Origin of the sequence: Pedobacter agri (genome assembly GCF_032678665.1) — a bacterium.
Lineage (GTDB): Bacteria > Bacteroidota > Bacteroidia > Sphingobacteriales > Sphingobacteriaceae > Pedobacter > Pedobacter agri_A.
Map to the genome: position 1 here is coordinate 1 of NZ_JAVTSH010000004.1, position 230,686 is coordinate 230,686.

Here is a 230,686-nt window from a genome sequence, read left to right on the forward strand (position 1 = left end):
GTAAGGAGTATTGGATGGGCGGTCTGGGTTGAAGGGTGGGTTTTCCGGCATAGCAGATTTTGGATAGCATGTCCAGAGTATTCGGGATAGAAAGCGGTGAAAGCTTTTGCACAAACCATCAACCTGCACCGACAAGGAAATTTGCAGCTGTAGTGGGAATGGAGCGAAGCCTAGCCTCAAATTACCGCCAATAAGATTGAGCCTGCTTTATACGACAAAAGGTGCAAGCCTTGGGTTTTTGTTTCTTTTGGGCTAAGCCAAAAGAAAGAGCCCCTCGGCGCAGTACGTCCCGACTCTTCGGGAGCGGTGAGCCGAGGCAAGCCAGTGAGGAGGGAAACATTAATCGTGTTTCGACAAGCTCAACATGACAATAATATGGAGTAATAAACCCCGGTACAAAGATCTCTCCGATACGGTCGAGATGACGGATTTGCGGGAGGGGATTTACGGCGTAAAAGAGAAGATTGCCACAGCCCGTGAAAAACAGGCTTCGCAATGACGTGAAAGGATGATGTAGAGGAGATGACGAATTGGGTAGGCGTTCTGGGTTGAACGGTGGGTTTCCTGGCATTGGAGATGATGGATAGCCTGTCCCGAGTATTCGGGAGAGAAAACGTGAAAGCTTCTGCACAAAAACTTCACTTTGCACAAAACAAGGCAGAGCGTTCTGACCTATCCTTCATCGGTCGCTTGCGCTGCCGCGATATAAGCTTTGACGAATTTATCCGACATCAGATCTGAGACTTGATCTTTTGCTACTTTTCTATCAAGAGAAAAGTAGGAGGCCGCCGCCGTTGAGGCGAAGAGAAATTAAAAACATATCCTTTACTATGCAAAGATGACGATTAGCGGAAGGACATCGCAGTTTTCATTTTGACGACTTTATACAACAAAGCCCTCGGTAAGTGGAGGGCTTCAGTTTTGATCAGGAAAGTAGCCCCGAGCAGAATCGAACTGCTATCTAAAGTTTAGGAAACTTCTATTCTATCCGTTGAACTACGGGGCCTTTTTTGTGTGCGCAAATATAATAAAAGTTTTGAGGCTAAAATGAGCAATTGTTGTGTTTTGAACTAGTAGCTCAAAAATGTGCTGATTTCATTCAGGTGGCTTAGAAAACAATTAAAATAGCTACTTGTTACATTTATCATTTAACTAAATGATTTAGCGATGGAAACAAAAATGATTTGGGCAAATCTGGCCGTTAGAGATTTAGATCGAACTGCTAAATTTTATACCAGCCTGGGCTTTAAACCAAACGGAAAATTTAATGATAATCTGGTAAGTTTCTTTTTTGGGAAAGACAACTTTATCATTCACTTTTTTGTAGAAAAGCAATTCAAGACTGCAGCAAAGCTTGAAAATGCCGAACTCTACATGGGTTCGGAAATTATTTTTAGTCTTTCTGCCGAAAGTCGTGAAGCGGTTGATGCCTGGGTGGAAAAAGTTAAGGAAGCCGGGGCAACGATCTATGCCGAAGCAGCAGATTTTGACAAGGGTTATACCTTTGGCTTTTCAGATCCCGATGGACACAAGTTTAATGTACTTTACTGGCCATCTTAAGCCATAGATGAGGCGAACAACTTGGATCTTCTAATAGAAATTACGAAAAACCCGGGGGTCAAATGTTTCCGTTTCTCAAATTGGTGTTTATATTGTGGTTAGCATTTTTCGTCACTATTTTTAAACAACACGTTTTGGAAACATCATCAAACAGTGAAATGCAGGTAGGTTCAACAGGGCTAATCATCATTGCTATCGTATATATTGGCATATGTTTGATTCTGGCAAACTATGGTAAATCAACAAAATTAGGGTTTTGGGGTTCATTAGCGATTGTAATCTTTTTAACGCCTTCCTTTGGAGGAATGATTTTGCAGACCCTGAAAAACGCAGAACTTCATAAAAAAAAGACCAACCATACTGCCTAACATTTTCGGCCAAGGGCCTCTTCCCGGGAAACGAGATATAATTTGCATTGATTGATTAAAAAAAATATCCGGCACACTACTCCACTCGTAAAATAAATAAAGTTGTACACCGGATATCGATTTTATCTATAACTATTTCCTATCTTTCAGGAACATTATCATTAACTATGCAATGAGGATGCTTTCTATTCCTTTTTCTAAAGCGGTATCTTTCACAACCGGTATCGAAGCGCCCTCCGCCCTGAACACGGTCACATCATTCATGCCTAAAAAACCAAGGACACCTTTAAGGTAGGGCGTAGCAAAATCATAAGCCTGCATCGGTCCGTCCGAATAAATACCTCCGGAAGCCACGGCGAGATAAACTTTTTTACCGGTGATTAATCCCTGTGGCCCTTGGTCCGTATACTGAAAAGTAACACCTGCCCGGGCAATATGATCTACCCACGCTTTTAAGGTTGAAGGCACACCGAAATTATAAAACGGAACACCAATCACAATGATATCTGCTTCCTGAAGCTCAGCAATGGCTTCATCAGAATGTTGAATGGCGGCTATATTTTCAGCACTTCTTTTTTCCGCAGGAGTAAAAAAAGCATTAAGATGTGCTTCTTCCAAATGGGGAAATAAATTTTGAGCGAGATTTTTTTCTTTCACAATCGATCCAGGATAAGTTTCCTGAATTTTTGATACAACAGCATTGCCCAATTGAATGCTCACAGAGGCTCCAGCCCGGGGACTTGAAATAATATGGAGGATTTTTTTCATGTTTTCTAAATTTATGCTCCAAATTTAGATATACCATTCCAGCGATTTCCATTACTATCTAAAAGGTTAGTGCTATCCTTTGAGATAGCGTCTGTTGCTGGCTAATCAGTGCTTATGCGCTAAGTTAAGCGGTCAGTCCTTCAACAAAAAAAAGAGATTGCATCAAAATGAACAATCTCTTTTTTTGGGGATCACGCTGTTATTCCTTCGGCAAAGGAAAACAAACTCCCTATACTAAAACGCCTTTAAGCAATTTCTATCTGATAATACTGCCTTCTGTGAACCGATCAACAGGCGCCACAAAAGTCAGTTTGCCTTCTGCATTTTCAGCCATTAAAATCATGCCTTGCGAAAGGATGCCTTTAATTTCTCGTGGAGCCAGGTTCACAATCATGCTTACTTGTTTACCCACAATATCCTCAGGTTTATAATATTCTGCGATACCTGAAACGACTGTTCGCTCATCAATACCGGTATTCACGGTTAGTTTTAATAACTTTTTGGTTTTTTCAACCTTTTCAGCAGCCACAATGGTAGCTACCCGAATATCCATGGCAGAGAAATCATCGAAATTGATATTTTCTTTTGCTGGTGTAGCGGTAGCATTGTTCACCGCATTAGCCGACTTACTTTGATTTAATTTCTCTATCTGGAAATCGATTTCAGCATCTTCGATTTTCTCAAATAACAAAGTGGCCTCCCCAATCTGATGTCCGCGTTTCAATAAAGCTACACTGCCGGCATCATCCCAATCGTGACCACCATTTTGCAACATCTTCATCAGTTTTTCGGCTGTAAAAGGCAAGAATGGTTCAATTAAGATTTGAATATTGGCGGCGATTTGAAGGGCAACATGAAGAATGGTTCTTACGCGATCTTCATCCGTTTTAATCAATTTCCAGGGTTCAGTTTCGGCCAGGTATTTATTACCCAGACGGGCCACATTCATCACTTCCGATAAAGCCTCCCTGAACCGGTAGTTTTCAACAGAAGCCGATATTTTAGCAGGATAACCGGCCAATTCATCGATTACCGCCTGATCAACGCTGGTGATTTCCATACAGGTAGGCACCGCACCGTTAAAATATTTATGCGTTAATACCACCACACGGTTTACAAAATTACCCAGAATGGCTACCAACTCATTGTTATTCCTGGCCTGAAAATCTTTCCAGGTAAAGTCGTTATCTTTTGTTTCGGGAGCTGTTGCCGTAAGCACGTAACGTAATACATCCTGTTTACCTTCAAACTCACGCAGGTATTCGTTTAACCAAACCGCCCAGTTTTTAGAGGTAGAAATTTTCTGTCCTTCCAGATTCAGGAACTCATTTGCAGGTACATTATCGGCCAAAGTATATTCGCCATGCGCCATTAGCATTGCCGGAAAAATAATACAGTGGAAAACGATATTGTCTTTTCCGATGAAATGCACCAGTTTGGTTTCATCGCTTTTCCAGTATTCTTCCCAGCCGCATTTGTCACTTTCGTAATTGTTGATGTAATATTCTTCGGCTTTTGGGTTCCAAACATCCAGCTTGGCATAGTTACAAAGCTCTTTCGTGGCAGAGATATAACCTATCGGCGCATCAAACCACACATATAACACTTTCCCTTCCGCATCGCGAAGCGGCACACGCACACCCCAGTCTAAATCGCGGGTCATGGCACGTGGCTGCAAACCTGCATTTAACCAGCTTTGGCATTGGCCATAAACATTCGGACGCCATTCTTTATGGCTTTCTATATATTTTCTTAAACGCTCCTCGTATTGATCTAAAGGTAAAAACCAGTTTTTGGTTTCTTTTAAGATGGGTTTATCGCCCGAAAGGGTTGATTTAGGATTAATTAAATCGGTAGCATTTAAGGTAGAGCCGCAGTTTTCACACTGGTCGCCATAAGCATTTTCATTGCCACATTTAGGGCAGGTCCCGGTGATGTAGCGATCGGCTAGAAATTGTTTTGCCGTTGGATCATAGTATTGCTCCGTAACTTCTTCTGTAAATACACCTTTATCGTAAAGTGTTTTAAAGAAATCGGAAGCCGTTTGGTGGTGTGTTTGTGAAGATGTACGGTGATAAATATCAAAAGAAACCCCAAATTCCTTAAAAGAATCGCCAATGATTTTGTGGTATTTATCTACCACTTCCTGAGGGGTAATGCCTTCACGTTTGGCCTTTAAAGTAATCGGCACACCGTTTTCATCAGAACCACAAATAAACTTCACATCACGTTTGTTCGACCTGAGGTAACGGGCGTAAATATCAGCAGGAATGTAAACACCGGCAAGGTGCCCAATATGAACTGGCCCATTGGTATATGGAAGCGCTGCCGTTACGGTATATCTTTTTATTTTACTATTATCCAAAACAATTTTTATTAATTTGGCAAAGATAAGTGTTTTAAAGATGATTAAGCAGCCCCCGTATTTAAAAAAAGGAGATAAGATTGCCATTGTTTGCCCGGCGAAGAAATTACCCAAACCCATTGATCATGCCATCAGCATTTTAGAAAGCTGGGGATTGGAAGTGGTTATTGGTGAAAGCGTTTATGCCAGTCACCACCAGTTTGCAGGAACAGACCAGCTAAGAACCCGTGATATTCAGCGTTTTTTGGATGACGCATCCATAAGGGCGATTATTTGTGGCAGAGGTGGCTATGGTGCCATCCGCATTATCGATGAGCTCGATTTTACCGCCTTTCATCAACACCCAAAGTGGTTTATCGGTTTTAGTGATGTAACGGTTTTACTTTCGCACATTATTGCACAAACCCAAACGCAGTGTTTGCATGCCCAAATGCCTTATACTTTTGATGAATCGACTGAAGAAGCTTTGTCATCACTAAAAAATTCACTTTTTGGAGCGCCGCAGACCTATAACTACACAAGCGAATTTACCAATCAGGAAGGTGTTGCCAGTGGGGTTTTGATCGGAGGTAACCTTACCTTGCTGGCGATGGTTCAAGGATCTGTTTCAGAGATGGATTTCGACAATAAAATTTTATTTCTGGAGGATGTTGGGGAGCAAGAGTTTAGTATCGACAGGATGATGAGGATGTTGAAAAGGGCTGGTAAACTAAAACATTTAAAGGGTTTGATTATTGGTGCTTTTAATGAGATTGATGAGGAAAAAATTTCTTTCGGACAAACGGCAGACCAGGTGATTTGGGAGGTAGTGAAAGATTACGGTTATCCGGTTTGTTTCAACTTTCCAACAGGACATATTGACAATAATTTAAGTATGATTTTAGGGGCCGAGGTGGAATTAATAGTAGAAAAAAATAAGGTTCAATTTAAATATTCATAACATGGCAATTTTTGATGGCTTAGGCAAATACCGCAATACAGGCTTACTGATTCTTCGCATCGGTTTGGGCCTGATGTTCATCATTCATGGTTTTCCAAAATTAGCTGGTGGACCAAGTGGATGGGCCGGACTAGGTGGCAGCATGAAAGTTGTGGGAATAGATTTTCTTCCGGTATTTTGGGGATTTATGGCAGCAGTTGCAGAAACTTTCGGTGGATTTTTACTGATTGTAGGTTTATTCTATCGCCCGGTTTGTATGCTTTTGGTTTTTACTATGGTGATTGCTGCATTGGTGCATTTAGGTAAAGGTGACGGCTTAAAAGGTGCCAGTCACGCCATTGAATTGGGCATCGTATTTCTCAGCCTTATTTTTATCGGACCGGGAAAATATAGTGTAGATAAAAAGTAGAAAGAAGAATCATTATAGAGAGAAAAAGCCAGCAAATTGCTGGCTTTTTCTGTTTAAGTTTATTCGACTAGTTTGGTACAATTAGTTTGTTGTTTTGTACTTCAGTAGCTGAAATTGGCCAAATGTATCCGGCAGTGTTAAATGGAATTGCTGGCGCAGTGCCTTGAGGGCCGCTTTTCGCTGCAAAACCAAGTCCCAATCTCATCACGTCTGGAGATCTGAAACCTTCCCCTAACAACTCAATTCGTCTTTCAGTAAGAATTGTATTTTTAAGGTTAGCAGGTAAAAGATCAGTAGCAGGAAATACATAACTCGGGTTTGAACGCTGTCTAACGGCATTTAATAAAGCGATAGAACGGGTTGGATCACTTACTACAGTGGCCTCTGCCAGGTTTAATAACACTTCAGCATACCTGATCACCGGGATGTAATCTGTATATGGAGAAGGTTTTTTAAACTTAGTTAAGTAAGTGTTCACGCCTACCGCCTGGGTTAATCCTTTTCTGGCATCAGTTGATGCTGCAGCAAAGGCAGCATTACCGAATATTCCTGCGGAATTCAAGAAATATTCCTGATTACCACCAGCAGTTTCAACATTGTAATAGTAAGCCAATTGATTTTGTGTTCCAGGAGCGTCTAAATCTGTCATTGGAAAGGACAGGAGTGCTTCAGGCCCTACATAACTACCGGCAAAAACGTTAGCAATACTTGCATCCAATCGGTTCGCCACACCTGTGGTCGCCGAAAATGGTGCTGTTGCAGTTACAATTTTGTTCGCTTCGCTTACTACTGAAGCTAAATCACCCATTGATAAATACACACGGGTTTTTAATGCAATAGCGGTATTTCTTGATGCTCTGGTTGCTGTCAGCGTTAGTGCTAAATCTGGCTCCGCTTCATTTAAATCTTTTAAAATCTGGGTATAAACCTCCGCAACGGTACTTCTCTTTAAATCATTACCGGTTAAATCCTTCTCCGCTCTAAGCCTTAATGGTACGCCTAAGCTTGCACCATTATCCGTAATGTAAGGTTTAGCATAAAGTTGTAAAAGGCTGTAATAGGAAAGCGCCCGCATTACTTTTGCTTCTGCAATGTATTGTTTTGACAATGCAGGTGTTAAAATTGCTGCGTTCGCGGTGATGCCTTCCATCACTATGTTAGCTCTGTTTATTGCCGCATAAATGGCACCCCATAAACCCGTAACCTCACTGGTATTTGATACCAGATTGAAACGCCAGGTTTCAAGGTTGGTTACCCCATTGGGCTTATTTACAATAAATTCTTCACCACGGATGTCGTTATACACCAGGTAACGTCCGCCATAAAAGTTGCCATTTTTTACCCCAGCGTAAACCCCTCTTAGTTCAGAAAGGATACGATCGGGATTAGAAAATGCCTCTTCTGTGGGCAATGATGTTAGTGGCGCTGTATCTAAAAAATCCTTTTTGCATGCGGTTGCAAACAACAACGGCGCTGCCACAAAAAGATACTTTATTTTATTATTTATATTAATTTTCATGATGCTCTAAATTTTAAAATCCAACATTAATACCAAAAGTGAATGTTCTTGCTGATGGCACTGAGTTTCTATCTACACCAGGAGCTAAACTTCCGCTGTTACCAGCTGCAGTAGAGTTACCATTTACCGAAACTTCAGGATCTGGTCCAGGATAGTTAGAAATAATCCATAAGTTGCTTGATTGCGCATATACCCTCACATTTGAAATTCCATATTTATTTAAAAATGCTTTCGGTAAAGTGTAACCTAAGGCCAGGTTACGCACCTTTAAGAAATTTCCTGAGAATACATTTTGCGACTGTGCAAATGCAGATCCGTTCGATACGTTATCACCGTAAACCACACGCGGAATATCGGTAACTTGACCTGGGGTAGTCCATCTGTCCATCATTCCGGCTTCATTATTCCAGAAACGTTGATCACGCAAACCAGCTAGTGATCCGTAATAAACCTTGTTACCTCCAGAGAAAGTTAAGCCAAGAACTAAATCGAAAGCTTTATAACGGAAATTATTATCTAAACCACCAAACCATTTCGGAATAGCCTGACCAGTGATGGTTGCATCAAGCGCTGCATCGATTGCCGGAGCATTTTGTCCTGCATTTGGTCCATCTAAATATTGATAACGGGCAGCTGCAGCTCTTTGGAAGCTAAACCTTAATTTCTGACCAAACCTGTTTACAAAGATACGCTCTCCTGTAGCTGGATCAACACCTGCAGTTGGTACGGTATAGATGGAGCCGATTGGATAACCTACACGGGTAATATTAGCAGTTTCTAACTGTGTAAGGCCAAATAAATCAGCATTGTTATTGCCCAAAGCAGTCACTTCATTTTTAAGTGTACTTAAGGTAAAAGACGTTGACCATGAAAAGTCATCATTTTCGATATTTCTTGAGTTGATTGCAAATTCGAAACCTTTGTTATACATCTTACCAACATTGGTTGTAATTGTATTACCGGGGATACCTTTAGAAGGGGCTTGAGGCGCATTTTGTACTAGATTATCGATATTATTATGATAGTAATCTACATCTAATGAGAAGCGACCGCCTAAAAATTCCAAGTTAACACCTACATCGGCTTTTTTACTGGTTTCCCAGGTTAGGTTAGGGTTACCCGCCTGGTTGAAAGATAAAGCTGCATCGCTACCGTACAAGCCTGGGCTATATAAATACAATGCCGGATAATTTCCGATATTGATGTTACCAACCTCACCGTAACTACCACGAATTTTAACGCGTGTTAATATTTTGCTAATTCCAGATTCTTTATAGAAATTTTCTTCAGAAAGTGCCCAACCTGCTGATGCACCACCAAAGTTACCGTATTTATTTCCTGCAGATAGGCCAGAGTAACCATCACGACGGAATGAACCTGTTAAATAATATTTCTTTTTGTAATCGTAGTTTACGCTTCCAAAGAATGAACGGAAAGCATTATCGAACTGTACCAAGTTAGCTGGAGTAATGGTTCCGAATGAGCCTTGATAAACTTCGATGAATGGATCGATCACATTTTGACGGGTTGCACCATAACCGTATGATTTGGTATACTGATCTTCAGCACCAATAAACGCACCAACGGTGTGGTCGCCAAAAGTATTGGCATAATTCAAGGTATTAGACCAGTTCCATCTGCTGTTTTTTACATAGTTACTTGTAGCACCACCGTTATAAGCAAATCCATCGCCCTGTAAACGGTTTACAAATACATTGTTATCCAGTTTCAAATTATCAATACTATAATTGGTTTTGAAAGTTAAACCTTTAAGAATTTGAACAGACACATATCCGTTAGCAATTAAACGATCGCTTTCAGACGTATTTTTATCCGAATTAACCAGCACTGCTGCATTAGGATAATTTGATGCAATTAAATTTGCACCTAAACCAATTGCCGAGCCCGCAACATTATAAGAACCATCTTCATTATATGGGGAAACGTTTGGAGGCAATACAAATGCTAAACGACCCAAACCACCTGTATTAAAAGATGATCCTGGAAGTGAACCGGTATTAGGTGCACGGTTTAGTGTATTGCTATATGAAAAGTTTGTTCCAATGGTTACATTTTTAAATAACTTATGATCTAAGTTTACACGGCCATTTTTTCTTTCGAATGAGTTATTAATGATGAAACCTTCCTGGTTAGTATAACCCAATGAAACGAAATAAGAAGTTTTTTCGCTTGCGCCGGAGAAGTTTAAAGCATGATTTTGTGAAGTGGCGGTTCTATAAGCATAATCATACCAGTTGGTTTCTACCTGACTACCATCAGAACGGGTTTGTAGGAAGAATGCAGGAGCTAAGCCAATGTTAGTTCTAGCTTCATTTTTAATTTGAACATATTCAGCTGCATTTAATAATGGATTTAAATTTTGAGCTTTAGATGAACCTACCCATCCTTCATAATTTACTTTAGTTACACCTTGCTTACCTTTTTTAGTAGTGATTACCACTACACCATTGGCAGCCCTAGAACCGTAAATTGCTGAGGATGCCGCATCTTTCAAGATATCGATTGATTCAATATCAGCCGGGTTAATGTCACCCAAGGCATTACCCGCTGCACTATTACTTGATTGATCACCTGTAAATACTGGAATACCGTCAACAATAATTAATGGATAAGAGCTTAAAGAAATAGAGTTTACACCGCGAACCCTGAAAACAGGCGGGTTATTTAATAAACCGTTGGGCTGAATAATGTTCACACCCGCTGCTTTACCAGCCAGCGCTTGCTCAAAACTTTGAACCGGTTGGTTTTTTAATTTCTCGCCACTTACACTGGCGATGGAACCTGTAACATCTCTTTTAGATTGTGTGGTGTATCCGGTTACCACTACATCTGATAAAGTTTTGGAATCTCCAGTTAAGGAAACGTTAAGTACATTGCCTGATCCAATCGGACGGGTCTGAGTTGTAAATCCGATGTAAGAAAATTCTAAAGCAGTTGCCTGAGCTGTAATTCTGATTGAATATTTACCATCTGCAGTTGTGGTGGTTCCGCCAGCTGCACCTTTAATTTTTACACTTACACCCGGTAGCGGTAACCCGTCTTCCTTTCCTGTAACTGTTCCAGTGATTGTCCTATCTTGAGCCATAGCACTTCCCGCTATAAACAGCAAAATGAACAAACTTTGTAAAAGTTTTTTCATAAAATTTAATTTAGTTGAATTAATGATTTTTTAAATATAAAATTTAACAAGCTGTAATACAAATTTTACAAAGCAAAAAATTTTGTAAATTTCATATAAAGTTGCCTAAACATCGTTTAATGCATCAAAATTCAACTAAAATTTTCAACCTTTTCGGCACAAAAAAAATCACATAAATCAAATATGCCTGCTAGATTTTATGCAAAATCTTACATTCACTAAAAAAAACAATTTGAATATTTTTACATCATAAAAAACAGCAAAAATCTCAAAGAATAACTGAGACTTATTTAATATACGTGCGTTTAAATTTATTTTTGATAAAATATTTTATCTATTCTGGCCAACTCACGGAAATGTTCAGTAATTAAGCACATAAAAAAAAAGGTAACCTATGGCAACCTCTTTTTGATAATGTAAAAATAACGTGGTATTAAAAGTCTATCTTAATATGAATATTGATCCGGGTTCACTTACTACACGTTAAGCATTAGCCGACTATCAGTCATTAATTATTATGCTCAACTAGCCGGTAAAAATAATTTCTCTCAAATAACAATGTTATGGTTGAGAAGAAGTCGTATTTAGCCAATTAAATCTTCTATGATTTCCATCAGTAGATGGTGCTTGAAGTTTGGCTTTGATAATAAATTCAGATGGATAAGTTTTACCCTCATAGGCAGATACAATCCAGTCAATTCTGAATGGCTCATTATCTACATTAAGTTTATATTCCTTTTTATCTCCTTTTAGGATATAATTGACAAAATAGTCAGCATGTCCATCGGCAGCAACTTTCGCAATGATATAAACTGAATTTTGATCTAATTTATAAGTATCACTTACAGGAACAGCTGCATCTGCCAGCCTACCAAGCAATGGAAAATACTGCTCTAATGAGATTAGGGGAAAACTTACGGAAGCTTTATTGTTGATATCATCATTGCCAGACTTAACATTGATGGTTGCCAATGCTAACATTTTTTCATCTACAAATAAAAGTTTTTTAGCGTCATAGTTATATCGAGCAAAAAGGCTTTTATCTTTATTGAAAAGATACCAGTTTCCAACCCTTTTATCATCTACATAATTCCCCCGCAAAACGTTCACTCCATCTTTATCTATTGAGTAGAGGCCATTAAGCTTGCTATTAAGTGTTTGATAAGTCAATTTGGAACCATCAGGAAGTTCCATTTTTTGTTGACGAATATTTTGGGCTTTAAGATTAGTTATCGCGAAGATCCCGCAGATTAACAGGGTATATAAATACTTCATGGCTAGAGGGTTATTAAATAAACAGACCAAATCTAATAAAATAGATTTGGTCTGTAAAATTGTTTTTAAAGAAAATTTATAGACAACTATGGTCTAGGGCCTTGATAAACAAAGGTCTCCTCAAATAATCTTGCACCTGCATTAGAAGTCCAACTTAAAGTAAAAGTTTTTGTAGCTGGATCGTATTTGCTTGAAGGATTTGTAGCGATTGGCAACAAAGTTGTCATAGCTACTGTAACTAAGTTAGTAGCAGGATCAACCGTGTAAACAACCTCATTGGTGTAGTTTGCAAGCAATCCCGGATCGATTCTAACAGAGTTAGCGCCAGTTGTAATCAACTTAACACCATTTAAATTTCTGTTAGGAATAAGTGCAGTTGCAGCAGATGTTTTATACCCGTATAAACCATCATATTTGTTTTTAGCACTTACGTTTAACAATACCGTTCCGAAGTTTCTGCTCACGCCACCATAATTGGTTGATGTAACTGAAATAGGCAACGCATATTTCTTGCTAAAATCGAAGTTAACTGTTTTGAAAGCTACTTTTACTGTAGCCGTTCTTTGTCCTGCTGGGATTGTTACTGTTGGTGTAGTGATGGTAAACAATTCAGCTGGCAAAACAACATATGGTACATAAGAAGATATAATCGACTTATCTGCATTCAATTCAGTTACAGCAGCAGCTTTTGTACCGATGTTAACCACTACATCTTGTGGTGCTGGATCAGGTCCGGTTAATTGAATTGTATATGTTCCTTCCACACTTGCGCCTACTTCATAAGCCACTGGATAAACAGTGTATAATGAACCTTCAGGAGTTTCTGAAGATGGTGCAACAGGGTTTTTAAATTCTACTACAGATGTACTTCCATCAGGATTAGTGTAGTCGAATTTATTTTTAAGGCATGACGACATCACCGATGTTACGATAGCCCCTGCGATTAATAATTTAAATATTTTCATTTCCTTGTAATTAATATAATTAACTATTTAGCATACCAGATTTTAGTGGTGTAAGGACTTACGCCTTTAGGTACATTTTCAGAATTAACCTGGAATTCTACCGCTGGATAAAGAATTCTTGTAGGTAATTTATCTACAGCTGGTGCACCTGATTTTAATGAAGCAAAAGTTGCTGTTGCAGCAGTAGCTCCAGCAGAGATGGTTGGATAACCTGTTCTTTTGTATTCGTTAAAACCTTCCTCACTGGTAATCATGTTCACTGCAATATATTTTTGCGTAATGATTGCTTCCAGTTTAGCTGCGTCAGTGGTTGCTAATGTCCAGTTTACCAATGCACTTGTTGGATTAGCTGTTTTATAATTATCTTTTAACGTAGCTGCAGCTGTAGTATTGAAATACGTATTAGCAGCATTTTTATAAAGATAAGTAAATGATGCAGTAATACCATTTTCAAACAATGTTGATCCAGAACCAGCTAATGCAGGCAGGATGTTTACAGTTGCCAATGAAGCCTCAGCTTGTAAGAAATATGACTCAGATGCCAACATTAATACCGTACCCATTGAAGCACCTTTCAACACTCCACCAACATCTGCAGCAGAATTTGCAGTTGTACCTGTAGGTCTTGATGTTCTACCCACGCCGCTGTACCAATAAGATCCATTTTGACCACGTCTTACTGGCTCTGTATCAAAACCTAACTGGTTAGTTGCAGGACCTACGAAACTAATGGTATTACCATTGATTGATTGTGAAACGTTAGCGCCAAATGAAGCATAGATTGCTGTACCACGTACGTTATCTGTTAACTTAGTTCCGTTGTAGAAAGATAAAATCCATGGCGTAGGTAAGTTAGACAATCCACTTGTTGCAGCCACACCGTTGATATCCCAGCCATAAGTTGACCATCTTGGGTTAAATTGACTTGCTGTTGAAGCAGAATAACCTGGTTGAACTATTGCATCATCATTTAAATAATCAGCAGAAGTTGTTGGCAATGATGGGATAGCAGCAGTTACGAAAGAAGCAAGGTCTGCTACGTTTTTCGCACGTACAACCATTTTTAATTTAACGGTATTTGCAAACTGTTTCCATCTTGTTAAACTAGCCGCTCCGCTACCTCCAAAAAATGGATCTTGAGCTGCAGTTACTGCAGTTGTTACGTTTGGAACAGCAGCAGTATTCATAATTGCGATTGCTGCGTTTAACTCTGCAAAAGCTGCCCTGTAAACTTCTGTGTATCTATCATACTTAGGACTTAGATTGTCCAAGCCTTTTCCTGCATCAGAATATGGTACATCACCATATTGATCTACTATCTTAGCGTACAAAAAGCTCTTCATGATACGAGCCATGGCATTGTAATACTTTAATGGTCCATCAGCAGTTGTATTGTTAATCACAAAATTTAACTGATTAATACCCGCAAAAGTATTGGTGTAAACACCTGCATAGTCATCAGTAGTGAAGTTGTAAGTCCATACCGTACCCCATCCGCCATAACCGCCTGCGTTGGCTTTATAACCACCAGTCCATGCGCCAAAGTTATCGTAAGAGTTCATGGCATTTGCAGAAGTTACAATCGCCTGAGGCAACACAATAGTTGGGCTCGATGATGTTGGATTATTGGGATTTTCATTGACATCAAGGAACTTTTTACAAGACGAGCTTGCTAAAATGATTGTTCCTAAAATGAATATGTTAAATAATTTTCTCATGTTTTTACAATTAGAATGTTACTGAAACTGAACCACCAAAGAAACGAGTTGGCGGCGTAAAGCTTAATGTGCTAATACCAATCGCGTTGTTTCCTAAGATGAAATCAGGATCTGTATAAATGTTTTCTTTCGGTACAAATAAGAATAAGTTTCTTCCTTGCGCTGCAATGTTAATTCCTTTCACAACTTTCATATCACCTAACCATGATTTTGGTAAATCCCATGATAAGCTAACCTCACGGATTTTCCAGTAAGCACCACTGTAAGTGTAGTTTGAAGCGATACCTGTATTGTAGGCTGATGAAGGCCAGAAACCAGCACCACCATCTCTAACTGTTACACTTGTATTGGCAACATATTGATTTGTAACCGGATCTAAATAAGATGAGTTAGGGAATACGAAACGCTCTCTGTTATAAGCAACAGTTCTTAAACCAGAACCAGAGAAGTCAAAACTACCACCAGCACTTGAAGAGTTTACAATATAACCACCTCTGTATTCTGCAACAGCAGCTAATCTTAATGATTTATATTTTACTGAAAGGTTAGCACCAAGGATATGTTTTGGACTAGAGTTACCTAATATCACACCAGATTCTGTAGCAGAAGGGTAACCTGTTCTAGCATCAACAATCACACGACCTTGAGCATCACGTTTGTAATCTGTACCTCTTAACATTGGGTAAGTTTGACCAGCTTCAGCAACTACCTGAGCGTTACCGCCAGTTGATAGGTTTAATCTTGTAACTGCATCACTGATTGATTTTACCTTGTTATCATAATAGCTATAGTTTACACCAACGCCAACTTCCCAATCTGTATTGCGGTAAGCCACAACATTTAATGTATTCTCAGAACCAAAGTTGGTTACTTCACCTGTGTTGGTTAAGTAAGTAGAGAAACCTGAAGCAGAAGAAATAGCAACAGGAACGATTTGATCAGTTGTACTTGTGTAATATAATGTACTGCTTAAGCTAATTCTGTTATCCCAGAATTCTGCATCGATACCACCCTCAACACCTTGAGTTTTCTCAGGTTTTAAGTTTGGATTAACAGTTTGTGAACCTATTGCATAACCAGGGTTATTGTTATACGGATAACCACCAGTTTGACCAAAAGTAGTTAACAACTGATAAGCACCTAAGTTAACGTTACCTACAGTAGTATAACCAGCTCTTAATTTTAATACATTAAGGAATTTGCTGTCTTTTAAAGCATCAATTGCATTGGTTGCAATGAATGAAGCATCAACTGATGGATAGAATAATGATCTGTTTGCTGTTGGTAAAGTAGAAAACCAATCGTTACGAGCTGTTGCGTGTAAGTATAAGTAATCTTTGAAACTTAACCTCATATCTCCATAAACCGCTTGTTGATTTACTTTAGAGTTGCTTTCTGAACCAGTAATGTTCGCGGCTGTACGAGCAGCTATGTTAAATAAGCCTTGGAAAGTTAAACCAGAAGCTGCAACACCAATGTTTTTAGCAGTGTTACTTCTTAAACTTGCACCAACTGTGATATCTAATCTTAAATCTTCAGTTAATTTCTTATTAACGTTTGTTTGAAACTCTGTTAAAATTTGGTTAGAGAAAGATTCTCCGTCTGACACACTACCTGCGATATCATTGTTTTTCAATGATGATAATTGTAAAGATTTAGTATAAGCTGATCTTACAAATTTATCTACCCAGTTTTTGTTAGATGCGTTTTGAGAAGTGATGTTCACACGATATAAAAATCTCAACCAATCTAATGGTTTATATTTCAAATCAACATTACCAGTCAAATAATCATTTCTAACATTTTGACGTTGTGTATCTAACGTATAGTATGGATTTTGATAGTAAGCATTGTAATATCCATCTGGATTAGCAAATGGATTGTTTTGCCAGTCTTTGTAATCTGTTACCACAATGTTACCAGGCGTCTGCATTAACTGATCGTAAATAGTGGCAGTCGCGGTTGTAATGTTATATCTATTTTGAACGTAGTTAGCGTTGAATGACATGCTTACTCCTTTACCGAAATCTCTGTCACCATTCAAACGCAATGTAAAACGATTAAAAGCATCTTTAGGAGTGGTTCCCGTTGCATCTAAATATTGCGCTGATAAAAATGTTAATGATTTCTCATCACCAGTTGACATATTAAAATCAGTCATGTTGGTAAGACCAGTTTCCCAGAACTTATACTTAGAATCATTGTAGGCATAAGGAACAGTTTGAATGGCACCATTTTCTAAAGGATCACCAATTACTCTTGGAACACCATCAAATGCAGGACCATACTGTTGATTTTCATGAGCGGTATAAATTTGAATATCAGAATCTGCTCCTGAACCAAATCTATCCTGTAATTTAGGATAAAAACTTACCCACTCTGCATTAGTTGTTTGACCAACTTTATAAGTAGTAGTTCCTCTTTTACCCTTTTTAGTAGTAATGATCAATGCACCGTTAGATGCCTCAGAACCATAAAGCGCAGCAGCACCACCACCATTTAATACCTGTAAATCTTCAATGTCATCAGGATTTAGGTTTCCTAAAATGGAACTAGGTACAATTACATTATCAACAACAACCAAAGCCTGGTTATTTCCTAATAATGAACGATTACCCCTTAATACCAAACGATATGATGGGTTAACACCACTACCAACAACATTTAGTTGTAAACCAGCAACCTTACCAGACAATGCAGCCGCTACGTTTGTAGGTTTAGCTTGTGTAAGTTGTTCTGCTTTTACTGTAGTTGAAGCAGTACCTAATTGTGCTTTAGTAGCAGATAGACCACCCGCAGTTACCACAACTTCGTTTAATGATTTTGTATCAGATTGTAAAGCAACAGATACGTTTGAAGATGAAATCGCAACTTCTTTAGTTGCATACCCTAAATAAGTAAATACAAGGGTTTTTCCATTTGCTGGCACTCTAAGCGTGAACTTTCCGTCGCCGCTAGTTTGTGTACCGAGGTTAGATACCTCTTTAACTCTGACAGATACACCAGGAATTGGCAAGCCATCTTCCTGAGCTGTAACCGTACCAGTTACTGTTCTCTCTTGTGCCATTGCGCCGAACGCAACGAACATAAGAATGAACAAACTTTGTAGAAGTTTTTTCATAATTTGAAAATAGGTTAGTTAATGATTCGTAATAAAATGCTAAAATATAGTTAGTTGACTATACCACCAAATTTATTTTAACAATTTTTAACATTCTTTTCAAAATATGACAAAACCGCCTAATAAATGTTAATAAATACAACAAAGCGCTATGTTTGATTAACATAACGCTTACATAATATTATTTTTTTGTATGATTAATAACTACAAAATAGGATATTCCCAAAAAGAGTCTTTCCACTTTCCCAAAAATTTCTAAAAAGCGGATCATTTGCCAAATAAACTACTTGTCCTCTGCCAAAATCCTGAACACCAACAAGTAATCCTGACTTTAATTCTTCGCGTACTTTTTTCCCAACTACGCCCGCCATTAAGCTTTTTTCATTGATTTGACCAACGTTCCAGCCTTTAGAAAAGGGCTCATATACTTTTCGATCGGTTTTAAGGGAATAATAAAATTTTCCTAATCCATAAGAAAATGGGTGCGAAGCATCTAAATTTACTTTATAAATAGCACCCGGAATGGCAAATTCGAAATCATCTTTATCTTTATTTTTAAACAGAAGTTTACTTGGTTCTGGTTTTTCATCTTTTTTAACCACCACTTCCTTCTTTTTAATGTCAAAACCTTTTTTATCCAGCACACTTTCAATGGCATCTTCCATTAAAATTAATTTCCCACCCTTATTTAACCAGGAGCTAAGGCCATCACCTACAAAAGCACTGTAACTTCCATCTGGAAGAATTAAGGTATTGACTTTGTTAATATCAAGGTTATTGATATCTTTTGCGTTGATAATGCTTGGCGATAGATTTAAATCATGCTCCAGGTAAAACCAGGCTTCACCAAAAGCCAGCGAAGAAACTTCGGCACCAGAAACGATTGCAATTTTAGGTTGTTTCAGTATCGGATATACATTTGAACCAAAATCTTTGCCTTTTTCTACAAAGCCGCTGGATATACCTCTGATGGGTTTATCAAATTTTCTGGCAATCGCTACCAACTTTTCTTTTAATCCTTTTATGAGTTTTTCATTTTCCGCCCTTAAAACAATCAATGTTCCTGCAGGGTAATCTCTACCTGAAACGGTAAAAGGCTGATCAGACTGCCTTACCTTTATATTTTCTTTCTGTAAATCAATTAGCACCTGTACATTTTCGGCAGCGCCCCAGGCAAACAACCAGGCTAATGGTTTATCAAGATCATTCGATGTTTCGTCAGGCACTGCTAAATCCGGGTATTTACCCTTAAAACTTTCTTTACTGGCATAAGCTTTTAATCCATATACATAAGGTAATGCCCAGGCTGTAATGTCATAAGTATTAGAATCAGCTACGAAAGTCTGCGGTTCCATCAGTACGTTAGCCAAAACTGCTCTCGGCTGTAATACATTAATGACCAGATCATTCCGATCAACATTAAAATTTTCTTCTTTTTGTGTATCATAGTCGTAGCCCTTTCCGCTTTTATCTGCACCATAGGCAAATTGAATCTTGTTCTTTGTCAGTAATTCTGATAACTTTTTCAACCTTGATAAATTGCTGGCTTTAACAACATAGGTTTTATAAATACCAGGAGCCGTGTTCATTCCCTGCTGAAAATACTTTTTATATTCTTCCAGCAACTTGCCTTGATTTTGAGAAGATACTTCAACTGTTGACATTCCTGTTGCGAAATGGTGTGCGATACGGTCTTTTAAAGTTAAGGTATCGCCATTGTTTGTCACAACAGACAATCCTGCCCTGATGCCACCTTGTTCATAAGTCATGCCGATGGCGCCATTATACAAGGGATAGGTATCACCATAAGACGGATAAAGTAAATCGAAGCGCTCTTTTGTAAAATATTGCCATCCTTCTGCATCAAAATATTTTGCATTGTTTTTACCCACTACTACCTGGAAACTTCTTTGCCATGAGGTAATATCCTGGTGAACAGGTTCGGCCGCTGGTGCAAAATAATACGGCTCGTTATAACTTTGTTCATGGAAATCGACATGCACCTGAGGCATCCAGTTATTATAGAGTGCTAATCTTTGCTTGCTTTCGATCTGTGTTTGCCAGGCCCAGTCGCGGTTTAAATCGAAGTAATAATGGTTAGGGCGACCACCTGGCCAGGGCTCGATGTGCTCGCGGGAGGTAGGATCTGAATTCGGTGTTTTACCTACCACGCTATTAAAATAGTTTACATAACGGTCTCTACCATCGGGATTTAAACAAGGGTCGATGACTACAACCGTATTTTTCATCCATTCATTGGCCTGGGCATTTTGACCTGAAGCTAAGGTATACAGCATTTTCATTGAAGTTTCGGTAGAGTTTGCCTCATTTCCGTGAACATTGTAGCTTAACCAAACCAGTGCAGGCTGCGATTTAAGATCCACAGTATTATCGCTTCCGGTCGTCAATTTCAGATTGTTCACGCGGATTTGCTCTAATCTCGAGATATTTTCTGCAGATGATATCGCTACAGCGAGTAATGGCCTACCTTCATTGGTTTTGCCATATTCAATAAGTTTTATGTTTTTTGGTGAAGCCGTGGCCGTTTGTCTGAAATAATCCACCACTTTATAATGAGGAGTAAAATGTGATCCGAGCTCGTAACCTAAAAAATCATCGGGAGATTTTATTTGAGCGGTTGCAACAAATACCGAAGCAATTAAAAACAGGCAAAAAGTTAAGCTTTTCTTCATGGGAACAATAAATTTTATCTAATGTAGTAATTTTGCTTTTTGTTAATGCTAAAGCTTAATTTTACAGCATATATTTTACGAAGAACATGATTACAACAGCGCAACTATACCTCCATTTTCTTAAAAACCCGGTTATTTCAACAGATACCCGAAACATTACACCAGGTTGTATCTTTTTTGCCCTAAAAGGTGAATATTTCAATGCAAATGAATTTGCTGCGCAAGCCATTGAAAAAGGGGCATCATTTGCAGTAATTGATGAAGAGATTTTTGCTGTAAACGATAAATGTTTGTTGGTTAATGATGTATTGCTGGCTTTACAGGATTTAGCCCGCCACCATCGTAAACAATTGAATATTCCGGTAATCGGACTTACGGGTAGCAATGGGAAAACAACCAGTAAAGAATTAATTAATGCAGTGTTGGCTGAAAAATTTAAAACTTTTGCAACGTTTGGAAATTTAAATAACCAAATTGGGGTGCCGCTTTCTATCTTATCAATTACAGCAAATGTTGAAATTGCAGTAATTGAAATGGGTGCAAATCATCAAAAAGAAATTGAATTACTTTGTAGCATTGCACAGCCCACTCATGGCATTATTACCAATGTGGGCATGGCCCATTTGGATGGTTTTGGCGGTTTTGAAGGGGTTAAAAAAGGAAAAGCAGAGCTTTATGCCTATTTGAAAGAAACGAATGGCTACACCTTTATTAATAGGGATAATAATCATCTAATGGAAATGAGTGCTGTTTCTGGATTAAGTAAGCTCATTTATTACGGCACCGAAAACGGCAACACCATAAAAGGAAGTTTGAAAAGCAGTGACCCATTAATAGAAGTGGAGTGGACTAATCATGAGGTGGAATCATCTGTTAAAACGCATTTAACTGGCAGTTATAATTTCGAGAATATATTGGCTGCCATTTGTATTGGCGATTTTTTTGATATGAATCCCGAACAGATCAACAAGGGTTTGGCAAATTATGAGCCCAAAAATAACCGCTCACAATTAACAACAACAGATAAAAATACCGTGATCTGCGATTTTTACAACGCTAACCCCAGCAGCATGACCGCTGCATTAAACAATATCGCCGTGTTATCAGCAGGCAAAAAAACAGCCATATTAGGTGATATGTTCGAGCTCGGCCCCGAATCTTCCACGCAACATCAACTTATTGCCAAACAAGCTACTGAAAGTGGGTTAGATCAAATCATCCTAATCGGGAAACATTTTTTTGCGTTTAAAGATGAATTTGATGCATTATTCTTTGAAACTCCTGCTGAAGCGGCAGCCTATCTGCAAGAAAATTCCGTTGCAAATAACCTGGTTTTACTGAAAGGTTCACGAGGAATGAAATTGGAAAGTTTATTGCAGTATTTGTAACGCATTAACCGCAAAGTGCGCAGAGAAAAAGCGCAGAGGTCACAAAGCTAAGGTATAGAACAAAAGCATCTCGTCATGTTGAGCTTGTCGAAACACATTTTCACATATTAATAACAAGTTCTTTAATAAGTTGTTCCGTTTTTTCAGGATGTTCAATTGATCGTATTTTTCCGCAGTTGTGATGTGAATAACCGTAACGTGCTTCAAAGGAAATTACTTCACTTCTTCTATTAAAACACCTGCATCACTCACTTCCGCCAAAGGATTATCTCGCATGTTTTGTTCAATTTCAATCTCAAACTTTCCATTTCTCGGAAAACGGTAATTTTCGAACATCGGCAGCGTATAACTAAAGACATTCCCTGATCCACTGCCCAGCCATTCGCCATCACTTTTAGCCAATTGAAATTCAAACCGCTGGTTAAGCACGCCTTTTCCGTCTTTAACATGGGCAAGAACAAAGATATTAGCGTACCTATATTCTGCAGTATGCCTTAACTTAAAATAAACGTTGTACGCCTTTTTGTTATCCTTAATTTCAAATGGCACCCTAATATGATTTCTATAAGTCCATTTGCGATCCGGGATTTCTACATTACTATCAACAACGCTAGCGGTGCATCCCATAAAAAGAATCGCCACCAATATAAAGCTGAACAAGTGCTTTATCTTTTTATTCAGCAGCAGGTTTATTCTCTGAACCATTGTTATTGTTTCGGCGGTTATTGTTTTTCCTACGGTTATTTCGGTTTTTATTTTTGCTTTGCTCAGGCTTTGCCCCCTCCACATTCAATTCGTTTTCGGCTTTAGCAACAGGCTTTTGCTGTTGTGGCTTCGGATGGTTTCCCTGTGGTTTTGGACCCTGAACATGCTGTGGCTTAGGCACGGCTTGTTGTTGCGGTTTCTGATTGCCGCCTTGAGGCTTTGGCCCAGCATTTTGTTGCGGGCGGGGCCCGTTCTGCTGAGGTTTGCCGCCTTGCTGAGGTTTTGGTCCTGATTGTTGAGTCTTGTTGTTTGGCCCTGCATTTTTATCACCAACAGGAACACGTTCTCTTCGGTTATCGTTTTTCTGGTTACGGTTTTTCTGGTTGCGGTTTTGGTTATTTCTGCCTTTAGAACGTTCATCCAAACGGGTTAAACTATCCTGACCCACTACATTTTCGTAATCGAAAGATTTCTCCACTACCACCGGAGCAGCAATCTGAACAGCTTCTTCTTTCAAATTAGGCGCCTTTTTGCCAGCCTTATTCATCGCCATGATTTCTTTTACCCGGGCGGCTTTCACCGGAATCCAGTTTTCATCGCCCTGATAGCTAAACCACATGATCTTTTTGAAAATATCGGTTTTCTGGTGACGGGCATAACCTGCTTCAGTATCTAAATTTTCAATGCGATCGGGAATATCTTTCAACGCATCTAAATAAGTGTCGAGCTCATAGTTTAAACAACATTTCAACTTACCGCATTGTCCGGCAAGCTTTAAAGTGTTTAAAGAAAGGTTTTGATAGCGGGCCGCCGCTGTAGAAACGGTTTTAAAGTTGGTTAACCAGGTAGAACAACACAATTCTCGGCCACAAGAGCCAATTCCGCCCAATCTACCGGCTTCCTGACGCATCCCGATCTGACGCATTTCAATGCGAATACGGAAACTTTCGGCCATTTTTTTAATCAGCTCACGAAAATCAACGCGACCATCAGCAGTATAAAAAAATGTAGCCTTCGTTTTATCGGCCTGGTAATCTACATCGCTAATTTTCATCTGCAAACGTAAATCCAGTGCCAATTTACGGGCTTTATGCATGGTTTCCCATTCCATTCCTTTGGCTGCATTCCATTTCTCTACATCAGCTTCTGTTGCTTTGCGATAAATTTTCTTTGTAACCTGGTCTAGCGCCGTTTTACGGCGTTTCATCTGGATACGCACCAGCTCTCCAGTTAACGAAACATGCCCTACATCAAAACCGCCGGTTGGCCCTTCAACAGCAACCAACTCGCCAATTTCTAAATAAATATTATCGTTATTGAGGAAAAACTCTTTACGCGATCCTTTGAATTTTATTTCTGTAACCTGAAACGGTTTATAATTTGAAGGCATATCCAGGTTGGATAGCCAATCGTGAACTTCCATTGTTTGACACCCACCGGTGCCACATGAGCCATTACTTTTGCATCCATTAGGGGTGCAACCACCACCTGTTGAACAACTTCCACATCCCATATCTAATTGTATATATATTGAGTCCCCGCAGGGAGCGTTTTAAACTTTATAATTTTTACCAACTGTAAAGATACATCTAAAAACAGAATTTTAGGGTTTGCATTCCTTTCGATGTGGTAATGTGCTTTTTCCAGTTCGCCAATAATGGCTTCGGCCATAGGCAAGGTAAGCACATGTGTACTTAGCTTTTTTGCTGTTTCAAATGTTAACGGGGGCAGTTTTACCAGCCCTTCTGCTCCACTTAAAATCAGGCAGCATTCGCGTAAATAATTTACGCCGTATTTTAAAAAATTCTTTTGATTTTCTCTTCCCCACTTCGCGGCGTCATCCGTAAAATCGATTAAATCGGGTACTTTATTTCCAAAACCCATCCTTAACCAGGCTGTAAAAGTTCCCGAACTGTCACTCTGCGTATCGGCAGCCAAGGCTTTTGCCTCAATCAAATTTCCATCGGCAAGGAAGGAATAATCGATTGCCTGATGTTCAGTTAAGCCTCTTGAATTTAACAAATAATTTGAAACCTCTTCGCCAGATAATTTAGGAATTTTAACAATTTGCGTTCGCGATAAAATGGTGGTTAAAATTTGGTCCTGACTTTGCGCAATTAAAATAAACAGCGTATTGGCAGGCGGTTCCTCAATTAATTTCAACAAAGCATTTCCCGCTTTATCTAAATACTCGGGCAGCCACATAATTAAAACCTTTGTTTCGGCTTCAAAAGCTTTGTAACTCAGTTTTTTTATAATATCGTGGCATTCTGCAATCGGAATATTGGCTTGTTTATTGGCAGCATCCAGCTTCGATCGCCAAATATCCATATCGAAATAAGGATCTTGCAGCAACATGTTTCGCCAATCTTCCAGTACATCAACAGCCGTTTTGGTACTGGCTGACGCAAAAAATGGGTAAGAAAAATGCAAATCGGGATGAATCAGACGTTCGTACTTTCTACAGCTCGAACATTCGCCGCAGCTGTCGGTTTCACGCTTATCTAAACAGTTGATATACTGCGCATAAGCAATTGCTAACGGTACAGCACCCGAACCAGCCGGCGACAAAAAAAGCTGCGCATGGCTTACACGGTTTTCTTTAACCGTTTGCACCAATTGTTGCTTAACCTTGTCTTGCCCGATGATTTCTTTAAACTGCATTTGGTGCAAAATAAGAAATAGATATGATATTCACCGCTTCATCGCAGTGAACTTGTTTCGGAACAGGCTAATTTTAAATTTTCAAGACAAAAATTAGCTGTCGAAAAGCAGGCTCCGGTAATGCTTTTGTTCAGTCCGGTCCCTCTTTCCGCTATATCTTTTATTGTGAATGATCCGACAGGCATTCAATAAGCTGTAACAATAAAAGGATGCCGCTGCAATAGGGTTTATTTACAACGGCCTTTTTTCCAAAACGGCAAACAGAAAAAAGGCCGCCCAAATTTGAGCAGCCAATTATAAATTATCTTAGTGATTAAAATCTGTAACCAATACCGATATTGGCTCGAATACCGGCCCATGGGCCTTTAAAATCTACCACTGCACCATTAGCAGTTACTGTACTTGAAACATTGCCTACTGGTAAATCGATACCGTCTAACTCATTTTTCAAATCTTTTTGCTCCTGTGCCGATAATGATTTTGTTCCTGATAAATTTCCACGAGAAATTCCGTACTGAGGACCAAAAATTGACCAATCTAAATAAAACTTATTTGCAATTTCCCATTGCGCACCAAATAAAACACCAGCGGTATAGGTATTCAATTTTCCACTTAATGGAATCATTTCTGTTCTATTGTTAGAATTAAATTCGTAGTTAATAGAGGCATTATAGTTTGCATATTTTAAAAACGGGGCAATGTAAAAACCTTTAAAAACACCCTTACCCATGTAAAATTTAATCTCAGGGGTGATGGCAAAATTCCCCATCTCTAAACTTCCCAATTGATCATCAATGCTGTCGAAAGATGAACTAAAAGGCAAAGAACCTTTCGGCATCATCCTAACTCCTAAGCCTACACTGGTTTTACCAAAAATGGCTCTTTCGTATTGAACATGAAGTGTTTTCATGGCCAGTGACGGAAGATTTAACTTCACCAGGTTTTTTTCTGCATCATCTGCTTGATTTACCTTTTGCGCAAAACTGTTTAATGATAATAAGCCCATTGCAGCAATAAGGCTTAATGATTTTGTAAATTTTATTTTCATTTTTTTTTGTTTGATTCAGCTAAACTTTACAAATCATCAGCCAATTTTGCCAAATGCCGTTAGCAGCTTTATACACTGCTTATTGGCTGAATACCAACGCTACCAGTGTTGAAATAGGGGGAAAAGTCACCACATTTTTGCCAGCAAAAACCCATTTCTTAAAAAACCTTACCTTTGAACTTTTAAATATTTTATGGCTCGAATACTGGCATTTGATTTTGGAACAAAACGCATCGGCATTGCAGTAACCGATCCTTTGCAAATTATTGCAACGGGACTGGATACCGTTCACCCTAAAGATGCCATTGAGTACATTAAAAAATATTTACTTGCCGAACAGGTGGAAGCTTTTGTTCTGGGCGATCCGAAACAAATGGATGGATCAGACTCTGATTCCAAACAACATGTTAAAGGTTTTTCAACCTTGTTAAAAAAATCTTTTCCAACTATCCCGCAGCACTGGGTTGATGAACGTTTCACCTCGAAAATGGCACATCAGGCCATTATGCAAAGTGGCCTGAAAAAGACCGACAGACAAAATAAAGATCGGGTAGATACCATTGCCGCGACCATCATTTTACAATATTTTATGGAAACCCACCGTTTATAACCCAATACATGAGCCTGATAAACGACGATTTACAACAATTATTAATTAACTACTGCGAACCCGAAAGCGAGTTGCTTCAACACATTGACCGGGAAACAAACTTAAAAGTTTTAATGCCAAGAATGCTCTCCGGCCATTATCAGGGCAGGGTTTTAAGTATGCTTAGCAAAATGGTTTCGCCAAAAAGAATTCTGGAAATTGGCACCTTTACCGGTTATGCAACCCTTTGTTTAGCTGAAGGATTATCAGCAGATGGAATCATTTACACATTGGATATTAATGCCGAACTGGAAGATATGGTTCGGGCTAATTTTGAAAAATCTCCCCTGAACACCAAAATCAAATACATTTTGGGCGATGCAAACGAAACCTTAAATCAACTGGATGAAGTTTTCGATATCGTTTTCATTGACGCCGATAAGAAAAACAATGGTACTTATTACGATTTAGTTTTCGAACGTGTTCGTCCGGGAGGAATCATCATTGTGGATAACGTACTATGGAGTGGAAAAGTACTTCAGGAAAAGCAAGACAAAGACACCAAAAATATCACTAGTTTTAATGATAAAATAGCTGCAGATGAGCGGGTTGAAAAATTAATATTACCCGTGAGAGATGGGCTGTTCGTGATCAGGAAACTGGGTTAACTGAACAATTGCGAAACTATTTAACGGAATTGAGTTACCATTAATCGTTACCAACAGTTAAACATTTAACCAAAACAAAAATTCGTCATTTGCGAGGCACGAAGCAATCTCGTTCAAAAGATTGCATTGTACCTCACAATGACGGCAAAAAAAACAAAGATGAAAAATATACTTACTTTTTGCCTTTTACTTTTAAGTGTAATTACAGCCAAAGCACAAGACACAGAAGATTATATTGCAGAACATGTAGAAGTTGCACAGGAATTAATGCGTGACCATAAAATTCCTGCCAGTATTATTTTGGCGGTAGCCATTCATGAATCTGCCGCCGGAAACAGCCGGATTGCACAACATTTAAACAATCATTTTGGCGTGAAAGGCCCAAATAACAACGAAGAAATCCGCTCTGCTTACCGCGATTACGAAAGTGATGAAGAATCATACAATCATTTTGTGGAGCTTATGGAAACCCGAGCGCCTTTTAACAGCTTGTTCGATAAATATGATCAGTATGATTATAAAGGATGGGCCAGGGGAATTCAACGATCGGGGTATGCCCGCAGCCGCACCTGGGCCAGCCAGGTGATTGCCATGGTAAACAAATACAATCTTTATCAATACGATGAACGCCCTGAAGATTATGTAGAACCGGTAAGCAAGGTTCCGGTTTATCACCGCAAAAAAAGAACAGCCTCAAGAACATATACCGTAAAAGCTGGAGACAACCTGGGTGCTATCGCTAAAAAGAAAGGCACAACTGTTAAAGCACTAATGAAAAAAAACGGTCTTAAAAAAGTAAGCCTAAAGCCAGGGCAGAAGCTTAAGTTTTAAAAGTTACCAAATACCTTTTCAAGTTGCCCCTCCAAATAACCAGTTAACCATTTCAATAATTAACCATAAAATGCATTTATCTTACCGTTTATCATTTCTGTTCATCATTTTAGCTTTTGCCAGTTCATGCAGTTCAAGAAAATTTTCTAAAAACAATAAACAGATTGAGAAGGCGGCCAATAAAGCCAATAACAACAGCTATAAAAGTTACAACACTTTAAGTTATATTGATGAATTTAAAGCAGTGGCGATAGAAGAGATGAACGCCTTTGGTATTCCGGCCAGTATTACGCTGGCACAAGGCATTCTGGAATCAGGCAGTGGAAACAGCGATCTAGCAAAATATGCAAATAACCACTTCGGCATTAAATGCACTTCTGACTGGAGAGGAAAAAATTATTTCCGTGATGACGACCAAAAAAATGATTGTTTCAGGGTATATAAAGATGCCCGCGAATCGTTTAAGGATCACTCTGAGTTTTTAAAACGCAAACGTTACAGCTTCTTATTCCAGCTGGATAAAAATGATTATAAAAGCTGGGCACAAGGCTTAAAAACTGCAGGTTATGCCACCAATCCAAAATATCCTGATTTACTAATTAATATGATTGAAAAGTACCAGCTTTATCAGTATGACCAATCAGAAAGCGAGAAACAAAAAATTGCCCGTGAAGACCGGGTTTTTACCGAAATCAACCAAAACATCCCGCAGGAGAAAAAGAAATTTACGCCTGTTGATACCCCGCCGCCTGGCGCAAAGCCGATTTTAGCAGATGGCACTTATACCGTTATTAAAGGCGATACCCTTTATAATATCGCCAAACGCTTCAACTTATCGGTTGATGAACTGAAAATGTTAAACGAAATGACTACCGATGGCATTAAACTTGGCCAGGTGCTTAAGGTTAAATAATGTTAATGGTAAACATTGCCTGCCAGATATTTGTAGTTTTGTAAACACATGAAACTTTTTGTTGCCTTCATTTTATTCTTCAGCTTGGCTACATCGCTTTTGGCACAAACAAAACCTGTGCAGGGAATCGTTATTGATAAGGAAACGAAGCAACGGCTGGCCAAGGTTTACATCTACAACATTAGAACAGGTGATGGATTGTACAACAATACCAAGGGTGAATTTAGCACTTATGCCAATCCTGGAGATACTTTAGTGGCTGCGCTAGCTGGTTATGGAGTTGACACCATTGTTTTTAAGGGGCAAACCGCAGCTTATTTTCAATTGAAATCATTGGGCATCAGGTTAAGGGATGTGGTGATTGCGCAAAAGAGATTAACCCCACAGCAACAATACGAGAAATCGGTAAGCGAATACCGCTACCAAACCATGAAAGGTAGCAGTAAAGATCTACTGAATTTAGGAACTGGTGGCGTTGGATTAGGCATTGATGCGATTTATAATTTATTGAGCCGCCAGGGTAGAAATGCCCGTCATTTACAGAAGATTTTAGAGAAAGATTATCGCGAAGACCTGATCGATTACCGTTTTAATGCTTCATTGGTGCAGCAGGTTTTAAACATTAAAGAAACCGAGCTCACTGATTTCATGCAACAATACCGGCCAACCTATCAGTTTGTACTTGATGCTGATGATTATGCCTTTAATGTGTTTATCCGAAATGCTTACAGGAGCTATCGCATGAATCCAAAGGCTTTGCAATTGCCTGCATTACCGAAACTAACAATTGAAAAATTGTGAGAGCGCCCATTATCATCGTTAAGAAATTGCCTGCGGCCGGTATGGCTATATTTCCGTTTATTCTGTTGAAATCTAAAAGTCTTAAGGCCGACAAAGAGATTATTAATCATGAAAAAATTCATTTAAGGCAACAGCTTGAATTGCTGATTATTCCATTTTATGTGTGTTACATTATCAATTATTTGTTTAATTTGATCATTTACAAAAAACACCACGTGGCCTACCGTAAAATCATTTTTGAGCAAGAAGCTTACCGCCATGAAAGTGACTTAAATTACCTCGGCAACGGGAGCTGGTATGGTTGGGTTAAATCGATATAGTAAGCTGCATTCGGCACATTGGTTACTGCAAATCAGATATTCATTTTGTTAAAACCTTTTTATCTATAGATTTTTTCTTTTTCTTTGTATCCAATGAAGAATTGTTTAGCTGCCCTAATCCTTATTCTAAGTATCTGCTCCACAAAGTTATATGCACAGGTAATTGATACCGTTCCCATCAATACAAAAGACCTGAATATAAAGCTTAAACGTAGTCCTTTACCGAGCAGGCAGGGGCCGTTAAATTTTGAACCGGTAAAAATCCCACCGTTTGTTGTAAATGCGAAGGTAAACTACTGGAAAACCAAAACTTCTATTGGCATTAATGTAAACCAGGCACAATTTAGTGATAACTGGAAGGGTGGTGGTGTAAACTCTGTTGCTGTTGGTGGTTTACTAAACTGGAAAGCAGAATACAACAAAGCCAGCTATAGTTACGTAAGTGAGGTTATTTTGCAATATGGTAAAATCAAAAATAAAGACCAGTTGCAGAAGAAAACCAATGACCGTATTTTTTGGGATAACAAAGCTTCTTTTCAATTATCGAAAAACTGGTTTTTCTTCGGCTCGGTAAACTTTGAATCGCAGTTTGATAGCGGTTACCGATATTTTAGAGACGGTAACGGTGAAGAACAGCAAGTTTTAATTTCCAGATTTATGTCGCCGGGTTATTTAACAGAATCTATCGGTTTTGAGTATAAGCCAAATAAATATTTCTCTACCCGAATTGGTACCGGTACAGCCCGCCAGACTTTCGTTTTAGATACGGCTGTATACGATAATAAGAAAAATGTGTTTGGTGTAGATAAAGGCAAACATTTCAGAAATGAGCTCGCTTTCCAGGTGGTGAGTGCCTTTGATAAAGATATTTTCAAAAATACCAACCTGAAAGCTCGTTATGCCATGTTTATTCCTTATGAAGATATTGCGGTAAAGCGAATTGACCACAGATTGGATGTTGCGCTGACGGCAAAAATTAACCGTTTCATGAATACAAGTTTAACAGGTGTAATCTTGTATGATACGGATACAGATGCCAAGGTTCAGGCCAGCCAGACTTTGGCGTTGGGTTTTGCGTTCGTTTTCCCGCGGTAAAGAAAGTCGGGAGTTTGAAGTCTTTAGTCTGGAGTCGGGGATTATCTGGTTAAATTAAACCCTTTTACGTTTCTTTTTTAAGTCGAGGTAATCGACAAAATACAGCACTTTTACCGATAGGCTATTATTTTGTGGTGCGGATAAAATGCCATTCAAATTGCGGTTATAGCGCTGCGTAAAATAAGAATCATAGGTTTCTGCAGCGTCTTTGTAAGATACCGAAAGCGTGCTTCCGGGAGCAAACTGCCAGGTATAAATCAAATCAATGTTAAACACATTGTAGTTTCTATCCGTTCCGGTTAAAGCTGGCCCCTGGTAATCGGTCAAGTTTCCATCAGGTTTTAAAAGATAAAATTCCTTGTTGCGCCGATCGCTCCAATAATGTCTGAGTACAACTGTTACCCCCATTAAATTAGTAAAAGTATATTTTGCATCGAAAGAGTTTTCGACTGTTCGCCTGTCATACCTCGAAAAAATGGCCTGACTGCCCTGCGAAGTCACCCAGTTTACATAGTTGTAGTTAGGGTTGAAGTTTAAATCTAATCCGAAAGCTACTTTATCATTTAAGCGGAAGTTTTGGAACAGGTAAAAGTTATATTCCTTACCCTTAAAAAGCTGTTGTTCAAAATAACGAATGTTTCCACCAAAATTATAGGCTTTTGCCCTATTGGGGTTGATGTAAAGGCCGATTCCAAAATTTTCAGGTGCTTTGTAAACCTGGCCGTTTCTGGCTTCGTAGAAATCATTGCGTTTTGCATTATAGTTTGCATTAATCTCAGCAGACCACAAATTTTTAAACCTTACGTATGAGCCGGTTTCAATTCCATAGCTTTGATAATCGCCTGGGTTAACCCTTCTTGAATAAGTTGTACTAAACCAACTTTGCCACTCGTTATACCATTTGCTTGGCTTAAAAACATTATACCCGAAGCCAACCCGCTGATCCAAAAAATTGTTATTGGTAAAAAAGCCCATATCCGATGGGTCAAATTTATCGTCGGCAAGTACCTGGTTGTAACTCCAGGTAAAGTTGCCGCTTTGCTTTCCTAAACGTAGCGAATAACTGTAGCCTGTGCTGGTTTCTTCGCCACGTAAGTAACTCATTTTAGCACCCCCGTTAATAAAATATTTGTTGCCTTTATTATTCAGATTAAAAAGCAAGGCGCTTACATTTGCATCGTAAGCAGAACCCTGGCGTAATACATTCGTGTGAATAAAAGTTGCCGAACTGTTATTTTTTAATGATTGATCAAAAACCAGGATATTGTAATTGGTTAAGGGTTGGGTTTCCACCTCACGAAGGTTTCCGTTGGCATCTTCCACTTCAGTTTGCATGCCGTTGGTAATGGCATTAAAAATTCCAATTCCCAACCCTTTAGCTGTGCGGCCGGATATTTTGGTGGCATTTAAAACTTTTGCTTCTTTTTGATCTTTAATAATTTTATCGTTTTGCCCTACTCCTGAATAATTGTAATACGATGGAATGGAGCCGATGCGTTTGGAGTAAAATAAATCGCCTTTGTTAAAAAGCTCGGTTCCTTCCGTAAAAAACTGACGATTTTCGTTAAACTTTACTTCAAAAGGCGTGAGGTTCAAAATCCGGTTATCAGATTGCACCTGGCCAAAATCGGGCACCAAAGTCATGTCTAAAGTAAAACTGTTATTAATGCCATACTTTACATCCATGCCTCCGTTAAAACGCGAAGTTGTATTCTTTACCCCTGGAATATTTGCTGGATAATGGTTTACATAAGCCGAAATATAGGGCGAAAATGAGAGTCGAAGTGGTGGTTTAATATCTTTAATGCCTGTCCATAGCCCTTCCTGGTTAATGAAACCGTTAACGGTTGGGTTCACAAAATTCCAAAACGTTTGAATATTGGTGCGTTGAATTCTCCTGCTAAAATTTAAGCCCCAGTTTTGAACATCCTTGCCAGAGAACCGCAAAGCCGAATAAGGAATTTTCATTTCACAGGTCCAGCCCAGATTATCGATTTTTACAGCACTTTCCCAAACGGCATTCCAGTTGGGGTCTTCATCGCCAACCTGCGAGTATTTGGCATCAAACTGAACACCGGCAGCGGTAACAAAAAATCCGTTACCATTCATTTTATCGTAAAACGGATCAACAATGATGGAAATGAAATCGGCATTTCCAATGTTGTCGCGTGAAACCCAGTTCGTGTGAAACGCTATCCTGATCGTCATACATCCGGGCGTAAACATAAATGGCCACATCATCATAAAGCACCTTCATTTCGGTGCGGCGATCTTTTTTTTCTACCCTTCCCGGCACCGGTCTGATTTCAAAAAAATCTGTAGCAATAGGTACATTTATCCAGCAAGCATCATCTAAAACACCATCAATTTTAGGGGTTTCAGCGGTTCTTACTGCTTGCAATTCCTTTTGTTTAGCAGGATCTTGGGCAAAAGCAAGGCCCATAGATAACCCTAACAAAAAGGTTAGATAGAATTTCATAAGTTTAGTTTGGTAAGCATAAGACTACCAACTATTGTAAATGTTGCACATTTTGAAAATTATTTTAGGTTTTTGAAGCGCCAATTGCTGCATTAAACTCAGTTGCTTCCTGTGTTTCGCTTGTACGCTTCGCTTCGTCAGTACCTTCCTCGCTGCAGGGTACCGCTGCACCCAGGGCTAATTGGCCAAAATGATGCTTTCTGTAACGGTTGCCAGCCGGCCGCTGTTTCTAAACCCGACAGCAACGGAAATACTTTTTGCAAACCTCGCAGGTTTTTAAAACCTGCGAGGTTTAAAACAAAAAGATTGTAGTGTATGGCGGGACTAAAGGCTGCCAAAAGCTGCTGCACCTTCATTTTCAAAAAAAGATTTTTGACTTTGAGGTGCAGCGATTTACAATCAAAATTTGATACATTTGCCTTTTATTAAAAACATTGGCTTTTACCGTGGGTAAATAGCTTATAGCTTAAAAAAACATGTTTGATAATTTACAGGACAAGCTAGACAGAGCATTTAAAGTATTAAAAGGACAAGGCAGCATTACGGAAATTAACGTGGCAGAAACCATGAAAGAGATTCGTAAAGCGTTATTAGATGCCGATGTTAACTATAAAACAGCTAAATCTTTTACGGATGAGGTTAGACAAAAAGCATTAGGACAAAACGTATTAACAGCGGTTTCGCCGGGCCAATTGTTAACCAAAATTATGAACGATGAGCTTGCTGCCTTAATGGGTGGCGAGGTTACCGAACTTGAGACCAAAGCAAACCCAACTGTTATTTTAATTGCCGGTTTAAATGGTGCGGGTAAAACTACTTTTGCAGGTAAACTGGCGCTGCATTTAAAAGGTAAGGGTAAAAAACCTTTATTGGTTGCGGGTGATATGTATCGCCCTGCGGCGGTAGATCAATTGGAGGTTTTAGGAACTTCGGTTGGTGTTTCGGTTTATGCGAACCGCGAATCGAACGATCCGGTTGGTATTGCTTTGGAAGGTATTGCGCATGGTAAACAAAACGGAAATAATGTAATTATTATTGATACGGCTGGTCGTTTAGCGATTGACGAATCGTTAATGAACGAGATTTCGGAAGTTAAAGCCAAAACGCAACCACACGAAATTTTATTCGTGGTGGATTCGATGACCGGTCAGGATGCGGTAAATACAGCAAAAGTATTTAACGATAGATTAGATTTTACGGGTGTTGTTTTAACCAAATTAGATGGTGATACCCGTGGTGGTGCGGCGCTTTCGATTAAATCGGTAGTGAACAAACCGATTAAATTTATTGGTACGGGCGAAAAAATGGAAGCACTTGATGTGTTTTATCCAGACCGTATGGCATCGCGTATTTTAGGTATGGGTGATGTGGTTTCACTTGTTGAACGAGCTCAGATGCAGTTTGACGAGAAAGAAGCTGCAGAATTACAGAAGAAAATCCGCAAAAATAAATTCGATTTCAATGATTTTTACAACCAGATTCAGCAGATTAAGAAGATGGGTAATATGAAAGATTTGATGGGTATGATTCCGGGTGTGGGCAAAATGATGAAGAATGTGGATATTCAGGATGATGCATTCAAATCGATCGAAGCGATTATCAACTCGATGACCCCATTTGAAAAGGAAAACCCTGATGCGATTCAACAAAGCCGCCGTTTACGTATTGCAAAAGGTTCGGGCAGCAAAGTTGAAGAGGTTACGAAGTTAATTAAGCAGTTTGAAGATATGCGCAAAATGATGAAGCAGTTTTCGAACCCTGCAGCCGCAGCAGCAATGATGAAAGGTATGCCGAAAATGCCAATGGGCAGAAGGTAGGGCTTGAGCTTAAAGCAGAAAGACTAAAGCTTAAAGCGAAAATAGCTTATTGTAAATATTTGAAAATCCCAATCAGAAATGGTTGGGATTTTTTTTAATCCAAGACCTATAAGGTTTTGAAAACCTTATAGGTCTAATTTGCAACATTTCATTTTTCATTACCGTTGGTTTCAACCAACGGTATTTAGATATTTCTTTTTATATTAGAAAACCAAATATTCATCCCCGAATAATATAACATCCCGCTTCATTTTCGAGACTAAGTTAATGCTTGTAAAAACATACGGGAGTGCAGTTTATGGTGTGAATGCCCTAACCATAACGATCGAAGTAAGCATTAGTGCAGGCAACAAATATTACATGGTGGGTTTGCCTGATAATGCGGTTAAAGAAAGTTTGCAAAGGGTAGAAAGTGCCATTCATGTGGCAGGTTTCAGAATGCCCCGCCAAAAAATTGTGGTTAATCTGGCTCCGGCAGATATTAGAAAAGAAGGCTCTGCTTACGATTTACCTATTGCGATTGGAATTTTGGCGGCTTCAGGTCAAATCCCTTCAGAAGATCTGGAAAATTATTTTATCATGGGTGAGTTATCACTCGATGGTGCCATACAACCGATAAAAGGCGCTTTGCCCATCGCCATTCAGGCACAACAAGATGGATTTAAAGGTTTTATTTTACCAAAGCAAAATGTCCGCGAAGCAGCAATTGTTGATGGCTTAATTGCTTACGGCGTAGAAACATTGGCCCAGGTAATTGCTTTTTTTAACAAAAGCGAACCTTTAGAGCAGGTTAAAATTAATACCCGGGAAGAATTTCTAAAAAATATTAGCAATTACGAACATAATTTTGCTGACGTTAAGGGGCAGGAGAACATTAAACGTGCTTTGGAAATTGCCGCCGCAGGTGGCCATAATGTGATTTTAATCGGTCCGCCAGGTGCAGGAAAAACCATGTTAGCCAAGCGTTTACCTACGATCTTGCCACCGCTAAATTTATATGAGGCCTTAGAAACGACAAAGATTCATTCTGTTGCCGGGAAACTATCGGCAGCTGATGCACTGATGACGGTTCGTCCTTATCGTTCGCCACACCATACTATTTCTGATGTAACGGTGTTGATTTTGGAGGAGTAACATTCATCCTATTATTATGCTGTATATCAGCACCTTGTGAAATTACCGAGTCGTTGTTAACTTCTACACTTTGATCATTTTTTGTATTACTATCATGATTTTTTTGATTCTCATCATCAATTATATCACCCTTTACATTAATTTTAAATTCTTTGGTTGCCTCAACAGTAGGTATTTTTGCTTTGATTTCAATTGTATAAACTTCTTGTACATCATCGAAATGAATTATGATTTTCTCAATAAATAATCGTACAAAAGAATATTTGATTTCAAAATCTTCCGTGAAGACGAGGTCGTCCCAATTTTCTAAAAACTTAGCAGCATAGTCAATTGATCGGATTAGTTGTGCTTCTTCTTTCAATTTAAAATCAATATCTAACAGACTATTATAGATTCTATCAGTTTGTACTTTATTTGCGGAAAGCTGATTCTGCGCTTCTTCTAAAGTTAAATCTTCGGAGTTTATTAATGACAAGATATTTTGCCTTGCCCTCTTTAACGAAGCAATTTTATTTTCATATCCTCTTTTCTCTTCGTGAAGTTTTTCTTTAGCTATTGGGGTTTTCAAGTTGTCCACTTCTGCCTTCGCCTTTGAAATTAAAAAATCACTTGTTGAAACAACAGACCAAACCAAATTTTCTAAAGTATCAATATTAATACTTCTAATTCCACACTTAGATATAGTTTTTACCCTTGAAGAACAATAGTAATAGTGATCTTTTTTACTTAATCTAGTTCGACCACAAAATGCTGATCCACATCGGCCGCATATACATAAATTTTTGAGAAGATATTTATGCTTCGAAAGACCAGGAGCGTTCTGGTTATTTCTTATTTGCAATTGAACCTCTTCCCAAAGAATTTCATTTATAATTTTTGGCGCTCGGAATTCCTCTCCTTTGTGTAATCTTATCCCTTTATACAATGGATTCTTGAGAATGCTTAATACTGTATTTGGCGCCCAAGATCTTAAATGATTTGCCGTATCCTTATTAAATGATGAACCCTTAACTTGCCCGATTTTCTTTTGTAAAATAAGTCTATGGGTTTTAGTTTTTATTCCTTTTTCGTTTAAAAGCTTAGAAATTTTTGAGCTTCCATATCCCTCCTTCGATAGTTTATAAATTAACTTCACTATTTGTGCCTCATCGTTGTCAATAATCAGCATTTTATTGTCATCTGATGTATAACCGAAAGGTTTTATTACCCCAGAAGGAGCTCTTCCGTTTTTAGCATTATTTTTCAAAACAGAAATAATTTTCAGTGACGTATCATCTACATACTTCATGTTAAATAAAGCGCGAATATCACTCATGAATATCGATGTCTTATCTGCGAAATCAGTTGATCCTTCAATTTCAGAATAAAGTATAATATTGTGCTCTTTGAAGAGCTTTTTTATTCTAAAATTTGTATCAGTGTTCCTAGTCAACCTAGAATTATCGTAAACAAATACAGCTGTAATTATACCCTTTTGAATATCGTCTAAAAGGTTTGAAAATTCTGGCCTATTTTTTAAAACATCGGTTGCAGCTGATTTACCCTTATCAACGTAGGTCTGATATTCCATTTCTAACTCATCTGCCTTAAGCTTGCCTTTTAAAATCTGATCTTCAATTGACCCTCCCGTACCTTTATCCCTTGACTGTCGTGCATAAATCCCTAACTTTCCATTCATCGTATTCGTTTTTCATCTATTATAAAAAATATTTTTTAATCACGGAAATTATTTTTAAACTTGAAAAAAGCGAGAATAACTCTACCAATTCTCAGATCGCATTTAAAAAAACGGTGATGATTTCAGGAAACTGAATCTCAAAAAATTTCGTAGCCACCATTAATTCACCCATGGTGTGCAACATAACCATTTAAATAAATGGCTTGCACCGTAAGCAAAAACTACAGCTTTACTGATCCAACTAATTCCCTTTCCGCATCGACTGAAATGGTTTTACTTGATTATAGGTATTTAATCGAAAATCATATTAACAAGCTAGTTGGAGAATTACCCCACATAGCTATGAAGGATCATCCAGATTCATCCTCAACAAAACTTTTTAGGATCCTTCAAAAACGTAAAGTTAAAACCGTTCACAAACTTTAATTGAATTAACATAAAATGAACAACAACACTATCAAATTAAAACCAAACGAAACCCCAACGTTTCGTAGTAAGAGAAAAACAGAAATTTTAGCATCGAATTCGCTAGAATATAAATTTGGTCATTACCAATTGCTATCAAAATATGAGCACAATGTAATTCATACTAACTGCACAAATCTATTCAAACATAATTTGAATAAATATGATCAAGATACTGAACTAGGTCAGGTAAGCCATATTATACATAGTTCGTATGCAAATCTACCTACCCTGCCAGATTCCTTAACAGGATATTACGGGGGATGTTTCGTGGAAATGGCCGATGCAATTTTTTGTAGTTGGTTACCACAGGCGTTTCCAGGAACCCGATTCAGCAATTTGAGTTGGCATACCCCTTCGAATTATTTAGAGAGAAATTTTATAGTCTGCGACGCTGAAGATAATTCTAAACGACTTAAAATTATTGTTTGCCTAAATAAAAACTGCCGTAACCATATCTGCTTTTTTGATGAGCAACAGTTCCTAATGTACGATATAATCAGTGCCCTCGAAAATGATTTAATAACTCACTATCACGATTACTTTAGGAAATAAATAACAGATGGTCCTGAATAAAAATTCCGACCCATCTGTTATTTTTTATCGCTAAAAATGCTAACCATGCAGGAAAAATGAATGCGAAAAATGCTGCTCAGTTGAGTCAAAATTAAATAAATTAACAAATTGTACAACGTTATAGGGAAGATATATAATGATAATATACTTTATAAAGTTAAAACGCAACTTAAAATCGCTTAAACAAATTTTTAATACAAAATTTAAGTGGTATTCATATTACAAAGATCAGTCTACAATAGAATTTGTAGTGATGTTAAAACAATGAGAGGTAAAATTTCAATTCCAATCCAATTAAAGCATTTATACATTATGCATAGGCTAAATTATGTAAGTATATTCAGAAAAGATGAATACTTAATGGGTGTACCGATGAATACAGAATTATTAACTATGTTATTTGGTAAAGGTTCGGATGTTAAAAATGTTTTAAAAACATTGGAACGATTTAAGTTTATTGTAAAAGTCCGGGATGCTAAATTGAATGAATATTCAGCTAGCTACAAACTTCATGAATCAATTGCTAACGACAAAGTTAATCACCATGATTTCTGCGCTTCTGATTCAGCTTTAATGAAAAAGATTAAAGAACATAATGATGAAATAAAAAGCTTTACTGGGCAGCTAGAAATGCTAAATAAATACATATCGTTAAATGAGTTAGGAAAGTCATATTTAGAAAAAAAATACGGAATACTATCTAATGAAGTAGATTTTTTTGTAGAACCGTCTGATATTGGAATCAAGGCAATCTACAGTGGTCATTATTACTCAAAAAGGCCCGACGTTAAAAGCAGGGTATATACAAACTTAACCTCTTTACCTAGGGAGCACCGCAAGTATGTTAACATTAATGGTAAGCCAATGTTAATGACAGACATAAGTAACTCACAAATTCTACTCACTGTACCTTTACTACATAAATATTGGGCGAAAATAAGTGGTGTAGGCTTATTTAACTTACCAGAAGATGTTAGGATTTTTCAAAGGTTAGCTGAGTCAGGTATGTTTTACGAAACTATTGCTGCCAGTGTCGGCGTTAATTTTCTCAATTCTGATGAGAGAGGTGAGTTTAAAAAGAAGGTTTTTGCTGAAGTATGGTTTTCAAAAAATTCTAACCGCATGACTGCGATAAAAAAAGCATTCAAAAAAGAATTCCCTAATGTATTCGATATTATTTGTAAGCTAAAGGAAAAAAAGCACAATGAATTTGCAATAAAGCTACAAAAATTCGAAGCTTCAATATTAGTCGATACAGTTTGGAAGACAATGTATAAGCTTGGTAAGATTGTATTTACTCTTCATGATGCTATAATTTGTAATAACGAAGAGGACTTATTTTTTGCAGAGAGACTAATTGAAAGCGAATTGCTGAAATTTGGTCTTGTACCAAAATTTAAAAGAGAAGATGAAGAAATTTATCAATTGGCTGCATAAATAAAAGTAAATACTCTGACTATTAAAGTTAATGAGCTTGGGTCGTTCTGATTCAGGCTCATTTTTTTAGGCTTTGTATCCGAATATATTTTAGATGCTCCAGACGTAACAAATTTTAGCAGTTAGGTATAAATTAGTGAATTACCTGATAGTTGAATATGGACGCTGATTTGCTTGAGAGAGAGAGTTTAAGTTGTAGTAATTAGTTTTTCTATGACTGTGTCAAGTGCTTCGGTTAAAAGAATTATTGTGGTAAGCTTTGGATTGATTTTACCTTTTTCTATTCGGTAGACTTGAGATAATTCTATTCCAGCTACATTAGCAAGTTGTTGCATAGACAATCCTTTGCTTGTTCGTAGCTCACGAACTTTAGCACCAAAATCATTTAAATATTTTTGCTCATTTGGCTCCAAAGGCATATGCCAAAGGTGGGATGAAGAATGAAATTTTATTTAGGCACACAAGCCTAAATATTAATATTGTTTTTAGATTTGCACTTACAGAAATCAGTAATCACATTACTGAAATTTAAGAAAAACATTTAAAGTAAGTAAACATTAAGAAAATTCTAAATTATCAGCAACTCTCACTATGAAAAGATCCAAAATTATCTATTTACTAATCATCTGCTTAGGCGTAATTAGCTGCAAAAACCCTAAAAATGACGCAAAAGAGGTTTGTGACTGTTATCAAAATGTTATAGATAATCCAAAGCTTGCTGAGAATTATGGCATTCAAAAATGTCAGGCTTTATCAACAGAGAAATTACTGAAGTATAAAAATAACCCTAAAGAATTATTGCAATTTAATATTGCTTTAGATAGCTGTGTTGCCAAATTCAAAACTAAAAAGTAGATAATTAATAATTGAGTCATGACTAAACAATCCTTATCGATGCGCTATTATTTTCTTATAGTAATTGCATATTTACTTTTTGCTATCTCAGGATGCAATCAGAAACAAAATAAAAGCATAGATAAATCTTCTTCTGATATTGAAGTTGCAGAGAGTGATTGGACCGAAAATCAAAAGAAAACTATCTTCATGATAAGCAAATCATCAGCTAAAGCCAATTCGAATCCTGTAATAAAGAGAAATGCTGACAAGATTGCTCAAAAAACTTTAGATAGATGTATTCGAGACTATCCTAATTACTATGAATTTGCTCAAACAAGAAGGAATTGGTATAATATATATACAACTGTATCGAAGAGCTACAAGAAATAAGCGCATTTCATACTTAGCATTGTTGAATATCGCATTAGAACATTTGTCGTGCATCTCGCAAACTGTTCAAAAGCTTTATAATGGTCTGCACCCGAACATCACTTGAATGAAGAAAATCATTAACACTCAAAATAACTTCGTCACCTTCATTAAATAAATCATCCACATCTGCAAATTCTCCAGACATTGATAATTGGATAACTAGATCAGAGAATTCTTCAATTGTATTAGTTACCAATTCTTGAGCTTTTAGAACGGCGATTGTATAAATATCACTATGGGTCATTTTTAAAAATTTAATATAAACTATAGAATAAAAATCCATCGGAATGTGATAAAATAGTTTTATATAAGCTATAAAATAGCAAAAATAATAGCGAAAGAACCCATGTCCTGAAATTCAAATAGGCTTTGATCTCAGACTATAGTAATTTACTTGGACTAGAATTGAAGACTTGATTTTGGCGCTATTTTAATTTAATTACCTTCTACTATAAAAATGGATAGCAAAAAGCTAATAATTAGATAAAAACACATACATTTAACAACTATATTATCTAATAATGCCTTCTCTTCTTCATGCCATTTAAGATTTCAAAGAAATACACAAATATTCATTGGACCGAATTAAATTTGGTTACTGACAAAAGCGACGGTTGGATCAACGGAATATCAATTATTAAAGACAGGTTTAATAGTCGGTTTTTCGATCAGATCAATAACGTCAAGATAGATCCGTTCAGCGGCTTTATAGTTATGTCTATTGATTGCCTTTTGATAGAAACTTTGATGCAATTTTACTTAGGAGTGGATGATACTGAATTTAACTATAAGGGGGTTCAGTGGAAAGCGTTTAGAGACTTTTTCAAAAATAGTATATATTTCAAATCTGAATTTAAAACAAACAGCATTTGCAAAACATTTTACACACAATTTCGTTGCGGCCTTTTACATCAAGCTCAAACCAAAAAGAAATCTTTGATTAAGATAAATCAGCCAAAACTGTTGAAACTTATAAATCCTTTAGATGCTGGTGCGGGACTGATAATAGACAGAGTACAGTTTCACGACAACCTCGTTTTGGAATTCCAGCATTTTATTCAAAAACTTAAGGATAACGAAAACAACTTCTTAGGTAATAACTTACGGATTAATGCAGCACTAAAAATGAACTTACTGTGCATTGAATAATCAGATAATCATCCATTGTAAGTAAGTAGGTATGTAAATGCTGTGACGAACAACATTTATCAAAAACATATCTTAACAACTAAACTGAGTCCCAAAAAAAATTGTAATGAACCTAACCGAACTTAAAAACAAAGTAGATGATACTATAGACAAACTAAACAAAAGCGGAATATTTCCGAAAGAGAACAACATTTATGACTATAAAAAAAACCTAAATTTTTACAATTTAAATGATCCGGTAGAAATCTTCCTTAAGAACTTCGCTAAAGATATAATCTCATTTAGTAATGGTATTGGAGGAATAATTTTACTTGGAATATTAGAAAATAAAGGTGCAGGGAAATTTGAAGATGTTGGTTTAGATGAGGAAAACATCAATCTCCTAAATAAGATTGATTTAAATGATATTTCTCAAAAATTCCAAAAGATTTGTAAAACAGATATCGCTATTGACCTTCAGATGTTTCAATTTGGTACCAGAAAATTTTTTTATTTGCTAATTGAGAAATCTAATCAAGTTATTATACCAATTAATGATTTTAAAGATTATAATATAAAAAAGGGTGAGATACTTTATAGAAAATCCGGGAAAAATGTAACCGCAAACGATACCCCAGATAGTTTTAATCAATTTCTACAAATAAAATCAAATGAAAAAAACAAAGAATTTATGGAAATTTGGTCAAAGCTTTTGCCTGAAATGGTTGATATAAATCCAAGAGAGATTCTGCTTATTAATCCTAAAGAAAACAAAGTGTATGGTTACAATGATAAGGACAACATATTGTCCAGTAGTGATATTGAAATTGACCAAACACAGGATGGTGTATTTAATGTGATTCTACAAGCAATCTCTGCAGGTGAAATTGGCAAGATATCTGATACTGAGGGTAAGCCTCTTTACAAGATTGTGGGAGAAATAAAAGCTAATGCACCACGAGAACACATTTCGATTACAACGTTGCACAATGAAGTTTTAAAGATAGCTATATATAACTTTTCAAACATCCAGCTGAAACAAATATTAAAATATCTTGGATGGGTGAATGATGAAAACTTCAGTGTTCAAAATCCAAAAAATGACCCAGTTAATCCAAAATATATTCATTTTATTTGGCTAGAAAATTTTGATAAGATAAAAAACGTACACAAAGTTGTTGTTAGTGAATCTGCAATACAAGAAGTCTTAGAAATCGTCAATAATCTTAATTTGCACAAGGGAATCTTTGGTCGAGAATTAGCGTTAATTACAACTAAAAAGAAAACCTCCCAAGTTGGCAGCATAACCAATTAGCCTAACTAATTCATTAAAATCCTTTCGATTTTCACAACAAATTAAGTAATTGCGCTAAGCTTTTTAATTTTTAAAACCGTGGAAACAGAAATTTTGGCGACTTTGCTTGCTTCTCTAATAGTCATTCCTTTCTTTAAACAATTCAAAGCAACTAAATTTGTCTTCTTTTTTAAAAAAAACTGGTCATTTTCCCTCGATCCACTAGGCCTACCAAGTCTTCCTCCATTTTGTACAAATACCATTCTTCCAACCATCGTACGCTCTTTAATATTTTCTAGTTCCATCTCATACAATGATGACATGATAGTTGAAACCATTTTCCAAATGGGATTTCTATTTCCTTCTGGTCGAGATTGTAAACCTAAATTTCGAATAACTACATTTATACCTTTCTCATCTAGCCATTGGATAGTTGTTATAACGTCACCAGTATTTCTTCCTAGCCTTGAAAATTCTTCAACAACTAACTGAGTAACCAGACCATTTTCAACAAGTCTGACCAACTCTTTTGCTTGGGGCCTGTCCTTAAAGGGAATTGAACCAGATATTTTATCTAATAATATTCTGTCGTAAACATCTTTGTCAGCAGTAAATCTATTCCCTGTCTGTCCTATTGTGGAAACGCGATTGTATTTAATTTTCATGATATAATTTAAATGACACAATAAAAGTGATACAAAAAACCTATCCATAATATATTAAGATGTATTATTTTTAACACGAATTGTGCTAATATTAATCATGAATAACAATAGCACATTAATATCTTTCAAAAATGTAGGCTAGTAAACCTAGCCTACATAATTTTTCTTAATTTCTTTCTACCAGTGCTTCATATAGCTTTGTTCTCCAAAAATTTAAAGAGACTATATCATCATGCTCAAAAAGTTCTTCCACTTCTCTTAACAAATCGAAAAGTTTAAATGTATTATCAACAGATACACTCATCAGCTTTCTGAAAATTTTGTCTTTATATTGCTTGAATTCTGGTTTTTTAGAGAATTTGACTTTATCTCCAATAAATTTACGTACATCATCTGGGTGAGTTATAGTTGAAATTCTTTTTGCATCACTACTAACTTGATTAATAAAATGATCAATCAATTTAGGTAAATCCTGCAATTTCTCGAATACATTATTAACTGTTCCCCTATGTTGATAATTAAGTAAATCAACGGGATAAGAATTGTCTGTTTTTCTTAAACCTCTAGGCTTAATGTAAATTTCACTAGTCCGTTTTTCTCTCGTGATATTAAGTTTAAACATACCGTTGAATGATACAGCACTTCTTTTTATTTCGTCATTCTCCAAAATCAGACTAAAAGAAAGTGACATATTATTATCTATCACCGTATCACCGAGGAAAGAAAATGATACATAAACGGAGGAATCATCAACTGAAAAATTATCTATAAACACCTCGTTTTTCGAACTCTCAACGTATTTACCTAGTGCCATCAATGCAACAAATACAGAAAAGTTTACACCAAAATTTTTATAATCCTGAATTGAGGTTAGAGCTCTAATAAAAAATTTCTTATCATCATTCTTATAAAGTAGCCTGAGCTTTCGCTGTTCATTATTATCAACGTTTTTACTTTGAAGATATTTTTTTATAACTCCTACTAAATCTTCATACTCAAGGTCTCTACAATAGTTAGCGAATTTTGAAAAATTATAATAATCTAAAATGTCAGTTTTTGCGTCATACCTTGTTTCAGCTTCTAATACATCTGATTTATTATTCTTTAGAACAAAATTATTATCAATTGAAAAAATTTCAAATAATGCTTTCTCAGACTCAAGAAGCTTATGCAAACGCACATCCTTAATTTTTGAGATAATATCAATTTTAACACATTGTGAATCGATACTTTCTATAGCATCAATTAATTGCTTTGCATTACCAATTTTTAAAACTTCTAAAACTTTATCGTTATATCCGAATACTTTAAGTAATTCCTTTTTAAACTCTGGAGCAGTATCTAAAATTTCAACAGCTCTTTTTTTTGTAATAAAACTTTTCGAATCATATTCGTTTAGCCTAAATATTTCTTTTTCTAATATTGTCATGATTATAAAATTATACCGTTATCAAATCATTATGATAACTGCAGATTATTAATAGTAGCAAAAGCTACAAGCATTCTTTTCAAGTTGTCATATAGTAATATGACAATCATCTTAAATAAAATTTTAAAATCTTTCGCTGTGTATAATTTTATGTAAAAGATTAACGCCCAGTAATTAAACTAATATAGTTGCTACTGTGAAATGTTAAAAAATCAAAACTTTTGAAAATAAGTCGGGAAGTATATATATTTGCATACCCCTACACAAATAATATAACAAATTTAACCATGTGCCTAGCGAAGGCCCATGCAAGAATTATTTTCAGAAGCCAGATTAGTCTGGCTTTTTTCATTTCTAAACAAATATAGCCTACATATTACAAATATCCAAAATATTGGATAAAGAAAATGACAGCATTTACAACATTTTTGTTAATAAAAATTGATTAATAAACCATAATTACTTGACTTATAGTGATTTATAATAAATTTTTATGTTGATAAGTTTGAAGCTATACAGGTTAAATTGTTTACGTAACAAACATTTTAATGCTAATTTCATTTTGTTATATAAAATATATTTTATATCTTTATAAAAAGTCATACATTTGCAGCCCCGTTTCAGGGATGTATACAAGTAGAACTTTGACAAGCATGGACCTTTTATTTAGGAGATTAATGCGCCTTCTTGAAAGTATTTATTAATAAGCGTTATAATTGTATGGATGAAGATAGGTTTTATAGCGAATTAGGTGAAAAAATATCAAAGCTTAGGGTATTGAAAGGGGCAAAACAAGAGCTTCTTGCCGATTATTTAGGCTTATCAAGATCATCAATCACCAACATTGAGAAAGGAAGGCAAAAACCATCACTATTTGTAATATTAGGAATATCTAAATATTTCGACATTAAAATTGATGATCTTATTCCTCATTCTGACGACAGTTCTGTTTTGTCAAAAAATGGTAGAGTAATTGGCCAAGATTTTGATCTAGATTTTATAAATAAAAATAAATCCTTGAGTGATTTTTTAGAACGTAATAAATAAAATGTCTATAGATAGAGAAATAATAAGATTAACTGATGAATTCATTTTAGCAAACAATCTAAACAATGAATCAGTTCAAATCGACTTACATATTCTTGCCAAGAAAGCTGGAGCAACAGTTATTGAACATGCTTTTGACGACAATATTTCTGGCGTTTTAGCTATTAATGGTCTTAGTAAGACCATCGGCATCAATAAAGCCGATGGCCCACAAAGAAAAAGATTTACTATTGCCCACGAACTTGGTCATTTGATTCTTCATCAGGATAAAGGAAATCTTTTTATGGACTCGATTTTATTTCGTAAAACAGGAGAGGGATATACTAAACGCGAAGAAAAGATTGAGCGTGAAGCTAATTACTTTGCCGCAAACATATTGATGCCGGAAAAAAGAGTTAAGGCTAAGTTGAAAAATTTTGTATCTGATTTTTTTGACGATTCTATAATTGATGATTTGGCTAAAGATTTTGGAGTAAGTGTTTCAGCTATGAATTACAGGCTCATAAATCTTGGTATCATAAAAGGTTATTAAGAAAATTTATTGTTTGTTCATATTAATTTCTAAACATTTTTTGCGTTTCTTTTGTAATGGATACCTAATACATTGAATTTGTTTTAATTTGATGATCTTCCAAAAACTTTTTTAGCTTTCTGAACTCTCTGCTTAGTCAATGTCATTAAATTTCCATAATCTTACAATGATTTTTTATTTTCTGGTTTGTTGATTCTCGCATTTCTAGTGATACAGATCAATTATCAGTTGAGATAGGCACTGCTTTCGCAAAACAAACTACAACCAACGTAACAAGTAGCAAAACAATCTTATTCTCCACAAGAATTCTGTCGTTACATTCTACACATTTATTCCTAAGAAAGCTTTTCTAAAAATATACGCTAATATTTGGTTAAAAATTCTAATTTAGATTATCTAAATTAAATTAATATGATTGACCTCTCAAAGCAATGGCAATACGAAAAGCTTGATTTTAAAGGTTGTTGGCATTTGGCTTATTATATCCCAAACAAGCGAGGAAATGGAACCTTAGCAGGAAAGATGATAGACTTTAAAGATGGGGATTTAAAGTCAATTAATTCCTGGTCACAGTGGGCAGGCGATGAGCTCTCTAAACTTGGAATAGAATTTCATTATATAATCAGAGCATTGGGCAGTAACGAACTCGAACCGTTAAAAGGTAAACCATGTGCGATAATGGGAGCAAATTTAGGCAAAAGATTAGGCGCAAAATATGCTCCATGGCTGATTAACAAAAAACGTGCAACCAAATCTTTACATACCTTAAAGACATATCAAGAGCGTTTCGATGAATTGCATGAGGTTTATATTGCAAATGATAAAGGAGGTGAAGATCTTAACAACAAAAATGTATTGATAATTGACGACATTACCACCACAAATTGTACAATAGCAGAAATGAAAAGAGCTATCTTCGAAAAGTGGCCCGAGGCAAATCTCCATTTATTTTGCTTAGGTAAAACAGAATATGATCAAGCATCAAATGACACAATATCACTGAAGTACTTTTAAAAAACTTAAAATGGGTGTAATCTTCGATCTGGACCAAACTCTTATTGATAGTTCTCTTGCTGAACCATATAGAGGAAAAAATTGGCAATTGGCATATAACGAAATTCCAAATTTTACATATTATTCAGGTATTGCAGAAATTATAAATTTTCTAAAATCCAGTAACATCCCCAGTTGTATAGTAACTAGCAGTACAAGTTATTACTGTACAAAAGTTACTCAACACTGGGGAATAACCTGTGATTTCCATATATGCTATCATGATACGAAGTATCGAAAACCACATCCAGAGCCAATTATAAAGGCGATTAAAAAATTTGATTGCGCTATAGAAAAAGTTTTATCCGTAGGGGATAGGGATATTGATATTCAAGCTTCACACGCTGCAGGCGTAAAATCTGTGGCCTGCCTATGGGGAACATCGGACCAACAAGCGCTTTTAAACGCTAAGCCAACATTTGTAGCTGCTTCGCCAGCAGAGTTACTATCAATAATCGAAAATTATTATGCGTGAATCTAAAAAATCTTTAATTGAGAAGTAGGTTTTGGTGTAAAATTATCTGTTTTTGATGACTTATACGCACTAAAAGACCCTACAAATTCAATTAGATTACTTGAAGTAAGTGCAAATGCTTTACCATCATTGATAAGCTTTTCATTACCCCTAGTTTTTTCGTTAGCGAGCTCATTATTATTATATTTAACCGCAGCTAATTTTTTATTGCTCTCTAAAGTAGATCGAACAGCATGCATCGTCCCTCCTTTTTCCCCTGTCTGTATAACGATTGTTGCCTTTGATAATCCTGCCTGCAAACGATCTCTTTCAACAAAATAATTGGAAAGTGCGCCTGTCCCAAATAAATACTCAGTCAATAATAATCCATTATTCTCTAGGATATCTTCAGCTAATTTTCTGTTTTCTTTTGGATATATTGTTTGCAACCCGTGTGCAAGGATTCCTGTTGTCGTACCCTTAGACAACAAACATCCTTCATGAGCAGCAGCATCACATCCTTTTGCTAATCCACTAACGATATTAAATCCATTTTCAGCTAAACGACTTGAAAAATAAACGCCTGCTTTTCTACCTGCGTCAGATGGCTCTCGTGTTCCAATTATAGCAATCCCAACTTTCTCAGATAACAATTTTGGATTACCTTTTATGTTAAGCACCAACGGAGGATCAGGAATTTCCTTAAGACTCTGAGGATATAGTTCATTATAGTAAGAAATAATTTGAACGTCTGCACGTTCGGATTTGTCAATTATATCTTCAGCTTTTTTGAAGGCTGCATCTATTTCTATAGTATTTAGAACTGGCAGCCTTGTATTTGGAAAACGTTTGGCATAATCAAATAAATATTCAATAAGCTCTGTGGGTGTTGGATTAAAGTCAAGTCCTTTACAAAGTTTAAAGGCTGTACGTCTACCTAATCCTTTAATCTGAAGAAGTCTTACAATAATTTCAGTGCTAATTACCATATATAAAGTTATTCAAAATTAATTACAATCTGTAAATGTTAAAAGCGATTGTTAAAAATTAGAGTTATATAAACCGTAAGAGACATCTATCTATTACTTCAAATTGTTCCCATAAACCTTATTGGATGTTACATTCCAAATAGTTGTCCCACTTAAAATCATTGGATGTTGAGGCAATGTTTTGCCAACATTTCGATGCCCAGTTTTGGTACTTACCCAGTCTTTTTCATTTGCATTAAAAACATCGGTAACAGTGTTACCATAAATTCCTACCAGATAATCTGCCTTACTAAGCTTATCGGCACTAATTTGCAAAGGCTTCCTAAAAAGTTCAGATGAAGGTATTTTTTCTTGTTCCCTAATTTTGTAAAAGATGCTATTTGGCCAATCCTTTTGAGCCGTTTGCATATCAAAAAAAACTGGTGACCATGGAGTAAATTGATTTTTAGAAGTAAGTATCTGAACTTTTGATAAAATAACTTCCTTTATGGCGTTAATAGTCTCAAAATAGTCATAAGTATTTTCGGTGCAAACTCTAATAAACTCGCAGTTTAATGTTTTTTCTATTTCTAGCTGTCGCTCCAAATCACTTCCAATTTGTCGGCTATGATGCGGTTCATCAACTTCAATAGCTAGATTAAGTTTAGGATAATATAAATCAATATAGTAATTCTTAACCGGATACTGTGCATAAGGTTGCACAATTTGTAAGTCAGAATCATATAATAATGGAGTAACGATAGCTATCTCATGTTTTTTTGATTTAAGTTTATTTACTTGTTGGAGTAAATATTCGTGTTTAAATGTTTTCATCTATTAAAATTAACCTAGCATGAGCATTTTTTAAATACTATAATAAATTAACATTCATTATTTCCAATAAAATATATTTTACGTAGGTGCACTTTTAACTTTAATTTAGCAATAATTGAAAATTCTAATTACCCTTAAGTTATATCTTAATCGATTTGACGGCATTAAATCCTTAAACATATCAAAAAGGGGATTGATAATAGCAATCAAGCTAATAATCATGTTTCATTTATACGGAATAATTTAATTTTCTATCTTGTAAAAAAACGCAATCATGGAATATAAATTTGTGAAACATATTAATCAAGGCGGGTTTGGAATTGTGGATGAAGTTATTGACAAAAATGGAAATTCTTTCGCAAGAAAAAAGTTTGAACTTGATCAAAATATGAAAGATCAAGGAATGGAGAGTAATGCAAAGAAACGTTTTATTCAAGAAGCAATAATACAATCTGAATTCCAACATAAAAACATTGTCCCTATTTTAGAACTTTATTTAGATCAAGACCCACCTTATTACATTATGCCTTTAGCGGTATCAACTCTTGATCAAGATTATCGCACGCACAAAATAGATTCAAATAACTTTTTAAAACCTGTAAATGACGTACTTTCTGGTCTAGAGGAAATGCATTTGATTGATGTTTTTCATAGAGATCTAAAGCCTGGGAATATTTTAAGATTTCTTGACGAAGATGGTGAAGAGTTTTATGCAATTGGAGATTTTGGACTTATAAGCTTACGGCAACGAACTGGAATTTCTAATTTAACGACAACTGGAATGAAAAAAGGATCTGATTTCTATACAGCTCCAGAAATCACTCAAGATCTTCGAAATGCAAGTGCGGCTACTGATATATATTCAGTAGGATGTATTATACACGATGTTGTTGGAACGGATGAACGCATTCCGTGTAGTACAATTGAAGAAACATCGGATTATTCTCATTTTCTAGAGATTTGTACAAGAAAAAACCCTGCAAAACGCTTTAGTTCTGTAGGAGCATTAAGAGATGTGTTAATGAGCTTAGAAGTCGACACAGTCATTTCATCAAATGAAAAATTCACCAAACTTAACGAATATTTAGATAGAGAAACAGAATCGCTAACTGATAGAGAAATTGGAGAAATCATTGACTTTATAGATGCTTCCACTGATAGAACAGAAACTCTAGGTATTTTTTTAAGTATTCAATTAAAACATATCGATACTATTAGAGAATCTACATTGTTTAATAAATTTTGCGGATCATATTTATCTGTTTTGAGAGATTATTCGTTTCAGTTTGAGTCTTGCGATGCCTTAGCTAATCGCGCATTGCGATTGGTAGCTGACAAACCAATCGGAAATATCGTTGAAGCTCTAATATCTTTATTATACTTAGGAACAAGCCATAACAGATGGTATGTCGAGAGAAAGTTTGCAAATAAAATAGATAAGACAGCAGATTCAAATATGATGCGTAGATTAGCGATGGAATTTGCAGTAGAGGGAAAGAAGGTTTGTGAAGCTATAAATCACCTTAAATATTCGATTAATCTTACAAACAATGATTTTCACCCATTGATAAGCGCTGCAGTTGAAAAATTTTGCAAATAATGAGTTTATTTAAAGTATATAGTTTTAGCACGATAGGACCTCGCGGTAAAAATGAAGACTGTTGTAGAGTTGAACACTCTGCTAATTCGTTATTAGCATGTCTGGCAGATGGGGTTGGTGGTAATAAATGTGGGGATGTGGCTTCTCAATATACTGTTTCAAGGTTTTTTGAAGAACTTAAGGTAAATAGTGAAATTAATCTTACTGATTCATTACTATCAATTCACAATGAAATCAAACAAAAGGGAGACAATGACATTAAATGTAGTGGAATGGCAACCACATTTACTGGGTGCGTAATAACTAACAACCTTGCTCGAATTATCCATGTTGGCGATTCACGTCTATACTGGCTTAGAGGAAATGGCATTAAGCAATTGACACAAGATCATACCGAAGTTGCTGAGTTATTGCGAAGAGGTAAACTTACAAAGGAAGAAGCATTAGTATACCCAAGAAGAAATATCTTGCAAAGTGCGATCGGAACTGAGAAAGCTCCTAGTTTACAAGAAATTACATTCGAAGGAATTGTTGGAGATAGAATTTTAATTTCCTCGGATGGATTTTATGAAGTATTTTCAAAACTTAAATTAAGAGATGTCTCTTTACAATTTAAAAAATTTGAGATGTTTACTCAAACTATTGTCAAGCAACTAATGTCTTCGAAATTAAACGACAACTCTTCATTTATCGCGATAGAAATCCTCTAATAATGAAGTTGAGCTGCTTTAAAGGTTTAATAATCGTTAGTAGAAAATAAACAATCTAAAAATATCTAGAGCCAGCTGCTTTGAATATTACTATTCTTTTTCGCTCTAACATAAGCTTTTATTTCAAACTTAAGTTGCCTCCATAATTGATACCTTAACTGATGTTGCATTGGTTGGTGGTGGAATGAATCCGGCACCTGGAGAAATTTCGTTGGCGCATAATGGTGTTTTGTTTTTAGATGAATTGCCAGAATTTAAACGAACCGTGTTAGAGGTGATGCGCCAGCCGCTGGAAGATCGTAAAGTTTCCATTTCCAGGGCTCGGTTTTCGGTAGAATATCCTGCAAGTTTTATGTTAGTAGCTTCGATGAACCCTTGTCCCTGCGGTTTCTACAACCACCCGGAAAAGGAGTGTGTTTGTGCGCCGGGTGTAGTTCAAAAATACCTGAGTAAAATATCCGGTCCGCTTTTAGACAGAATTGATTTACACGTAGAGGTGACGCCCGTAAATTTTTCGGAACTGGCTTCATCCCGCGAAGCGGAAAAAAGCGAACTCATTAGGGCTCGTGTGATGAAAGCAAGAGAAATTCAAGACCATCGCTTTGCAGATAAAGAAGATTTGCATTACAACGCACAAATGAGCCCGAAAATGGTACGTAAGGTTTGTGCAATCAGCGAGGCTGGAACAACACTATTGAAATCTGCAATGGAGCGTTTGGGCTTGTCAGCGAGGGCTTACGATCGGATTTTAAAAGTCGCCAGAACCATTGCAGACTTAGACGGAAGTGAAACCGTGGAGCTTGAACATTTGGCAGAATCTATTAACTACAGAAGCTTAGATCGTGATGGCTGGGCCGGATAGCAAATGATTAATGAAAATAGAATCTTAACAACATAATATGTATAGCTGGATAGCATTTAACGAATCATATAGAAACATAGGGCATATAGCTGATGGAATAAAGGGTTCAGAATCCTATATGAACTAAATGTCTATATGGTTAAAATAAGAAATATAGGGTATATAGCTAAATGGAAAAAATGATTCAAAACGTAGATAAACTAAATGCCTATATGGTTAAAATAATTTAACATGGTTACAAAAACACAACTAAGAGAAATAACCTATGACGTTATCGGTGCGGCAATAGAAATTCATAAAGCGCTTGGACCGGGACTACTAGAAAGCGTTTACCACGAATGCATGAAACACGAATTGACATTGAGGCAAATAAACTTTTTAACAGAGATTTCAATGCCTGTTTGTTATAAGCAAATAGAGGTAGCTTCAAATTTAAGGTGCGACTTATTTATAGAAAACTGCTTAGCCGTTGAAGTGAAAACCTCAAAAACTATCGAACCAATTTTTGAAGCACAAATATTAACTTACATGAAATTGTTAGAAGCGCCGCAAGGTTTGATTCTAAATTTTAATTGTGTTAATATTTTTAGTGAAGGACAAAAGACATATATTAATGATTTTTACCGATTTTTAGAAGATTAAACGCCCCGAATGATCAGAACGCTTATAATTGAAGATGAACCCGCCATCCGCAAAGAAATCGAATGGCTCTTACAAAAAGAAACCCAATTCAACCTTATTGGTTTCGCCACCAGCGTGGCCGAAAGCTTAGTGTTAATTAGAGCCACTAAACCTGAATTGATCTTAATGGATATTCAGCTGACTGATGGTACGGCTTTCGATATTTTAGATCAACTGGAAGAAATTCCCTTTCGCATCATATTCATTACCGCCTACAACCATTTTGCTGTGAAAGCTATTAAATTTGGCGCCCTGGATTATCTTTTAAAGCCGTTGGATGATGCAGAATTTAAATCAGCGTTATCTAAAATAATTACCGATGACGAAAATCACCTGGCACAGCAAAAACAGCAAATCTCTATTTTAAAATCTCAATCCGGTCATGGCGAAAGCGATTTAGATAGCCGAATTGTTTTACACACTTTGGAATTTTTGCAGGTTTTGCAACTGCGTGAAATTATCTATTGTCAAAGTGAAGGAGGTTATACCAACTTTTTTTTAACCGAGGGAAGAAGGATCATGATTTCGAAACCTCTAAAATTTTATGATGAATTGTTACCTGAAAAGTGGTTCCTTCGTCCGCATCAATCTTATTTGGTTAACGTTTTGTATGTAGATAAATTTTTAAAATCAGGAACCATTGTACTGAAGGATAGAACTGAAATTCCCGTTTCCGGACGCAGAAAAGACTATATCCTGCAGCACATCAACCATATTGAATAATAATAACCAATTCATCATTATCTCATGCGGCTTAAATTGATAAAAATCCTAAAATGGACATTAATTGTATTTGTTTCGTTGATTTTGATTATTGCCACGGCTACCTATTTTTATCTGAAAAAGCCACTTTTCGGAAAGGCAGCCGATGGGGCCAGATTAGAACGTATGAAAAAATCGCCACATTTTAAGGATGGCATTTTTCATAACCTCAACCACACACCTGAACTTACAGAAGGATACACGATAGGCGGCGTAATTTACGACAAACTCTTTGGCGACCACCCCAGGTTAAGTCCGGTGGATAGCATTCCATCTCAAAAAGTCGACTTGCTAAATTTGCCCATTGATTCCAATGTTTTGGTATGGTTCGGGCATTCTTCTTATTTCATGCAATTAGATGGAAAACGAATACTCGTCGACCCGGTATTTAGTGGCAATGCTTCACCGATCCCTGCAACGGTTACTGCTTTTAAAGGCACCGACCGGTATAAAGTAGAGGACCTACCTGATATCGATTACCTGTTTATTTCACACGACCATTATGATCATGTAGACTACGAAACCTTAATCAAACTGAAAGCTAAGACAAAGAAGGTTTTCTGTGGCTTGGGCGTTGGTGCTGATTTCGAAGTCTGGGGATATAACCTAGCCAATATTTATGAAAAGGACTGGAATGAAAGTATCGATTTAGGTAATGGGTTTTTTGTTCACACTGCGCCAACCAGACATTTCTCTGGACGAGGTTTTACAAGAAACAATACGCTTTGGATGTCGTATATTTTTCAAAGCCCATCAATGAAAATTTATATTGGTGGTGATAGTGGCTACGATACCCATTTTAAGCAGATTGGAAATAAATTTGGCCCGATTGATCTGGCTATCCTCGAAGATGGGCAATATGATGTGAAATGGAAATATATCCATTTACTGCCCGAACAGGTTCTGCAAGCAGCGAAAGATTTGAAGGCGAAAAGGCTCTTCCCTGTGCATTCATCGAAGTTTGTATTGGCAAACCATCCCTGGGATGAACCTTTGGTTAAAATTACAGCATTGAACAAGGCAACAAAAATTCCTTTAGTTACGCCAATGATTGGCGAATTTGTCTACCTGAAAACCACTGATCAGGTATTTAAACAATGGTGGATTGGTGTGAAGTAATCTTAAACGAATAATAATAAGTTCCCGGCGTTTTTAGGTTTTTTACTCTATCGGATAATAATGCGTGTAAACATTTTTTAAAGGTTATAGGTATCTTAAAAGAAATGCTGGAAAATTTGGGTTTTTGCAAAATTCTTCTTTTATGAACGTTAAACTGGTTACGCTGATCATCATCCTTAGTGTTTGTATACAAAATTTATCGTCTGCTCAATCAAAAAGCCGATATGAACAGCATGCAGACTCACTGTTAAAAATTGGAGCGCATGATAAAATAATCCCATACCTCAATAAAGAATTAAAACAAAACCCAAAGAGCGAATCACTTTTAAGGCTGCTGGGGTTTTACCACCTTCAAAACAACAACCTGGTTGAAGGAGAAAAATATTATCGTAATGCTTTAGGGATCAATGCAAAATGCGCTCGTTGTTATTTAAATATAGCAAGGATATATGCCGCTAAAAACAATGAAAAAGAAGCGACAGCTTACATCGATAAAGCTGTAACGACTGACCCAAAAGATGCCTTAATTATATCTAATCGTGGTAAATTAAAGGAACAGTTTGGTGACAAATTTGGGGCATTGGCTGACCATAATAGAGCAATAGAAATGGAGCCTGGCACTGCAGAATATTATACCGCTCGTGGGGCTTACAATGCAAGTAATGGCTATGAAAATTTAGCGATTACCGATTTTAATAAAGCAATTTCAGTATCACCAGAGGCCTATGATGCATATTTCTATCGTGGTGGCGTATTTTACAACCAAAACAGAACAGAAGAAGCGTTGAATGATATTAATAAAGCGATTGCTTTGAATGATAAACAGGCTTATCTATACAATGGCAGGGGCGCAATTTATGGGAACTTAGGTCAGTTTGATAAGGCTCTTGCCGATTATACACAATCGATAAGGCTGGATGCGAAAGCAATATCAGCTTACCTTAGCCGGGCCAAAGTTTACTACGAGCAGGAAAATTTAGATGCCGCTTGTACTGACTATCAAACTGCAAAACAAATATTAATCCATCAAAAGGCAAATGACTCAGCTGAACTAAAAACGATTAATGAAGCTATTGCCGATTTCTGCGACGAAAGTAAGCCAAGCTATTACTACCAAAGAGGTATTGCGCTCTACAATTTAAAAGCGTTTGATCAGGCCTTAGTTCAATATGATAAGGGCTTAGAAAAGTTTCCGAAAAACGCCATGATACTTTCTTTTAAGGGCAATGCCTGTTTGGCTTTAACCGACTACAAAAACGCCCTCGCAAATTATCACGCCTCATTGGAAAATAAGGAGAGCATCATTGTAGAGCTGAAGAAAAATCCCCGATTTGTTAATGCCAGTGAAGCTGATATGTTGTCTTATTACAATTCATCGCTTGCATCAATTTATTTTGGCATAGCAGAATGTCAGCATTATAGTGAAGACTTTGCAGGAGCTTTAATCTCGATAAACAAGGCAATCTCACTGGCGCCAAATCTTAAAGAATTGAATATCGAAACCTACTATAACCGCCGCGGCTTGATTTATCTGGCGACGCAAAAATATAACCTCGCTTTAAACGATTTTAATAAGAGCATCGAGATTAAAAAGGATTACCCAATAGCTTATGTAAACAAGGCAATCGCCCGTATCAGTTTGATAGAGGGTGGCAAAAAATCCATTTCGCGGTTGAGCATTAAATCACCAAATTTCCCGACGACTGTTGGCTGGCTGTTTGACAATAAATCAATAGTAAAGCGGTCAGAAAGCGAACTTTTAACAGCACTAGCCGATTGTAATAAAGCCATGGAATTAGATAAAAATCTAGCTTTACCTTATTATGTAAGGGGATGGATCAAACAAATTTTAGGTCAGAAGGATTATTGCATCGACATACTTACGGCAAAAAAATTGGGATTGGAAATTGATGAGGTGATGCTTAAAAGTTGCAACCAATAATAGAAAATGATGAGATATCTGGCTTTACTTTTAATTTTGCTTTCATTCGAAAGCGTGGCTCAAATGCTTCCCGATTTTGTTCCACCTATTGGAAGAACCAAGGTATTAGAAACCAAAGGTGATTTGGACAAGGATGGAATCGACGAGGTAATATTTGTTTACAATACCAATAAGAGAGTTGATCGCACAGGATTTACCAGAGAACTGTATATCTGTAAAATGCTCAGCGGCAAATTGAAACTCTGGAAAAAGAATACTTCTATTTTATGGAACAGCGAAGATTGTGGATTCTGTACCGATAATGGCATTGACTTATCTATAGTTATAAAGAACAATACAATTATCACGCAGCAAACATTTTGGCACAATACAAGGCATACCAGCAAGCACAAAAACATTTATCGCTACCAAAATAATGATTGGTTTTTAATTGGATCAACCTATAAAGACAGCTACAACTGTGGCTATCAACATACCTACGACATTAATTTTTCGACAAAACAGGTTCATGTTGGCTATGATAATGAAGACTGTGAAGATTCTGTTCAGTTAGATCCTGCTACAGAGAAAAACTTTAAATATCCTTTCAAATCTATTCCAAAAATGGATGGCTTTACACCTGGCAAAACCGAACTTAAAATCCCCAATTCGAATCAATTTTTTTATTATTAATGTTGCTATAAAATCAAATAATTAGCCATTTCACACAAATAATCGTTAAATGTTAGCGAATAATAAATGGCTGAAAATAGCTCGCTGGCTTTATTTAGTTTAGCGTCATAAATCATAAACAACCTCTACCTATGAGGATCAAGATTTGCGAATGCAAAGGTTTTAGTTTCTGGTTTATATAGCTGTTGGTTTTAGAAGTAACGTCTCTTATTGATGAAAAAGGAAGTGTAAGACTTCGGTAGATGTATCCAGCATCTATTTTGTTTTACGCTTCCACATCATTCAAAAATCACTTTAAGCATCATTCTTTAAGCATAAAACTTCATTTGTATCTTAAAATAATAAGCACGATGTGTGATGATTTGAAGAATATAGCAATACCACCGCAACATATAAATCTCATATCTGACTAATTTATACATGATCCTCTTCCTCCTTATCTTTATTCTGCCATTACCCCTGCTTATCTGGTTTTTCCTTCGCAGTAAAACCCGAAAAGCCAAGTGGATTATTGGTGTTTTAATGATTTTGTTTGTTGCATTTTTAAGCTTCATGGGTTTCGGTTTATGGGCTTTGGATATCGAAGATTTATATGGCGATAAACAAAAGATTTTTTGGGAGGGAAGTTCTGGCGATACCGTAAAGTTAGTCGACTACAACACTAAAAAACTCCTGGCCACAGGTATCCTAAAAAAAACATGGCACAGAATTAATGTGCAAAGTAATAACACCGAGGCAGATATTTTAGGTTGGATTGAAAATGAAACGGGCGAATATTACATCGAAACCAGTCAGGAAATTAAAAATAAAGTGATTACTGTAGCGGTTTGGAGCACTGAAGACAAAGCAGATTTTATTGGTGCATATAACGACCCTCATACTTTGGATATCAATTTTATAACCAACAACTTTTTGAAATACAAATTAACTGCATTCTGCGAACACCAGATACCAAATACCGACCAAGGTTTAGCAAAACTTCTGCAAGTAAAAAATGATACATTGGTTTATAAAAACAGTTTTGATGGCAATAATTTAATCATCTCCGTTTGGGGAGAAAAAGGCTGTAGAAAAGCGAAAATATGTGGGGAATGGAGTGGCAAAAAAGCGAATATAGAAGATTTATACTACGATAAATTTTGGGAAAAATAAGATGAACAAAAAATTAAAAATCGGTATCATTTTCCTCATCGCAACCTGGCTTTTTACAGGCATTTATGCTGATGATGAATTTGGCGAACACAGCCCGTTCCTAAAATATCGTCCGAGTTTTCAGGTTTATTTCAAATCGCCTTTGGGCATGCAAGATATGCCTGCAAGTTATCCGGCAGAATTAGTAGTAGAAGAAGCTATTTATGATGATTTCATCAACCAAAAACATTGGAGCGACAACGATTTTTTAGCGACCAGCGCTTGCGCTATTTTATATTTAGGAACGATTTATTTTTTGATTTCGGGCACCATTACACAATTTAAGCATGGAAAATAAACCAATCCTTCTCAAGGTTTACCTCTTCATTTCTGCCTTAATGGTGCTTAATGCAATACTTTATTGCTTTTGGCAAATGAGCTTTGCTGGATACTGGAGCGATAGGGTAATCTTTTGGATTTGGCTTTTGGATACGCCTATTCTCATCGTCAGTTTCTGGAAAAAAACAGGCACGAAAATATATTTTTGGTTGCTCATTGCGGGGCTAATCCTTAGCATTATGCCAATGGCGATACCATTTTTCGGTGTTCTGCTTGCAGGTTCTGGCAGTGGTCGGTTAAACCATTTCAGCCTCGAAAATAACATCCGCGTACAAACCGTGGCTTATGGCGTAATGGGCAGACCACGTTTGCAGGTTGTAAAGGATGGTTTGCTGTTTGATAAAATCAAACTAGAAGATGGAGATGAGATTTTTACAAACGATACCACCTGGATCGAAATTAAGGACGTTAATCATCCGAAAAATATCATCAAATCTCCAGAGCTAAAAACATTAGAGATTAGAGATGCTAGAAACGCCAAGTTGATTAACGAAACCGATACCAGCATCACCGTGAAATATTTCTTTGAGAAAGACACTGTAGAAACGACACACATTTTCAAAGAAAAAACATCATTTAATTATTAAACAGAATTATTCAAAACAAACTTGCCCCACCTTCAAAAATGAAAATATACCAGATCCTTTTATTAGTTAGCTTAATGTTGTTCTTTTCTGACTGTAGCGGTCAAGGTAATCCAAAATATATTGGTAAAAAATTTGGCACATTTAAATTAGATAAAATCACATTTGAAGAAAATTTAGATACACTTTTTTCTAAATCAGAATTTTTTGTGATAACTGACAAAAACAGTCATTTCGATACCCTTCAAAAGAAACAAATATGGACGGATACCATGGCTTACATCTACAGAATACCTCATGCCAAAGTTGATGGGCTATTTAGTTTCAAAGGATTAAAAATTAAGGATAAAGTGGTTTCATTCACTTCAGATAAGAACAAGAAGTTTAGAAAACTAGATTTCGCCATTTATATTTCTGCCAATGAGTACAGTAAGTTATTAAATGATTGTAAAGATTTTAAAGACATTACAACCGATAGGATAAGAAAATTTAATAACAACAAATATGTCATTCTGCAAAAAACTGATGGACACAAACAGACCACGCTTTATTGCTTAGACGACCGCCGGAAGAAAGGCGATTTCGGCTATGGCACTTACACAGAAGGTGATTTCTTTATCAGAATAACCATGAACGATTTAAGAATTAAAGATGACGCATTTTACAAACGAGAAAACAGCGATTTGAAATAACTGCAGAAGTCTACCATTATGGAAACCAAAACCGCACATCATCAATAAAATAAAAACAACATGAAAAAACACTTACCTCTTTTCATCCTTACACTTTTATTTTACTCGTTTGCCAATGCCCAAGGCTTTGATGTTCGAAAACTAACGCTCAAAAGCGATGTCATTTTACTGTATGACCAAGACAGCATTGCCAATACAAATGAAATAATTAACGACTACACTTCAGTCAATTATTATCAACTCAAAGCCGTTAGCCGAGAAATTAAAAACACGGTTAATTTTAAGTTTACCAATACCAAATTGCGCAACCTGGTAGAAAACGAAGACTATTTTAAAATTTATGAAAAAGGCGATTGCTTGGGAATTGGATATGCTACGCCGATAGGTCCAAGGCCAAAGTATTACGGCATGCTTTTTCTTCAAAAGAGAGATAAGCAATTTCATGTAATTGGTGTGGTAGAAAACAGAAATCCCTTGCCGAATTGGGAAGATTTAATCAAGCAGATTAAGTCAGTTACCTCGCTCGAAAAAATTAAAAACCTGCAAGAACGTTACACAAAATCCATCGATTGGTTTTTAGACAATAACGTAATGCCCGACGATGGTTTCATTACCTATTACAAGCAAAAAGGCATCCTTAAAACCGACACTGCCCAACTTAACGAGCAACAACTGGCCAGAGCAAGAGCCTTATTTTTTAACGGCAACGAAACCTTTTTAGATTTAATTGCAAGCACCAATCCAACAGAAATCAAGGCTTTTTATCTGCAAAAATTAAGGGATATTGTTTTTCAAAGTGAATACGAATTTGGCGATTGTTTACGCTTTAGCAGAATTGCTACAATGCTAACAGATGAGTTCAACAACAATTACGATGATTTGAACCGAACGCTTACAGATTTGCTGACCAAAGATGAACTCGAAAACTACGAAAAGCGACCAATAATGAAACACCTTATCGATTTAATAGAGAAAGAAACTTACAAAGTTGGAAAGTTTTCAAGTAGTAAACTATAACCTAAATCAACATGAAAAACCATTTTCTAAATGCTTTAATTTTATCTGCAATTGTCATGGTTTCCGCCTGCCGAAACACAGAAAAAACAACTGCAAAACCAGCAGATTCGATAGCGCATCAACCTGATACATTAAACACCAATAAATTAGAAACGCCTTTGCCTTCGTTCCCAAATATGGCTTACAAAGTCGAACAGTTAGTTCCGCAGAATTATGAAATCGATATGGAGACTGATGGCGATTTAAACAACGATGGCGTAGCCGACAAGGTAATTGTGCTCATTAAAACCACCGACACCACTGCACTTCGCCCAACCTTGGTATTGCTCAAACAAGGCAATGCTTATAGCGTAAATGCAATTTCCTACATGGCTTTCGATGCAAAATACCGCGAAGATGGTTTTAAAAATTACGATTACGAAGACGTAAGTATCGATAGCGGAAAACTTGTGCTTACCAGGCAAGCAACTGGTCCAAATGGCAGTTTGGAGGGTTCTTATCAATACATAAATGAAGAGCTTGTTTTAACCCACATCACCACTTTTAACATGGGTGCGGGTGGACAAACCGAACAAAAATTCGATTTGTTAAAAGGCATTTACGAACAAACCGACATCAATACCATGAAAGAAGATATGCCAAGCGAAACCACCACCAAAAAGTATAAAATACCCAAAGCACTTTTTAAAGATACCGACCCACGCGAAATTATGATAGAGGCTTTTAACAAAGTTGGACATTAATTTGAAAATGAAAGCTTCGGCTTTCATGGCGGTTTGCAGTCCCGCTATTGCCCATAGCCCTCGCTTCTGGAGAAAATCGGACAGGCTGTGCCTCGCTCGGGGCTATTTGGCGCTATCGGGTTTAAGGTGAAAGGTTTGTGCAAGTAAACCCACCGGTGCGACAGACAGCATAAAGTGAAAGAATGAAATGCCACCCTTTCAGGGTTTTGCCATTGGTTTAATCATAGAGTTATAATCCTTCAGTTCCCGAAGCATCGGGACAAGCTCTTCGGACTTTAGAAAATGCAGGCTTTTAATCCACAAACAAATCCCAAAGGGATGAAAATATTATAGAAAAATAACAAGGTGAATAACAAAACCTCGAAGAGGTGGAATAAAAAATATCATCCTTTCAGGATTTTTAAAAATTGAAAATATGATTGGCTATAATCTTGTCAGTCCTTTCGGACTTGGGATAAAAAATATATTAAAATGAAAAAACAAATACAAATTGGCGACTGGGTGCATTCCTATTCAAAAGGGATTTATAGGGTTGAGAAGATATTTGAAACCTATTACGACGAGCTCCACAGCTACAACGGAACGCTTTACAAACACAACATTGGCGACAGGCAAGAACACAGTACCATCGTTTCAAAACGCTTGTTTAACTCATCGCTGAAGAAATCTTTGGGTTACGAAACTTGTAGTGAAGATTTTGTAAAACCACTGAACAAAAAAGAACTTGCGCAAGTAGAAAAAGCGTTGGCGCAAAACCCGAAACTGCTTGCCGAGCTCGATAATTTTGAAGTTCCGCCCATTGAAACCATCAACAATACACAATTGCAAATTGATACCGAAGCCGACCTCAATCTGACTTTGCAGTTGGTAGCATTTATCGGTACCGGCAAAACTTTTCTTGAAATTAAAACCGAAATGGAACGATTGGATATTGTAAGGTTAAAACCTAAAACCTTTGGCAATTATCGCTTTCAGTTCATCAATTATGATAACGAACAAACCGATAAACGAAGAATTTGGCGGGATGCAAAACTGACCCAGAAAGATTGATTGGAATATTATAGAAAAAATACAAATGAAATTAAGAAAAGAAATAGAACCCGATTTTGAAACCGCCGAAAAAAATTATCCTGAAGTTTTAAAGCTCATTTTGGCTTATACCGATTTCATTGATGAAAATGGCGACGAAGATAGTATTGAATATAAAAAACTTGAAAACACACTTCACGAGATGACCGGAAAAGATATGTCGCAGTTTAATCTTTGGGAATGGTGGGAAGAAGAAGGTGCCGAAGTTTTGGCTTTCAGAATTGCATTGCCAGATGCGCAAAAAGTTAGCAACATTACAAAAGATGAGCTTGCAGAAATTGTCCACCGATTGCAAACGTTCGAATATCCGGAAAAAGATTTTGACGAATTAAGTTTTCAGGAGCAGTTCAGTCCATATTTAGATATCAGGTATTATCATCCTTTTTTGGAATTGAATTTTAAGACCTACGATTACAGTAAAATTTTCGGACAACAAAAGGATAAAGACAAGAGGCAATTTTGGTGGAGCCAAGAAGAAATAGTCGAGAAACTTTGGAACAACGGCAATTATTGAAAAAATCCCGAAGGGATGAAAATATTATAGAAAAGAAAATTAATAAAAAATAAAACCTCGAAGAGGTGGAATAGAAAATACCATCCTTTCAGGATTTTAAAAAATTGAAAATATGATTTGCTATAATCTTACCAGTCCTTCGGACTTGTGGAAAAGAAAAGCTGAATATTAAGAAAACCTATGGAAGAAAAAACAAACCAATGGATAAGCAACAATCCATCGCTGTTTGGCAAAGGCGTGGCGGTGGTGGTTTTGCTGTTTGGCATTTGCCTGATGGTGGGTGCCATAAAAAACTGGGACTGGCTCTACAAAGCCGACGGACATTACCAAAACAACTGGAGTATGGGGCAAATTAGCCGTTATCTTGGTCGCGATACCGCACGGATTATTGGGTTTTGCGGTGGCATTCTCTTTACCGCAATCGGCGGGTTTCTGGTGTATGCGGGATTTTTTAAATAGAAAATGAAAAAAATAAAATGTGAAACTTGTTTAACGGAGTTCGAGCCTACAGAAAAGCAAGTTGTAGAAATAGAAAAATCAGCCAATGCAGGCATCGAGAGATTTATCATTGATTGTCCGAAATGTCATAGTATCGTTTTTGTTTTTCCTTTAATGTTGTTAGGAAAATCAACTGTTGCTCCAAAAGAAATTGAAGACGACAGACTATTTTGTTGCCCTGTTTCTGCCTGCATTGGTTTTGTAGAAGAAAACAAAGATGCCAAAGTATTTGGCTGTTCAGAATGCGGAACAGAATGGAGAACGTTAGACAAAGTGCATCAATCCATCGAACAAATAATAGAAAAATATCCGCACAGAAAAAAGGTCTATCAAAAAAACGGCGAACAATGGAAATCAATTTCCCTTGATGAAATTCCCAAAGGATATTACTCAAAAGTGAATAACGAAAAAGTGTAGACGATTGAAGTTAAAGTAAAAACAAATGAAAGTAAGATGCCCCAATTGCAAAGAAATTTTTCTGGCAAACGATGTTAGAAAAACCGATTGGAAAATGCAATTAAAAAAAACCAACGATTATTGATGATAGAATGCTCGGAATGCTACAAAGACGTCCCCATAAATCCTATGGATTTAATGTCATACGAACCACAAAAAGACAAACCCACAAAAGATGAATTCGATGGCAAAAACTGCCCGATTTGCAAAGACGGAATTATCAGTTTTATCAACAATGGAGAGGACAAGTTTTGGGGTTGCGGAGATTGTGGAAATGTTTGGCAAAGCAAAAATGATTTGATAAAAGAATTGAAAAAGTAATAATCTAATGCTATAAAATGAACCTACAAATAACACAAGAAGACATAGCCTACAGCAACACCTTTTTTTGGCACGCCTATTTTCACTGGTTTCGAGGACACGATGACGAAAAGGAAATAAATATTGATGAAGCACTGGAAGTAATTCCTGTAAACGAAACCGGGTTCAAAAAATGGACTGAAGAGTTTTTCCCAGAAGACGAAACGGACGAAAATCCAAGGTACATCTCCGGAAAATTGAATGATACAATGCGTTTTGCGATAGAATTTCAAAAATACGAAACCTGTTATTTTTTAAACGATATCTATATTGGCAATCTTGGCGGGCATTTCGAAGCGTGGTTTGTCACTTGGGATGAGTTGCTTGCATTTGAGAAATATAATTCTTTGTTTTTGCTTTTATTGCCAATGACAGCCATTGAAAAAAGCCAAATTGAGGTTGCAAAAAACCACATTATAAAATATTTAATCCAAATTCCACTCTACGAAGAGCATTCAGACTACATTGCTCAATGTATAATTAACGGCTTGGAAATAGACGATGCTTTTTATCAATTGCCCGATGTAGGCACTACCTGCAACGCAAACCATAGCGTGAGAAATATTACAAAATATCCACGCTATAAAAACGATGTAACAGCGTTGAATAAAGCTCTTGAAATATTTACAAAATTGTAAATCAAACAAGAACTTCAAAAAGTTGCAGATGATTTTTAATCCAAAAAGAAAATTCCTTTTTGGAAGTTTTAAAGACCTATAGAAAAAACAAAACCTCGAAGCGGTGGAAAGATTATAGGAAAAACATTAATTGTCAATAATAATCCCGAAGGGGTGAAATAAAATAAAAAATTATGGCAGGTACCTATTCACAAATCTACATTCAATATGTTTTTGCGGTAAAAGGACGGCAAAATCTATTGCAGAAACCTTGGCGTGATGAGGTCTTCAAATACATTGCAGGCATCATCAAGGGGAAAGGTCAGAAACCCATCATTGTGAATGGCATTGCAGACCACGTTCACGTTTTTGTTGGGCTGAAACCGGCGATGAATATTTCTGACTTGATACGTGATATTAAAAACAATTCATCAAAATTCATCAATGAACAAAATTGGATACAAGGAAAGTTTTCGTGGCAGGAAGGTTACGGAGCGTTTTCGTATGCTCATTCTCAAATAGAAAGTGTGTATCAATACATTGCCAATCAGGAAGAGCATCACAGAACAAAAACCTTTAAAGAAGAATATCTGGATTTTCTGAAAAAATTTGAAATACAACACGATGAAAAATATTTGTTTGATTGGCTGGAAGATTAATGCCACCCTTTCAGGGTTTTTCCATTGGTTTAATGATAGCGCTATAATCTTGTCAGTCCTTCGGACTTTAGAAAATGCAGACTTATAAAACGGCAAAATAATCCCGAAGGGATGAAAATATTATAGAAAAATAACAAGGTGAATAACAAAACCTCGAAGAGGTGAAATAATTCAATTAAACAAAAAGAGTTATGCAAACAAAAATCACAGATATACGCACAGAATATGGCATTTTTTGTCAAAGAGAAGATGAAAAAGATTTGGTAAAAAGGATAAATAATTTCCTTAAAAATGAATATGGATACAGGAAAATGTATAAAAGAGATGAAGATGCAATTTCGACATTTAATTATGATTACTATTATTTTCAATTCATAAGAGAAACCCCTAAGTGGTATTTTGATTTGTACCCGAATGAAGATTTGGACGGCAAATTAAAATTCGATAACCAAGACACAAAATGGATTTTATATACAGGTAAGCTTGATGTTAACAAAAATTCGGATAAGCAAAATGAAGAGGTCAACCTCTTTTTTGAAAAACTAATTCAAGCAATAGGTTATGAAACACAAACCTTGCACGAATATAAAGATGATTTTGAAGAACGAATTGGAAATATTGATGATGAATAAAAATATCATCCGCCACAGACGGATTAAAAAAAAATTGAAAATATGATTTGCTATAATCTTATCAGTTTCCGAAGCATCGGGACAAACTCTTCAGACTTTAGAAAATGCAAACTTATAAAACGCAAAAAAAATCCCGAAGGGATGAAAATATTATAGAAAGAAAAATGAATAGAAAACAAAACCTCGAAGAGGTGATATTATGATTAAAATTTTTTTACGATTGCTTTGGCGAAAGAAAGGATAGACTGCACTTTGCTGTGACGAAAAATGCATAAGCTTTGAAAAATAGCCCCGACATACGCGGAAATACCCCGATTTTTCATCGGGGATTGTAGCATTGGCGGGAAGAAACAAAAATAGTAGCCGAAGCATTGCGCTTCGAAAAAAAGTTAAACGAATGAAAAAACTAAATTTATTACTTGCGATTTGTATCTCAACACTGGCTTCTTGCGCACAAGAAAAAACAGTCAATAAACCAAAAATTAAATCAGAAGAAATTATCTTTTTTAAAATAGATCAAGGCGGCACCCGAACCAGACGAGAAGGCCCTGGAATGGACGAGTTGGTAGAATACAATACAGATGGGAATATAGAGAAAGTGTACGTGATTGAGTTTGATCAAGCGAAAAACAAAAACGTTTACAACTTACACGAACGCTATTTTTACGAAGGTAAAAATTTAATAAAAACGGAGAAACTAGGCTACCGAACAGGCGAAGTTTACGAAGAAATTTTGCGTAAATACCAGCAAAATAAATTGCTTCGAAAAGATGTTAAAAGCATAGAAAATGGTAAAGAAGTGCTTAAAAAATACGGCAGTTTTTATCATGAATATACCTACGAACCCAACAAAGAAATAGAAAAAGTTTACGAACATGACGAAGACAAAAAAGCTTTTGTTTTAACTTACATTCAGCATAAGTTTTTCGATGCCAATAAAAATCTGATCCAAGAAAAACTGGAAGATATACATGGCGAAATTTACGAACAAAACGATTTGACCTATAACACCGAAAATAAAGTCGTAAAGAAAATACAGACACTCCGCTTTCCATCAACCGTAACTTATAAATACAATAAAGAGGGCGATATAATTGAAAATAAATATGAAAGCGAGGGAACAATTATCACTTCGAAATACGCTTTTAAATATGATTTAAATGGCAATTGGGTGGAGAAGAAAGAGATTAAAACAACGAATATTAAACAGTATATACCCGACCCAGAATATATCATTAAACGCACTATAGTTTACTATTAAAATGAAATTTTGGACTAAAGCATCAATACTTGTACTAGGTTTATTCGCTTTATATTGTGGCTTGCTGTTGTGGTTATTTAACACTTCAACCCACATTAAGTATTTAACAAACTTTGCAAATGCTTATGTTTTTTGGGCATACCACATCAATGTGTTTTTACTCGTTATTGGCATCATCACTTTTATAATTAGGATCATTAAAAAATGGGAGAATAAATATTTTTTCGGTTGGCTTTTTATGAGCCTCGTGATCACTTTTTTGCAGTTGTTGTTCTTTTTTGTATTAGGCGCACATCGATAAAAATACAGCTCCATTTTAATCGATGCTTTATGGATTTTACATCGAAAATAAATCTTATAAATAGTAAACTACCTATAAACTATGAAAAGCATTTTATTTGGCATCTTAATTTTAATGTTTTGCGCTTGTAAGCAATCTAAAAAACAAGTTTTGCTTAAAAAAACCGAAAAGAAATTAATAACCTATTACACCTATGGCGAACTACCGCCAGCTGGTTATATTTACTACGACACCGTATTTGTTATGCCAAAATATAGGCTAAAGGTTAAAAACATGGGCGGTTGCGAACCTATTGGTGTCGACTATGACGATTTAGAAAAAAGCAACAGAAAGACAGCTTTATACATGACCAGGCAATTTGGAAAAGATTGGGCAAATGATTTTGAAACACAAAACAGGTTAAAAATTATACTCCCAACTGTTTTAGCGGATTGAGTTGTGATATTAAACAGATTTTGAAAATGAAGGCTCCGGGTTTTATGGCAGTTTTCAGTCCCGCTATTGCCTATAGTCCTCGCTTCCCGAAAAATCGGGACAAGCCGTACCTCGCTCCGGGCTATTTGGCGCTATCGGGTTTAAAATTAAAGTTTGTGCAATAGGAAAAAAATCGTCATTGCGCTTCAAATAAATATGAAAGACAAATTAACCAAACACATCCTCATCAGGTTATGCATCAGCATCGTTTTATTGCTGTTGCTTCACTTTTCGCAAATCGAATACGCCATAAACGCAAATTTAATAGGGATGGGTTTTCACGATAATCTGGCATTGCTTTTTGGTTCAATCATCCTTTTTGTTTGGGTGATTTATTTGGTCTTCGAAATGGTAAAATTCTTTAAAAACAAACCAAAATGGTTTGCTATTTCTAATATCATATCAATTGTATTAATCCTTTTAGGTTATGGTTTTATCAATATTTTAATTGCCGTTTCGCAATGTTGATAATCGAATAATAAGTTCAGAGGTACAAATAGTGACTAAATTACTACGAATAACAAAGCGCCAATTTCGTTTGTTAAATAAGCACTATCTTAATGTTCAAATGAAAAAATTAATCTTTCTTCTTTTGGTTTTACTCATGGGTCAGTTGTTAAACGCCAGCGAATGCTATCATTATCATACGTCTACGAAACATGCTATTATCAAAAATGGAAGTGGCATTTTTTACCAGCTTACCGAAAAAGACCCTAACGGAATTAGCTATGTTCAGCAAATGACAAAGCCATTAAAAGGCCTTGATTTAGCGAGCTATAAATACACTGGTGAAGATGAAAGCACTTTCATGTTTAGCGATAAAAACGGCTTTTATCTTTTGCCAAAAGATGGTCAGCACGATGGAAACAACGCCAATTTTTTTAAAATTCTGGCCAACAAAGCTGGCCAAAAACACATCAATGGTCGACTATTTTTAATAGACGGAAAGTGGACTTATTTAAACGCCTGGGAGAAACACATAACCAAAATAGTGCTCAACGAGTTGCCGGCAAACATCAGTAATATTAAATGTTATAGTTCTGGGATGTATGTAAAAAGCGACAAACAGGTTTTTGCCATTAATGTTGATTTGTACAGCAAGAAAGCAACGGTTACAGCTATCCCAAATTTAAATCCAGCACAACTGGTTTACTACGCCTGCAACCCTGCCGAAAACGAAGATTTTATAGCCGATGAGCAACACATTTTTTCCATTAGAAATGACGCTAGCTTTGAAGACATTACACCTCAGTTTAGGGCATTGAAGGTAAACCGAAAATTCAACCAGCTAAAACTTGTTGATAACCCAACTGTATTGTGGTGGAGCGATAAAGTAATTAAAAAACGTGAAGGTCATTCGGTATCGGGCAGAGACCCCTTAACCGGCGAAGAGATAGACATCTATTTTAGCTACCATGCATCTACACCACTGCTACCGAAGTCTGGCAATATCGCCTATGTTCGTTTCCATAACAAAATCTATCCCATTTGGGACGACGATTTTAGCCTTCCGTACAATTCAAAAACAGATGTATCTAAACTAGCAGTAATTGAAGGAGGCTTATTTCAGGGAGATGATTTTTACTACATGGAAGCCGATAACATGAAAATTTTAAGCACAAATGTTCATGCTACAGCCAAATATTTTGCAGGAAGATATGGTTATGGCATGTATTTGTCGAGGGCGTTGGCTACCGAAAACTACATCTACTTTTTGGGTGATAGATTTGACCCAAAAGTTGAAAATAAAATGCCGTTAAATACTGAAGTTAAACAACTTGGCTTATTTTATTTGTTTAACAATGCTTTATATGACGGCAAAAAAAGTTATCCCATCACAGCTGATGAGGAAACTTTAATTTCCTTAGGTTCATTTGTAGAGGTAATCAATTCTTGTGCTGGCGAAATGCCAAATACGCCTCAGGTTGAAGTAAAATACCATCAGTTTTTTAAAGATAAGAATGCCGTGTATTACTTCAATGAAAAAATCAAGAAACTGCAGGTTGTTCAAACCGCAAATCCTGCAGATTTTAAAGCCGATGATTATGAAGTTTTGCAACAACTGTATAAAATTAAAGATGTAAAGGGAGCGATAAAAAAAAAGACTAGTTCGGGTTTAAATTATTATGCGATTGGTGGTTTTGCATTGGCGATTTTTGGTTTAGGTTTTTACCTCATCAGAAGGAAATCATGATAAAATTCAGCAAGTATACTGTGCGTTATTCAATTCCATTGCTTTGTGTAATACTTATCTTCACACTAACCTCCCATGCCCAAAACGTCAAAATCTATAGCGTTAAAGACACCGTTGAATTGTGGGACAAGAAATACAAAAGCGAGATTTACTGGGGGTTCTATAAAGTTGATATGGATGAAAAAACTATCCAAGTAAATGGTTTTACATTTAGAGCTGGCGATAAGGCGCCAGATTTAACGAACCTTTTTAAAGACGAACCAAAAGACTGGTTTGAAGTTCTCAGCCCTACAAAATTTAAGGTTAAGAAAGTAAAAGGCACACGTGTAAAAAGAGCCTGGAACGATTTCGCCACACCAGGTAGAAGTGGAGGTTCGCCATCATATACCTTTTTTATTGATACTGATACACTCAGCAGAAAAGACGGAAGATTGAAGTATATTTTGGATAAAGATTTAACGTAAAAATATAAGCATGAAGCAAGAAATTAAACCAATCTTCCTTGCAGGAATAGTTATTCTAATCATTAGTGTTTGCATAATCTTCCCAATAGAATATCGCAAGGCTAGCTTCGTTACCGACTTAAAGTTTACCTATTCTACATTGGGCGTAGCCATGCTTACATTCATGTATGCTTTCATGGGGAGGAATACCTACAAAGGTTTACTTTTTCTTCTTGGCAGTTGCGTTTTTAGCATTATTTGTTGGTTCATTTTTTTACCTGAGAGTGCATTATCTAAATCCAATTCCAAAGTCTTCGAGATAACCATAGCTATTTTCTCTTTCTTCGAGCATTTCGCAAAGCTTTACATGGGTACCGTAACAGGCGTAATCGCCGGCTTAATTTTTTTAATCGTAAATGCCAGGTTTTTAAAAGATGCAAATCGCTACCTATTGTTCTTCAAAAGACTAATTTCTTACCTGGTAATTTTAGGTATCGTTTGCTTTTTATTTGCCAAAGGTGGCGATTGGATTTTTGAAATTTCGGAGTATTTAAAATCGAAAAGTTAACCTGTGAAAAAGAGAAAATTACTAAGTCAACGCCACCCGTTTTTATACTTTTTGGCAGTTGGCGCAAGGCGGATAAAAAGACGGTTGGAATGGATTTTCGATGGCAAAAAATATGCAAAAACTAGGGCTAGCGATAAACTCGATTTTCGGATTAAAAAACATCAATCGGTATTGCTTAAAAAACTTGGTGATAATAATGAGCAACTGCAAATCAATAAAATAACCAATCTTAAAATTGCGTCGGCAAACATCAACGGCATCATCATCAAACCCGGCGAAACCTTCTCGTTTTGCAAACTGGTGGGTTTGCCTACTAAAAAGAAAGGTTATTTATTAGGAATGGAACTTTCATTCGGAGAGGCAAAAGCCGGCATTGGCGGAGGCATTTGCCAAATCTCCAACCTCATCCATTGGCTGGTTATACATAGTCCGCTAACAGTTACCGAACGTTACCATCACTCGTTCGACCCATTTCCAGATGATGGGCGAGTATTGCCTTTTGGCAGTGGTGCTACCGTTTTTTACAATTACCTCGACTACCAATTTACCAATCATACGGAGCACACTTTTCAAATTAATCTTTGGTTTACCGATAAATGTTTGGAAGGCGAATTACGCATCGATACCGAACTGGATTACGCTTATCACGTAATCGAAAAGGAGCACTCTTTTCTCAAAATTGACGGCGCTTATTACCGAAAAAACGAAATCTGGAGAGATAAAATATTAAAATTTGAAGGAGGCAAAGTTGTAGCCACAGAGCTGATGATGAAAAACTTTGCAAGGGTTACCTATACGCCAGCAGAGTTTTTAAACCAGTGGAAATAATTAACTCTACTGCAATTTTCCAACGAATAATAAATAATAGTCAACGAATAATAATTTGACCTTTTTGTATAGTTTGAAGCAGTTATTTTTATTAGAAAAACGATGGAAAAATGTTTCGGCAATTGCAGTCCCGCTTTTTGTTGCTCCCGATGAAAAATCGGGATACACTACAATCGGGTTTTTGATACAAAGTAAGTAATGCTTTTGAGGGGTTTATTTGCACCGCCTTAGGTTAAATAGCCCCGATTGAAGCGGATCCCGATTTAAGCATTGTCTATCGTTTTAAAAAAGGTAAGCTTGCTTGTTTCACAGGTTTCATCGGGAGAAGCGGAAAGCGGGAGTAACATTGAATAACGACACTGCAATTGCGCTTCAAAAAATGGACTTTAATTATTAACATGAGACTTAAACAGATCTTAATTTTATTGCTTGTCTGTACGTTTTTATATGCTTGTGGCCAAACACAAACGCCTCAAACAGCTGAAGCAAAAAAATACATTGCCTCTTTGAAAGCAATGAAATACGAGGAGCTGAAAAACCAGCTAAGAAAGGATACGACGTTATTAAACAAGCTGATAAAAACGGCAACCTTTAGCCTGCAATTAACCTCACATTTTTCTTCGGGAGAGAAAAGCAAGGTTGATCAATCGGCGACAGAATTTGAGATTAACAACGATGAAACTACAATCAAAATGCTTTTTAACGACTATTGCGAAAAATTGCTCTTTGAACAAAATTTTAGCGACAATGCCAATGAGGAACGTTTTAACCTTTATGGACAGAGTTTATTTAAGTACGAAAGTAGGTTTAGCTTAACCGACGACAACCATGTTTTGGAGAAAAAGGACAGTTTGTTTAAGCCTTTTAAAGACAATGTGGCAATCAACGAAAAAGCTTACTTTTTTAGAGGCAAAAAAATAGCAAAAGCCGATATCGGTCTGAAACGTATTGATAGTATTCAGGCGGAAATCAGTTTAAAATTTCCAACCAGTTTTGAGCATTTTTCTATCGATAAATCTACTAAAACAGAAACTTATAAAGCGTTTTCGGTTGAAGTTGAAAGCTTAGGAGGAAACACCGCCCAGCTCAAAATCCCGATTAATTTATATGCCGAAATTATCGGTTATCAAGCCTTTAATAACCAGAATTTAAGGATGAATACGAGTGCGTTAAGCGCTACACCAATGTTGGGGATTGATAAAAATATAAGCGAAAGTTTAAATGAACTGCTTGCAATTTTTTCGGAGGTTTTAAAGGAAGATGATGAGAAAAGTGCGAAGGAAAAATTAGATCAGATCCGGCAGAACCAGGTTGACGCGAAAGAGAACATGGCTGAATTTGATGCTTACCTTAACAAACTTTCGAAAGATAAAGCAAAAGTTGAAGCGTTAGGCGATGTGGGTTTGTACAATGAAATTGCCAACGCAGGAAAAAAGGTAATTGGTGTACAAACGCAATTTGTAATGGTAGAATTTCCGGATGATATTAAAAGCATTGATGTTTTTGTAGCCACAAAATCTGTTTCCTTGCAAAATAAAGCCATGGTAAAATATGGCAACCATTACCTAGACCCCAAATTTTTTAACGAAGATAAACCGAACATCGTTTTTTATAGCCACAAAACCGATAGAAAATTTGGTGTATCAAATCGAGATGGCGAAATCATTATTGAGCCCAAATTTGATGAATTACGACAGCTTTCGAACGAATATTTTACAGGTGATGAAAAGTTGTATTGGCTAAATGTGAGCACTAAAAAGATGGTTCCGCTACCGCAATTTGTAACGTTTGTGCAGACTTTAAAACCGGGTTACGATGTTTTTGAGAAAACGGTGGGTAGCGAAGAAAAATCCGGCTTAGTGCTGAATAGAGAAAAAACCATTTTGCCATTTGAATATTATCGTTTCGAAAAACACGGGCAATTTATCATTGCCAGCAAAACCCACAATTTGGATGAACTGTACGATTTAAACTTCAAAAAAATTCCGAATAAAGGTATTCAAAAAATTCATCTGGTAGATGAGTTTATCGCTTCTGATATTAAATATCCAACGTTGTTTGAGGCAGAAGATGTGAGCAAGAAAAAAGCTCTGGTTGATAAAAACCTCAACTTGCTAACGCCGTTTAAATACGAATTTATCAATCCCTTCTATGGTGTCAACAATTATTTTATGGCAGGAATTAGAACTGCGGATGGGAGCAATTATTGGTACGGAATTATAGACGAAAAAGGCAAAGAAGTTACACCGTTTATCTTCTGCAATATCAGCGAAGAGTTCGACAAAAACGGTAAGCTGAAATTCTGTTTAAAGGACAAAAGAGAGGCTATGGATTTTAAAGCGTTTTTGCAGAAGTATAAAAAATAAGAGCGTTTATAATGATGAAAAAGGCACTACTAAAATTTGCTATTGTACTTATAATCTGCTTTGCGATACACATTTTCGTTGGCCTTTTTTCTAGCTTAATCGTAAATCAATTCATTTTAAACACCCGATTGGCAAACTTTACCATTTACGATGGCTACGCAGATTTTAGCATTTTATTGGCTTATATTCCATTATCAGCTTTGCTAATGTTTAATAAAATTAAAGGCAACGCTATAGTCATTACGTTAGGTTCCTTTTTTGCATTTCTGATTGTAAAGGTTTTTGCTGTGGATATCGTTGCGCATTATTTTAGGTTTTATGTAAAAACAGCGCAAAATGGCGCCTATAGTTTCGAGATTTTTATAAATCGATTGGTTAAAAACTGGCAAGAATTGCTTTGGGAATTCAGCAATTTAGGCCAGGCATTATCCTTCATTATTTGGGTTTTCATCGCGTTGCTTGGTATTTGTTATTTATCCTTTTGGGCAAAAAATAAGTTGAAGGGAAATACAAATATCAGTCTGGTTTTTGGATTGCTTTTCTTGACAGGACTTTCATCATGTGGAGACAATATTCAACGAGAAAAAGATAAACATCCCGAAATTCCAGAATTTCCACGCTTTGCTAATAATGCTTTAACCTACAAAAAACTTGATGTTGCCACAGTCTCGTATGAAGATTATAAGTCTGCCAAAGTAAATGGGCATAATTTAGTAATCCACACAAAAGATTATTTCTTTTACGCAATTGCGGATAGTTCGCTATTCCTGATAACCGGCTATCGCAAAGCGATAAAACCTGGGATGGAATTTCCAGCGAAGAATTTTATAACACTAACCAGGTTGAGGAACAACAAAATCGAAAAATTAACTTGGACCGCTACCTATAATGAAGATTTGCCAGTTTACAACGATGGCCAGAATTTGACGGTTGGTAGGAGGGTTTTTAATGCAAAAGCACCACATCTAACTTTCTCGAAAATTGATGAAAACGATGATGATTTAGCAAATGATAGCCTGATAGCCAAGACTTGGAGTTTTAGTAATAAGTTAATCTCGGAAGACTATAAGCCGTTTGATAGCACATTTGTAAGGGAATTAGACCGCATTACAATTGGTTCTGATGGGCATTTATCTGGCGGATTAAACAATGGGGTTAATTACACCTACGATGCTGTGCCCTTGATTTATTATGAATTTACCGTAAATGGAAAAGTGGGCAAAACCAAGATAAATTTCGATGAACAAAAAGCACCGCTATTGTTAAAAGTTGGGGATAACATTTATTGCATTACTTATAGTAGCGAATTAAGGTTAAGGCGTAGCGTAAATCACTATGAGATTGGGGTTTTAGAATGATGATTGGTTTATAAACGATAACCTATGAAGAAAGTTATTTTAATAATTGCAATGCTTTTTACTTGTGTTTTCGCCAAAGCACAAAAAGAACATAAACTATTTTATGATAACGGTATCGTAAAAGAAGTTGGGCAACTTAATACAAACGGAAAGGAAACAGGCCAATGGAAATATTATCATAAAAATGGGAAGCTGTGGCGAATTGGAAGTTTTAAAAATGGAACCTTATCAGGCGACGTAATCGTTTACCACGAAAATGGATTGATATATGAATATGGTAATGTTCGCAACGGAAAGGAAAGTGGCCGGTGGACTGCCTTTTACAACAACGGAAATTTTTGGAAAACGGGAAAATTTAAAAATGGAAAAGCAAAAGGCAAATGGCGGTTTTATTACGAAGATAAAAATGCCTTGATAAAAGATGTCGTTCGGTACAAAAACGGAAAACGAGAAGGCAAACTGAAACGTTATCATCAAAACGGGCAACTGCAAAATAAGGGCAATTACCAAGATGGAAAGCAAATTGGCAAATGGTTTGAATATTACCCGCAAGGTGCATTAGAAAGTTTCGGCCATTTTATAAACGGTAATCAGGAGGGCGAATGGATAAGATATTATGAGGATGGAACTGTAATGAATATCGGCATATATAAAGAAAATTTTGAGACCGGTGAATGGAAATATTACCACAAAAATGGTAAGCTCCAAGCAGTTGGCCACTATAAAAATGGAAACTGCATCAACGAGTGGAAATATTATGATGAAACAGGTAATCTAATAAAAACAGCTAAATATTAAAATACATGAAAAAGATACTCGCCCTTATTACGATACTTGGCATCAGCACTTTTGCCTTCGCTCAAGATAAATTAGTAAAAGACATCGACTTTGATGGTAAAAAAGACACCGTTTACATCGACCAAAAGGCATTGCAAATTGTTTGCAGGCTATCGACGCAAAACTTTAAAAAATTAAGAAGCAAGACAATCGAAATGTCAAGCGACGATACCTACATCAAATCGACCAGAAACGGATTTGAACTGACAATCAACTGGATGCGGGCTGGCTATGCCTGTCAGTTCAGGTACGAAAAAGCCGAGAAACGCATCCGCCTAATCGGGATTACTGAATACGCTTTTGGCAACGCCGCTAACGATGGCAGTGGCGAAGCGAGCGCAAACTTATTAACCGGCGATTATATTGGCAACTGGCATTATTTCGACCATTTGGCAAATAACGAAAAAGGCGAACTGGTTAAAATTCCAACCATTAAAACGAGGATGAAATTCAGCAAAATTTACCTGGAACAGTTCAGTGAGGAAAGTTATTTTTCTTATCAAACCCAATTAGAGGACATTGTTGAAAGCCATAAAACTGCAGAAAAGAATAGGAGAGCTAAAAAATAACCCAAATGAAAACACTAACTGCGTTTCTTTTATTTTTTATCGGCCTAAACTGCTGTTTTGCGCAAGGCGATTATGTAAAAATTGATTTAGAAGAAACGGTTTACTTCAACAAAAAAACTTGCTTTAAAAAAACTAAAGAACCATTGAACGGGAGTTATGCCATCAAGTTTAACCGTTATCAAACCAATTACGAAACTTTTTTAGATGGTTTAAAAAACGGCGAATTCAAGGTTTTTAGAAATAAAAAACTGGCAGAAAAGGGTGCTTACCAAAATAATTTACGTGAAGGCGAATGGCTTTATTACAATGAAGATGGCTCCATTAGGCGACGAAGTATTTTCAAAAACGGTTTGCAGGAAGGCTTAGAAACTGATTATGATCATGGGCGAATTGAAAAAACTTCTACGTATAGTAAAAACCACCTTAATGGTTGGCAAATCAAATATTCCGCTTCCGAAGCAAACGAACCCTCTGAAAAATCATTATACGTAAAAGGGCAAAAAATTAAGTTTATCAGATATAAAAACATAAACAATTTAAAATTCATCATCAGCGATAGCTTAGTTTACAATGACCAGAAACAATTGATATTGAAAAAATCATTTGTGAACGATAGCCTTTTATTGCAGTATAAAATTAGTTATAACGTAGTTATTAAAGATGCTTATAACATAGCAACCACAAAAATTGAAGTAGTTGACGGATACAATGCTAACATCACTTATTTGCTACCAGAGCGAAATGAAGACGAAACAGAAATTAGGATTAATGAATTGCTAAACTACGAGTTTGCTTATTATACCGATGTTAAAAAGCCACGATTGCTCGTAAGCGATTTAACCAGAAGTCACTATTATACCTCCACTTTTTATAGGTTATATCCTGAGGATAACCTGCAATCGGTAATTTTTTATAAAGGTGGCGATGATATTTTGCCTGGCTGGTATTATAGAGATGTAAATAGATAAACCAAGCAACATGCTAATACCTTTTACACTAATTTTATTTATCTTTTTAATAAGATTTACCATTATAAAAGCGAAACTGAAAGTTGACGTTAACAAACATGTCCTCATCAGATTGTTTGTATTGGCTGTTTCTATCGGCTTGATATACTTGCTGTGTTATATTACTGAAGGGAGAAACGGCATGCTCGGGGCGCTTTATTTTAGTGCTTATTTTATTAGTGCCTGGATTTTGTATTTGATCGTTGAGGCCATAAGTCTGCTTGTGGCAAAGCAGAATAAACTAGGAAGAACAAACCTGCTCATACTTTCCTTCGTGGCTTTTCTAGGGGCAATGGTAGTAGGTTTACTCGCTAATACTTAAAATGATTTGTTCACCTAATAGCGTATCACTTGAAAAATTGCTTCTCTAACATATTAATTTTGGCGATCTTCGCTATCGCAATTTCGACTTTCATGTTAGTTGTTTCCAACCGATTTATAGTTCCGGTTGTGCCTGTAATTTTAGCGGTTATTGTTTATTTCGTTACCAGAACACAGCGAACACTTATCAAGAAAAAATCTACCCCAATTTATGCGCTTAGCGAAGGTTTAGTTAAAATCGAGGGAACAGTGAGTGCCCCAAAAACCTTCGAAACACCACATTTTAAACAGCAATGTATCGCCTACACTTATGAAGAAGGCGACATTACTTACGATAGCGATACAGGCTCAGAGTATGTGCACAAAACCTTTAAAAAAGAAGAATTCCAGGATTTTTACCTGAGCAATGATACGGGCAAAATCAAAGTGATGGTTTCCCAATTAAATTTGACGTTTCTGCCTGCCAAAACCGATACTTTACATAGCGTTAAATATGCCGTTGATGATATCCGCTATACCGAAAGAACACTAAAAAACGGCGATTTAGTTAGCGTCTTGGGCTATGCGGTAAAAAACGACCTTCAGGAGTTTGAGTTAAGGGAAAATGGCAATAAATCATTGGCAATCAGCACACCAGAAGTAGAAACTAAAACCCGTAAAGCATTTAAAGTTCTAAAAGACTTATTGCCTTACCTTATTTTGATGTACGTTGGCGTAAATTATTTCCTCTTTGCACCGCTTAAAATTCACGTAAAAGAAAACGAAGTTTTCCCTTACTTCGCCATTTTTGGGATGCCTATTTTAGGCATCGTCTTATGTGCTATTGGAAGTAATTTTAAAGGCTTTACCCATTTATTGCTCACGCATTTAGGCGGAATTTGTTTCAGCGTATTTCTCCTAAGTGTCCCGCTGATTTGCTTGTTTTATATGATAGAATTGGAGTTTACCCGTGCTATTTGCATTTGGGTTACAATTTTTATTTGCACCACGTTGGCTTTTATAATGAACCACCGAAAACTGGATGGATATTTCAGCAAAGAAGATTTAACATAATCAAATAACCTACACAAACTTTATGAAAAAACGATTATTCAAGATATTTACTTTTTTAGTTGTCGTCCTTCTGGCGATAAAAGTGCAGGCGCAAGAACTTAAATTTCCAGAGAGTTTTAAAGTAGACACTACGCTTTTAAAGGGGATGGAGCTTGCAGAAATTCCTCAAGATGCGAAAGCTAATTTTGGAATTAAGAAAAATCCTGGTTTGATAACCGATCCCTTGAAAACCAAAGGATTATTAATGAGTGGAAAACTCCAAAATGTACAATCCGTATATTTTGAAATTTACAAGGATTTGGTAAGCGAGAAAATGTGTTTTGGTTTTGAGGTAGCAAAATTTAAATCGGTTACTGAAATGGACGAAATTTTACCAAAAACATCTAGACTAAGTGCTAGTGTTATTTTACTAACCATTAAAAATTATCTGATTATTATTTACGGACCACCGTCAACTAATCTTGGCGAAAGATTAGACAATTTTACAAAATACTTTCAGCAAAAACTTGGTGCAAAATTAGTTCAAGATAGAAGAAAAGATCTAGCAACAGCAGTTACCGAAAATTACGTAACCAATTTACCGCCACCGCTACCACCAGAACCAGAAGGCAATTATACAAGTATTGCAATTGGAGATTTGGATAATCGCATTGCGAAAACTGATGGCCTAGCCTACATGCGCACTAAAAAAAGAGAAAAATTAGCGCCAGGAAAATATCGGGCAAGCAGTGTGGCTCCAGCTTTTGAAAGTTTAGTTTTTACCATTGACCAAGACAGTTTGCTCCATGGAGATTATGAATATCATTATGCCGAAGATTACAGCAAATCGCCCTCAAAAGAAAGTAAATTAACTTATGACCATGGCGTTTTAACTTCAGAAATTGTATATAAAAAAGGCAATCTTTTAGGCTCAACAAGCTTTACGCCCTCTGTAGTTAAAGAAGGAAACGATTATTTAATTACCATTAAAACAACCACGAAAGGCCCAAATAATGGCGATAAAGAAGTGGTTACCCTTTTTCGAAACCGTAAACCTGTTTCTAAAATTACGACCAGGTTAGGTGTTTCGGTAATTAAAAAAGACTTCGAAAAAAAAGTGCTCGAACATTATAACAACAAAGGGCAACTCACCAAATTCCAAAAACCCGGTTTAATTGAACACTATGGTGCCGATGGAAAAGTTACCTATAAGGAGCAATGGATTGGCGACAACCATTTTGTGTATATAAATGGAAAATTGAGCAAAAAGGAAATTGGCGTAAAAGGGAAACAACAATATTTAGTTACTGAATATGATGAGAATGAAAAAGTAATAAAAGAATTTTCGAGAGGTGTTGAAGAGGGCATCGCAATTGGCAACCCCGATGAGCAGGAATGGGATTTAACCGAAGCGCTATTTAAATATTATAAAAAGAAAGCGAAGTGATTTGCAAGTCAGGCTAGTACTGCTATTAAATTGCAAAGGCGCAAACCTACATAGTAACTTATATTCGATTATTTAATTAACGTGAGTTCGAGTTAAGAAAAAATGTCACCGCTTCGCGGTTAAAATAACGATTTTATAAATTTTCTATAATATTATCAGTCCTTCGGACTTAAAAACAACCACGAAGTGGCGAAATTATATTAAAAACCAAATTTTTATCAGTCTCAGATTTTACCGTAGCAAGCTATACAGACTTACAAACAACCACAAAGTGGTGAAATTATACTAGAAACAAATTAATAAATAATAACTAAACCCTGAAAGGGTGATATTATATTGAGATTATGCTTAACCCAAACCTACATAGTAGTACAAGTTTTGTTATCTAAACCCGACAGAAGCGGACACGTAGGGGTAAACGTATGTGTTTACCCTGTAGTAAAGCGGATGGCGGGGCTTTCGGAACCGATTAACACAGAACCTTGCTTTTCAAAAAATAGATAAAAATGATTAACAAATATTGTCATCCTGAGCCTGTCGAAAGACAAAAAATTTACTATTCGACTGTAGAACTACTTGCCCTGGAACTTCGGGAAGCTCAGACTGACATAGATATTAACACAAAAAATGCTTTTCAATAAAATAAAATGATGAAAAAAATCCTCACTATAATCATTGCCTTTATTAGCATAAACACATTTGCACAAAAAGGAAAACCACCCGTGGCTGTAAGAACTGCCGGCACATCAGACATTTTAAAAACCGATAAACGTTTGGCAGATTTTACGATAAAAAAGACAAAATTTAATGTGTACTTGGGTTATCAAAAACCTGATGAAATACGCAGACAGCAAAAAGGTGATACTTTGCAGGTATATAAAATTACGAACGACAAACTCAAATTTAGCCATTTAGAGATTGTAAAATATGGCACAAAAGATGGCAAAATTATTTTAGAAGGTGATTATAAATTAGTGAATGACACGCTGATTGTGAAAGGGAATTTCTACGATTATATGGGTGCTTATTGCATAACGAAAAAATACATTACCGATAAATGGAGCTTAAAATTAATAAGCGATGATATGAAAGGAATTGCTTTAGAAAACTTAACCGAGAGACATTTGAAACCGGCAGAAATGAAAGTTCCGCCACCAGCAAGAAATTAATAGTATGGAAAACCTACTCTATCTTTTATTCTTTGTCACGCAAATCAGCTTTGCGCAACAAAAAACGGCCATTCAAAATTGTCCTTGCACTAGCTCAACAGAAATTAGTGCATGGGCACCAGAACTAAAAAAGTGATATGACCAAAAAAAGCATCTTCAACAATTTTGCTTAATATCTCTTCATCCTGAATTTACTTCAGGGTCAGTTAGATAATAATAGACTATGACACTGTAAATCAGCTAAATAATTATCGAGCTGAGGTTATTAAGAAAAACCTACACAACCTACAATGAAAAAACTACTCTACTTTTTACTCTTCGCAACTCAAATCAGCTTTGCGCAAAATACCGATGGTGTCGATTTTAAAAAAATCGAAAGCCAGGCATTAAAAATAGCCAAAACAAGCAAATACGCAGATTTAATTAAAAGTTTTATCGCCGATAATAAAGAAACTACCCAAATCACGCTAAGCGATTTAATAAAAGATTATGTAGGATTTGGTATCGTTATTAACCCGAAAAATAACACTGCTAAACTGTTGCCAGCAAAATACACTTTCGATATTAAAACAAGATTATCGGCCGTTGGCGTGGTAGATTTAGATAAACCGGAACTGACTGCAAAACAGTTGGCCTATTTGTCGGCTTATACCAAAAATCCTTCTGCGCTTGCCAAAGATGAATACTTTAGGGAGTTTAAATACCATGCTTTTACCAATGAAACAAAATTGGAAAATGGTGCTGATATAATGCTTAAAGACCAAAACTATACAACCTATTTTACCATACAAAACCACTTAATTTATGCGCTTGGCATTAGTAAAACGAGCGATGAATTTATCTTTTACAAATTTGATACGAAGGTAATTCCAAGTGATGATTACCTACTCATCCAAATGGAGAAAAACAGGAGGGTAAAATGGGCAGAGGAAAGTAAATTGAGAGAAGTTTTTCCACTTTATCACGATGTGAGGATAGATGATATCCGTACTGCGTTATATTACTTGTTACGCGAAGAGCCTTATAAAAGCGATAAAAAATTGATGGAATATGCCCAGAACATGCGCCAAAAGCTCGACCGAACATATATCCGCAAGTTTACCACAGAACTCGATTATTTCTTGGATTTAAAAATTGACGAGAAATTTTGGAAATACAAAAGCGATGAAGTTTTAAACCTTAAACATACCTCGGCACATGCACTCGCGGATATCAATTTTGGCAATGGCGATCACAAGTTGGCAGAAAAATTCTTCTTAAGGTCGATATTGGATTTCCGGGTGTATTCTGCCGGCGGTAGCAACATTCAGAAAGATGCAAACCGAATTGCGTACGATTTAAGCAAGGTTTACGAAAAGCAAGGTAAAACCGATGAAATGATTGGTTATTTAATTCCGCTGTTAAACGGAAATGGTAGCATCGGCTCTGCCACAGAATTACTAAATACCTATATCCAGAAATATAAAATCGATAAAAAGAACTTGAAAAAGCAAATCGACGCATCATTTGATAGCTTAGACCACTTACGCGACGATGGTACATACACTTTTGTATTTAATGGGAAAATGGTTTTCTTCATCAGCGTTTTTACTAAAACCAAAAGCAGTTTTGCAAAAGAGGTAATGGAAACTGATTTTTATAAATCTTTGTAGGGAGCTGAAATGCGAATAACATTTAAAAGCTGGCGAATAGAAACCTAAAGGCTACGCTTATAAAACTGGTCAAAATTTGAATATTCTATTAATTAGTTTTATTAATTAAAGCTGTGGCGCAAGCACAGAAATTATAAACCTAAAAAATAAAACCATGACAGTTACTTACATGATGTTGGCCTTCACCACAATTTATTTAGCGGCAACTTATTTCTATTACAGGCATACTGTAAAAAAAGGCACAGAATTTAGATACAAACCACTCTTCTTATTAGTTATTGGACTTTTGTTTTTATTATCACTTTACGGTAGTATAACTAATCAGCCTTTTAACACTATTGTTCCATTTATAGGGTAAGTTCTGCTTACTGATTTGAACAAGATTTTTATTTACAACTCCAAGTGAAAAGGAAAAGAGTATTATATTTTACTATTGCTAGCGTAATGGTATGTTACGTTTTTATTTGGTGCAAATTTCATTTTTTTACAAAGGTTTATACCCAGGAAGAAATAAATAAAGAATTTGCGGCTTTGAAAATAGATGCGCCGCTTTATGACTCGGTAAATATTAGAGGCTATAGCATAAAGTACATCAGTAATAAAAAAAATTACAGTGTAAAAGGTGATGAATTTGGAAAGAAAAAACCCTATCTGGTAGTGCTACATAACAGTGATAAAAATGCAGGATATTTCATTGATTATTTTAAAAACAAAACCCTTAATCAAAAATTCCATATCATCGCGATAGATCGAATCGGTTTCGGGAATAGCACTTTTAAAAAACCTGAAACCGAAAGCACATTATTTCAACAAGAAAAAAAAGAATTTGGAAACATGGCCGACTATGCTTCAGGGATATCTGTAAAAGAGGTTTTAGATGCTGAAGGCCAGTACATGGAAGAGGTAAGAATTGTAGCTGATGGGAGTGGTGGCATGGCTGGTTTAACAGCCTATTTGTATAAAAGCCTTTCATTTTCTAAAGTATTTTTATTTGATCCGGAGATAAATGATCGATTTTTCTTAAGTAAAATTTTAAGTAAAATAGTCACAAGCCCAGTTGTTTCACCGACATTCCCGAGGGCATACGTCAGTAAGCACCATGATTTACTTTTGGCCGATGATTACAGGGGGAAAGAATTTGCAAAGCTGATCAAAAATGTTCAGTCTTCCGAAAACAGAGAAGCAATGGATAATTCTTATATGTATCCAAAAGGTTTTAAATCGGTTTTTTTCTTCGGATTAAGCGAAAAAGAACAGCTTAGCATCACTGAAATTTCCGGAAAATCAAATTTCGTTTTTCAAGAGAATGATTTGAATATTTATTCCTCTCCGGAAAAAGTTCTTAAAACCATACTTGCCAATGATATCTACACCTTAACCTTCAACAGAATACGTTAACGAAAACAATTTTTAATTCATCGAAAAAAATAGGTTAGGTATTCCATTATGCAGTTTCTAGCAAATGCAAGTCAGGATAAAATTAAAATTTGGCTTCAATTATTTTTAATTTATAATATTAGCTTTACGTATTCTACCATTTCAGAAAATGGTATGGTATTTCTAACGATTAAGCTCCATCTAATGAAATTGCGCATTTTATTTTTATACCTCTCATTGCTGCTGGCCTATGCTTGTAAACGTGATAATGGTTCTAAGGCCGATCAGCTAAAAAAATATCAGGAAGCATTTTCAATCTTATCAGACAAACAGCCGACGCCATCATCAAGCGATTCGATAATAAATGCCTGGAAGCAATACAACGTTGATCCTTTTGTACGCTCAGACACGAACTTGAATGCCAAAACGAAGTATAGTTTGGGGAAAATGTATGCTAAAAAAAATCCCGATTCTTCAAAAATTTACCTTCAGCAAGCGCTAGAACTGGTTGATGCGAACAAACATTACCTGGATATTAAAGCCCGCGTATATAATGGAATGGGCAATTTAGCCAATGATGAGGCATTGGAACATCAGGCCAACTACTATTACAACAAAGCAGCAATCATTGTGCTTTCAGATTCATCGGTTAACCTGAAACCTGCGGCCAAGGTAATTATGTTGCTATCAGCAGCACAAAGCAACAAAAGTTTACAGCAGTTTAGCCTCGCTTATAAAATGAACTTGGCTGCATTAAAATTAATGCCACAATTGCCGCCAAATGCAGTTAACCAGCAGCGTGTACTCACACAACTTATATCGTTGATCTACACTGCAAGCATGCGAAAAGATGATGTTTCGTTTTACATCCGAAAGCTCGAAAAACTTCATGCCACTTATCCGCAAGACTTTAACCCCCGGTATTTACATGATAGCAAACTGCTCTATTTTGATCACCTTAATCAAGTCGATTCTGTTTTAAAATATTCCTTACTTAATGCGGAAATAGATGAAGAGTTGTATGAAAATATGCCTGATCAAACAACTGTAGCCAGCAACCTTTACACCACCTATACCAACATTTTAGCCAACTATATCAAACAAAAAAATTATACCCAGGCAAAGATATTTTTAAATAAAGCCGATGAACTCCTGCTTAAAAGCGGAAAACTTCTAGAGTATGAAGATTTAATTAGAGGCGGTGAAGCACGTTCAAATTACTATGCCGCTATTGGCGAAAAGGATAAGGCATTAAAAGCTGCCATGGATGTTAATGATTTACAAAAAGAAAATTATGAGATAGAAAATACACAAGCTGTGGCTGAAATGGGCGCTTTGTATCAAATTCAGGCTAAAGATAATTCGATAGAGCGTTTAAATGAGGATATTAAATTGAATACCTTGAAATTAGAGCGCAACAAATTAACTTTGGTTATTACCGCACTCATCATTTTGATTCTGCTGATTGTGATATTCCTCTTTTATAGCATCTACAAGCAACGGAAGTTAAAACAAGAGAAAGAAAATGTTCAGCTGCAACAACAGTTGTTGCGTACCCAGATGGAACCGCATTTTATCTTTAACACCCTTTCGGCCTTACAAAGTTTTATCCGTTTAGATGAAAAAGATGAAGCCATTAAATATCTGAATCAGTTTAGCCGGTTGTTAAGAAGCAGCCTGGAGCTGAGCCGGGAAAAGCTGGTGCCCTTGCCGCAAGAGATTGAAACGTTAGAAAACTATTTAAGTTTACAGCAAATGCGCTACAACAACATCTTCAGATTCAGTATCGATGCGCCGTTTGCCGATGATTTGGACATGGTGATGCTGCCTCCGATGTTAATACAGCCTTTCGTAGAAAATTCAATTCTCCATGGAATCAACCTAAATGATAAGCAAAGTTTTATCGAAGTGAATTTTACACTTCATGGTAAAATGCTCACCGTAACCATTATCGACAGTGGTAAAGCCATCAGCGAGAAGAAACCGCAGCATCATCAGTCACTATCAGGAATTATTAGTAAGGAAAGATTACAGTTACTGGGCAAAGAGCGAAATCAAACAGCAGGAATTACCCAAAGTAAGGAGGCCAGCGGGGGTACGAAAGTTACTTTAAACATTCCGGTAAGCCCAAATGAACGCATCTCTTGATTAACTAAAAACACCAGTTTCTTGGCGAATAATAAATGAACTCCGGCGAATGCTAATCGGAACAAAAATTCAGAAAAATCTTATTTAAATTTAATTTGAAGGATGAAAAAAATATCTAAACAGATGTTTTTCCTGCAGAAATTGGCTTTGAAAAATAGTATAAGTTAAAAAAATGAGATCCTATACGATGAGAATATTTTCGCTAATCTTTTTACTCAGCATTAGCTGCAGCTACAGTTTTTCTCAGGAGAGAAACATCGAAAACAGCGTGCTGGCAAAAAATATATTTGCGCAGTTAAAACTCAAACAAGGTGATGTTAACGAAGAGTTGTATGTAGAAAAGGTTTTGCCTAACATGAAATCGCAAACGGTAATGGTTATACCGAAATATCGAAAAAATGAACCAGATGGCTATGGAAATTATTACTTAGAATTAGATGCCTACATTATCATTGCTGATAATACAAATTGTAAAATACTTTACAAATACTACGAAGAAAATGCCTGGACATCTGATGCAAGTAGGCTCAGCAGCATTACGATAAATACAGGACTCTTTAATTTGAACAGCGAAACACGTGCTTTTGGAATAAACGTGAGTTATCAGGGAAGTAGTCAGCCAAACCCAAACCACCATACAGATTTATCGTTATTTGTAAAAAGCAAACAGACGCTAAAAAAGATATTGAGTAATTATACCACCGAAACTTTCGGAGGCGAATGGGATATGAAGTGTGTGGGCGAATTTGAACAGGTGAGTTCAACAATTATTGTCGACACAAAACGTAAAACCAAAAATTTCAACGATTTAATTATAAAAGATAAAATCATAAAAACCATAAATACAGCTGTTAACGATGATTGCATAGAAAAAGAAACCGTAAGCAATAAAACGTTAAGGCTAAAATTTAACGGAATCGAATACAAATAGATTCACCTGCTTAACATTTGAATCACTCATGATTTATGGGAAATCGTAATGCGCTTTTATACTTTTTTATCAGGTTATTGATTTTCCTAACAATCTCCATCCTGATTTATTATTGCGCCTATTATTTTTTGCCGAAGACCATTCAAAATGATCAATTTTCGTTTGTCGGAGAGCTGGATATGGTTATCAGATTAATGTTTGGTTTTTCCATTTTATATAGCGGAATAATCTTTCGTGAATACCAAAATTTTAGAAGAAAGCAGCTCAGCAAATTTAAAAATGCGGCTTTGACAATGCTTTTTATTTGTTTAATAATGGTGTTTGCCGCAGCATTTCTAATGATCAGATGATAATGAAATTAATACCCTTCACAAAACTGATTAAGTATGCTGTCTTTATCTCCATTGCCATCATTGTATTCGTTTGGGCGACTAATTACTCCGTTAAATCGAGAACCGAAGCCGCAATTTATTCTAGCATAAACAACATTCCTAACACGAAAGTAGCCATCATTTTTGGCGCTGGTATACACAACAACAAACCCAGTAAATATCTGAAAGACAGGCTTGATGCCGGCATATCTTTGTATAAAAGCAAGAAAGCTAATAAAATCTTACTATCAGGCGATAACGGGCGAGATGAATACGATGAGCTGACGGTGATGAAACTATATTGTTTTGAGCATGGTGTTGACACCACTAAGATTTATATTGATTATGCAGGCTTTGATAGTTATTCTACAATGTACCGGGCTAAACATATCTTTAAGGTGGATACCGCTATATTGGTTTCGCAAGCCTATCATTTAAACAGATGTGTGTATTTGGGTAATGCTTTGGGTGTAAAATCTTATGGTTTTATTGCTGATGCAGGTATTTATCAGGGTTATAAATATTATGCTTTGAGAGAAAAATTTTCGATTTCCAAGTCTACTTTAGATGTTTTACGACATAGAAAACCTAAGTACTTAGGCGAACCTGTGGATATAAATGGTGAATCTAATTATACCAAAGAGTAACATAGTTGGAGCGTTAACTATACAGATCATTGAATTTTAGGATTATTGTCAAAGCGCCTAAAGTATGTAAGTACTTTGAAACTCAAAAAAATACATTAAATAGCTATACTTCAATTAGTTGAAGTCTAAAATTTATTTTTTCAAAAGTCTTCATTGTTCATTTCTTCCTTATATTTTTTGTTTTGGCACAACCATTGTAATCTGGCTGTTACATTTTAACTAACCGAATTTGTTGGCTACCTCCGCAAATTCCTAATGAAAAACATAACATGAAAAAGACAGTCCAAATTTTCAGCATGCTTTTAATAGCATTAACAGTAATGGTATCGTGTAAAAAAGATACAGATCCTGCAGATCGTGATTTATTTGTTGGCACCTACAGAGGAACAGTTTCTTACAGTCAAGGTTCCACCCAAATAAATAGCACTGATGGGAAAGTAACCGTAACGAAGGTTAATGATACTTACAGTTTCTTTTTCGGAAACAACATTCCTGATATTACTGGTGTTAAATTTCAGGAAAGTGGAAACACATACGTTAGTGTGGGTACCGGTTTAATCGGTATTACAATCGATGCAAGTACTTTAAAAATTGGCGTATCAAACTCCAATGGCACCTGGACAGCGAATTGTACCAGATAATAAAGACCTAGAAAAAATCCCGATTATAAATCGGGATTTTTTTTTATAACTCCTCTTCTTCCTCATCCTCTTCTTCAGGCACATATTTTTCAATCGCCTGCCCAATTGCATTTACTTCTTCATCCTCTTCGAAAATTGGAAGTTCCGTTTTATAATCCATTTTTAACCAAATGGAAGAGGTATCTTTTTGTATCTGAATATACTCTTTACCATCTTTAAAAATGGTGTACTGATCATTTCCTTCCGGAAAAACCGAATAATTTATGGGTCCTATTTCAATATCAAATGGCTCTTGCATGCTGATTTTTTTTGGTAAAGATAAGGGTTTAAAATATGAATTGATATGATAGAAATGGTTTTGGAAATGAACGGTTGCTGTTTTATGGCAGATTGCAGCCCCGCTTTTCACTGCAATATTTTATGCTGCATCATAGTTTATTTAAGGTGCTGCAATAAAATATTTCCGTTGCAATTGGGTTTGGGTGGCTACAATAGTGCTTCTATTTGTGCCCCCTAAACCCGACCAAAGTGAAAAGCCCGCAAACCGAGGTACGAGGTGCGGACTTGTAGCGGGGGCGGGACCAGCCTTAACCGAAAGGCTACAAGCATTGCTTTTCTAAAAAGATTTTAACGCATTGTTCAACATTTCATTAACTAAAAAATTACGCCATCTTGTTTAAAAATCGCATCATTTGTACTACTTTACACCAAACAATTTACCGATAGATTAGAAGATGAAGTTAACGTTTTGGGGAGCAGCGCAGCAAGTAACAGGAAGTATGCACCTGCTCGAGGTTGGGCATTATAAAATACTGATAGATTGTGGTTTGGATTATGAAAAGGAAACCTATCAGGAAGAAAATCAACAGTTTCCTTTTGATCCGGCAGATATTAACCTGGTTATCCTTACACATGCACATATCGATCATTCGGGTAATTTACCCACGCTGGTACGCCTTGGTTTCGATGGGCAAGTGCTCTGTACAGCGCCAACTGCCGATTTAACTTCTATTTTATTATTTGATTCTGTTGAGCTTTTTTTACGCAAGCAAAGCAGGAAACCCCGTACAAAACGTGGTAATTTCAGCGGACCAAAGCCTTTGTATCTGCATAAACATGTAATGGATACCATCGATCGTTTTGTAACAATTGCTTTTAATAAACCTTTCAAAATTAACGGCGATATTAGTTTAACGTTTATCCCTGTTGGCCATTTACTGGGTGCTGCTGCTGCTGTTTTAACCATTAATGATAATGGCGAAGAGAAGAAAATTGCTTTTTCTGGCGACATCGGTCGGGAGCATTATCCTGTGCTGGTAAAGCCAGAGGCCATCCCTGAAGTAGATTATTTTGTTTGTGAATCTACCTACGGTGGCCGTTACCATACTAAAGATCAAACACTAGAAGAGCGCCTGGTTCAGGAAATTACTGAAGCTTGTATTAAAACACCTGGACGATTGATTATCCCGGCTTTTAGTATCGGCAGAACACAGTCGTTGGTTTTTGCATTGAACCAGATTTTTACTAAAAAATTGCTGCCACCCGTTCAAATATTTGTAGATAGCCCGATGGCGATTCAAGCCACTGATGTTTACCGAAAACACCATAACCTGGTTAATCAGGAAGCGAAAGATTTTTATAAAACCATGGGCGATGAGTTTGAATTTGAGCATTTGGCTTATGTTCAAACCATGAAAGAAAGTAAGGATGTTTCTAACTATTTTGATCCCTGCATTATCATTTCATCTGCAGGCATGTTAGAAGGCGGACGAATTCAGGATCACCTGTATTACAACATTCAAAATTACTATTGTACCATTCTTTTTATTGGTTACTGCGCAAAAGGAACGTTAGGATACAAGCTGTTAAGTGGTGCGCCCATTGTAAGAATTAAGGATCGTGAAATGATGGTTTATGCCACCATCCGCCAAACCGATTTGTTAAGTGGGCATGGCGATCATGACGATTTGGTTCGAACGGTAAAGCAAACGGGCCAACCTAAAAAGGTTTTCCTGGTACATGGAGAAGATAAAAGTTTACGCAGTTTAGCAGCTGCTTTGCAGGAAGATGGATTTAATGTGGTAGCGCCTGAAAGAGGAGCGGTTTTTGAGATTTAGTTGGTTCAATAGTTCATTAGGCATTGGTTTATTAGGCTAATAGCTTAGAAGATATTGTAAATACACAATTAAAAAGTTGGGAATAACTAGTGGGGATATATCGGCTTGCAGGCCCCATTTTCCATTTTCCATTTTCCATTTTCCATTTTCCATCTTACATTACCCCCTCACTTGCCCATTACCCCGAACCACCCATTTGTAACTGGTTAACTCTTCCAGTCCCATTGGACCGCGGGCATGGAGTTTCTGAGTGCTAATCCCAATTTCTGCGCCTAAGCCGAATTGAGCACCATCGGTAAAACCTGTTGATGCATTGGCATACACCGCAGCAGCATCAACCTCATTTAAAAACCGGGTGATATTTTCAGCATCTTCCGATATGATGGCTTCACTATGTTTAGAACTGTATTCGGCAATGTGATTTAACGCAACATCGATATTTTGAACCACTTTCACTGCAAGTCTTAATGATAGGAACTCTGTTCCGAAATGTTCTTCAGTAGCCTGATTTAACAACAAAGTTGGATAGCTCGGCTTCAACATTTCGTAGCTTTTTTCATCTGCGAAAAGCTCAACTTTTCCGTCTGCCAAAGGCGATAAAAGTTCGGGTAAATCATTCAACCTATTTGCATGAACCAACACGCAATCGAGAGAATTACAGACGCTTACCCGCCTGGTTTTGGCATTAAAAACTATTGCTTTACCTTTTTCCAAATCGCCTGTTTCATCAAAATACGTATGCACAATCCCAGCTCCGGTTTCAATTACAGGAATTTTACTATGCTCCCGAACATAGTTAATTAATGATTGGCTTCCGCGTGGAATGAGCACATCAACAAAACCTCTGGCATCTAATAAAGCCTCGGTAGCCGCTCGTTCTGCTGGTAATAAAGTCAATACATTTGCATCAATTTCATGCGCAGTTAAAACGCCATGAATCACTTTTGTGATCGCCAGATTAGAAAATTCAGCATCACTTCCACCTTTTAAAACCGCTACATTTCCGGTTTTGAAACATAGTGAAAATACGTCGGCAGTAACATTTGGCCGGGCTTCGTAAATTACCCCTACCACCCCAAGTGGCACACGCACTTTTTGAATCTGGAGTTTATTTTCCAAAATGTTATCAGATAAAATTTCGCCCAGCGGACTGGTAAGGTTAACTACATTCTTGATATCACCTGCAATATCGGCGATGCGCTGAGCAGTTAATTTTAGCCGATCATACTTTGGATCTTCAACGGGCATTTTAGCAAGATCTTTCACATTTTCAGCTAAAATCTCATCGGTGTTTGAAACCAAAGCAGTGGCTAAATCAGCCAAAACAGCATTTGTTTTTTCTTTGCTTAAGCCAATCAATGTACGACTCGCTTGTTGCGCCTTTTCGAAGTATGGTTTGTAGTTCATTTTTTAGTTTATTAACCGCAAAGGGCGCTAAGTTTTACGCAGAGGTAGACAAAGTTAATGGCTTATAAGCAATTTAGCTCTATGTTCCTCTGTGCCTTTTTCTTTGTGTACTCTGTGTTTATTTTATTAACCTCAAAGGACGTTAAGTTTTACGCAGAGGTAGACAAAGTTAATGGCTTATAAGCAATTTAGCTCTGTGTTCCTCTGTGCCTTTTTCTTTGTGTACTCTGTGTTTATTTTATTAACCGCAAAGGAAGTTAAGTTTTACGCAGAAGTAGACAAAGTTAATGGCTTATAAGCAATTTAGCTCTATGTCCCTCTGTGCCTTTTTCTTTGTGTGCTCTGTGTTTATTTTATTAACCGCAAAGGGCGCTAAGTTTTACGCAGAGGTAGACAAAGTTAATGGCTTACAAGCAATTTAGCTCTGTGTTTCTCTGTGCCTTTTTCTTTGTGTTCTCTGTGGTTAAATATTTATATCGCCGAGTAAAAATAATCGTAATGTACCAGTGCCTTTTGTTTTTTCTGCCCGATTCTTTCTTTTGCCTTATCCGAGCTGTATTCTGCAATACCTAAACCAATCAACTGGTTTTGCTCATCTATGATTTTGATTATATCGCCTTTTAAAAAGTCAGATTGTATTTCGATGATGCCAACAGGCAGCAAGCTTGTGGCCTTACCAGAAGTTAAAACCATTTTAGCTCCTTCATTTAATTTCACAATTCCCGTGGCAGCGGTTTCTGAGTGTGCAATCCACTTCTTTTTGCCCGATTTAATTTTTTCGGGTACAAAACGGGTATGAACCAGTTCTTTATCTAATAGTGAAACCAGCACATTATCGGTTGTTCCATTAGCAATATGAACCGTTATGCCCAGTTTTGCCACCTTCTGTGCCATGGTAGATTTTGTAACCATACCACCCCGGCCAAAAGATGATTTACCGGTTTGAATGAAAGAAGCCAGATTTGATACCGAACCCGTAATTTCCTGAATCACCTCTGAACCTTCCATTTTCGGATCGCCATTGTAGATGCCATTAACGTTCGATAAAATAATCAACGCATCTGCATTGAGCATGGAAGCAATTAAACCTGCCAGTTCATCATTATCGGTAAACATCAGTTCCGTTACCGAAACTACATCGTTCTCATTTACCACGGGAATGACCTCGTTTTGCAGCAAAATATGCATGCAATTTTTCATATTCAGGTAATGTGCCCGATCGCGAAAATCTTCCTTTGTTACCAAAACCTGTGCGCATTTAATTTGGTGTGGCGCAAAGAAATTCGAGTAGGTGTTAATCAACTTTACCTGACCAATAGCCGCTAATAATTGCCTTGTGGTTACAGCATCCTGTTTTTCTGAAACTTTAATCAGGCTTCTGCCTGAGGCTACAGCACCGGATGAAACCAGGATAACCTCAATTCCATGTTTTTTAATTTCAGCCAATTGATCTACCAAATGCTGAATACGAGATTCATCAGGTAAGCCGTTTGCCTGCGTAATGACGTTTGATCCAACTTTAACAACTATTTTTTTGTACCCTAATTTCATTATTACGATTTGATGCGGCAATTTAACATCTATTTTTTTCAAATGGAATGAATATCAACTGGATGATAAATTTTTACGAAAATGATAAATTTTTTGTGACATAAGAGCGGTCGTCATCCTAAGCATAGTAAATGTGCAGGTTTTTCCAACCATTGAAGGGGTTTTCAACGATCATCAAACTGACGATACTTCTACGCTAATAACGACATTGGAAGTCGGGCTGTAAGGCTACAAAATTTTGTTTTTAAACCGGACAGCAGCGAAATACTTTTTGCAAACCTTGCAGGTTTTAAAAACCTGCAAGGTGTAAGACAAAAAGATTGTAGCGAATGGTGGGACTACAGCTGCCATAAAAAACCAAACCGTTCATTTCCAAATCAGAATCTAAAATAAAAAATCATTAAATTGCAGCAACCTCAACCAAACCATCATGAAACGTTTTTCACTATGCCTGCTTTTACTCGCTGCAGTAACGGCCTGCAACAATCCTCAAAAGAAAGAAATGGAACCGATAAAATGGCCAGATGCAAAAGCACCTGTGGCGGAAATTATTCCGCATAACAGAATTATTCATGGCGATACCGTAGTGGATAATTATTACTGGATGATTGATTACTTTAAAAAAGGCCCCGACAGCACAAAGGTTGTGGATTATTTAAAGGCTGAAAATGCATACCTGGACACGATGATGAAAGGAACTGAAAAGTTTCAGGCAGATTTGTTTAAGGAAATGAAAGGTCGTATTAAAGAAAAGGATGAATCAGTTCCTGTTTTCAAAAATGGATATTTCTATTATTCACGCACCGAAGATGGCCAACAGTACTATAAATATTGCCGTAAAAAAGGAAGTTTAACGGCTGCAGAGGAGATTTTACTGGATGTTGATGCCCTGGCGAAAGGGCATTCTTATTATAGCGCAACAGGTTTTAGTGTAAGTCCGGATAATAAATTACTTGCTTTTGGCGTAGATAAAGTTTCACGCAGGCAGTACACCATTCAGGTGAAAAACCTTGAAACCGGAGAAATTTACAAGGATGCCATCACCAATACCGAAGGTGGTGTAGCCTGGGCTAATGACAATAAAACCTTGTTTTATACATCAAAAAACCCGGTTACTTTGTTAAGTGAGAAGATAAAAAAGCATGTGCTTGGAACGGATGCAAAAGCTGATGTTGTAGTTTACGACGAGAAAGATAACACCAATTATATCGGCGTAGGTAAATCTAAAAATGGCCGATATATTTTAATTTCATCAGCAGGTACGCTAACCAATGAATTTAGAATGATTGATGCTGATCATCCAGAGGCACCTTTTAAAATTTTTACTCCACGCTCTAAAGATGTTTTGTATGATGTTTTGCCCGTGGATGATAAATTTTACATCGTGACCAATTGGAATGCGAAGAATTTCCGCTTGATGGAATGTGCTTTGGATAAAACCGAAAAAGAAAATTGGAAAGAGGTGATTCCCAACCGAAAAGATGTTTTGCTGGAATATGGCGATGAGTTTAAAGATTATCTGGTTTTATCGGAACGTAAAAACGGCTTAACACAACTTCGTGTTTTAAAGAAAGATGGGAGTGACTATTACATCAAATTTGATGAACCTGTTTATGCCGCAGGCATTGGTTCTAACCCAGATTATACGGGCAAAACCCTTCGCTATAACTACACCTCATTAACTACACCTAACTCGGTTTATGATTATGATTTGCTGAAAAAGGATAAAAAACTAATGAAACAGCAAGAAGTTGTGGGCGGTTATGATCCGAAAGATTACGTTACCGAACGCTTATTTGCTACAGCAAAGGATGGAACAAAAATTCCTATTGCTATTGTTTATAAAAAGGGATTTGAAAAGAACGGCAAAGCGCCTTTATTGCTTTATGCCTATGGCTCATACGGTTCCAGCACTGAAGCTTCATTTTCATCGCAACGTTTAAGTTTGCTTAACCGTGGTTTTGCTTTTGCCATTACGAATATCCGCGGGGGACAGGAAATGGGACGCCAATGGTACGAGGATGGAAAGCTGATGAAAAAGAAAAATACCTTTACTGATTTTATTGCTGCCGGGGAATATCTGGTTGAGCATAAATACACCTCGAAAGCGCATTTATACGCAAATGGAGGCAGTGCCGGAGGCTTACTAATGGGTGCCATTGTGAACATGGCGCCTGATTTATGGCATGGTGTAATTGCCGATGTTCCTTTTGTAGATGTAGTAAATACGATGCTTGATGAAAGCATTCCGCTCACCACCAATGAATTTGATGAATGGGGAAATCCGAAGAAAAAAGATGCTTACGATTACATGAAAAGTTACTCGCCTTATGAAAATGTAGAAAAAAAAGCTTACCCAAACATGTTGGTAACTACAGGTTTGCATGATAGTCAGGTGCAATATTTTGAACCTGCGAAATGGGTGGCAAAACTTCGGGCTACAAAAACCGACAAAAACGTTTTGCTTTTAAAAACGAATATGGATTTCGGCCATGGCGGCGCTTCCGGTCGTTTCGATTACCTGAAAGATGTGGCCTTGAGATGGGCCTTTCTATTTACGCTGGAGGGCATTGAGAAGTAATAAAATCCTAACAACATCTTGAGCCTATCGAAATTAAGTTTTTGGTAGGCTCAATTTCACACCTTTTTTAAAATTAATTATTCAAATAAAATTAATGAATACAAAGCTAAAAACCATACAAATGATTCACCTGGCGTTATGCTCGGCTGTTTTTCTTTTTGCCTTAGTTACTATTTTCCTCAACCGGGAGATTATGTTTTTTGATGCAAATCCATCTACAACAGCACCATTTAACCCAATTTTCCCCATTATGGGTTTAATCACTATTTCGGCAAGTATCTTCTTTTTCAAAAACTTAATTTCGAAGATTGATAAATCAGAATCTGCTGATACCAAGATCAATCTTTATCAAAGTGCTTTCATTATTAGCTCTGCGTTATTGGAAGGCGGCGCCCTTTTTAACCTGGTGGGTTTTTTCATCACCCATAATGCCTTCTTTCTCATATTTGCTGCGGCAAACTTTATCTTCTTAATTTTAAACCGCCCCACTAAAGATAAATTGATTTCATCTTTACAATTGCAATACCCTGATACGGAAGCTTTGTAAGCAATTAGCCGTATCTTTGCCAACCAATGGAATACAATGTTCATACTTTACCGAACGGCATCCGCTTGTTGCATGTGCCCTCAGCTTCAACCATATCTCATGCCTGCATCATCATCAATACGGGTTCTCGTGATGAACCAGAAGGCAAAGCAGGTTTAGCACATTTTATAGAGCATTTGATTTTTAAACGCACAGAAAAGCGGAGCACCAATCAAATTTTAAACCGATTGGAAAGCGTTGGCGCTGATTTGAATGCTTATACCACCAAAGAATATACCTGTGTTCATGCCTCTTTTTTAAATCCATATTTAGATAGGACGCTGGATCTTTTTAATGACATTATTTTTCATTCTACTTTTCCTGAAGAGGAAATGGATAAAGAAAAAAGTGTGATACTGGATGAAATAGCATCTTACCTCGATCAGCCAGAAGAAGCCATTAACGATGACTTTGAGGATATGCTCTTTGCAGGAAATGCTTTAGGAAATAATATTCTAGGCACAACAGAAAGCGTTAGTAATTTTACCAGGGATGATGTACTTAATTTCCGAAAGGCAAATTATCGCACCAATGAAATTGTGATTGCCGTTTTAGGGAATTACAGCTTGAAAAATGTGGTAACCAAGAGTACCAAATATTTTGCTGATGTTGAGGAAAATGCTCCTTCGCAAAACCGGATTAAACCCGCTGTTTTAAACCCTAACAACACGACCATCTACAAGCCCATTATGCAGGCGCACTGCATTTTAGGCATACAAACTTATTCCACTCATCATCAAAATAAAGCTGGGCTGATGCTGTTGAATAATTATTTTGGTGGCAATGGAATGAGTTCAGTTTTGAATCTTCAGATCAGGGAGAAATATGGAATTGCTTATACCATCGAATCTAATTTTTCACCCCTGAGTGATACGGGAATATTTTCGATTTACCTAGGAACAGATAAGGAAAAACTTTCGAAAGCGCTTTCGCTCATCTTTAAAGAGATGAAAAAACTGAAGGATCATCCACTAAACGATTTGCAATTGCAAAAAGCGAAAAACAAATTTATAGGTCAGATTGCCCTAAGTGAGGAAAACAGAATTGGACTGATCATTTCAATGGCAAAGAGCTTAATCGATCATGGCAAAATCGATTCTCTTGAACAGGTTTTCGAAAAGATTAATAAAGTAACCACACAAGAAATCGCTCAAATTGCCGACGAAGTATTGGCGCCAGCACAACTGAATATTTTTACTTTCAGTCCAATACTGGAATAATTGCTATTTTTGCAGCATTAAGTTTTTAGTCTGTCATCCTGAGCTTGTCGAAGGACATAAAGGAGAAAAAAGTCTTCGACGGGCTCAGACTAACAAAACGTTGAAATTAATACCCTCAGATTAATTATCTGAAAAATTTTTACATAATGAAATTACCCATAGTAGCTTACGGAGATCCTGTTTTAAAAAAGGTAGGAACCGATATTGATAAAGACTATCCTGAATTAAAAGAACTGATTGCAAACATGTTCGATACCATGTACTATGCAAATGGTGTTGGCCTGGCTGCCCCACAAATTGGCTTGCCTATTCGTTTGTTTATTGTTGATACTGGTGAAGAAGAGGACGGCACACCGGGTTACAAAAGGGTATTTATCAATGCACAAATTATTGAAGAAACTGGTGAACCCTGGAGTTTCAATGAAGGCTGTTTAAGCATTCCTGACATTCGCGAAAATATTATGCGTAAGCCAAACATTAAAGTAAATTTCTTTGATGAAAACTGGGTAGAGCATACTGAAGATGTTGATGGCCTACCTGCCCGTGTTATTCAGCATGAATACGATCACATTGAAGGAAAGTTATTTACTGATAAGGTGAGTATTTTGCGCAAAACGATGTTAAAAAGCAAGTTGGATGCAATTTCAAAAGGAAATATCAAAACCGACTATAAAATGAGGTTTCCGAATAAAAGCAAAAAAAGATAGGTTTTAATGAAAGATTTAAGAGGGAAAATGGAAACGTTTTCCCTTTTTTATACCTATCATAATTGAGAGGAATATTCTCGTGAATAGAATGGCGGTTAAGACTCTGGACTAATGACTAACGACTCAAGACTTAATTCTCATTCCGTTTCTTATCTCCATCAAAAATTTGCTGCATGAGCTTGCCCCAGGCAAAAGGATTGAGCAGGGGATTGGTTTGAACCATATTTTTGTTTATCATACGGTCGAAGTTGTAGCGATAATTCTGGCTGGAAATCTCCTGACCATCGCGAGGCAATGTTTGGATCAATCCATTAATTGATGATCTGGATAGGTTTTTCTTAGCAATAGCCATATCATCATCGGCCAATTTCATTGATAAAAATTCGCGGGTAAACTCTTCGGTAGTTGCCCATGGGAAAACCCTAACTGAAGGCAAATCAATCACATTCGCTTTCAGCTTAACCATAATGGTGTATTTACTATCGGGAGTTCCCTCAGGAATTACGGTAGAGAATTTTTTGTAACCAATTGCCGTGAATAAAATGGTATCTCCAGGATTTACAATGAAAGTAAAGTAACCTCGGTAATCGGCGGCTACGCGTTTAGCATTCGCAGAGAGGTTGGTAATGGTAACATAAGGAATTACATTTGTGCTATCGATATCGGTAATAATCCCAGAAAACTGAATAAGCTTTTCTTGTGCCGGCTTTTGTTGTGAAAAAGCAGCTAAAGAAAATAACAGGCAAATCAGGGCAATACAATATCTCATTAAGACAAAAGTAATTTTAAAAATAAAACTTCCTTGTTAAATATTGTTAAAGCTATTCTTGCTCTGCCATGTTTACAGCAACTACTGAAGTAATGCTTGGAACAGCTTTCATAATCGCCTGCTCAATTCCCGATTTCATCGTCATGAAACTCATTGGGCATGAACCACAGTTGCCTAAAAGCTTAAGTTTTACTGTACCTTCAGGTGTAATTTCTTCAACAGAAACATCCCCTCCATCGGCCTTTAAATAAGGTCTGATGGTTTCTAATGCCTGTTCTACTTGCTCTGTTAAATTCATTATGTGTATTTTAAAATATAAAAGTAGTAATTTTTTAGTAATTAGCCATTTGTGCATTATTAATGGAAATCTGCTGGGCTATTTTACTGGCAATATCTCCAAAGATAACATCCAAAAGCGGATTTTGATTTAATGCCACTGGTTTCCCGTTGTCGCCCGCCTCGGCAATACTCTGAATAATTGGAATTTCTCCTAAAAATGGCACATCAAACCGCTCTGCCAACACTGTTCCACCGCCTTTACCAAAAATGTAATATTTGTTATTAGGCAATTCAGCCGGTGTAAAATACGACATATTTTCAATCACTCCCAAAATTGGGATGTTAATCCCGGGCATGCGGAACATGGCCAAACCTTTATGCGTGTCTGCCAAAGCTACTTGCTGCGGCGTAGTCACTACAACTGCTCCTGAGATCGGAAAACTTTGGGTAATGGTGATGTGAATATCTCCGGTTCCCGGTGGAAGATCGACAATCAGATAATCCAGTTCGCCCCAGTTGGTATCATTAAATAATTGCTTTACAGCATTAGAAGCCATTGGACCACGCCAAGGCACCGGTTGGCCAGGATCAGCAAAAAAACCTAACGAAAGTAATTTAATTCCATATTTTTCAATTGGGATAATTTTCGTTTTGCCATCTGCAGTTTCTACCGCACCAGGCTTGGCATCAACCAAATCAAACATGGTTGGCACCGATGGGCCATAGATATCAGCATCAATCAACCCTACTTTAGCGCCATCTTTGGCCAAGGTAACGGCTAAATTGCTCGCAACAGTAGATTTCCCAACACCACCTTTTCCAGATGAAACCAAAATAATATTTTTGATGTTATCTAATGAAGATGAATTGATTGGCTGGGTAACCCTCGAAGTGACGTTAATATTTACCTCCGCTTCTGCAGAAACGAAATGTTTAACTGCATTGGTACAGGCATTTTTTAGCATGTCCTTCATTGGGCAGGCTGGGGTAGTAAGCTCTAATGTAAAACTAACTTGGTTATCGGCTATCTGTAAATCCTTAATCATGTTCAAGGTTACCAGATCTTTTTTCAGATCCGGATCTTCAACATTTTTTAAGGCATCTAAAACTTGTTGCGGGCTAATTGGCATTGTATTAATTTAAATTCAAAATTAACAAAACATAGCCACAAATACTTTTATTTAGGCTTTTAAACTGTAATTTTAACACGAAATAAACATTTAATTGTTACGTTTAAGCAATTAACCATTTTTACAACTATATGCGCATACCAAAAATTAAGATCCCTAAAAAATATTTAAAAATCGGAGCGTGGGTTTTAGGTGTTTTTTTAATTATTTGTATTGCCTTGGGGGCTGTTGCCTATAGTAAAAGGGAAGCGCTGTTAAAGAAAATGGTAGCCAAAGCCATCTCTAAAGCTAACAAAGATTATGGCCTCGATGTGAAAATTGGTTCTGCAGGATTTACCGGCATGAGCACCGTTAAAATGACCAATATTTCTGTCGTTCCGAAAGATCGCGATACGCTATCAAACATCAGTGAATTAAGTGTTGGTGTTAAGCTGTTTCCATTGATTTTTGGAGATGTAAAACTGGCTGAGGTAGGACTCAGTAATGGCTTTGTGAATGTGGTTTTCAGAGATTCAACCAGTAACATCGATTTTATCCTTAAAAGAAAGAAAAAAGATAGCACTGAAAATACCGGAAAAGCTAATCTTCCGGAAATTGCAAATAACCTGCTAAACCAGGTATTGTATAAAATTCCTGACGATATGGACATGAAAAATATGGTTTTCAGGTTCAACGATCATGATACAGCAAAATTGAGTTTCGCCACTACCGCTACGATTGATGATGGCGATTTAAAATCTACTATTAATGTAAATGAAGGCGAATCTACCTGGCATGTTGATGGACTGGTGGAGCCAGGCAGAAAGCAATTAAGTTTTATGGCTTATGCCGATGGAAAAAAACTCGAACTTCCATATCTCAATAACAAACTTCACGCTAAACTAAGTTTTGATACGCTGCAAACCGAGTTGAAAGATGCTGGTTACAGCGGCGATGATTATAAAATATCCGGATCGTGGTCTGTTAAAAACATGTTGATTAATCAGGCCAGAATTGCAAGCAACGACATTATTGTTCAAAGCGCAAAACTGGATGCAGATGTTCTGGTCGGTTCAAACTATGTGGCTTTAGATAGCTCATCAACAGCCTATTTAAAAAATGCCGAGATTCATCCGTACATCAAATATACTTTAGGTAAAAACAAAATTTACGAGCTTAAAATTAATGCCGATGAGCAGGATGCCCAGGCGATTTTAGATGGTTTCCCGCAAGGGCTATTTGAATCACTGGATGGTTTGAAAGTGCAGGGAAAAGTGAAATACAATTTGAACTTTTATTTAGATACAAAAATCCCTGATAGCGTACGTTTCAGTTCTACGCTTACACCCGTAAATTTCAAAATTTTGCAGTGGGGAAAAACCAATCTCCAGAAAATAAACAGTCCGTTTGTGTATACGCCTTACGAATATGGCAAACCGATGCGTGACATCACTATTGGTCCGGAGAATCCGAATTTTACCCCTTTAAACGCAATATCTAAAAACTTTATTAATGCAGTTTTAACCGCTGAAGACCCATCTTTTTATACCCACAACGGCTTTGTAGAAGAATCGATCAGAAAATCGATTGCCGTAAATTTCAAAGAGAAAAAATTTAAGCGTGGTGGCAGTACGATTAGCATGCAGCTGGTAAAAAATATTTACCTAAGCCGCCAGAAAACATTGGCCCGAAAAGCAGAAGAAATTTTGATCGTATGGCTGATTGAACACAACCACCTGGTGAGCAAACAACGCATGCTTGAGGTTTACTTCAACATCATGGAGCTTGGGCGCAATATTTATGGAATTGGCGAAGCATCGAGATATTATTTCGGTAAACAGCCAGCCGATTTAACCATTGGCGATGGTTTGTTCCTGGCCAGCATTGTGCCTAAACCAAAAGCATCAATGTATAAGTTTATGGCCGATGGAAGTTTAAAACCATTTATGTTTAATTATTTCAGGTTCATGGGAAACATCATGGCCAGAAGAGGATTGACGCCAGGTGATACATCTGGTTATGGTTTCTACAATGTGCGCTTACGCGAAGGCCTCCGCCAATACCTTGCGCCAGACACTGCGGTTATCGACACCACAGCTTTTGATGATGACGAAGATGGAATGCCTCCTGTAATTATGCAGGATAAAAACAAAAATCTTTTTGATAGGATTTTCGGCGGTGCAACTAAAAAAGACACTGCAACTGTTAAACCTGCAGATACCACGAAAAGTAAAAAGCAGTTAAGGCAGGAGCGTAGGGAACAGCGCCGCAGGGAAAAAGAACTTGAAAACGGTGGCTAAAACAATTTTTATATTGGCCACTTACATTTCAACTTTACAACATAAATATCACAACAAAACATGCATAAAATACAGGTTGAGGACAAGGAATTCGAGATTTTTTTAGAAAATGAAACCCTAAATAAAAGAATCCGTTTACTTGGCATCCAAATAAATGTTGACTACGAAGGGAAATGTCCCTTATTTATTGGAATACTAAATGGCAGTTTTTTATTCATGGCCGATTTAATAAAGGAAATTAATGTGCCTTGTGAAGTTGCTTTTATGCGTGTAGCCTCATACGAAGGAACTTCGAGCAGCGGTAAAGTAAAAGAACTAATTGGCTTACCAGATGATATTAAGGGCAGAGACATTATTGTTGTGGAGGATATTGTTGATACAGGCTTAACCTTAACACATATTATTAAAACGCTGAAAGAGAAAAATCCGGCATCATTAAGAGTAAGCTCACTCTTACTAAAACCCAGTGCTTTAAAATACGATATCGAAGAACTGGAATATATCGGTTTTGAAATCCCTAACGAATTTGTTGTGGGATATGGATTGGATTATAATGGCCTGGGCAGAAACCTGAAAGACATCTACAGGGCAACTGAAGCATAATTTTTAAATCCGATTAATTTATTTTTCGCACCTTTGTCGAATAATTTCTTACACAATGACCATACACAAAGAAGGCTACACCACAATAGCAATAACCATTTTACTTATTTTCGTAATCAACGCCGTTGTTGATTATAAATATTATGACATTACCTGGTTGCGTTGGTTCATTTATATTTTCTCTGCAGCATTATTTATCATCGTTTTACAGTTTTTCCGTAACCCCAGCCGTCAGTTTTCTGCCGGAGAAGAGTTGGTGATTTGCCCTGCAGATGGAAAAGTGGTGGTAATTGAAGAAACGGAAGAAGGCGAATATTTTAAAGATAAGCGCTTACAGGTTTCCATTTTCATGTCGCCGGTAAACGTTCACATCAATCGTAATCCAATCTCTGGCATTGTTAAGTTTTTCAAATACCATCCTGGTAAATATTTAGCGGCCTGGAACCCAAAATCGTCTACCGAAAATGAACGTACTACAACTGTTGTAGAACATGCCAACGGAACTCCGGTATTATTCCGTCAGATTGCTGGTGCTTTAGCTCGTAGAATTGTATGGTACGTTAAAGAAGGCGATCAGGTGAAACAAACCGAGCAGTTCGGGTTTATTAAATTCGGATCCAGAGTAGATGTTTTTCTTCCGATAGGAACAAAAGTAAATGTAGAACTTAACCAGGTGGTTAAAGGCGGCATAACAACCCTAGCAACTTTAAGCTAAACCGACAATACATAAAACATAAAAATCCGATTTAGAAATTCTAAATCGGATTTTTTTTTGATCTTTATTTTTATTAGAAGCTAATTTTTACACGTTGAAACTAATCTGTTGCATCATTACCAACCTCTTTTTCATGATCATCATTAAGTGGCCGGTCGCTGATTAGGCGTTGGGTAGGATAAGCAAAATCCGACTTATTTCTTACGATGATATCCATAATTTCCAGGTTGATTTCCTGCCTGATTTTCAAGAATTGCGCATTATCCAAAATCGTAACAAAATAAGATATTTCGATATTCAAGCCAGAATCGCCAAAGCTTTTGAAAGATGCGCTGCCATCGGCCGTTCCCTCCCTTTGATTGATGTAATCTTCAATTTCTGCAACAATCTTTTTTACTGACTCGGCATTGGTTTCATAGGTTAAACCAATAATGAAGGCAACTTTCCGTAGATTCCGCAGGGAAAGATTTTCCAATACGCCATCAATCATCCCACGGTTTGGGATGGTAGCCATGGTTTTCTCTGAAGTACGAATCCTGGTGCTTCTAAAGCCAACCTTTTCAACCGTTCCTTCTACACCATCCACTTTAACTAAATCGCCAACCACAAAGGGCTTATCTAAAAATATCGTAAACGACCCGATCAGGTTTTCTAAGCTCTCTTTTGCCGCCAAAGCAATGGCGATACCACCAATTCCTAAACCGGTAATTAAGGTTAGTACATTTACTTCGAATACAAATCCGAGTAAAGTAAAAAAGCCGATAAAAATAACAATGGTTTTAAATAACTCTTTTAAAAATGGCACCAGCTGATCATCAGATTTATTATGTGTGAGTGATGCTTTGAATAACAATACATGACTGATAAAATCGATAATCCTTAAGATAATCCAGAAAACGGAAAGGATGATCATGAACAGAAATATCCGATCAATACAATCGCCAATACTTACCGGAATTGCTTCTTTCGTTTTTCCTACTAATTTACTGTAATGGAAAATTGCTACTTCTAAAGGATGTTTAAGCTGATTAATGGAAAGATATAAAGTAGCAAGCAGGATAAAGGTTTCAATGGGTTTTACCAGGAGAGCAACGAAGGCTTCATCGTGAGATTGCTGAGAAAAACTTTTAAACAGCTTAAATAAAAGTTTGCTTAAAAGCTTTGAAACAATGCGTTTAAAAATTAAACCAAATAACAGTATCCCACCAAACAGGCAGTAAGCTTTTACAGTATTGCCCCAAAATACTTGTTCAAAAAATGCAGAATCGAACATATAAAACAAAGGTATAAACAAAAAAACCTCCACGAAGTTAATCGTGAAGGCTATATCTTATAATAAAGAATATTATTTTCTCAAAGATTTGATACGAGCAGCTTTACCAGTTAAAGCACGTAAGTAGAATAATTTTGCTCTACGAACTTTACCATAGCTATTCACTTCTACTTTCTCGATGTTAGGAGAACTAAAAGGGAAAATACGCTCAACACCAACACCGTTGCTAATTTTACGAACTGTGAAAGTTTCGTTAGCACCCGCACTGTTACGTTGGATTACAACACCTTGGTAAATCTGAACACGTTCTTTATTACCTTCGCGAATTTTATAGTGTACGCTCACTGTATCGCCAGACTTGAACGCAGGAAAATCTTTTTTCGCGATGGCCTGCTCTTCAACAAATTTTACTAAATCCATGATTTTAAGCTATTAAATCGATATTTCAACCCGTGAAATTCGGATTGCAATATTAGGGATTTTTTTTCAATTAAAAAAACTAATTTTATTTTTTCCACAATCTTTTAGAATTCCACATTAATAACGTGTAAATGCTTCTATTCCAAAAGATCAGGGCGACGGCTTTTGGTGCGTTCCAACGCCTGTTCGTGGCGCCATTCATTCACCTTAGCCTCATGTCCGCTCAGCAGAACATCAGGTACTTTATGGCCACGCCAATCGGCTGGTCGGGTGTAAACCGGCGCATCTAACAGCTCACCCTGAAAGCTATCAGAAAGGGCAGAGGTTTCATCATTTAAAACGCCAGGAATTAACCGAACCACCGCATCTACTACAATGGCCGCAGGTAGTTCTCCACCGCTTAAAACATAATCGCCTACAGAGATCTCACGGGTGACAAAGATATCACGAATGCGTTGGTCGATCCCTTTATAATGCCCGCAAAGAATGATGATATTTTTTTTAATGGATAACTCATTAGCAGTGCTTTGGTTAAGCGTCACACCATCCGGACTCATAAAAATGATCTCATCATATTCACGTTCGGCCTGCAATTTTTCAATACAGGCGGCAAAAGGCTCAATGCTCATCACCATTCCACTGCCACCACCATACTGATAATCATCTACACTCTTCTGCTTATTGGTTGCATAATCACGCAAATTATGCACAACAATTTCAGCAATTCCCTTTTTTTGGGCACGTTGTAAAATGGAGTGGGCAAAGGGGCTGTCCAGCAAAGCTGGAAGAACGGTTATGATATCGAAACGCATGCGCAAATATAAAGTTTTTCCCAAAGGGATGGCTACGATAGGGTTGGGAGTTTTAGATGAGGCGCATTAAACCGTCCACTGGTCGTGAATTACTGCCACCAGATAATAAGCATTTTCATGTTTTTTAAATACAAACCTCAAACTTGTCCAGTCTAATCCTTTATACTTTTCTTCAAATCCTTTAAAATAATATTCCGTGAAATGCAGTTGCGGATAACTTTCCTTTAAATTATTAATGGTGTTACCCTGGCCAATAAATTCATCGTAACTCTTTTTTTCGGCGTTTAAATAATCTGCATTATAGATAAACCGATCGATGTATGGCTTCACTTTCATTTTAATGGCTTCGCCACTTCCATCAAAATGGCCCCAGGTTAAAGTCCAGTTTTTATCAATGGCTTCTAAAAAATCTTTGGCTAAAACATGCTTATGCGTAGGGTCGATAAATCCATAGGGAGAAAACCGAACACCATCAACAGGATGAAAACAGGAGGCGAAGCCTGAATAGTCTTTTTCTTTCAACGCCTTCAAAGCTTTTAAACCAACAGCCTCAATAGAATCTTTCTGCGTTGTCCTCGCAATGGGGTTTTCGGTAACCGCTTTTTGTTCTGATGGCTTATTTTGATTACAACTTATACACAGCAGTGCCGCAGCAAAGGCAATAAATAAACGTTTCATAAAAGCTTAACGAACAAACTTCAAAAAGGTTTATGCAAAGAATTACTTCTCTAAATAAACGTCCAACAATCCTTCAGGCAAATCAAGGGTAAGAACTTTTTCTTCATCGTCAATTTCAACGATGAAATCTTCATTAAGTGGAAAAAGAATTTCGGTTTCTTTGTACGAAACCGTTGCGATGAACTGTTGTGGATATTCATTTACCTCCAGGATCTCGCCAAGCTCACCTAGGGTTTCATCAATAGCCATAAAACCTTTTAAATCGGTATAGAAAAACTCACTTTCATCACGTTCAGGCATTTGGCTTAAGGGCAAATACAGTTTCTTTTTTAACAAAGGCTGGGCTTTATCAATATGATCAACATCATCAAAGTTGAAATAACCAGTTTTGTTGGCCTGAAGCTTAGATTCTGCCACAAAGTAAGGCACTAATTTTCCGTTCATATCGGCAAAAACTACATCAAAATCCAACTGTTCATATTCATCGAATTCGAAAAATACCTGAACTTCTCCTTTTAAACCTCTGGTTTTGGTAACGTAACCTATATAAAATGCTTCTTCGTGTTTCATATTACCCCAAACCCCTAAAGGGGCTTTTAAATGTTATCGTCACCCTGAATTTATTTCAGGGTCTTTTAACGCTAATTAGATACTAATCCCGAACATTTGGGACAGCATGACGATTGTGTTAAAAATCTCTTTAAATAAAAATAGCGTTCCGAAATTCGGAACGCTATTTCTTGAAACAAAATAATTGAATTATTCTGCTCCTTCTTCTTTAGTAGCTTCTGCTGCAGGCGCTTCTTCAGTTGCTTCAGCATCAACTGCTGGAGCTTCTTCTTCAACAACTTCTTCTGCAACTGGTGCATTTTTAGCTGCAATTGCTGCTGCTCTGTCTTCTTTTTTCTTAGCTTCTGCTGCTAATGCTGCTTTACGCGCATCCGCTTTCGAAGTAGCTAAACCTTCTGTTTTACCAGAGATTTTACCAGCTTTAGCATCAACCCAAGCAGCGAATTTTTCGTCAGCTTGTTCTTGAGTTAAAGCACCTTTTTTAACACCACCTTCTAAGTGTTTTTTGTATAAAACACCTTTGTAAGATAGAATAGCACGAGCTGTATCAGTTGGTTGTGCACCACTGTTAACCCAAGCTAAAGTTTTTTCGAAGTTAATTTCGATAGTAGCAGGATTGGTGTTTGGGTTATAAGAACCTAAACGCTCAATGAATTTACCATCACGTGGAGAGCGAGAATCTGCTACCACAACGTGGAAAAAAGGCTTTCCTTTTTTACCGAATCTTTGCAATCTGATTTTAGTTGCCATTTTTTTTCGTATTTATGTATTCAACATAGTTCCCGGAGCTACATGCTGCGGGGCTGCAAAGATAAGTAATGAATTGATACTTTGCAAATTGAAAAAGGATTAAAGAATAAACAGTTAAGACTTCTATCAAAGGAAAGCCCGAACGTCAGGTTTAATCTTTTATCCTTGTTCCTTCATCCTTGTTCATTTATCTTTACCAACATGAAAAGAATTGCCATTGATATGGATGAGGTGATTGCCGATGCCTTAGCGAAATTTATCAAACTTTATCACCGGGATTTTAACGTTCCTTTAGATTTAAAAATTGATGCCGGAAACGAAATTTACCACCACGTACCACAAGATGTAAATCAAAAGTGGTTCGAATACATTAACGAACCTGGCTTTTTTCGCGATTTAGAAGTAATTGCCGATAGCCAACGTGTAATCAAAGCCCTGCAGGAAAAGTATGATGTTTACATTGTTTCAGCAGCGATGGAATTTAGAAACTCACTGGTAGACAAGTATGACTGGATGGCCGAACATTTTCCTTTTATCGATTGGCAACACATCATGTTTTGCGGAAATAAAATTGTAGATGTAGACATTATCATTGATGACCGCATAAAAAACTTCGTTAATTTTCCGGGCAGGCCTTTGTTATTTACCTCTCCTCACAATTTATTAATTACCGAATACGAACGCGTAAACACCTGGGAAGAAGTTGCTGGTTTACTGCTTTAATAATTTAGCGTTAATATACCCTCATTTCGAACGTAGGGGAGAAATCTTTTTAATAGGTAAAAAAGATTTCTCTCGCTACGCTTAAGTTGAAATGACGGCAAACCGTTTAACTAAAAATTAAACTCACCTACCAAATTACCGCCCCTGTTTCCGGCAGCCATTGGCAATACGATTACTTTTCTTTGTTGTTTACCTGTAGCATATCGGGTATAAATCTCAGCGGTTACGGTTGTTGGTCCGCTGATGTTGATTTGCCGATCGCCATAATAGTTTACTTCAATTTTATATCTTCCTTTTACAGCTTTTTTTATCATAAACTGCTCTGGGCCATAACCAGAGGTGAAATCGTTGCTAATTCTGCCACCAATTTTGGTTCTGTTATTGGAGTAATAACCTTTTTCACCAGTTGGGTCGGTTAACCATAAATCGATATCCGTATCATTTTTATTCCAGTTTAACACCACACGAACATCAACAGGAAGAGGCGTAATCAACCGCTTATCAATGCCACTGGTATTTAGTTTGGCGCCATATTTTGTGATCAGATTATTAATTTCGGAAATAATAATTTCTTCAATACCCTGATCGCGATCTGCTATTTGCGAATTATAACTTTGGGTTAAAACCTTGTATAAATTATCCAAAGCTTTTTGGTATTGACCAGCATCAGCTAAAGCCAGTGCATAATCACGGTAACTTTGTGCATCCATTGGGCGCCATTGCAAAACCTTTTGGGTAACAAAAATTTCCTCTGCATAATTTCCGGTTTGCTTCAATTTATAAGCCAAAGTTTTATACAGATCGGCATTTTCTAAATCCAGATCGGCAATGCTGCTTAAAATGGTTAGGGCCCGTACACTATCTTTCTGTTGGTAAAACCAGTTGGCTACATCGAAATAAAACATCGGTGTAGAAATGTAACCTGGACGCATTTTCAAATAGGCCTGGTAAGCACTATCGGGTTTACCAACCAGGTTTTTCATGTAATCTTTATCACTTTTAAATTCAGGGATAATGATGGCAGGTTGCGATGCTACATTTTGAGCCTTACTTTTAGTTATTTCGCTTAAGCCTGCCTTGTCTACACTTATTCCTGCAACTCTTCCTTCTAAGGCAAAGTTTGACGCCGCCGCATGAGACCGAACAACTGTAGAACCACTTGCAGTTTCCATGCGTTTTGCCTGCGCTGCGTAGCCTACTACCACTACCTCCTGCAAAGCCTGACGATCATCTGCCTTGGCTTCCCGCTCCACTGCAACAGGCGGGGGCAGAACTCTTGGTGGCGATGCCTGAGTTGCTGCAGCGGCATGCCGTCTTGGCCCTTCACCCGCAGGCGTGGCCACTACAATATTTGCTATGGGGTCACCACTTCCGGCTGGAGAAACCGGTGTTGGATATTCTTCTTTTACTTTAACTGGTTCCTTGTAGTTGAAATCCGTGTTCCACCAGGTTTTTAAGTCTTTGGTCATGGCAACCGCGGTGTTTAACAAATTCGTTTTGCGTTCCTGAATATCCATTCTACGCTGCTTCAAAACCGCGTCGTAAGCTTGACGCAATTCTGCCGGTGGCGCAATATCGTACCGCAAATAATCTTCCAGGTTTTCTAAAACGATCAAACTGGTGTTCCGTGTAACAATACCAAATTGTTTACTCAACGAACTGATGTCTTCCTTATTCGCTTCATACTGGATGTCCATTTCAGCAATTTTCTTTTGCGCCCAAACGCGACTTACGTCGATGCTGCTTAAAGCATGTTCTGTTGCATTCAAGCGAACTGTTTGCTCTGTCACAACCGTATTGCCAAAGCCAAATTGTAGTATAAATTCAGTGTTTAAACCGTTTAATATTCCTGCAACTGATAAATGTCCGTTTACATTTACATGCATTGATGGATAGGTCTGGCGGATATCGGCGCCGTTTTTTATACCTAAAAACTGCAAATTTTCCTCACTTAATTGCTTGAATGCTTCATCTACTGTTATTGAATTAAGGTTTATAAACTGTCCGCCACTTTTTGAAGTGATATATTTTAATGTACTATAATCGGCTTTCAGTGCACTATTAATGGCGTGAACCGGCTTGCTTAGTGCAATAGCATTTTTGCCGAAGGTCGATAGTCCGTCGCTAAATAAAATATATTCGTCGGCCTGGAAAGCCGCCGAACTTACCGCACTGAAATTTGTTCCACCATCATAAACTAAACTTTCGAGTTTTGCTTTCAACGCATTCCAGTTTCCATTGGCAATTTCAAAAGTTCCGGCATTTTTGAAGCCGTTGTTAAGCAAGCCTAACTTAATGCTAAGGTTGCGTTTTTTCTCAACGATTAAACCTAATAACTCTATTTCCTTTTTGATATCCCGTTGTAAACCACTTAGTGATGTGTCCCAAATTAAGCCAATTTGATTTGCCCATTGTTTAGGTCGGCTTTGCGTTTTAGGGAAAACATTTACCAGAAAATAATAGCCGCTAGATGCTTTTTGCATTTGTACTTCGGGCAAGTCATTTCGTTTAGGAAGGTTGATAGTCAACCCGTTTTTAGGCTGGTAATTACTTTTATTAATTTCGGCAACATAAGTATTTCCATTTGCTTTGAAATCGAATGTTCCATCTGGTTGTTCGCCCAGCTCGGGTTTTAACACACTTTCGTAAACGGTTGTTTTCAACGAAAATTTATCAATTGACTGGTTATAATCAAGTGGTAAGTGATACCGAAGTGCATTGCCCTTATTAAAACCTAATTCTTCTTCATAACCTACAACGATGGTTCTGCTACCGTTTGCAGGTAAAGGATAAATTCTGGTGCGAAAGTTATTTCCTTCTACTTTTTCCAACAAACCCGGGTCAACACGATGACGTTCGATACTTTCGAAAACTTCTGTTGCCTTGGCTTTTTCTACCGGAACAGCTTCTCGCATTTTGCCATTAATATCTAAAGCGTACCGGCTAATGCTTACACCTTCGGGCATTGGAAATGTGAGCTCTCCTTCTAAAATCCGATTGCTGCTATTGCGGAAAGTCATTGTCATTGTAGTAGTGGCAATGTTGCCCGTAATTTGAACATCAATATTGAGTTTGCTTAACTTCACGGCCGGCTTATTCTTATCATCATCAGTTTGCTGGACTTTTAACACCGGCATTTGCGCCTGAACAAAAAGGGAGATGAATAATAAAGGGATGATAAGTAGGTGTTTGGTTATTTGCATGACTTCTATTTTTTAAATAGTGATGCAAAATGATTTAAGATTACATAAATTTATTTTTAAGGCGTTTCGCGATGAAGCGAAAACAGGAGCAAAAACCTGCGTAAAATAAACCCGATTGAACGAAAATATCCCGATTTTTCATCGGGAATTGCAGTGAAAGCGGGAGGGAAGCAACCTAAAAGTGGCAGGTTTTGCTTTTCTAAAAAAAATGTAACAAATAAATAAACCTTGCTTCTAATTAATAAAAACTGAAACTATGTTATTAACCACAACGCCTTCTGTTGAGGGCAAAAAAATTGTAAAATACGTCGGTTTAGTTACCGGAGAAACAATTATTGGCGCAAATATTTTTAAGGATTTGTTTGCTGGAATAACGGACATCGTTGGTGGCAGATCGAGTTCGTATGAGCGTGTTTTGAGAGAAGGTAAAGACACTGCCTTAAATGAAATGCAACAATATGCCGCAGCTTTGGGTGCAAATGCAATTGTCGGAATTGATTTAGATTATGAAACCGTTGGCAGTGGCGGCAGCATGTTGATGGTAAGCGCAAACGGTACTGCGGTAATCTTAGAAGACATTTAAATAAAAAAGGGTTCCGGTTTCCGGAACCTTTTGTTTAGAACGAAAGAATATCTATCAGTTTAAGCCACTTTGAGCTTACCTTTTCTGCGTCGATGTGTTTGATGGCATGATCAAATGGTGTGAAAACAATTTCGCGGTTTACCTGGCCAGCCATTACGCAACTTTCGCCATTAATTAATCCTTCTACTGCTGCTACACCTAACTGGCTTGCTAAAACGCGGTCCATACAGGTTGGTTTACCGCCACGCTGGATATGCCCTAAAACCGAAACCTTTGTATCGTAATGCGGGTATTTTTCCTGAAGAATTTCGCCTACTTTAAATGCACCTCCGGTATCATCTCCTTCTGCAACGATGATAATTTTCGAGGCTTTGTCTTTACGACTATGCTCGAGTTTATGCAAAATATCATCTGCATTCATGTTCGCTTCAGGAATCATGATGGCTTCGGCACCCACGCCGATACCGCTCCTTAACGCAATCAAACCAGAATCCCGGCCCATTACTTCTACAATGAAAAGTCTATCGTGAGATTCTGCCGTATCTCTGATCCGATCTACCGCATCAATTACGGTATTAATGGCCGAATCATAACCGATGGTAAAATCCGTTCCAGCCAAATCGTTATCTATCGTTCCGGGCAAACCAATAATTGGGAAATCAAACTCATGGGAGAAAACATTTGCTCCGGTAAAAGTTCCATCCCCGCCAATAACTACTAATGCATCAATATTTCTTGCTTTTAAGTTATTATATGCGGTTTGGCGCCCCTCTTTTGTTTTAAATGTTTCACTACGAGCCGTTTTTAAAATGGTTCCGCCCCTTTGGATGATGTTTGCAACAGATTTACGTTCCATTGCAATAAAATCGTTGTTGATTAAACCTTCGTAGCCACGGATAAAACCAGTAACTTCAATATCATAATAAATGGAAGCCCGTACTACTGCTCTAATTGCGGCGTTCATGCCTGGCGAATCGCCACCAGAGGTTAAAACACCAATGTTCTTTATCTTATTCATTTGATTTTTTCTTTCCTTTGAAAATATCTAAGGCGCTTTGCAAATATAGTGCATATTCTTTTGCATCAAAGATTGCACCTTGAGGAGCAACTAATGTATTCAAATCATGTCCTGCTAAAACATAAAATGGCTGAGAATTAGAATTGTATTTTGTTGCCTGAAAATCAGTATTCCACGCACCTAAATCTTCGGTATTTTTACGCAAAATTTCAGAATAATGAACCTGATTTGCCGGCACTTTGGCTGATCTTTCATCAACATATAATTGTATAAGCACAAATTCTTCTTTAATCAAACGCCCTACCTCCGGATCGATCCAAACTTTATCTTCCATTTTTCTGCAGTTTACACACGCATGACCGGTAAAATCGATAATCATCGGTTTGTTTACTTTTTTAGCGTAAGCCAAACCTTCTTCCAAATCGAAAAAAGCATTAAAACCAAGTGGTGGATGCAAAACATCGCTGTATTTTACTTTAGTCGGAAATTCTGACGAACCTGCGGCGGCCGGCATATTTCCACCAAGAATGAAATCCTGGGTATTCATTGGTGGTGCCAAACCACTTAAAACACTTACCGGCGCTCCCCACAATCCGGGTAAAATATACACCGCAAATGAGAAGGATAAGATGGCCAATAACAATCTTGGAACAGAAACATAAGGAAGATCACTGTCGTGTGAAAATTTAAGTTTTCCTAACAGGTAAATGCCCATCAAAACAAAAATCACAATCCATAAACAAAGGAAGATTTCCCGATCAAACCACTCCCAATGCCAAACTAAATCTGCTGCTGATAAAAACTTTAATGCTAAGGCTAATTCTAAAAACCCGAGACAAACCTTTACGCTGTTGAGCCATCCGCCCGATTTAGGCATACTGTTTAAAAAGCCGGGGAAAATTGCTGATAAAGTAAACGGTAGTGCCAATGCTAATGCAAAGCCGAACATACCCACCGCAGGACCAAGCACATTTCCTTTTGAACTAGCCTCTACAAGCAAAGTGCCTATAATTGGCCCTGTACATGAAAACGATACCAGTGCCAAAGAAGCCGCCATGAAAAATATGCCGCCTAATCCTTTGCTGCTATCTGCTTTCTGATCGATCTTATTTACAAATGAACTTGGCAAAGTAATTTCAAAGGCCCCAAAGAAAGAGATGGCAAACACAATGAGCAAAATGAAGAAAGCGAAATTAAACCAACCACTACTACTTAGTTCATTAAGTTTACTCGATCCGAATAATAAAGTAATTAACAAACCAAAAACTACGTAGATTACAATGATAGAGATGCCATAAATAATTGCCTGACCAATCCCTTTCTTTCTGCTTCCGGCCCTTTTTGTAAAATAACTGATTGTTAAGGGAACCATTGGAAAAATACATGGCATTAAAAAAGCAAGAAAACCGCCAAACAAACCTTTTATAAAAGTTTGCCAAAGCGTTAGTTTTTCTGTTTCTGTTGTTTTCGAAGCGGGTTTTGCAGCAGCTGTTGTGTCTTTTTTAACCGTTTGTGTTGTATCCTTAACAATCTTATTCGCCGCACTGTCTTGCGCTGAGCCTACCTCAGTAAAAACAATATCATCTGGCAAACTTGTGGATGTGGTGTCTTGCGCCAAGGCCGCATGACTTTTAATAGCAGGCAATGCCATAAACATTGTTGCCATTAAAAATAATAATAGGAATTTTTTCATTTGTGTATTTCGTGTATTCGAGGCGTGAAATTAAGAATAATTTTATAAAGCGCTTATTGATGAGCGCTACACCACGCAGATTTTACTTTAAAAAGAAACAGTCCCGAAAAATTCCGGGACTGTTTCTAAATATTTAAATATCAATTATTTAACAGGAATACTAAATGCAACCTCTTCAGGTGGCAAACATTGCCTGTCGTTACAAACCATAAATTCTACTTTACCCTTAACCGTAGTAGCGGCTTTATTCAATTTCACCTTTTGTTGAAAGACCACAGATTTTTCGAAATAGCTCACATTCATTTTAAAGGTATCCTCATACTTAGTGATTGCTTTCGGTTCAGCTGTTTTTCCTACCAAAGCAAAATCTTTTGATGGAGAAAAAGCAAAAGTTGTTTTAACTGGGCCGCCATCTTTAACATTTTGTGAGTAAATGTGCCACTTATCATCAATGGTTGCTTTTAAATACAAAACCGCTTCAGTTTTACTAACTTTTTTTGCCGCATACGACCAGGTTACTGGTTTTTCAATTTGCGCAAAAGCCGCAGCAACAGTAAATAATACCATTGACAGCGCCAGGGTGATTCTTTTCATTGTGTGTTTATTTTGTGTGTGTAAATTCAATTTCTTTAAAGTTAAATGATTTTTGAGTTCCGCCAACATTCATCAGCAGTAGCCCACTTTCTTCAACTCCATTAATTATCCCTTCAAAAACCTCTCCACCTTGTTTATAAATCCCAGTTATACCAAATCTATAAAGCCTTTGCAGGTAAATATCATGTAAAATACTAAATTTTCCTGATTTCAAAATTAGGTAGTATTTTTCCATAAAGACGAATAATTTCTCCATAATGACTTCTAACTGAACTTCGCTGTGTAAAATTTGAAATACAGACGTTGATTTAAAACTTATTTCTTCAGAAAAATGTTCCTGATTGATATTTAACCCAATGCCAATAACTGATGATTTGAATGATGAGCCTGTCAGCGTATTTTCGATCAGTATTCCGCCTAATTTTTTATCAAGATAATAAATGTCATTCGGCCACTTTATCTTAATGCCTTGCGGGATAAAGTGTGACAAGGCATCGCTAACGGCTAAACTAACAGCTATATTAAGGTAGAACTGTTTGTGTAAAGCCAGGAATGAAGGCCTTAAATAGATACTTGCACTTATGTTTTTTCCTTCTTCGGTTTGCCAAACGCTATTTTGCTGCCCTCTACCTGCAAACTGATTATCTGCCATAATTGCAGTGCCTTCTGGTAATGGCTCGGATTTTGACAGTAATTCTTTTAAATAATTATTAGTAGAATCAACTTCTTTTAATTTGATTAAATTTTGACCAACAAATAGTGTTGAAAAAGTGTTATTTTGCAAGTGTTGAATTTATAATATTGTAATTCCAAAATTAAAGCATTTTAATGGTAAAAAAGAAAATAGTAGCCCTTTCTACATACCTTTCTGAGATAGCCGTTCACGGCATTCAGGAAAAAAAAGGAGAAGATATAGTGCGGTTAGATCTAACAAATATTCATACCTCTGTAGCGGATTATTTTATTATTGCTAGTGCCAACTCTGGCACACAAGTTAAAGCAATTGCCGATAGCGTAGAAAAGGAAATCTTTAAAGCAACTCAAACCGACCCAAGACATAAGGAAGGTTTCGAATCTGCTGACTGGATTATTCTGGATTATTTCGATGTGGTTGTGCACATTTTTAAAACCGAAAAACGCCATTTTTATGGCATTGAAGAATTATGGGGCGATGCCGAGAGCACAAATTACCAAAGCGCATAACCTACCAAAACCATTTTGAAAAAGACAAATGAACGATAATCAAAATACGAACGAAAACAAAAAACCGGGAAAAAGAATACCCAATATCCCGAAAAAACCACAAAAAGGACCAAAGTTTAACATCTTTTGGGTTTATGCAGCCATTATTGTAGCCATTATAGCTGCTCAAGTGCTGTTCTCAGGAGATGGTGGTAAAAAAATTGATTACCCAGAATTCGAAAGTAAAATGCTTTTGACTGGTGACGTTGAAAAATTAGTTGCCTATAAAAGTGAAGACCTTGTAAAGGTTGAGGTTTATATTAAAAAAGCTGCGCTTGATAAGCCAGAATATCAAAAATATAAAAGCACCAGCAGATTTGCTACAGCCAACAGCGGACCGATTGTTTATTTCAATGCAGGCACTATGGATGGTTTGGATAAACAACTGGCTGAATCTCAAAAAGATCTTCCTGCAACCCAGCCCAAAATTTTAGCAGAGAAAGAAAGTCGTAGTAACCCGTTTTTGGGCTTATTGGTTAACATCGGTTTACCATTGTTATTACTAATCGGTTTCTGGATTTTTATGATGCGCAGAATGGGCGGCGGTGGCGCTGGCGGTGGTCAGATCTTCAGCATCGGCAAATCTAAAGCTACGTTGTTCGATAAAGAAAGCCAGGTAAACATTACTTTCAACGATGTTGCCGGATTAGAAGAAGCAAAACAAGAGGTAATGGAAATTGTCGATTTCCTAAAAAACCCTAAAAAATACACCAATCTGGGTGGTAAAATACCAAAAGGCGCATTGCTTGTTGGTTCTCCGGGTACGGGTAAAACTTTATTGGCGAAGGCCGTAGCGGGTGAAGCTCAGGTTCCGTTTTTCTCTTTATCAGGATCTGATTTTGTGGAAATGTTTGTTGGGGTAGGTGCTTCACGTGTTCGGGATTTGTTTAAGCAAGCTAAAGACAAAGCGCCATGTATCATCTTCATTGATGAGGTGGATGCCATTGGCCGTGCTCGTGGAAAAAATAGTGTAATGGGCGGAAATGACGAACGTGAAAATACATTGAACCAGTTATTGGTTGAAATGGATGGTTTCGGAACAGATTCAGGTATCATTATTCTTGCTGCAACCAACCGTCCGGATGTATTGGACTCTGCATTATTGCGTCCAGGTCGTTTCGATAGACAAATTTCAATCGATAAACCAGATTTAGTTGGCCGTGAGCATATTTTTAATGTTCACTTAAAACCAATTAAAACGGCTGAAGAAGTAGATGCCAAGAAATTATCAGCACAAACACCAGGTTTTGCAGGTGCTGAAATTGCAAATGTTTGTAACGAAGCTGCATTAATTGCCGCCCGTAGAAATAAAGAGCAGGTTGATATGCAAGATTTTCAGGATGCAATTGACCGCGTAATTGGTGGTTTAGAAAAGAAAAATAAAATTATCTCTCCTGAAGAGAAACGAATCGTAGCTTATCATGAGGCAGGTCATGCTATTGCAGGCTGGTTCTTAGAACATGCAGATCCTTTGGTTAAGGTGTCGATCGTTCCTCGTGGTGTTGCAGCTTTAGGTTATGCACAATATTTACCAAAAGAGCAGTTCTTATATACAACTGAGCAGTTAATTGACGGTATGTGTATGACAATGGGCGGACGTGTTGCTGAAGATATTACTTTTGGCAAGATTTCTACAGGAGCGCAAAACGACTTGGAACGCATTACCAAACTTTCTTACGCCATGGTGAGCATTTATGGTATGAATGAAGCAGTTGGTAATGTTTCTTTCCACGACCCTCAAAATGAATACAACTTTAATAAACCATATTCTGAGAAAACATCAGAATTAATTGATGTTGAGGTGCGTAAGCTGATTGGCGATGTATATATCAAAACCAAACAGTTACTGCTTGATAAACAAGATGGTTTGGAAAAATTGGCGCAGAAATTATTGGAAAAAGAAATCTTATTCCAGGCCGATTTAGAAGAAATTTTAGGTAAACGTCCTTTCGATACGCGTACCACTTATGATGAATTCGTAAACGGAACTGGCGATCAAAGCCCCGCTGCCGAAGGTCTTATTCATGATGGTGTGAGCGATACTGATATCAATAAAGAAGTTAAAGGGATCAATCCAGCTTCGGATAAAGCGTAAAAAATATGCTAATTGCATATAAAAACAATTATACATAAGTTTGAAACCTTGAACCTAAAAAATTCAAGGTTTTATTTTTTTATACAATGAAGGATAACACGACCGCGAAAGAACAAATACTGAAAAAGATAAGAAAAGCACTTTTAGAAAAACGTGAAAACCCTTATCCAAATCTCGAGGAAAGTCCTTTGTATAAAAAAAATAACGATGAGCTTGAAATCTTATTTGCTGAGCAACTCACCGCCATTTCAGGGAACTTTATTTTTTGTGAAGATGGAATTGATTTTTTTGAGAATATGCTTCAGTTGGCCGATAAATTCAAATGGCGTAAAATTTACTGTTGGGAACCAGAGCTTCAGGCCTTTTTATCAAAATACGAATTTCCTTTTTACCAAACTGATAAAGATTTTGAGCAAGCTGAAGTTGGCATTACTTTATGTGAAGCGCTGATTGCGAGAAACGGAAGTGTAATGGTGAGTAACCAAAGTGCTGCCGGCAGACGCTTAAGTATTTTTCCTCACCATCATATCGTAATTGCCAGAACAAGTCAGCTGGTTTTAGATTTAAAAGATGGGTTCCAACTGCTTAAAAATAAATATGGCAACCAGATCCCATCAATGATTAGTAATATCACCGGACCAAGCAGAACTGCAGACATTGAAAAGACTTTGGTATTAGGCGCACACGGCCCAAAGGAGCTTTTTGTTTTTTTGATAGATGATTTTTCTTAAAAAATTTCCTTATCTAATTTATTAACCATAGTTTTATACTACATACCGTTTTAGTATGCGGTATTATAATTTATGAGCAAAGTAATAAATACGGTAATTACCGGCACCGGAAGTTACATTCCTGAGAATATTATTTCTGGTAACGAATTCTTAAACTCAACTTTTTTTGAGAATGGAACGCGTTTAGAAAAAGAGAATGCAGAGATTATCCATAAGTTCTCTGAAATTACCGAAATTGTAGAACGTAGATATGCCTGTCCGGAACAATTGAGCAATCATATTGGTGCGTTAGCAGCTCAAAAAGCAATCGACAATGCAGGCATTGACAAAGAAACATTAGATTACATCATCTTTTGCCACAATTTTGGCGATATCCCTTTAGGAAGTAACCGCATCGACATCTTACCTTCGCTGGCTGCAAAAGTAAAGCAACAGCTTGGAATTGTAAATCCCGATTGTGTGGCTTACGACACTATTTTTGGCTGCCCTGGATGGGTTCAGGGATCAATCCAGGCTGATTATTACATTAAAAGTGGTGATGCTAAACGGGTGATGGTTATCGGAGCAGAAACATTGAGTAGAATCATCGATCCGCATGATCGCGACAGCATGATCTTTTCTGATGGCGCCGGTGCTGTTATTTATGAAGCAAAGGAAGAAGAAAATCAAAAGAAAGGAATTTTAGCCCATAAGACCGAAACCCATGCGGTAAATTACAGCAACCTGTTGGTGATGGGTAAAGGATCACATCCGGAAGAAACCAGTGGTAATTTTTACCTGAAAATGAATGGGCGGAAGCTTTATGAGTTTGCCGTAGTCCAAGTTCCTCAAGTGATTAAAAAAGCAATCGATAAAGCAGGCTTAAGCGTGGAAGATGTTAACATCGTATTCGTTCATCAGGCCAATGGAAAAATGGACACAGCGATTATGAAACGATTATTCAAACTTTATGATAAAGATACGGTTCCTGATAATTTAGTCCCAATGACGATTTCCTGGCTTGGAAATAGCTCTGTGGCAACCGTTCCGACGTTGTTGGATCTGGTATTAAAAGAACAAGTTAAAGGCTATAAAGTAAAAGCTGGCGATGTGGCTGTTTTTGCATCTGTTGGCGCGGGCATGCACATCAATGCATTCGTTTATCGCTTTTAATTTAGCCGTTTTAAACCTGCTTTGGCCTGGCTTTCAATACTACTTTCATACTCATGGTTTTTCATTGATATGGCGGTATTGAAAGCCTCTTTTGCTTTAGCTGTGTTTTTCCGCTTCTCGTAAACTTTGCCCATTTGTAATGCTGCATTCGCCGCAAAATAATATTTCAACGTTTTGCCCTGATTTATAGTTGCCTGATAAGCTGCCAACGCCTGATCATCTTTTCCCTGATCATCGCATATACGGCCTAAACGATAGTTAAATTCAGTTTTATCGCGATCACTGGCAAAATCACTGGTATTTTTATCAGAAAGTTGCTGTAATGCCTTCGATAGGTACCCTCCATCATACAATAGCCTTGCCCTTAATAAATCAATTGAAGGTGGAGCTGCACTCGCTTCGTTTTTAGCCTGCTTATCCTTTTCATTATAAGTGTAGCCATTATTGATGACTTTAGTCGTGTAGCTTGTATAGCCAGTTTTATCACCCTTCAGCAGCGCAATCCAACCCAAACGGAGGTTTGTATCTTTGATGTAATTCACACCCTTATTTGTTTGTAGAAAGCGGTTGAAATGGTTAGCTGCACTAAAGTCTAATTTATTTAAATGGGCGATGCCCTCAAGGTAATCCAAATAGGGGAAAGGCTGATACAAATTACCATCCGGTTTTTTGGAGAGGATACTGATGGCCTCATCGTTATGGGCGTTTTTAATGCAGACATAACTTTGTAAATAACTTTTAAGTAAACTGGTGTCGGCAATTCTTTCCGTATACTTCATGGTTTTAGCATAGGCCGATGAGCTGTGTGCAACGTCAGTAAGTACATAGGCATAATAAAAAATCACTTCTTCATAGAACGGTTCGTAGGATGATTTGGGTAGGTTTTGTGCCAGTTTTTCAAACATATCTAAACCGCCTTGTAGATTACCTTTAATGCCAAAAGTCGATAATGCTGTTTTTAAAGCACCATCAGGCATATTCCCCAGCACAACGTTAATTAATCCTAAACCCTTTAAATTAAGGTGGAAATTGGGGAACCTCTTTGCATTATCCTGTAACATACTATTTGCTCTTTTAATGCACATCGCCGCATTAAAATATTCTCCAAACCTGCCATGAATCAGTGCCCACTGCAAATTGATCTCAGCCTGAGCATAAAGGTAATATGGTGAAGATTTATCATCATCACTAATTTGATCAAGCCTGGCTGACTTGTTGCCTTTTAGGCGATCAAAATCGGCTTTGCTTTCAGAAGTGATGATTGTGAAATAATCTACATAGTTTTCTAACAACGGAATGATTGAATTTTTGGGATGCTGCTTTTTTTCTGTTGAAATATAAGCTTTGGCATTACCTAGCTTTAGTTCGAAAATACTCCTGTATGCATTTAAACAATTGGCATTAAAATCGAAATTTGCAAAAAGCGATAAAGGAAGCGAGAGCAACAGGAAGAACGTAGCAAGGCGGAAAGATTTTATCATTCGATGGTATTCATTTTATATTGTAGAAGGAGAATAAAATATTCGCCATTTAAAAAACATCTACAAATAACGCAAAAAACTTATTCTTGTTTCGTGTATAAACAAAAAACGTCCCGACATTAATCGGGACGTTTCAAATAAGTTTTGTAAGCGCTTAAGCTTCTGCTACTTCGTGAGTTAAAGCCTCATCTACCAAAATACGACCGCAGTGTTCGCAAACGATAATTTTTTTACGTTGACGAATATCTAACTGACGTTGAGGTGGAATTTGGTTAAAACAACCTGAGCAAGAATCACGATCGATGGTTACCACTGCTAAACCGTTAACCGCATTTTTGCGTAAACGTTTGTAAGCAACCAATAAACGCTCTTCAATTTGAGGCTCTGCTTTATCAGCTTTCTTTTGTAAATCCTGCTCTTCTTTTTCAGTCTCAGCAGTAATTACATCTAATTCACCTTTTTTTACATCTAAATCTTTCTTTCTGCCATCTAATTCAGCTTTAGCAGCTTCATAAATTTCAGTTTTTGAAGTGATTTCGAAACCATGTTCTTTAATTTTTTTCTCAGAAACCTGGATATCTAAACCCTGAATCTCGATCTCCTTAGTTAAAGCATCGTATTCACGGTTATTTTTAACTTCTTTTAATTGAGAATCATATCTTTTGATAGCTGCCTGAGCATCTTTGATTGTATTTTTACGGGTTACGATTGAATCCTCAAGATCATCAAGCTCGCCTTTGATTTTTGAAATTCTAGTTTCTAATCCTAAAACATCATCCTCTAAATCGGCAACTTCCATTGGTAATTCGCCACGTACCTGACGGATTTTATCAATTTTGGTGTGGATATTTTGTAATTCGTATAAAGCTTTTAGCTTTTGTTCTACGGTTTGTTCCATTAAAACAAGTAATTTATGGGGTTTGTATTTTGCTCCGTTAAACGGATTGCAAAGTTAGTAAATTTTTTCTGAATAATTTCAAGCAATAAATTTGAGGTAAATTGTTCAGTTTCAAAGTGTCCGATGTCAGCAATGATGATTTTTTCCTCTGCATCAAAAAACTCATGATATTTAAAATCAGCGGTGATAAATGCATCAGCTCCGGCAGCAATTGCATCCTTTAAAAGAAAACTTCCTGAACCTCCGCAAACGGCAACTTTTTTAATTCGTTTACCAATCATATCAGTATGCCTAACCACTTTAGCCTGCATCCTGTCTTTTACCAGATGCAGGAAATCATAGCCGTCCATATCATATTCTAACCAGCCTACCATTCCCGAACCCACCAGTTGGTGTTTATTTTCCAATTTGTAAATGTCATAGGCAACTTCTTCATAAGGGTGATTTTCAAAAAGTGCTACTAAAATTTTCCTTTCTGCCTGAGTTGGGTAAACTACCTCAATCCGCACTTCTGCTTCTCTGTGACGAATGCCTCTTTCACCAACAAAAGGATCAGCATCTTCATTACCCTTAAACGTGCCGAAACCATCAGCATTAAAGCTACATTCGCTATAGTTGCCAATATTGCCAGCACCAGCGTAAAATAAAGCAGAACGTAATTGTTCTGACTGAGCTTGTGGACAATAAGTAACCAGTTTCTTCAGCAAACCTGGTTTTGGTGAAAGTACTTTTGTTCCGGTTAAACCCAATCGTTCGCAAATACGGGCATTTACGCCGGTATGAATGGCATCTAAATTGGTGTGAATGGCATATAAAGCAATATTATTTTTGATGGCTTTGAGCACCACACGCTCTACGTAATTTTTGCCGTTGAGTTTTTTCAGTCCTTTAAAAACAATAGGATGATGGGTAATAATGAGATTACAACCTGTTGAAATGGCTTCATCTACCACACTTTCAATGCAATCTAATGCTACAAGTGCCGCTCGAATTTCCATTTTAGGATCGCCAACAATCAAACCAGAATTGTCGTAATCTTCCTGATAATTTAAAGGTGCAATGCTCTCCAGATAATTCGTTATTTCTGATAATCTCATGGCATAAAGATATATAATTTCAGGTTTTGGAGTAAAGATTTGAATTAAAAAACTCGGATCTTAAGTCGTCTAATTGAAGAAAATCCGTCATTTCGAGCGAAGCCGAGAACCACGAAGTGCTCAGCGCAGCTAAATCTTTTAAATCTGTATATCCTGTCCAAGAATCGCTCTGTTCCTCTACCAAACAAAGTTGGTACGAATTGCGCTTCAATCGAGATGACGATGTTTAAAACGATTGCTGCTTAAATTCTTATTCAATACTTACAAGCTAAACCCGATAGCAACGAAAAGCCCGCCCCGGTTTTTCTTCGGGTGCGGGCTTGTAGTGAATAGCTCCAAAGGAGTTCCTATGGAACGGGGCTGACATTTAAAAAATGATGCTGTCCTTGCTTTCAAATGATTTAAAAAATATTAAGCTTGTTGAAAGCCACCACCCATTCTTACCATTTGTAAGCTTTCGAAAACCATTTTTTGGTTGTACTCAAAAGCCAGGTTTTTGTGGTTAATTACATCTACAATGGTACCGATCATACATAATCCGCCAGTAAAGAAATATAAGATTCCCATTCCAATCTGGCCGATTACAAAACGGTGGATTCCGGCGAATCCTAAAAATCCGATTAAAGCCAGCAATAAAATTTCTGATGGTTGCTTTCTGCGGCTACCGTAAATCATTAAGAAATTACGTAACTGTTGCTCATTTAAACCTGTTGTAGCTTGTTGTAAGTATGCATATTCTTCTGGCGTTATACCTGGTAACGACATTAAAGGCGATTGAAATATATCCATGGTTGCTATGTATTTGTTGTTTGAATTTTAAATTTTTTCTTATCTCTAATCAATGTGTAAATTCTGTAAAGTATAATTAAAAGTGCTGGAAAGCCAAACCAGTGTTGGGAAAAACTCTCGCCAAATTCGCCATGAAAAATATGGCTGATCGACCTTCCCAAACCGCATCCCGGACACCAACCCTCGTAGCCCAAATTAGCCAGCGGACAAAGTGTAAAGTGATGCTCATGACTGTTTGCTGTTGCCAGTAACACTAAAGCTGTCGCCCAGAACACCAGTTCTAGTGGAAAGTTTTTTAAGTGTTTCATGCTTTCAATTTATATAATTTAGAGGATTGGAGCCCGGCTTTGTTACAGGGATATATGTTTATTCGACGAACCGCAAATTTAAACCGACGAATGAGGATTGGAACACGAGAAACTACGCACAAACTTAAAAAACCTTTAACAAAGTTTGCGGTTAAATATAAAAGATAAGCTTATTTTTGTGCCTTGAACATTCGTGATTTAATAAACAGATACAAAACCGACGATAGGGTAACCGAGTTTACCAAAGCGTTGAACAGTACCAAAAACCCAAAGATACAACTGAAGGGATTGGTGGGTTCTGCTGATGCCATTGTTGCACTTTCCTCTTATTTTTTACTGCATAAACCATTGTTTTTTGTGCTCCCAGATAGGGAAGAAGCCGCTTATTTCCAGTCAGACCTTGAAAGTGTTTTAGATAAGCAGGTTTTACTTTTCCCATCTTCTTACCGGAAATCTTTTGATTTTACACAGGTAGATACGGCCAATGTTTTGGCCAGAGCAGAAGTATTAAATGAGTTGAATCACGATTCGGAATATGGAAAAATTGTGGTTTCTTATCCTGAAGCCATTGCTGAGAAGGTAATTGATCGCTCTGCTTTAGAAAAAAACACACTGGAGATTTCTTTAGGCGCTAAACTGGGCATCGATTTTATCAATGAATTTTTAATTGATTACGATTTCGACAGACGGGATTTTGTTTACGAGCCTGGCCAGTTTTCAATTCGTGGTGGTATTGTAGATATTTTCTCTTTTTCTGCTGATTTACCTTATCGCATCGAGTTTTTTGGCGATGAAGTAGAAAGCATCAGAAGTTTCGAAATTGAAAGTCAGCTTTCGGTGACCGATGTGAAATCGCTTACCATTGTACCGAACGTACAGGCGAAGTTTTTAACGGAAAGCAACATCAGCATTCTCGATTACATTGATCCCGATACGCAACTTTGGTTTAAGGATGTAGAGTTTACTTTAGATATTGTTAAGGCGGGTTACAAAAAGGCGGTTGAACTTTGGAAAGCCTTGCCTGCGGCGGATAAAAATCAGAATCCGGAATGGATCGACCCTAAATTTGCTTTCAGCGATGAAAAATTATTAGGCGATCATTTGCATGATTTTCCGCTGGTTGAGTTTGGAAAGCAGTTCTTTTATAAAACAGATCATCGCTTCGAGTTCGAAACCAAACCGCAGCCATCGTTTAATAAGGATTTTAACCTCTTAATCCACAATTTAAAAGAAAATGAAAAGGAGGGAATTGTAAACTTCATTTTTACTGATTCGCCCAAGCAAATTGAGCGTTTATACGCCATTTTAGAAGATATCGATAAAACCGCAAAGTTTACCCCAATAAACAGCATGTTGCGTGAGGGTTTTGTTGATCCGAAAATTCAGACTGCTTTTTACACCGATCATCAAATTTTTGATCGTTACTATAAATACAAACTTAAAAAGGGTTATCAGAAGAGTCAGGCCATTACACTTAAAGATCTTCGTGAGCTGAAATCAGGCGATTATGTGACGCACATTGATCATGGTATTGGAAAGTACGCTGGGTTAGAGAAGGTAGAGGTAAACGGAAAAACACAAGAAATGATCCGTTTGATTTACGCTGATAACGATTTGCTTTATGTAAACATTAACTCGCTAAATCGCATTGCGAAATACAGCGGTAAAGAAAGTGGTGTACCTAAAATGAATAAACTGGGTACCGACGCGTGGGATAAACTCAAGAAAACAACAAAAAAAAAAGTTAAAGACATTGCCCGGGATTTAATCAAGCTTTACGCGATACGTAAAACCCAGGCAGGTACCGCTTTTTCGCCTGATGGATATTTACAAACTGAGCTGGAAGCTTCTTTTATTTATGAGGATACTCCTGATCAGTTAAAAGCCACTCAAGATGTGAAAAAGGATATGGAATCTCCACATCCGATGGATCGTTTGGTTTGTGGTGATGTGGGTTTTGGCAAAACAGAAATCGCTGTTCGTGCAGCTTTTAAGGCCGTTGCCGAAGGAAAACAAGCTGCAATTTTGGTTCCTACAACCATTCTGGCTTTACAACATTTTAAAACATTTTCTTCTAGGTTAAAAGATTTTCCGGTTACGGTAGATTATATCAACCGATTCAAAACCAATAAACAGATTAAAGATACTTTAGCCGAAGCCGCAGCCGGAAAGGTTGATATTTTGATTGGCACACACCGTTTGCTCAGCAAGGATGTGAAGTTCAAAGATCTGGGTATCATGATTATTGATGAGGAGCAGAAATTTGGTGTAACGGCAAAAGAAAGGCTGAAAGCTGTTCGGGTAAATGTAGATACGCTAACCCTTACCGCAACGCCAATCCCGAGAACTTTACACTTTTCTTTAATGGGTGCCCGTGATTTATCGATCATCAGTACGCCACCACCAAATCGGCAGCCGGTTAGCACCGAACTACATGTTTTCAATGATAAACTAATTCAAGAAGCGGTACAATTTGAGCTGGACCGTGGCGGACAGGTTTTCTTCATCCATAACCGGGTGAATGATTTGATGCAATTAGGCGGGATGATTCAAAAATTAGTGCCAAAAGCCAGGATTGGTATTGCCCATGGTCAGCTAGATGGCGATGCACTGGAGGACGTGATGCTTGATTTTATCAATGGAGAAAAAGATGTATTGGTGGCTACTACGATTATTGAAGCTGGTTTGGACATTCCGAATGCCAACACCATTATCATCAATCATGCACACATGTTCGGCTTGAGCGATTTGCACCAAATGCGTGGTCGCGTGGGCCGTAGCAACAAAAAAGCATTCTGTTATTTATTGTCGCCACCTTTATCAACTTTAACTTCTGAAGCCAGAAAAAGATTGAGCGCCATTGAAGAATTTTCTGATTTAGGTAGTGGCTTTAATGTAGCCATGCGAGATTTAGATATTCGCGGCAGCGGGAATTTATTGGGTGCAGAGCAAAGCGGTTTCATTGCCGAAATTGGTTTTGAAATGTACCATAAAATTTTGGATGAGGCCATTCAGGAATTAAAAGAAGCTGAATTTAAAGGTTTGTTTGAAAATGAGCCCGCTCGTCCATTTGTTGGCTTCACTCAGGTTGATACCGATCTGGAGCTTTACATTCCCGACGCCTATATTACCAATATTACGGAGCGCTATAACTTATACACCGAGCTTTCTAAGCTTGATAATGAAACGGAACTAGCGGTATTTGAAAAACATTTAGCCGATCGATTTGGTCCGGTGCCACCACAGGTGAAAACCATGCTAAGCGTGGTACGTTTGCAATGGCTGGGCAAAAAATTAGGCTTCGAGAAAATCAGTTTTAAGAAAAACAGTTTACGGGGATATTTTTTGAGTGATAAACAATCGGCTTATTTCGATTCTAATACTTTTACGAAGATTTTAACCTTTGCTCAAAATCATCCACGGATGTGTAATTTAAAGGAAGTTAAGAACACTCTTCGTATCGCTTTTGATAATGTGAGTACGGTTGAAGAGGCTATCCAAACTTTAGAGCTAATTGATTAAAATGGATCCAACCCTATTACTTGATTTAGTGAAAATGCAAATGCCCTATGGAAAATATAAGGGTTATTTGATTTGTAACATCCCTGAAAGTTATTTGCTTTGGTACAAGGATAAGGGTTTTCCAAAAGGCAAGCTGGGCGATTTGATGGCAACCATGTTCGAAATTAGGGTTAATGGCTTGGAGTATTTGCTAACGCCCTTGAAGAATGGGAATAGGTAACTCCTTTCCGAAATCATCATTGCGAGGTACGAGGCAATCCTATAACGATCACTACAATACCAAAAGCATTGAGATTGCTTCGTGCCTCGCAGTGACGGAAGCCTATATCTCACAGCCATTTTCATCACAAACGGCATCATTATTTGTATTTAGCGAAGTAATTTGTGTTTTAGGTTGTGCCGATTTCCATTCCGTGAAACTTTGCGTCAATGCCTCAGTAAAAGCTTCTACAGGTTGTGCGCCAGAAACACCATATTTCCTGTCCATTACGAAATAAGGTACTCCACGAATACCCAAATTCTGACTTTCATAAATATCATAACGAACAGCCTCAGCAAACTGATCGCCATTTAAAACCTGTTCAGTTTCATTTTTATCTAAACCAATCTCAGAAGCGATATCAATCAGCACGTCTTTTTCACCAATGTTTCTGCTATTCACAAAATGCGCTTCAAACAGTTTTTCTTCAGCCAAATCCTGTAAGCCCTTTTTTGCAGCTAAATGAATTAAGCGATGTGCATCGAACGTATTAGCAGGAACATTTGTATCAAAATTGATTGTTAATCCAGCATTTGCCGCCATATCAACCACTTGTTTAGTCATTTGTTTGGCCTGTTCAATTAGCATCCCTTTGCTTCGCGACAAATAATCATAAATGGTTTCATTATTGGTATTATGGTACTCAGGAGTCAGCTGATAACTTTTCCAATCCACAACAATTTCATCCTTAAAAGGCAATTTATTAATGGCTTGCTCAAAATGACGCTTACCGATATAGCAAAACGGACACATTACATCCGACCAGATTTCTACTTTCATAATGTAAAAATAAGCGCTAACGGATTAGAGATGGTAAACGAAAAGTAAAAAGCCAACTAATCTCAAAATAAGCAATTCTTTACACAAACACGGGGAAAAATTTACCCTTTCAAATATTCTAAAAATCATAATCCATTACTAATAAGGCAATTGAAAACCTGGCATTGATTTTTATGATCTAGTTAAACCAATATTTAATTATTATGAAAAAAACGCTTTTTACATGTTTGTATTTAACCGGATTATATTTTGGCGCTTCCGCACAACGACAAGCAGATTATGTATCAAAATTCGACACTAAAATCCAGTCTATTATTCTGGATAATTTAACTGGAAATATCATTGTTAAAGAAGCCGATAAAGTTTCAGAATTCAATCCGCAAACCAATAAAATTGATTGGAGTATTACCGACGAACAGATCGGAAAAATGAGTGCCGCTACAAAATTATCTAAAGCCAATGAAGCATTAAGCGACCCTGATTTGCTTAAAATTTTTCAGCCGTCTGATCAATTGAGCTTTTTAGAAAACACACCTTTTATTCAAGCCAACATTAATGGAAAGGATGTTATCATTAATTCACTTGATGGTAAAATCTTATTCAATTCAGGCACAACAACTTACAGACTCGTACTGAGCCAGTATATTACTAGTGATGAAAAATTTCTCTTTTTAGTTACTGAAGGTAAAGATTTTAAATGCGTGCTTTTTGATCCAAAAACAGGCAAAGATAAATGGATGACCGTAGTGGGAACCAAAGAGGGCATGCTAAAAGCCCTACTTGCTAATTCCGTTGCCAATAGCATAGGCTTAGGCCTTTCTAAAATGGCTACCAAGGATGAAGTAGTTGCTACAAGCGATGCCATTTATGCCACAATAAACAATCATTTATTCAAGCTAGATAAGGAAACTGGAAAAGTTGCTTGGGATGTTAAAGAAAATGTACATCGCTTTTACTTATCGAACGATAACAAACATATTATTACCATGCGGAATGCCGGAAGTTTAATCTCTGCAAAAAGAGCCTTAAACGCCCTGAATACGCAAACCGGAGCACCAATTTTTAAAGATGACATCCACAAAATACGTTTCATATATCGAAGACTGGGGCAATAAATTTTTAGTTGCCCACTCCAACGGCTTTAACTTTTTTGATTATAGCACGGGTCAAAAAATTTGGAAAAAAGATGCCAAAGGCGATGACATTAAACAAGTGATTCCAATCGACAATGACTATCTATATATTGCTGATAATGAGATGAGCCTGATTGATCGCGATGGCAAACAGAAGTGGAAAAACTTCATAGAAATTAGCGATGACAAAACTGATCCGGTATATTTTCTGAATAAAATTGACAACAACAAAGTATTTTATTTAACAGGAACTTATGGCAACATGGTTGATTACACTACCGGAAAAAAAATCTGGAAAGGAAATATCAAGTTTGATCCAAAACTACCTTTACTTCATGCTTTTGATGAATCAACCAAATCTTTCTTAGTTTTTAACGATGAAAAAATATACAAGTTTGATCCAACAGCAGTTGAAAAACCAGAAGCCTTTGCGAAAATAAAGGTAAAAAATGATAAAGCATTATCAACTTTAGGCTTATTTGATTGGGGCGTTTCGTTAACCGGAGAAAACGAAGTGATTGGTGTAAACAAAAATGGAACGGTTAAATTTCAGAAAACTTATAAGGAACCTGGCGCAGCCTCAAGAAAATTACTTAAAGTAGGTAGCCTTGTTAGCATGTCTTATCTGGGTGTAAAATCTGGTTTACAGCAGGGATTTTCTGAAGCAACTTATGTTTCAAGAGATGCAAACGGAAATTTAAGTGAAAAATACTTGCTTTCTGAATCTTCACGTGAGCGTTTAAAAAATAAAGCTGCCGTTAACAGTGGTATATCGCAAGCTATTGGCGCAACCGTATTAAACCGTGTAGATTCGAGGTTTAAAGCTTTAAAACAAAACAACGACTTCGCTTATATTTTTGCCCGTGGCGAAGCTGATGAAAACAACTATCTAGTGAAAGTAAATAAGGCTACAGGCGAAGAGACAGATAAAATTGCGATTGATAATACGAAACCAATTTATGAAATTGATCATGTATCTGATAACCTTTACTACGTAAACAATAACGAACTGAGGATATTTTCAAAAAAATAATTACTATTCAGTAAACGAACAAAGCCACCTTTGGGTGGCTTTGTTCGTTTATCACATTTCTACTTATACAACTGATTAAAAATCAGCTTAAAGGTTCCATGTGTTTGCGCCCTGAAAGCAATCTCCGGACCAAAAGCCAATAATTTTCCTTTACCAACCTGAGCTTCAAAAGCGGTTACTCCATCTTGTAAGTAGGCTTGGCCCCAGGCCCAGCCGCTGCGCAAAGGTGTGGCAGATTCAAACCACATGAGCGGTTTAATTTTGCCTGTTGTAATGGCATCGCCAGTTAATTTAAACACCGGACTATTGTCAAAATAAACATCAGCCTCTTTTTCCATTCCCCAAACTGCAGGTTGCCTGGTATCCACAGCTACATTTAAAACACTTCCAGGAACATAATATTTCTCTGCAGGAAGCCTTTTTTCTTCGCCATTCACAATCTCTACAACTGCATTGCGAACAGGAAGATTTAAATGATAAGCCAAACTGGTGCTGCTGCCAATGGTGACTACATTTCCGCCAGCTTCCAAAAAATTTTTCAACTGAGGGATAGATTTATCTGCAGTGATTCTGCCCAAACGATTTCTATATTCTTCAGGGATTTCTTCGGCTTTCGGTCCGAAATTTCTTGAACCAAAACCACCAGCCTGAACTGAAGGAATTGCTCCGCCAACGAAAATGATCACGTCGTATTTCGACTTCAGGTTACCGGCATCGATATCCTGAGGATAAATCACCGTTGCATTATAGTGGTACTGTTCCATAATGAAACGCATCCAACCCGAAGCCATTGAGCCACCGTAATTGTCCCATAACGCTATTCTGGCGGCCGTAACTTTCGTTTTGTCCTTCGGTGCCGAAGCCGATTTTAATTTCACATTGGCTTTTTCAAGGATCGATTTTCCGGCTGAAGAAACATAGAAATCGCCATTTTCATTAGAACGGTAAACCTCTATTTTGTTTTTCAGCAAATCGTTCACCGCTGTGTATGAGTCATTCTGAGCTGCACTTAAAACGAAGCTCGATCCTGATACCTTGTTTTCCGGAACCAGTAATTTTCCGTAGGGATTTCGCTCAAAAGGTCCATTGAAATCGTTTTGAATCCGGTCGAACTTTACATCCATTAAGTAGGCTAAAGTCCAGCCTGCAGCATCGTAAGGAGGAATGGGTGCACCACCTTCGTATTTAAAATCGTTAGGGTGATCCTGAGGCTCGAACATATCCAAAACATGCGGACGGAAAGCCTGATCGGTTTTAACCACATAACTTCCTGCCGGATAATTTTTGCCTGCTACCGTAAATGGAGCTGTGGCTTTATGCACCACAATACCAGTTCTAATCAGCGCATTTAGAAATTTAATCGCTGAATTAAAATCTGCCTGATCAGCTGATAAAATGTAACCCCGCGGATCTCTGTTCGCAGGTGCATTCATCACGGTATCGAAATATTTTACGCTCATTGCTCTTCTGGGGCCAAATTCCGAATCACCGGCATCTGCTGAGCCCGAACCACCTTTTTTTGCCGCAGCGTTAATGGCTTCTATTTTTTTTGGTGAGAATGACCAGGTATCTTTTTTCCCTCTATCAATGGAGTTTTTTCCCATTTGATAAATGTTGAAAAGCAATTCATCAGCATGACGCTGTGCATAATTCAACACCGCATAATTTAACGAAACAGAATAATCAATAGAATTTTTGAAATACCATTTTCTTGGCGTAACCGGATTTGGAGAGTCGCTATTAGGTAACAATCGTGGTGGTACCAAGGGAATTTCTGATGGGGTAGGGCTGCCTACAATTTCAGTTAACAAGCCAATCATATTATGAAAGTAAGTAGTGGTTCGCAAACCGCCATTGTACCAGGTAGAAAATACAGAACCACCACGCTGCGTATAACCAGGTTTTGCTTCTACATTTAGTCGTGTGTGCATGGCTGCGCCAACAGCATCTAAACTTGTCAAGAGGGTGGCATCAAAAACATAATTAAAAGGGTCACGGTACGGCGGCCCGGCAACAACTGTTCCCGCCGGACCAGCCTGGTGGTGGTTGTACATGATCTGCGGAATCCACTCTACAAACAACTGGCGACCCATATTCTGGGTTTCCTTCAAATTCAGCATGAAAAAGTCGCGGTTGTTATCATGCCCGGCATATTTTTCGTAAAGCCTTGGCCAACCAGAAAGCACGCGTTTTTTTGGATCCTTCTCTCTCATGTACCAGCTACTCACCAATTCTTGCCCGTCTGGATTGGCATGGGTAAACAAAATGATCACATTATCCAATATTTTCAGCGTTTCGGGATCCGTTTTGGAAGCAAATTCATAAGCCGTTTGAATCAGTTGATGTGCACCAACGGTTTCATTTGCATGCAAGCCACCATCAATCCAAACTACTGCTTTTCCTTCTTGTGATAAAATTTTGGCCTGCTCAGGCGTAATTTCGGCATGGGCCAGCTGCTGCGAAATTGCTTTATAACGCTCTAACTTTTGAAGATTTGCAGGGGAAGTAACAATCAGCATATATTGGCTTCTACCTTCCTCGGTTTTACCGATATCTACCAGCTTAACGCGTTTTGATGTTTCAGCCAGTTTCTTAAAATAAGCTTCGGTTTGGGTGTAAGTTGCCAGTTGATAATCATCGCCGATTGAAAAACCAAAGTGGGATTTTGGTGATGGCACTTCCTGCGCAAAGGAACTGCTGCTTATAATTAGAAAGGCCAGACACAGCTTTCTAAAGTGTATTTTAATCATAGTTTAGGGTGTTTGTTGGATGTTCAAATATAATTAGAAATCAACCTACTTTATTCTTGCCGTAAATTTGTTACACATGCATATGCGCCAAATATTAGAAAGGTTTTAGGCGTAAATTTTAACTAATTCAGAACAAAATTTGCCAATCACTACAATTCCTCCATGTTATTCGATACATTTGTATTGATGTAAGTTCTTAACTTTATTTTTCATCAACCGATAGAGGTTTCCGGTGTAATGCTGGAATTAAAAGGGAATCGTGTGTAAATCACGAGCTGTCGCGCAACTGTAAACGCTGTTCATCGAACAACTGTTTTATCATTCATGCCACTGTACTTTCAAGTATGGGAAGGCGATAAAATGGGGCGTAAGTCAGGAGACCTGCCAAATATCGAATTGACGGTGCTTTCGCGTAAAAAAAAACTGGTCAGGTCTGATAGGTACAATAAAATAAACCGTTTTATTAATTTTTCTCCGAGCTTTTGTTCACGAGTGGATTTTCTGTGCCCTGACTTTTCAATTTTTTTTATCAGAAAACATTCTAAAATATAGCTTTAAGGGCTTTTAACGATTTATTCACTTAATCTTTAAAAGAGATGCTAACGCAAAATTTAGGCTATCCGCGAATTGGTAGCCACCGCGAATTAAAGAAAATCTGCGAAAACTATTGGGCAGGTAAAACGGGGTACAAAAATGTACTGCAGGTAGGAAAAAACATCCGCCACGAAAATTGGAAACTTCAACAGGAGGCTGGAATTGATATCATTCCTTCCAACGATTTTTCATTTTACGATCACGTTCTGGATCATTCCTTAACTTTTGGCGCAATTCCAAAACGATACAACGAAGTTATCCTTACCAAAGGAAACTCCGAACTCGATTTATATTTTGCGATGGCAAGAGGTTATCAGAAAGATGGCCTGGATGTAGTGGCCATGGAAATGACAAAATGGTTTGATACCAATTACCATTACATCGTTCCTGAATTCTACAAAAATCAGCCATTTAAGTTATTTTCAACTAAAATCATCGACGAGTTTTATGAGGCGAAGCAATTGGGCATCATCACCAAACCTGTGCTAATTGGCCCAATTTCATATCTTTTACTAGGCAAAGAAAAGGAAGCGGGTTTTGAAAAAATTGATCTGATCAAAAATCTTCTTCCGGTTTACCTGGATATTTTAACCAGATTAGTTTCACTTGATGTAGCATATGTGCAGTTCGATGAGCCATTTTTGACTTTGGATTTGTCTGAAAAAGAGCAAGAAGCCTATGAATATGCCTATAAAGAAATCAAAAAAGCATTTCCAAAGCTAAAAATTGTTTTGGCAACTTATTTCGAAGGATTGGATAACAACCTGGATTTGGTTGTATCGCTTCCGGTAAGTGTGCTACATATTGATTTGGTTCGTGCTGAAGAACAATTGGCAGAAGTTTTGAGCAAATTAAATGAAAACACGACGCTATCGTTGGGTTTAGTTGATGGCCGGAATATCTGGAAAAACGATTACGACCATTCCCTATCGCTTATTAACCATGCCGTACAAAAACTGGGGAAAGATCGCGTTTGGATTGCGCCTTCCTGTTCTCTGATCCATTGCCCGGTGGATTTAGAGAATGAAACCGATGATAAAAACTTATCTCCAGAAATTAAACAATGGCTAGCCTACGCCAGGCAAAAAGTTGCTGAAGTGGTTACATTAAAAAAGCTGATTACGAACGAAAGCCCTGCATCTACCACGCAAAAACTTGAAGAGCATAAAAAAGCTTTAAACAACAGAAAAACATCAAAATTAATTCATAATCCAAAGGTAAAAGAACGTGTATCGAATTTTAAAGATAGCGATGCAGAAAGACTGAGTCCATTTTCTTTGAGAAAAGTGAAGCAGCAATCGCTGAATTTGCCCCGCTTTGCGACCACTACCATTGGATCTTTTCCGCAAACTGCCGAAGTGAGAAGCTGGCGGGCCAAACTGAAAAATGGTACTTTTTCGCAGGAGGAGTACGATACCTTAATAGCAGATGAAACCGCTAGGGCTGTAAAATGGCAGGAAGAAATCGACCTGGATGTGTTGGTTCATGGAGAATTTGAGCGAAATGATATGGTTGAATATTTCGGAGGGCAGCTGGATGGTTTTGCCTTTTCTAAAAATGGCTGGGTGCAAAGTTATGGATCGCGTTGTGTGAAACCGCCGATTATTTATGGAGATGTTTCCCGTCCGCAGCCGATGACTGTAAAATGGACTACCTATGCGCAATCGTTGACTTCAAAGTATATGAAAGGCATGTTAACCGGCCCGGTGACGATTTTACAATGGTCTTTTGTGCGTAACGATCAACCACGCTCAGCAACCTGTACACAAATTGCTTTGGCCATTCGCGATGAAGTTTCAGATTTAGAAAAAGCAGGAATAAAAATTATTCAGATTGATGAGCCAGCGATAAGGGAAGGTTTGCCTTTGCGCAAGGCGGATTGGCAGAACTATTTAAACTGGGCGGTAAAAGCTTTCCGTATCTCTGCCAGCAGCGTGAAAGATGAAACGCAAATCCACACGCACATGTGTTATTCAGAGTTTAATGATATTATTCAGAATATTGCAGATATGGATGCCGATGTGATCACAATCGAAACTTCACGCTCCCAAATGGAGCTGCTTGATGCCTTTGCCGATTTCAAATATCCAAATGAAATTGGTCCGGGGGTTTACGATATTCACGCTCCTCGTGTACCTAAAAGGGAGGAAATGATCCATCTGTTAAAGAAAGCAAAAGCAGTTATTCCTTCCGAGCAACTTTGGGTTAATCCAGACTGCGGATTAAAAACCCGTGGTTGGGATGAAACCAAAAAAGCTTTGATCGAAATGGTTGAAGCGGCGAAAGCAATGCGCAAAACAGAAGAAGTTTTAGCTACCGAGCCTCAGATAAATTAATACTTTTGCCACGGAAGTGCAGAGGTTGATAGAAATGGAAGATGTCATAATTTTCACTTCATACTCTTGTTTCCGTGGCAATATTTATAAAACCAATCATGACCCTAGAAGAAAGAATTGAATACTCTAAAACCAGCATTTTTAAAGCTGTTTTCCCAAATACTACCAATCATTACGATACACTTTTTGGCGGTACGGCCATGCATTTAATGGATGAAGTCGCTTTTATCACGGCCACCCGCTTTAGTCGTCAAATTATGGTGACGGTGAGCAGCGATCGGATCGATTTTAAAAAACCCATCCCGGCAGGAACCATTGTTGAACTTATTGGTAAGGTAAACCATGTTGGAAATACGAGCTTAAAAGTAAACGTGGAGATTTATATTGAACAGATGTATGCCGAAGGAAGAGAGCTGGCCGTACACGGCGATTTCACTTTTGTTGCCATTGATGAAAATAAAAAACCGGTTCAGGTGATCAAATAATGTTGTAATGTTTCCTTAAAAAGTTATAAAAATTAATACCGTTAAATCTCTAGTTTTGATTTATGCAGCATCAACATTCTGAAGAAGATTTAAAAAATATCGCTAAACAACTCAGTCATCCGGAAGGCGAATACGGAATTAAAACTGGCGAAACCATGAATGCCAGTAATATTGGCATGACCAATGCTGCTATTGAGGCTTTGAGTCTCTGTGACGGAGATAACATTCTTGAAATTGGACATGGAAATGGCGGGCATATTGCAGATTTGTTGCGTAAGGCTGAAAATTTGAAATATTTTGGTGCAGACATTTCGGAAACCATTATTGCTGAAGCAAAGAAATTAAACCAAGACTTTTTAAAAGTTGGAACCGTAAATATCCATTTAACCAATGGGATGGATTTACCTTTTGCCGATAAACAATTTGAAAAGATTTTTACGGTAAATACCATTTACTTTTGGGATGATCCTCATCATTACATTCGAGAAATCATCAGGGTTTTGAAACCAGGTGGTAAGTTTGTGTTGTGTTTTGCTGATAAAACCTTTATGGAGAATTTGCCTTTCACAAAATATGGCTTCACCCTTTATGAATTGGAATCAGTGATTGATTTACTCATGAAAGCGGGCTTTAGTAACTGTACATCCGAAAAGAAAACGGAACAGATAAAAAGTAACGCTGGTTTTATGGTTAAAAGAGATTATTATGTAGTGATTGCCGATTGTTAGGTAACCAACCTTTGTTATTAAACCCCGATTGCAGCGGCATCCCCAAATTTTTTCTATTTGGGATAAAGCGAAAAGCGGGACTAATTGCCGCCAGGAGCATTAACCGTTAATTTTCAAAAACTAATACAAAATCAAATACAAATAGGCGTAAACTACTGGAGCGGCTAATAATAAGCCATCAAAACGATCGAGCAGGCCACCATGTCCGGGCAGTAAACCACCGCTGTCTTTGGTATCTAAACTGCGTTTTAACATCGATTCTACTAGATCGCCTAAAGTACCGAAACAAGCAATTAAAACCGCCATTCCTGCCCAAACCCAGGCCTGGTTTTCTGTAAATAAAAATGATAATCCGAAAGACACTAAAACGGCAGTAAACACGCCACCAAAGAAACCTTCCCAACTCTTTTTCGGCGAATGACGCTCGAAAAGTTTACGTTTACCATATTTTACACCAAAAAGGTAAGCGCCTGTATCATTTGCCCAAAGCATCAATAAAAAAGCTAATGGAAAATGGAAGTTATATTCATGCCAATCCTTTAAAAATCCCAGTGCATGAAAAAAGCAAAAAGGAATGGTTACGTAAACAAAGCCAACAAATGTGTATGAAATATTGGCAAAGGGAATTTTATTCTTTTTATATAATTCGGTGATGAAAACAGAAAAGATTAAGGGAATACAAAGCAAGAGGTATTTAACATCGTATTGCAAATAGTGTAAGCCCGCTGCCATAAAAAAGATAAGGGCTCCTGCTGCCAAACCGATGTTCCTATGCGGACGAATGCCAGAGTTTTTAATGAGCTTATAAAATTCGAACAGTGATAATACACTTAAAATAAGGTAAAATATGGTAAAGGTGTAGCTCCCCAAAAAGATGGAGCCCAACATTACGATGGTAAAAAAGAAAGCGGTTATTGCTCTGGTTTTCATTAAGGCTTGAGGTAAAAGGTGAAGGGTTTAAGGTAACGGTGCTCCTTACTCAATTTCATTTTCAACGATGTATTCTATGGCTTTATCGAAATCTGATTTATTCACCAAAACATTTATCTCACCAATGTTATAAGCCGATAGTTGTTTATTAATGGTTACGGCAGGAATTCCGGCTTCCGTTAATCCTTGCTTTAACACCTCAGCAGCGAAGGTGTTGCTTGTAGTATATACTTTAATCCAGTTTTCGCTCACGTTCTGCGTTATCTTTAAAAAATTTAAACAAAGCTAGGGTAATTATTGCACTAATTAAATAGCCATACCAGGGAAAACCAATTGGTTCATCTGCCTTGTCTAATGGCATGTGGTGTTTTTGCATGTAAAATGCCGCACAAACGGCATAAGCATTATTAATAAAGTGTGCAATCATGGCGTACCAAAGGCTTCCGCTATAAAAATACAAATAACCAAAACCAGCGCCCAAAAGCATCCGGGGAATAAAGCCATAAAACTGAACATGGATGGCACTGAAAATAATGGCTGTTAACCATATTGCTAAATGTGGACTATTAAATGCTTTGGTTAATGAGCGTTGAACGCCTCCACGGAACATGAGTTCTTCGCCAATAGCAGGCAGGAGGGCAATCATGATCAGGTTAACCACAAAATCAAGGTTACTCCGAACGGTGATTAGCGCAATGGTAAGCTTCATTGCAGCTTCCTCTTTTTCCTTCATCCACTGTTCAACTCCTTTTAAAAAATTTGGCAGAACCATTTTCTGATTAATCAGCACCGTCCATTCCATAAACGGCATGCTCGCAATCATGATGATGACAACCAAAGCAATCAATAGAAACTGAGGCTTACGGAAGCTATAAAATACATCTACCTTTCTGCGTTCTGTCCACGCCAGGGCGAACGGCGGTAGTATAAAAGTACCTATTGAACTGAGTATCTGGATAATTTTCAGTCCATTTAAGTATTTCGGATCTCCGGACATCAGCAAGTCCAGATTACTGACCATGCCTAGGCCATAAACCATTAAAACAATTACAACTGCCAATAAACCAAATACAAAAGCACCCGCTACTGCGTAAAATAAAAGTAAAAGTAATTGTAAGAAAGGATTGATTTCCTCCTTGTTAGGTGTTACAAAATTCATTATTTGTACCTTTGTATGTTTTTATTAATTGTTGAAGATAGAGAATGTCTGTAAAGATAGGAAATATAGATTTAGGCGAGTTCCCATTATTGCTTGCGCCAATGGAGGATGTAAGTGATCCGCCTTTCCGTTATGTGTGTAAACAAAACGGGGCAGATTTAATGTATACGGAATTTATTTCATCGGAAGGCTTAATTCGTGATGCGGCAAAAAGCCTGCAGAAACTAGATATTTTCGAATATGAAAGACCAATTGGCATCCAGATTTTTGGGGGTGATATTGAGCACATGCGTGAGGCTTCTGAAATCGCATCAGCCGCAGGGCCTGATTTAGTTGATATTAATTATGGCTGTCCGGTTAAAAATGTGGTTTGCAAAGGTGCCGGCTCTAGCTTACTTCGTGATATTGATAAAATGGTTAAAATGACCGAAGCCGTTGTTAAAGCCTCTCATTTACCGGTTACCGTAAAAACCCGATTAGGCTGGGATGATGATAGCAAAAACGTTTATGAAGTGGCAGAGCGCTTGCAGGATGTTGGTATCCAGGCTTTGACCATCCACGGCAGAACAAGGGCACAGTTATACAAAGGCGAAGCAGATTGGAGTTTAATTCGTGAAATTAAACGCAATCCCCGCATTAAGATTCCAATTTTCGGAAACGGCGATGTTGATAGTCCTGAAAAGGCTGCAAACTGGCGCATGGAATATGAGGTTGATGGCATTATGATTGGCCGGGCTGCCATTGGTTATCCCTGGATTTTTCGTGAAGTAAAACATTTCTTTAAAACCGGCGAACATTTACCCGGCCCAACCATTGAAGAAAGAATTGATGTTTGCCGCACTCATTTGGATAAATCATTGGAATGGAAAGGCCCAAAAACAGGAATTTTTGAAATGAGAAGGCATTACGCCAATTATTTTAAAGGCTTACCTGATTTCAAACCTTACCGCATGCGCCTGGTAGCGGAGCCAGATATCAACAACATTTACAGCATTTTGGAAGAAGTGGCAGAGAAATTTGCCAACTATGACGCTACAAAAGTACTGGCTTGATTTTTGAATTGATTTTTTTACATTCGTTACGACCATGGTTACAGCAATTACAGACGGTGTTAAAGTTTCGGTAGAAACTGTTTACCAACCAGAATACTCCAATCCGGTTAATGAACATTTTATGTTTGCTTATCGTGTAGAAATTTCAAATTTATCTGACTATGCTGTTCAGTTGATGCGTCGCCAATGGTTTATTTTCGATTCTAACAGCAGCCGTAGAGAAGTTGAAGGAGAGGGCGTTGTTGGTCTTCAACCTATTATCCAGCCAGGAGAAACCCATGTTTATGTATCAGGATGTAATTTAAAAACTGATATGGGTAGCATGCGTGGAATGTATCTAATGAAACGTTTGATGGATGAATCGGAGTTTGATGTAGATATTCCAGAGTTTCAGTTGGTGGCACCTTACAAATTGAATTAAACTCTTTTCTTTTATAGTTTCCAACTGATTGCTAAGTTTTCCCGCTGATTGCCGCTGATAAAATACGCAGATTTAAAAGATTTGTTAGGTTTTAAAAGCCGGTTCTGAAAAAATTAAGCGAAAATCTTCGATCCTTATCGTTTTAAATCTGCGGGAAACACCACTGAGTATTAGTTTTTTTTCCCGCTGATTGCCGCAGATAAAACACGCAGATTTAAAAGGATTGAGGTTCAGGCTAAAAGTCTTTTTTAAACCAAAATTAGCGAAAATCTGCGATCCTTATCGTTTTAAATCTGCGGGAAATTCCGTTGCATATTATTCAATTTTTTCTCGCTGATTGCCGCAGATAAAACACGCTGATCTAAATTGATTTGTTAGGTTTTAAAAGCCGGTTCTGAACAAATTCAGCGAAAATCTGCGATCCTGATCTTTTTAAATCTGCGAGAAACGCCGTTGCGTATTAGTTTTTTTCCCGCTGATTGCCGCAGATAAAACACGCTGATCTAAATTGATTATCCAGGTTCTGAAAAAATTCAGCGAAAATCCGTGGGAAATTTTAGGACCATTAACAAAAAAGCGGTCTGGAAATTTCCTAAACCGCTTTCGTTTTTCATAGATAAAATTTTAATCTCTGCCTCGTCCAAAAAGCATCGATGCATAATAAAGTAAATTGGCTAATGCACCTACAGCAGCAACCACATAAGTCATTGCCGCCCACCAAAGTGCATCCTTCGCCTGGCTATTTTCTTCCTGTGTTTGCATTACTCCAGGATTGTTTTTCAACCAGGCCAGGGCCCTGTTACTGGCATCGAACTCTACCGGTAATGTGATGATGCTAAAGATGGTAACCAATGCTAAGCCTACAACACCTATTGCCAAAACAATTGGCGTTACAGAGAAAACCAATAACATTACCCCTAAAAGCAACACCCATTGTAATAGGTTTGATGATATGCTAACCACAGGCACCATTGTACTGCGTAAGTTGAGCCACGAGTAAGATTTTGCATGTTGTACAGCATGCCCGCATTCATGTGCGGCAACTGCTGCAGCGGCTACACTACGACTGTAATAAACGTCTGTACTTAAATTTACGGTTCTATCTGATGGATTGTAATGATCGGTCAATTGTCCTTCGGTACTCATCACTTTCACATCGTATATTCCGTTATCATGTAGCATTCTTTCTGCTACCTCTTTGCCCGATAAACCTGAACTAAGTTGCATTTCTGCATATCTAGAAAACTTGTTCCTAAAACGCCACTGCACAAACATGCTCAGCAATAATACCGGGATGATTATGACTAAATAAACTCCCATTTCTTTTCTGTATGTTTTTCAAATTGACTTATATCAAAAAGCGTTCCCATAATATTTGGTGTTCATTTTATCTTACATTTATACCATGGATAATAATATTTCTTATTGGGAGAAAAGCAGTTTTTTCAATTATGATGTTATTGTGGTGGGCAGCGGTATCGTTGGTTTAAACGCCGCTATTCACCTAAGAAAGTCTTTTCCAAATTTGAATGTTGCCATTCTGGAAAGTGGTTTTTTACCTTCAGGCGCCAGCACTAAAAATGCAGGTTTTGCCTGCTTTGGCAGCGTTTCTGAACTGATTGAACAGGAAAAAAATACCAATCCTGATGGCCTATATCGCATCATTGAAAGGCGCTGGAGAGGGCTACTCAAACTCCGTAAATTGTTAGGCGATAAGGCTATTGATTATCAGCCATTAGGTGGCTATGAATTATTTAAAAATGAGGATGTTGATCTGGCTAATCGTTGTGTATCGAAAATTGAACATTTCAATTATCTGATTAAAAATATTGTAGGAGAAGATGCATTTTCTTTAAGTAATGATAAAATTGATTTGTTTGGCTTTGAAGGAATTGATCACATGATTTCCAATCAATATGAGGCACAGATTGATACCGGAAAGATGATGTTTGCATTGATCAGATATGCACAATCAATAGGAGTTACTATCTTGAACAACTGCTCTATAAATCATATAAACCAATCTAACAGAATTACTTTATCCACCAATCAAGGTCAGTTTACCTGCAAAAAGTTAATTTTAGCAACAAACGCTTACATCAGGAAACTAATTCCATCTATTGATATCGAACCGGGAAGAGGTCAGGTTATCATCACAAAACCTATTAAAAACCTAAAAGCCGCAGGTACTTTCCATTACGATAGGGGCTATTATTATTTTAGGAATATCAATGACCGAATGCTATTAGGTGGGGGAAGAAATATCAATTTTGAAGCAGAAGAAACCACCGCGTTTGGCCAGACTATTCCTGTTCAGTCGGCTTTAGAAAATTTGCTTAAAACTGTGATTTTGCCAAACCAAAAATTTGAGATCGATTTAAGATGGAGCGGAATTATGGCTTTTGGGAAGTCGTTAGAACCATTAATTGCTGAGGTGGAGCAAAATATTTTCTGCGCCACCCGATGCAATGGCATGGGCATAGCAATAGGTTCGCAAACCGGAGAAGATGTGGCAGAATTGGTAATTAAATCCGGACTTTAATTAAGGGCAGTGCTCATTTTCTTAACTTTCTCTGCATAACTTTCATTTGGTACAATCCAGCGGGTAACCTCATTTTCCCATTGTTTTAGCTTTTCTTTGTTCATTAACTTATAATACTGAAAGGCAATATTAAAAGCCATATCTGCTTTTGCAGTTTCATCGATACACTCTTTAATGGCGTAATGATACATCTCTTCTGCCTGTTTTAGCTGGTTTGAATTGGTTTGCTTAAATACAAGCGATTTATACAATTCACAGTTGGTTTGCCTTCCCTCAGAAACATCAGCCAATGCTTCTCCTAAATATAAATTGGCCAGTACTTCTTGTTTCTGACCATTGTAGGCCCAAAAGAACTCCCGGTCTAAGCCCGGATAGTTACGGTCTTTGCTTCGGGCTTGTTTTAAAAACTTAAGCGCTTTTTTGGCATCGCCCCACCTATTGTACGTGCTACCCCACCTAAATAAGCGATCTGCATTTTGATCATCTGTCCGGAATCGGCTGAGCCACGCTGGTTTGGCTTCGACTTTCAACTCCGCTAGCCGATTGGCCGGGATTTCAGCCACCACAACTTTATTGGGTACCAACCTTAACTTTCTATTTTGATTTTTCCTTGAAATATATTTAGACAAGCTGTCAATTCTAAACGTACCTTCCAGGTTAAACGTCAAGCCTGCAGAATTATCGAGATAAATAAATCCGAAATAGTAATGAACAGAATCTTCAGCCTTTACCGCAACCCACTTATCTTCACAATCGATTAAAAGTTTATCAAATTTTAGGTCAGTTTGGGCCTTTACTCCAATTGAGCAGAGCACAAGAAGGCAAAATAGCAGTTTCATAAAAGGGGATTTGTGTGTTATTTAAAGATAACAGTTTTATTTCCACTTACAAAAACCCGATTTTCAAAAATTAACTCCAATGCTTCTAAAAGCACTTTTTTTTCAATTTCTTTTCCCGCTCTAACCATTTCTTTCACACCAAAATTGTGATCAATATGTGTGGTGTGTTGGGTAATAATAGGCCCTTCATCTAAATGATCTGTAACAAAATGAGCAGTTGCACCAATGATTTTCACGCCCCGTTCAAATGCCTGGCGGTAAGGATTTGCACCAATAAATGCGGGCAAGAATGAATGATGGATATTAATTACCTTTCCTTCATAATCTTTAACAAATTCTGCCGATAGAATGCGCATAAATTTGGCCAGCACCAGGTAATCTAAATCAAATTGATTTAATATATCCTTAATTTCTCTTTCAAATTGAGTTTTATCCTTGCCATTATGATCAACATAAAAATAAGGAATGCCCAGTTTTTCAGTAAAATCACGAAGCGATTCATAGTTGCCAATTACGCATTTAACATTCGCACCAAGCGTTTTAAATTGGTTCTTAATCAAAATTTCAGCCAGGCAATGGTATTCTTTAGTAACCAAAACCGCAATTTGTTTTTCTTGCTGGTCAATTACATTCACCTCTGCCTCGGGCGGTAACGATTCTAAAAGTTTTTGCTCCAGATGGAATTTATTCTCCAAATTACCTGTACAGGCAATGCGGGTAAAAAATGCTTTGTTTGCTTCATCAACAAATTCTCGCATGGCAATGATATTTAGCTGATGAGCTGCTAATACGCTGGTAATGTTGGTCACAAGCCCGACTTGATCTGGACAGGAAATGAGAATGGTTAATTCGTTCATTGATGATAATTTATACCCAATGATAAGAAATTCATCGGCAGAAATTTAATCAGCGTATAATATTTATTAACCTTTTATACTGCTAAAACTAAATTAATGTAGATCGTATACAAATCAAAAATCCAACGATCTGTTGTCATGCTTAAATCAATCATAGCAAAATATTTTGGTAAAGCTGTTTTAAATATCGATTTTTACTAAAATTTTTATCATTATGGAAATTGCCGCAATTGGCCTTCTCGTTATAATACTACTGGTTTTAGTACTCTTATTCTTCAAAAAACCGCAGACTGCCATAAATATTATCTCTATTGATGAATTTGAGAGGATTAAAGCAGATAACGATGCCTTAAAGATAGCATTGGCTAAAGCAGATGAACGCGTTTCAAATCTCAGCACAGAAAAAGAACATATCACCATTTTGTTAAAACAAGAACAGCAGCGTTTAATCGATGAGCTGCAGGCTGAACGCGATCGTTTGGCTGACGCTAACCGCGAATTGGAAAGTACGCGATCTTTTTACCTGGCCGAAAAGGAAAAACTCGCCGAACAAAAACTAAGCTACGAACAATCTCAAGAGAAACTTAATAAAGATTTTGAACTGATCGCCAATAAAATACTGGAAGAAAAATCATCGAAATTTATCGAACAGAATAGAACCAACCTCGATATTATTCTGAATCCATTAAAGGAAAACATTAAAGCTTTTGAAGATAAAGTAGAAAAGGTTTACAAGGCAGAGTCCGATGAACGCAATATATTAAAAGGCGTGATCTCTGAATTACAAATCCAGAGTAAAATGATTCAGGAAGACGCTAACAACTTAACCAAAGCTTTAAAAGGCGATAATAAACGTCAGGGAAATTGGGGCGAAGTGATTTTAGAAAAGGTTTTAGAACGTTCTGGCCTGGTTAAAGATCAGGAGTATCGCATTCAGGCTTCGCATACATCCGCCGAAGGCGGACGTTACCAGCCCGATGTGGTGATTGATTTGCCAGATGACAAACACCTCGTTGTTGATGCTAAGGTAAGTTTGGTAGCGTATGAGCGATCTGTATCTGCAGAGACGGAAGAAGAGCGTGAAGGCTACGTAAAAGCGCATTTGGCTTCTATTAAAAATCATATCCAGGAACTTTCTTCCAAAAACTATCAGGATTTGTATAAAATTAATTCTCCAGATTTTGTTTTGCTATTTGTTCCGATAGAATCTTCATTCAGTATCGCCGTACAGAAAGATGCTGAACTATTCAATTTTGCATGGGACAGGCGGGTAGTCATTGTAAGTCCATCAACTTTGTTAGCAACATTACGCACCATTGCAAGCATGTGGAAACAGGAAAGGCAAAATCGGAATGTAATGGAAATTGCCCGTTTAAGCGGTGCGATGTACGATAAATTTGTGGGTTTTGTGGCCGATATGGAAAACATCGGCAAGCACATTAAAAACGGTCAGGATGCTTACGATAAAGCCCTAAATAAACTATCAGTTGGTTCTGGAAATCTGACCAATACTTCGGAAAAAATTAAAAGGTTAGGAGCCAAGGCTACAAAGCAAATCGACATGAAGTATTTGGATGGCGAATAGAACATGATCAGTTAGTGAGGACACCTATCGATAGCAGAAGTAGAAATTCGTCATTGCGAGGCATGAAGCAATCCCACAACGATGGATTATAATACCCAGGCATTAAGATTGCTTCGTACCTCGCAATGACGCATACACTAATATCTACTTATTAAAAGCATTCCAACCCTGGGCTTTCAATTCATGAACATTATTTGATTTGGAAACCATTTTGCAGCCCGAATTTTTATCGGTTACATGGCCAATTACGGTAATGTCAACATCGTGTTTTAGCTTTTTATAATCTTCCTGGCTAATGGTAAACAATAATTCGTAATCTTCACCACCACTTAAAGCACAAACCGTTGGGTCTATTCCCAGTTCACGGGCGGTCTCGTAAGTCATCGGATCTAAGGGAATTTTTTCTTCATAAATCGTAATCCCTTTGTCTGACTGTTCGGCCAAATGTAAAATTTCAGAAGCTAAACCATCAGAAACATCAATCATTGAGGTAGGTTTAATATCCATTTCTTCCAGAAGTGCCACAATATCCATACGTGCTTCTGGCTTTAATTGCCTTTCAATGATATAATCTTTACCTTCTAAATCCGGCTGGATTTGTGGATTCTCCAAATAAATGAGTTTCTCTCGCTCTAAAATCTGTAAACCAACATAGGCACCACCTAAATCGCCGGAAACACAAAGTAAATCATGTTCTTGCGCACCACTTCTGTAAGTTACTTTATCTGCATCAGCATAACCAATACTGGTGATGCTTATTACTAAACCTTGTTTGCTGGATGAAGTATCGCCACCAATTAAATCGATGTTAAATTTATTACATGCCAATTCAATTCCTTTGTAAATCTCTTCAACAGCTTCTAACGGAAATTTGCTGGAGAGGCCCAATGAAACCGTAATCTGACTGGCTTTACCATTCATGGCATAAATATCGCTTAGATTAACCTGAACAGCTTTATAACCCAAATGCATTAATGGTACATAAGCCAAATCGAAATGAATACCTTCTAAAAGTAAATCGGTTGAAATTAACGTTTGTTTACCTTTTGCATCCAAAACAGCTGCATCATCTCCAACACCTTTTACCGAGTAATCATTTCTGATTTTAAAATTTGACGTCAGGTGTTTGATCAATCCAAATTCACCTAACTCATTAATATTTGTACGCTCTTTATTTTCAAACATATGCTTATTTCCTTTTGCAATAATGGGGCGAAGCCCCGATTTTTTTTATAAAAACTCGTCATGCTGTTCCGAATGTTCGGGATGAGCATCTTTTACCATTAAGACCCTGAAAGAAATTCAGGGTGACGATTTCATTAATTCTTTATTTTCCATCCAATTTTTGCCTTCAGTAAAACGGGCAATCAACATCGCCGCAACATTATCGCCAGTGGCATTTAAAAGCGTCGCCATGGGATCAACCAATGTACCAATAATCATAGCTGGTGGTAATGCTTCTGGTGGTAACTGATATGCAGATATCATTAATAACTCTCCAATATACCCTCCATTCGGTATTCCGCCTTCCACAATGCTCACTAAAACGGTTATCCCTAAAGCCAGAATTAGCGTATCAACATGCACTAAATCTTTTCCAAAAATAGCAAATACAACCGCTATCTTAATAATCGAACTGATACTGGAGCCATCTTTATGTAAAGTAGATCCTAATGGAATGGTTACATTGGTAATGTAGGCCGGAACGCCCATTTTTAAGGTTCCTTCTAAATTTGCAGGAATGGTTGCAATGCTACTACAGGTTCCTATCGATGTTAAAGACGGAACAATATTATTCTTCCAGAATATTTTGATGGCTTTGAAGCCACCGGCTATAAAGGCATATAAGGTAAAAAATACAACGAAATAGAATGCCCCAACCCCATAATATAAGCCTAAAGCTTTAGCGTAGGTTCCAAACAATTGCGGACCAAAAACGCCTACCTGGTAAGCAAAATAAGCACCTAAACCAATCGGACCAAGTTTCATAATTAAGATGATGAGCTTTTTCATTACCTCATTACCCGAAACCAAAAAATTCTTAAATCCATCTCCTTCTTTATTTGAATATAAAGTAGAGAAGCCGACCAAAACCGAGAAAATAATCAGCGCCAGCATATTCTTTCTACTCCCAATTTCAAAAAATTCGCCAACTGTTAAAAGTTGCGTCATTTGTTCTCCAAATGATTGAATTTTTTCAGTTTCTGTAGGAATAGGATTATTTCCAAGCGCTTGATGAATAGGGAAAAGCCAGGTAGCAACCAGGGTTAATACCGCTGAAATTAATACAGTAGACAGAAAAACCAAAACCATTATCGTTAACAGTTTTCCTAATTTTTTCGATCGATCGATATTGGCAATAGCAGAAGAAACTGCAAAGAATACTAATGGAATTACCGCTGTAAACAGTAAATTCAGAAAAATATCACCTAATGGCTTGATACTCTCCACACGTTTCCCAAAAATTAAACCCACAATGCTACCAACAGTAATTCCTGCCAATAGCCAAAGTAAGCCCGAATAATTTTTAAGAATGCTGTTTTTCATTGCCTTAAATTTTAGCTTTTTCCATTATTCAAAATCCAATCAATTTCTCTATCGCAACCCGTAATTTTATCGTTTAAAGATGATGTGATTTCTACATCTGGAAAAATTCCTCTACCAACAACATCGCTTTTAGCATTGGGCGACATTTTGTATAAGCCAAATCGTATAGCTAATTTTGAATTTTTTAGCTTAACTACTGGTAAATTTCCGGCTACACACTGGTTAAAACCACCACCAGTTTCTTCTCCAATAAATGTTGCCCTATTAATTCCTTTTAAATTTGCACTGAGTAAAGAAGCTGCAGAAAAAGTATATCCATCAATTAAAACATAAAGTTTGCCTTTGAAATTTTTAGGATTTGCCGGAAGCGGATAAATTCCTTTCATAAAAGAATAAAGATTGCCGTTTTTATCCTGCCTTACATAATCTCTATCATTATTTCCGTTGATAAAATACATAAACCTTTGCCACTTATTTCCATATTTCCGATAATCGTATTGACCATTGGTTAACGATTTTTGCAAATAAACAAAATCCTTATCTGTTAAATAGGAGAACAAGTTTCTGCTATGTTCCAGTGATCCTCCGCCATTTCCACGTAAATCAATCACCAAATGTCCTGTGCCTACTTTTGCAATACTATCAAATACTTGTTTGTAAAAACGACCATAATCAGCACCAACAATTGAGAAACTCTGGATTTTTAAATAACCATAATTACTTTTTTCATCCAAAAATCTGAAATCCATTTGTGCCTTTCCATCCTTATATTGGCCTACATATTTTGGATTTCTGGCTTGCTTAGACTTAATCTGATTTTTTGAAGTATCTGCTTTACTCTTTTTTAATGTGGTAATATAGGTTTCCCCTAAACTGTCTTTCTCTGTTCTGAATTTAAAATTTACACTGTCTTTTATTTGATAATAAATTTTAAAATATTGGGCAAAATTTCTTTCCAGGGATCTGCTATTATGGGTGGTATTGTATCCATCAGAACTGATTAACTTATAAAAGTCATTTAAGATAGCTTGTGTTTTAATACCTTCAATTTCCACAATTTCTGTTCCCGGCTTGATGGATTTACTTTCACTTTTGCTCTCTAATACAAACAATTTATCGCCGTTAACGCTGTAGGTAAACTGATTTAAAGGAAAGGTTTTTTTGCTTAAATCTTTAATTTCCTCTTTTTTGTATTGAATGGCGGGAAATTTTACTGAAGTATGCCCACACTTTATTGCAGCTACAACTGGCGTCAATCTTTTATAAAACTGTACACTGGTTAAAGGTTCTACAATCGAATTTTTTAAACTGTCGAATTTGTAATCTAATTTTTGTTTAGAGATGTACCAGTACAAACCCGGGTGACTATATTTAAGCAGCGTATAAGTAAAGTCAACATCCTTTTTTAAATCGGCAACTGAATGTTTATCAGTTGTGATTGAGGCATTGTACTTACTCACTTTATCGACTGATTTACAGGCAAAACATAGCGCAATAATGGAGAGAAAAAATATTTTTTTAAGCACGTTAATTTTTGTTGGTTACAGTCCTAATTCTGCTGAAATATCAAGCATTCTTTGAATGGGTTTACGAGCCTGCTCTATAATATGCTCAGGAACAGTTACTTCAGGCAAACCATTTTTAAGACATAAATATAGTTTTTCTAAAGTATTTCGCTTCATATACGGACAATCGTTACAAGCGCAGCTGTTATTTGGCGGCGCCGGAATAAAAGTTTTATCCGGACAGGCTTTCTCCATTTGGTGAATAATTCCACTTTCAGTGGCTACAATAAATTCTGTAGCAGGATTGGAGATAGAATATTTCAATAAACCAGTTGTAGAGCCGATATAATCAGCCATTTGAAGTACAGCTTCTTCGCATTCAGGGTGAGCGATAAACTTCGCATTAGGATGGCGTTCTTTCAATTTGGTAATTTTCTCTTTAGAAAAAATCTCATGTACCATACAGGCCCCGTTCCACAGAACCAAATCTCTGCCTGTTTTTTTTGCCACCCAGGCACCTAAATTTCTATCCGGACCGAAAATTATTTTCTGATCTTTTGGTAAACTCTCCACAATTTGTACGGCATTTGTTGAGGTACAAACGATATCACTTAAAGCCTTCAGTTCAGCTGTGCAATTCACATAAGTGATTACCAAATGATCTGGATATTTTTCTTTGAATTTTTTGAACAAATGAGGCGGGCAACTATCAGCCAGCGAACAACCTGCTTTTACATCAGGTAATAAAACCTTTTTTGAAGGGGATAAAATCTTTGCTGTTTCTGCCATAAAATGCACACCAGCAAATACAATTACTTCAGCATCAGTTTTTGCAGCCTCTTGCGATAAACCTAAACTGTCGCCAATATAATCAGCAATATCCTGAATATCAGGTTCTTGATAATAATGCGCCAATATGATCGCATTTTTTTCTTTTTTTAGTTTTTCAATCTCATCAAACAGATCTAATGTTGGATCTATCTCTTCATCTACGAAACCTTTTTTATTGATTTCTTCTAATACATCTATGTTCATTTTTAAATTTTCCTTTTTTGAATTTTGACGTTGGCCAAAGATAAAGCTTTCCACGTCTCAATAATTAATAAGTTATTTTAAATAAATAAATCTTGTTTGTTTATTAGTGTGTTAGTATTGTTGGCAAGTTTCGAAAAAAAGTTCTTTAATCTAAGTTGTTAATCGTTTACTAACATTTGGATTACATTTTTATAATATGATAAGATTGATTTTCAGCACTATCGAAAAGTGAGTTAAATTTTATCAATATTGGAATGTTAATTGTTTATAAGTGTGTGAAAAGTTAATTACTTGTACAAATGTGCTTAAAAATTGGGTAAAAGATTGTGGCAAATTGTCTTTTTAGAGTAGCTTTAAACATTCAAATTTATTTGTTAGCCTTATTTCTACATAAAGCTAACAGTTGTTCTATAGTTATCAACAGCGTTGATAAAGTAAATGTTTTTTAGATGAGAAAAGTAGATTTTCTGGTAATAGGTTCAGGTATAGCGGGTTTGAGTTTTGCATTAAAGGCAGCCAAGTTTGGCAAGGTTTTAATCGTTACGAAGTCAAATGAAGATGAATCGAATACAAAATACGCACAAGGCGGTGTTGCTGTTGTTGTGGATAAAGACGATTCTTTTGAGAAACATATTCAGGATACACTCATTGCCGGCGATGGATTATGCGATGAAAAAATTGTGGAAATCGTTGTGAAAGAGGGACCTCAGCGTATTCAGGAGATCATCGACTATGGTATAAATTTCGATAAAGACAACTCGGGTTTTTATGATTTGGCAAAGGAAGGTGGCCACTCCGAACACCGAGTTTTGCACTATAAAGACATCACTGGATACGAGATTGAGCGTGTACTTTTAAAGGAAATTCACGAAAATCCGAACATAGAGATATTAACACATTACTTCGCACTCGAGTTAATTACGCAACATCACCTGGGTGAGTTTGTGGATAAACGTACCGAAGATATCAACTGTTATGGGATATATGCCTTTAACACAGAGCTTAACGATGTGGAAAAGATTGTGGCAAACGTAACGGTGATGGCATCTGGTGGTGCCGGACATGTGTATTCTGCCACAACAAATCCTGTAATTGCTACCGGAGATGGAATGGCGATGGTTTATCGTGCGAAGGGAAAAGTAAGGAATATGGAGTTTATTCAGTTCCATCCAACTGCTTTATATCATCCTGGAGAGTATCCTTCGTTCTTAATTTCGGAAGCTGTGAGAGGTTTTGGTGGCGTTCTTCGTCGTAAAAATGGAGAAGAATTTATGCATGAATATGACGAGCGCAAGTCGTTGGCACCTCGTGATATTGTAGCCCGAGCTGTAGATAATGAGATGAAAAAATCTGGTGATGATTTTGTTTATCTCGACATTACCATGCGTAAGAAAGCCGATATTTTAAAGCATTTCCCTAACATCTACGCAAAATGTTTATCCATTGGTATTGATATGACTAAGGATTATATACCAGTAACCCCAGCTTCTCATTATATGTGTGGCGGTATTATGGTTGATGAATACGGTAGATCATCTATAAAAAACCTTTACGCATGCGGCGAATGTTCATCTACGGGTTTGCATGGGGCTAACCGTTTAGCATCTAATTCATTATTGGAAGCCACTGTTTTTGCCCATCGGATCTATCAGGATGCGATTGAGAATTTCAAAAATAATATCATTCCGGATAACATACCAGAATGGGACTCGAAAGGGGTAACACAAAGTGATGAAGATATTCTTGTCACACATAATTTAAGAGAACTTCAAAAAGTTATGGGTGATTATGTTGGTATAGTGAGGTCTGATTTTCGTTTAGATCGGGCACACAGGCGCTTATTTTTGATCTATCAGGAAACGGAAGAATTCTATAAAAAGAATAAAGTTTCTGTTAAACTTTGTGAACTTAGAAATGTAATACAAACCGCCTATTTAGTCATTAAATCGGCTATGCAGCGTAAAGAAAGTAGGGGTTTACATTTTACTACTGATTACCCTAAACATGCAGAAGAATTAATTGATACAGTATTCTAGTTCGTTGGTTTATGGTTTGTTAGTTTTTTAGAATCACGAACCAAATATTTACCAATAGAACAACCAAGAAAACTAAAAAACAAATAACTAAAATATGCCCCTAATTCTTCCAGTTAAAGATAAATTTCCTCAGATAGGACAAGATAATTTCATTGCAGAAAATGCTACCATTGTAGGCGATGTGGTATTAGGCAATAACTGTTCGGTATGGTTTAATGCGGTAATTAGAGGCGATGTAAACGCAATTACGATTGGAAATGAGTCAAACATACAAGATGGTGCTGTTATTCATGCTACTTATTTAAAGGCATCTACACACATTGGTAATCGGGTTTCGGTTGGGCATAATGCTATTGTACACGGTTGCACTGTCAAGGATAATGTTTTGATTGGTATGGGCGCTATTGTAATGGATCATGCGGTTGTTGAGGAATACTGTATTATAGCGGCCGGTGCTGTAGTGTTAGAAAACACAATATGCGAAACTGGATTTCTTTATGCCGGAACACCTGCAAAAAAGATAAAGCCCATTACCGATGAGCAAAGGGCTTTATTAAATAAGTTACCAGATAATTACATCATGTATTCAGGTTGGTTTACCAACCCATAATTATTCCTTTGGAGGCGGAGGTATCGCTAATGGATCTTCGCGTTCCCAGTTTGGTTTAAGATCTAATAATGCCTTTAAGTACCATACTTTTTCTGGTTGAGTACCCAACTTAACATTTCCGGTATCCCAAATTTCATTCCTGTTCTCATCATATATCACCCGGATCATATATTTTCCGGCAGGATAGTTAGCAAATCGTAATTTCGTATTACCTTTAATGGGAAATGATTTTATGATATCTTTTTTCTCAGATAGAAATTGGACAATGTAATTTTTACTTGAATCTGGTACCGTTACATTATACACCAGCGTGGTGTAACTATCAGTAGTTTCAAGTTTGAAAGTTTTGTTTATTTCTTTGTTTTTGGCGTTAAATATGGCGGTAAAAGTACCAGCAGCAAACTTAATGTCGTAGGTTCTTTTTTGCTTCCAGGGATATCGTAAATAATACTTTAAAAAATCAGTGCTGTCTTTTACAAGTTGGAACGTTGTTCTCTTAACTGAATCTTCCAGCAATGTGATTTTCGATGCATCTGCTGAGGTAATAGGGAAGGGGAATGTTAACGTATAGGTTTGAAAAGGATTCAATTTTCCGCTTCCTGCATTATCTGTGATGGTAACATCACGTACGTAAGTATCCTTCTTGCTTCGGTTAAAATTCAGGGTTTGTAAAACCTTTCCATCAGACTGGATGGCAACTTTAACGGAGTCAAATCCAAAGTCTGTTAGCCATACTTTCGCCGTATCATTCGTTTTGCTAAAATGTACATACTTACCTACATCAACTTTAGGAGGATCAGTTACCGTAATTTTAGGATTTTTAAGTTGTTGATTGGATATTATTGTGATGATGCCGTCATTCGCCAATTTACGATCAAGGACCCTAAAATCCGAAGCAACTTCCTTAAAAACCTGTAGATTAACATTCTCCAGATTCTTGTCTACTTTGATAGGATCCTTTAAAAAACCAACCTCATCTGATACCTGCTGATAGATTTTATCACCTCCACCACTACTTTCTTTGATTGCATAAATTTTGTACGAGCCCGCACGAAGGTTATTTAACCTGTAATTTCCAGAGCTATCTGTTAAAGTGTAGATTGATGGACGTTTTTTTCCGAAAAGTGTATCACGTTCAATTGGAAAAATAAGTACCGTAACATCTTTTTCAGCTTCGTCATTAAGTGAACTTTTAACATTTCCACTTATCGATAAAGAATCGATTTGGTTACCTGTTGAAAATACGTACGAAAGATTTTTAACAACATTACTTTCATTAATGTCTGCCACGGCCTTACCGAAATTTAGCGTATAGGTTGTATTTTTTTCCAGGGAATCCTGAAGTTCAATTTCCAGGCGTTTCGACCTGACTTTTAAAATTGGTGCTCGCTCTTGTTCTGGAGAAATACTAAATTCTTTTGATTCATCTACCAGTTTAAAATATTCGTCAAATTCTATCGTAATTTTCTTAGCGTTAAAATTACGGGTTTGATTTTTCGGCGTCATGCTCAAAATTTTTGGTGGCGTCGTATCTTTTGGTCCGCCCTGAGGCGTTTGCATACTTGCACAGCCCACAAATAGGAGTGAAGTGACGATCACCAATAAATTTTTTAGGTTAAAATACTGAGCTTTTAAATTTGGCATATTTTAAGCGTTCTGACGGATTTTTATAGTTTTTGGAAAGATATTATTAAAAAATATTTTTTTTGGCTTATATCGCTTTATTTGATTTGATATATTTTTTATTTAAAGTATTGATTATCAGTTATTTAGATATATACACCATTAAAACCGAGATATCTGACGGAGAAACACCAGAAATTCTTGATGCCTGTCCTAAAGTACGAGGTTTTATTTTAAATAATTTTTCACGGGCTTCTTTTGAAATGGAAACAATTTTATTGTAGTCAAAATCAGGTTTGATTTCTTTATCTTCCATCTTCAACATTTTGGCTACAATTTCATTTTCTTTCTCAAAATAGCTTTCATATTTGATCTTAATTTCAGCCTGCTCTATTGTTTCATTATCTAGATCTACAGTAGCATGAGCTAATAGTTTACTTACTTTAATAAGATCTTGTAAGCCAACGTGTGGTCTGCCTACCAAGCTATGAATTTTAACGTTTTGATTTAATGCACTCGACCCTAAACTTTCTAACATGGGGTTGGCATCTGCCATTTCAATACCCTGTGATTTAGTGAATTTCACCAATGCATCTGCAGCTGCAACTTTCTGATTAACTTTTGCTAAGCGTTCATCAGAAATTAAACCCAATTCATGACCAATAGGAGACAGGCGAATATCTGCATTATCCTGTCTTAATAATAAACGATGTTCAGCTCTGGAAGTGAACATACGATAAGGTTCTTCCGTTCCTTTGGTAACCAAATCATCAATTAAAACACCAATATAGCTATCTGATCTTTTCATAATCAGCTCATGTTTTTGATTGATTTTTTGATGGGCATTAATACCCGCCATGAAACCTTGACAAGCGGCTTCTTCATAACCTGTAGTACCATTGATCTGTCCGGCTAAAAATAAATTGCTGATTAATTTAGTTTCTAGGGTAAGTGATAATTGCGTAGGTGGGAAGAAATCGTATTCAATAGCATAACCTGGTCTAAACATTTTTGCATTCTCGAAACCAGGTATTAACCTAAGGGCTTTAAACTGTACATCTTCCGGAAGAGAAGTTGAGAATCCATTTACATAGATTTCGCAAGTATTCCATCCTTCAGGTTCTACAAAAATTTGGTGACGATCACGCTCTGCAAATCGATTGATTTTATCTTCTATTGATGGGCAATAACGAGGTCCTAAACCTTTAATGCGACCGGTAAACATCGGCGATTTTTCGAAGCCTTCCTTCAACGTTTCGTGAACCTCGCCATTTGTATAAGTGATCCAGCAGCAACGTTGATCTGTTGAAACTTCCGTATCTGTATAAGAGAATTTACCAGGATTTTCGTCTCCCCATTGTTCTTCCATTTTGGTATAGTCGAGACTTCTACCATCAACCCGGGGTGGGGTACCAGTCTTCATTCTACCAGCTTCCATGCCTAATTCGACCAGTTGTTCTGTAATGCCAGTTGATGCTCTTTCTGCTGTTCTGCCGCCACCAAATTTCTTCTCTCCAATGTGCATGATGCCATTTAAGAAAGTGCCATTAGTTAACACAACAGCTGTACTTTCGATTTCAATACCAAGTGAGGTTTTGACTCCATAAACCGTATTGTCCTTTACCAAAAGGCCGACTACACTATCTTGCCAAATATCTAAATTAGGAGTTCGTTCTAATGCCAGGCGCCATTCCTCTGCGAAACGCATTCTGTCAATCTGGGCTCTTGGGCTCCACATTGCAGGACCTTTAGACTTATTTAGCATCCTAAACTGAATAGTTGATTTATCAGATATGATACCTGAATAACCACCCATTGCATCCACCTCACGAACGATCTGTCCTTTGGCTACACCACCCATCGCAGGGTTACAACTCATCTGGGCAATGGTACCCATATTCATTGTAATTAATAAAACAGACGATCCTAAATTGGCAGCAGCGGCAGCGGCTTCACATCCAGCATGACCTGCACCAACAACAATCAAATCATATTTTGAAAACATTTTCTTTTATTTCTAATAACGTTCCACGTGGAACATCGTTGTAATTTTTAATATTTTTTCACGCTGTTCAGAATATTTTTGCGAACCTAATTCTAAGTTTCGTTGCTATCTCTTAAAACGTTTCACGTGAAACATAACGGCCAAACCTGAATGAAATTATAATGAAAATTACTCAGAAAGTTCTAACCAACGCATGGTATATTCATCCAGCATTACTTTTAATTTTTCAATTTCATTTGATACCTCTTGAATTTTTACATAATCGGAAGTATCAATTTTAAGTAAGCTTTCTGTTAATTCAGCTATTTTATTTTCAGTATCGGCCATCCCTTTTTCACTGTCATCAAGTTCCTTTTGTTCTTTGAAACTAAGTTTTTTTGCAGCTTTGACTGATACTTGTTCCATTGGAATATCAGCTACTTTTTTGGTCTCACTTTTTACCTTTGGCTGTTCCAAACTCAGGCGATATTCAGAATAGTTACCATTGTAAATTTTAACAACGCCTTCACCTTCCATGATAAAAAGCTGATCGCTCATTTTGTCTAAAAGATATCGATCATGGGAAACCAACATTAAAATACCTGGGAAATTTTCTAAAAATTCTTCAAGCACATTTAACGTATCAATATCTAAATCATTTGTCGGCTCATCTAATATCAGGAAGTTTGGATTCTGCATTAAAACCTTCATCAGGTTCAAACGTTTTTTTTCGCCTCCGCTTAATTTCTCTACCATGCCATGTTGTTTCTTTGGTGGGAAGAGAAAAAGTGTTAATAGAGCAGAAGCAGTAATTACTGAACCATCTGCCATTTTAATATATTCAGCGTCTGATTTTACAATATCAATTACACGCTCTTTAGGATCGAATGTTAAACCACCCTGTTTGTAATAACCAAAAACTGTAGTTTCTCCGGTATCAACATTTCCAGTATCAGGTGTTAGCTGACTTGTGATAATATTTAATAACGTCGATTTACCTGTACCATTCTTACCAGCTAAACCAATACGGTCGCCCTTTTTGAAAGTATAGCTAAAATCATTGATAATGGCACGTCCATCAAATGACTTTGCAATGTGATCAAGTTCAATAATCTTACCTCCCTGACGAGACATCTTCATTTGGAGGTTAATCGTCTGATTATCAGACTTTTTCTTCGTTTTTTCTTCTAATTCGTAAAATGCATTGATCCTGGCGTTAGATTTCGTCGCTCGAGCCTGTGGCATGCGTCTCATCCACTCCAATTCTTTCTTTAATAGCTGCTGATTCTTATGTTGAACAGTAGCGTCTAAAGCTTCTCTTTCAGATTTCTTTTCCAGGAAGTACGCATAATTTCCATTGTAATTGAAAATTTTGCCGCGGTCTAGTTCTACTATTGTGTTACAAACATTATCTAAAAAGTATCGATCATGCGTAACCAATAATATTGTCTTCTGCCCGGTGGTAAGTAACTTTTCAAGCCATTCAATGGTATCAATATCCAAATGGTTGGTGGGCTCATCCAACACTAAAATTTCCGGATCCTCAATTAGAAGCTTAGCCAAAGCCAAACGTTTCTTTTGCCCACCAGAAAGTGTAGATATTTTTTGTTGCAAATGAGTAATGCCCATTCTGTTTAAAATGGTTTTAATCTCATGCTCATATTCCCATGCATTATGCTCACTTAATTCCTCGTATAAACGATTGAGCGTTTTCTCATCCGGGTTAGGGTCTTCAATTAATTCTTCATATTCTTTAATTAACTGTTGTTGCTTATTCTCTAAAGAGAAAATATGATCGCTGATTGAAAAACCTTCGGTAAATTGAGGTTCCTGATCTAAGAAGCCAATTTTTACAGCCTTATTTTTAACAATTTTGCCTTCGAGCGGAGGGAATCTTTCTGCCAATAATTTCAAAAGTGTACTCTTACCAGCGCCATTAATTCCAACCAACGCCACACGCTGACCAGAGTTAATACCCAAAGTTAAATTCTTAAATAGCCATTCATCATGATAACCATGACCCAAGCCTTCTGCCGCAATTAGTGTGCTCAATTTTTTTGTATTTCGGATTTATAAAGGAAAATTAGTGCAAAAGTACGGATAAAATAATTGGTTGACTATATTGTAGTTGCAAAGCCGCCTTATGAAGATAAAAATGGCAGAATAGTGATTTTATTAATGTAGTAGCTTAGCAATCAAATCACAAATAAACAAAACAGCGGCTGGAATCGCTCCGCCGCTGCTTCAATCATTAACTAAAACTAAACTTTATCTTTACAAGGCGTACACTTGATATGTATACCTTTACATTATTATCTTTTGCTTTTTCTATATGACTACAATAAGCCATAAATGTTGCATAAGATATCGGTGGAATATACCAGCACAGATTAATAATCGACCAACCCGTTAAACTGTTAGACGAACAGGAAACTGATAGGTTAACGATTGCCTTTAAAATCAGAAATTAGTTTGTTTTATAATAGGATATTGCAGAGAAGATCTATGTCAGGTTGATTTACAATAATAGACCATTGCGAAGCACTAGCAGGTTTGAACAGAACGACACAACACTGCCTAAAGAATTATTTTTTCAGAAAGTGGGCAATTAAATCAAGCCTGATGCGCTTCTATAACTCAAATATTCATCTTCTTTTTGAGTCATTAAGGTTTTGGCTGCTTTGCCTTTATCCTTATAGCCCAGTAGGTGTAAAGTTCCGTGGATCATGATGCGGCAAACCTCATCAAAATCATTTGTTTTGAAAGTTTTTGCGTTTTCTTTAACACGCTCTATGCTAATGAAAATATCACTTACAATTTGCTTTTCTACATCAGAATTGTCAAAAGTGATGATATCGGTGTAAGTATCGTGATTTAGATACTGCTGATTAATGCCCAGCAAATATTCATCGCTGCAGAAAATGAAATTTAATTCCTGCAGCTCGAAACCTTCTTTTTCAATGGTTGCTTTAATCCACTTTTTAACCTTTAACTTTTGTGGAAGATTGTAACGAACAGATTCGGTAAAAAATGAAATTGCAGGCATTTTGATGTGTTTTAAAGGCGCAAATTTAAGAAATAAATTTGGTGTGATTGGTGGATAAAGCGGATCGTCATTGCGAGGGTTATTTCACGACCGCGGCAATCTTATCTTTAACGAATAGGATTGCTTCTCCCGACGAAGAATCTGAATCGCAATGACAATCATGTAAAAAAGGCAATTCTATCCTTACTGTAGAACAAATTATCCCTGAACAATGAAACTTCATTTCAAATAAAAAGCAAACCTACTTCACCATATTTAACGATTTTAAATATTCGGCAATTTTATTTTTATAGTAATAGTTTAAGCTTGGTGGCAATTTTTGCAACATATCATTACCATTTTGCTGCTGTTTTTTATAACCATCTAACATTTTCTGGTACGATGGTGGGAACACTTTTGCAGCTTTACTTTCACGTTTGGAATCTTCTTCCTGATCGCGTTCGGCTTTTTCTGCTTCTAACATTTTGGTTAACAGCTCTTTTTGGCGATTTAAGGTTTCCTGCTGTAAACGCTTATTAACCAAATCACTCTCGGTTTGCTTCATTTCCTTGATGGCCTCATTAAGATTACCCATTTTGCCGGAACCGTCTTTGTTTTCTTCGCGGTTTATTTTTTCCAACGCCTGGCGAATCATTTGCTGCTGTTGTGCCATCTTTCCAAACTCCTGGCTCATTTGCCCTTTACCCACAGTTCCCTGATTACCACCAGATTTTTGCATTTGCTCACGAGCCTTCTGCATACTTTTATTCAGCTGTTCCTGCATTTGCGAAAGCTGTTTCATCCCTTGTTTTTGCTTTTTACCGCTACCAGGTTTCGAATTTTTTTGCATGTTCTGCAACTGATTCAAAGCTTCACTCAGCATTAAACTTAAATTATTAATTGAAGTCATGGTAAACTGCTGATAACGGTTGGCTTCTGGTGTTCTCCTTTCGCCAAGGCTTTCTAAACTTTTATCAAGGTTGAAATTTATTTTATTCATTTCCTCGTTAACGGTAGATTCTATTTGAGGAACGCGTTTACTCAAAGCGTATAAACTATCAGCAATGGTTTTTAAGTTATCTTTAATACCTCTTTGCTTCTGAACGTTGTTTACATATGAAGGATCGGCGGAGGTCATTTTCTTCAAGGTCAGCATTACTTTTTCCTGTTCAAAAGAAGTATTTAGCAGGTTTTCTAAAAGTTTACGTAACTCTTTGGCATTCAGGTTGTTCTCCATTTCTTCGCCTTGTTGCTGCATTTCAGTCATCTTTTTCGAAAGTTTTTCCATCTGCTCGCCAGCTTTTTGCTGTTTCTGACTGGCACCTTTCGAATCTTTTTTATCTAATGCATCTTTACTATCTTGTTGTTCTTTCTGGATATCCTGCACATCTTTTTCCGGGTTTTCAAATGGATTAGGTTTTTCCAAAGCCTGGTTTTTCTCTTCCAGCTTCTTTAAATCATCCTTTAAATCCTTCATTTCCTTATTCAAGTCATCCTGCTTTTGTTTAAGCGATTCGTTATCCTGTTTTTTACCAGCGGTTTCCTTGCTAAGCTCTTTTTGCTCCTTCGCCAATTCATTTAAACGGTCGATATCATTTTGTAAATTCTGCTCAAATTCGAGCTGTTTGTAAAGCTCTAAAATTCTATCGAGCTCATTTTTGAGGGTTTTATTATCCAATTGCATTTTGGAAAGCTCGTTTTGCGTTTGGTCTTTATTTTTCTCATTCATCAGGTTTTGCAATTTCTGCAAAAGCTCCTTGGTTTTGTCATCCAGCACATTGTCAAACAAATCTTTAATCTGCTTTTGTTTTTCTAAAAGCTCCTCTGTCTGTTTTTGATCTTCCTGCTGCTGAATATTTTTATCGTTTTGCGCCTGAATCTCTTTTACTGCCTCATCCAATTGCTTTTGTTTATCCAGCAAAGCCTCAATCTGTTTTTTATCCTCGAAAGAAATCTGTTTCTTATCAATCAGGCTTTCCGCAACTTTTTTACTTTCCTTTTCAATGGTATTGGCTAAACGTATGGCCGATTGCACTTTTTGCTTCAGCGCCTGGCTGTTAGCACTTACCTGTTCTGCAGTTTCTTTTTTAGTAGGCTGTTTAAATATTTTTATCTCAGAACGGGTAATTTTAGAACCATTAACACCATCATTATCAGCTACTTCAAAATAATATTCAATTTCTTGTCCTGGCTTGGCCGTCGCTGTTTTTAAATCCCAGAAATAGAAAAATGTATTTTCTGTTGCATTGGCTTTAATGCTAATGTTCCGGCTTACCGTATTGATGATTTTATTGTTCTCCTTGATATTATACTTAAAAGTTAATCTGCTGAAACCATAATCATCTGAAACCTGTCCGCTAAAATATAGTGCTTTGTTACTTATAGAATCAGTTTTTTCCTCAACCTGAATACTAGGGGACTGATCTTTAATTACCGAAATCTGGTGCGACAGCGAATCGCTAAGTGTTACAAAATCATTTTTAGGCGTAATACTGTATTTAGATTGATTGCGAATTGTTGCGTTAAAGGCAGCTTCATTATCTTCAATTTTTAAGATATTTTCCTTTCCATTTAAATTAAACAGCAGCACATTACTTTGGCCGGTTTTAAAATTCCAGGTCACCCGTGTGCCCTCGGGTAAAAGAATATCGCCAACATTGGCAATTACTTCTGGTTTTTTGCCCAGGTAAGATGGATAATTTAAAGTTGCGGTGGCACTCAGTAATTCCGGTCGAGGTTTAACGCTAACCGTAAAAGCCGCTGAATTAAATCCGCCACCTTTAAAAATCAGTTTTTTATCACTTTGAATATTTTTAATGTTATAATGAAAGCGGCTGATGTTTTCTTTTTCCAGTTTATAGGTGTTTTTTCCATCTTCTACATAAACTTCAGCAGGTAATTCATCGCCAGCTAATTTCAGGTTAATGGTTAAATCATCGCCCTGCGTAACCGTTAAATTTTTATTTAGCAGGGTAAAACTAAACGGCGCTTTAGGGGCAATGTATTCATCATATTTTAAAAAGCTAGATGTTCCCTCACGCAAAATGGCAGGAGCAATAACGGCAATGAGCAGGATGATTGAAAGCGGAATAAACAGATATTTTAAATATTTACGATTATCATTGATCCGGACCGCGGTGTAAAACGGAACGGGCTTCAGTTCCATAATCTTTTGGTCAATACTGGCCAGAATCAGGCGGTTATTTTCCGGCAGATTTTCAGAAAGCTGATGCAGTTGCAGTGTGTTTAAAAGCTTATCCTTAATATCGGTAAAATGGTTGCCAATAATTACTGAAGCCTCATCGAAAGACAAATGTTTGCCCAGTTTCAGCATCGAAAGCAATGGTTTAATGATTAGGAAACCAATTAAAAATAAACCCAGCAACAAATAAGCGAAGAAGATGAAGGTTTTAAACCCGGCTGTTGGATTCAGATAATACAAGCTTAAAAATACAAGCAAATATAGCGCAAGCAGTATTGCAGCGGCATAAATGGCGCCCCGCAAAATCTTATTTAAATAAAATTTACGGATAAACTCATCTATCTTCCTCAACAAATCGTTGTAATTATTGCTCACCATATCAACGTAAATGTAAAAATTGTTCTCAGCAATTTAAAGAAACCTCCTTAAGGTAACGTGTTTATTTCAAATAGTTTATTCAAAAGCGAAAATTATGATTTGGAAAACAATGTTTGGTATTCCATGGCGGTTTTCTGTCCCGCTTTTTGCTACAACAAAAGCAGAAAAAGCTTTTGGTTTTCGCTACAATCGGGTTTATTAAACAAAGATTGGCGCTTTTTGGCCAAAGCTAAAAAATGGTCGATATAAAACTGGCAGCTAAATCAGCATTTATTGAATATACATTGCTTTCAAACTTATTGCCGCGTTGGCTTCAGCCAACGGCATCTTTTATAGCTTCAGCTAATAGCGCTATATTAATTTAAAAATCTCTAACTTGTTATTATTAATACAAAGGTTACATAAATTTTAAGCGAGTATTCTCCTAAAAATCTACTTTTGACTTTTTGTATAATCATACCAAATATGAAACAAGCACTTATTTTAACCTGTATGGTATTCATTTTTACCAGCTCATTTGCCCAAAAATTTAACTGGAACAAAAACCAGGTCATTGCCCATCGCGGTGCATGGAAAAAAAATAAATTTCCCGAAAATTCAATCGCATCACTAAATGAAGCAGTGCGTTTAGGTTGCTATGGCTCTGAATTCGATGTTTGGATGACGGCAGACAAAGTTTTAGTGGTAAACCACGATGCAGAATTCCAGGGTTTAACAATTGAGAAAGTTAAGTACGAAGAATTGCTTGCCAAAACCATGAGTAACGGTGAAAAAATACCAACGTTAGAAGCCTATTTAACAGCGGGTAAAAAGCAAAAAACAACCAAACTCATCTTAGAAATAAAACCATCACTAATTAGCAAAGAACGCGGTATCGAACTTACCAATGCCTGTATCGATATGGTTAAAAAGGTTGGTGTTTTAGACTGGACGGAATACATCAGCTTCGATTATGATTATTGCAAACGTATTTTAGAGGTTTTACCGAAAGCTAAAGTTGCTTATTTACGGGGTGAAATCAGCGCAGCGCAATTAAAAGCCGATAAATTAACGGGTGTAGATTACCATTACAGCGTTTACCAAAAGGATGGTTGGATTGAAAATGCACACCAGCTAGGTTTAACAGTTAATGCCTGGACGGTGAACACCGCTCCGGAAATGCAGTGGCTATTGGCTCATAACGTAGATTTCATCACCACCAACGAACCAGAACTTACTTTCGAAGAAATAAAGAAAACGCCTGTTAAAAGTGGATGGAAATTAAAATGGGCTGATGAATTTGATGATAAAGGTTTGCCACTGAGCAAAAACTGGGGTTATGATGTTGGTGGAAAAGGCTGGGGCAATAATGAATTGCAGTATTACACCGAAGCAGATACTACAAATGCTAAAATTGTAAAGGGAAATTTAAATATCACAGCGGTTAAAGCAAACAAGGAAAATAGTAAATACACTTCAGCCCGCTTGGTAACAAAGAACAAATTCGATTTTAAGTACGGCAGGGTAGAAGTGAGGGCCATGTTGCCAAAAGGTAGGGGATTGTGGCCGGCAATTTGGGCACTTCCAACCGATTGGAAATACGGAGATTGGCCTAAAAGCGGCGAAATTGATATTATGGAACATGTAGGTTACGAACCTGATAGTGTTTACGGAACTGTTCATACTGAAAAATTTAATCACGTATTGAAAACACAGGTGGGTAAAGGTGTTAAAATCAATCCTTACAATGCTTACCATATTTATGCTGTGGAGTGGTTTAAGGATCGGATTGATTTCTTTATGGATGATCAAAAATACCTGACTTTTAAAAATACCGGCAAAGGAGCCGCCGACTGGCCTTTCGATCAAAACTTTCATGTCATTTTAAACCTGGCAGTTGGTGGCAATTGGGGTGGAAAAAATGGAGTTGACGATGCTATCTTTCCTGCAACGATGAAGGTAGATTATGTCAGGGTTTTTCAAAAGTAATACTCATTAAAGCTTAACATGGATTCACGCAGAGAATTTCTGAGAAAAGCAGCTTTGTTTACAGGCGCTACAAGCCTGGCCAATACTTTACCGGCTTCTGTTTTAAAAGCAATGGCAATTGATGCCGAACCCGGAACTACTTTTTACGATGCCGAACATATTGTATTCCTAATGCAGGAAAACCGATCGTTTGACCACATGTTTGGTAAAATGAAAGGTGTTCGTGGCTTTAATGATCCTCATCCTCACATTCAACCCGACGGAAATAAAGTTTGGTTGCAAAAAGATGGGCAGGGATATACTTATGCGCCATTTCATGTTGATATCAACAAAACCAAAATTACCTGGCAGGGTGGTTTGCCGCACTCTTGGAATGATCAGGTTGCAGCCAGAAATGGAGGCAAATATGATAAATGGCTTCCCGCCAAAGCACCAATGACCTTATCTTATTACGATCGGAATGATATGCCTTTTTATTACGCTTTAGCAGATGCATTTACCATTTGCGACCAACATTTCTGCTCTTCGTTAACCGGCACCACACCAAATCGGTTATTCTTTTTTACCGGAACGGTGAGGGGTGAAAAAAGCCTGAATAAAGTTGCTGTAGTGAATAATGATCAGGCAGAATCTCAAAATAATGTTTTTGTAGATTGGCCGACTTTTCAGGAAACACTGGAAGACAATGGCGTTGATTGGCGTATTTATCAGAACGAACTGTGGACCTCAAAACTTCCTGAAGGCGAAATTGATGACTGGTTAGGGAACTATGGCGATAATCCTGTTGAATATGTAACCAGGCATAATGTTAAGCTCTCCGCTTATTTTAGAAAAAACGGCGACAATACAGTAAAACCTCCTTTAACTCCGGCCGAAGTTCAGGCGAAATACGATCAGTTATCCCAACGGGAAAAAAACCTTATTGATAAAGCTTTTCAAACCAATATCAGCGAAAAGGATTATTTAGCATTAGCGCCATTTACGTTTACAAATGATGAAGGAAAGTCTGAAACCATTAATATTCCAAAGGGCGATATCTTTCATCAGTTCCGAAAGGATGTAGATGCAGGTAAACTTCCCACAGTTTCCTGGTTGGTGGCACCACAAAAGTTTTCCGATCATACCAGCTCGCCATTGTACGGAACCTGGTATGTGAGCGAGGCCTTGGATATTTTAACCAAGAACCCGGAAGTTTGGAAAAAAACAATTTTCGTATTAACCTACGATGAAAACGATGGTTATTTCGATCATCAACCACCATTTGTGGTGCCAAATCCTGAAGATCCTTCAAGTGGAAAAGTTTCGTCAGGAATAAATTATACTACGGATTTTGAAGCCAGAAAGGGTAGTCCGATTGGTTTAGGTTACCGGGTTCCAATGGTTATCGCATCACCATGGAGTAAAGGAGGTTTTGTCAATTCCCAGGTTTTCGACCACACTTCTTCGCTCATGTTTATGGAAAAATGGTTAAGTAAGAAGACTGGAAAAACAATTAAGAGCAATAACATCAGCGACTGGCGAAGAAATTTTTGCGGCGATTTGACTTCCGCCTTCCGACCATACAACGGCGAAGAGATAAAATCTCCAGCGTTTTTAAAACGCGAAACCGTTGTAACCAACATCGGAAATGCAAGAAACAAACCTGCTCAGGTAAATCCAACTGCCTTAAATAAAACAGAAGTAGCAAAAATCAATAAACTCGAGGCTTTCTCAGCAGAAACATCAGTGCATGCACCAAAGCAGGAGAAAGGAACAAAACCTGCCTGCGCCTTGCCTTATCAACTCGAGGTAGATGCTGTTGTTATCGGTAATGAGATTGAACTTTCTTTCACTTCTGTTAAAACGCTTTTTGGAAATGAAACTGAAACCGTTGGCGCACCTTTTACCATGAATACCATTGCCAGTTTTAAAGGTGTTAAAGGCAAAGTTTGGGCTTATGGCGTTAAAGCGGGTGAAACTTTAATTGATAAGGTTAATATTGAAGATTTCGATGATGATATTTACGATTTTCGGATTACGGGGCCAAATGGTTTTTACAGGCACTTTGCAGGAAGCAAAAAAAATCACATCAATATAAAGGCAAAGGCTGAGCAAAGTGGATTGGTTACCAAAAAGTTAACCGGAAATCTGATTTTTTCAATAGCGAATAAAAGCTCTTCGCCCGTAAATATTCAAATTGTAGATAACAAGTTTAATGCATCTGTTCAACGTTTGAGCCTCAAACCAAAACAGCTAACCAACGTTGTGGTAAAACTCTCTAAAAATGCAAATTGGTATGATTTCAGCATCACAGAAACTGAAAATTCGATTTTCAAACACCGCTACGCAGGTAAGATAGAAACCGGCCAAATAACCACCAGCGACCCCTACATGGGTGGCGAGCGATAAATATCCCCCTATCCGGGGGATGGTTTTTGAAAAGAATTATGCTTATTTTGTTTAATATGGCCAATAATTCGTCAGTTTTTAAGGTAACATCCATCATCGCATTGTTGCTGCTTTTTGGCACAAAGCTGTTTGCGCAGAGCTACAATTTTACCAACTATAATTTGAAAGATGGTTTACCGCAATCGCAGGTGATGGCTATTTATCAGGCAAAAGACAGAACACTTTGGCTGGGAACTTTTGGAGGAGTAAGCAATTTTGACGGCAAGAACTTCACTTCATACAGCAAGGCAGAGGGGCTGAATTCCAATTCGATAAATAGTATTGTAGAAAGTGATGAAGGGCAAATGTTTTTTGGTACAGAGGCTGGTATTAATACCCTCAATAAAGGCAAAATAGCCACCTTATATACCGGCGGAAGCGTTTCACATTTAAATAAGGATAAAAAAGGTATTGTTTGGGGTTTAACAAAAGGAAAGCTTTTTACGATTGAAAAAGGAAAGTTAATTTTCCATTCTATTGCCAATAAATCTATAACCGCCTTAAATAAAAGCGGGGATGCGGAACTATACGCATCAGTTTATGAGGATGGAATTTATAAATTAGATGGGCGGAAATGGACCTTATTTCAGCGTCTTCCAGAGGAGATAAAACACTACCCCTTAAAAAAAGTCCTATTTGATAAAGCGGTAAAAAACAAGATTTATTTATTAACCTATCGCAACAATGTTTTTGTGTTGGAAAAAGGAAAGGTTAAACCTTTTTTTGAAGGCGCCCAAACTGAAAGCTATTATTCCATTGAACAGGATGGTCGTGGAAATATCTGGATTGGCTCGGATAAAGGGGCATTTATGGTTAATAAAAATGGTTCAATCATTAAATTTAACGAAGAAAACGGGCTGAGTGATAATCAGGTAGATGCCATTTTCAATGACGCTGAAAATAACATTTGGGTTTCGTGTTTCAGCGATGGAATTTTCAAATATGAAGGTGACGCCTATATCCGCTATCATAAATACAAGGGCCAGGACCTTACGTATCCCATCAGTGGATTAGCGGCTGATAACTTGGATCACCTGTGGATCGGTACCTTTAACAAGGGCGTTTTCAAATACAATGGAAACGACGTTGAAAACATCAGTCATCCTGCATTTAAGGATAAAAAAATATTCTTTGTTTATGCAGACAAAGCCAAAAATATATGGATTTCGGTTTCGGCAAATGGCGTTTGGAAATACAATGGCAAAACTTTCCAGCAAATTTTAAAACCCGAAAGACTAGATAATAGCTCAATTGTAGAAGATGAAGCAGGTGGTATTTGGATTAACGGACCTGCAACAGCAACCTATTTAAAAGATGGTAAAACGGAGAAAGTAACTGGTTTTGATGGCTATTCCTCTTGTGTGTACCCGCTTAGTAAAGATAGCGTGTTGCTTGGTACATCTACCGGTGTTAGTTTAATCAAAAACAAGAAGGTTGATAAAAGTTTCAAAGTCAGCATGTTGACAGGCACATTTGTACTAGGCATAGTAAAACATGGTGATTATTTGCTTTTTGCAACGCTAGGTGATGGCTTGGTATCCTGGAACTTAAAAAATAAAGCAGTTAAACGATATGCAGTAACCGATGGACTAAATTCGAACGATATTTATAGCATAGCCATCGATAATAAAAACAATTTGTGGGTGGGTACCGGCAGAGGAATAAACAAATTAAAATTTAATCCAAAAAGTAAACAATACGAGGTTTTTAAAGATCAGCCTCTAATTGTTGAGTGTAATCAAAATGCCATTATCAACTATAAAAACAATATCCTAGTTGGAACAATAACAGGCTTAATTCAGTGCAAAACATCACCGTCCAGCAAAAACAAACAAAGTCCTTTTATTCACATTCAGGAGGTAACTGTTTTTGACAGGAACGATAGAACGAAAGATGTCAGTGTAGATTTGAACAAAAACAGAGATCAGTTCCATAAGCTGGATTATAGCCAAAACCATCTTTCCATTTCTTTTAAAGGTGTTTTTCTGACTAATCCATCAGATGTTTTGTATCGCTACAAACTCGTTGGGGTAGATAATGAGTTCAGCAAGCCTGTTCCCAATACGGAAATTGAATATTCAACCATCAGGCCAGGGCGTTACACTTTTCAGGTGTACGCAATAGCAAATGGAGAAAAATCAAATATTGAACAGTTTAGTTTTACCATTATTCCGCCTTTTTATGATACCATCTGGTTTAAGGCTACTGCTATCTTAATTATTATCTTTTTGATTTGGCTCATATTTTATTTCATTTTCAAAACACGGGAAAGAAAAAAACACCAGTTGGAAAGGATTAAAATTAAAGAGCAGGAAAAAATACGCAAGCAAACTGCCGAAGATTTCCATGATGACATAGGCAATAAGCTAACCCGAATTAATGTACTGTCTGAAATGCTGGATAAAAAGGTTAATGCTGATGAAAAGGAACAGAAAGAACTGGTGAGGTTGATTAAAGAAAATGCAGGCTTGCTTTACACGGGTACAAAAGATATCCTTTGGGCACTCGATCCACAAAGCGACAATCTTTTCGAAATTTTAATCCACATTAAAAATTTCGGGATTGATTTATTTCAAAACACTGGCATCGATTTTCAGATGGAGGGCATATTGCCAAAATATCGGAAACTACAGTTATCCATGGAATTTAATAGAAACCTTACGCTGATTTTTAAAGAGACGTTAAACAACATTTTAAAGCATGCGAACGCAAAAAAAGTAGTCGTTATGGTCATGGCCTCAGAAAATCAAACCATTACAATTCTAACAAGTGATGACGGCGATGGATTTGATTTGGGGGCAGTACAAATAGGTAGGGGTTTAAATAATATTAAAACCCGCTGTAAAAGAATTAAATCTACATTCCAAATCTCTTCAAGTAGAGGAAAAGGAACCACCTCTACAATTTCTACCAAAATCCCTGTCACAAATTAGGTTTTATAGCGTCTTAGAATAAATGAATATAAAATGAACAAAAATTTACGGATAAGTTTAATTGAGGATGATGATATTTTGAGAATGGGATATGAATCTTTATTATCAGATGTAAACGACTTTTCGGTAATTAGTTCCTATGCCTCATACGATCTGGCAAAGAAACACCTGGAGCAAGATCGTCCGGATGTGATTTTGCTTGATATACAAATGCCAGGAACCAGTGGACTACAGGCTTTGCCTTTTATAAAAAAAATGCTGCCGCAAACAAACATCATTATTTTAACGGTTTTCGATTCGCCGGAATTGGTTTTTGAAGCTTTAACACTGGGTGCCGGAGGCTATTTAACTAAAAATTCAACTTCTTCAAAAATTATTGATGCCATACGCGAAGTAAGCACCGGAGGTGGTGCAATGAGTACAAATGTAGCCAGAATCGTGATGCATTCGTTTCAGAAAAATTTAAATTCACCGCTAACCAAACGCGAAACAGAGATTTTAGATCGGATTGCAAATGGTCAAACAAAATCGCAAATTGCTAATGATCTTTTCATCGATCAGGAAACCGTAAGAAGCCATGTTAAGAATATTTACATCAAACTCGATGTAAATTCAAAGGCTGACGCCATAAAAACAGCCAAAGAAAACCGGTTTATCTAGCCATAACAATCTTTCTTGGAAAAATAATGCGAAAACCACCCTTTTTGGGTGATTCTTCAGGTTCATTTTCAGTTTAATTTTACAACTATCAAACAGGATTATTTATGAACCGTTCTGCTAAGTTTTACTATGTACAGGTAGCCCAGCTTGCCGAAGCAAATGATTTTTTTCAGAATCGTTTAGGAATGGATACGGAGCAAACTTTTTTATCAGAACAAGAAAAATGTATTCTGGTAAAACCAGACCATTACACCAGTATTTTCCTTTCAGAACAAAAGCATGATTATCAAACTGCCAAGGTGTTGATACCAACAACTGATTTGTTGGAGGATTATTGTAAGCTAAAAGCGAATGGTATCGAGTTTTCCAGAATGCCAGTTTATTTAAATGAAGGTTTAAGTGCTACATTTTCAGATCCCTACGGGAATGAGTACATCATTTTAGAGTACAGGAACTACACAGAAGATTAACAGCAAAGACCATGAAATACGTTAGAGAGCTAAGCAACAAAAACAAAATTGTTAGTGAACATACACGCGAATCTGCGCATGATGAGCTCAATAGTGATTACACTATAAAATTTGTGTTTAGTGGCGCTGAAAATTGCGAAATCAACAAACGAAAGTTGAGTATTTACCCTGATAGTTTTGCGGTTTTTAATGAAGGCACCCACTATCACTCTAAAATAGACTCCATTACACCAGTTGAAACTTTGACGGTTTCTTTTGGTAAAACTTTTATCAACGATTTTCATAATACCATTTTGAGCAGCGACGACATCTTGCTCGATGGCCAACCCATAAGTAACAAGCCGATTTTTATTGAATCACTATACCCTTTTGAGGGTGATATAAAGTACAACATGCTTCATTTAAAGAAACAGCTAGACAAAGGTTTGGACAATGAAATGCTGATTAATCAATACATGCACCATTGCTTACTTAACTACTATAAAATATATCATAAAGAAATTGTACAAAAAATTGATCGACTCTCGTTTTCGAAAACAAAAACAAGAGAGGAAGTACTTAGGCGATTAACGCTTGCAAAAGAATATATCAATAGCAATTACAACCAAGCCATCACTTTAGAGGCCATTGCAGATCATGCCTGTTTATCGGTAAATCACTTATTGCGCACATTTAAGGAAGCTTATGAAATTAGCCCATATCAGTTTCTGATCCAACTGAGATTAAACAGGGCCAAAAACCTATTGCAAACCACATCTTATTCACTAACAGAAATTGTGGGATTGGTTGGCTTTGAATGTCCAAGTTCTTTTATCAGATTATTTAAAAATACCTTCAACATTACACCTTTAAAATACAAGAAAAGTAGGTTGAATTAAAGATTAAAATAGTGATTTCTGCATATTTTAAACATGTATTGAATACTATTTTTGAAGTTCTTTCAGGATAAATTTTGTAGAAGTTTTCCTGAATAGGTTAATAATGATTAAAAAAGCGAACTGCCAGGATTGGAGTTTGCTTTTTTGCTTTATAGGCTTTTCCGTTTTAAAATTGGTGCTTTTCGCATATTTTATTTTTTGCGATACTGGTAATTTGCGTATTGATTTGGTTTATTCTGTCTCAGCTAAAAACCAACAAACTAATTATTTACTAACAATTTCAATTCAGAACATGAAACAAAAATTACTATTAATTTTAGTGATAACGGTTTTGGCTTATTTTAATGCGCTAGCACAAAATAAAACGATAACCGGAAAAGTAGTTGATGCCGACGATGGCTTACCGCTACCTGGTGTATCCATCAAAGTAAAAGGCGCAACACAAGTTACGCAAACTACTAGCGAAGGTACCTTTAGCATTTCTACACCTGCTGATGCACAGGCATTGGTATTGAGTTATGTAGGCTACACCGAACAGGAGGTTAAAATAACAGGAAGCAATTTAAATATCCGCTTGGTTTCATCGGCTAAAAATTTACAGGATGTGATGATTATTGGCTATGGATCCGTAAAGAAAGAAAACTTTACCGGTTCGGCAGCAGTAATAAAGAGTGAAGTTTTGGAGAATCGTCCGGTAACCTCTTTTGAAAAAGCATTGCAAGGTGCTGCTGCAGGCGTTCAGGTAACGAGTGTTTCAGGTCAGCCAGGGGCTACCTCTACCGTAAGAATCCGTGGTGTTGGTTCGTTTTCTGCTTCAAGTACACCGCTTTATGTGGTAGATGGGATTGCAATTACCAATGGTGATTTAAGTTCTGTAGCCCAGAGCTCTGATGTGCTTTCATCCATCAATCCAAATGATATTGCCTCTATTACGGTATTGAAAGATGCAACGGCAGCAGCAATTTACGGCTCAAGGGCGGCAAACGGTGTGGTGTTGATTACGACCAAACAAGGTAAAGCTGGCCAGACTAAATTGAGCGTAACTTCTAGTGGAGGCTATTCTTATCAGGCAGTTGATAAACACGAAGTGATGAATGCCTCACAATATTATAAAACCTACTGGGATGTTTATTATGCGCAACGTTTAGCTGCTGGTTTAACTCCTGATGCAGCGGCCACTGCTGCAAACGGTTTAACTAATGCTAAATTGGTTGTAAATCCATACAATACAACAAACCCTTACGCAGCAAATGGTGTATTAGCGAATGGTGCGGCGTTACTTTATGATACAAATTGGCGTGATGAAGTTTTGCGTAGAGGCGTTACCAAAAACATCGATCTATCGGCCAGCGGAGGAAATGAAAAAACAAAATTCTTTATTTCAGGCGGATACTTCGAACAAAATGGTATTGTAATCCGGTCAGATTTTAACCGTTATTCGAGCAAATTTAACATCAATACCGATGTTACGGATTTCTTGAAAATTGGAATTAATAACAGTTTATCGCGTACAGAACAAAACACGCCAGCTGGAAGTACAGGATCTGACAACCCGGTAAACTTTGCAGACCAAACGGCCAATATTTATCCGCTTTATGTAAGAGATGCAAATGGAAATGTTGTGTCGGATGCTAATGGAAACCCGGTTTACAACTACATCAACCCAGTTACGCCCGATTTTAATCCGGTTGGTTTATCTAAACTAAACGAATATAATACTAAAACATCAAGGGTAATTACGAGTCCTTTTGCTGAGGTTAAATTTTTGAAAGATTTTACTGCAAAAAGTATGCTTGCAGTTGATTACATCAATAACCGTGAACGCCAGTTCTATAATACCGAGCATGGTGATGGTGTAAGTGTTAGAGGTCGTGCTTATCGTTATACAAGAGAAGATATTACCCTAACCTTTCAAAATACATTAACTTATAACAAAACCTTTAATCAACATAGTTTCAATGTATTGTTGGGTCAGGAAGCATTCAGAACCAAGCAAGATTATATTTATGCTCAGGCAACAGGTTTTCCTTTTGCCGGTACTGACGAGCTTATTGCGGCATCAACGCCAAACTCAACGCAATCTTATTATACTCAAAAACGATTATCATCTTACTTTTCACGTTTAGAATATAACTACAATACCAAATACTATTTATCAGGAAGTTTAAGAAGAGATGGTTCTTCGGTTTTCGGAGCAGATAAAAAATATGGTACATTTTACTCAGTAGGTGGTGCATGGCGCATCGGCAAGGAAGATTTCTTGAAAAATGCAGACTGGATTGATGAATTGAAATTGAGGGCCAGCTATGGTACTTCTGGAAACGATAGAATTGATCGTTATGCAGCACAGGGCCTGTATGGTTTAGGTAAAAACTATGAAGGTCAATCAGGTATAAATTATGTTCAATTGGCTAATCCCGATTTGCAATGGGAGCAAAATTCAACCCTTGATGTAGGGTTAGAATTCGCTTTATTTAAAGGAAGATTGAGCGGTGAAGTTTCATATTATAAACGTGGATCAGAGGGAATCCTGTTTGATCAGCCATTGTCTCGTTTGACTGGTTTCGATGGATTGTCAACCAACCTGGCGTCGATGGATAACTATGGTGTGGAGTTATTGTTAAATGGAAATCCAATTAAAACAAAAGATTTCGATTGGAATGTTTCCTTCAACATCACTTCAAACAAAAACAAAATCAATAAGATGACTCAAAATGAGGTTATTGATGGAACCAAAAGATGGAAAGTAGGTAGCGACAGGTATCAATGGTATTTGCGTGAATATGCAGGTGTAGATCCGGCTGATGGCAGACCGATGTGGTATATGGATGATCCGGCAACTGGCAATAAGATTACCACTAAAACCTGGTCTACCGCAACCAGATATGATGGTTTTGGTTCATCATTGCCAAAATTTACAGGGGGTTTCAACAATACCTTCAGGTATAAGCAGTTCGACTTGAACATTTTCACCTATTTCTCTACAGGTGGAAAAATTTATGATACGTTGTACGGAAACTTAATGCACAACGGCGGATCGGTAGGTAAACAACTATCAGTTGATACTTACAACCAATGGCAAAAACCTGGTGATGTTACTGATGTGCCCCGTTTCGTAATCAATAACACCGATTTAGGAAACAACCAATCTACCCGTTTCTTGTACGATGGATCTTACATGAGAATTAAAAATATTGGTTTGGGTTATACTGTTAAAAAAGATTGGTTAAATGCGATTCACTTATCTAACGTAAGGTTATACTTCATGGCAGAAAACCCGTTTACCATTGCTAAACACAAAGGAATGGATCCGGAATCAGCGATAACTGGTTTAACGGATAACGATATCCCAAATGTTAAAACGTTTACGCTAGGTCTTAATGTTACATTTTAATTGATTAATAATGAGAAATTTACAAACATATAAAACTGCACTTTATACCGGTGTAATGTTACTCCTTGTGGGTGCTACATCTTGTAAAAAGGAATTTTTAGAAGTTACGCCTACGCAGCAAATTAATGCAAAAGATGCGTTTTCTTCGCCGGCAAAAATACAGGCCGCAATGACGGGTATTTACGATTTAACAACGTTTTCTGGTTATACCAACAACATGATTTTAAGTGCCGATGTAAAAGGTAACGATGTAATGGTTGTCAGCGGATCTGGAAACTATGGGCGATTTGTAAACCAGTACCAGTTTATAGAAACAGTAAACAATGCAGATGTTTATGCCTGGTGGCAGTACAGCTACAAAGTGGTTTCAAATGCCAATCAATTTGTAGAAAATATTCCGGCTGCTCCAATTAGTGATGCATTAAAGACAGAATATTTAGCAGAAGCCCGGGCTTTAAGGGCTTACACATACTTTTGGTTAGTGCGTTGGTTTGCGCAGCCTTACAGTGTTAATCCTGAAGCATTAGGTGTGCCGATTTTGAGGAAACCACTAGGACCGAATGAAACTTCTCCTGCAAGAGATAAAGTAAAAGATGTTTATGCCTTTATCATTGATGATTTAAAATATGCAGAAACGAATCTGCCAACTGCAGGCAGAACAAGCATTTATAGGATGAGTGTTCCAGCGATTCAAGGCATTTTAGCAAGGGTTTACTTAAATATGGGCAACTGGGCTGAAGCAAGCAGATATGCCAAATTGGCAAGAGCAGCTAAGCCTTTAAGTGCTGCTTCGGCTTTGTTAACAGGTTTCAGCAATCCATCTTCTGAGTGGATTTACGCCATCAACGTAAGAACAGATGATAATCAGGGCTTCTTAGCCGTGTCGTCATTTTATGATCCTTACGATGTAGGTTACTCAAGTTTCAGGGTAACAGATGATTTTTTCAACTCCTTTGCCGCTAACGACGAACGTAAAAAACAATTCCTGGTGAAAAGTAGTCCAACTGCTGCGGCAAGCACCGGTGCTTACAGAAGGCGAGGAGAAGGTTATCTAATTAATAAATTCGATTTTACAACAACTAACGCCAATAACCAGGTGTTAATTCGATCGGCTGAAATGTATTTAATTGAAGCAGAAGCAGAAGCGAGATTGAGCAATGAGCCAGCAGCAAAACAAGCATTATTAGCCATTCAACAACGTGCTGGTGTAGCTACAGCTGTTTCGGCAAACACCGGAAATGCCTTAATTGAAGAGATTTTAACTGAACGCAATAAAGAGCTTTACGGCGAAGGGCATAAGTTTTTCGATCTTTTACGTACAAATAAAGGGGTAAACCGAACTGGTTCTACCATCCATTGGAAAATTGTGAATTTGCCATCAGGCGATAATAAGCTGGTTTCTCCTCTTCCGCAGTTGGAACTGGATGCAAATCCCGTATTAAAGCCACAGCAAAATCCAGGATATTAAACCAAACATTTTTAGTTTTTTTAGCCCTTTTCAATAAAATGAAAAGGGCTTTTTTGTCCCCAGTGTTTTTTCTTTCCGTTGATTAATAAGGTGTTATCGGCATATTTAAATTTCCATTTCTTGCTGATATTTAATAAAAAAACATCAATAGTTATGAAACTTAAAGCTTTAGTGATTTTATTACTGGGTATGATAATCACAAATTCAATTTCTGCTGGAGAAAAACCTACCGCCAGCCACGTTTCAGTCATCAATCATTTTATGGATAGCTACCTAAAATCTGATTATAAAAAGCTGAAGGCCATTTTGAGTGATGAGGCTATTTACACTTCAAACCGCGATGTTCGCGTAATTAAACATAAAGGAGCTGATATCTTAAATCACCTTAAAAAGAATGAAGGCGTTATACAGAGAGATTGCCGTGTAAGTTCAACCATTATATCGGAAACAGATGCCCTGGTAATTGCCCGTGTAGATGTTAACTATGAGCTTTTTGATGGTGATCAACAAAACATTGTGGTGATAGAAAAAGATAAAAAAGGAGAATGGAAAATCACCCAGGTGTATAAAATGTTTATCAGCAGCGAAAGTGCTGTTAAAAAGCTGGTTTAAATTTTTCCGCCCTGGTTAACAAAAAACCCCCGATTTCGTCGGGGGTTTTTTTGTATTTCTAAATATTTTTTAAAAAGCAATCGGTAATTCCACCTGAGTTTTATCCCATCCGATAACCAAGTTTGCACCATCATTTTTCGCTGTAAAAGTTAATGAAAAGTACTCCAGTGGTTTTAATAATGTTTTTACCGGAACATTCACACGGGCAACGTCAAGCGTTTGATCGTAACTAAAAGCGCCCCATTTATCGGTTTGCTTGTTTACAATAATTGTCCACACATCCTTATTTGGAATCGCAAACAAGCTGTAAGTTCCGGCTTTGATTTTTTTACCGCCGATGTTAACTTTTTTAAAGAAATGAACTTCAGTATTTTCGTTAGCACCAAAACGCCAAACTTTTCCATACTGCTCCAAAACGCCAAAAATTTCACGGCCTTTTCGCTGCGGGCGAGAGTAAACAATTTTTATAACAGGTTTAGTCGCATCTTTAACCTTCGGTGCATTTAGCGGAAAATAAACAATATCTGCCGGGCTAGGATCTGCAACGGGAAACTTAACCTCATTAGATGAAGTTTCCTGAGCCTTCACGCCAAAACACAAAAGAGCGAAAACAACAATAAAGATGTTTCTCATTTGCTGTGGTATTATTGAATTATCCTTCAAAAGGATGGTTTACTTAAGGAATGGATTAGTATTTTCTTCCTTTTACAATAGCATTTAAAAATAAGCCTGCGGTTAACAAACCTAAAACGCCACCTAAAAGTGCAAAAATGTAATTTTGCGTAATGATTGCCCCAGTTAAAACTCCGAAGAATAAACCTAAGGCATAATATAACCAGTTGAAATTATTGCTGCTATTTTCTTGTACACTCATGTTTTTATTATTTGGAGGCAAAGTTAGTATTTATTTTAAATTTTAATTTGTGAATGACGCTCAATCTTCTATTTAATTATCAATTCTTTCCAATTTATATCCATCTTTTTTAAGATAACGGATCAACTCTGGTAGCCGGTTATAAAACTTATCCTTTCTTTTTGGATCAGTGCCAATATGCAATAACAGGTAAAATCCGTTTAGGCCATTAATATTTCGCATGTTAAAATTTGTAATCGACTTAAAAATTTCATCACTAGAGCGATAACCTGCGCCCATTTCTGGGAAAGTATAATCTGCATTTGAACGGGTTCCTGGTGTAAAATTGATCAGTCTTAATCCTTGCCTGGCTGTCCAATTGGCTATGCTTTCATTATACCATTCGTATGGCGGCAGAAAATATTCCGCGTTTTTTTTATCGATGCCGAATTTTAACATCTCTGCATAATTAGCCTTTAAATCCTCGTCAAATTGTTTTTTGGTAACCAACAAACTGTCACGATTTTTCCAATCGCAATAAAGTAGGTGTTTGTCAGAATGGGCACCGAGATAATGCCCGGCTGTTTTTATTTTTTTTATCAGGGATTTGAAATTGGCATTCCGATAAAAGTTTCCCGTTAAAAAGAATGAGGCTTTTACACCTTCCTCCTGTAGTGTTTGTAATATTTTTTCTCCGCCATCTGCAAATTCATCGCCAGTAAAAACCAAAGAAATTTTTTTAACAGTAGAATCACCTCTGATGTTCGCACCTAGGCTATAGGTTTTATACTGGGTTGATTTGGCTTGATGTTCTTTTGCCGCCAGAAGATAAATGAGTGATGCGGTTCCATCCATGGTAGGCTCGTTGGTATTATAATCGCCATAATCATCGTGATAAACTGCCAGGTCGCTTTGAAATTCAGCATATTCATCTGTTTCAGATAGTTTGATGCCAATTAAGCTGTTGTAGATATTCGTGTAAACAGGCCCATCAACCAAACCGCCATCTATTGGGTAATTTTTTAAATGTGTAAAGGCCGAATGCGGATCAATAGGGGTATCGCCCCAGCTTGGTAAACCGTAAACCATGCTTGTTCCCCATGGGTTACAGCCGAAAAGCCAATCGAAATTGGCCTGCTCAAGTTCAGCGAAACTTTTATCGCCGGTTAAATCTGCATACCACGAACATTGAATGGCAAACGAAACTGTTAAATTGTTGCTGCACCAAATAAAAGGAACACCACGATAAAAGGCATTTGTTTTCGCCCTGTTCCAAACCTGCTCTATTCCAAGTTTGTAATAACCCTCCACGCGATCTCTTTCTTCGCCCTTTAACTGTTTGGCAATTTCATGATGGCCAAGATTAATAAATGGGTAATATTGATAATGTGCAGCAGTATCTTTAGCTAACCAAGGCGTGGTTTTTTCTTGTGCTGCATAAGCCAAAGCGCTTGCCATTGCATTTGCATTTGGTTTTTCGAAACTTTTAGAAGCCATGGCAAGTTCCATATCATCAACCCAATTGTCTTCAGCATAAATATATGGCGATTTTACGGAGGCAGTTTGCGTAACCCCAGGTTTCTGTAGTGCAAATTTTAGTGCAGTAGCGGCTTTTTTATGAAGTAAATTCGAATAAGGTTTATCAACATCCTTAAACAAAACGGCTCCTAAATTAAAAGCACTTGTAAATTTTGCAGCAGTTGAGCTGGTACCGGTTGTGGCGTTTATAAATTTACCGCGTTGCTGCGGCTCGCCCGTAATAAAATAAAGGGGGCGTTCAAAACCTTTTCCATATTGCTGATCTTCTTTAGGAATACGCATCGAAATATGATCCCGGTCATCGGCCAGCTGATTAAACATGATGTTTTTCTTAGGATGCATTTTAATCAGCCAATCTAATCCCCATTTGGCTTCATCCAGAACATCAGCGATATTGTTTTTGCCATCGAGTCCATTTGCTTGTTTTTCATCAGTAAAAACCTGAGCAAAATCCCGGTAGGCCATCAATAAATGATAGGCCGCATTTGCCGAGGTGGTAGAATATTGCAGGTAATCGCTGGCATCATGCCAACCGCCCGAAGCGTCGAAGTGGGTACTGTCCTTTATTCCAGCTTTTGCGCCATATACCACAAATCCATCATGTGTATGGCAGCTATCTTTTAAATAAGGATTAAAACCACTGCGTTGCTGGCGCATGTAACGCAAACAAAAATCTGCGGCACCTTTATAGACGTTATCGTTGATGATGACTACCGGAGATAAAATCCCATCAGCTTTAATGAAAAATCTCCCAGATCCTTTAAAACCAGAAAAATTTATTCTTGCTGTATGTTTAAAGGGACCGTAAGCGCCGAATGGTTTAATGTTAAGGGATGTGTAAACCACCTTTTTAGTTTGCTCATCTATCAATTCGAACAGCACCGGTACTTTATCCAACTTGCTTGCCCAAACGGCCACTTTTAACCCGTTAACGGGATAGCCTAGCAAATTAATTCTAATCCAGCTTTGCTGAATATCATATCTGCCAGAACTGAATGAGACAAGAAAACCCGCGAAGATGATTAAGGTAATGCGTAAACGATTTTGTATCATAAGCGATGGTTAATGTTATAAAATTAAGCTTTTATCAAGATAATGTAAAAGAAGTATAAATACATTTGGAAGTTAATCAAACGATTGATTAATTTTGCGTCATCAAAAGAAATGAAGACAGAAAAAGTAGATAAAAAACAAGCCATTTTAGAAGCAGCCGAAAAGCTGTTTTGCGAAACTGGTTATGAAGGGACTTCTACCCGGCAGATTTCAAAAGAATCGGGCGCCAATATGGCGATGATTAATTATTACTTCGGTTCGAAAGAAGGGGTATTTATCGAGATCATGAATAATCGTATCGCGGGATTCGCATCTCAGTTGAAAATCATTAATGAAGACAAAATTTCTTCACTCGAGAAATTACATAAGGTTATTGAGGGTTATGCAAACAGAATTTTCTCCAACATCGCCTTTCATAAAATGATGCACCGGGAGCTTTCGCTTACACAAAGACCTGAAATGTATGATAAAATCAAAAATGCGATGAGCCACAATATGGCTATCCTGGATAGAATTATTATCGATGGAATTGAAGATGGAAGTTTCAGCAATGTGGATGTAAGAATGGTGATTTCAACCATTATGGGTACACTAACCAATGTGGTCATTGCACCACATAAAATTTCTCAGGGTGAGGTTATCGATTTAAGCAACCCGAAGGACAACAAACTTATTAAAGAGCGAGCCATTGCTCATTTACAAAACCTTGTAACCGTTTATTTAACATCAAAAAAATGATCCCCAAATCAGTTAGATTAATGCTTGTGGCATCATTAGTTCCAGCGGCTTTATTTGCACAAAGTACAAAAGAATTAAATATCAACCAGGCAATTGAACTTGGCATAGCCAATAGTAAAAACTTAAAATTATCTCAAAACAAAATAGATCGGGCAATTGCGCAGCTCGAAGTAGTGAAAGATAATGTGCTTCCAACGGCAAACGCCAATTTTATGTACAACCATGCCGAAATCCCAACACATACTTTTAGTTTGGGAGAAGGAGCAACCACTTTAAATTTACCACGCCGTGCTGATGCTTTTGTAGGTACTGCTGCGGTACAAGAATTGGTTTATGGCGGCGGAAAACTTAAATATGCAAAGGAATCAACCAAGTTGTTGGCAGATGTTGCCCGTTTGGATGCAGATAAAAGTAAGGAAGAAATTACTTATGCGGTAATTAACACTTATTACAACCTATATAAAATTGAACAGAGCAAAAAAGTTGTTGCTCAAAACCTGGAGTCGATAGCCGCTCAAATTAAACAAGCACAACGTTTTTTCGAGCAAGGTATCGTAACTAAAAATGATGTTTTGCGCTTTCAGTTGCAACAAGCAAATGTTACGCTAACGCAAATGGATATTGAGAGTAACCGTAAAGTGATTAACTATAACCTTGATATTTTGTTGGGTTTACCAGAAGATACTGAGGTAAAAATTACTGATCCGGGCGTGAATACCAAAGCAGGCAGCTCGTTGAGTGAATATGTTGGCCTTGCGATGGAAAATCGCCAGGAACTGAAACAACTTGATGTGCAGAACAAGGTTGCCGGTTACAACATTAAAACCATTAGAGCAAATACTTTACCAACAGTTGGCGTGGGTGCAAACCTGTATTACATTAATCCAAGTGGTAGTTTTATCCCTCCGGTTAACCAATATTTATTGCCGGTTACAGTTGGCGCAACAGTATCATGGAATATTGGCAGCCTGTGGACAAACAGGAACAAAGTGAGCGAAGCTAAAATTCAGCAAAGCGAAATTACTATCCAGAAAGATATTCTATCTGATCAGGTGAAAACGGATATCAACAAAAACTTTCAAAATTACCAGGTGGCAATGAATAAGATTCAGGTTTTGGAAACTTCCATTGCCCAGGCAACTGAGAATGATAAGTTACTGGCTTCGAAATATAAAAATAATGTAGCATCTGTTACGGATAGAATTGATGCTGAAACCTTACTCTATCAAGCAAAAATAAACTTAGAAATCGCTAAAGCCGATGCAGGATTGGCTTACTATACATTATTAAAATCAACAGGAAAAATAACGCAATAAATACAAAAATGACAACTGAAAATAAAAAGAAGAGCAAAGTAGTACCCATTATTTTAGGTGTTTTACTTATCATAGGTATCGTTTTCGGTATCACCGAGTGGAATTATTTCAGCAAACACGTTGATACGGATGATGCACAGATTGATGGCGACATCAGTCCGGTTGTTGCTCGTGTTGGTGGTTATGTAAAGGATATCAATTTCGAAGAAAATACACACGTAACTGAAGGACAAATATTAGTTAAACTTGATGACGCTGACTTTAAAATTAAGTTAGAGCAGACTCAAGCTGGCCAAAAAGGTGCTAACGCAGGTGTAGGTGTTGCACAATCGCAAATTGTGGCAACCCAAGCCAATACAAGCACAGCTAAAGCAAATGTAGAATCGGCAAGAGCGAATGTACAGGCTGCCAATGTTAAGGTTAATTTAGCATTGAAAGATTATGCCCGTTATGCGAACCTGGTTAAAGATGGCTCGATTACGCAGCAAGCTTTCGATCAGGCAAAAGCAAGTAAAGAATCTGCAGAAGCGGCAAGACAATCGGCACAGGCAGCACTTCAGGCGGCACAAGACCAATATCAAGCTGCAGTTAAACAAGTGGGTACTACACAATCGCAACTGGCAGTAAGCAGTAATGTGATTAGTCAGCGCCAAAGCGATATCGATTTTGCGAAACTTCAGCTATCCTACACTGATATTAAAGCACCAGCTACGGGTATTGTTTCTAAAAAGAATGTTCAAAAAGGGCAACTGGTTCAAGCTGGTCAGTCTTTATTCTCTGTTGTGAATGATGGCAGCATCTACGTAACCGCTAATTTTAAAGAAACCCAATTAGAGAAAATTAAAACAGGTTCGAAAGTAGAAATCGAGGTTGATGCTTATCCTGAAGAAAAAATTCAAGGCGAAGTTTACAATTTCTCTCCAATTACTGGTGCAAAAGGTTCTTTACTTCCTCCAGATAATGCTACAGGTAACTTTGTGAAAGTTGTACAACGTATTCCTGTAAAAATTAAAATTCATCCATCAAAAGAATTGTTAGCAAAATTACGCCCTGGAATGAGCGTAAAAGCTTCAGTTTCTACAAACTAATAGTCAAATGGCCGAAGTAGGTTTAAAAAAGTGGATTATTACTTTTACGGTAATCACAGCTTCTTTATTGGAGTTGATTGATACGACCATCGTAAACGTGGCAATCCCTCAAATACAGGGAAACCTGGGCGCAACCCTCGAGGATATCGCCTGGTTATCCACTGGATACGCCGTTGCGAATGTAATCATCCTGCCCATGTCGGGCTGGTTGGGTAGTCGTTTCGGGCGTAAAAATTATTTCTTAACCTCCATTATCGTTTTTACGCTGGTTTCCTTTTTATGTGGTAATGCAACCTCATTAAATGAGCTGATTTTGTTCAGGATTTTGCAGGGCGTTGCTGGTGGTGGTTTAATCTCAACAGCGCAGGCTATCTTAATCGAAACCTGGCCACGTGAAGATGTAGGCATCGCAACCGCTCTATTTGGTTTGGGCGCCGTTGTTGGTCCAACAGTTGGTCCAACCATTGGTGGCTATATTCTGGAAATTGCCGATTGGCCATGGATTTTCTACGTAAACATTCCCGTCGGAATCCTCGCCGCCTACTGCACTTACACCTTTATTCGAGAAACGCCAAAAGATGGGCAGGGTAAACCTGTAGATTGGTGGGGAATTGCCCTTTTGGCCATTGCAGTAGGCAGTTTGCAAACCGTTTTAGAAAAAGGGGAGAGCGAAGACTGGTTTTCAACACCATACATCACGGCTTTAGCAGTTGTATCTGTTTTTGGCTTACTCTTGTTTATCTGGAGGGAAACCGCCACCGACCACCCCATTGTGAACCTTCGCATTATGAAGAAGCGAAGTTTCTCTATCGGAATGTTTACTTCTTTTATCTTAGGATTTGGGTTATACGGTTCGGTATTCGTTTTCCCGGTTTTTGCGCAAAACTTGCTAGGTTTTACGCCACTGCAAACCGGAAAACTGTTTATTGCAGGTGGAATTTGTACCATCGCCATGATGCCATTCATCGGTATTATGCTTAAGAAGGGTGTGCCAGCACAATTTATGGCAACAGGAGGCATGTTCTTATTCTTCGTTTTCTGTTGGATGTTGAGTAACTCTACATTGGCTTCCGGAACGGGAGATTTCTTCTGGCCGTTGGTAATTAGAGGTTTTGGTATGGCTTTATTGTTTGTACCATTAACGACTTTGGCCATGCAGGATTTATCCGGAGCAGAAATTGGCCAGGGTTCTGGTTTAAACAACATGAGCAGGCAGCTGGGTGGTTCATTTGGTATTGCGGCTTTAACAACTTTAATTCACGTTCGTTCGGGTTTTCATAGAAGCAGTTTACTTGCAAATATCAACGAATATAACCCGGCATTTCTTCAAAAGTTAAATGCTTTAACAAGCGGCTTTATGGCAAAAGGTTCATCGTTTATTGATGCTAAATTGATGGCAATGAAAGCTATTGAAGGAAGCGTAATTAAACAGACCATGTTGCTTACTTATAATGATGCTTACTGGGTGGCGGGTTTGATAATGTTGTTCTCCATTCCATTGCTATATCTTCAGAAATTTAAGAAAAATGCAAACATTGTAACCGATGCGCATTAAAATTCGCAAGAAATTAACCCTAAAAGTATCATAAAATAAAAACAGCCGGTGTATTTTATTACATCGGCTGTTTTAACCCAAAAAATTAACAATCAATGCAATGCCCTTAAACATTGCAAATGTTCTTACTTGGCTAGCTAGTAGCCAAATAAGATTCTAAAATTAAAAATTATTCTATAATTTTCCAAATTGTAAGCCCTAGAATTTTAATACCTTACGCATTTTTTGTAGTATTACGATATACAAAACTATTGCTTAAGCTATGCCTAAACTTCGTTTAACAACTCAACGGGAATCTATTTTTAACAATGAGGTCATCTCAAAATTCGAGCTCTTTAACAGTCTTTTTTTAACCCTTCCTTTCTATAAAATTAAAGATACAGGAACATTGCTGCCACTATTCTTTAAAAGTTGTGAAGATGGCATTGCTAACGGACAAAAACCTGCTCAAATTATAGAGGAGTTTTTTGCAAAGTTTACCAGCTACACCGATAGAAAAGACATTACCGATTTACTCTTTCGTTTCATCCAATATATAGAGCGCCAGGTTGTGCTTTTTGATGCGGTTGAGGATGCGTCATTCACTAAGTTAAACACTACTGATGAGCAAAGTACGCTAGCTTTTATCCTTAAAAAGAATGCTGATAATAAGCCAATGCTGGCTAAAATTGAGAAACTTATAGATGAACTTTCTCTCCGTCTGGTTTTAACAGCGCACCCCACTCAGTTTTATCCAGGAAGTGTTTTGGCCATTATTACAGATTTAACAAAAGCCATTAGGGATAACGATATTACCTCAATGAACGCCTTGTTGCAGCAATTGGGTAAAACGCCATTTTTCAATAAAAAATCGCCAACTCCTGTTGATGAGGCGTTGAATCTGGCCTGGTTTCTAGAAAATACATTTTATTTTGCTGCGGCAAATATTCAGGAAGAAATTGACCAGAATTTGGATGAGTATAATTTAGAAACAAAAAAGATTTTGGAGTTGGGTTTCTGGCCGGGTGGCGATAGAGATGGAAATCCGAATATCCATGCAGATACCACTTTGGAGGTTTCTAAAATGTTGCGCCAAATTCTTTTCCGTTGTTACTATCGTGATTTTAGGGTAATCAAACGTCGAATTACTTTTAGAGGTGTGGAAGAAAATATTACACACCTGCATGACGTACTCTACAAAAACGCTTTCGACCAATCCTGCGAATTGCATGATATTTCTAATGAATTAAGGGAAAACCTCAATCAGATTAAAGAAACCTTATTGAAAGAACATGATGGTTTATTTGTTGATTTGGTAAATGATTTAATTCGTAAGGTTGATTTATACGGAAACTATTTTGCTTCCTTAGATATTCGCCAGGATAGCCGCGTGTTGAGAAGCGTACATGCGTATTGCCGTCAGAATAAACCGATTTCATCTTTATATCCTGAAAATTATGATGAACTTTCTGAAGCGGAGAAACTGAAACTGATTTCATTTAAAGAGGCCACACCTGTTTATGTTACAGAAGCTGATGCTTTGATTGAAGATACCATCCAAACCATAAAAGAAATCAAAGGCATTCAGAAACGCAATGGCGAGAAAGCATGCCATCGCTTCATCATCAGTAATTGCCAGCAGGCCAGCGATATCTTGCAATTGATAGAACTTTTCCTGTGGAACGGCTGGAGTAAAGATGCTTTAACCATTGATTTTGTACCGCTTTTCGAAACCGTTAACGACTTAAAAGGAGCTGGTGCGATTATGAATACGCTTTACAGCAATCCGTTTTATAAAGCGCATTTGGCGAGTCGGGGCAACAAACAGGATATAATGCTTGGTTATTCTGATAGTACAAAAGATGGTGGTTATTTAATGGCCAACTGGTCTATTTTTAATGGTAAAACATCACTCTCAGAAATTTCTAAAAAACACAATATTCAGCTTGCTTTCTTTGATGGCAGAGGCGGTCCGCCTGCTCGTGGCGGGGGTAAAACCCATCGTTTTTATGCCTCAATGGGTAAAGAAATTGCGAATAAAAATATCCAGTTAACGGTTCAGGGTCAAACCATTAGTTCTCAATATGGTTCAGTTGAAAGTGCTGAGTTCAATATTGAACAATTAATTAATGCTGGTATTTCATCAGGATTAAAAGAAAAACACAATGTGCTTTTAGACCCTGAAAATAAAGCTTTGCTTGATGAAATGGCAGAAGATGGTTATAAAGCATTTGTTGATTTACGCGAACACCCGCTTTTTGTAAGTTATCTGGAAAAACTTTCTCCACTAAAATTACTTTCTCAGGCAAATATCAGCAGTCGCCCTGTAAAAAGAAATGGTGGCGGAGAAATGAAGTTGGAAGATTTGCGGGCAATTAGTTTTGTTACAGCATGGAGCATGTTGAAACAAAATGTTCCTGGTTTTTATGGAATGGGAACTGCGATGAAAAATCAGGAAAAAGCAGGTAACTGGGATAAAGTGGTGAAGGCTTATGAAGATTCTGATTATTTAAAAACCATTGTAGATAATTGTATGATGAGCATGAGCAAATCAGACTTTGTAATTACAGCCCATTTAGCCAATGATAAGGAGTTCGGCGCTTTCTGGACGCAGTTACACGAAGAGTTTGAATTGACTAAAGCAATGCTCCTAAAACTGTCAGGACAGGAAGTTTTAATGGCGAATTACCCGGTTGATAAAAAATCTATTGCGACCCGCGAAAAAATTATTTTGCCATTAGTTTTAATTCAGCATTTCGCTTTGGAAAAACTACAACATGACCAGAACGAAAAAGATCAGGCGGCTCTAGAAAAATTAGCGGTTAGAACCGTTTTTGGTATTGTGAATGCCGGTAGAAATTTGGCTTAACTTACCACCTAAGAATACTTAGGAACATCGGAGTTAAATCCATTTAAGTTGCTAGGGTCTGTGCCGTCACAGACCTTTTTTCGTTAGTTGGGATTTGCAATCCCGATTTAAGAGTATAGTATTTGTAATCCTTATGAGGGTGGATTTCAAATCCACGGTTCAGCGGACAGGATTGCAAATCCCGACCAACGATAAATATAAGTTTTATGATTACGATGATTTGTATTCCACAAGCCTTTTCTTGGGTCTAACGAGAAACGGTCGTCATTGCGAGGTACGAAGCCATCTCACACTTCGTTAGTCGGGATTTGCAATCCCGATTCGAGAAAATATTTGTAACCTTATGAGGGTGGATTTTAAATCCACAGGTCAGCGGACGGGATTGCAAATCCCGACCAACAATAAATAAATGTTTTTCGATTACGATGATTTGTATTCCACAGATCTTTTCTTGGATCTAACGAGAAACGGTCATCATTGCGAGACTATTTCTTATGAATCATGTCTAATACGGTCGTCACCCTGAATTCATTTCAGGGTCTTAATAACAGGGCGGCTAAACAAAAGATGCTGATCCCGAACATTCGGGACAGCATGACGAGTAGTGAAAAAACAAAAACCCCTTTGCATTTCTGCAAAGGGGTTTATTTTTAAGAGCCTGATTAAATAAAATTATCTATCAATCGAACCCATTACTTTTTGGCCAAAAGCGTTAAGTGCATCTTTTTCAGCAGTGCCTTCGCTTACCATTTGATGCACTTCAAGCGCACCACAAATATTGGTAATCATTTCGCCAGCAACATCAACTTCGTGTTCGCTAACCCCTCTGAATTCGCAGAAAGCCTCTAAAACCTCTAAAGTTGTCTCCAGTTGTTCAGGAGTGGTGTTTTGAAATAATTGTCTTATAACCGGAATCTTCATTACTTTATCTTGTTAAAAAGTTCAATTAAACCTTCCGCTTTGTTGGTTTGCACTTGGTCTACCAAATTACCACCTTCAAAAGCCGCGAAAGTTGGTAAATTATCAACGTTAGCAAATTTGCGTGAGTTTGGAAGTTTCTCGGCATCAACAATTAAGAAAGCTACATCCTCATTTTCAGCAGCCAGTTTTTTAAACTTCGGTTTCATGATTCTGCAGTTCCCGCACCAAGATGCAGCATACTGAACCATAACTTTCGAGTTATCGGCTAAATACTGTTGAAGATTATCTTCTGTTAATTCTAAAAACATGATGTTTTATTTAATTAGTTAGCAGCTAAATATTCAGCAACGCCAGTTCTATTTGCGTTCATTGCTTCTTTTCCTTCTTCCCAGTTTGCAGGACAAACTTCGCCATGTTTTTGAACGTGTGCATAAGCATCAATTAAACGTAAATATTCTTTAACGTTTCTACCAACAGGCATATCGTTTACACTTTCGTGGAAAACTTTACCAGTTTCGTCAATTAAATAAGTTGCTCTGAAAGAAACATTTGAACCAGAGAAAGATTCATTTCCTTCTTCATCGTAATTAACTTCCTGATCTAAAATATCTAAAATTCCAGATAATTGTCTGTGTGTATCAGCTAAAATTGGGTAAGTAACACCTTCAATTCCACCGTTTTCTTTTGGTGTGTTTAACCATGCGAAGTGAACTTCATTAGTATCGCAAGATGCACCAATTACAATTGTATTTCTTTGTTCAAATTCAGGTAAAGCAGCTTGGAAAGCGTGTAATTCTGTAGGGCAAACGAAAGTGAAATCTTTTGGATACCAGAATAATAACACTTTGCTATTTTTATTTACAGCTTCTTCAAATACGTTGATTTTCAAGTCATCACCCATGTCTGACATTGCATCAATACTAACACTCGGAAATTTTTTACCTACTATTGCCATAATTTTTTTGTCTTTAATTTTGTAGCGCAAAGGTACGGCGAAAACAACTCTCAATCAACCCAGATTTATTAATAGTTAATTGTATTTATTGATAATGATATAGTCAAAAACTATAATTATTAACTAATGTATAAGATTTCGCTATTCAATTATTTGGAAACGAATGGATGATGCTTTTGGCAGTCTTCAGCCCCGCTATTCATTACAATCTTTTTGACTTCTTTCTACGCTCCATCATCGTCATTGCGAGGAGGAACGACGTGGCAATCCATTTTATTTTCTACAACAAAAAGTATTTTCACTTCTATCGGGTTTATTTCACAGAAGACCGTAGTTCTTATGATATTCATCACCCCTTTAATTCTCCCGCCGGCGGGGGAGGCAAGACACAAATAGCAACGGATATTCATACTCTTCCAGAATTTTATAGGCGCTTCGCAGATGTCGCGGTCGCTATCCCCCTTTGGAGGGGGCGGGGGAGGAGTTTAAATTCCATTGCCGTCATGCTTCAGCCGACAATATTATCATTTATTCCTTTGGTTGAAACCAAAGGCAAGGAACTGCAAAATGCTTTCTTTAATTAGAAGCTTAAGGACTTATAGGTCATATGGTTTTTATTTCATCGCCGTCGTGCTTCAGCCGACGGAAAAAATTTATTTCTTCAATGTATTTTCATACAATTTAAATATCCGCTTATATTCATCCGTCCAGCTGCTTGGCTCTACAAAACCATGGTCTTCTACAGGATAAACCGCAAGCTCCCAATTGTTTTTTCCAATCTCAATGAAACGTTGTGTGATGCGTACAATATCTTGAAAATGAACATTAACATCAACCATTCCATGGGCCATTAATAAGTTTCCCTTAAGTTTATCAGCAAAGTAAATAGGGGAGCTTTTTTTGTAGGCAATTGGGTCGTTGAAAGGCTCGTTTAAAATGTTGGAAGTATATCCGTGGTTGTAATGTGCCCAGTCGGTAACAGAACGCAAAGCAGCGCCACTGGCAAAAACATCCGATTCATTAAACATTGCCATCAGTGTAATGAAACCACCATACGAACCGCCATACAAACCAATATGCTTAGGGTTAACACCATATTTCTCCACCAAAAATTTAACACCATCCACCTGGTCAGTTAAATCTTTTCCGCCCATGTGACGGTAAATTCCGGTTCTATGGTCGCGGCCATAACCAGAACTTGCGGTGTAGTCAATATCAATTACTGTGTAGCCGTTATCAGCCAGTAAATTGTTAAACATAAACTCACGGAAGTAAGTGCTCCAGCCAAAGTGAACATTTTGCAAATAACCCGCACCATGAACGAAAACCACAGCTGGATGGTTTGGATGAGGATTTTCTGATTTATAAACCCTTGCATAAACATCAGCACCATATCGGTTTTTAAATGAAACCATATCAGGTTCACGCCATTTGTAAGAATTGAATTCTGCCGTTGTAGATTCAGTAATTTTTACCGCTTTTGCTCCGGCTTTGTTTGGCTGGATATACAATTCACCTGGCTTATTCAGGTAAGAATAATTGATGGCAACATACTTTTCATCAGGTGAAAGCGTAATGTCGTTTAAACCTTTCATTCTTGTAATTTGAACAGGTTCGCCGCCGTTTACACCAATTTTAAAGAAATTGGTAATTCCCGGGTGTTCTTTATTGGCTTTAAAATAAAAGGTGTTATTATCTTTTGATAGTTGCACCGATTGAACTTCCCATTTGCCTGAAGTGAGCTGTTTTTTATCGCCAGTTGAAACATTTGCCACGTATAAATGCGAATATCCTGTTGCTTCGCTTTGGTAATAAAAACGGTTATTGTCAATCCAGCCTGTGCTGCCCTGGAAAAAGCCGCTAATGCCTGGGCCACCAATCCATGCCTCATCATGTTGGCGGTCGATTAAGTCAAATTTTCCTGTTAATGCATCCAGTTTTAATATCCAGCGGTCCTTGTTATCGGTAGAAGTGGCCACCATAATTCCGGTGGTTCCGTTTCCATTCCAAAGCGGACCAAAAAAATTAACAGGTCGGTCTGCATTTTTCTTTTTCAGTGAATCTAATTGCTTCGGATAATCTTTATAGAAATCAGGAATATCTTTAATTCCAGGAATGGTTGCAGTTTGTATAGCATAAACGGTATCTCGTTGTGTATCAAAAATAAATCCCTGAGTGCTACTTTCATTTTCTCCAACCTTTGTTCTTCCAGGAATATCCTCAGTATAACCAGATGCCGTTACATAATTTGGTACGATAGTGCTGTGATTGTTTTGTGCCGGAGTAGTTAATTTATAAGTTACAAACCGTCCATCAGGACTAATTACCACACCATTCAGAAACTTATCATCAGTGTAAAGTGGCTTTAAAGATTTCGTATCTGCAGATGGTGAACCAAAACGACCTCTTCCCCCGCGAGCACCACCACGATTTTCTGCATTTCTTTTTTTAATGATATCGAATAATTCCGTTTGTTGCGCTTTTAACCAGTTGTCCTGTTCAGTTGCCGGTTTTGCAGGTACTCTTCCAGCTGCTTTTCCTTTAACAAAATTGGTTACTTGTTTGGTCTCAGCAGTTTTCATATTCAACTGGAAGATATTGTCGCCCAATTGATATGCAATATCCCCATTGGTTAAAAAGACAGGGCTGCTTTCCCTTTCCATCGTATTGGTTAAACGGGTTTCTTTCTTCGTTTTAAAATTCTGAAGGTAGATATCGCCACTTTTTTCAACGAGGCCTAAAGATTTATCCTTGTTGTAAGTATAATTTAAGCCTAATAATTTCTCATCTTCTTTCTCAGCAGCTTTTATAGGTTTCGTTGATGAGTTTGAAATGTTGAACAATTCTTCTTTCACCTTATTTTCAGGATTCCAGTTGAAGTACAAAGTTTTACTATCTGCCGTCCAACGGAAGTTTGTTGGCGAAGTTCCCATCCATTTTGGGTCACGCATTATTTTTTCGACAGTTAATGGGGCTATTTGTTGCGCAAAAGTATATTCTCCTGTACATAACAGTAGAAAGAGTAGATATTTCTTCATGAATTTAGTTTGGAAGCTGCAATTTAGATAAAGCAGAAGCGAAATCGATAAGGAAATGGAAATGTTACAACTCGCGGTTTAGTTAACCACAGATAAAGAGGATGAGCACAGATAGTTACATTAGAAAAATTGCAACGGAAAAAAGTTAAAACCTATTTCGTATAAGTTTGTGATTCCGAAGTTAGATATCCTTTTAAATCCGTGTTTATCTGTTTGCATCTGTGGTTAAAAAATTACCTTATCACTCTTCCGGTTCTATCCACATTTACCATATCAAATGGCTTCAAATATTCATTAATGATTACAGAAAACTCTCTTCGCGTTAATGCTTTTTTCAAATCATATTTTGACGAAAATTTATAGCTTTTGCTCCATTTTTTCTCAATTTCAGTTGTTGTGGCATCAACCGCTTTATTCCCCACATAACAAACCATTGAAATGGTATTTTCCAGATTAATGGGAATATTTTGATGGTCGTCGAACCAGATTTGGGCCTTGTAATAGTAATCTTTTATCGGCTGTTTTATTTCATCATAAGAAACTTCTTTTTCCGGATTGAAATAAACTTTTCCATTTTTGATATCGGCTTTCAAAATTCCTGTAATACCAACTTTTTGTATAGCTAACCAGTTCGAATCTGCTATTGTTACATCTTCAAAAGGCATTAAAGAAAGTTTATAACTTAGTAATTCGCCTTGTATTCTTTTTAAATTCGATAAGCTGGTTTTGGTTTGAAAAAACGCCGCGTATGCTGCGGTTGCACCAGCGGCTTGCCCAATCGCTAAGTTATCAGACTTTATGTATAGGATATTTTCCTGATTTGGAATGAGCAAATTGTAAAGTGATAGAAAATCTGCCGTTTTGTTTATCCCGCCAATTGTAGTCCGATATAAGTTTTCCGAATAATTTAAGTTGGTTGCCTCTGAAACATTCAAGCTGCTAACTTTTAATGCAGGAATAACTTTTCGAATATCATCCGTTACAATTAAAACCTTTGCCTTGATGCTTTTTTCTTTGGTAAGTTTTGCTTCCCAGCCACTTCCCGAACGTTTTAATTCGTAATAGGGCGTATTGTTAATCACGTCTAAAAGTTTAGAACTATCCGACCAATTTTTAATTACAGCATTTAAAATTTGATTGGTTATTTCGGGTAACGCAACACTATCTGCAATTTTTAAAGATTTTCTTGCGCTCTTTTCGAATGCTTTGGTTACCCCGGTTTTAGGGAAGTTGTTGAATTCACTAATTTTAAATCCATCACTTTGTGTTAAAATTATGGTGTTAACGCCCGATTCTGATGCCTGAATACCCGCTGCAAAGGCTGAATTTGAATTGCCTAAAACCAATACATCGGTTTTAATGGTTTGTGCCTGGCTAACTAAGGGAATTAAGTATATGAAAACCAAAAATAACTTCTTCATTGCTGGTATTTAAAATTATTTGCAATATGCTTTAAATGGATGAGCTTTTGATGAAATGAATAGATTTTAACTAAATTTAATAGGAAATAGTGATGTCGGTCTGTGTTTATTGAAGACCTCTCATTATCGTTCAACGAGCTCAAGATGACAGATATTTCAATGGAACAAAAAATAAAATCAGTTTTCGATTTACAACAAAAATATAAATTTGACTTACGTAAAACGGATGCAAAAATCCGCATAGCCAAACTCAAAAAACTTAAACAAGTTTTGGAAAATGCTGAAGAAGAAATTTATCTGGCTTTGGAGAAAGATTTACGGAAAAGCAAATTTGAAACGGCTATAACTGAATTGTTTTTTACCTATGCTGAAATAGACCACGCCATTAAAAAGTTGGCAAGCTGGATGAAACCAAAATCGGTTAGTAAAACGATGAGCAATCTTTTTGCCGCAAATAGGATTTACTATGAGCCGAAAGGCGTTTGTTTAATTGTCGCTCCGTGGAATTATCCTTTACAATTAATTATGAGTCCGTTGATTTCGGCAATTGCAGCCGGAAATTGCGCCATTTTAAAACCATCGGAGTTAAGTGATTCAACCGCTAGTGTTATTTATAAAATTATATCGAATACTTTTGATGAAAAGGAAATTGCTTGTTTTGAGGGCGATGCAGAGGTTTCTACAGCGCTACTAAAACTTCCGTTCGACCATATATTTTTTACCGGGAGCACTGCGATTGGAAAAGTGGTAATGGAAGCTGCAGCCAAAAATCTTACTTCGGTTACTTTAGAATTGGGTGGGAAATGTCCGGTAATCATTGATGATTCTTGCGACTTAAAAAATGCCGCAGAGAAGATTGCGTGGGGCAAATTAGTTAATGCCGGGCAAACCTGTATCGCACCGGATTATGTTCTAATTGATGAAAAACAGGAAGCGGAATTTGTAAATTATTATAAAACTGCAGCACAGAAAATGTTTTTTGTGGATGGAGCAACCAACACAGCTGTTTATGGTAAAATTATCAACCAGAAGCAATTTGACAGATTGAATGGCCTGATAAAAGCCGCAATAAATGAGGGTGCAAAATTAGAATTTGGGGGAGAGACAAATGCGGATTCTCTCACGATTAATCCAACTGTTTTAACTTCAGTTGGTGCAGATCATAGCATCATGCAAGCGGAAATATTTGGGCCGGTTTTACCAATAATCAAATACCAGAACTTGCAGCAAGCCATCGATTTTGTGAATGCAAAAGATAAACCTTTAGCACTTTACATTTTCTCCAATGATTCTAAAAAACAACGAAAAATCATCAATGAAACCAGTTCCGGAGGTACCTGCGTAAATGATGTGTTGGTGCATATCAGCAACCCAAATTTACCTTTTGGTGGTGTAAACAGTAGCGGAATGGGAAGTTGTCATGGGATTTTTGGATTTAAGAATTTCTCTCATGAAAGAGCTATTGTTTTTCAATCGAAGTTCGGCATGACGAAGATGATTTATCCTCCTTACAATATGAGCTTATTAAAATGGTTAAAGAAGCTTCTATGATTAATTAAAGTTAAAAAGCTTGCCACGGAAACACGGATTGACACGCAATAAGGTTGAATATTTTCGTGATCTCTGTGTTTCCGTGGCAAAAAATCTTTTCATGCGGATTGACTACATCAGCACCAACATCGCTGCACTCATTGCAATCATAATCGCATCTTCAACAATTGTAACTGTGCTCATTGGCAGGTTAAAAACCGCACCAAGGCAAGCACATTGAATTTTTTTCTTGTTCAAAACGCTTTCTAAAACGCCGAGAATACTCACCGTCATTACAACCAGGGTAACCCAATTTACTACAACTGGCGATAAATTCAAGGCAAAACTTAAGCCTAAACCAAGTTCGATAAAAGCATAAATGTAACCCCAGGCATTAAATTTTTTGGCTACGATATCGTACATCGCATAGCTTTCGGCAAAAGCTTTCAAATTCAACATCTTGAAAAAAGAAAAGGTTAAGAAAAACCCAGCCATGAAAACACGCATGAAAGTCATCGTATTTATGCTGCCGTCTTGCCACGAAACCAACAAAGAAATCGCTGTAACATAACCAAAAATCAATAGAATTGGCTTATAGGTTGCTGCCCATGATTTTGTTTCTTCAGCCAATTCACTATGGCTGTTCGCCGTTATTTGGTATTTACTTTCTGACCCGCCTAAAGCTTGCTGCAAAGTATCTAAACCAATATGTTTATCCATACTGATGGTTGCAGAATTTGTATCTTTCGAAACCTCAACGGCAGTTACCTCAGGCAAAATTAAAAGGTTGTTTTTTACTTTATTTTCGCAACCACCGCAAGTCATTCCGGTAAGTTGATAGGTATGTGTCATAACTTAAATTTTAAACAAATTTACCCATCTGGGCGATGAGAACCGTTACAGAATAATCATAAAATGTTATAGAATTTTTAGCGGATGTCGTGACTTTTTATGGACTTTGTTTATACGATATGCATTCCCCTCTCCTAGAGGGGTGCCCGCAGGGCGGGGTGTTTATTTGTCTTGCCAGACAGGCTTTTTTCTTTTGATAACAAAAGAAACAAAACCGAGCATTTTGCGAGCTCATTAATACAATAAAAAACAATACGAACTGATTAATAATTGCCGGCTGAAAATTTTTGTATTAAAGTTAGTGATTTGGCTTTGAAGGTGTATCCCCAATCCCGTACGTACGGGATGTTAGGCCGGTTCAAAGTAGAACGGAGAAATAGTGCGTTGGCTTAGTTGGGTGGAAATATATGTTTGACAAACAATTTCGTTTACTTTGTACTTTACTTCTTGTCCTTTACTGTTAAACCTATCCTACCAAAACAGAAGTCATCGTTAACGAACCACCAACAGCTTTATCATTAAAAAAAGAAACTTCTTCCTTGTTGTTTTTCAACCCTAAAGTATAAATCAAAGGCAAATAATGTTCCGGAGTTGGGATAGCCAACATCGCTTCGCTTCCTAAATTGCGGTAATTAATTAAAGGTTTATGGTCGCCGTTGGCAATCAGATTTTTGAATTTATCATTCATTTCATTTGCCCAATCGTAACCGCCGCCATTAATCATTTCCCAGCTAATCATTCGAAGATTGTGAACCATGTTTCCGCTTCCAATAACCAGAACTCCTTTTTTGCGAAGCGCATAAATCTCTTTGGCAATTTCATAATGTTGCTCTGGCGATTTTGTATAATCGATACTCAATTGGAGAACAGGAATATTTGCATCAGGATATATGTGTTTTACAACTGTCCAGGTGCCGTGGTCTAAGCCCCAATCGTGGTCTAAACCAACATTTGTAGAATGGACCAAACCCGGTATTTCAGCTGCCAATTTTGCATCGCCGGGAGCCGGATATTGAGCATCAAAAAGCGCTTGTGGAAACCCTCCAAAATCATGAATGGTTGATGGAAAATCCATTGCCGTAACAAAAGTTCCATGTGTGAACCAGTGCGCCGACACTACCAACACGGCTTTTGGCACCGGGATATTTTTAGCCAATTCTGTCCAACTTCTGCTAAACTCATTATTTTCAATCCCATTCATCGGCGAGCCATGACCAATAAAAATGGTTGGCATTAAATCCGTTTGTGGTAAACGCTGGGTAAAACTTCTGAATTGTGATAAGCTTGACATGCTGTTGAATTTTAGTGTAAAGTTACAGCATCGCGTATTTTGGCAACTTGATTTATGTTAAGAAAAGTCTGGAAATTCCATCTGTCTTCATTTTTATCCGTCGACTGAAGTCGACGGCAATGAAATGGATGGCGCATCATCGGTCATCCTTTTTTCTTGCATGGCATTCTTTGCCGTCAGTTTCAACTGACGGAATGATATCAGTTTATATTTCATCTAAAGTTTTCCTCTTATCCGAAGTCTGCTTTTTATAAGCTGATGGTGTTAAACCTGTTACTTTTTTAAACTGAGCAGAAAGATGAGCGACACTGCTATAATTGAGTTGATAGGCAATTTCGCTTAGCGTGAGTTCGCCATAAGTGAGCATTTCTTTTGCCTTTTCGATTTTTTGAGCGATGAAATACTTTTCTATTGTTTGATTTTCTGCTTCAGAAAATATAGCGCTTAATTGATTGTATTCGAGATTAAGCCGTTGGCTTAAATAAACAGACAAATTGATTTTCAAAGGCTCTTTTGCATAATGAACCAAATTGATAATGGAAGTTTTAATCTGCTCCGCAATTTGCGTTTTTTTATCCTCCAATAATTCGAATCCAAAATGATTTAACCTTTCGGCAATTCTCAATTTATCATCAACAGAAATATTTTCAGCAATTAGAACTTCACCTAGCTCAACCGAAATAGGGTTAAAGCCAAGCTTTTGCAGCTCAGCTTTAACCACCATTTTGCAACGGTTGCATACCATATTTTTGATATGCAGATTCATTATTTCGATTTTATGGTTTCAGTTACGTCGCCACAATCAAACATCATGCTTCCGTAATACGGATTCTCGATATTTTCTTTTTCGTTTAACCAGCTTGCTTTCGCCATTGGGCAATGCTGAACATAAACTGTTGCATTGTTAAATTTGATGTTCCTTACGGTTTTAATCATTGCCGAAGAAATCATTTCGAAAGATTTTCTTTGCGCTTTGATGTCTTTTCCTGCGGCCAGTTCTGTTGTTTTTGCTTTAATTATTTTCGCCTGCTCCATCCAAAGCGTGTGTTGCGTTGATGGCAAATCTTTGTGTGGAATGGCATCAACTTTAGCCGATAAAACCTTTACTTTTTCTTTCGCTACATCTTTTTTATCAGCTGCCAAAGCATTTTTAACATCGTAATAAGCGGTTAATAATTGATTGAAAGCCGCATCAGTCTTACTTTGTGCGAAAGTTAATTTTGTAGTCGTAATGGCAATTATAGCCATCATTATCATGATTTTTTTCATCTTGTATATTTAATTTATTTGTGATGAAACTTGTGTAAGCTGTAAAATTTGTTGCTTACACAGGTTTCATTGTATTTTATTTTAAAACATTAAAAAAGTTAAATTCTGCCCTCAGCAGATACATGTTTTTCAAGTATCGGTTGGCCATATTGCCCGTTGCCTGGAAACGGTAACCTAAATCAATCCGGGTTCTGCTGTTTAAAATCACCTGAACGGCTGGTGCCAAATCTAAATAAGATTCGCCCGAACCTGGGTCAGTTTTACCTAACAGTTCGAAGTAAAGGTTAAAATTCGGCTCTTTGTAATCCTTATAAACAAATGGCAAAACCAAGTATCCGGAAGATAAACTGTAGGACAGCATTTTATCTGGTTTCGGGGTGTTGAATCTATTAACCTTATCCGATGGCCCGAAAGCATCTGCATAACCTAATGTTGCCGAAAGTGCTAGTTTATGAAGCAGTTGCGTAAAAATCAATCCGGCTTGCCAGCCACTGTTGTCGCCCTCCAAATTAATATCTCGGCTAAAGCCAGGTCTTTTGCTGGTGCTTATTCTTCCAAAAGCGGCAGCCCTGAAATGACTTTGAGCTTCATCGATAGAAAGGAAACGATATTTTGCATATAAACTCCCGCCTTCCAGACGATATTTTCCATCCATATCTGATAAGAATGCTTGTGCATGAGCCATTAGGTTTTTGTTAAAGCCGAACATCACTTCGGGAACCGTTCTGCTTACAAAGCCCGGATTATTGAACATGCCTTCGTTGGTTAAACGAACCCCAATCGATTTAGTGGGCATGTTGCTGGCAGGCTCGGTAAAAACATATAATTCCTGGCTGAACGAATGATTACAGGCACCGATTAAAATCAGTGCCATCGTTAATATACGCCTCATTTTAAGAAACAGCTAAGTGATAAACACGGGTTTTCTTTCCGTTAACAACCGCTGTCCCGTTTGCATAAGCATCAGAATTTAATGAAGCAGCTTGTTTTTTAAATGCAGCACCTGAAATAAAGTTTTTATCAACTATTGATGCTTTTACCGTTCCGTTTAAAGTTTTACTTTTCGCATTTACAAAACGATAAACGTTGCCATCCACAATCGCCTGACCTTTATCATCAACTTTAACCTGATTGAAAGTGAAATCAGCCGTTAAACCACCAACAGAAAAGCCAGCATCCTGAACTTTTTTACGAATTAAATCGATGTTAATGTCGGCACCTTTTTTAAAGGTTAAAACGAAGATGTTTTTGTTTAAATCTGGTTTTACAGAATTAATAAAACCTAAAGTTTCTAATGATTTTTGCGTTGCGTTTGAACACATGGAGCAGGTTAATCCTGTCACTTTTAAATCTGCTGTTGATATTTGTTGAGCCGAAACTTTAACGGCAAAAAGAAGCATAATGATGCTGAATATTTTGATTGTTTTCATGATTTTTGAAATTAGAATTTAAAGAAAATGTCACATTGAGCCTTTCGAAATGCTTATGCACCGAAAGGCAAATGATTTATCCTAATTCCTAAAAATACAATTGAAAACATGCAAGGCAACCCGCAAAGAAAGTGGCGGTGCTTTGTTGCTGATTTTACTGAAAAATGCAGGGGTAATGTTACTCAGAAATTCTAGAACTGGCGGATGAAGAAAAAGCTGGATAGAAAACAACTTCGGCATTTCTACTTTTGCCGCAGTTTGGTGACTATCTTTAACCTTAACTGTTACCTGAGTGTTCTTGCAACAGCCATCATCTTTGATTTTCTCTGCCGGAATATCTTTACAAAGCTTACAAGCAAGCTCACTGCTGAACAGTTTTACATTCGCCAGTTTACCACCGCAAAAATGCAGACTTAAAGCCAGACCAATAACACTAACCGCATACAATACGGCCAAAGAAAGTGCTATTTTTTGTTTTAACTTCATTTCTACAAAGTTAAGGTAAAAAAAGCCGAATATTAAAGCGCTTTATTTATTGAATTTCATTTTTTAGCTTAATTTAGCCTCAAACACCATTTAAATGAAGAAATTATTATTATTGATCTGCACTTTCTCGATAATATCAGCATTTGCTGCAAAGCCTAAAAATCAATATATCCGGATTAAAACAGAGTTTGGCGAATGCATTGTAAAGTTATATAATGAAACTCCATTGCACCGCGATAACTTTATAAAACTTGCGAAAGAAGGCTATTACAACGGCACTTTATTTCACAGGGTGATAAAAGATTTTATGATTCAGGGCGGCGACCCGGATTCAAAAAATGCAAAGCCAGATTCTTTATTGGGTGAAGGCGGACCGAAATACACCATTCCAGCAGAATTTAGAGATAGCTTATTTCATAAAAAAGGTGTTTTGGCCGCTGCCAGAGATAATAACCCTGAAAAGGCATCAAGCGGAAGTCAGTTTTATTTGGTACAGGGAAAGGTTTTTACGGATGAGCAATTAAATAGTCTTGAAGAAAAACGGTTGAAGTTTAAAATTCCGGAATGGCAAAGAGAAGTTTATAAAACCATTGGAGGTGCGCCGCATTTGGATAGAAATTATACCGTCTACGGAGAAATTATTTCCGGATTAGACATGGTTGATAAAATTGCTGTCTTAGAAACCGATAAAAATAACCGCCCTAAAAAAGATGTTAAAATGGACATCACGATTTTGAAAAGGAGAGAGGCAAGGAAGTTAGAGAGGGAGTTGGCGAAAGATTTATTAAAGGATAAACTTATCATGAAATCCTAATGAAAATCATATCCTACAACGTAAACGGCATTCGGGCAGCGAGTACAAAAAACTTCTTCGGTTGGTTACAGGCTACAAATGCCGATATGGTTTGCCTTCAGGAAGTTAAAGCCTTGCCAATACAAATTCCAGAAATCATTGCTTTGGTAGAGCAATTGGGTTATCATCATTATTGGTTTCCAGCTCAGAAAAAAGGTTACAGTGGCGTAGCCATCTTAACCAAAATTAAACCTAATCACATTGAGTATGGATGCGGCGAAGAATGGATTGATCAGGAAGGGAGAATTTTAAGAGCTGATTTCGATGATTTCTCGCTCATGAGTTTGTACATGCCTTCAGGCTCCAGCGGAGATGAACGGCAGTTGAAAAAATATGCCTTCATGGAGTTTTTTGATGTTTACATTGATGAATTGCGTAAAGAAATTCCGAACTTAATTGTGAGCGGAGATTATAACATTTGTCATACTTCAATCGATATTCATAACCCAAAATCGAATGCAAATTCATCAGGCTTTTTACCTGAAGAACGTGAATGGATGCAGCTATTTTTAGAGAACGGTTTTGTCGATGCTTTCCGTCATTTTAATAAAGACCCGCATCATTACACCTGGTGGAGTTATCGTGCAGGCTCAAGAGGTAAAAATTTGGGTTGGCGGATCGATTACCATTTAGTTACGAAGCCAATGGAAAGCAGATTAAAAAATGTAAGGATTTTGCCTGATGCCATTCACTCCGACCATTGTCCGGTTTTGCTGGAGATGGAATGAGTTGCTTAAACGGTTAATCGATTAAATGGTTAACTGTTTCCGAGACGCCAATTAACCAGTTGAACAATTTAAACCATTAACCAATACGCTAACCAAATGCTCATCACAAATATCAAAGGTCTTGTAGGCTTGCACCCAAAAGAAAAATTGGTTCTTCGCGGGAGCGAGATGAAAGATTTACCTGCTTTGGAAAATGCCTGGCTTTTAATCGAAGATGGTTTAATTAAAGATTTTGGTAAGATGAGCGAAATTCCATCTCGAATTTCAAATCTCCCATCTCAAATCTCAGCAGAAGGTAAATACGTTTTTCCATCCTGGTGCGATAGCCATACACATATTGTTTTTGCCGCATCGCGGGAAGAAGAATTCGCCATGAAAATTCAGGGCAAAACTTACGAAGAGATTGCGGCAGCAGGTGGCGGGATTTTAAATTCAGCCAATAAGCTTCAACAGGCATCAGAAGATGAGTTGTTTGAAAGCGCATCCATTCGTTTAAAAAATATGATTTTAAAAGGCACAGGTGCTGTTGAGATTAAAAGTGGTTATGGCTTAACGGTAGAAAGCGAAATTAAAATGCTGAGGGTGATCCAGCGGTTAAAAGCGAACTCTCCGATTCCAATAAAGGCTACATTTTTAGCGGCCCATGCTTATCCAACAGCGTTCAAAGATAACCATCAAGGCTATATTGATTTAATTATTAACGAGATGCTGCCTCAAATCGCAGCAGAAAAATTAGCGGATTATATCGATGTTTTCTGCGAAAAAGGATTTTTCTCCGTTGAAGAAACGGACCAAATTTTAAAAGCAGCCGCAAAATTTGGCTTAAAACCAAAAATACACGCCAATCAGCTTTCTGTTTCAGGAGCAGTTGAAGTTGGTGTAAAAAATAATGCGGTATCCGTCGACCATCTCGAAGAAACCAATCAGCATAACATAAATAGTCTAAAAACATCAAATACCATTACAACACTTTTGCCTTCCTGTTCTTTTTATCTGGGAATTCCTTTTGCCGATGCGAAAAGTTTGATCGCAGAAAATGTTCCAGTAGCAATAGCCACTGATTATAATCCGGGCTCAACACCGTCGGGAAACATGAATTTTGTGGTTTCCCTGGCTTGCATAAAGCTTAAAATGCAACCAGAACAAGCCATCAATGCCGCAACTTTGAACGGTGCCGCTGCTATGGAAATCAGCAGCGAATATGGGAGTATTGCCATTGGCAAAAAGGCAAATTTATTTATCACCAAACCAATGCCTTCTGTGGCCTATTTGCCTTATAGTTTTGGCGATGTGCAGATAGAAACCGTTATTTTAAATGGGGAAGTTTACAATGGATAGCCTTAAATTATATTCGCAAAGCGATATCAATGACCTGATTATTTACCGGAGTGGTGAAACCAAACTTGGCGAAAAAGTGCAAGTCACAGCTTCTTTGGATTCACTGAAATCATTGGATGCTAAATTTGTGCTTTTGGGTATTCCTGAAGATATTGGTATCCGGGCAAATGCGGGTATAGCAGGCGCATCTACAACCTGGCGACCAGCTTTAATAGCTTTCCTAAACATTCAGAGCAATCGATTTTTATCTGGCGAAGAAATTTTGGTGCTGGGGCATTTCGAAATTGAGGAACCAGAAGATTCTACGATTGATGGGTTGAGAAAGAAGGTTAGTGAAATTGACGATTTGGTCTATCCGGTAATTGAAAAAATTGTTGCTGCGGGTAAAATCCCAGTCGTAATTGGCGGCGGGCATAACAATGCTTATCCAATCATAAAAGGAACATCGTTGGCTAAAAAGCAGTCGATTGATGTTTTAAATGTAGATGCACACGCAGATTTAAGAGAGCCTGAAGGAAGACACAGCGGTAATGGTTTTACCTACGCTTTGGGAGAAAAATTTCTTGAAAATTATTTAATGTATGGTTTGCATCAAAACTATAATAACGAAGCCATTTTAACTCAAATCGAAGCAAACCCAAAGTTAAAAGCAATATTTTTCGATGATATTTTAAAAGGTGCAGAAGACAAGAATTTCTTATCTGCTATTGGTTCTGTCGCAGGCTTGGAAATAGATTTAGATTGCATTCAAAATGTACTTGCAAGTGCCGAAACGCCATCAGGTTTCGCAGTAAATGATATTCGAAAATTAATTTTAACGAACAAAAACAAGTTTTCTTACCTGCACATCAGCGAAGGTGCAACCAGATTGCTTGATGGGAGAGTAAGCAAATTAACCTCTAAATTAATTGCTTATTTAATCAGTGATTTTATAAAAGCGCAGGTTTAAGGTTGTTTGTCACAGATTAGCAGATTCTTTTCTATTGAAATCACTAAAAAGCTATTGAGTGAATCGTCATTTCGACCGAAGTGGAGAACCACGAAGTGCTCAGCGAAGCTAAATCTTTGAACTCAGAATTTTTATGGAGATGCTGAAATAAATTCAGCATGACGAACTTTGAAGAAAGGATTAATCTACAAATGCTCCGCCTCGTATTTTTCACCCGCCTTTAGCATCAACTCTATCTGCTTTAAATCTTCAGCGGTAAGTTCTTCTTTTTCCTGTAATTCAAATACAGCAATCATGTTGTCTTCGTATTGTTTTTCAGTTTTAATAACGATTTCCTGTGCCATGATTGTAAGCTTAAAATTTAATAGTTTCTGTTGGTGTAATGCAAAAGTCTAATTTAATGTCGTGTTCATTTACGTCATCAATGCTATCAATTGCAGGCGACAAAGATAAGCCTATTTTTTGAGCATTTATATTTTCGAGAAAACGGTCGTAAAAACCCTTTCCATAACCAACCCTGTAACCCATTTTGTCAAAAGCTAAAAGCGGAATCAAAACCATATCAACTTCCCCGTCATGTATGCTTCCCTTCTGCGGTTCCAGAATGTTGTAAAGATTCTTTTGCAAATCATTTACGCCCAAATATTCATGGTTAGTCATCAAGGCCGTTTCAAAATCAGCTTTAGGAACTATGATTTTAATTTGAGCATGATTTTCGGCTAGCCATTCAATCAATAAGAAGGTATTTGGCTCTTTTTTCTCAACTATAGGCAGGAATATATGAATGGTTTTAATATCGCTAAAATCCAACGCTTGAAATTGTTCCAGCAGCATCTTATTAAGTTTCTGATACTCATCATCACGATAAGATAATCTTTCTTTTAATGCTTGTTTCCTAATTTCTGACTTGAACATATTGCGAATTTTGGTAAATATAATAATTTGCATCGTTGCTGTTATCGGCGGTTAGCAACGGAGCCTATTTGCAGAAATGAGGTACGTAAACCCGATAGAAGTGGAAATACTTTTTTTGTTGCAGATGCCTTTGTACCCCAGCATTACAACCCTGTAAAAAAAGATTGGAACAGATAGCGGGGGCTGCTCTTTCCGAAGAACTTGCTACAATCATTTTCAAAAACTATTGCCTGGAAAAATAGATCTTCATAAGAAATACATGGAACTGATTTGCATGATTCTGCGGCAAATTTTTAAACAAAAAAGCCCCTGAAAATAAACTCAGGGGCTCCATTATTTTTTGATAAACTATTTTACACGCTCTACATATTCGCCTGTACGCGTATCAATTTTAATCTTATCGCCTTGGTTTACGAACATTGGCACTTTAACTTCAACGCCATTTTCAAGCGTTGCAGCTTTCAATGCATTTGTAGAAGTATCGCCTTTTACCGCTGGCTCCGAATAAGTAATTTCAAATTCTGCGAAGTTTGGCAGTTGCCCCATAATGGCTTCGTCGCTTTCCATTGAAACGATTACGCTCATGCCTTCTTTTAAAAATTTAATGGCCGAACCAAATAACGATTTTTCAACGTTATATTGTTCGTAAGTGTTGTTGTCCATCACCACCAAATAATCGCCATCTTCGTATAAATATTGATAATCATTGGTTTCTACGCGGCAAATTTCTACTGCCTCGTCAGTATTCATACGGGCTTCTACTATTCTGCCCGATTTAATGTTACGAAATTTGCCAGTGTAAAAAGCGCCGCCTTTACCTGGTGTACGGTGATTCCACTCATCAACGGTAACCAATTCGTTGTTTACACGCAGGATGTTACCTGTTTTAATTTCTGATGCTTTTGCCATATGATGTGATCCTATTTGGATTTATATTTCAGTTTTTTGTGACGGCAAAGGTAAAATTATTTTAACAAAAACCTACAATGGTTTAGGGCTTTAAGGTTTAGTGAATAAGGTGTTATCGCCTACTTCACACGTTCCATATAATCGCCGGTTTTGGTGTCTACCTTTACTTTATCGCCCTGGTTAATAAACAATGGCACCCTTATTTCGGCTCCGGTTTCTACGGTTGCATATTTTTGCGCACTGGTAGAGGTATCGCCTTTCACGGCAGGTTCTGTATAGGTAATTTCAAGCTCCACACTGTTAGGCAGCTGTGCAACAATCGGTTCATCGCTTTCAAAAGCAACGGTTACATTCATGCCCTCTTTAAGAAATTTAATTGCACTGCCGAACAGCAGTTTAGGGATATTATATTGTTCAAATGTATTGTTATCCATCACCACCAAATAATCGCCATCCTCGTACAAATACTGATAATCATTGGTTTCAACGCGGCAAATGGTAACCTCTTCATCTGTCCGGAACCGATATTCGACAATTTTTCCTGTTTTTACGTTGCGCATGCGGGCCTGATAAAATGCCCTCAAATTGCCTGGCGTACGGTGGATATATTCTTCTACACTTACCAACTCTCCGTTAAAACGAAGCACATTTCCGCTTTTTACTTCTGATGCCTTTGCCATTAATAATGATGTTTTGTTTTTTAAATATCAAAGTTAAATAAAGGTTTTTTGATTTGGAAAGCAAAGTCTGGAATAAATCGGTTACTGTAGTCCCGCTTTTACTTCAATCTTTTTTGTAAAAATAAACCTCGTAGGTTTATCAAAAAAGTATTTACGTGGCAATCGGGTTTAGAACACCTGGGTTTGCCTAAGAAATAAAAACCAGCTCCTACAAACGCCATTTCTTTGTTGATAGGCTCGAAGAAATTTTCCCGCCTAGGGTGCTTCATGATCAAACATTTCGGATGGCTTGGTGCCTGGCAACGAACTTTTTTTATAAAAAAAACAGCGTATAAAAGAAATGCCTTTGGGAACCACTCCAAAGGCATAATCAACCTAAACCTCAAACTAAACTATGAAAAAATTTTTTGCGTTTTACAGCTATATTTTGTGTCCGTAACAACGGAGAATATTAATGTTTTCCCTTCAGAGATTTTTTAATAATTGTTTCTCTTTTTGGTGGTGCAAAGGTAAGAACTATTTTTCAATTGCAAAATATTTTTTTAAAAAAATAATTATAATACAAATCGATGACAAATCAGTGAGTTACTTGGTATTAGGCTTTGGTGTTAAATTATTTGAAATCAGCTATTTGAAGATGGTTTTGGCAAAAATCGTATTCGTGAATTTGATTAGAACCAATTATCGTTAACCTATCTTTTGCGAAATTTTCGATCAACTCATGATACCAGCCTATTCCCTGGACGTCTAAATTGCTGGTAGGTTCATCTAAAAATAAAATGGGCGAATCGGAACAGCAAGCCAAAGCAAGTTTGGTTCTTTGTTTCATTCCCGACGAAAAGTATTTAATTTCCTTGTTGGCTGATTTTTCAAGGCCAAGAATTCCAATAAGCGATTGCGCATCAACGCCGCTGGCAAAATTTTTGAATTTGAAATGGAAATTGATGATCTCTTTTAAGGTAAAAGTTTCTACCAGTTCAAGATAAGGTGCCGCTAAACTGATGTATTTGTAAATGTCTTCAACCGCAATGTCAGAACCATCAGCAAACGAAATATCGCCTTCAGAAGGGGTTAAACTTCCAGTTAACACACTTATTAAAGTAGATTTACCTGAACCATTTGCCCCCAAAATTGCATAACTGTTGCCTGAACTAAATTCGGTGCTCAAGTTTCGGAAAATCCATTCCTTGTTAAATCTTCGGCCAACATTTTTTAGAACGATCTTCATTTATCAGTTTCAAGAATTAGTATCAGGCAGGAAATTGGATAACGATTTAGCCATGCAAACGCTGTTGTCTAGACCGATGTATTGGCCATAATTTGGCGTAATATGATAACCAACCTTTTGATATAAAGCAATTGCTTCGGGTTGCTTTTTACCGGTTTCCAAAACACATTCGGTAAAGCCAAGTTCTGAAGCCCAATGCTCCAACTCAGATAAAATATTAATGGCAATGCCCTGCTTTCTGTAGTCAGGATGAACAAACATGCGTTTAACTTCAGCTGCGGTTGCTGAGAACGCCTTTATTGCGCCACATGCCACAGGAATTTCATTTTGGTAAGCAACAATAACCTCTTTTATGGCATCAACCTTATTAAATTGAGCATAAAAGGTGTGTTCATCACCATCTCTAACCGCTAAATCCCGATCCAATAAAGCCACCAATTGCCTAAAATTGGTATTATCTGAATCTGTTCTGATTAGCTTTAAAGTGCTCATGGGTGTTTGCTATAAGCTTATGTGTTTTTACTTTGAGCTTAACTGCCCATTCCAAAACCCTTCATTACGCCACGGTTAGAGTTGCGAATAAAATCTACAATTTCATCACGAATCTCTGTTGGCTTAAATTCAGCCTCAATCATGTCTAAAGCTTTGGTAACGTTATTGTGTTTAACGAAGAGTACACGGTAAATTTCCTGAATTTCGTCAATTTGCTCATTGGTAAAACCTCTTCTGCGTAAGCCTACAGAGTTGATACCAGCATATGAAAGCGGCTCGCGGGCAGCCTTAACATAAGGTGGCACGTCTTTACGAACCAATGATCCACCAGTTACGAAAGCATAAGAACCAACCTTTACAAATTGATGAATGGCAACTAAACCAGCCAAAACCACATTATTACCAATGGTAATGTGACCAGCTAAAGTGGTACTGTTTGAGAAAATACAATTATTTCCTACTTCACAATCATGGGCGATATGTGAGTAAGCCTGGATTAAGCAATTACTTCCAATAACTGTTTTCCATTTATCTTTTGTTCCGCGGTTAATGGTTACACATTCACGAATGGTAGTATTATCCCCAATTTCAGCAGTGGTAACCTCGCCGGCGAATTTCAAATCCTGAGGTTCTCCTGAAATTACGGCACCAGGGAAAATCCGGCAGTTTTTACCGATACGGGCACCATCCATGATGGTTACGTTTGATCCGATCCAGGTTCCTTCGCCAATTACAACATCTTTATGTATCACTACAAAAGGTTCAATTACTACGTTTTCGGCAATTTTTGCCTGTGGGTGTATATATGCTAAAGGTTGTATCATTATTGGGCAGGTTCTGGTTGTTTAACTTTTGAAATTTGGGCCATCATTTCGGCTTCGACAGCGATTTTCTCGCCAACCATACCCACGCCTTTCATTTGAGCAATTCCTCTTCTGATGGGTTCAAGTAAGTCGCAACGGAAAACAATAGTATCGCCTGGAAGAACCTGGGCCCTGAAACGAACGTTGTCTATTTTTAAGAAATAAGTGAGGTAATTGCTTGGATCGGGTACGGTACTTAACACTAAAATGCCACCCACCTGTGCCATGGCCTCAATTTGGATTACACCGGGAAATACTGGTGCACCAGGAAAATGACCTTTAAAAAACTCTTCGTTCATGGTTACGTTTTTAACGCCCACAACATGGTTTTTTGAAAGTTCTAAAATTTTATCTACAAACAAAAATGGTTGACGATGAGGCAAAATGTCCATAATCTGAACAACGTCGTATAATGGCTTAGCGCTTGGATCGTACACTTTTTGTATTTTTTTATTTTTCTCTTTTTTAATCGCGGCTTTAATTTTTTTGGCAAAAGCAACGTTAGCGGCGTGGCCCGGGCGAGCTGCCATAATATGACCTTTTAAATGCATGCCTACCAAAGCCAAATCGCCAATCATATCCAGTAGTTTATGACGGGCTGGTTCGTTTTGATAACGCAACTCCATATTATTCAAAATTCCCTGAGGCGCAACATCGATATCAGCACGATTAAATAATTTGGCCAGGTGGCTCAATTCATCTTTCGTAACTTCCTTATCAACAATCACAATGGCGTTATTTAAATCGCCACCTTTAATTAAATTGTGAGAAAGTTGGTATTCCAACTCATGCAAAAAGCAGAAAGTACGGCAAGAAGCAATCTCTTTTTTAAACTCAGCAATGGTATTGATGCCAGCATGTTGGCTTCCTAAAACGGGAGAGTTATAATCAATCATACAGGTAAAACGGTAGTCATCTAATGGCATGGCCACGATTTCTACTTTTCTGTCTTCTTCTGTATAGGTAATGTTATGCGGAATGGTAAAGTATTCACGATCTGCATTTTGCTCAATCGTTCCTGCTTCTTCCAATAAATCAATAAACTGGATAGAACTGCCATCCATAATCGGTGTTTCCGGACCATCAAGTTTAATTAAAACGTTGTCTAAGTCCATACCAATTAACGAAGCCATTACATGTTCAACAGTGCTAACGCTTGCGCCATTTTGAGTAATGGTTGTGCCACGGGAAGTATCTGTTACATTGTCGGCATCCGCATCAATGATCGGGTGTCCTTCTAAATCAATACGTTGAAATTTAAAACCGTGATTTTCAGGCGCAGGGCAAAATGTAAGGGTAACATTAGCGCCGGTATGCAAACCAACACCCGCTGCTGATATTTCTTTTTTAATCGTTTTTTGTCTAACGTTCATTGTGTATTGTATTCTTTTCCAATTCGGCAGTAAGCCTTTTCAATTCTTCTTCTAAAGCGTTAATTCTTTTTTCAACTTCCGGCAAATGCTTAAAAATTACAGAAGCACGCATCCAGTTGCGCAAAGGTTGCGCCGGACTACCATGCCATTGTTTATTTTCTTCGGTGATATTAAAATTAATTCCGGCTTGTGCACCAATCTGAGTGCCTTTTGCTAAAGTTAAGTGACCAGCAATACCAACCTGACCGCCAACAACGCTGTTAGGGCCAATTTTAGTGCTTCCGGAAATGCCAGATTGCGCAGCTAAAACTGTGTTTTCGCCGATTTCAACATTGTGAGCAATTTGAATAAGGTTATCAATTTTTGCCCCTTTTTTTACAATGGTTGAGCCCATGGTTGCACGGTCTACAGTAGTATTGGCGCCAATTTCCACGTCATCCTCAATCACTACATTTCCAATTTGTGGGATTTTGTTATACGTACCATCTTTTTGCGGTGCAAAACCAAAGCCATCACTACCAATTACAGTATTGGCATGAATAATTACCCGATTGCCGATAACGGAATTATGATAAATTTTCACGCCAGGAAAAAAAGTGCTGTTTTCTCCAATTTTTGAGTTTGCGCCAATAAAGGTTTGTGCGTTTAACTTACATCCATCGGCAATAACAACATTTTCCGAAACGTAAGCAAAGGCATCAATAAAAACATCTTTACCAATTTTTGCTGAAGGATGAACAAAGGCCAGTTTATCAATTCCAGATTGGGCCGCCTGTGCATTTACAGCTTCATTATATTTATCTAACAGAATTGTAAATGAGCTATACGGATTATCTACACGTATTAATGTGCTGGTGAAAGGCTGCGTTGGGGCAAAATCTTTTGAAACGATGACTACAGAAGCCTGAGTAGAATACAAAAAGTTTTCGTACTTAGGATTTGAAAGAAAAGACAATGAGCCTTCTTTACCATCTTCTATTTTAGAAAGTTCAGTAACGGCTACATCGGGGTTACCATCAATGGAACCGTTTAAAAACTCGCTTATCTGCTTTGCAGTAAATTGCATCGTACAAAGGTATATGTTAAATTGATATGAACAAAAAAACCTGTAAAGGTTAAACCGTGTATATTTTACACAATAGTAAGACTTAAAACGGCAGTAAAAGTTAAATATTTTGTTAATTAATCTTAAATCCCCCGCGGGTAGCAAAGAATATATTTCTCAACCGTTTTTTGCAGCGACTCCAGGTTGGACAAATCTGAAGCTTTGGCGATATCAACAATATCGTTATTTTTCATCAGAATTTTAATATTTCCAACACCTGCATTGTAAGCCCTGTTTTGAATCGCATCGGTAAAAACAAAATACCGGGCTTCCTCAGGTTTAATATTCAGTAAATCTATTGTCGCATTTTTCAAAAAGTCAACGCGATCGCTTGGTGCCATCTCATTTCCCATTTCTACCTTATACAAATTTCGGGAGGTAAGCATTTGGCAAAGTTTAGATAAGATTTTATCTGGATGTTTAACCCAAACTTTTACTGCGGCGTAAATATCCTGGTCATCGAGATTGGTAAAATGCTCCAGATTGTCGTGTTGCTCAAAAAAGTTGGTTTCGCTGATGTCGTTTTTTAAAAAGTAATTTAAGGATGGTGATGCAAATAAATCTTCGCCAGCTGCAGCTAATTCTTTTGCCCTTTCCAGTAGCTTCACCAAAATCATTTCGCCAGAAATTACCGTTTTATGGAGGTAAACCTGCCAATACATTAAACGGCGGGCAATTAAAAACTTCTCGATAGAATAAATACCCTTTTCTTCAATTACCAAATCATCATCAAAAACGTTAAACATTTTAATGATGCGGTCGAAACTGATGACACCTTCACTTACACCTGTAAAGAAACTATCACGGTTCAGGTAATCCATGCGGTCTAAATCCAGCTGGCCTGAAATTAACTGATGAAGAAACCTTTTCGGATACGTGCCATTAAAAACTTCAATGGCATGGGTTAATTTTCCATCGAAATGATTATTCAGATCGTGCATCAGCTTGGATGAAATATCTTCATGTTTAATACCCGTTACCAATGAATGCTCCAGGGCATGCGAAAACGGACCATGACCAATATCGTGTAGTAAAATAGCCAGTGTAGCCGCTTCCTCTTCGCCTTCAGTAATGATATGGCCCTTACTTCTTAATACTTCTATTGCCAAACTCATTAAATGCATGGCACCCAAAGCATGATGAAATCGCGTATGTAAAGCCCCCGGATAAACCAGGTGAGTCATTCCCAGTTGTTTGATGTAGCGTAAACGTTGGAAATACGGATGTGAAATAACATCGTAGACCAATTCGGATGGAATGCTTATGAATCCGTAAACGGGATCATTGATTATTTTCTTCTTATTCAATCGTTAAAAATAGTTAAATAGATAGATACGGTACAAAAATTGCTATTTTTATTTATAGATTGATTTACCCGCCGAAATAAAAAGGCATTACATACCTATTTTTACAAAAACATGCAAGAAACTAAAATATTGTGGGCCGATGACGAAATCGACTTATTAAAACCTCATATATTATTGTTAAATGATAAAGGTTATGATGTAACTACTTTTACCAATGGAAACGACGCCCTCGAAGCATTTGGAAAAGCACATTTTGACCTCGTTTTTTTAGATGAAAACATGCCCGGCATGAGTGGAATTGAAACACTTTCTGCCATTAAAAACCTTAACCCTGATGTACCTGTAGTTCTAATTACCAAAAGTGAGGAAGAAAACCTGATGGAAGATGCTATTGGTAGTAAAATTGATGATTATTTAATTAAGCCGGTTAATCCAAAACAGGTTTTGTTAACCATTAAAAAGTTAATTGATAACAAACGTTTGGTAAGTGAAAAAACCTCAATGGCTTATCAGCAAGATTTCCGTCGTTTAGGCATGACTTTAAGTGATCGGTTGAATTATGAAGAATGGATTGAGGTATACAAAAAAATTGTTTTCTGGGAGTTGGAGTTAGAGAAGCTGGACGATCCTCAAATGCATGAAATTTTAACCATGCAGAAACAGGAAGCCAACACGCAGTTTTCAAAATTTATAGAAGAAAACTACCTTGACTGGGTACAGCATAAAGATAAATCACCACTGTTATCAAATGAGCTGTTAAAGAAAAAAGCTTTTCCGCATATAAATGATACCACACCGGTTTTTTTCATCTTGATTGATAATTTGCGTTATGATCAGTGGAAAATTATTAACCCTTTAATTTCTGAATATTTTAGAATAGATGAGGAAGATATGTACACAAGTATTCTTCCAACGGCAACACAGTATGCCCGTAATGCTATTTTTTCAGGCCTAATGCCTTTAGATATGGAAAAGCGTTTTCCTCAACTGTGGCAAAATGACGATGATGAAGGTGGGAAAAATATGCATGAGGAAGCATTCCTGGCGGATAACATCAAGCGAAGCTTAAGGAAAGACTGCAAATTTAGCTACAACAAGATTTTAACTTTTGAGCAAGGCAAGGATCTGGTAGAACAAACCAATAATTTACTACAGAACGATTTCAATGCGATTGTTTTCAACTTTGTGGATATGTTAAGCCACGCCCGCACCGATATGCAAATGATCCGTGAACTGGCAAATGACGATGCAGCTTACCGGTCGTTAACGTTATCATGGTTTGAACATTCACCACTTTGGGATTTGTTGAAGAAAATTGCTCAGAAACAGGTGAAAGTGATTATCACAACTGATCACGGAACCATTCGCGTGAAGAAACCAGTTAAAGTGATAGGAGATAGGGCAACAAATACAAATCTGAGATATAAACAGGGAAGAAATCTGAATTTCAATGCAAAAGAGGTATTTCTGATCAAAAACCCTCACGATGCTTTATTGCCTAAAATTAATATCAGTAGCAGTTATATTTTTGCCCGTGAGGATAGTTATTTTGTATACCCGAACAACTATAACCAGTTTGTAAATTATTATAACGAAACGTTTCAGCATGGTGGAATTTCGCTGGAAGAAATGATTATTCCGGTGGTTACCTATTCGCCGAGATAATACTTAGTTTTTTCGTCATTTGGAGTGGAGAAATCCTTTAAGTTGTAAGAAACTAAGTTTAAAAGATTTCTCCACTTCGGTCGAAATGACGATTAATATAGACAATCATCCTGAACTTGTTTCAGGATCTTATTAATGCGAGCAGAGCATAAGAAATGCTGAAACAAGTTCAGCATGACGAAATGTAAAAGGCGAAAGCAATGCAATTATGTATTACTTTTGCCTTTATTTTTTTACAATGGAAATAGCAGTTAAAGATTTATCCGATTTACCCCAAGTTGCAGGTAAACTTCTGGAATTTGCCTCGAAAGAAAAGGTATTCATCTTCGAAGGAGAAATGGGCGCTGGAAAAACAACATTCATTAAAAACTTTTGTAAAACACTTGGTGTGGAAGATGTAGTTTCGAGTCCTACATATTCTATCGTAAATGAATATGAAAGCCAAAACGGACCAGTTTTTCATTTCGATTTCTATCGGATTAAAGATATCCAGGAAGCTTATGATTTGGGTTATGAGGAATACTTCTATGGTGGCGGAATTTGCTTAATTGAGTGGCCTGAAAGAGTGGCCGAATTATTGCCTGATCATTATGTAAAAGTTGAAATTTCTGTTAGCGAGGGGAACGAAAGAATTTTCAGCTTATCGAAGGTGTAACAATTAGTTTTCAATTAATTAACAGAATTTCCTTATCTTGAACAACCTAAAACTAATACATTTTTAAACATCATGGCTACAGGATTACGCGAAGGAATGGCCGACATTGCTCGCCAGGGTTTATTGCAAACTCAAGAGGCGACGTTAGAAACACGAAACAGGAAAAATAGCCTGAACATCGGAATACCAAAAGAAATTTCATTTCAAGAGAATAGAATTGCGCTAACCCCACTTTCGGTAGCATTATTGGTAAACAACGGACATAGGGTGGTTTTGGAAAGTGGTGCAGGAATAGCCGCAAACTTTTCTGATTCGGAGTATGCAGAGCAAGGTGCTAAAATCGCTTATGATAAAAAAGAGGTTTTCGATTCAGACATTCTGGTAAAAATTGCGCCGCCAATGCTGGAAGAAATTGAGCTGATGCATAAAGGCCAAACCCTGATTTCTTCACTTCAAACCGGAACACTGAAGCAAGATTATCTGAAAGCTTTAATGCAGAAAAAAATAAATGCTTTATGCTTTGAAAATTTGCGTGATGAAGGTAATGTGCTGAGTGTGGTGCGGGCAATGAGTGAAATTGTAGGTTCTACATCGATTTTAATTGCGGCAGAATATTTAAGCAACGTTACCGGTGGAAAAGGTTTGATGTTAGGTGGATTCACCGGTGTGCCGCCGACGGAAATTGTGATTTTAGGTGCCGGAACAGTAGGAGAGTACGCTGCCAGAACCGCTTTGGCTCTGGGTGCTGAAGTTAAGGTTTTTGATAGCTCCATTTATCGTTTACGTCGTTTACAAAATAACCTTGGAAGTAGGGTTTTTACTTCTGTGATGCAGCCCATTGTGTTGAATAAAGCCATTGTTACCTGCGATGTAGTGATTGGCGCCATTCGTGCCAGTCATGGGCGTAGTCCTTGTGTGGTGATGGAAGAAACCGTTGCCCGGATGAAACCGCATTCAGTGGTGATTGATGTTAGCATTGATCAGGGAGGTTGCTTCGAAACTTCAGAAGTAACCAATCATACCAACCCGATTTTTAGAAAATACGATGTAATACATTATTGTGTACCAAATATTGCATCCCGTGTTCCACGCACTGCATCTTATGCTTTGACCAATATTTTTGCGCCTATTTTATTAGATATTGGTGAATTTGGAGGTTTGATGAATATGGTTTGGAATAATCCAGGCATTCGTGAGGCTCTTTATATTTATCAGGGGAACTGTACCAATAAAGATTTGGCCGATATGTTTAATTTGCCGTTTAAGGATCTGGAGTTATTGGTGGTTTCGAACCAGTAATGAGATACTCGTCATTGCGAGGCACAAAGCAATCTCACCAGCTAAATAGATTGCTTCGTGCCTCGCAATGACGACCTAATTATAATATCCATCAACATGAAAATAAAATTCCTCCTATTCCTACTATCACTATCTTTTTCTGTTCTGGCCCAAACCAAATCAACATCAAAACTCGTTGTTGTTAATTCTTTTAACCAATATTTAGCATCGGTAAAAACTAATCCGAATAACGAACTGGTGGAGATTAAGAAGGAAATTCCAAATATCAAGCTGGATATTCGATACGCCACAAAAAACAATTTTATGAAGCAGGTGATGTACAAACAGGCCAGGGCTTTTGCCCGCCGTCCTGTAGTTGAATCGCTGAAGAAAGTTCAAAAAGAATTAAACAAAAAAGGCTACGGACTGAAAATCTTTGATGGTTATCGGCCTTATGCCATTACCGTAGAATTTTATAAAAAAGCAAGCGACAAGAATTTTGTTGCGAATCCAGCAAAAGGCTCTAAACACAATCGCGGCTGTGCAGTTGATTTGACATTGATTAATCTTAAAACCGGGAAGGAAGTGGCTATGGCTACGCCTTACGATAGTTTTTCTGCCGCCGCTGCCGCCAACTACGAGCCGGTAAGTCCGGAGGTTAGAAAAAATCGTGAATTTTTAATCGCTACGATGAAAAAGTATAAAATGAATGTGCTGGATAATGAGTGGTGGCACTATGATTTTTCTAGCTGGCAAAATTACGATTTGATGGATATTCCGTTTGAGAAACTATAAATTGGTTCATTAGTTCATTTGCCATTAGTTTATTTGTAATACCGCCGCCAATAGCGAAGGGTTGCCAGGGATGTTGTTTTGAAAATCTAATGGACGAGTATTGACAAAGATGTATTTCGAGTGTTCGGGAAGCAGGATGAAGTTAGGCTCCGAACTACAAATGATGCGGCCTGCCGAACTGGTCTTTTTTCACTTTTGCTTTATCGTCTTTTACCGTTAAGCGAAAAATATAATCATAATCATCATCTGTGAGCATTTCCATTGGGCGTTTACCGCCAAAAGCCTCAATAATTTCTAAAACGGTATTGGAGTGGCCAGCAACAATTACGGTTTTGCCAGCGTAATTTTTCTTCACAGAATCAACCAATGATTTTGGGTCTTTGTAGTTGATTACTTTTGGAATAATGAGCGAGTCTAACGTTTGATGCGTCCGTTTATATGGAGTGCTAAAAGCAACATCAAATTTCACTTTCTTTAGGTAAGTAGCTAAATCACCAGCCCTGATTCTACCCTCATCAGAAAGATTTGGATCTTTATCTTCAGGATTTGTTTTATCCTTTTCGGCATGGCGAACTACCCAAACTTCAGTGTTTTGTGCAAATGCTGCTGTTGAGATTAAAAAACTTAGCGAAAAGAATAAAATCAGTCGTTTCATTTTGTAAAGATTAAAAAAAATATCAGTTAAATGAAGCTAAAATTGGGCAAAAGAAAACCGGTATCGTTTTTATACGACACCGGTTAGGTTTTAATTTTGCGCTTGCTTAATATCCAGTATTTTGCCAGCCAGATTTATTGTTTACATTATCAATCTCAGCTTGAGGTACCGGGTAAATGGCTCTAAAAGCAGGAATACCAGGAAAGATTGTCGGCATTTGGCCAGTCCTTACAATATCAAACCAGCGGTCTGCTTCCAGTGCCAGTTCTAACCGGCGCTCCAAATAAACTGCAGTTCTAAACTCCGCCTGGGTTGTTAAGGTTGCCGCCGTTTTATTGGTTGCCGCCGCATTGGTACGCACTGCATTTAATGCTCTAAATGCTTCTGTATTTCCGTAAGCAACCTCATTTAATGCTTCAGCATACATTAACAAAACATCTGCACAACGAATTATCGGGAAGTCGCCACTAATCTCAGTTGAATTGGAAACCGGGCTATTAAACTTTCCTGGGCGAGCACCTGTACCCGTTGGCGCAACCAATGCCCGGCGGTTATCTGCAGTTTCAAAAATAGCCTGAGGGATGGTGATGGTGTTGGTATTGTTGTTATTTCTATAACGGTTATCCTGGTTAACAGCCTCTTTAACTCCTCCATTTAAATATTGAACGGCGAAGATGACATCTTTACTGGTTTTCATACCACTTGGAAAAGTTGTGGTTTGCGGAACAAGAGAAAGTACCGTACCGGCATAAATAGCTGTTGCAAGGGGTTGTAATGTAGAAACCACTAAATCGTATCTCTTTTGGTACAAGTAAACCTTTGCCAATAATGCAGATGCAGCATAACTGGTTGCCCTTCCACGTTGTGCATCGGCCCATGAAACAGGCAATTTGCTGGCTGCGTCAGTTAAATCATTGATGATTTGCTGATAAACCTGTGCAGAAGTTGCCCGAACATTTTCTCTGGCTTCAGCTGTTTTTTGAACCGTTAAAACCAAAGGAACATTGCCCCACAAACGGGTTAAATTAAAATAACTTAAAGCACGTATAAATTTCGCCTGACCAATGATCTGATTTTT

General features: G+C 37.3%; 206 protein-coding genes, 1 tRNA gene, 2 pseudogenes and 1 riboswitch (1 of these 210 cut by a window edge). Of the genes and pseudogenes, 119 read left to right on the forward strand and 90 right to left on the reverse strand.

All coding sequences use genetic code 11. From position 1 onward, the window contains the following. The first annotated feature begins 364 nt into the window (after positions 1–364). Positions 365–499, forward strand: a complete 135-nt coding sequence (locus R2Q70_RS09310) for a hypothetical protein (RefSeq protein ID WP_316807336.1) — start codon at positions 365–367, stop codon at positions 497–499. A 435-nt stretch (positions 500–934) separates the two neighbouring features. On the opposite strand, the gene R2Q70_RS09315 is transcribed toward R2Q70_RS09310, so the two are convergent. Then, a tRNA-Arg gene (locus R2Q70_RS09315) sits at positions 935–1,006 on the reverse strand. Positions 1,007–1,167: 161 nt separating this feature from the next. Here R2Q70_RS09315 and R2Q70_RS09320 point away from each other — a divergent pair. Beyond that, the gene (locus R2Q70_RS09320) at positions 1,168–1,560 is read left to right on the forward strand and encodes a VOC family protein (protein ID WP_316807337.1); all 393 of its coding nucleotides are present in this window, start codon (positions 1,168–1,170) and stop codon (positions 1,558–1,560) included. A gap of 134 nt (positions 1,561–1,694) precedes the next feature. Further along, positions 1,695–1,928 (forward strand): hypothetical protein, encoded by a 234-nt coding sequence (locus R2Q70_RS09325; protein ID WP_316807338.1) that lies wholly within the window; start codon positions 1,695–1,697, stop codon positions 1,926–1,928. Positions 1,929–2,093: 165 nt separating this feature from the next. Here the strand turns inward: R2Q70_RS09325 and R2Q70_RS09330 are convergent, their stop codons facing one another. Both R2Q70_RS09330 and metG read right to left on the reverse strand, forming a co-directional pair. Next, positions 2,094–2,696, reverse strand: coding sequence for an FMN-dependent NADH-azoreductase (locus R2Q70_RS09330; RefSeq protein WP_316807339.1), 603 nt, complete (start codon positions 2,694–2,696; stop codon positions 2,094–2,096). Between the two features lie 256 nt (positions 2,697–2,952). Beyond that, complete coding sequence (metG, locus tag R2Q70_RS09335; RefSeq protein ID WP_410478369.1) at positions 2,953–5,061, reverse strand: methionine--tRNA ligase; 2,109 nt, start codon at positions 5,059–5,061, stop codon at positions 2,953–2,955. Positions 5,062–5,101: 40 nt separating this feature from the next. Here metG and R2Q70_RS09340 point away from each other — a divergent pair, with 40 nt between their 5' ends. Together R2Q70_RS09340 and R2Q70_RS09345 are read left to right on the forward strand one after the other, a co-directional pair. Continuing rightward, the gene (locus R2Q70_RS09340) at positions 5,102–6,001 is read left to right on the forward strand and encodes an LD-carboxypeptidase (RefSeq protein WP_316807341.1); all 900 of its coding nucleotides are present in this window, start codon (positions 5,102–5,104) and stop codon (positions 5,999–6,001) included. A gap of 1 nt (position 6,002) precedes the next feature. Beyond that, on the forward strand, positions 6,003–6,410 hold the full coding sequence (locus R2Q70_RS09345) for a DoxX family protein (protein WP_316807342.1): 408 nt from the start codon (positions 6,003–6,005) through the stop codon (positions 6,408–6,410). 67 nt (positions 6,411–6,477) lie between these two features. On the opposite strand, the gene R2Q70_RS09350 is transcribed toward R2Q70_RS09345, so the two are convergent. From R2Q70_RS09350 to R2Q70_RS09380, 7 genes are all read right to left on the reverse strand, one after another. Next, positions 6,478–7,929, reverse strand: a complete 1,452-nt coding sequence (locus tag R2Q70_RS09350; protein ID WP_316807343.1) for a RagB/SusD family nutrient uptake outer membrane protein — start codon at positions 7,927–7,929, stop codon at positions 6,478–6,480. A 13-nt stretch (positions 7,930–7,942) separates the two neighbouring features. Further along, complete coding sequence (locus R2Q70_RS09355; RefSeq protein WP_316807344.1) at positions 7,943–11,089, reverse strand: TonB-dependent receptor; 3,147 nt, start codon at positions 11,087–11,089, stop codon at positions 7,943–7,945. Positions 11,090–11,650: 561 nt separating this feature from the next. Further along, complete coding sequence (locus R2Q70_RS09360; protein ID WP_316807345.1) at positions 11,651–12,364, reverse strand: hypothetical protein; 714 nt, start codon at positions 12,362–12,364, stop codon at positions 11,651–11,653. An 86-nt stretch (positions 12,365–12,450) separates the two neighbouring features. Further along, positions 12,451–13,329: a DUF1735 domain-containing protein gene (locus tag R2Q70_RS09365; RefSeq protein ID WP_316807346.1), complete on the reverse strand. Its 879-nt coding sequence runs from the start codon at positions 13,327–13,329 to the stop codon at positions 12,451–12,453. Between the two features lie 23 nt (positions 13,330–13,352). Continuing rightward, positions 13,353–15,047 carry a SusD/RagB family nutrient-binding outer membrane lipoprotein gene (locus R2Q70_RS09370; protein ID WP_316807347.1) on the reverse strand — a complete coding sequence of 565 codons (1,695 nt, stop codon included), beginning with the start codon at positions 15,045–15,047 and terminating at the stop codon, positions 13,353–13,355. 10 nt (positions 15,048–15,057) lie between these two features. Then, a complete protein-coding gene (locus R2Q70_RS09375; protein ID WP_316807348.1) occupies positions 15,058–18,168 on the reverse strand; it encodes a SusC/RagA family TonB-linked outer membrane protein in 3,111 nt (1,036 codons plus the stop codon). Positions 18,169–18,365: 197 nt separating this feature from the next. Further along, positions 18,366–20,861: a M14 family metallopeptidase gene (locus R2Q70_RS09380; RefSeq protein WP_316807349.1), complete on the reverse strand. Its 2,496-nt coding sequence runs from the start codon at positions 20,859–20,861 to the stop codon at positions 18,366–18,368. An 86-nt stretch (positions 20,862–20,947) separates the two neighbouring features. On the opposite strand from R2Q70_RS09380, the gene R2Q70_RS09385 reads away from it, so the two are divergent. Beyond that, positions 20,948–22,249 carry a UDP-N-acetylmuramoyl-tripeptide--D-alanyl-D-alanine ligase gene (locus R2Q70_RS09385; protein ID WP_316807350.1) on the forward strand — a complete coding sequence of 434 codons (1,302 nt, stop codon included), beginning with the start codon at positions 20,948–20,950 and terminating at the stop codon, positions 22,247–22,249. A 213-nt stretch (positions 22,250–22,462) separates the two neighbouring features. Here the strand turns inward: R2Q70_RS09385 and R2Q70_RS09390 are convergent, their stop codons facing one another. From R2Q70_RS09390 to R2Q70_RS09405, 4 genes are all read right to left on the reverse strand, one after another. Continuing rightward, on the reverse strand, positions 22,463–22,954 hold the full coding sequence (locus R2Q70_RS09390) for a gliding motility lipoprotein GldH (protein ID WP_316807351.1): 492 nt from the start codon (positions 22,952–22,954) through the stop codon (positions 22,463–22,465). After that, entirely contained in the window at positions 22,923–24,467 is a 1,545-nt protein-coding gene (gene ricT, locus R2Q70_RS09395) for a regulatory iron-sulfur-containing complex subunit RicT (RefSeq protein ID WP_316807352.1), read from the reverse strand. Before ricT ends, R2Q70_RS09390 begins: the two co-directional genes overlap by 32 nt. A 2-nt stretch (positions 24,468–24,469) precedes the next feature. After that, complete coding sequence (locus tag R2Q70_RS09400; protein ID WP_316807353.1) at positions 24,470–25,618, reverse strand: hypothetical protein; 1,149 nt, start codon at positions 25,616–25,618, stop codon at positions 24,470–24,472. A gap of 313 nt (positions 25,619–25,931) precedes the next feature. Beyond that, entirely contained in the window at positions 25,932–26,666 is a 735-nt protein-coding gene (locus R2Q70_RS09405; protein WP_316807354.1) for a DUF3575 domain-containing protein, read from the reverse strand. A gap of 193 nt (positions 26,667–26,859) precedes the next feature. Between R2Q70_RS09405 and ruvX the strand changes: the two genes are divergently transcribed. From ruvX to R2Q70_RS09440, 7 genes are all read left to right on the forward strand, one after another. After that, a complete protein-coding gene (ruvX, locus tag R2Q70_RS09410) occupies positions 26,860–27,276 on the forward strand; it encodes a Holliday junction resolvase RuvX (protein ID WP_316807355.1) in 417 nt (138 codons plus the stop codon). 8 nt (positions 27,277–27,284) lie between these two features. Continuing rightward, entirely contained in the window at positions 27,285–27,923 is a 639-nt protein-coding gene (locus R2Q70_RS09415; RefSeq protein ID WP_316807356.1) for an O-methyltransferase, read from the forward strand. Positions 27,924–28,082: 159 nt separating this feature from the next. Continuing rightward, entirely contained in the window at positions 28,083–28,754 is a 672-nt protein-coding gene (locus R2Q70_RS09420; protein ID WP_316807357.1) for a glucosaminidase domain-containing protein, read from the forward strand. Positions 28,755–28,824: 70 nt separating this feature from the next. Further along, a complete protein-coding gene (locus tag R2Q70_RS09425; RefSeq protein WP_316807358.1) occupies positions 28,825–29,667 on the forward strand; it encodes a glucosaminidase domain-containing protein in 843 nt (280 codons plus the stop codon). A 48-nt stretch (positions 29,668–29,715) separates the two neighbouring features. After that, a complete protein-coding gene (locus R2Q70_RS09430; RefSeq protein WP_316807359.1) occupies positions 29,716–30,468 on the forward strand; it encodes a hypothetical protein in 753 nt (250 codons plus the stop codon). Continuing rightward, positions 30,465–30,788, forward strand: coding sequence for a hypothetical protein (locus tag R2Q70_RS09435; RefSeq protein ID WP_316807360.1), 324 nt, complete (start codon positions 30,465–30,467; stop codon positions 30,786–30,788). Before R2Q70_RS09430 ends, R2Q70_RS09435 begins: the two co-directional genes overlap by 4 nt. A gap of 93 nt (positions 30,789–30,881) precedes the next feature. Further along, positions 30,882–31,883 carry a DUF3078 domain-containing protein gene (locus tag R2Q70_RS09440; RefSeq protein WP_316807361.1) on the forward strand — a complete coding sequence of 334 codons (1,002 nt, stop codon included), beginning with the start codon at positions 30,882–30,884 and terminating at the stop codon, positions 31,881–31,883. A gap of 54 nt (positions 31,884–31,937) precedes the next feature. On the opposite strand, the gene R2Q70_RS09445 is transcribed toward R2Q70_RS09440, so the two are convergent. Continuing rightward, positions 31,938–34,091: a DUF5916 domain-containing protein gene (locus R2Q70_RS09445; protein WP_316807362.1), complete on the reverse strand. Its 2,154-nt coding sequence runs from the start codon at positions 34,089–34,091 to the stop codon at positions 31,938–31,940. After that, positions 34,009–34,362, reverse strand: a complete 354-nt coding sequence (locus R2Q70_RS09450; RefSeq protein ID WP_316807363.1) for a sugar-binding protein — start codon at positions 34,360–34,362, stop codon at positions 34,009–34,011. The genes R2Q70_RS09445 and R2Q70_RS09450 overlap by 83 nt, the downstream gene beginning before the upstream one ends. Before the next feature lie 476 nt (positions 34,363–34,838). Here R2Q70_RS09450 and ffh point away from each other — a divergent pair, with 476 nt between their 5' ends. Together ffh and R2Q70_RS09460 are read left to right on the forward strand one after the other, a co-directional pair. Next, positions 34,839–36,179, forward strand: a complete 1,341-nt coding sequence (gene ffh / locus R2Q70_RS09455; RefSeq protein ID WP_316807364.1) for a signal recognition particle protein — start codon at positions 34,839–34,841, stop codon at positions 36,177–36,179. Between the two features lie 267 nt (positions 36,180–36,446). Then, a pseudogene (locus R2Q70_RS09460) lies at positions 36,447–37,298 on the forward strand (YifB family Mg chelatase-like AAA ATPase); the annotation flags it as partial. On the opposite strand, the gene R2Q70_RS09465 reads toward R2Q70_RS09460, so the two are convergent. Beyond that, positions 37,276–38,991, reverse strand: coding sequence for a recombinase family protein (locus R2Q70_RS09465; RefSeq protein WP_316807365.1), 1,716 nt, complete (start codon positions 38,989–38,991; stop codon positions 37,276–37,278). The pseudogene R2Q70_RS09460 and the gene R2Q70_RS09465 sit on opposite strands and share 23 nt — an antisense overlap. Before the next feature lie 1,305 nt (positions 38,992–40,296). Between R2Q70_RS09465 and R2Q70_RS09470 the strand changes: the two genes are divergently transcribed. Further along, positions 40,297–41,469: a hypothetical protein gene (locus tag R2Q70_RS09470; protein WP_316807366.1), complete on the forward strand. Its 1,173-nt coding sequence runs from the start codon at positions 40,297–40,299 to the stop codon at positions 41,467–41,469. Between the two features lie 188 nt (positions 41,470–41,657). Here the strand turns inward: R2Q70_RS09470 and R2Q70_RS09475 are convergent, their stop codons facing one another. Further along, positions 41,658–41,888 carry a helix-turn-helix transcriptional regulator gene (locus tag R2Q70_RS09475; protein WP_316807367.1) on the reverse strand — a complete coding sequence of 77 codons (231 nt, stop codon included), beginning with the start codon at positions 41,886–41,888 and terminating at the stop codon, positions 41,658–41,660. Positions 41,889–42,060: 172 nt separating this feature from the next. Here R2Q70_RS09475 and R2Q70_RS09480 point away from each other — a divergent pair, with 172 nt between their 5' ends. Together R2Q70_RS09480 and R2Q70_RS09485 are read left to right on the forward strand one after the other, a co-directional pair. Continuing rightward, positions 42,061–42,324, forward strand: a complete 264-nt coding sequence (locus tag R2Q70_RS09480) for a hypothetical protein (protein WP_316807368.1) — start codon at positions 42,061–42,063, stop codon at positions 42,322–42,324. An 18-nt stretch (positions 42,325–42,342) separates the two neighbouring features. After that, positions 42,343–42,696: a hypothetical protein gene (locus R2Q70_RS09485; protein ID WP_316807369.1), complete on the forward strand. Its 354-nt coding sequence runs from the start codon at positions 42,343–42,345 to the stop codon at positions 42,694–42,696. Positions 42,697–42,730: 34 nt separating this feature from the next. Here the strand turns inward: R2Q70_RS09485 and R2Q70_RS09490 are convergent, their stop codons facing one another. Continuing rightward, the gene (locus R2Q70_RS09490; protein WP_316807370.1) at positions 42,731–43,021 is read right to left on the reverse strand and encodes a hypothetical protein; all 291 of its coding nucleotides are present in this window, start codon (positions 43,019–43,021) and stop codon (positions 42,731–42,733) included. A 254-nt stretch (positions 43,022–43,275) separates the two neighbouring features. Between R2Q70_RS09490 and R2Q70_RS09495 the strand changes: the two genes are divergently transcribed. Continuing rightward, positions 43,276–43,887, forward strand: coding sequence for a hypothetical protein (locus R2Q70_RS09495; RefSeq protein ID WP_316807371.1), 612 nt, complete (start codon positions 43,276–43,278; stop codon positions 43,885–43,887). A gap of 106 nt (positions 43,888–43,993) precedes the next feature. Then, on the forward strand, positions 43,994–45,181 hold the full coding sequence (locus tag R2Q70_RS09500; protein WP_316807372.1) for an RNA-binding domain-containing protein: 1,188 nt from the start codon (positions 43,994–43,996) through the stop codon (positions 45,179–45,181). A 41-nt stretch (positions 45,182–45,222) separates the two neighbouring features. Here the strand turns inward: R2Q70_RS09500 and R2Q70_RS09505 are convergent, their stop codons facing one another. Together R2Q70_RS09505 and R2Q70_RS09510 are read right to left on the reverse strand one after the other, a co-directional pair. Further along, on the reverse strand, positions 45,223–45,825 hold the full coding sequence (locus R2Q70_RS09505) for a recombinase family protein (RefSeq protein WP_316807373.1): 603 nt from the start codon (positions 45,823–45,825) through the stop codon (positions 45,223–45,225). 166 nt (positions 45,826–45,991) lie between these two features. Then, the gene (locus R2Q70_RS09510; protein WP_316807374.1) at positions 45,992–47,254 is read right to left on the reverse strand and encodes a hypothetical protein; all 1,263 of its coding nucleotides are present in this window, start codon (positions 47,252–47,254) and stop codon (positions 45,992–45,994) included. A 687-nt stretch (positions 47,255–47,941) separates the two neighbouring features. Here R2Q70_RS09510 and R2Q70_RS09515 point away from each other — a divergent pair. From R2Q70_RS09515 to R2Q70_RS09530, 4 genes are all read left to right on the forward strand, one after another. Then, positions 47,942–48,301 carry a helix-turn-helix transcriptional regulator gene (locus R2Q70_RS09515; protein ID WP_316807375.1) on the forward strand — a complete coding sequence of 120 codons (360 nt, stop codon included), beginning with the start codon at positions 47,942–47,944 and terminating at the stop codon, positions 48,299–48,301. A 1-nt stretch (position 48,302) separates the two neighbouring features. Next, the gene (locus tag R2Q70_RS09520; RefSeq protein ID WP_316807376.1) at positions 48,303–48,833 is read left to right on the forward strand and encodes an ImmA/IrrE family metallo-endopeptidase; all 531 of its coding nucleotides are present in this window, start codon (positions 48,303–48,305) and stop codon (positions 48,831–48,833) included. A gap of 411 nt (positions 48,834–49,244) precedes the next feature. Further along, positions 49,245–49,847, forward strand: a complete 603-nt coding sequence (locus tag R2Q70_RS09525) for a hypothetical protein (protein ID WP_316807377.1) — start codon at positions 49,245–49,247, stop codon at positions 49,845–49,847. 10 nt (positions 49,848–49,857) lie between these two features. Further along, positions 49,858–50,361: an HAD family hydrolase gene (locus R2Q70_RS09530; protein WP_316807378.1), complete on the forward strand. Its 504-nt coding sequence runs from the start codon at positions 49,858–49,860 to the stop codon at positions 50,359–50,361. 2 nt (positions 50,362–50,363) lie between these two features. Here the strand turns inward: R2Q70_RS09530 and R2Q70_RS09535 are convergent, their stop codons facing one another. Both R2Q70_RS09535 and R2Q70_RS09540 read right to left on the reverse strand, forming a co-directional pair. After that, positions 50,364–51,329, reverse strand: coding sequence for a DNA-processing protein DprA (locus R2Q70_RS09535; RefSeq protein ID WP_316807379.1), 966 nt, complete (start codon positions 51,327–51,329; stop codon positions 50,364–50,366). A 93-nt stretch (positions 51,330–51,422) separates the two neighbouring features. Continuing rightward, entirely contained in the window at positions 51,423–52,142 is a 720-nt protein-coding gene (locus R2Q70_RS09540; RefSeq protein ID WP_316807380.1) for an AbaSI family restriction endonuclease, read from the reverse strand. Between the two features lie 274 nt (positions 52,143–52,416). Between R2Q70_RS09540 and R2Q70_RS09545 the strand changes: the two genes are divergently transcribed. From R2Q70_RS09545 to R2Q70_RS09760, 44 genes and pseudogenes are all read left to right on the forward strand, one after another. Then, positions 52,417–53,742: a protein kinase domain-containing protein gene (locus R2Q70_RS09545; protein ID WP_316807381.1), complete on the forward strand. Its 1,326-nt coding sequence runs from the start codon at positions 52,417–52,419 to the stop codon at positions 53,740–53,742. Further along, positions 53,742–54,452: a PP2C family protein-serine/threonine phosphatase gene (locus tag R2Q70_RS09550; protein ID WP_316807382.1), complete on the forward strand. Its 711-nt coding sequence runs from the start codon at positions 53,742–53,744 to the stop codon at positions 54,450–54,452. The genes R2Q70_RS09545 and R2Q70_RS09550 overlap by 1 nt, the downstream gene beginning before the upstream one ends. Before the next feature lie 151 nt (positions 54,453–54,603). Beyond that, positions 54,604–55,314, forward strand: a pseudogene (locus tag R2Q70_RS09555) (YifB family Mg chelatase-like AAA ATPase); the annotation flags it as partial. Positions 55,315–55,545: 231 nt separating this feature from the next. Beyond that, a complete protein-coding gene (locus R2Q70_RS09560) occupies positions 55,546–55,956 on the forward strand; it encodes a GxxExxY protein (protein WP_316807383.1) in 411 nt (136 codons plus the stop codon). A gap of 9 nt (positions 55,957–55,965) precedes the next feature. Next, complete coding sequence (locus tag R2Q70_RS09565; RefSeq protein ID WP_316807384.1) at positions 55,966–56,718, forward strand: LytTR family DNA-binding domain-containing protein; 753 nt, start codon at positions 55,966–55,968, stop codon at positions 56,716–56,718. Positions 56,719–56,754: 36 nt separating this feature from the next. After that, entirely contained in the window at positions 56,755–57,876 is a 1,122-nt protein-coding gene (locus tag R2Q70_RS09570; RefSeq protein ID WP_316807385.1) for an MBL fold metallo-hydrolase, read from the forward strand. 142 nt (positions 57,877–58,018) lie between these two features. After that, a complete protein-coding gene (locus R2Q70_RS09575; RefSeq protein ID WP_316807386.1) occupies positions 58,019–59,818 on the forward strand; it encodes a tetratricopeptide repeat protein in 1,800 nt (599 codons plus the stop codon). Positions 59,819–59,824: 6 nt separating this feature from the next. Continuing rightward, a complete protein-coding gene (locus R2Q70_RS09580) occupies positions 59,825–60,490 on the forward strand; it encodes a hypothetical protein (RefSeq protein ID WP_316807387.1) in 666 nt (221 codons plus the stop codon). A 420-nt stretch (positions 60,491–60,910) separates the two neighbouring features. After that, on the forward strand, positions 60,911–61,642 hold the full coding sequence (locus R2Q70_RS09585) for a hypothetical protein (protein ID WP_316807388.1): 732 nt from the start codon (positions 60,911–60,913) through the stop codon (positions 61,640–61,642). A 1-nt stretch (position 61,643) separates the two neighbouring features. After that, a complete protein-coding gene (locus R2Q70_RS09590; protein ID WP_316807389.1) occupies positions 61,644–61,979 on the forward strand; it encodes a hypothetical protein in 336 nt (111 codons plus the stop codon). Then, positions 61,969–62,607 (forward strand): hypothetical protein, encoded by a 639-nt coding sequence (locus R2Q70_RS09595; protein ID WP_316807390.1) that lies wholly within the window; start codon positions 61,969–61,971, stop codon positions 62,605–62,607. Before R2Q70_RS09590 ends, R2Q70_RS09595 begins: the two co-directional genes overlap by 11 nt. A 38-nt stretch (positions 62,608–62,645) precedes the next feature. Continuing rightward, positions 62,646–63,296, forward strand: a complete 651-nt coding sequence (locus R2Q70_RS09600; RefSeq protein ID WP_316807391.1) for a hypothetical protein — start codon at positions 62,646–62,648, stop codon at positions 63,294–63,296. A gap of 60 nt (positions 63,297–63,356) precedes the next feature. Next, the gene (locus R2Q70_RS09605) at positions 63,357–64,313 is read left to right on the forward strand and encodes a hypothetical protein (RefSeq protein ID WP_316807392.1); all 957 of its coding nucleotides are present in this window, start codon (positions 63,357–63,359) and stop codon (positions 64,311–64,313) included. Between the two features lie 11 nt (positions 64,314–64,324). Then, entirely contained in the window at positions 64,325–65,056 is a 732-nt protein-coding gene (locus R2Q70_RS09610; protein WP_316807393.1) for a hypothetical protein, read from the forward strand. A 471-nt stretch (positions 65,057–65,527) separates the two neighbouring features. Beyond that, positions 65,528–66,106: a hypothetical protein gene (locus tag R2Q70_RS09615; protein ID WP_316807394.1), complete on the forward strand. Its 579-nt coding sequence runs from the start codon at positions 65,528–65,530 to the stop codon at positions 66,104–66,106. Between the two features lie 25 nt (positions 66,107–66,131). Then, complete coding sequence (locus tag R2Q70_RS09620; protein ID WP_316807395.1) at positions 66,132–66,659, forward strand: hypothetical protein; 528 nt, start codon at positions 66,132–66,134, stop codon at positions 66,657–66,659. A 180-nt stretch (positions 66,660–66,839) separates the two neighbouring features. Further along, positions 66,840–67,118 carry an Imm17 family immunity protein gene (locus tag R2Q70_RS09625; protein WP_316807396.1) on the forward strand — a complete coding sequence of 93 codons (279 nt, stop codon included), beginning with the start codon at positions 66,840–66,842 and terminating at the stop codon, positions 67,116–67,118. A gap of 3 nt (positions 67,119–67,121) precedes the next feature. Further along, positions 67,122–67,574, forward strand: a complete 453-nt coding sequence (locus R2Q70_RS09630) for a hypothetical protein (protein WP_316807397.1) — start codon at positions 67,122–67,124, stop codon at positions 67,572–67,574. A 177-nt stretch (positions 67,575–67,751) separates the two neighbouring features. Beyond that, complete coding sequence (locus R2Q70_RS09635) at positions 67,752–67,934, forward strand: hypothetical protein (protein ID WP_316807398.1); 183 nt, start codon at positions 67,752–67,754, stop codon at positions 67,932–67,934. A gap of 17 nt (positions 67,935–67,951) precedes the next feature. Further along, entirely contained in the window at positions 67,952–68,611 is a 660-nt protein-coding gene (locus R2Q70_RS09640) for an Imm19 family immunity protein (protein WP_316807399.1), read from the forward strand. Positions 68,612–68,784: 173 nt separating this feature from the next. Next, positions 68,785–69,249, forward strand: coding sequence for an IS200/IS605 family transposase (gene tnpA, locus R2Q70_RS09645; protein ID WP_316807400.1), 465 nt, complete (start codon positions 68,785–68,787; stop codon positions 69,247–69,249). Between the two features lie 191 nt (positions 69,250–69,440). After that, positions 69,441–69,881 carry a hypothetical protein gene (locus R2Q70_RS09650; protein ID WP_316807401.1) on the forward strand — a complete coding sequence of 147 codons (441 nt, stop codon included), beginning with the start codon at positions 69,441–69,443 and terminating at the stop codon, positions 69,879–69,881. A 397-nt stretch (positions 69,882–70,278) separates the two neighbouring features. Continuing rightward, positions 70,279–71,142 (forward strand): hypothetical protein, encoded by an 864-nt coding sequence (locus tag R2Q70_RS09655; protein WP_316807402.1) that lies wholly within the window; start codon positions 70,279–70,281, stop codon positions 71,140–71,142. Positions 71,143–71,524: 382 nt separating this feature from the next. Then, positions 71,525–71,878 carry a hypothetical protein gene (locus R2Q70_RS09660; protein WP_316807403.1) on the forward strand — a complete coding sequence of 118 codons (354 nt, stop codon included), beginning with the start codon at positions 71,525–71,527 and terminating at the stop codon, positions 71,876–71,878. A gap of 195 nt (positions 71,879–72,073) precedes the next feature. Then, the gene (locus R2Q70_RS09665; RefSeq protein ID WP_316807404.1) at positions 72,074–72,385 is read left to right on the forward strand and encodes a hypothetical protein; all 312 of its coding nucleotides are present in this window, start codon (positions 72,074–72,076) and stop codon (positions 72,383–72,385) included. 100 nt (positions 72,386–72,485) lie between these two features. After that, positions 72,486–74,111 carry a hypothetical protein gene (locus tag R2Q70_RS09670; protein ID WP_316807405.1) on the forward strand — a complete coding sequence of 542 codons (1,626 nt, stop codon included), beginning with the start codon at positions 72,486–72,488 and terminating at the stop codon, positions 74,109–74,111. Beyond that, positions 74,108–74,575: a hypothetical protein gene (locus R2Q70_RS09675; RefSeq protein WP_316807406.1), complete on the forward strand. Its 468-nt coding sequence runs from the start codon at positions 74,108–74,110 to the stop codon at positions 74,573–74,575. Before R2Q70_RS09670 ends, R2Q70_RS09675 begins: the two co-directional genes overlap by 4 nt. 10 nt (positions 74,576–74,585) lie before the next feature. Continuing rightward, positions 74,586–75,122 (forward strand): hypothetical protein, encoded by a 537-nt coding sequence (locus R2Q70_RS09680; protein ID WP_316807407.1) that lies wholly within the window; start codon positions 74,586–74,588, stop codon positions 75,120–75,122. Between the two features lie 3 nt (positions 75,123–75,125). Then, positions 75,126–75,950 (forward strand): VanW family protein, encoded by an 825-nt coding sequence (locus R2Q70_RS09685; protein WP_316807408.1) that lies wholly within the window; start codon positions 75,126–75,128, stop codon positions 75,948–75,950. A gap of 398 nt (positions 75,951–76,348) precedes the next feature. Then, complete coding sequence (locus R2Q70_RS09690) at positions 76,349–78,316, forward strand: WG repeat-containing protein (protein WP_316807409.1); 1,968 nt, start codon at positions 76,349–76,351, stop codon at positions 78,314–78,316. A gap of 128 nt (positions 78,317–78,444) precedes the next feature. After that, positions 78,445–79,674, forward strand: coding sequence for a hypothetical protein (locus R2Q70_RS09695; RefSeq protein WP_316807410.1), 1,230 nt, complete (start codon positions 78,445–78,447; stop codon positions 79,672–79,674). A 24-nt stretch (positions 79,675–79,698) separates the two neighbouring features. Then, positions 79,699–80,472: a toxin-antitoxin system YwqK family antitoxin gene (locus R2Q70_RS09700; RefSeq protein WP_316807411.1), complete on the forward strand. Its 774-nt coding sequence runs from the start codon at positions 79,699–79,701 to the stop codon at positions 80,470–80,472. A gap of 5 nt (positions 80,473–80,477) precedes the next feature. Then, on the forward strand, positions 80,478–81,080 hold the full coding sequence (locus R2Q70_RS09705) for a hypothetical protein (RefSeq protein ID WP_316807412.1): 603 nt from the start codon (positions 80,478–80,480) through the stop codon (positions 81,078–81,080). 5 nt (positions 81,081–81,085) lie between these two features. After that, on the forward strand, positions 81,086–82,048 hold the full coding sequence (locus tag R2Q70_RS09710; protein WP_316807413.1) for a hypothetical protein: 963 nt from the start codon (positions 81,086–81,088) through the stop codon (positions 82,046–82,048). A 10-nt stretch (positions 82,049–82,058) separates the two neighbouring features. After that, a complete protein-coding gene (locus R2Q70_RS09715; RefSeq protein ID WP_316807414.1) occupies positions 82,059–82,409 on the forward strand; it encodes a hypothetical protein in 351 nt (116 codons plus the stop codon). Positions 82,410–82,501: 92 nt separating this feature from the next. Next, positions 82,502–83,461: a hypothetical protein gene (locus R2Q70_RS09720; RefSeq protein WP_316807415.1), complete on the forward strand. Its 960-nt coding sequence runs from the start codon at positions 82,502–82,504 to the stop codon at positions 83,459–83,461. Between the two features lie 22 nt (positions 83,462–83,483). Further along, complete coding sequence (locus tag R2Q70_RS09725) at positions 83,484–84,887, forward strand: hypothetical protein (RefSeq protein WP_316807416.1); 1,404 nt, start codon at positions 83,484–83,486, stop codon at positions 84,885–84,887. A gap of 647 nt (positions 84,888–85,534) precedes the next feature. Next, positions 85,535–86,056, forward strand: a complete 522-nt coding sequence (locus R2Q70_RS09730) for a hypothetical protein (protein WP_316807417.1) — start codon at positions 85,535–85,537, stop codon at positions 86,054–86,056. A gap of 290 nt (positions 86,057–86,346) precedes the next feature. Continuing rightward, positions 86,347–87,708 (forward strand): hypothetical protein, encoded by a 1,362-nt coding sequence (locus R2Q70_RS09735; RefSeq protein WP_316807418.1) that lies wholly within the window; start codon positions 86,347–86,349, stop codon positions 87,706–87,708. A gap of 402 nt (positions 87,709–88,110) precedes the next feature. Further along, positions 88,111–89,106 carry a hypothetical protein gene (locus R2Q70_RS09740; RefSeq protein WP_316807419.1) on the forward strand — a complete coding sequence of 332 codons (996 nt, stop codon included), beginning with the start codon at positions 88,111–88,113 and terminating at the stop codon, positions 89,104–89,106. Positions 89,107–89,289: 183 nt separating this feature from the next. Beyond that, complete coding sequence (locus tag R2Q70_RS09745; protein WP_316807420.1) at positions 89,290–91,233, forward strand: sensor histidine kinase; 1,944 nt, start codon at positions 89,290–89,292, stop codon at positions 91,231–91,233. A gap of 172 nt (positions 91,234–91,405) precedes the next feature. Beyond that, the gene (locus R2Q70_RS09750; protein WP_316807421.1) at positions 91,406–92,164 is read left to right on the forward strand and encodes a hypothetical protein; all 759 of its coding nucleotides are present in this window, start codon (positions 91,406–91,408) and stop codon (positions 92,162–92,164) included. 352 nt (positions 92,165–92,516) lie between these two features. Next, positions 92,517–93,182, forward strand: coding sequence for a vancomycin high temperature exclusion protein (locus tag R2Q70_RS09755; RefSeq protein ID WP_316807422.1), 666 nt, complete (start codon positions 92,517–92,519; stop codon positions 93,180–93,182). Between the two features lie 269 nt (positions 93,183–93,451). Further along, on the forward strand, positions 93,452–93,823 hold the full coding sequence (locus tag R2Q70_RS09760; protein ID WP_316807423.1) for a hypothetical protein: 372 nt from the start codon (positions 93,452–93,454) through the stop codon (positions 93,821–93,823). A gap of 43 nt (positions 93,824–93,866) precedes the next feature. Here the strand turns inward: R2Q70_RS09760 and R2Q70_RS09765 are convergent, their stop codons facing one another. After that, on the reverse strand, positions 93,867–94,121 hold the full coding sequence (locus tag R2Q70_RS09765; RefSeq protein WP_316807424.1) for a hypothetical protein: 255 nt from the start codon (positions 94,119–94,121) through the stop codon (positions 93,867–93,869). Positions 94,122–94,557: 436 nt separating this feature from the next. Here R2Q70_RS09765 and R2Q70_RS09770 point away from each other — a divergent pair, with 436 nt between their 5' ends. Beyond that, positions 94,558–95,940, forward strand: coding sequence for an MBL fold metallo-hydrolase (locus R2Q70_RS09770; RefSeq protein ID WP_316807425.1), 1,383 nt, complete (start codon positions 94,558–94,560; stop codon positions 95,938–95,940). 159 nt (positions 95,941–96,099) lie between these two features. Here the strand turns inward: R2Q70_RS09770 and R2Q70_RS09775 are convergent, their stop codons facing one another. Both R2Q70_RS09775 and proB read right to left on the reverse strand, forming a co-directional pair. Further along, entirely contained in the window at positions 96,100–97,347 is a 1,248-nt protein-coding gene (locus R2Q70_RS09775) for a glutamate-5-semialdehyde dehydrogenase (RefSeq protein ID WP_316807426.1), read from the reverse strand. Positions 97,348–97,818: 471 nt separating this feature from the next. Further along, positions 97,819–98,898 (reverse strand): glutamate 5-kinase, encoded by a 1,080-nt coding sequence (gene proB / locus R2Q70_RS09780; protein WP_316807427.1) that lies wholly within the window; start codon positions 98,896–98,898, stop codon positions 97,819–97,821. A 430-nt stretch (positions 98,899–99,328) separates the two neighbouring features. Here proB and R2Q70_RS09785 point away from each other — a divergent pair, with 430 nt between their 5' ends. The 4 genes from R2Q70_RS09785 to def all read left to right on the forward strand — a co-directional run bounded on the left by R2Q70_RS09785 (position 99,329) and on the right by def (position 103,992). Then, the gene (locus R2Q70_RS09785) at positions 99,329–101,479 is read left to right on the forward strand and encodes a S9 family peptidase (RefSeq protein ID WP_316807428.1); all 2,151 of its coding nucleotides are present in this window, start codon (positions 99,329–99,331) and stop codon (positions 101,477–101,479) included. A gap of 94 nt (positions 101,480–101,573) precedes the next feature. Continuing rightward, positions 101,574–102,026 carry a hypothetical protein gene (locus R2Q70_RS09790; RefSeq protein ID WP_316807429.1) on the forward strand — a complete coding sequence of 151 codons (453 nt, stop codon included), beginning with the start codon at positions 101,574–101,576 and terminating at the stop codon, positions 102,024–102,026. 26 nt (positions 102,027–102,052) lie between these two features. Continuing rightward, on the forward strand, positions 102,053–103,285 hold the full coding sequence (locus R2Q70_RS09795; RefSeq protein WP_316807430.1) for a pitrilysin family protein: 1,233 nt from the start codon (positions 102,053–102,055) through the stop codon (positions 103,283–103,285). 146 nt (positions 103,286–103,431) lie between these two features. After that, complete coding sequence (gene def, locus R2Q70_RS09800) at positions 103,432–103,992, forward strand: peptide deformylase (protein ID WP_124911785.1); 561 nt, start codon at positions 103,432–103,434, stop codon at positions 103,990–103,992. A gap of 130 nt (positions 103,993–104,122) precedes the next feature. Here def and R2Q70_RS09805 read toward each other — a convergent pair whose 3' ends face one another. From R2Q70_RS09805 to R2Q70_RS09815, 3 genes are read right to left on the reverse strand one after another with little or no spacing between them, the layout of a single operon-like run. Continuing rightward, entirely contained in the window at positions 104,123–104,761 is a 639-nt protein-coding gene (locus R2Q70_RS09805) for a hypothetical protein (RefSeq protein WP_316807431.1), read from the reverse strand. A 52-nt stretch (positions 104,762–104,813) separates the two neighbouring features. Beyond that, the gene (locus tag R2Q70_RS09810) at positions 104,814–105,059 is read right to left on the reverse strand and encodes a NifU family protein (RefSeq protein WP_316807432.1); all 246 of its coding nucleotides are present in this window, start codon (positions 105,057–105,059) and stop codon (positions 104,814–104,816) included. 34 nt (positions 105,060–105,093) lie between these two features. Continuing rightward, on the reverse strand, positions 105,094–106,170 hold the full coding sequence (locus R2Q70_RS09815) for an Mrp/NBP35 family ATP-binding protein (protein WP_316807433.1): 1,077 nt from the start codon (positions 106,168–106,170) through the stop codon (positions 105,094–105,096). 131 nt (positions 106,171–106,301) lie between these two features. Between R2Q70_RS09815 and R2Q70_RS09820 the strand changes: the two genes are divergently transcribed. From R2Q70_RS09820 to R2Q70_RS09830, 3 genes are read left to right on the forward strand one after another with little or no spacing between them, the layout of a single operon-like run. Then, complete coding sequence (locus tag R2Q70_RS09820) at positions 106,302–108,449, forward strand: biosynthetic peptidoglycan transglycosylase (RefSeq protein WP_316807434.1); 2,148 nt, start codon at positions 106,302–106,304, stop codon at positions 108,447–108,449. A gap of 60 nt (positions 108,450–108,509) precedes the next feature. Further along, positions 108,510–109,052: a hypoxanthine phosphoribosyltransferase gene (hpt, locus tag R2Q70_RS09825; protein WP_316807435.1), complete on the forward strand. Its 543-nt coding sequence runs from the start codon at positions 108,510–108,512 to the stop codon at positions 109,050–109,052. Between the two features lie 55 nt (positions 109,053–109,107). Next, the gene (locus R2Q70_RS09830; protein ID WP_316807436.1) at positions 109,108–109,767 is read left to right on the forward strand and encodes a phosphatidylserine decarboxylase family protein; all 660 of its coding nucleotides are present in this window, start codon (positions 109,108–109,110) and stop codon (positions 109,765–109,767) included. Between the two features lie 100 nt (positions 109,768–109,867). Here R2Q70_RS09830 and R2Q70_RS09835 read toward each other — a convergent pair whose 3' ends face one another. The 6 genes from R2Q70_RS09835 to R2Q70_RS09860 form a co-directional block, all read right to left on the reverse strand. Continuing rightward, positions 109,868–111,040, reverse strand: a complete 1,173-nt coding sequence (locus R2Q70_RS09835) for a mechanosensitive ion channel family protein (protein ID WP_316807437.1) — start codon at positions 111,038–111,040, stop codon at positions 109,868–109,870. 72 nt (positions 111,041–111,112) lie between these two features. Further along, entirely contained in the window at positions 111,113–111,460 is a 348-nt protein-coding gene (gene rplS / locus R2Q70_RS09840) for a 50S ribosomal protein L19 (protein WP_196097412.1), read from the reverse strand. Between the two features lie 137 nt (positions 111,461–111,597). Further along, on the reverse strand, positions 111,598–112,272 hold the full coding sequence (trmD, locus tag R2Q70_RS09845) for a tRNA (guanosine(37)-N1)-methyltransferase TrmD (protein WP_316807438.1): 675 nt from the start codon (positions 112,270–112,272) through the stop codon (positions 111,598–111,600). 66 nt (positions 112,273–112,338) lie between these two features. Further along, positions 112,339–112,950: a hypothetical protein gene (locus R2Q70_RS09850; protein WP_316807439.1), complete on the reverse strand. Its 612-nt coding sequence runs from the start codon at positions 112,948–112,950 to the stop codon at positions 112,339–112,341. 42 nt (positions 112,951–112,992) lie between these two features. After that, positions 112,993–113,520 (reverse strand): ribosome maturation factor RimM, encoded by a 528-nt coding sequence (gene rimM, locus R2Q70_RS09855; protein ID WP_316807440.1) that lies wholly within the window; start codon positions 113,518–113,520, stop codon positions 112,993–112,995. A gap of 189 nt (positions 113,521–113,709) precedes the next feature. After that, positions 113,710–114,270 carry a 30S ribosomal protein S16 gene (locus tag R2Q70_RS09860; protein WP_010600014.1) on the reverse strand — a complete coding sequence of 187 codons (561 nt, stop codon included), beginning with the start codon at positions 114,268–114,270 and terminating at the stop codon, positions 113,710–113,712. A 201-nt stretch (positions 114,271–114,471) separates the two neighbouring features. On the opposite strand from R2Q70_RS09860, the gene R2Q70_RS09865 reads away from it, so the two are divergent. Continuing rightward, the gene (locus R2Q70_RS09865) at positions 114,472–114,993 is read left to right on the forward strand and encodes a 5' nucleotidase, NT5C type (RefSeq protein ID WP_316807441.1); all 522 of its coding nucleotides are present in this window, start codon (positions 114,472–114,474) and stop codon (positions 114,991–114,993) included. Between the two features lie 110 nt (positions 114,994–115,103). On the opposite strand, the gene R2Q70_RS09870 is transcribed toward R2Q70_RS09865, so the two are convergent. Next, on the reverse strand, positions 115,104–118,196 hold the full coding sequence (locus tag R2Q70_RS09870) for a VIT domain-containing protein (protein ID WP_316807442.1): 3,093 nt from the start codon (positions 118,194–118,196) through the stop codon (positions 115,104–115,106). 256 nt (positions 118,197–118,452) lie between these two features. Here R2Q70_RS09870 and R2Q70_RS09875 point away from each other — a divergent pair, with 256 nt between their 5' ends. Then, positions 118,453–118,779 (forward strand): heavy metal-binding domain-containing protein, encoded by a 327-nt coding sequence (locus tag R2Q70_RS09875; protein WP_010600011.1) that lies wholly within the window; start codon positions 118,453–118,455, stop codon positions 118,777–118,779. A gap of 34 nt (positions 118,780–118,813) precedes the next feature. On the opposite strand, the gene pfkA is transcribed toward R2Q70_RS09875, so the two are convergent. From pfkA to R2Q70_RS09895, 4 genes are all read right to left on the reverse strand, one after another. Beyond that, on the reverse strand, positions 118,814–119,797 hold the full coding sequence (gene pfkA, locus R2Q70_RS09880) for a 6-phosphofructokinase (protein ID WP_316807443.1): 984 nt from the start codon (positions 119,795–119,797) through the stop codon (positions 118,814–118,816). Next, entirely contained in the window at positions 119,790–121,490 is a 1,701-nt protein-coding gene (locus R2Q70_RS09885; RefSeq protein ID WP_316807444.1) for a protein-disulfide reductase DsbD family protein, read from the reverse strand. The genes pfkA and R2Q70_RS09885 overlap by 8 nt, the downstream gene beginning before the upstream one ends. 144 nt (positions 121,491–121,634) lie before the next feature. Then, positions 121,635–122,084, reverse strand: a complete 450-nt coding sequence (locus R2Q70_RS09890; RefSeq protein WP_316807445.1) for a protein-disulfide reductase DsbD domain-containing protein — start codon at positions 122,082–122,084, stop codon at positions 121,635–121,637. Between the two features lie 7 nt (positions 122,085–122,091). Continuing rightward, positions 122,092–122,868 carry a biotin--[acetyl-CoA-carboxylase] ligase gene (locus tag R2Q70_RS09895; RefSeq protein ID WP_316807446.1) on the reverse strand — a complete coding sequence of 259 codons (777 nt, stop codon included), beginning with the start codon at positions 122,866–122,868 and terminating at the stop codon, positions 122,092–122,094. Between the two features lie 44 nt (positions 122,869–122,912). On the opposite strand from R2Q70_RS09895, the gene rsfS reads away from it, so the two are divergent. The 4 genes from rsfS (at position 122,913) to R2Q70_RS09915 (ending at position 127,304) form a co-directional block, all read left to right on the forward strand. Further along, complete coding sequence (rsfS, locus tag R2Q70_RS09900) at positions 122,913–123,287, forward strand: ribosome silencing factor (protein ID WP_316807447.1); 375 nt, start codon at positions 122,913–122,915, stop codon at positions 123,285–123,287. Positions 123,288–123,315: 28 nt separating this feature from the next. Next, a complete protein-coding gene (gene ftsH / locus R2Q70_RS09905) occupies positions 123,316–125,421 on the forward strand; it encodes an ATP-dependent zinc metalloprotease FtsH (protein WP_316807448.1) in 2,106 nt (701 codons plus the stop codon). Between the two features lie 86 nt (positions 125,422–125,507). Further along, entirely contained in the window at positions 125,508–126,152 is a 645-nt protein-coding gene (locus R2Q70_RS09910; protein ID WP_316807449.1) for a lactate utilization protein C, read from the forward strand. 72 nt (positions 126,153–126,224) lie between these two features. Beyond that, entirely contained in the window at positions 126,225–127,304 is a 1,080-nt protein-coding gene (locus R2Q70_RS09915) for a ketoacyl-ACP synthase III (RefSeq protein WP_316807450.1), read from the forward strand. On the opposite strand, the gene R2Q70_RS09920 is transcribed toward R2Q70_RS09915, so the two are convergent. The 5 genes from R2Q70_RS09920 to R2Q70_RS09940 all read right to left on the reverse strand — a co-directional run bounded on the left by R2Q70_RS09920 (position 127,301) and on the right by R2Q70_RS09940 (position 131,877). Then, positions 127,301–128,785: a tetratricopeptide repeat protein gene (locus R2Q70_RS09920; RefSeq protein ID WP_316807451.1), complete on the reverse strand. Its 1,485-nt coding sequence runs from the start codon at positions 128,783–128,785 to the stop codon at positions 127,301–127,303. The two genes, R2Q70_RS09915 and R2Q70_RS09920, sit on opposite strands and share 4 nt — an antisense overlap. Before the next feature lie 154 nt (positions 128,786–128,939). Beyond that, positions 128,940–129,683 (reverse strand): zinc ribbon domain-containing protein, encoded by a 744-nt coding sequence (locus R2Q70_RS09925; protein ID WP_116168775.1) that lies wholly within the window; start codon positions 129,681–129,683, stop codon positions 128,940–128,942. Further along, positions 129,683–130,780, reverse strand: coding sequence for a Nif3-like dinuclear metal center hexameric protein (locus tag R2Q70_RS09930; protein WP_316807452.1), 1,098 nt, complete (start codon positions 130,778–130,780; stop codon positions 129,683–129,685). Before R2Q70_RS09930 ends, R2Q70_RS09925 begins: the two co-directional genes overlap by 1 nt. 411 nt (positions 130,781–131,191) lie before the next feature. Further along, entirely contained in the window at positions 131,192–131,569 is a 378-nt protein-coding gene (locus tag R2Q70_RS09935) for a TM2 domain-containing protein (protein ID WP_316807453.1), read from the reverse strand. Positions 131,570–131,574: 5 nt separating this feature from the next. Beyond that, on the reverse strand, positions 131,575–131,877 hold the full coding sequence (locus R2Q70_RS09940; RefSeq protein WP_316807454.1) for a DUF2752 domain-containing protein: 303 nt from the start codon (positions 131,875–131,877) through the stop codon (positions 131,575–131,577). Positions 131,878–132,060: 183 nt separating this feature from the next. Here R2Q70_RS09940 and mfd point away from each other — a divergent pair, with 183 nt between their 5' ends. Beyond that, on the forward strand, positions 132,061–135,399 hold the full coding sequence (gene mfd / locus R2Q70_RS09945) for a transcription-repair coupling factor (RefSeq protein WP_316807455.1): 3,339 nt from the start codon (positions 132,061–132,063) through the stop codon (positions 135,397–135,399). A 1-nt stretch (position 135,400) separates the two neighbouring features. Continuing rightward, positions 135,401–135,619 carry a DUF3820 family protein gene (locus R2Q70_RS09950; RefSeq protein WP_010599371.1) on the forward strand — a complete coding sequence of 73 codons (219 nt, stop codon included), beginning with the start codon at positions 135,401–135,403 and terminating at the stop codon, positions 135,617–135,619. Between the two features lie 102 nt (positions 135,620–135,721). Here the strand turns inward: R2Q70_RS09950 and R2Q70_RS09955 are convergent, their stop codons facing one another. After that, complete coding sequence (locus R2Q70_RS09955; RefSeq protein WP_316807456.1) at positions 135,722–136,438, reverse strand: DsbA family oxidoreductase; 717 nt, start codon at positions 136,436–136,438, stop codon at positions 135,722–135,724. 203 nt (positions 136,439–136,641) lie between these two features. Here R2Q70_RS09955 and R2Q70_RS09960 point away from each other — a divergent pair, with 203 nt between their 5' ends. Then, a complete protein-coding gene (locus R2Q70_RS09960) occupies positions 136,642–137,553 on the forward strand; it encodes a hypothetical protein (protein WP_316807457.1) in 912 nt (303 codons plus the stop codon). Beyond that, a complete protein-coding gene (locus R2Q70_RS09965) occupies positions 137,507–138,604 on the forward strand; it encodes a hypothetical protein (RefSeq protein ID WP_316807458.1) in 1,098 nt (365 codons plus the stop codon). The genes R2Q70_RS09960 and R2Q70_RS09965 overlap by 47 nt, the downstream gene beginning before the upstream one ends. Positions 138,605–138,663: 59 nt before the next feature. On the opposite strand, the gene R2Q70_RS09970 is transcribed toward R2Q70_RS09965, so the two are convergent. Then, positions 138,664–141,354: a M14 family metallopeptidase gene (locus tag R2Q70_RS09970; protein WP_316807459.1), complete on the reverse strand. Its 2,691-nt coding sequence runs from the start codon at positions 141,352–141,354 to the stop codon at positions 138,664–138,666. A gap of 206 nt (positions 141,355–141,560) precedes the next feature. Next, positions 141,561–141,758: riboswitch (cobalamin riboswitch) on the forward strand. 192 nt (positions 141,759–141,950) lie between these two features. Here R2Q70_RS09970 and metE point away from each other — a divergent pair. From metE to R2Q70_RS09985, 3 genes are all read left to right on the forward strand, one after another. Beyond that, entirely contained in the window at positions 141,951–144,284 is a 2,334-nt protein-coding gene (gene metE, locus R2Q70_RS09975) for a 5-methyltetrahydropteroyltriglutamate--homocysteine S-methyltransferase (protein ID WP_316807460.1), read from the forward strand. 98 nt (positions 144,285–144,382) lie between these two features. Beyond that, a complete protein-coding gene (locus R2Q70_RS09980) occupies positions 144,383–144,769 on the forward strand; it encodes an acyl-CoA thioesterase (protein ID WP_010599367.1) in 387 nt (128 codons plus the stop codon). Between the two features lie 62 nt (positions 144,770–144,831). Then, a complete protein-coding gene (locus tag R2Q70_RS09985; protein WP_316807461.1) occupies positions 144,832–145,497 on the forward strand; it encodes a class I SAM-dependent methyltransferase in 666 nt (221 codons plus the stop codon). A 120-nt stretch (positions 145,498–145,617) separates the two neighbouring features. On the opposite strand, the gene R2Q70_RS09990 is transcribed toward R2Q70_RS09985, so the two are convergent. Genes R2Q70_RS09990 through R2Q70_RS10000 form a run of 3 tightly spaced genes read right to left on the reverse strand, consistent with a single transcriptional unit; the run spans position 145,618 to position 147,586 of the window. Continuing rightward, positions 145,618–146,427: a phosphatidate cytidylyltransferase gene (locus tag R2Q70_RS09990; protein ID WP_316807462.1), complete on the reverse strand. Its 810-nt coding sequence runs from the start codon at positions 146,425–146,427 to the stop codon at positions 145,618–145,620. A gap of 45 nt (positions 146,428–146,472) precedes the next feature. Beyond that, a complete protein-coding gene (locus R2Q70_RS09995) occupies positions 146,473–146,679 on the reverse strand; it encodes a putative signal transducing protein (RefSeq protein WP_010599364.1) in 207 nt (68 codons plus the stop codon). After that, the gene (locus R2Q70_RS10000) at positions 146,660–147,586 is read right to left on the reverse strand and encodes a CPBP family intramembrane glutamic endopeptidase (RefSeq protein ID WP_316807463.1); all 927 of its coding nucleotides are present in this window, start codon (positions 147,584–147,586) and stop codon (positions 146,660–146,662) included. The genes R2Q70_RS09995 and R2Q70_RS10000 overlap by 20 nt, the downstream gene beginning before the upstream one ends. 44 nt (positions 147,587–147,630) lie before the next feature. Here R2Q70_RS10000 and dusB point away from each other — a divergent pair, with 44 nt between their 5' ends. Beyond that, positions 147,631–148,638, forward strand: a complete 1,008-nt coding sequence (gene dusB, locus R2Q70_RS10005) for a tRNA dihydrouridine synthase DusB (RefSeq protein ID WP_010599362.1) — start codon at positions 147,631–147,633, stop codon at positions 148,636–148,638. A gap of 34 nt (positions 148,639–148,672) precedes the next feature. Further along, positions 148,673–149,059, forward strand: coding sequence for a Co2+/Mg2+ efflux protein ApaG (apaG, locus tag R2Q70_RS10010; RefSeq protein WP_029204051.1), 387 nt, complete (start codon positions 148,673–148,675; stop codon positions 149,057–149,059). A 624-nt stretch (positions 149,060–149,683) separates the two neighbouring features. On the opposite strand, the gene R2Q70_RS10015 is transcribed toward apaG, so the two are convergent. Then, positions 149,684–150,379, reverse strand: coding sequence for a zinc metallopeptidase (locus R2Q70_RS10015; RefSeq protein WP_010599360.1), 696 nt, complete (start codon positions 150,377–150,379; stop codon positions 149,684–149,686). An 85-nt stretch (positions 150,380–150,464) separates the two neighbouring features. On the opposite strand from R2Q70_RS10015, the gene R2Q70_RS10020 reads away from it, so the two are divergent. Then, on the forward strand, positions 150,465–151,601 hold the full coding sequence (locus R2Q70_RS10020; protein ID WP_316807464.1) for an FAD-binding oxidoreductase: 1,137 nt from the start codon (positions 150,465–150,467) through the stop codon (positions 151,599–151,601). On the opposite strand, the gene R2Q70_RS10025 is transcribed toward R2Q70_RS10020, so the two are convergent. Next, positions 151,598–152,440 (reverse strand): hypothetical protein, encoded by an 843-nt coding sequence (locus R2Q70_RS10025; RefSeq protein ID WP_316807465.1) that lies wholly within the window; start codon positions 152,438–152,440, stop codon positions 151,598–151,600. The genes R2Q70_RS10020 and R2Q70_RS10025 overlap by 4 nt on opposite strands. A 17-nt stretch (positions 152,441–152,457) precedes the next feature. Next, entirely contained in the window at positions 152,458–153,297 is an 840-nt protein-coding gene (gene purU / locus R2Q70_RS10030; RefSeq protein ID WP_316807466.1) for a formyltetrahydrofolate deformylase, read from the reverse strand. Positions 153,298–153,511: 214 nt separating this feature from the next. Between purU and R2Q70_RS10035 the strand changes: the two genes are divergently transcribed. Further along, positions 153,512–154,882, forward strand: a complete 1,371-nt coding sequence (locus R2Q70_RS10035; protein WP_316807467.1) for a DNA recombination protein RmuC — start codon at positions 153,512–153,514, stop codon at positions 154,880–154,882. Between the two features lie 144 nt (positions 154,883–155,026). Here R2Q70_RS10035 and thiL read toward each other — a convergent pair whose 3' ends face one another. The 4 genes from thiL to nadA all read right to left on the reverse strand — a co-directional run bounded on the left by thiL (position 155,027) and on the right by nadA (position 160,011). Further along, entirely contained in the window at positions 155,027–156,067 is a 1,041-nt protein-coding gene (gene thiL, locus R2Q70_RS10040; protein WP_316807468.1) for a thiamine-phosphate kinase, read from the reverse strand. Positions 156,068–156,184: 117 nt separating this feature from the next. Further along, the gene (locus R2Q70_RS10045; RefSeq protein ID WP_316807469.1) at positions 156,185–157,429 is read right to left on the reverse strand and encodes a dicarboxylate/amino acid:cation symporter; all 1,245 of its coding nucleotides are present in this window, start codon (positions 157,427–157,429) and stop codon (positions 156,185–156,187) included. Between the two features lie 11 nt (positions 157,430–157,440). After that, positions 157,441–158,955: a S41 family peptidase gene (locus R2Q70_RS10050; protein WP_316807470.1), complete on the reverse strand. Its 1,515-nt coding sequence runs from the start codon at positions 158,953–158,955 to the stop codon at positions 157,441–157,443. A gap of 15 nt (positions 158,956–158,970) precedes the next feature. Then, complete coding sequence (gene nadA, locus R2Q70_RS10055; RefSeq protein WP_256370019.1) at positions 158,971–160,011, reverse strand: quinolinate synthase NadA; 1,041 nt, start codon at positions 160,009–160,011, stop codon at positions 158,971–158,973. Positions 160,012–160,418: 407 nt separating this feature from the next. On the opposite strand from nadA, the gene nadB reads away from it, so the two are divergent. Together nadB and R2Q70_RS10065 are read left to right on the forward strand one after the other, a co-directional pair. After that, positions 160,419–162,005 (forward strand): L-aspartate oxidase, encoded by a 1,587-nt coding sequence (nadB, locus tag R2Q70_RS10060; RefSeq protein WP_316807471.1) that lies wholly within the window; start codon positions 160,419–160,421, stop codon positions 162,003–162,005. Between the two features lie 94 nt (positions 162,006–162,099). Next, positions 162,100–162,615: a gamma carbonic anhydrase family protein gene (locus R2Q70_RS10065; protein ID WP_316807472.1), complete on the forward strand. Its 516-nt coding sequence runs from the start codon at positions 162,100–162,102 to the stop codon at positions 162,613–162,615. Here R2Q70_RS10065 and R2Q70_RS10070 read toward each other — a convergent pair whose 3' ends face one another. The 5 genes from R2Q70_RS10070 to R2Q70_RS10090 all read right to left on the reverse strand — a co-directional run bounded on the left by R2Q70_RS10070 (position 162,616) and on the right by R2Q70_RS10090 (position 172,827). Beyond that, entirely contained in the window at positions 162,616–164,259 is a 1,644-nt protein-coding gene (locus tag R2Q70_RS10070; protein WP_316807473.1) for an Ig-like domain-containing protein, read from the reverse strand. It lies immediately after the preceding gene. 121 nt (positions 164,260–164,380) lie between these two features. Continuing rightward, the gene (gene mnmG / locus R2Q70_RS10075) at positions 164,381–166,243 is read right to left on the reverse strand and encodes a tRNA uridine-5-carboxymethylaminomethyl(34) synthesis enzyme MnmG (protein WP_316807474.1); all 1,863 of its coding nucleotides are present in this window, start codon (positions 166,241–166,243) and stop codon (positions 164,381–164,383) included. A 168-nt stretch (positions 166,244–166,411) separates the two neighbouring features. Beyond that, positions 166,412–168,274, reverse strand: a complete 1,863-nt coding sequence (locus R2Q70_RS10080) for an ABC-F family ATP-binding cassette domain-containing protein (RefSeq protein WP_316807475.1) — start codon at positions 168,272–168,274, stop codon at positions 166,412–166,414. 556 nt (positions 168,275–168,830) lie between these two features. Continuing rightward, the gene (gene ybeY / locus R2Q70_RS10085) at positions 168,831–169,268 is read right to left on the reverse strand and encodes an rRNA maturation RNase YbeY (protein WP_316807476.1); all 438 of its coding nucleotides are present in this window, start codon (positions 169,266–169,268) and stop codon (positions 168,831–168,833) included. A 241-nt stretch (positions 169,269–169,509) separates the two neighbouring features. Continuing rightward, positions 169,510–172,827, reverse strand: a complete 3,318-nt coding sequence (locus tag R2Q70_RS10090) for a DUF4175 family protein (RefSeq protein WP_316807477.1) — start codon at positions 172,825–172,827, stop codon at positions 169,510–169,512. A 465-nt stretch (positions 172,828–173,292) separates the two neighbouring features. Here R2Q70_RS10090 and R2Q70_RS10095 point away from each other — a divergent pair, with 465 nt between their 5' ends. From R2Q70_RS10095 to R2Q70_RS10135, 9 genes are all read left to right on the forward strand, one after another. Continuing rightward, positions 173,293–174,795 carry a glycerophosphodiester phosphodiesterase family protein gene (locus R2Q70_RS10095; RefSeq protein WP_316807478.1) on the forward strand — a complete coding sequence of 501 codons (1,503 nt, stop codon included), beginning with the start codon at positions 173,293–173,295 and terminating at the stop codon, positions 174,793–174,795. 18 nt (positions 174,796–174,813) lie between these two features. After that, positions 174,814–177,183 (forward strand): phosphocholine-specific phospholipase C, encoded by a 2,370-nt coding sequence (locus R2Q70_RS10100; protein WP_316807479.1) that lies wholly within the window; start codon positions 174,814–174,816, stop codon positions 177,181–177,183. A gap of 56 nt (positions 177,184–177,239) precedes the next feature. Beyond that, entirely contained in the window at positions 177,240–180,155 is a 2,916-nt protein-coding gene (locus tag R2Q70_RS10105; RefSeq protein WP_316807480.1) for a two-component regulator propeller domain-containing protein, read from the forward strand. Between the two features lie 33 nt (positions 180,156–180,188). Further along, complete coding sequence (locus R2Q70_RS10110; RefSeq protein ID WP_316807481.1) at positions 180,189–180,815, forward strand: response regulator transcription factor; 627 nt, start codon at positions 180,189–180,191, stop codon at positions 180,813–180,815. Positions 180,816–180,919: 104 nt separating this feature from the next. Further along, complete coding sequence (locus R2Q70_RS10115; RefSeq protein WP_316807482.1) at positions 180,920–181,285, forward strand: VOC family protein; 366 nt, start codon at positions 180,920–180,922, stop codon at positions 181,283–181,285. An 11-nt stretch (positions 181,286–181,296) separates the two neighbouring features. Continuing rightward, the gene (locus R2Q70_RS10120; RefSeq protein ID WP_316807483.1) at positions 181,297–182,163 is read left to right on the forward strand and encodes an AraC family transcriptional regulator; all 867 of its coding nucleotides are present in this window, start codon (positions 181,297–181,299) and stop codon (positions 182,161–182,163) included. A 292-nt stretch (positions 182,164–182,455) separates the two neighbouring features. Continuing rightward, the gene (locus R2Q70_RS10125) at positions 182,456–185,557 is read left to right on the forward strand and encodes a TonB-dependent receptor (RefSeq protein ID WP_316807484.1); all 3,102 of its coding nucleotides are present in this window, start codon (positions 182,456–182,458) and stop codon (positions 185,555–185,557) included. Positions 185,558–185,567: 10 nt separating this feature from the next. Beyond that, the gene (locus tag R2Q70_RS10130) at positions 185,568–187,025 is read left to right on the forward strand and encodes a RagB/SusD family nutrient uptake outer membrane protein (protein WP_316807485.1); all 1,458 of its coding nucleotides are present in this window, start codon (positions 185,568–185,570) and stop codon (positions 187,023–187,025) included. Between the two features lie 153 nt (positions 187,026–187,178). Further along, positions 187,179–187,637: a hypothetical protein gene (locus R2Q70_RS10135; RefSeq protein WP_316807486.1), complete on the forward strand. Its 459-nt coding sequence runs from the start codon at positions 187,179–187,181 to the stop codon at positions 187,635–187,637. A gap of 69 nt (positions 187,638–187,706) precedes the next feature. Here the strand turns inward: R2Q70_RS10135 and R2Q70_RS10140 are convergent, their stop codons facing one another. The 3 genes from R2Q70_RS10140 to R2Q70_RS10150 form a co-directional block, all read right to left on the reverse strand. Beyond that, entirely contained in the window at positions 187,707–188,270 is a 564-nt protein-coding gene (locus R2Q70_RS10140) for a DUF2911 domain-containing protein (RefSeq protein ID WP_316807487.1), read from the reverse strand. Between the two features lie 55 nt (positions 188,271–188,325). Next, positions 188,326–188,511, reverse strand: coding sequence for a hypothetical protein (locus R2Q70_RS10145; protein ID WP_025141696.1), 186 nt, complete (start codon positions 188,509–188,511; stop codon positions 188,326–188,328). A gap of 72 nt (positions 188,512–188,583) precedes the next feature. Next, positions 188,584–191,082 carry a glycoside hydrolase family 9 protein gene (locus tag R2Q70_RS10150; protein WP_316807488.1) on the reverse strand — a complete coding sequence of 833 codons (2,499 nt, stop codon included), beginning with the start codon at positions 191,080–191,082 and terminating at the stop codon, positions 188,584–188,586. A gap of 111 nt (positions 191,083–191,193) precedes the next feature. Between R2Q70_RS10150 and R2Q70_RS10155 the strand changes: the two genes are divergently transcribed. From R2Q70_RS10155 to R2Q70_RS10175, 5 genes are all read left to right on the forward strand, one after another. After that, a complete protein-coding gene (locus tag R2Q70_RS10155; RefSeq protein WP_010599340.1) occupies positions 191,194–191,820 on the forward strand; it encodes a TetR/AcrR family transcriptional regulator in 627 nt (208 codons plus the stop codon). Further along, positions 191,817–193,136 (forward strand): TolC family protein, encoded by a 1,320-nt coding sequence (locus tag R2Q70_RS10160; RefSeq protein WP_316807489.1) that lies wholly within the window; start codon positions 191,817–191,819, stop codon positions 193,134–193,136. The genes R2Q70_RS10155 and R2Q70_RS10160 overlap by 4 nt, the downstream gene beginning before the upstream one ends. An 8-nt stretch (positions 193,137–193,144) precedes the next feature. Continuing rightward, positions 193,145–194,224, forward strand: coding sequence for an HlyD family secretion protein (locus tag R2Q70_RS10165; protein ID WP_316807490.1), 1,080 nt, complete (start codon positions 193,145–193,147; stop codon positions 194,222–194,224). Positions 194,225–194,231: 7 nt separating this feature from the next. Continuing rightward, entirely contained in the window at positions 194,232–195,779 is a 1,548-nt protein-coding gene (locus R2Q70_RS10170; protein WP_316807491.1) for a DHA2 family efflux MFS transporter permease subunit, read from the forward strand. A 262-nt stretch (positions 195,780–196,041) separates the two neighbouring features. Then, complete coding sequence (locus R2Q70_RS10175; protein ID WP_316807492.1) at positions 196,042–198,627, forward strand: phosphoenolpyruvate carboxylase; 2,586 nt, start codon at positions 196,042–196,044, stop codon at positions 198,625–198,627. Positions 198,628–199,299: 672 nt separating this feature from the next. Here R2Q70_RS10175 and R2Q70_RS10180 read toward each other — a convergent pair. From R2Q70_RS10180 to R2Q70_RS10190, 3 genes are read right to left on the reverse strand one after another with little or no spacing between them, the layout of a single operon-like run. Next, on the reverse strand, positions 199,300–199,548 hold the full coding sequence (locus R2Q70_RS10180; RefSeq protein WP_316807493.1) for a DUF6952 family protein: 249 nt from the start codon (positions 199,546–199,548) through the stop codon (positions 199,300–199,302). Then, on the reverse strand, positions 199,548–199,856 hold the full coding sequence (locus R2Q70_RS10185; RefSeq protein WP_010599335.1) for a thioredoxin family protein: 309 nt from the start codon (positions 199,854–199,856) through the stop codon (positions 199,548–199,550). The genes R2Q70_RS10180 and R2Q70_RS10185 overlap by 1 nt, the downstream gene beginning before the upstream one ends. A 14-nt stretch (positions 199,857–199,870) precedes the next feature. Continuing rightward, positions 199,871–200,557 (reverse strand): peroxiredoxin, encoded by a 687-nt coding sequence (locus R2Q70_RS10190; RefSeq protein ID WP_316807494.1) that lies wholly within the window; start codon positions 200,555–200,557, stop codon positions 199,871–199,873. Between the two features lie 113 nt (positions 200,558–200,670). Here R2Q70_RS10190 and R2Q70_RS10195 point away from each other — a divergent pair, with 113 nt between their 5' ends. Then, positions 200,671–201,087 carry a hypothetical protein gene (locus R2Q70_RS10195; protein ID WP_316807495.1) on the forward strand — a complete coding sequence of 139 codons (417 nt, stop codon included), beginning with the start codon at positions 200,671–200,673 and terminating at the stop codon, positions 201,085–201,087. Between the two features lie 69 nt (positions 201,088–201,156). Here the strand turns inward: R2Q70_RS10195 and R2Q70_RS10200 are convergent, their stop codons facing one another. After that, positions 201,157–203,541 (reverse strand): S9 family peptidase, encoded by a 2,385-nt coding sequence (locus tag R2Q70_RS10200; protein WP_316807496.1) that lies wholly within the window; start codon positions 203,539–203,541, stop codon positions 201,157–201,159. A gap of 233 nt (positions 203,542–203,774) precedes the next feature. After that, positions 203,775–204,962, reverse strand: a complete 1,188-nt coding sequence (locus R2Q70_RS10205; RefSeq protein WP_316807497.1) for a hypothetical protein — start codon at positions 204,960–204,962, stop codon at positions 203,775–203,777. Between the two features lie 159 nt (positions 204,963–205,121). Here R2Q70_RS10205 and R2Q70_RS10210 point away from each other — a divergent pair, with 159 nt between their 5' ends. Next, positions 205,122–206,513: an aldehyde dehydrogenase family protein gene (locus R2Q70_RS10210; RefSeq protein WP_316807498.1), complete on the forward strand. Its 1,392-nt coding sequence runs from the start codon at positions 205,122–205,124 to the stop codon at positions 206,511–206,513. A 111-nt stretch (positions 206,514–206,624) separates the two neighbouring features. Here R2Q70_RS10210 and R2Q70_RS10215 read toward each other — a convergent pair whose 3' ends face one another. From R2Q70_RS10215 to R2Q70_RS10250, 8 genes are all read right to left on the reverse strand, one after another. After that, positions 206,625–207,344, reverse strand: a complete 720-nt coding sequence (locus tag R2Q70_RS10215; protein WP_316807499.1) for a heavy-metal-associated domain-containing protein — start codon at positions 207,342–207,344, stop codon at positions 206,625–206,627. A gap of 466 nt (positions 207,345–207,810) precedes the next feature. Then, positions 207,811–208,635, reverse strand: a complete 825-nt coding sequence (gene ygiD, locus R2Q70_RS10220; RefSeq protein ID WP_316807500.1) for a 4,5-DOPA dioxygenase extradiol — start codon at positions 208,633–208,635, stop codon at positions 207,811–207,813. A gap of 93 nt (positions 208,636–208,728) precedes the next feature. Further along, a complete protein-coding gene (locus R2Q70_RS10225; protein WP_316807501.1) occupies positions 208,729–208,851 on the reverse strand; it encodes a hypothetical protein in 123 nt (40 codons plus the stop codon). Continuing rightward, positions 208,841–209,401, reverse strand: a complete 561-nt coding sequence (locus R2Q70_RS10230) for a helix-turn-helix domain-containing protein (protein WP_316807502.1) — start codon at positions 209,399–209,401, stop codon at positions 208,841–208,843. The genes R2Q70_RS10225 and R2Q70_RS10230 overlap by 11 nt, the downstream gene beginning before the upstream one ends. After that, on the reverse strand, positions 209,401–209,886 hold the full coding sequence (locus R2Q70_RS10235; RefSeq protein WP_316807503.1) for a DUF3347 domain-containing protein: 486 nt from the start codon (positions 209,884–209,886) through the stop codon (positions 209,401–209,403). Before R2Q70_RS10235 ends, R2Q70_RS10230 begins: the two co-directional genes overlap by 1 nt. A 94-nt stretch (positions 209,887–209,980) precedes the next feature. Then, positions 209,981–210,796 carry a hypothetical protein gene (locus R2Q70_RS10240; protein WP_316807504.1) on the reverse strand — a complete coding sequence of 272 codons (816 nt, stop codon included), beginning with the start codon at positions 210,794–210,796 and terminating at the stop codon, positions 209,981–209,983. A 1-nt stretch (position 210,797) separates the two neighbouring features. Further along, positions 210,798–211,334, reverse strand: a complete 537-nt coding sequence (locus R2Q70_RS10245; protein ID WP_316807505.1) for a heavy-metal-associated domain-containing protein — start codon at positions 211,332–211,334, stop codon at positions 210,798–210,800. 81 nt (positions 211,335–211,415) lie between these two features. Further along, positions 211,416–211,820: an HYC_CC_PP family protein gene (locus R2Q70_RS10250; RefSeq protein ID WP_316807506.1), complete on the reverse strand. Its 405-nt coding sequence runs from the start codon at positions 211,818–211,820 to the stop codon at positions 211,416–211,418. A 94-nt stretch (positions 211,821–211,914) separates the two neighbouring features. Here R2Q70_RS10250 and R2Q70_RS10255 point away from each other — a divergent pair, with 94 nt between their 5' ends. The 4 genes from R2Q70_RS10255 to R2Q70_RS10270 all read left to right on the forward strand — a co-directional run bounded on the left by R2Q70_RS10255 (position 211,915) and on the right by R2Q70_RS10270 (position 215,688). Continuing rightward, positions 211,915–212,634: a peptidylprolyl isomerase gene (locus tag R2Q70_RS10255; RefSeq protein ID WP_316807507.1), complete on the forward strand. Its 720-nt coding sequence runs from the start codon at positions 211,915–211,917 to the stop codon at positions 212,632–212,634. Further along, positions 212,634–213,401, forward strand: a complete 768-nt coding sequence (locus R2Q70_RS10260) for an exodeoxyribonuclease III (RefSeq protein WP_316807508.1) — start codon at positions 212,634–212,636, stop codon at positions 213,399–213,401. Before R2Q70_RS10255 ends, R2Q70_RS10260 begins: the two co-directional genes overlap by 1 nt. Before the next feature lie 96 nt (positions 213,402–213,497). Then, on the forward strand, positions 213,498–214,739 hold the full coding sequence (gene hutI, locus R2Q70_RS10265) for an imidazolonepropionase (RefSeq protein WP_316807509.1): 1,242 nt from the start codon (positions 213,498–213,500) through the stop codon (positions 214,737–214,739). Then, on the forward strand, positions 214,717–215,688 hold the full coding sequence (locus tag R2Q70_RS10270) for a formimidoylglutamase (protein ID WP_316807510.1): 972 nt from the start codon (positions 214,717–214,719) through the stop codon (positions 215,686–215,688). The genes hutI and R2Q70_RS10270 overlap by 23 nt, the downstream gene beginning before the upstream one ends. 185 nt (positions 215,689–215,873) lie before the next feature. Here R2Q70_RS10270 and R2Q70_RS10275 read toward each other — a convergent pair whose 3' ends face one another. The 10 genes from R2Q70_RS10275 to R2Q70_RS10320 form a co-directional block, all read right to left on the reverse strand. Further along, entirely contained in the window at positions 215,874–216,032 is a 159-nt protein-coding gene (locus R2Q70_RS10275) for a hypothetical protein (protein ID WP_157258990.1), read from the reverse strand. A gap of 10 nt (positions 216,033–216,042) precedes the next feature. After that, a complete protein-coding gene (locus R2Q70_RS10280) occupies positions 216,043–216,603 on the reverse strand; it encodes a 5-formyltetrahydrofolate cyclo-ligase (RefSeq protein WP_316807511.1) in 561 nt (186 codons plus the stop codon). A gap of 348 nt (positions 216,604–216,951) precedes the next feature. Then, positions 216,952–217,512: an elongation factor P gene (gene efp / locus R2Q70_RS10285; RefSeq protein ID WP_010602181.1), complete on the reverse strand. Its 561-nt coding sequence runs from the start codon at positions 217,510–217,512 to the stop codon at positions 216,952–216,954. 119 nt (positions 217,513–217,631) lie between these two features. Then, positions 217,632–218,192, reverse strand: coding sequence for an elongation factor P (gene efp / locus R2Q70_RS10290; RefSeq protein WP_231458612.1), 561 nt, complete (start codon positions 218,190–218,192; stop codon positions 217,632–217,634). Positions 218,193–218,805: 613 nt separating this feature from the next. Beyond that, entirely contained in the window at positions 218,806–219,420 is a 615-nt protein-coding gene (locus R2Q70_RS10295) for an ABC transporter ATP-binding protein (RefSeq protein ID WP_316807512.1), read from the reverse strand. A gap of 9 nt (positions 219,421–219,429) precedes the next feature. Continuing rightward, positions 219,430–219,912: a GNAT family N-acetyltransferase gene (locus tag R2Q70_RS10300; RefSeq protein ID WP_316807513.1), complete on the reverse strand. Its 483-nt coding sequence runs from the start codon at positions 219,910–219,912 to the stop codon at positions 219,430–219,432. A 38-nt stretch (positions 219,913–219,950) separates the two neighbouring features. Further along, the gene (lpxA, locus tag R2Q70_RS10305) at positions 219,951–220,736 is read right to left on the reverse strand and encodes an acyl-ACP--UDP-N-acetylglucosamine O-acyltransferase (RefSeq protein ID WP_010599175.1); all 786 of its coding nucleotides are present in this window, start codon (positions 220,734–220,736) and stop codon (positions 219,951–219,953) included. Next, complete coding sequence (locus R2Q70_RS10310) at positions 220,736–222,148, reverse strand: bifunctional UDP-3-O-[3-hydroxymyristoyl] N-acetylglucosamine deacetylase/3-hydroxyacyl-ACP dehydratase (protein WP_316807514.1); 1,413 nt, start codon at positions 222,146–222,148, stop codon at positions 220,736–220,738. Before R2Q70_RS10310 ends, lpxA begins: the two co-directional genes overlap by 1 nt. Continuing rightward, positions 222,138–223,214 carry a UDP-3-O-(3-hydroxymyristoyl)glucosamine N-acyltransferase gene (lpxD, locus tag R2Q70_RS10315; protein WP_316807515.1) on the reverse strand — a complete coding sequence of 359 codons (1,077 nt, stop codon included), beginning with the start codon at positions 223,212–223,214 and terminating at the stop codon, positions 222,138–222,140. The genes R2Q70_RS10310 and lpxD overlap by 11 nt, the downstream gene beginning before the upstream one ends. A 122-nt stretch (positions 223,215–223,336) precedes the next feature. After that, positions 223,337–224,560: an HD domain-containing protein gene (locus R2Q70_RS10320; protein ID WP_316807516.1), complete on the reverse strand. Its 1,224-nt coding sequence runs from the start codon at positions 224,558–224,560 to the stop codon at positions 223,337–223,339. Between the two features lie 111 nt (positions 224,561–224,671). Between R2Q70_RS10320 and R2Q70_RS10325 the strand changes: the two genes are divergently transcribed. The 4 genes from R2Q70_RS10325 to R2Q70_RS10340 all read left to right on the forward strand — a co-directional run bounded on the left by R2Q70_RS10325 (position 224,672) and on the right by R2Q70_RS10340 (position 228,953). After that, complete coding sequence (locus R2Q70_RS10325; protein ID WP_316807517.1) at positions 224,672–226,225, forward strand: PglZ domain-containing protein; 1,554 nt, start codon at positions 224,672–224,674, stop codon at positions 226,223–226,225. A gap of 238 nt (positions 226,226–226,463) precedes the next feature. Beyond that, entirely contained in the window at positions 226,464–226,880 is a 417-nt protein-coding gene (gene tsaE / locus R2Q70_RS10330; RefSeq protein WP_316807518.1) for a tRNA (adenosine(37)-N6)-threonylcarbamoyltransferase complex ATPase subunit type 1 TsaE, read from the forward strand. 72 nt (positions 226,881–226,952) lie between these two features. Continuing rightward, on the forward strand, positions 226,953–228,179 hold the full coding sequence (locus tag R2Q70_RS10335; protein WP_010599181.1) for an alanine dehydrogenase: 1,227 nt from the start codon (positions 226,953–226,955) through the stop codon (positions 228,177–228,179). Between the two features lie 96 nt (positions 228,180–228,275). Continuing rightward, positions 228,276–228,953: a M15 family metallopeptidase gene (locus tag R2Q70_RS10340; RefSeq protein WP_316807519.1), complete on the forward strand. Its 678-nt coding sequence runs from the start codon at positions 228,276–228,278 to the stop codon at positions 228,951–228,953. A gap of 154 nt (positions 228,954–229,107) precedes the next feature. Here R2Q70_RS10340 and R2Q70_RS10345 read toward each other — a convergent pair whose 3' ends face one another. Together R2Q70_RS10345 and R2Q70_RS10350 are read right to left on the reverse strand one after the other, a co-directional pair. Next, a complete protein-coding gene (locus R2Q70_RS10345; RefSeq protein WP_316807520.1) occupies positions 229,108–229,608 on the reverse strand; it encodes a phosphoglycerate mutase family protein in 501 nt (166 codons plus the stop codon). 106 nt (positions 229,609–229,714) lie between these two features. After that, positions 229,715–230,686, reverse strand: the 3' portion of a protein-coding gene (locus tag R2Q70_RS10350; protein WP_316807521.1) for a RagB/SusD family nutrient uptake outer membrane protein. Its footprint extends 399 nt past the window's final position; only the last 972 of its 1,371 coding nucleotides appear in the window; its start codon lies off the right edge, out of view — the gene reads right to left on this strand; the stop codon is at positions 229,715–229,717.

Coding starts and splice junctions, on each gene's coding strand:
- R2Q70_RS09310 (WP_316807336.1), top strand. CDS start 365: ATGACAATAATATGGAGTAATAAACCCCGGTACAAAGATCTCTCCGAT.
- R2Q70_RS09320 (WP_316807337.1), top strand. CDS start 1,168: ATGGAAACAAAAATGATTTGGGCAAATCTGGCCGTTAGAGATTTAGAT.
- R2Q70_RS09330 (WP_316807339.1), bottom strand. CDS start 2,696: ATGAAAAAAATCCTCCATATTATTTCAAGTCCCCGGGCTGGAGCCTCT.
- R2Q70_RS09340 (WP_316807341.1), top strand. CDS start 5,102: ATGATTAAGCAGCCCCCGTATTTAAAAAAAGGAGATAAGATTGCCATT.
- R2Q70_RS09345 (WP_316807342.1), top strand. CDS start 6,003: ATGGCAATTTTTGATGGCTTAGGCAAATACCGCAATACAGGCTTACTG.
- R2Q70_RS09350 (WP_316807343.1), bottom strand. CDS start 7,929: ATGAAAATTAATATAAATAATAAAATAAAGTATCTTTTTGTGGCAGCG.
- R2Q70_RS09355 (WP_316807344.1), bottom strand. CDS start 11,089: ATGAAAAAACTTTTACAAAGTTTGTTCATTTTGCTGTTTATAGCGGGA.
- R2Q70_RS09360 (WP_316807345.1), bottom strand. CDS start 12,364: ATGAAGTATTTATATACCCTGTTAATCTGCGGGATCTTCGCGATAACT.
- R2Q70_RS09365 (WP_316807346.1), bottom strand. CDS start 13,329: ATGAAAATATTTAAATTATTAATCGCAGGGGCTATCGTAACATCGGTG.
- R2Q70_RS09370 (WP_316807347.1), bottom strand. CDS start 15,047: ATGAGAAAATTATTTAACATATTCATTTTAGGAACAATCATTTTAGCA.
- R2Q70_RS09375 (WP_316807348.1), bottom strand. CDS start 18,168: ATGAAAAAACTTCTACAAAGTTTGTTCATTCTTATGTTCGTTGCGTTC.
- R2Q70_RS09380 (WP_316807349.1), bottom strand. CDS start 20,861: ATGAAGAAAAGCTTAACTTTTTGCCTGTTTTTAATTGCTTCGGTATTT.
- R2Q70_RS09385 (WP_316807350.1), top strand. CDS start 20,948: ATGATTACAACAGCGCAACTATACCTCCATTTTCTTAAAAACCCGGTT.
- R2Q70_RS09390 (WP_316807351.1), bottom strand. CDS start 22,954: ATGGTTCAGAGAATAAACCTGCTGCTGAATAAAAAGATAAAGCACTTG.
- ricT (WP_316807352.1), bottom strand. CDS start 24,467: ATGGGATGTGGAAGTTGTTCAACAGGTGGTGGTTGCACCCCTAATGGA.
- R2Q70_RS09400 (WP_316807353.1), bottom strand. CDS start 25,618: ATGCAGTTTAAAGAAATCATCGGGCAAGACAAGGTTAAGCAACAATTG.
- R2Q70_RS09405 (WP_316807354.1), bottom strand. CDS start 26,666: ATGAAAATAAAATTTACAAAATCATTAAGCCTTATTGCTGCAATGGGC.
- ruvX (WP_316807355.1), top strand. CDS start 26,860: ATGGCTCGAATACTGGCATTTGATTTTGGAACAAAACGCATCGGCATT.
- R2Q70_RS09415 (WP_316807356.1), top strand. CDS start 27,285: ATGAGCCTGATAAACGACGATTTACAACAATTATTAATTAACTACTGC.
- R2Q70_RS09420 (WP_316807357.1), top strand. CDS start 28,083: ATGAAAAATATACTTACTTTTTGCCTTTTACTTTTAAGTGTAATTACA.
- R2Q70_RS09425 (WP_316807358.1), top strand. CDS start 28,825: ATGCATTTATCTTACCGTTTATCATTTCTGTTCATCATTTTAGCTTTT.
- R2Q70_RS09430 (WP_316807359.1), top strand. CDS start 29,716: ATGAAACTTTTTGTTGCCTTCATTTTATTCTTCAGCTTGGCTACATCG.
- R2Q70_RS09440 (WP_316807361.1), top strand. CDS start 30,882: ATGAAGAATTGTTTAGCTGCCCTAATCCTTATTCTAAGTATCTGCTCC.
- R2Q70_RS09445 (WP_316807362.1), bottom strand. CDS start 34,091: ATGACGATCAGGATAGCGTTTCACACGAACTGGGTTTCACGCGACAAC.
- R2Q70_RS09450 (WP_316807363.1), bottom strand. CDS start 34,362: ATGAAATTCTATCTAACCTTTTTGTTAGGGTTATCTATGGGCCTTGCT.
- ffh (WP_316807364.1), top strand. CDS start 34,839: ATGTTTGATAATTTACAGGACAAGCTAGACAGAGCATTTAAAGTATTA.
- R2Q70_RS09465 (WP_316807365.1), bottom strand. CDS start 38,991: ATGAATGGAAAGTTAGGGATTTATGCACGACAGTCAAGGGATAAAGGT.
- R2Q70_RS09470 (WP_316807366.1), top strand. CDS start 40,297: ATGAGAGGTAAAATTTCAATTCCAATCCAATTAAAGCATTTATACATT.
- R2Q70_RS09475 (WP_316807367.1), bottom strand. CDS start 41,888: ATGCCTTTGGAGCCAAATGAGCAAAAATATTTAAATGATTTTGGTGCT.
- R2Q70_RS09480 (WP_316807368.1), top strand. CDS start 42,061: ATGAAAAGATCCAAAATTATCTATTTACTAATCATCTGCTTAGGCGTA.
- R2Q70_RS09485 (WP_316807369.1), top strand. CDS start 42,343: ATGACTAAACAATCCTTATCGATGCGCTATTATTTTCTTATAGTAATT.
- R2Q70_RS09490 (WP_316807370.1), bottom strand. CDS start 43,021: ATGGATTTTTATTCTATAGTTTATATTAAATTTTTAAAAATGACCCAT.
- R2Q70_RS09495 (WP_316807371.1), top strand. CDS start 43,276: ATGCCATTTAAGATTTCAAAGAAATACACAAATATTCATTGGACCGAA.
- R2Q70_RS09500 (WP_316807372.1), top strand. CDS start 43,994: ATGAACCTAACCGAACTTAAAAACAAAGTAGATGATACTATAGACAAA.
- R2Q70_RS09505 (WP_316807373.1), bottom strand. CDS start 45,825: ATGAAAATTAAATACAATCGCGTTTCCACAATAGGACAGACAGGGAAT.
- R2Q70_RS09510 (WP_316807374.1), bottom strand. CDS start 47,254: ATGACAATATTAGAAAAAGAAATATTTAGGCTAAACGAATATGATTCG.
- R2Q70_RS09520 (WP_316807376.1), top strand. CDS start 48,303: ATGTCTATAGATAGAGAAATAATAAGATTAACTGATGAATTCATTTTA.
- R2Q70_RS09525 (WP_316807377.1), top strand. CDS start 49,245: ATGATTGACCTCTCAAAGCAATGGCAATACGAAAAGCTTGATTTTAAA.
- R2Q70_RS09530 (WP_316807378.1), top strand. CDS start 49,858: ATGGGTGTAATCTTCGATCTGGACCAAACTCTTATTGATAGTTCTCTT.
- R2Q70_RS09535 (WP_316807379.1), bottom strand. CDS start 51,329: ATGGTAATTAGCACTGAAATTATTGTAAGACTTCTTCAGATTAAAGGA.
- R2Q70_RS09540 (WP_316807380.1), bottom strand. CDS start 52,142: ATGAAAACATTTAAACACGAATATTTACTCCAACAAGTAAATAAACTT.
- R2Q70_RS09545 (WP_316807381.1), top strand. CDS start 52,417: ATGGAATATAAATTTGTGAAACATATTAATCAAGGCGGGTTTGGAATT.
- R2Q70_RS09550 (WP_316807382.1), top strand. CDS start 53,742: ATGAGTTTATTTAAAGTATATAGTTTTAGCACGATAGGACCTCGCGGT.
- R2Q70_RS09560 (WP_316807383.1), top strand. CDS start 55,546: ATGGTTACAAAAACACAACTAAGAGAAATAACCTATGACGTTATCGGT.
- R2Q70_RS09565 (WP_316807384.1), top strand. CDS start 55,966: ATGATCAGAACGCTTATAATTGAAGATGAACCCGCCATCCGCAAAGAA.
- R2Q70_RS09575 (WP_316807386.1), top strand. CDS start 58,019: ATGAACGTTAAACTGGTTACGCTGATCATCATCCTTAGTGTTTGTATA.
- R2Q70_RS09580 (WP_316807387.1), top strand. CDS start 59,825: ATGATGAGATATCTGGCTTTACTTTTAATTTTGCTTTCATTCGAAAGC.
- R2Q70_RS09585 (WP_316807388.1), top strand. CDS start 60,911: ATGATCCTCTTCCTCCTTATCTTTATTCTGCCATTACCCCTGCTTATC.
- R2Q70_RS09590 (WP_316807389.1), top strand. CDS start 61,644: ATGAACAAAAAATTAAAAATCGGTATCATTTTCCTCATCGCAACCTGG.
- R2Q70_RS09595 (WP_316807390.1), top strand. CDS start 61,969: ATGGAAAATAAACCAATCCTTCTCAAGGTTTACCTCTTCATTTCTGCC.
- R2Q70_RS09600 (WP_316807391.1), top strand. CDS start 62,646: ATGAAAATATACCAGATCCTTTTATTAGTTAGCTTAATGTTGTTCTTT.
- R2Q70_RS09605 (WP_316807392.1), top strand. CDS start 63,357: ATGAAAAAACACTTACCTCTTTTCATCCTTACACTTTTATTTTACTCG.
- R2Q70_RS09610 (WP_316807393.1), top strand. CDS start 64,325: ATGAAAAACCATTTTCTAAATGCTTTAATTTTATCTGCAATTGTCATG.
- R2Q70_RS09615 (WP_316807394.1), top strand. CDS start 65,528: ATGAAAAAACAAATACAAATTGGCGACTGGGTGCATTCCTATTCAAAA.
- R2Q70_RS09620 (WP_316807395.1), top strand. CDS start 66,132: ATGAAATTAAGAAAAGAAATAGAACCCGATTTTGAAACCGCCGAAAAA.
- R2Q70_RS09625 (WP_316807396.1), top strand. CDS start 66,840: ATGGAAGAAAAAACAAACCAATGGATAAGCAACAATCCATCGCTGTTT.
- R2Q70_RS09630 (WP_316807397.1), top strand. CDS start 67,122: ATGAAAAAAATAAAATGTGAAACTTGTTTAACGGAGTTCGAGCCTACA.
- R2Q70_RS09635 (WP_316807398.1), top strand. CDS start 67,752: ATGTCATACGAACCACAAAAAGACAAACCCACAAAAGATGAATTCGAT.
- R2Q70_RS09640 (WP_316807399.1), top strand. CDS start 67,952: ATGAACCTACAAATAACACAAGAAGACATAGCCTACAGCAACACCTTT.
- tnpA (WP_316807400.1), top strand. CDS start 68,785: ATGGCAGGTACCTATTCACAAATCTACATTCAATATGTTTTTGCGGTA.
- R2Q70_RS09650 (WP_316807401.1), top strand. CDS start 69,441: ATGCAAACAAAAATCACAGATATACGCACAGAATATGGCATTTTTTGT.
- R2Q70_RS09655 (WP_316807402.1), top strand. CDS start 70,279: ATGAAAAAACTAAATTTATTACTTGCGATTTGTATCTCAACACTGGCT.
- R2Q70_RS09660 (WP_316807403.1), top strand. CDS start 71,525: ATGAAAAGCATTTTATTTGGCATCTTAATTTTAATGTTTTGCGCTTGT.
- R2Q70_RS09665 (WP_316807404.1), top strand. CDS start 72,074: ATGAAAGACAAATTAACCAAACACATCCTCATCAGGTTATGCATCAGC.
- R2Q70_RS09670 (WP_316807405.1), top strand. CDS start 72,486: ATGAAAAAATTAATCTTTCTTCTTTTGGTTTTACTCATGGGTCAGTTG.
- R2Q70_RS09675 (WP_316807406.1), top strand. CDS start 74,108: ATGATAAAATTCAGCAAGTATACTGTGCGTTATTCAATTCCATTGCTT.
- R2Q70_RS09680 (WP_316807407.1), top strand. CDS start 74,586: ATGAAGCAAGAAATTAAACCAATCTTCCTTGCAGGAATAGTTATTCTA.
- R2Q70_RS09690 (WP_316807409.1), top strand. CDS start 76,349: ATGAGACTTAAACAGATCTTAATTTTATTGCTTGTCTGTACGTTTTTA.
- R2Q70_RS09700 (WP_316807411.1), top strand. CDS start 79,699: ATGAAGAAAGTTATTTTAATAATTGCAATGCTTTTTACTTGTGTTTTC.
- R2Q70_RS09705 (WP_316807412.1), top strand. CDS start 80,478: ATGAAAAAGATACTCGCCCTTATTACGATACTTGGCATCAGCACTTTT.
- R2Q70_RS09710 (WP_316807413.1), top strand. CDS start 81,086: ATGAAAACACTAACTGCGTTTCTTTTATTTTTTATCGGCCTAAACTGC.
- R2Q70_RS09715 (WP_316807414.1), top strand. CDS start 82,059: ATGCTAATACCTTTTACACTAATTTTATTTATCTTTTTAATAAGATTT.
- R2Q70_RS09720 (WP_316807415.1), top strand. CDS start 82,502: ATGTTAGTTGTTTCCAACCGATTTATAGTTCCGGTTGTGCCTGTAATT.
- R2Q70_RS09725 (WP_316807416.1), top strand. CDS start 83,484: ATGAAAAAACGATTATTCAAGATATTTACTTTTTTAGTTGTCGTCCTT.
- R2Q70_RS09730 (WP_316807417.1), top strand. CDS start 85,535: ATGATGAAAAAAATCCTCACTATAATCATTGCCTTTATTAGCATAAAC.
- R2Q70_RS09735 (WP_316807418.1), top strand. CDS start 86,347: ATGAAAAAACTACTCTACTTTTTACTCTTCGCAACTCAAATCAGCTTT.
- R2Q70_RS09745 (WP_316807420.1), top strand. CDS start 89,290: ATGAAATTGCGCATTTTATTTTTATACCTCTCATTGCTGCTGGCCTAT.
- R2Q70_RS09750 (WP_316807421.1), top strand. CDS start 91,406: ATGAGATCCTATACGATGAGAATATTTTCGCTAATCTTTTTACTCAGC.
- R2Q70_RS09755 (WP_316807422.1), top strand. CDS start 92,517: ATGAAATTAATACCCTTCACAAAACTGATTAAGTATGCTGTCTTTATC.
- R2Q70_RS09760 (WP_316807423.1), top strand. CDS start 93,452: ATGAAAAAGACAGTCCAAATTTTCAGCATGCTTTTAATAGCATTAACA.
- R2Q70_RS09765 (WP_316807424.1), bottom strand. CDS start 94,121: ATGCAAGAGCCATTTGATATTGAAATAGGACCCATAAATTATTCGGTT.
- R2Q70_RS09770 (WP_316807425.1), top strand. CDS start 94,558: ATGAAGTTAACGTTTTGGGGAGCAGCGCAGCAAGTAACAGGAAGTATG.
- R2Q70_RS09775 (WP_316807426.1), bottom strand. CDS start 97,347: ATGAACTACAAACCATACTTCGAAAAGGCGCAACAAGCGAGTCGTACA.
- proB (WP_316807427.1), bottom strand. CDS start 98,898: ATGAAATTAGGGTACAAAAAAATAGTTGTTAAAGTTGGATCAAACGTC.
- R2Q70_RS09785 (WP_316807428.1), top strand. CDS start 99,329: ATGAAACGTTTTTCACTATGCCTGCTTTTACTCGCTGCAGTAACGGCC.
- R2Q70_RS09790 (WP_316807429.1), top strand. CDS start 101,574: ATGAATACAAAGCTAAAAACCATACAAATGATTCACCTGGCGTTATGC.
- R2Q70_RS09795 (WP_316807430.1), top strand. CDS start 102,053: ATGGAATACAATGTTCATACTTTACCGAACGGCATCCGCTTGTTGCAT.
- def (WP_124911785.1), top strand. CDS start 103,432: ATGAAATTACCCATAGTAGCTTACGGAGATCCTGTTTTAAAAAAGGTA.
- R2Q70_RS09805 (WP_316807431.1), bottom strand. CDS start 104,761: ATGAGATATTGTATTGCCCTGATTTGCCTGTTATTTTCTTTAGCTGCT.
- R2Q70_RS09810 (WP_316807432.1), bottom strand. CDS start 105,059: ATGAATTTAACAGAGCAAGTAGAACAGGCATTAGAAACCATCAGACCT.
- R2Q70_RS09815 (WP_316807433.1), bottom strand. CDS start 106,170: ATGCCAATTAGCCCGCAACAAGTTTTAGATGCCTTAAAAAATGTTGAA.
- R2Q70_RS09820 (WP_316807434.1), top strand. CDS start 106,302: ATGCGCATACCAAAAATTAAGATCCCTAAAAAATATTTAAAAATCGGA.
- hpt (WP_316807435.1), top strand. CDS start 108,510: ATGCATAAAATACAGGTTGAGGACAAGGAATTCGAGATTTTTTTAGAA.
- R2Q70_RS09830 (WP_316807436.1), top strand. CDS start 109,108: ATGACCATACACAAAGAAGGCTACACCACAATAGCAATAACCATTTTA.
- R2Q70_RS09835 (WP_316807437.1), bottom strand. CDS start 111,040: ATGTTCGATTCTGCATTTTTTGAACAAGTATTTTGGGGCAATACTGTA.
- rplS (WP_196097412.1), bottom strand. CDS start 111,460: ATGGATTTAGTAAAATTTGTTGAAGAGCAGGCCATCGCGAAAAAAGAT.
- trmD (WP_316807438.1), bottom strand. CDS start 112,272: ATGCGTTTCGATATCATAACCGTTCTTCCAGCTTTGCTGGACAGCCCC.
- R2Q70_RS09850 (WP_316807439.1), bottom strand. CDS start 112,950: ATGAAACGTTTATTTATTGCCTTTGCTGCGGCACTGCTGTGTATAAGT.
- rimM (WP_316807440.1), bottom strand. CDS start 113,520: ATGAAACACGAAGAAGCATTTTATATAGGTTACGTTACCAAAACCAGA.
- R2Q70_RS09860 (WP_010600014.1), bottom strand. CDS start 114,270: ATGGCAACTAAAATCAGATTGCAAAGATTCGGTAAAAAAGGAAAGCCT.
- R2Q70_RS09865 (WP_316807441.1), top strand. CDS start 114,472: ATGAAAAGAATTGCCATTGATATGGATGAGGTGATTGCCGATGCCTTA.
- R2Q70_RS09870 (WP_316807442.1), bottom strand. CDS start 118,196: ATGCAAATAACCAAACACCTACTTATCATCCCTTTATTATTCATCTCC.
- R2Q70_RS09875 (WP_010600011.1), top strand. CDS start 118,453: ATGTTATTAACCACAACGCCTTCTGTTGAGGGCAAAAAAATTGTAAAA.
- pfkA (WP_316807443.1), bottom strand. CDS start 119,797: ATGAATAAGATAAAGAACATTGGTGTTTTAACCTCTGGTGGCGATTCG.
- R2Q70_RS09885 (WP_316807444.1), bottom strand. CDS start 121,490: ATGAAAAAATTCCTATTATTATTTTTAATGGCAACAATGTTTATGGCA.
- R2Q70_RS09890 (WP_316807445.1), bottom strand. CDS start 122,084: ATGAAAAGAATCACCCTGGCGCTGTCAATGGTATTATTTACTGTTGCT.
- rsfS (WP_316807447.1), top strand. CDS start 122,913: ATGGTAAAAAAGAAAATAGTAGCCCTTTCTACATACCTTTCTGAGATA.
- ftsH (WP_316807448.1), top strand. CDS start 123,316: ATGAACGATAATCAAAATACGAACGAAAACAAAAAACCGGGAAAAAGA.
- R2Q70_RS09910 (WP_316807449.1), top strand. CDS start 125,508: ATGAAGGATAACACGACCGCGAAAGAACAAATACTGAAAAAGATAAGA.
- R2Q70_RS09915 (WP_316807450.1), top strand. CDS start 126,225: ATGAGCAAAGTAATAAATACGGTAATTACCGGCACCGGAAGTTACATT.
- R2Q70_RS09920 (WP_316807451.1), bottom strand. CDS start 128,785: ATGATAAAATCTTTCCGCCTTGCTACGTTCTTCCTGTTGCTCTCGCTT.
- R2Q70_RS09925 (WP_116168775.1), bottom strand. CDS start 129,683: ATGGAACAAACCGTAGAACAAAAGCTAAAAGCTTTATACGAATTACAA.
- R2Q70_RS09930 (WP_316807452.1), bottom strand. CDS start 130,780: ATGAGATTATCAGAAATAACGAATTATCTGGAGAGCATTGCACCTTTA.
- R2Q70_RS09935 (WP_316807453.1), bottom strand. CDS start 131,569: ATGGATATATTTCAATCGCCTTTAATGTCGTTACCAGGTATAACGCCA.
- R2Q70_RS09940 (WP_316807454.1), bottom strand. CDS start 131,877: ATGAAACACTTAAAAAACTTTCCACTAGAACTGGTGTTCTGGGCGACA.
- R2Q70_RS09950 (WP_010599371.1), top strand. CDS start 135,401: ATGGATCCAACCCTATTACTTGATTTAGTGAAAATGCAAATGCCCTAT.
- R2Q70_RS09955 (WP_316807456.1), bottom strand. CDS start 136,438: ATGAAAGTAGAAATCTGGTCGGATGTAATGTGTCCGTTTTGCTATATC.
- R2Q70_RS09960 (WP_316807457.1), top strand. CDS start 136,642: ATGAAAAAAACGCTTTTTACATGTTTGTATTTAACCGGATTATATTTT.
- R2Q70_RS09965 (WP_316807458.1), top strand. CDS start 137,507: ATGACATCCACAAAATACGTTTCATATATCGAAGACTGGGGCAATAAA.
- R2Q70_RS09970 (WP_316807459.1), bottom strand. CDS start 141,354: ATGATTAAAATACACTTTAGAAAGCTGTGTCTGGCCTTTCTAATTATA.
- metE (WP_316807460.1), top strand. CDS start 141,951: ATGCTAACGCAAAATTTAGGCTATCCGCGAATTGGTAGCCACCGCGAA.
- R2Q70_RS09980 (WP_010599367.1), top strand. CDS start 144,383: ATGACCCTAGAAGAAAGAATTGAATACTCTAAAACCAGCATTTTTAAA.
- R2Q70_RS09985 (WP_316807461.1), top strand. CDS start 144,832: ATGCAGCATCAACATTCTGAAGAAGATTTAAAAAATATCGCTAAACAA.
- R2Q70_RS09990 (WP_316807462.1), bottom strand. CDS start 146,427: ATGAAAACCAGAGCAATAACCGCTTTCTTTTTTACCATCGTAATGTTG.
- R2Q70_RS10000 (WP_316807463.1), bottom strand. CDS start 147,586: ATGAATTTTGTAACACCTAACAAGGAGGAAATCAATCCTTTCTTACAA.
- dusB (WP_010599362.1), top strand. CDS start 147,631: ATGTCTGTAAAGATAGGAAATATAGATTTAGGCGAGTTCCCATTATTG.
- apaG (WP_029204051.1), top strand. CDS start 148,673: ATGGTTACAGCAATTACAGACGGTGTTAAAGTTTCGGTAGAAACTGTT.
- R2Q70_RS10015 (WP_010599360.1), bottom strand. CDS start 150,379: ATGGGAGTTTATTTAGTCATAATCATCCCGGTATTATTGCTGAGCATG.
- R2Q70_RS10020 (WP_316807464.1), top strand. CDS start 150,465: ATGGATAATAATATTTCTTATTGGGAGAAAAGCAGTTTTTTCAATTAT.
- R2Q70_RS10025 (WP_316807465.1), bottom strand. CDS start 152,440: ATGAAACTGCTATTTTGCCTTCTTGTGCTCTGCTCAATTGGAGTAAAG.
- purU (WP_316807466.1), bottom strand. CDS start 153,297: ATGAACGAATTAACCATTCTCATTTCCTGTCCAGATCAAGTCGGGCTT.
- R2Q70_RS10035 (WP_316807467.1), top strand. CDS start 153,512: ATGGAAATTGCCGCAATTGGCCTTCTCGTTATAATACTACTGGTTTTA.
- thiL (WP_316807468.1), bottom strand. CDS start 156,067: ATGTTTGAAAATAAAGAGCGTACAAATATTAATGAGTTAGGTGAATTT.
- R2Q70_RS10045 (WP_316807469.1), bottom strand. CDS start 157,429: ATGAAAAACAGCATTCTTAAAAATTATTCGGGCTTACTTTGGCTATTG.
- nadB (WP_316807471.1), top strand. CDS start 160,419: ATGAGAAAAGTAGATTTTCTGGTAATAGGTTCAGGTATAGCGGGTTTG.
- R2Q70_RS10065 (WP_316807472.1), top strand. CDS start 162,100: ATGCCCCTAATTCTTCCAGTTAAAGATAAATTTCCTCAGATAGGACAA.
- R2Q70_RS10070 (WP_316807473.1), bottom strand. CDS start 164,259: ATGCCAAATTTAAAAGCTCAGTATTTTAACCTAAAAAATTTATTGGTG.
- mnmG (WP_316807474.1), bottom strand. CDS start 166,243: ATGTTTTCAAAATATGATTTGATTGTTGTTGGTGCAGGTCATGCTGGA.
- ybeY (WP_316807476.1), bottom strand. CDS start 169,268: ATGCCTGCAATTTCATTTTTTACCGAATCTGTTCGTTACAATCTTCCA.
- R2Q70_RS10090 (WP_316807477.1), bottom strand. CDS start 172,827: ATGGTGAGCAATAATTACAACGATTTGTTGAGGAAGATAGATGAGTTT.
- R2Q70_RS10095 (WP_316807478.1), top strand. CDS start 173,293: ATGAAACAAGCACTTATTTTAACCTGTATGGTATTCATTTTTACCAGC.
- R2Q70_RS10100 (WP_316807479.1), top strand. CDS start 174,814: ATGGATTCACGCAGAGAATTTCTGAGAAAAGCAGCTTTGTTTACAGGC.
- R2Q70_RS10105 (WP_316807480.1), top strand. CDS start 177,240: ATGGCCAATAATTCGTCAGTTTTTAAGGTAACATCCATCATCGCATTG.
- R2Q70_RS10110 (WP_316807481.1), top strand. CDS start 180,189: ATGAACAAAAATTTACGGATAAGTTTAATTGAGGATGATGATATTTTG.
- R2Q70_RS10115 (WP_316807482.1), top strand. CDS start 180,920: ATGAACCGTTCTGCTAAGTTTTACTATGTACAGGTAGCCCAGCTTGCC.
- R2Q70_RS10120 (WP_316807483.1), top strand. CDS start 181,297: ATGAAATACGTTAGAGAGCTAAGCAACAAAAACAAAATTGTTAGTGAA.
- R2Q70_RS10125 (WP_316807484.1), top strand. CDS start 182,456: ATGAAACAAAAATTACTATTAATTTTAGTGATAACGGTTTTGGCTTAT.
- R2Q70_RS10130 (WP_316807485.1), top strand. CDS start 185,568: ATGAGAAATTTACAAACATATAAAACTGCACTTTATACCGGTGTAATG.
- R2Q70_RS10135 (WP_316807486.1), top strand. CDS start 187,179: ATGAAACTTAAAGCTTTAGTGATTTTATTACTGGGTATGATAATCACA.
- R2Q70_RS10140 (WP_316807487.1), bottom strand. CDS start 188,270: ATGAGAAACATCTTTATTGTTGTTTTCGCTCTTTTGTGTTTTGGCGTG.
- R2Q70_RS10145 (WP_025141696.1), bottom strand. CDS start 188,511: ATGAGTGTACAAGAAAATAGCAGCAATAATTTCAACTGGTTATATTAT.
- R2Q70_RS10150 (WP_316807488.1), bottom strand. CDS start 191,082: ATGATACAAAATCGTTTACGCATTACCTTAATCATCTTCGCGGGTTTT.
- R2Q70_RS10155 (WP_010599340.1), top strand. CDS start 191,194: ATGAAGACAGAAAAAGTAGATAAAAAACAAGCCATTTTAGAAGCAGCC.
- R2Q70_RS10160 (WP_316807489.1), top strand. CDS start 191,817: ATGATCCCCAAATCAGTTAGATTAATGCTTGTGGCATCATTAGTTCCA.
- R2Q70_RS10165 (WP_316807490.1), top strand. CDS start 193,145: ATGACAACTGAAAATAAAAAGAAGAGCAAAGTAGTACCCATTATTTTA.
- R2Q70_RS10170 (WP_316807491.1), top strand. CDS start 194,232: ATGGCCGAAGTAGGTTTAAAAAAGTGGATTATTACTTTTACGGTAATC.
- R2Q70_RS10175 (WP_316807492.1), top strand. CDS start 196,042: ATGCCTAAACTTCGTTTAACAACTCAACGGGAATCTATTTTTAACAAT.
- R2Q70_RS10180 (WP_316807493.1), bottom strand. CDS start 199,548: ATGAAGATTCCGGTTATAAGACAATTATTTCAAAACACCACTCCTGAA.
- R2Q70_RS10185 (WP_010599335.1), bottom strand. CDS start 199,856: ATGTTTTTAGAATTAACAGAAGATAATCTTCAACAGTATTTAGCCGAT.
- R2Q70_RS10195 (WP_316807495.1), top strand. CDS start 200,671: ATGATGCTTTTGGCAGTCTTCAGCCCCGCTATTCATTACAATCTTTTT.
- R2Q70_RS10200 (WP_316807496.1), bottom strand. CDS start 203,541: ATGAAGAAATATCTACTCTTTCTACTGTTATGTACAGGAGAATATACT.
- R2Q70_RS10205 (WP_316807497.1), bottom strand. CDS start 204,962: ATGAAGAAGTTATTTTTGGTTTTCATATACTTAATTCCCTTAGTTAGC.
- R2Q70_RS10210 (WP_316807498.1), top strand. CDS start 205,122: ATGGAACAAAAAATAAAATCAGTTTTCGATTTACAACAAAAATATAAA.
- R2Q70_RS10215 (WP_316807499.1), bottom strand. CDS start 207,344: ATGACACATACCTATCAACTTACCGGAATGACTTGCGGTGGTTGCGAA.
- ygiD (WP_316807500.1), bottom strand. CDS start 208,635: ATGTCAAGCTTATCACAATTCAGAAGTTTTACCCAGCGTTTACCACAA.
- R2Q70_RS10225 (WP_316807501.1), bottom strand. CDS start 208,851: ATGAAATATAAACTGATATCATTCCGTCAGTTGAAACTGACGGCAAAG.
- R2Q70_RS10230 (WP_316807502.1), bottom strand. CDS start 209,401: ATGAATCTGCATATCAAAAATATGGTATGCAACCGTTGCAAAATGGTG.
- R2Q70_RS10235 (WP_316807503.1), bottom strand. CDS start 209,886: ATGATGGCTATAATTGCCATTACGACTACAAAATTAACTTTCGCACAA.
- R2Q70_RS10240 (WP_316807504.1), bottom strand. CDS start 210,796: ATGAGGCGTATATTAACGATGGCACTGATTTTAATCGGTGCCTGTAAT.
- R2Q70_RS10245 (WP_316807505.1), bottom strand. CDS start 211,334: ATGAAAACAATCAAAATATTCAGCATCATTATGCTTCTTTTTGCCGTT.
- R2Q70_RS10250 (WP_316807506.1), bottom strand. CDS start 211,820: ATGAAGTTAAAACAAAAAATAGCACTTTCTTTGGCCGTATTGTATGCG.
- R2Q70_RS10255 (WP_316807507.1), top strand. CDS start 211,915: ATGAAGAAATTATTATTATTGATCTGCACTTTCTCGATAATATCAGCA.
- R2Q70_RS10260 (WP_316807508.1), top strand. CDS start 212,634: ATGAAAATCATATCCTACAACGTAAACGGCATTCGGGCAGCGAGTACA.
- hutI (WP_316807509.1), top strand. CDS start 213,498: ATGCTCATCACAAATATCAAAGGTCTTGTAGGCTTGCACCCAAAAGAA.
- R2Q70_RS10270 (WP_316807510.1), top strand. CDS start 214,717: ATGGGGAAGTTTACAATGGATAGCCTTAAATTATATTCGCAAAGCGAT.
- R2Q70_RS10275 (WP_157258990.1), bottom strand. CDS start 216,032: ATGGCACAGGAAATCGTTATTAAAACTGAAAAACAATACGAAGACAAC.
- R2Q70_RS10280 (WP_316807511.1), bottom strand. CDS start 216,603: ATGTTCAAGTCAGAAATTAGGAAACAAGCATTAAAAGAAAGATTATCT.
- efp (WP_010602181.1), bottom strand. CDS start 217,512: ATGGCAAAAGCATCAGAAATTAAAACAGGTAACATCCTGCGTGTAAAC.
- efp (WP_231458612.1), bottom strand. CDS start 218,192: ATGGCAAAGGCATCAGAAGTAAAAAGCGGAAATGTGCTTCGTTTTAAC.
- R2Q70_RS10295 (WP_316807512.1), bottom strand. CDS start 219,420: ATGAAGATCGTTCTAAAAAATGTTGGCCGAAGATTTAACAAGGAATGG.
- R2Q70_RS10300 (WP_316807513.1), bottom strand. CDS start 219,912: ATGAGCACTTTAAAGCTAATCAGAACAGATTCAGATAATACCAATTTT.
- lpxA (WP_010599175.1), bottom strand. CDS start 220,736: ATGATACAACCTTTAGCATATATACACCCACAGGCAAAAATTGCCGAA.
- R2Q70_RS10310 (WP_316807514.1), bottom strand. CDS start 222,148: ATGAACGTTAGACAAAAAACGATTAAAAAAGAAATATCAGCAGCGGGT.
- lpxD (WP_316807515.1), bottom strand. CDS start 223,214: ATGCAATTTACTGCAAAGCAGATAAGCGAGTTTTTAAACGGTTCCATT.
- R2Q70_RS10325 (WP_316807517.1), top strand. CDS start 224,672: ATGCAAGAAACTAAAATATTGTGGGCCGATGACGAAATCGACTTATTA.
- tsaE (WP_316807518.1), top strand. CDS start 226,464: ATGGAAATAGCAGTTAAAGATTTATCCGATTTACCCCAAGTTGCAGGT.
- R2Q70_RS10335 (WP_010599181.1), top strand. CDS start 226,953: ATGGCTACAGGATTACGCGAAGGAATGGCCGACATTGCTCGCCAGGGT.
- R2Q70_RS10340 (WP_316807519.1), top strand. CDS start 228,276: ATGAAAATAAAATTCCTCCTATTCCTACTATCACTATCTTTTTCTGTT.
- R2Q70_RS10345 (WP_316807520.1), bottom strand. CDS start 229,608: ATGAAACGACTGATTTTATTCTTTTCGCTAAGTTTTTTAATCTCAACA.